This is a genomic window from Halobacillus sp. AWH4_228 (assembly GCF_056158365.1).
In genome coordinates this window covers 3,430,813-3,661,498 of the sequence record NZ_JBSWTE010000001.1, presented here as the reverse complement: position 1 = coordinate 3,661,498, position 230,686 = coordinate 3,430,813, and the positions used below count along the sequence as shown (strand labels likewise).

The following is a 230,686-nucleotide window of genomic DNA, read 5'->3' as shown; positions in this document are numbered from 1 at the left end:
ACCTTCAGAAAAGCTTCGGGAGATGTACAGAAGCCAGGTGAGCAAGGCTGAGAAGGATAGCGGACCTTTTGGTAAGGAAGAAAAGGCCAAAGAGGAATATTCTCCTCAAAATTTCAAAGACGCTTATAAAAAGGAGCTCATGAACTTTATTGAACCGACAGTCGGAAAAGAATTAGATAAAGAAGAAAACTCAGACCGACAAGAACGTTTGAATCAGATGCGTGCTTTTCAAGAGACTCACAGTAAAGAAGAGGTGTACCAAATTAAAAAGGAATCTCTTCAAGAATTAAAAGAACTACCTTTGACGGATCGTGGAGAGCAACGACTATCTCAAATCGAAAGTAAGCTAGACCGAGAGTTCTATGAAGAGAAAGAAAGCACCACTTCGGAAAAAAAGATTGGAAAGGGGAATAAGGAGGGTTTTCAGCAGAAGGAAAAGCAAAAAGAAAAAGTTGAGGTTGAACGATAGGCAGGGGGTTTTCCTCCCTGTCTTTTTTTATATCTAATCTTAGAGAGGAGGAAGTGCTGCATGGCCAAACATGTAAGCGCGGACCAAGTGGAGGTCGCTCGTAATGTGGATCTCATAGATTATCTTGAGCGTAAAGGAGAACCGTTGAAGAAAGAGGGGAGGTACTATCGACATCAAGTGCATGACAGCTTAGTAATCAAAGATCAAATGTACGCCTGGAATTCTAGAGACGAAAAGGGAGCTGGAGTCATTAACTTTGCCAAAATGTTTTATGGCATGAGCTTTCCGGAAGCTGTTCTGGATCTGAATGCGCAAGGTTATAAAGTGAAAGACAATGTCCAAGAGCAAAAGCCTAAGGAGCCTTATCAATATCCTTCTCATTATGAAGTGAACGATAGGACAAAGGCTAAAGATTATTTAACGAATGAACGGAAGATTCACCCTAAGATTGTGAATTGGCTAGATAATAAAGACTTAATTGCACAGGACAAGCTCGGAAATGTGGTGTTTAAGTGGAAGCAGCAGGGAGAGATCGTAGGGGCAGATCGACAAGGTACTTCTCCTATGAAAGATGGACGAATGTTTAAAGGGATTGATAGGAACAGCCATGGTTCGGCTGGATTTTCGGTTGATATTGGAAAGCCTAATTCCATATACCTTTTTGAAAGCCCAATTGATGCACTATCGTATTGGAGTATTAAGAAAGAGGAGCTTCAAGATACTCGCTTAGTCTCCATGTCTGGGCTTAAGCGACAGACTATGATTGATGAGATTAAACGAATGGGGAGGGAAGGGAACTCAGTTAAACGTATAACCTTCTGTACTGATAATGATAAATCCGGAAATGATTTCACTAATAAGTATACACCTTTACTAACAGAGAAATATTCTAGAATTGATTTACCTAAGTCTAAAGATTGGAATGAAGAGCTTAAAAATAGTTTGATACAACAGAAAGTACAGTTATATGATCAATACATTAATATTTCTCGATGAATACCAAAACTAAATTTTTATTAATTAATACAGAAAAGTGTTTATGGGGTGAAAATTTCCAATACAAGTTAGTTTGTGTGGTTATTTTACTAAAAGCCATTATCAAGGCATAATAAAAGTATATATATTAGATAGGAGATTTAGGATGGAAAAACACAAAGCAGAAGTAATTTCCTTGTTAAATAGCTTAAATGGGGATAAAGAAGGCAGAATAAAAAAGGTTAGTGAATTCTTAGAATTTAATTTAGTTAAGAACCCAGTTAATCCATCTAGCTCTTGGATGATGATGGAGCACCCAGATTTCGAGCAAACAGATCAAGCAATTGTTGCAGCAATCGGTGATGATGACCTAGATGACACTACATCTGTAAGGGAATTAAGGAGACGGTTTAAATTTGTACAGGAGTTGCAAAAAGAAATTAGTGCTTCTTACACCGTACCATTGGCATTGTTCGTGGGTAAAAATAGGATGGTCCTATTTAAAATGTTTTCAGATAACCGGGACGATCGTCTTGATCTTTCAATTGATTCTGTTCAAAGAGTAAGTATTTATGCTACTTATTTTATTGAGAAGCTATCAAGAAAATATATACAGCTAGAAGAAGATGTTTTAGGCCTTGGATATGAAGTTAAAGATATAGATTTGTTATTCGAACGGGAACTCTCAACTCGATTCAATTATGTGATTGAACTTTATAGAAAGAAAATTGCAGAAGCAATAGTATCACTACCGGATTTACGTAATTTATTGATAAATCTAGTTACTCCAGATGCTGGCGTCCTGATAACTGAAGATAGAGTTGAAGAAATGGTTGAACATGACTCTTTTAAAGCTGTAATAGGAAGTGTTGTCGACACAATCGTACTTCGTCAGATACTGCGTCGATTTCTTGAAGCCTATCATGGAGTTGAGCAATTTAACGAGTCTATAGATTTGCGGACTCTTGGCCTTGGAGTTGGGGAAGGTAGGATGGAGGATGTTTTAAATCATTTAGTGGAAGTTTATTTTAAAGATGTCACAGATGATGAATGGAAGAAGGCTGTAAATAAAGAATATCAACCTAAACAACTTGAATTTACTTTATTTTCTCCTGAGGAAGAAGCTATCACGTCTGAAGTTGATTTTAAAAGTACAGAGGATGAACTTGTGTCTTTTTATAAACGGATCCGCCAACAATTCGAATTGGCATATGGAGGAGACTTATTCGCTGGAAGTGTCTCAGAGGTTTCTAATAAGGTAGAGGACGAATTGAATGTAAAGTATCCTAAGTTAATACCAAAATTATGGGCAGATACATCAACAAAACATTATAACTTTCGTTACGAGGATTTATCCCCTAAATTCTTACAAGATCAATATGAACAATCTATGTCAAGGACCATTCAGATTAGATGGGGAGAAGATAAAAACCCAATAGTATTTTATGGAGAAGACACGCAACTCCAAAAGTCTAAAGGAGCTTACTATACGGACGATAGGCTTGTTCAATACATGGTAAAACAAGGTCTTGAACAAGTATTTAGTGAAAGGCTAAACAATTTAAACAGTGCAATTGAGAAAGAAGATCAATTTACATCTGTTGAAAACAAGCTGCAAGAAGTACTATTCTTGCGTGTTATAGATATTACTTGCGGTGGGGGTTCTTTCCTTCGAGGGGCTTTTCAGTACCTTTCAAAAAGTCATGAATCAATTGTTAGGACTACTAAGAAATCTAAGCATTACAAAACCTTATTAGACAAATTTTCAGTCTTAAAAGAGGACTACGAAGGCCAATGTGAATGGGAGAAGCATATTTTAACTAGAATGGTCTATGGCATTGATATTGATTACAAGGCATTAATTATCGCTTCACAAACTTTAACACTGTCAGCATTACGTAATTGGCGTCATGGTGAAAATTTCATGCAACTTATAGGATTGACACTTATTCATCAAAATGCACTTATAACTCCTATACCTTCTGATAAACGCGAGAAGTTTTTTCGCCCATACAAAAAGAAAATAGCTAAATTAGTTAAATTGAGAGAAAGTATTAGGAATGGGAGTAAAGAGGTTGCTTTTGAAGCTGAACAAGTACGTATAGCATTACAATCTGAGTTTAAAGAATCAGCTAGACAGATGCTAGGAGATTTTGCCGAAACCCTTCATGTCGAGGCTCTAGAATTAAATGTTCCTGAAGTCTTTTTTAGTGAAGATGGGGAATGGCTTGATAGTGGCTTTGATGTGACAATAGGAAATCCTCCTTGGGAATCATGGAAATTTAACCCTAATGAATTTTTCGAACAATATATACCTGGTTATAGTAAATTAAAGAAACAGGCAAAACTTCAAAAAGAAAAGCTTTTGTTTTCCCAGCATCCACATATTTCTCAAAAAGAAGAACAAGTAAGAGAAAGATATGCAACTGGAACAAATTATTTTCTTAGATGCGGACATTTTAATTATCAAAAATGGGTTATAAATGGTGAAACTACCCGAGGAGTAGCTAATTTATATAAAATATCTTTGGAAAGGGCTTATCAACTTACAAAAGAAAACGGTGTTGTGTGTTTAGTCCTTACAGCATCTTTAGGTGGTGATCAGGGTTCTACTGGTTTACGGCATCTTCTTTTAAATGAATGTAACTTGCAAGAATATCTTGGCTTTACCAATAAAGAAGGGACCTTTAAAGGGGTAGCTAAAGGGGAGAAATTTGTAGTAGTTTCTTTCTCGAAAGAATTACCGAATAAAAAGCCTTTTAAAGCTTTCTTTGAGAAAACAAGTATTAAAGATGCCTACGATGACTCTATAAAATTTGACTACCCAATTGATTTAGTTAAAAAAGTAGCTCCTGACACTCTTAGCTTAATTGAAGTGAGAAATGAAAGTGAATTTTCATTGGTTAAAAAGATACACCAGTTTGAACCCCTTATGGAAAAATCTCATCCGATTAGATTTAGGAGAGAGTTAAATACTGGTGATGATAGTCATCTCTTTACCCAGGAAGGTGAATATAGAATTGCAGAGGGTAAACATGTAGGAAATTTTATAACCAAAAAAGAGTTTAATTATAAAGTTACTAAGGACGATTACGATAACTTCTGGAGAGGCAAAGAGGAGAAACGTCTGTTAAAGGAATTAGCATTTGGGAAGAATATAACTGTAGCTGAATTAAAAGAAAAGTATAAAGATAAAATAAATCAGGAGCTTTTGAGGCTAGTTGCTCCAGCAGACGAATATCGAATAGGCTTCAGAGATGTATCATACGCTAGTAACTCCAGGACGTTGACTGCGTCTTTAATACCACCAGGAGTTGTAACAGTAGATAGTTTGTATGTGACAATTCCATATACCCTGATCGAAGAACATAGTTTAATTAAATTAAGAAATTTGATTACCCCTAGGGAAATTTTCTATTACACGGGGTTATTAAACTCGTACGTATTAGATTTTGTTATTAAGAAAAAGGTGAAAAGGCACGTTAGTATCTTTTTTATAAATCAGTTAACTATGCCACCTTATAATATATCAAATGATCAACATGAAAAAATCTCTATGTTAACAGCGCTACTATACAAAAATGATGAGAGATTTAATGGAATTACAAGAGCATTTGACTTTGATGCTCATTTATTATCTTTAGATAAAGAATTAGTAATGGCTCAAATCGATGCAATTGTAGCTCACATATATTCACTATCTAGAATTGAATTACTGAATTTATTTGAATCCTTTCCTGATAAAAAACAAGATGGATATAAACAAATGGTAGTAGAGGAATTCGATAAATTAACAAATGAATGAGGAGTGCAATCTAAATGCCCTTACCTCCTGATAAGTATGAAAAGTTACGAAGAGATCGTGTTATTGATAATAGAGAAATAAAACTTTCAAGTGTAATAAACGAACTTTTGCCCTCAACAGAGTACTTGGATATTGCGGTAGGTTATTTTTTCCTTTCTGGTCTAGATTTAATAAAAGAAAAACTTTACGAATTGATGAATGAGCCTACAGCTAGAATACGGATTTTGATTGGGAATAAGACGAATACCTCGACGCTTGCTTTATTAAAGGAAGGATTAACACCTATAAAAGCAACTATGGAAGATGCAAAATATGTGGCTAGCTCTTCTCCTGAGCATTTAATTAACATAGTAAAGTGGATGAATGAAAGAAGAATAGAAGTTAAAGTATATACTGGACCTGCTAATTACTTTCACGCAAAGAGTTATCTTTTTCATACCACTCTTCGTGCTGATCGCTCAGAAGGATATGCCATAGTAGGGTCATCTAACTTTTCAGGTTCAGGCCTAACAGGAAACACCGAATTAAATACAATTTCACAAGATAACTTCTATGCATTGAGTCATTGGTTTCAATCTATTTGGAGTAGTGATGAGGTAGAGGATTTCTCCCCAGAATTACTAAGAGTCGTAAATGAAGCTCTACCTGAAACTTCAAATAACCTAAAGTACTTTATGCCGTCTAGATTCACCTATTTAGAGCTTGCTAAACGTTATGGAAAGTACATTGAACCACCACCCAAAGGCGTTTATATGCAGAGTCTTTATCCACACCAAAAGGTGGGAGTGGCAGAAATCAAAAATAGACTTGATCGATATAATACAGCTATTCTTGCGGATAGTGTAGGTCTTGGAAAAACACGTACTGCTGCTGCTACTATTAAAGCGATGAACAATCCTAAAACTTTATTTATTGTTTCTAAAAAGTTACAAAAACAATGGCGGGAAGAATTAGCTATTGTAGAGAGCAACTTCGATAATATAGGATTTATTAGCAAAGAAGAGCTTTCTAGAAAACAAGCTAATGATTTAAAAGTACTGAGTGGTTACTATGAATTATTTTTAATAGATGAAGGCCATCAAGGCCTTAAAAATTCAAGTACCAAACTTTATAGGAATATTGAATATCTTATAGATTTATCTGAAGATAAAGGTAAGAGCATTAAAGGGCTAATTCTTACAGCAACTCCATGGAATAATAGTAGGAGTGACGTGTTTAACTTAGGAAGATTATTTTTGGATGCTAGGAAAGTATCTGGGGCGAGCGCTTACAATGAATATCTACACTATAGTGTAAAAAAAGCCGCTAAGGCATTTGAACATGATGACGAAGCATTTAAGGAATTTTGGACGGACCTTTTTTTACAAAGAACCAGAAAAACATATGGTGGTAAAGATGTCACTTTTGCAAAGAGAAAATTTCCAACAGTAGAAATAGTGTATGAAACAATAAAAGAAAGGGTTTTTGCTTCAAACTATGAGAGGATAAATGAGTTAGCTTTACCTCACATGAACCCCATCCGTTACATTGGGGAGGGGGATACATTTACTTCTGATAGGTTAAAGCTTTTATTTTTAAAGCGAGCAGATTCTTCATGGAAAGCTTTTGCAAGAACCATTGAGAAATTACAAGAAAAGTTAATTGACTTTCTTAAAGACATAGATTATATACAAAATGCAGCTGATTTTAATAAAGCCTTTAATTCACAGCTTTCAAAGTGGTATAAACTCGATGAACGTTTTGAAGAAGGTCTGTTTTCCTCCCATGATATTGAGGAAGATAGCGAGCTTACAAAATATGAGGTATCTTCAAAAACAAATCGTGCTAGATATGTTAGGAAAATGCTTGAAAAGATTGATTCAATAAAAAAACCCACAGCAAAAAAAATGCTAACTGCTATGAAAAAGGATGCTAATAAGGACATTGAAAAACTTAATGAAATTTATACTGATCTTGGCAGAGCATTTGAGCGTAAAGATGAAAAGTATGAAACAGTACGAGACACCTTATATAGTGAGGTCCACTCAGGAGAAAAAATTTTAATAATAACACAGTTTAGAGACACTGCTATTGATTATTTTACTCGTTTTATAAATGATGAAAAATTAAAAGGCCTACGTATAGGTTTAATAACCGGTAAGACTGAAGATATACGAATCGGGCAAGGTAGTACCATTTACTCGAAAGAGGAGCTCCTTAGACGATTTGCACCAAACTCAAAAAATGCCATTGAATACTTAGGCAGTGAAGAGGAGCTTGATGTAATAATTGGAACAGAAACCTTAAGTACGGGGCAAAATCTTCAAGATGCACGTGTTATTTTAAATTTGGATTTACCATATAACCCAATGGTTTTAGAGCAAAGAATAGGACGAATAGATCGCCCAAGGTCAGATGGTCAAGTAAAACAAATTAAAATATATACTTTTCCATCTATGCCTGTAATTGAATCTGAACTTAGGATGACAGAGCGGTTAAGAGTAAAAATGAGAGGTATATTTGAAGATACAGAATTTGATGATCTTGTATTACCTGAATATGAAGACTTCCTTAATTCTATTCTAAAAAAACGAAGGACTGAATCTGAAGATGTAGAAAAAATGCTAGATAAAACTGTTGATAAACAAGTTGTTAAGATTAACGCTGAATCTCATTCAACCAAACATATAGAGGCAACGAAACGTTTATGGAACTTTATGTTATCTGAGAACAGTATGGTTTTTACTGATAAGTTCATCGATAATAATACATCTTTTAAAATTGAAGGAAAAACTATATTTATTGCAAAAACTATTTTACGTGATGTAAATAATAAAAATATTACAGAGTTCGAGAAGAACTATTCTTTAGTTAACGGGAAATTTATTCCTACTGAATTAGTGGAAGTAGAAAAGGCATGGTATGAGGCATTAAAGGGATATGCTTATTCAAATTCAGAATTAGATGAGAAAAAAGCACAGAGATTAAAGGTAAAAGTAATAGATTCTTTACAAGAATTAACTGAGTATGAAGTAAATGAACATAACAGTAAGATAAGTAATAAGCGTGACCTTGATTCAAAATTAGGTGATAATAAAACTAGCGAAGTTGCCACAGCAATAAGAAAGATGGCTGTTGGGATTAATAAAGAATATATAGTCAAAAAAATGGAAGAAAGCGGTTATCCTAAATCATTGAAATTACTATTAGACTCCTTAAAATACGTTGAGAAAAATGATATGGAATATTCGTATGTGGAAGATTTATATGAAAACATAAACCGTTTATGGGATAATTACGCTATGTACTTTGAGAACTTAACAGATCGTTCTAGGAAAAATACTCCTATGGAAAAACCAATTAATAAAAGAGGCTACATTCAAGCATCTACAGAAAATTCAATTACGAAATGGGTGATCGGTCATATTGGTGTACGAGAAGTAGAAGAAAATTTATTGTAAAAAAATTCATATTGTACTTCTACGGAAAAATATATTTTATGACCTTAGCTAAATACCCCCGTTCTCTATATAGAGAACGGGGGTATTTAATATTAGGTGTGGATTCTTTGTGCTATTACTTCTTTAAGGTCTATTGTATTTGAGTAAACGTCATTGAAAGCCATATACTCAAAAGGTGTACCTTTTCTACTAACTGTCATGTAAGGTTTCCAAGCTCTATTTTTTATTGACCAATTAATATATTGTAGCTGTTCTACATCATCTTCCCAACTTTCTAGCCATTCAAGATCAGTCTTACAATTAGTTACGATAGCAGTATGAAGATAAAGGGCAATAGAATTTTGAATGGGCTCGTGGCCCAACACAGATTCTTTAACATTCCCAGGATTTGAGGGTAGCACTTCTCCCAATACGGTACATAGCTTATTTAAAAAACTAAATACCTTGTCGTAATTTTTTCTTACAAGTTGATCCTCTTTCTTGTTTAGAACGGGAGGACGTGCCCCTATACCACTTTCCCCGAATAAAAGTATTTTTATAAACTTTTTGAATCTAACACTTGTAGTGAAAGTGGTTTTATTAGGACGTACTATACGAGCTTTCTCAAATTCAATGGTTAAGTTTGTTTGTAGAGTGTTACTTGAATTATATAGCTCTCTAGTCAACACATTTAGTATATCTCTGTTATCAAACTTGGTGATTAAGGATCTTGATACTCTTTTAGCATTAGTGTTGATATCTGTAAAAAGCTTTCGCTCGTCCTCCATAGATAGTCCAAAATAGATTTGAGCAGTCAAATAACTGTTTAAAATTTTTTCTTTTCTGTCATTTGATGGCTTTGTTCCTTGCAAGTAACGTTCCAAACCTTTAATTCTATGTTGTCCATCGAGAACTATTAATTTTGAATTATGGGGTAAAGTTAATATGTTCTTTTCTCCATTCCAAAAAGGAGTAGGATTCTCACGAAACGAAAATACTAAAGATGGAAGAAAAATACCCGACTCAGAATCCATACTATCAAAATAACTTACCAGTTTAGGCATACGATGGTAGCCAAGGTCACGATTAACAGACTTATCAATTTCGGAGAATTCTAATATATCTTTTATTTTAATCTGTGTGGTCATAATAGCTTTTTTATTATCAGGGGTTGCTATACTACCTTGTATTTCTAAATTTCCCATTAAGATTCACCTCTTATATTTTTGAACTTATTCTGTAAAAAATCGGAAATTTCTTTAATAGTTTTCAAAGAAGAGTTAAAGTTATACTTTTTAGTCTTCTTGTTATAAATAGCGCTTTTTAGTTTCTCGAACTCGCTATTTTTATGGCTCCAATCTACATTAGTAATGACTTTTTGAAATAAATCTTCCATAGATGTATTTGGGTATTTAGATTGTGTATCATATATGAAATAGGAAATCCCCATGATAATGTTCGGTGTCATAATGATATATTTATTTCGATTTTCACCGTCAATAGGAGCATATTTTCTTAACAGTGTTATGAACTCTTCTGATTTGTTCTTACATAATGGATAATTATGTTCGTTTAAAGAGGTTTTTTGTCTAAGGTTTAATGCACCATGATTTAGAATACGAGCTGCCTTATAAAATGTTGAAACTGTCATAAGTTTGGTTAAGGTTGTCTTTGATCGTGTTTCGATAATGTCTTGTGGTAAATTTTCAATTATTTCACGAACTAATTGGGCGTATAAATCGTTTTTATTATACATAATCATCAAAGATGAATTAACTAATGAAGCTTTAGTATTTATATCGGTAAATAATTGTTTTTCTTGTGTTGTAGTTAAATCTAAAAAGATTTGAACTGTAATAGGAAAATTCATTACGTATTCATACTTATCATCTAGTTCTCCTATAGACTCCAAGCGATTTTTTATATATTCAAAAGCTTTAATCCTATGTTGGCCATCTAAAATGGCCATTGTCTCGTTCATGCTTAAATTAAATTCATTGTTATCTTCATTGAAGAAACCTCTTCCTCTTGCAGAAAAAATTAAAGGTGAAAAATAAATATCATTACCATCTAACCCATACTGTATGTACTGGCCAATACTGGCTACTTTTATTTCATCTAATTCGCGCTGCACTTCACGGTCAATTTCTAAAAATTTAATTACATCATTTACTTTACATTGAACTGTTACTACGTTGTGTCCAAATTGGTCCCCCTTAAATCCTTTTAATGAAATATAATTTGTATCATTTTTAGTAACTAGATTAGATAAATCCAATTCGTCGCCCTCCTATTTAATTCGCAAAAAAATTTTTACTAATCTTTTATCCTTTGTTATCTTTTCCCATTTCTATTTTACTATTATATCACATTAAATCCATTAATTTCATTTTGATTAGGTGGGAGGAACTAGCAGTCAAAATATAAACTTTTATCCAATCTCAGATAAATGTCTTCTTTATTTATGTATAGACTAATAAAGATAAATAGGGGATATGATACCCTATACAAAGGGGATTATTCAACTGTTAAGTGATAATGGCTGCTATAATGATCTTCCTTTGGGAAAGAAATATTTAATACCTTCTTTTGTAAGGAGGTACAGGAGTTATTACCTGAGTATTCTTCTAGACAAAAAACTAAAAGGGAGGAAATCTTATGAGAGGAAGACCATGGAGCGTTGAAGAGGAAGTAGAAACATTGTTTAGTGATTGTGGTACTCATAGATATTCACTTAAATGTACTTGGGATAGCAATAAACCTATGGTTACTTTTATTCTGCTAAATCCCAGTATTGCTTCCGATAATATTTGTGATCCTACTGTAGATAAGTGTATTCATTTTGCAAAAAGAGATGGGTACGGAAAAATTGCAATTGTTAACCTATTCTCTAGAATTTCCACCAATCCAAATGAACTCTTAGAGGCAGTTGATAGAACAAAAGATGAAAACGTAAAACATGTAAATAATTCTATTGAAATTGCTGAGAGGGTTGTGGCTGCATGGGGAGAAGAAGGTGCTTGGTTCCACATGAATCATAAAATTTTAACTCTACTTAAAGTTAAAGGGAAAAGCATCTACTGCTTAGGTGTAAATCGTTACGGATTTCCTAGACACCCTGGCCGAATTTCAAAGAAAACACAATTGCAGGAGTTAATAATTTAGCATATTCCTATACAAAATATCTGTATTATGAACACGCTTAATAGATGTGCATTTTATTAGAAATGATGAATTTGATATTTTCTTTGAAGTTTGAAAAAAAGAGCTTATTATGTATTGAAGGAGTTAGGGGAAAGATAGTTTTAGAAGTAGATACTGATTCTAAACCAACTAAGACCATGTGTGGCATTATCTACTTTGCCTCAAATCACATTACGATATTGTATTGATAAATTCGTAAGTCATTTTCTAAAATGAGGGACTAGCTGATGAAGAAGGTCATGTAGACTATTTGCTTTTACGTTTAAGCAAATTTCTAAAGTATATCTCTTCTTGTGAAAGGGATATTTTGGTATAGTATAAAATAATAACGTATGAAAATAATTGATTTAATAATAGATGAGGTAGGGGACAAAGTTGTTTTATAACACTCCATTTAATAGTATAAGAAATAAAACAGGTTTTCATTTGGTTAAAGATAACTGGAATGACTTTGGTTTTTACACTCTCTTTAACTTATTTTACTTAGACGAGAATTTGAAAGAAACACATATAGGACATGTGAAAATTGGTTACAAGAGCCAAGAAGAAGGACATACAACACTCCCACAGGCGTTTAATGAACTATCTGAAGAATATTTCTCTTTAGGTTTGAATGTGGATTACTATAGTAAACTTAGAAGATTAGGGGATGATGTTCGATTAGATTGCGTAATTGGCCTAAGAGACTTAGCATATTCTGAAGATATTCATAATGAATTGATTGAAACAGAAGAAGAAGTGTTTGAAACCTCATTGTTAAGACAGGTAAATAGAAACATAGTAAGAACTCAATTTAGAAGAGTTGCTCATGGAGGAGCTGATTTAACTGAATATGATTTTAGTTACCAATTCCCGGAAGGCGGCAAAGAAGCTACATTTAATTTCAGAGTATACCCTAAATCCTTACCCCCTACGAATATACATACAATTATTGGAACTAATGGTTCAGGAAAAACAACTACTCTCAGAGAATTGGTAGATGGATATTTAGAGGATACGTTAGGGGAGGAATTCTCAAACGCTATCTTTGTTTCATTTAGCATTTTTGATAAAAATGGTTTTTACGAATCAAACAACTCTGGCAATGAGTATTATTACGTTGGAGTAAAAAAACAGGATTCACAAACAAAGTCTCAGGAAGAACTTAAGACAGAATTTCATGATTCTATTAAGAGTATTCTTTCTAAAAAAAGATATTATTACTTACATACTATGCTTGAAATGTTAAATGCGGACTACAATCTAAGTTCAATAGGTCTATTACAGATACTGGATCAATTTTTAGAAACCTCCAGAAATAATGAGAATGTAACAAAATTTAGTAACAAACTTGCTGAGAGGTTCGATATACTCAGTTCTGGCCACCAAATTATCCTGTTATCAATTAGTAAGATAGTGGAACTGATAGTTGAGAAGACGTTGATTATTATTGATGAACCAGAGACGCATTTGCATCCACCTTTATTGTCCGCTTTTGTGCGTGCGCTTTCTAAAATTACTGTTGCTGAGAATGCAGTTGCTATATTAGCTACTCATTCACCAGTAATACTACAAGAAGTACCTAAATCTTGTGTATCTATAATACGAAAACATGGATCCCAGGTAAAAGTTATCCCACCGAGATTTGAGACCTTTGGAGAAAATATAGGTGTTTTGACAGAGGAAGTATTTGGTTTGGAGATACCTAAAACAGGGTTTCATAGCTTACTTAGGGAAATTGTTGAAGAAACTCCAGATTATGAAGAAGTACTTGAACGCTTCAATAACGAACTTAGTATTGAAGCAAAATCAGTTGTTAGAACCCACCTTAATGAAATTAAAGATAAATAAGTAAGAGGGATTAATATGTACTTGCTAGACTTTCCAGAATACGGAATTGAAAATTTTTTTGAACAAATGCTTGAAGGAAGACATAATAATGAGAAAAATGGTTTCTTGAAGACTAGGTTGCTTGCTATTCAACCATTACTTAAAGAGGCTCAAGAAGAATATGTATCATTAGGAAGAGATAAATTGTTGCATCATCATGAAGTGAAGAAAACTATTAATCTACCTTATGATAAATCAGGTGAGGAAATACCTGAAATTGTTGAATCTGCAGAGATGGAAAAAGTATATTCTAGTTATATGGTCGATAACCCTCATTCAGAAAAAATTGGAAGAAAGGTATATGATTCGATACTATCTAATACTTATTACAACCTCTGTCCTTATTGCTCTCAAAGAGAGGTTAAAACAGTCGATCACTACTTACCGAAGTCTGACTTTGCTATGTACGCTGTAACACCAATAAACTTGTTACCCTCTTGCTCTGATTGTAATAAGGATAAATTAGACGACTATAACCTTCAAGAGGATCAAATGTTAATTCATCCTTACTTTGATGATATTAGCTCTATCAATTGGTTAGAATGCGACGTAGTAAATGGTTCATGGCCGATTACTTTTTCATTTAAAGTATCGAATCACATTGAGAATCCAGTACTTAAATCTCGTATTTGTAATCAATTTTACTTGCTAAAATTAGGGCGATTGTATGCTGATAATTCGACGAGGGAATTTAATAAAAGAGTGAAATCAATGGTGAAAGAATATAATTCTGACCCAGAAAGTAAAGCACAGAACTTTATCGAAGAAAATATTGATACTTACAAACACGAGAATCCAAACTCTTGGCAAACAAAAATGTTTGAATCTCTAAAAAAATCTGAATGGTTTCTGGAAAAGGCACTTCCTAAGCTGGAAAGGTATTATCTGAATTCATAAACACATTACAGGGGGAGTGGGGATAGAGTGCCTGTGTCCCCTGTTTTGAAGATGTTTGGACAGTCATTTTATTGGATGGAGTAAATGAAATGAATTATATTACGAATTATCAGTTCAAAATTAAAGAAAGAAACAGAAAGATCTTAGTTCATTCATCATGAGAATCACTAATCCCTAGTGTTAAAAACAAACTTGTTGAGCAAGAAAAGTTCTTCCTTTGTCTATTTATTCATTTACACAAAATATTTCACACTCTCTAGTGAAAATCGAAATATTTAGCTATCTTGGATAATTATAAGGTTATTAAAATTAACTATCTTTATTTTAAAAAGAAAAATATTCACGGAATTGATCTCACAAGTTTGTGTTAAAAATGACTTATAGTTAGCTATTACTCGTTATTCAATTAAACTAGATTGAATGAATGGGTTTCACTCAATAATTTCTGAACCACGGGATTTAATTATAAACCAAATGAAATGACATACTTTTTGGCATACTATATCTCATTATCCAGGAAATGAATTTACAATACTAAAACCAGCCTTGACCTATTAACATTACTTTTCTCCCTTTATATAGGTGTTATATTGCATTATTTATGTTGGTGATACCATGGGCGGCATTATCTACATTGCCTTAAATCTATTACGAGATAGTTTCGCTAAATTCGTAACGTCCTTTTCCGAAACGAGGGCCTTGCTGAAAATATCAAGGCCTATTTTATATGCAGCGGTTGGTAAGTTAATGAGTTATATCTTTTTTCTCGAATAATTGCGCTTCCAATCTTTCAACCCTGCTTTGTAGAACACCCGCATAACCACACATATCTAAAAATACCTCCACTAACTCTTCATCCATGTTGCCTTGATGTCTTTGAATTATTTCAGCCCATTCTTCTAATTTTTTTATTACATCCTCCACATTCAACACTCCTTTTATTATCATTCATTTACTATACGACAAATAGTTCCAAAGTCCTTTGGTGTATTTGTTATTTTTAAAAGTAAGTGATAATATAAGAACAAATGTTCGAATATGGGTGGTGTTGAAAGTGGATTATACTGGTTATCCCCGAAATGATGTTTTATGTATTGACATGCGTAGTTTTTACGCCAGTGTAGAATGTATGAAAAGAGGACTTGATCCCAGAACTTCATTATTAGCAGTCGTTGGAGATACAAGCCGACAAGGGAGTATTGTTTTAGCTGCATCACCTACGTTAAAGGAAAAACATGGAGTAAGTAATGTTAGTCGTTACTTTGAACTTCCGGACGATCCTAATTTAGTTATTGCTCCAGCTCACATGGGAGATTATCTTAAAGTATCTGTAGAGATTACAAAAATGATTAAGAACTATGTACCTCAAGAAGCTATACACGTTTATTCGGTGGATGAACTATGGGTTACAGTTAATGGATTGAAAAAAATGCATGGTCCACCATATCAAATTGCTCACATGATTCAATCAGAAATTAGAGAACAATTTGGGATTGAATCAGTAGTAGGTATTGGAGACAACAAGTTTCTTGCGAAAGTTGTCATGGACATCCATTCTAAGAAAGTAGATGACGGAATTGCGGAATGTAGATATGAAGATGTAGCTGAAAAACTTTGGCCATGTGATATTCATGACATATGGGGGGTCGGATCTAGAATGACTCGCAACCTTAATCGAATGGGAATCCTTACACTAGGTCACTTAGCTAAGCACCCACTAAAATACTTAAAAAAGAACTTTGGAATAATGGGGGAGCAACTGTATTGGCATGCATGGGGCATTGATTTAAGTCCAGTCTTTGGGAACTTCGTGAAAACTGAACAGATGTCTTATGGTCATGGCATAACTTTACTAAGGGATTATAGTAAAGAGGAAATTTACGCATGTTTATTGGATTTATGTGAAGAAGCTTGTCGTCGAGCAAGAATGGACGATAAAGAGGGTAGGGCCATTCAACTTGGAATAGGGTATTCAAGAGAAGTGGGAGGAGGTTTTAGTAGGTCTATGTCTATTCAAAACCCTACAAATTTGACTATGGATATGTATGATGTTTGTTTAAAATTATTCCATCGATTTTATGATGGAGTAAGCAAAATTAGAAGGGCCTCTGTTGCTCTAACAAATTTGTGTGAGGAAAGTGACGTTCAACTAAGCTTATTTCATAATCAACCCAAGAAAAAGGATTTATCAGAAGTAATGGATTCAATTCGGGAGAAATATGGTTCCACGGCAGTTTTACGTGCAAGTAGTTATACCTCAGGCGGGATTACCATTGATCGGAGTAAGAAGATCGGTGGCCATTATGCCTAATTTATTCACAACCAGTACAATAATTAGAACAGGAGAATAAAATTTGTTCAAACCAAAAGAAATTTATCGAAGAAGAGATATTCATAATAAATTTGGTGGGCAGCAACAAGGCGGTATTAGTACCCCGAAAAACTCTCCGTTGGTTATGATTTTCACGAGTGATTCAGGAGGAGAATTTGGATATGATGATGGTTGGCAAAGTAATGGCGTGTTTTATTACACTGGTGAAGGCCAGGTAGGTGACATGCAGTTCATTAAAGGTAACAAAGCCATTCGGGATCATATTAATAATGGAAAAAGTACCATGTTATTTAAATATGTAAAACAAGGATACGTAGAGTTTGTATGTGAGTTGTTTTACATAGGACACCATTATAAACAAGTACGAGATCGTGAAGGCTATATGCGCCAATCTATAGTATTTGAGCTCATGCCATCAGAACTCTCACATAATACGGAAGAGTACTTAGAGGAACCTGAACCTAAGAAGTCTACTCTTGAGGATTTACGGAAAGAAGCATTATCATCATCAAACGAAGAAACTACTACCATCCAACGAGTAACCAAAGCTATAAAAAGAAGCAAAGCAATAAAGAAATATGCATTAAAACGGGCAAATGGAATATGTGAGGCTTGTAAGAAAAATGCTCCTTTTGTGCTGGGAAATGGAGATCCTTATTTAGAAGTACACCATCTAAAAAAATTATCTGATGGAGGCCCGGATCATCCAGAATGGGTAGCAGCAATTTGTGCTAATTGCCATAGGCGTTGTCACCATTCAAAGGATGCTGACTCTTATAACGATAAACTATTTGAAAAGATTAATGAAAAAGAGAAGCAACTATTCACAAACTAATTACATGTTTTTAGTAATAAACTCGACAGTAGGAATATCTGCGGGTGCCCACTTTAATGAAGTAAGTTCTCGTTTATGGATCCATTGGATCTTCTCATGTTCATAAGCAAAGGGGGTACCCGTTTTAATTTCTGAGAAAAATGTACTCAAGTTTATTGTTACATTATCATAATCTTCATTATTATCTAAAATTTTCCATTTTACTTCAATTGTACATCCTAACTCTTCATTAATTTCCCTTATAAGGGCCTCTTCCGGATATTCACTATCTTTGATTTTCCCACCAGGAAATTCCCAATGTAATGGAAGCGACATCGATGGACTTCTAAGTGCACATAAAATATAATTCTTTTGTTCAATGACAGCGCCGACCACATTAATAATTTTTTTCATGAATTCTTCTCCTTTTTCATGGATGAAATATTAGGTGTAAGTAATGAAGGGAAACAAAATAATGCCCTGTTTTATTCCCTTAGTTAATTATCGTCCCATAACAACTCCTTTTTATTAGTTTGGATCAGAAAGGGGACAGTCATTGCAATCATACTAGCCTTTGCAGGGATAGGTCTATATAAACTCAGCAAAGAGGAACGAAAGAAGCAATTATGAATAGTGACAGGCATAAGGCTATTAAGTTTAGGAAGGTAATGGGTTAAAATTGAAATTAGCAAATGAATGAATTTTAGTAATTATTTGTTTAATCAGAAAGCCTCTCATGAGTTCATTGAACTTGTGAGAGTTTTTTTAGCTTTTTAAGGAAAGGTAAATTTAATAAAATAGTCCCAACAATTAATCTTGATGTTTCAGATGAATTTACATTAGCATTCTATTTTTTAGATTTATATGAAATTTTTCCGATTCTCTTATGTAAACGGTTTCTTATCTATAGTTAAGTAAAATGTTCTAAAATATATTCAAGAGGTGATAGACAGTGTTGAATGAAAGACAACGTCATATCTTGCATTACCTAACAAGCGTAAACACTTATATCAAAACAAGTGAATTAGCTGAAGAATACCACATTAGCGAGCGAACGATCCGGAATGACTTGTATGAAATCGAGTCTTTTGTTTCTAAAGAAGGAGGTGGAATCAATAGAAGTAAAAGTGAAGGAATTTTATTAACGATTAACTTCAAAGATAAAGAAAATATATTAAAGCAAGTGAACGAAGTTACTAATTTCCAGAATCGTCTTTCACCTATAGAAAGAATGACAACGCTGTTAGGAATGCTAATACAAAAGAATGATGTTATTAGTTCAAAAGAGTTTTCCAAACTATTGAATGTTTCACGCCGTACTACACTCGTGGATTTGAAACATTTAAAAAAGTATCTTAAAAAATCAAATGTTGATTTACTCTACGTGAAAAACAAGGGTTTTTCTTTAAAAGGAAAAGAATATGACATACGCCGTTCTTATAAAAATATCTCAAATAAATTCGGAGATAGTATGGGGCTGGAGTGGTTATTGAATAACTCAGATATGGACGAAGGCACAATCGTCCAATTAAAAGAGAGGATTTCCACCATCTTATATAACTACTCTCTTCAACTGACTGATATTGCTTTAGAAGGGTTACTCGTTCATATTTCTATTGCAATTCAAAGATTAAAGCAAGGGAATACTATTCAAATCTCTGAAACTCAATGGGAGGAATTAAGAAAATATAAAGAATATCAAACAGCCAAAGAGGTCAGAAAAGCGATGGAAGTCGTATCTAAACAAGAAGTTCCTGAAGATGAAGCTGGATTTATCACTCTTCATTTATTGGGTGCCAAAACCTTTTATCAACAACCTGAGGAAATGGATCAAGATTTAAAAGAAGTCGCAAATAAATTCATCGCCAAAGTAAGTTTTCAGTGTGGAGTTGATTTTATGGATGATGAATTGCTAACACAAGGTTTATTGACGCATCTGAAACCTTCTATTTATCGGCTGAAATACCATTTAGACCTGGATAATCCTATGAAGTCTTACATTAAAAAAGAATATGGAAAGCTGGTAGGAGTGATTGTCCACAATATCCATGTACTGGAAGAGGAATTTTCAGTGAGGTTCAATGAAGATGAAATTTGTTATATTGCTCTTCATTTTAGAGCTGCCATTGAGCGAAAGGAAGTAAATGGTGAGAGAGTGAGAGCGTTACTCGTGTGCGGAAGTGGAGTAGGAACAGTTCAGCTACTGAAAAGCAGGTTGAACAGATTTTTCCCTAACATTATTGTGGTCGATTGCGTCCCCTACCATGAACTAGAAAAAGAAATCTCGAAATATGAGATCGATTATATTATATCCACCGTTCCTATTCCTGAAACCCATGTCCCTAGCATTTTAGTGAACCCTTTTATAGATAAGGAGGACAGAGACAAAATTTCCACCACATTAAACCATCAGCGAGAGAATCTTATAGAAGAAAGGAAGTCAGGCCCAGTGTTAGAAGAAGTTCTTAAACCGGAATTGATTGAGCTAAATGTCGAAGTGGAAACATGGCAATCCGCTGTCCGGAAAGGTGGACAATTGCTAGTTCGTGATGGAAAAGTGGAACCTCGTTATATTGAAGCAATGATTGAAATGGTTAAGGAGCATGGCCCTTATGTGGTTTTAGATAAAGGGGTCGCCATGCCACACGCAAGACCTAACCAGGGGGTGAACAGTCTATGCCTAAGTCTCCTTCGGTTGAAAAAACCTATCGAATTTGGGCACGAGACAAATGATCCAGTCCATTTAGTGATTTGTCTTGGAAGCATCGACTCTGAGACTCATCTTAATGCCCTAAGACAGCTGGTTATGCTATTGAACGATAAGACCACTAAAGAAATACTATTAGAAGGAGATAAACAAAGCATTATCGACATCATAAAGCAAGGAAGCATGAAATAAGGAGAGTTACCATGATAAAAAAAGTAGCTTGTATAACAAGTGGTGGAGATGCTTCTGGTATCAATGCAGCTCTATATAGCCTTGTGTTATCAGACCTTGAAGTGATTGGTTTTCAGGGAGGTTTTTCAGGAATCGTAAATGAACATCCTATCAAGCTCTCTAAGAAAGAACTCAAGAAATATAGAACCAAAGGAGAGCTCTTTCTAAAAAGTGGGAGAAGTGAGTTGCCGAAAACGATAGAAGGGATTCAACAAATTAAATTATCCTTGCTAAAAGAAAATGTTGATACTTTAGTCGTCTTTGGAGGTGATGGATCAGCCAAAGGTGTGAAAGCTCTCGTAGATTTAGGTGTGGACGCTATCCACATACCTATGACAATCGACAACGATATCTTTGGTACCGATTACACAATAGGGCATATGACGGCTGTAGAACAAATCCACAACCAGGTCGCAAACCTGCATCAAACGGGGGCAAACTTACCAAACCGAATATTCATTGTAGAAACCTTTGGTGCTTTATCAGGACAGTTAACGCTTTTAGCTGGAATTGTAGGAGGGGCTAACATTGTCCTTTTACCAGAATACGAATTTTCTATGAAGGAACTGATACAAAAAATTGAAGATATACAACATAACGAGGGGGGGTATTTAGTCATTCTGTGTACAGAATCTGCCTATCGTCCTTCAAGCTATTCTTCAGGGGATCAAGGTATGGTAGCGAAGATAAGTCAAGAAATTGAGGCTGAAACGGGAGAACGAGTTCGGCAGACGATTTTGGGTTACACACAACGGGCAGGTGACCCATGTACGACAGATATCCTTCAGGCAACAAGGATGGGAACCTATGCTGCAGAAAAAATATTGAAGGAAGAGTCTAACTTTATGGTTGGGATGCAAAATAATGAATTAGTCAAAGTCAATTTAGATGAGGTCACGACGCAGGCAAAAGAATTAGATGATACGTGGATCAAACTGGGAGAAGTACACAATCTTTTAATTGGAAAGGGAGAATAATAATGAAAAAAACGGAGATTTTAGTGGTCTGTGGTGCAGGGTTAGGGAGTAGTTTTGCTTGTGAAATGAGTGTGCAGGACGTTTTAAATGAAGAGAATATTGAATCGAGCCTTTCCCACTGTGATATATCGACAGCAAGTTCATCCTCGGCAGACATTATAATTACAGGGGCAAATTTTGCATCTCAATTCAAACAATATGACATCGCGGCTGAAATTATCTATTTGCAGCGGATGGTTGATAAGGAAGAAATTAGAGAAAAACTACTGCCAGTTTTAGAAAAAGTCACATAATCACTAAGGGGGGAGTAGCATGCCAATATTAAATTTCATTGTGAACGATGTCTTGGGACAAGCTTCGATTATCGTTTCACTTGTCGCCATGGTCGGTCTCATTGCTTTAAAAAAATCTGTGGGACAAATAATTTCAGGGACGATGAAAACACTGCTTGGTTTTTTAGTCCTTATTGCAGGAACAGAAATTCTTGTTGGAACTCTAGGATACTTAGGTACTGTTTTCCAAGAAGGATTTAATGTAGAAGGAACGGTGACAGATGTCAATGCCATTGCCGGCATAGCACAGAATTTGGTTGGAAGAGAAACAGCACTGATTATGGTGATCGCGTTTGCGATTAATATTCTCTTAGCCCGATTCACGAAATGGAAATATATCTTTCTAACTGGACAAGCCTCTTTATGGATGGCAACCGTATATTCTCTTGTAGGATACATGGCGGGATTAAGAGGTGCTTTGCTCATTATCAGTGGAGGTGTAGTCGCAGGCGTAATGGCTGTATTGATGCCAGCTCTTGCCCAACCTATTGTCAGGAAGATTACGGGAAATGATGATATCGCACTAGCTCACTACTGTACATTTGGCTACCTAGTCCAAGCTGGCGTCGCCAAAGTAGTAGGTAACAAAGACAATACCACTGAGGACTTCAAGTTGCCGAAAAGTTTCGAATTTATGCAAGATACCTATCTATCGATGATGGTAGTTATGATTCCAGTTTACTTAATTCCGACCTTATTTGCAGGACCTGAAGTTGTAGCTGAAATATCAGATGGATCAAATTACTTCGTCTACGCTTTTCTTCAATCAATTCAATTTGTAGCTGGCGTGTACGTAGTTCTTGCTGGAGTAAGGTTACTCTTAGCTGAAATCATTCCTGCCTTCCGAGGAATTGCGATCAAATTGGTACCTGATTCGAAACCAGCTCTTGATTGTCCAGTGCTTTTCCCGTATGCTCCGAACGCAGTCATTCTAGGATTCTTAGCGACAACTGTTGGAACGATTTTGGGCATGTTCTTATTCCCAGCTGTTGGACTAGCTTTGATTATACCTGGCATGATGACAAACTTTTTTGCAGGTGGTACAGCTGGCATTTTTGGTAATGCGATGGGTGGCGTGCGCGGTACCATCCTCGGCGGAGTAGTTCACGGTCTCTTCATTACCGTACTTCCAGCTCTGTTTGTCACACTGCTTGGTGCCTATGACATCAATAACGTAACATTTAGTGATTCGGACGTTATCACTGTAGGACTCTTACTAGGTTGGTTTCTGGAACTATTCAATTAATGGGGTGAAGACGAAATGTTCAATAAACTTTTTAAAAGGAAATCCCAGTCAATAGACAGCCAAGAGAGTGCAGATTCACAGCTTGACCCAACCAAACTTAAAGAAGATCTTGAGAGATATGAACACCAATTAGCATCAGAGGGCGATCGTGAGGAACAAATCGATCTGCAAAATAAAATCGGGGAGATCCATTATCAACTCAATGAGGTTGATGAAGCGATTGAATGTTGGAATAAAAGCGTCAATATGATGGATAAACCCGGATATGCTCATACGAAATTAATGCAAGCTTATAACTATTTACAAAAAGAGTCGTGGAAAAAAGGTGACATTAAAGCGGGAGAACACTACGCAGAGATGGTTGAAAAGTTGATGAAGCACAATAAAGATTCCATTCGATATGGAAAAAAATCTAATTTTTGAGGTGATCACATGTTAGTCACATTAAAAGAATTATTAGAGGATGCTCAAAAGGAAAAATACGCCATAGGGTCTTTCAATCTACACAATATGGAGATGCTTCCTTCATTCTTTGAAGCTGCAAAAGAAACAAAAACACCGATTAGCATCCAAATTTCTAACGGAACCGCTAAGTATATTGGTTTAGACCTGATTGTTTCGATGACTCGCACCTTAGCCGAAAGGGAAAATGTTAAAGTCGCCCTTCATTTAGATCATAATAGTGACCTGGATTTTATCAAAAAAGCTGTTGATGCCGGATTTACATCCGTCATGTTTGATGGAGCTCATTTACCTTTGGAAGAAAATATTCTTCTCACTAAAGACATCGTCCAATACGCTCATAAACAAGGGGTCTCTGTAGAAGCTGAAGTCGGGGCGATTGGAGGAACCGAAGACGGTGTTTCCGTCGAACACTCCAACCATACAGATCCAGAGGAGGCTGCCTATTTCTATAAAGAAACAAACGTCGATGCATTAGCGGTTTCTTTCGGATCTGCCCATGGACAGTACCGTTCTAAGGCAGCATTGGATTTCGATGTGTTACACAGGATTTATGAGGCTGTGGATGTACCGCTTGTATTACATGGTGGAACAGGTGTATCTTATGATGATATCGGTGTATTGATAGAAAACGGGATCTCCAAAATCAATATTGGTACAATACTGAATGTTACTTACATTGAAAAAGGGAAAGAAACGTTTAGTGAATCATCGTTGGATAATTCCCTTAGAAACCTACTTACTCCTTGTAATGACAAAGTAAAAGAAATCATTAAAGAGAAAATTTATCATTTCAATAATAATAGAGCGCTAGCAAACTAGTTAGATTAAAATCCAGGAAGACTACTGTTAAGTAGGACTTCCTGGTTCTTTTATTTATCTAAAATACAACCATTCATTGTGATAATAATGCTACTCCCTTAGAAAGAAAGCCATGTTAAAATTGTGCAGTATAATTGACTGGATTACGACTGGGTATTGTTTATAAATATTGATAACTTATTTATCCTGTATTTAAGATAGTCTGGTTATATTGCCTACTTTATAGGCTCTTTTCACACTCTTCATTAATTATTTATTCCATTCAGGGAATGGGCGGCATGATGTAATTTATCCCCTTAACCAAATAGAAAAGGCCTGAGCCATATAAGCTCAGGCTTTTTCTTATAATCTCCATTCATTCTTACTCCACAAATCAAAAAGGAGATTTTCGGATTCTCCTGTATTCCCATTAATAACAAAAGTTTTTGTAAGGTAAGGACTGTCCACTTCCACTTTCCATAAAGGCAGGTAGACGACTTCTATTTCTTTGATGTCATATCTGGGTTTCTTTAATACATAGTTTCTGTTGATTTGTTTTTCTTGAATATCCGTTACGTATTTATTGAGTACGTCCTGTTTAGTGATATCTGCGCTCCGCACTTTGGAATCCAACACTTCTTTTTGAGTGATAGGGGGGACATCAGGGAATAAACCGCGGTAACCGGATCGGCCATCAATGAAAGCCATGTTTGGTTTGACCTTAGGAGGAAAGGGCTTTCTGTCTGCGATGACGAGCATTTTCACGATCCACATAGGATGATACATTTTTTCTGATTTGGTAATCCCTTGTTCAATAGCTTCCTCATTCAAATTCCTGTTCCATTTCAACGAGGACTTCAAGCTTTTATACATATGACCGGGCAGGTCTTTTTCGACTACGCTTTCTTCTCCTAAAATACGAATTTTCATGATGACACCTACTTATGCATTAATATCCATATGGTAACGGTCGACTTTTAATTGCTTCTCCTCAGACGGCGGTGCTGTCAGTAAGCTGACAACGATCGTCAACAGGGCTGAGACAGGGGCGGAAACTAAGTGCTCGGATACTAAAGCGGAAGGAAGCAGGGCCATGATAATAAAAGTAACCGTTCCTCCAATCATCCCCGCCAGGGCTCCTGGTGTGTTGGCGCGTTTCCACCATAACCCAAGAACAAGCGGGAAACCGAATGCCGATAACATCGCTCCACTTACCCAGCCGACCATGACAGCAATCAATTGAGGGGGATCGATGGCAAAAATAATTCCCACAATACTGGCGAGGATCATAACGACGAGTCCCAGGCGTGTGACGGTCTTTTCTGATGCATTTTTATTGATGTGTTCTTTATAAATATCGTGGGCAATCCCTGCAGCGACTGCTAGAAGCATGGCATCAGCAGAAGACATAATCGCGGCCAGCAGTCCGGCTAACATGACGCCTGCTAAGAGGGCGGGCATGTAATGTTCAATAACGGAAATGAATATCATGTCCTGGTTTTCCAAGGTGTCAGCAATTCCGAGGCTGGCACCGGCAGAGGCGATCACAAACCCAAAGATAAAGACAGTTACATACAGAAAACATGCGCCTAATGCAGAACGACGGGCTGTTTTCGCATCGCGGGCCGCAAAGTTTCTCATGACCGCAGATGGCGAAACGACTCCGAACCACAAAAACGCAATAAACAATCCGAAATAAGACATCCACGGCTGCGTAATGGAACCGAATTCAGGGTCGACAGCCAAAGCATCTTGAATTAATGTGCCAACACCGCCGTGATCCATTAGAATGATGATCGCCAAAATGAACATCCCGATGACCATAACGGCTCCTTGAATCAAGTCTGTATATGTAATGGCCCACATGCCTCCGAGAGCGGCATATAAAGTAAACCCAAGTCCCAGAATGATGACCGCTGTTACATAGTCAATGCCGAGAACATAGGATCCGATAAGCCCCGAGGCAGTTAATTGAGGGATCATATAAAACGTCATACTAAGGACGACGAGGATGGCAGCTACAATCTGCACAGATTTACCGTACCTGCTTTTGAAAAACTCAGGCAGCGTCTTTACTCCCGTCCTTCTAATTTGCCCGGAGATTAAAAACATCGCAAAAGACGGGATGGCCACGGCTCCAAATCCATAAGCAAGTAAGAAGGGGACGCCGAGGGCAACTCCGGATCCGACGGCACCCATCAAAGAACTGGAGCTTGCCACGGCTGCAAAAAAAGCAAAGGAACCGACAAAACTATTGATTTTACCACCGGCTGTCCAGTAGTCTCCTTCTGATGAGTGAGCCCGTTTGGCAAACCAAATGCCAATGCCCGTCATAATCAGTAGATAGATTCCCAATATCGTTGTTTCCATGATCTGCATCGTTTCTCACTCCTTTATTTGATGGCTCTATTTTCTGATGACTGCGCAGATTCAGCTTCTCTTTTTTCCAGCTTTTCCATCCAGACCACGTAAGTGATGGTTAAACCCAACCATATGAAAAAACAGGCGAACATGGCCCATCCAGCAAGGGAAATACCAGCGGCATAGGTATCAGTCGGCCACCATATCCAGAACAATAAAGCAATGACCGATAATAGAATAACCATGACAATGCCCGGATCTTTCCATTTCTTCCGCGTCAATTTGCGCATCGTTTTCCTCCTTTCTTACTTATACAGCTTTTCATAAATCGATTGAACGACAACTAAATCAAAGATGGCAGCCCCTACAGATTTGTACACGATCGTCTTTTCGTCTAAATCCTGCGGCGGATCATTTTCGGTGATGATTTTTTCGAGGTCCCAGGAGTTCTCTAAGTCCGAACGTAAATGCCCCGCCTGGATCATATCCCCGGATTCATGCAGGGCGGATCTGGCATCTACAAATACTTCATCAGCGATTCTCAATACTTGATCAGAGATTTCCTGCATGGAAGGGCGGAAGGAGCCGACGCCTACAATGAGTTTGCCTTTCAAATCTGAATCGTGTAATTCAGGAAGCACAGGGGTGGTGGAAGTTGTAGTCGTTACGATGATGTCTGACTCTCTGGCTAATTCTTCGACAGAGGAAACGGTAAACGTGACTTGTGGGAAGTGGGCCTCTGCTTTCGCTTTAAAATGATGGGCTTTCTCTTCGGTGCGGTTATAAATATGTACATGCTTGATGTCTCTGGCAGCAAGGGCCGATTCCAAGTGACTCCATCCTTGTGTGCCGGTTCCGATAATGCCTAACGTTTCCGCGTCTGCTTTAGCCAGGTATTTGATTCCGAGTCCTCCCAGAGCACCTGTACGCAGGGCCGTAATAGCAATGGCATCACACAAGAAAAGGGGTTCCATCGTCTTGCGGTCATTCAGAACCATTAAGCCGTGGATCGTGTCTTTTCCAGCATTCCTGTTTTCAGGAGCAACGCCTACAAGTTTCGTGGAGTAATAGTTTCTATAAAAGGCCGGCATCAGCAAAGCGGTATTCTCTCCATCCTCTATGTGCATCCGGTCCGGTGATATGAATTCGCTTTCTTTTTTGGTGTAAAAAGATTCGATGCTGTCCATCGTTTCCTTCATAGAAAAATTCCTCGTAATCTCTTCTTTTGATATGACTTCCATGATTATCCCTCCTTTATGATGTACTACAGATACTATCAAACTTTTCTGAAAAAGTGAAAATGTGTTCGTTGCTCAGTCCTTAATTATTAACACATAAGGAAGACCAATTTTTTGTCAATCAATCGTAATGATTATCATTTACAAATAGTAATCATTACGATAGAATAATTGAGGTACATAAGGAGGAGGAGAAACAATGAAAAAAATGATTGGTGCAGTTAGCATGTTTGCATTCATTTTATTACTTACAGCATGTGGAGAAGAAGAATCAAGCAATAGTGAAGAAGGGGAACAATCCGATGGTTCAAGTGAAGCGTTGAGTATTTATACGACGGTTTACCCTCTTCAGTATTTTGCTGAGCAGATTACAGGGGAGCAGGCGGATGTGCAATCGATTCTGCCTCCCGGTTCAGACCCTCACACATATGAACCAACATCAAAAGAAATGATTGAAATGGCAGAAGCAGACGCATTTATTTACAACGGTGCCGGATTGGAACCCTATGCAGAAAAAATCTCAGATTCTATTAAATCTGAAGATGTGAAAATTCTGGAAGCATCCACGGGGATTGAATTAAAAGAGCATGCCCATAACCATGAGGAAGAAGAAGGAACTCACGAGGAGGAACATGCTCATGAAGAAGAAGAAGAAGATCATGAGGGCGAACATGCTCATGAGGAGAAAGAAGGAAGCAGCGAAGATGAACACGCTGGACATAACCACGGGGACCAGGACCCGCACGTCTGGCTTGATCCCATCCTTTCTATTCAGGTAGCTGAGAATATTAAAGATACACTGGTTGAACTGAATCCTGAGCAGGAAGATACCTATAATGAAAACTTCGAGGAGCTAAAAAGCAACCTTGAAGGGCTGGATCAGGAATTCCACGATCAATTGGAAGCAGCACCAAAGAATAAATTCATCGTGTCTCATGCCGCTTATGGATATTGGGAACAATCCTACGGTGTTGAGCAGGTTTCTGTTTCTGGTTTAAGTCCAACCAATGAACCTTCTCAAAAAGATTTGGAAGCCATAGTTGAAACGGCTGAACAGCATAACATCAATCATGTATTCTTTGAGCAGAATGTTACACCTAAAGTTGCGGATGTCGTTAGAAAAGAAATCGGGGCAGAATCTCTGCGTCTTCATAATTTGTCTGTGTTGACGGAAGAAGATATAGACAATGAAGAAGATTATTTCACCCTCATGAAGCAAAATTTAGAAGTATTAACTGAAGGTTTGGCCGGCGAGCCGTCTGATGCCGGGGACTCTTCTGAATCAGACGAGCACAGCGGCCACGCTCATAATCACAGCAATGCGGATGACGAAGAAGCCCAGCAGATTTATGATGGGTACTTTGAAGATGAGCAGGTGAAGGATCGTAAACTGACAGACTGGGAAGGGGACTGGCAGTCTGTATATCCATACCTTCAGGATGGAACACTTGATGAAGTGTTTGCTCATAAGGCTGAGAATGATGGAGATATGACAGCGGAAGAATATAAAGAGTACTATAAGATCGGTTACGAAACCGATGTGGAACGCATTATTTTTGATGGAAATGATGTAACGTTCTTCGAAGATGGAGAAAAGTCGTCGGGAACCTATACCTATGATGGCTATGAAATCCTTACCTATGATGCGGGTAATAGAGGGGTCCGTTATATTTATGAATTAACGGAAGAGGATGGTGATCTTCCTCAATACATCCAGTTCAGCGATCACAGTATTGCTCCGACTGATGCGGACCACTACCACCTCTACTGGGGAGATGACCGTGAAGCACTATTGGACGAAGTGACAAACTGGCCGACGTATTATCCATCAGACATGGATGGTCATGAGATCGCTCATGAAATGACGGCGCATTAATCATTAGTTTTACGGTAAGTCTTTGTACGAGGAAAAGCTGGAGGCCATAATAATGGTCTCCAGCTTTTTTGATTGGTGTTCCTCTTGAGTGTGGGGATATGATTCATGTACGAAAATATTGAATTAGACAAGAACGGCGTCTGTCCGTATAATCATGTTTTACGTATAAGATTGAAGCTGAAGTTAAAGCCTGAATCATAAAAGGATAAACGGAGGGAAAAACCATGGCTGACTTAACGAACCAAGTCATTATGATCACGGGAGCCAATCGCGGACAGGGAAAAGCGATGGCGGAGCACCTTGCCTCTCTTGGGGCAAAGGTGATGGTAGGCGCAAGGAAATGGGAAGATGCTCAAGCAACAGCGAACGAAATCGATGAGGCCTATCCCGTAAAACTGGACGTTACGAAAGATTCGGATTGGGACGGGGCTGTAGAAGAAATTGTAGAGAAGTTCGGAGCCATTGACGTTCTCATCAATAACGCAGGTGTCTTGATCCGCAAACCATTTGAAGAGATTACGATGGATGAATACCAGCAAATGATTGATGTGAATCAGCTCGGGGTCTTTCGAGGGATGAAGGCTGTTGCGCCTCAAATGGAAAAACAGAGAAAAGGATCCATCATCAACAATTTATCCATCTCCTCGTTTTCTCCGATTGCCAAGTCATCGGCGTATGCCGCGACGAAAGCATCGGTGGTCGCGATGTCCAAAGCGGCAGCGATTGAGCTCGGTAAGAAGGGAATCCGGGTGAATATGATTCATCCCGGCGGTATTGAGACGGAAATGGCTACCCAGGGGCAGGGAGTTCCCTCGTTTTATGATTCGGTCCCCCTTGGGCGTATCGGCCAGCCGGTTGAAATTGCCCGTGTGGCTGCTTTTCTAGCCTCAGATGAAAGTTCCTACTGTACCGGAACGGAAATTGTGGTGGATGGCGGTATGACGCTTGGAGTGAATGAAGAAGAGTAGGAATCCAAGGTATATAGTAAACGGTAATTCAAAAGTGATTTATTTGAACCAGTTTCCACATGATAGGGTTCTACCTCTTCCCACCTGAAGGAATTATGGTGTTGATCCTTCAAGTTTGAAGATGTAAGCCTCTTATGAGTCATAAACCTCATGGGAGGCTTGTTTGTCTTTTAGATTTTAATAGAAAAACCATTAGAATGTGGGTCATCTAAAATAAAATACCAGCGATGTTGTACACTGGGGTGCAGCTTGCCGGGATATAGAGTGGATACTTAAGATAATAATGTAAAGATTCAGAAAAATGTATTGCGTTCTTCAAAAAGAACGATTATGATGAAATACAAGAAAAAAGTGTTTACTAAAACTGAAAATACGTTCGTTTGGATAAAACACCTTTAAATATTATGTTAATTATTGTAAGTGAGTATTGTATTTTGTTGAAGAGGTGTTATACTATCTCAAAAGGTATTCTCTATTAAGCACAATTAGTTCTTTATAATGCAAAATAAAATTCACTTTAACTTGAAGGGAGACCATCGTGCTAGCACGTCACACCATCATGTACTTTTTGGCCAGGGGTATCCCGGGCTTAATTAATTTTTCCGCTCTATATATTTACACACGTTTGCTTCTTCCAGAAGAGTATGGAATCTATGCGTTAGTGCTTATCGTAGCGAAGATGGCTGGAATCATATCGTTCCAATGGCTGAGACTTGGTGCGTTTCGCTTCTATTCAAATTACATAGAAGAGCACATGGAGCAGTTCTTGAGCACTATTCTGGTTTCCTATGTCGTATTGATGTCATTTGTATCCCTTATATATGGGGTGGCCTTTATCGTAGGAAATCAGTTTATGGGGGCAGGCTTTATATGGATAATCGGACTTATGTTCATGTTTGTTACAAATTGGTTCGAAATGAATTTGTCCATTCTAAGAGCACAGCTTGCTCCTGTGACTTTCGGAATTCTTTCCATGGCCAGGGCTGTAATATCGTTGATTGTTGGTGTTGCCCTTGTACTCTATGGTTTTAGTGTATATGGCTTGTTGATTGGTCTTTTCGTTGGGAACGTCCTTCCTATTCTGTTCGTTCATAAGAAACAATGGGGGAGAGTTCGTCTCCGAAAAGTGAATGTGACGCTTGTGAAAGAATTGCTTCAGTATGGATTGCCTCTAACAGCTACGTTTGCAATGGCGATGGTCATTTATGGTATGGATCGTTTGATGCTAGGCTGGATGATAGGTGAAAAGGAAGTGGGGCTCTATGCCGTTCCGTACGATTTCATCCAACAGACATTGCTTGTCATCATCAGCGTCATTGTCTCCGCATCTTCTCCCATCATCATTCGCAAGTTTGAAGGAAGCTCTTTAGAAAGTACGTACGATCAAATGAAGAAGACGTTTGAATTGTTGTTGATCATCGCTGTTCCGTCTTCCCTTGGGATTGTTTTATTGGCACCAAATATCAGCAGTGTCTTCTTCGGGGAAGCATACCAAAACGCTGCCGCATTGTTGATGCCTTGGATTGTGCCAGCTGTACTGTTAAATGGTATGAAGGAATCTTATTTTGACCTTCCGTTTACTCTGAGTAAACGGACGCGTTTACAAGTATGGCCGGTGATACTAGGAGCTTTCCTGAATCTAATCTTGAATTATTTCTTTATTCCTGCCGCAGGTGCGAAAGGGGCTGCTATTGCCTCCCTTCTGTCCTACGGGTCAGCCATGACGGTAAGTGTATTTCTCGGAAGAACAGTGTTCCGGCTTCCAATACCATGGGCCCGTTCGGGTAGAGTGATGGCCGCATCTCTATTTATGGTTTTTTGTCTGCTTCCAGTATTGAAGCTTGAAGGAGTTCTGGGACTTGCTGCTCAAGTGATGGTGGGGGTCCTCGCTTTTGGATTTGCTGGATTGGTCTTGAATGTTGGCAGGGGGAGAACGAAGATGTCTCGTTTATTTAAGGCACGGGGTACCGATAAATCAACTCCAATAAATAAACGAGCATAGTAAAGGAGAGATCGTATTGTTTTATTGCATATATAGCGGTAGTCAAAAAGGCTTCTTGGAATGGAAAGAACATGTAGATGTTCATAGCTGCTGGCTTCAAAAAGATATTGAGTATTTATACTTCGATTGTAAACAGCATATTACAGCTCTTGCTATGATCGGAAACTCAAATAAGCGGATGCTTACTATGCAGGACTCCGAAAAGGAGATTCGTTTGACGTTAAGTAATTCATGGAATCCTGAATGGAAAGGGCAGAGGCCTAATGGAGTGGAAATCCGCTTATCTAAAAATGAAAGGTATGTGACTATTCAGGTTCCTTTTTCTACACCTGAGCAAGTCTATTATTACGAGACTAATCAGACGTTATATGCATCTAATGATCAAAGGTTGCTTGCAAGGTTTGCGAAAAGCAAGCTGAATGATGTTTCAATCTTTCACTATTTAGAAACTGGGTGCCTTCCTTCTGATTTATCTGTTTATGAAGAAGTGTACCGGATTCCTCCAATGCATAAATTGGTATATTCAGAAGTTGAGAAGTCAGTCCGTTATTGTGGGGAGAAGTGGGGAAGGGATGAACCTCACTATTTTTCAGCTTCAAAGCAAATCGACCAAAGACTTGAAGAAATATTGGGTACTATCCCTGGAGGGTCTAAAGTCTTTTTCAGTGGAGGAGTGGATTCTGCCTTAATCGCTGCTAAGCTGAAAGAGCATGGTCGGAGTGATGTGACACTAGAAAATTACTCTTTTGGAGATGATGATCAAGAAGCCAAGTTCGCAAAAAGAGTGGCGGATTATATCGGATTGCCTTTACATCAAATGATGTTTGACGAACGCAAACTTACCGATGTTCTTGAAAATATAGGTAAAGATTATGCTTTTCCTTATTCGGACCAAGGTACTCTCCAGTCTCGGCTGATGATTTCCCAAAGCCTTACAAGATCACCTTTTCCTGTAGCTATCGATGGAACAGGGGCTGACCAATTGTTCACAAAACACCAGGACGTGAAAAATTGGGAGAAGGTGTATCGATTACCACCTTCTATTCGGAAGTTTGCAAGTCCAGTATATGAGTGGACAAAGGTGTTTAAGAGTGATCCAAATATAGGCACCCCTTTAAGAGCATTTAAGAAAAGCACCGCTGCTCCCATGTATTATGCAATGATCATGATGAATAACTGCTTGGATGGCGTAGCTTTTCATATGAGTAATTCTGTCCGACATAAATTGCTTGATTCCTTTTATAATCGTTTAGTTCAGGAATTGGAAGGACTCTCGGAGAATGAGCAGATTGCAGCTTTAAGAGTCTCCCTTAGATCAGGTGCGTTATCGGGTGCAAAGATTCATGATCTGTTACACGTAAATGGAACCCAGACTCTATATCCATTCCTTGACACAGAAATGGTTAAAATCGGATCAAGGGTGCCGATAGAAGAGAAGTTTAAGGATGGAGAACAAAAATACGTTTTGAAAAAGATGCTCGCTCGTTATTTGCCTGAGTCATATATATACCGACCAAAGAATGTGTTCCTTCCGCCAATCAAAAAGGTGATGAGTAACCCGAATGTCGTGGAATGGATCGAAAGTGAAATCCTTCATAACAGAAATCCGATGTTGTCCTATGTAGATGTTTCTATGGTTACCTCCCTGTTTCAGAAAGCTAGGGTAGGTAAGGACTTATCCTTCGATATCTATAATTTTCTTTGGAGTTTTATGATGATCAGCAGATGGGTTGCGCAGGTCAATCAAGCAATAAGTATAAAGAGTAAATCCAATAAGACCATGAAAATACGAGGTGAGGAAAACCATGCAACAGCCGCTGCAAGTCGCTTATCTTGATCACGCAGAGGAAATGGGCGGCGCAGAGTTCAGTTTGTATTACTTAATCAAGGAAATTGATAAAAAGTCCATACATCCGCATCTAATCGTTCCGAATGAAAGCCCTCTGAGAGAAAAAGTTCACCATCATACATCTGTCACCATTGCTCCTCATTCGATGAGCAGTTTGAATATTGTGAAGCGTCCAATGAATGCTTTATCATTTTTTAAAGATTTATATCGGTTGACCTTCTATATAAAAAAACACATCGACGTTGTACATACCAATACATATAGAAGTGCAGTTTATGGTTTGATTGCAGGGAAGGTGGCTGGGAAAAAGACGGTCTGGCATGTCCGTGATCTCCATGACAGTCTCCTTTTCAAAAAGGTCATGCCTTACTTTGCTGATCATATTGTCGCTATTTCAAGAGCGGTTTCACATCAATTCTCTCAGGATGTATTCCGGAAGAAGGGGAGCATTGTTTATAACGGGGTCGACTTTTCGGAGTACCAATTAGAGCACATAAAAGGGAGTGTCAAAACGGAGTTAAACATACCGCAAGAGGCGGTTCTAATCGGCATGGTAGGGAGAATGACAGCATGGAAGGGGTACCATCACCTCATTGAAGCTCTTCCGAAGGTGATCCGTCAAGCCCCGGATGTAAGGGTGGTCATAGTCGGAGGAGCGCTGTTTGCAAGTGATGATTATATAAAACAATTGAAGCAGATGGTGAAGGAGAGAGAACTGCAGAACCATGTCTGTTTCCTCGGACACCGTGAAGATATTCCAAATATCATGAAATCTTTGGATATCTTCATCAGCTATTCAGAAGGAGAGCCGTTCGGCAGGGTGATTATTGAGGCTCTGGCCATGGAGACGCCGGTAATAGTGGCGGATTCAGGAGGAGCCCCTGAAATTATTGAAAACGGTAATTGCGGGGTTATCGCACCTTCAGGAAACCCTGAAGCACTGGCAACAGCAATTCTTTCTGTCCTCGATCAAGAAAATAGGCTGAGAGAGCTCGGCGCAAATGGCAGGCGCTGGGTGAAGGGAAAGTTCAATACTAAAAAGGTTGGAAATGAGATCTACCAAACGTATCAGACGTTGTCGGTTCCTGAGAAAGGTAAATTAGTGTGAAATTACGTTCGTTATAAAGAACTAGTTGAGGGGTGTGTTACATGGAGCAGCCACTGAAAGTAGGACTTATAAGCTCTACAGGGGGGCACTTTGCCGAGCTGATGCAGCTGGTGTCAGGCGTATCTGCCTATAATTGCTTTATCGTCACGGAACAAAACAAAATTTCAGATGCGATGGATTCGGAGATGCACGTCCATTTCCTAGAGCAGCAGGAGAGGCGGAAATGGTCGTTTTTCCTTACATCTATGGTGAACTTTTACCGGTCCTTTCAAATTTTTCGAATTGAAAAGCCGGATGTCATCATTTCGACCGGAGCTGGAGCGACGGTTCCGCTATGTATTCTTGCGAAACTGTTTGGAAGGAAAGTGATCTACATTGAAAGTTTCGCGAATATTACATCTCCTACGATTACCGGGAAAATCCTGTATCGTTTCTCAGACAAATTCTATATCCAATGGGAAGAATTACAGAAGTTTTATCCTAAAGCCGAGTATAGGGGGAAAATTTTTTGATTTTTGTAACCGTAGGTACGCAGAAATTTCCTTTTGATCGCTTGTTGATTGAACTGGACCGGCTCATCGAAAACGATTATATAACCGATGAAATCATTGCTCAGCGTGGATACAGCTCTTATATACCTAAGAATTATTCCTCATTTGATTTCTTACCATCTCATGAGATAAGGAGGTATTTTCGTAAGGCGAGTATCATCGTTACACATGCTGGAACGAGTTCTATTCTGGAAGGGATCGAAAATAAAAAGAAAGTCATTGTAGTCCCCCGTCAAAAGAGATATGGAGAACACGTGGATAACCATCAGCTTGATATTACGAACGTGTTCCTAAAACGCAATTTTGTTGCAGCTGTCCATGATATGAACCAGCTCGGAGTTACAATTCAGTCTATCGGAGAAAAGGTCTTCGACAGCTATCCATTTGGCTCCAAGATGCTGGTAGATTCTGTTACAGAATTCTTATCCGAACTAGCTGAGGAAAGGGGGCGGGCGCAATGAAGATAACCATAGTCGGGTCAGGGTATGTCGGTCTGGTGACGGGGGTATGTCTCGCTGAAATGGGCCACAAGGTTATCGGATTGGATATAGATGAAGAGAAAGTTCAGCAGATGCGCAACGGAATATCTCCCATTTTCGAACCAGGGATTGAGGAATGGATGGTAAGGAATGTGGAGGCCGGACGTCTGTTGTTCACAGCAGATAAAATGAAGGCCTATACCGAGTCGGATATTATCATGATTGCTGTAGGTACACCTCAAAGTCCGGATGGTTCGGCTGATTTGAGTTTTATTGAATCGGTAGTGATGGATCTTGCTTCCTATGTAGATCACGATATCATTGCTGTCATTAAGAGCACAGTTCCCGTCGGTACGAATGACTATATTAAGTCATTAATAGACAGACACCTCTACCATGATGTAACGGTCGAAATGGCTTCAAACCCCGAATTTTTGCGGGAAGGTACCGCGATTAAGGACTGCCTTGAGGGCGATCGGATCGTTATAGGAGCGGACAAGAAGAAAGTTCATGAAACCTTGAGAAACATGTACCATCCATTTGGAATTCCGATCTATGCGACAGATATTCGAAGTGCGGAATTGATCAAGTATGCTTCGAATGCTTTTCTGGCGACGAAGATAAGTTTTGTTAATGAGATTGCTGCCATCTGTGAGAAGGTGGATGCCAATGTGGAACACGTGGCAGAAGGAATGGGGAAAGACAAAAGAATTGGTGCGTCCTTTCTGAGGGCAGGCATCGGTTACGGGGGCTCGTGTTTTCCGAAGGATACAAATGCTTTAGTACAAATCGCTGGAGATCATGACCATCCGTTTCACTTGTTGGAATCGGTTATCCATGTGAACACGCAGCAGCAGAACCTCCTTGTTGAAAAGGCTCTTAAGTATATTGGTACCTTAGAGGGGCTGGAGGTAGCATTGTTGGGGCTCTCTTTTAAACCGAATACCGATGATATGCGGGAGGCTCCCTCTATAGTTATTGCTCATCAGCTTGTCCGGCATGGGGCGAAAATTCGTGCTTATGATCCGGTTGCTGTAGATAAGGCGAGAGATATTCTTCCGTCATCCGTCTCATATAAAGAAACGTGGGAATCCGCCGTTGAAGGAGCAGATCTAGTATTCATCCTTACCGAGTGGGATGAAATTAAACAGATTCCTTTACAGAAACTCCCCTCCCTGATGAATAGTCCAAATGTATTTGACGGTAGGAACTGTTTTCCCTTGGTCGAAGCGGAGAACGGGAAGGTGAACTATTATTCTATCGGGCGTCCCAACGTCTTATCAGGAGTGAAGGAGGTTGTGCTATGAAGCTTGTACTTTTATCCGGAGGTGCAGGGAAGAGGTTGTGGCCGTTGTCCAACGGTGCTAGGTCCAAGCAGTTCTTGAGAGTTTTGAAGGATGACAAAGGAAGTTTGGAGTCGATGGTGCAGCGTGTGTGGCGTCAAATCAAGGAGGTAAGCCTGGATGGAGATACCTTTATTGCGGCTGGCAGCCACCAAGTAGAAATTCTTGAGCATCAGCTGGGTCGCCAAGCTACATTGATTCACGAGCCTGAAAGAAGAGATACATTCGCCGCGATCGCACTATCTGCTTCCTATTTGTATTCTATCGAAGGGGAGAGTATGCAATCGATCATTGGTGTCCTGCCTGTCGATTCTTATGTGGAAGATCATTTCTTCACTAAAGTGTCGGAGCTGGAGCAAGCACTTGAGAAATCAGGCGCTGATATCGGATTAATCGGCGTCACGCCAACATACCCTTCGTCGAAGTATGGGTACATCCTTCCACAGTCTTCCAGTTCTTCAGATTTGATAAAGGTTGGACAATTCAAAGAGAAGCCAACCGAAGAGGCTGCTGAGATGCTTATTCATCGAGGAGGCTTATGGAACAGCGGTGTGTTCGCTTTCAAATTGGAGTACATCATCTCTTTACTAGTGGATATGGGGCTGCCTATCCATTATGAGGAGCTTGTCAAAAAATACTCCAAGATTCCAAAGAACAGCTTTGATTACGAAGTTGTAGAAAAGGCGGACCATGTCATCGCAATGGCTTATGAAGGATTTTGGAAAGATCTAGGGACGTGGAACACATTGACGGAAGAGATGGGAACGCTTGTCACGGGGAATGGACGATCATGCGACGAGTCGATCAACACGCATGTGATAAATGAATTGGATATCCCAATTAAGGTCATCGGTGTCAAGGATGCAGTTATCGCAGCAAGTCCTGATGGGATTCTCGTCGCAGATAAGCAAAAAAGTCCACGAATTAAGCATTTCCTAGGGGAAGAGGAAGAGAGGGTCCGATATGTGGAAGAGAGCTGGGGAACAGCTCGAACTCTTGAGACAATTCTGGATGGACTTTACGAATACATGACCACACGTATTAGTATTCGTAAAGGTCATACGTTCGCGTCCACTCTTGTTAAAGAAGAGAATGAAGTATGGACCGTCGTTAAAGGCGAAGGCATATCCATCAGTGAAATGGGAGAGAGTTTTATCCAGACCGGTGACGTCCTAAAATTCCCACAGGAGTCCGAACACGTCATGAAGGCGGAGGAGAATTTGGAGATCATCGTTGTAAGAAGCGTCCGATACCGCCGAAAAGGAGCACCATTGGAAGCAGTCTCAAAATAAAGGGGTGGTGCCCTCTTTGTTCCATATAGATGGTGGAAGACAGAATGATCCCAACAATAACAGGAGGTAGACATGGGAGAATCCATTGATTTCAAAGATGTATTTCGGTTAATCAAGCGAAGGGCTTTGATCATTTTACTTGTAGGTGTTTTAGGCGCTTTGACAAGCGGGGTGGTCACTTATTATGTTCTTCAACCCACATACGAATCATCGACACAGCTTCTAATTAACCGGACTCCGGCAGAAGAAGATTCGTCTGCCAATATTAGTCAACTGCAGGCCGACTTGACAATGATGAGGTCATATCAGGTGATGATCACAAGCCCCGTTATCCTCGACAAAGTTATTGCTGACCTGGGGGTGTCTGAGACTCCGGAGGAACTGGGCGAGAAAGTTACTGTCAGTAGTGAAGCCGAATCCCAAATTATCCAGATAACCGTGCAGGACGATAATGTGGAACAAAGCGTTCAACTGGCCAATACCATTGCGAGTACGTTTCAGAAAGAAGTCGTGGGCCTGATGAATGTTGATAATGTCAACGTTTTGACAGAAAGCACAGTAGGTGGGAGTGAGGAAATCGAAGTAGACGCAGTGACATCCATCATCATCGCTTTCATAGGCGGATTGGCAGGTGGGACTATTCTTGTGTTTATGATTGAATATTTTGATCGAACCTTGAAGAGTGAGAAAGAGGCGGAACAGCTGCTTGGTCTTCCAGTCCATGTGACAATCCACCCCATCGATAAAAAGAACCACATCTTCAGACAGCTTCAGAAGGAGGACCACTCGTTAATACCACACGCAAAAGGAAGGGGGGCGAATTCAGTTGAAACAAAAGAAAGAGCAAATTAAGAAACGTTCAAAAGGAATGGCGGCTTACGTGGACCCTCTATCGCAAAGTGCGGAACAGTTCCATCTATTATTGGAGGCTTTGGAATGGAAGAAGCAGCATTCTCTTTCAGTTTTAATGACTTCTCCCAATCAGGGAGAAGGAACATCAACGGCAGCTTCCAACCTGGCCATTGTTGCTGCCCAAACAGGGCTTTCTGTGCTCCTTGTGGATGCTAATTTCAGAAACCCGGCTCTTCATGAACTCTATGCGACGGAACAATCCCTTGGATTTATCGATGTACTGAAAGGGAAACAATCGCTGGCGAGCGCCATTCAGACGACTAGTGTGGAGAACCTGGACGTTCTTGCCAACGGTCACGACACAACAAAAAACCACCCTTCCAAGTGGGTTCATTCTTCACGTATGGGCGCTTTTATGAAGGAGGCCAAACAACAGTATAAACTGATCATCTTTGATACATCAGCTATGCTTCCTTTCTCAGAAGGACAAGTATTAGCGGAAAAGACAGATACTACATTGCTTATACTTAATCACAGAAGAACGTCTAAAAGTGATGCAGAGAAGCTTAAAGAGAGGCTGCACGCATCTAGCATCCATGTGTCTGGGATTGTGTATAACTATGGCATCACAAAAAAGAAGAAAAGGCTTTGAGGATATCGCTAACCATACGATCGGAGGAGTGTAAATGAGAGAGATTAAGAAGGCTATCATCCCGGCTGCTGGTTTAGGAACGAGGTTTCTCCCAGCTACAAAAGCATTACCGAAAGAAATGCTTCCTATAGTCGATAAGCCAACCATTCAATATATCGTAGAGGAGGCAGTCGCATCCGGAATCGAGGATATCCTTATTGTGACAGGGAAAGGAAAACGAGCCATAGAGGACCATTTCGACCATGCATTTGAATTAGAGGATAATCTTGTCCAGAAGGAGAAATTTGAACTGTTGCGGGCCGTAAGGGAGATATCGGACATGGTGGATATCCATTACATCCGCCAAAAAGAACCGAAGGGACTGGGTCACGCCGTCTTGTGTGCACGTAAGTTTATCGGCAGCGAACCTTTTGCTGTATTACTAGGGGATGACATCGTCGAAGGTGACGAGCCGTGTCTAGCCCAATTGATCAATCAATACAAGCAGACAGAATCAACTGTGATTGGTGTGAAATCGGTAAAGGAAGAAGAGACTTCCCGTTATGGGATTATAGATCCAATATCCGAAGCAGACCGTAGATATCAAGTAAGAAATCTGGTGGAAAAGCCACAAGACCTTCCACCCTCCAATTTAGCCATTATGGGAAGATACATCTTGACTCCTGAGATATTTGATTTTCTGTCAGAGGAAAAACTGGGTGCGGGTGGTGAGATTCAACTTACCGATGCCATCCAGGAGCTTGCAACCATTCAGGATGTGTATGCCTATTGCTTTGAGGGGGAACGGTTCGATGTAGGTGAAAAGCTCGGCTTCATATTGACCAACTTACACTTTGCATTAAAGAATGAGACGTTGAAAGATTCCGTTTTAGATGAAATGCAGATGCTTATGGAACGACATAGAATTCTGACGTAAGGAGCGGAGTGGTCATGAGTTTAACCAAGCCAAAGCAAAAGTCCATACCCTTTCCTGAAAAACTGGATGCCCCCTCTCCAGCTAAGACATACTTCTTTATGAAACGCATCTTGGATTTGCTTGCTGCCTTGATTGGTTTAGTCGTCCTCTCCCCTGTTTTCCTGATGGTTTCAATCTTGATTAAATTGGAGGATCCTAAGGGACCTGTGCTGTTTAAACAGCTGAGAGTAGGAGAGAGCGGGAGTACTTTCTATATGTATAAGTTCCGATCGATGGTCTATAACGCGGAAGAAATGCTGGATACCCTCATTGATCAGAACGAGGTGGAAGGGCCGATGTTTAAGATGAAGCGGGATCCAAGGATTACGAAGGTTGGTTATTGGATCAGGCGTACGAGCATCGATGAATTCCCGCAGCTTATCAATGTGCTGAAGGGAGAAATGAGCCTTGTTGGACCAAGACCTCCACTTCCGAGAGAAGTCATTATCTACTCGAACTATGATATGCAGCGGTTATTGATCCGGCCGGGGTGTACAGGCATTTGGCAGGTGAGCGGGAGAAGTAATGTAAGCTTTAAAGAAATGGTTCAACTAGATTTATACTACATTCAACATCAATCCTTGAAGCTGGATATGAAGCTGTTCTTTAAAACGTTTTATGTCGTTCTGAGTTCCAAGGATGGTTACTGAGTTTGATAGGGAGATGAGGGAATGGTAAGAGACTCTGTTCTGCTTTCCGCCCACAGGCTGTTACGATCCATATCAACATTGTTCCTTACGATGATCCTGGCAAGAACGCTTACGATGGAGGAAATGGGAATCTATCAATTGCTTCTGATTATCACGATTACGCTTGGAGCATTGGTCCCGTTCGAAATGTCCACGTCCTTCATGTATTTTCACAACAAGACAGATGATGCTGAGGAAAAGAATCGGATCATAAGCAATACGTTTGTTTCCTTATTCATTTTAGCTGTTCTGACATTCATGATTCTTTACCTTGGAAGTACATTCGGGTGGTTTTTAACAGGTGATGCGATGGCCTCTTTAGTGATTTGGGTGGGGATTTGGTGTTTTTCCATTATTGCTGGAAGCCATTTGGAAAATTTGTATGTGTCCACGGGTAAAGCCAAGCTATTCAGCATCTTCTCTCTTGTGTATTACCTTGCTTATGCAGCTACTGCATTCTTGATCATCCATAGAGATGGAGAACTTCTAAGCATCATCCAGTTTATTGCCATCTTTGAACTTGTGCGTATGATTATCCTGCAGGCTTTGTACATCATGAAACAGCCGTTCGCACTTAAGATGGACTGGCAGTTGTTGAAGCAGCAGGTGATATATACCGGTTCCGTTGGTGCAGTGACGGCGATTACGGTGGTGAACGGGTATGCGGATAAAATTCTTGTAAAGTTCTTTTCTACGCTGGAAGAGTTTGCGGTATTTGCCATCGTATCCAGAGAAATACCGTTTGTGCTTACAATAACGGCCTCTGTTGTCACTGTCATGCTCTCCAAATTAAGCCATTTATATAATGTAAAGAACGACGTGAAACAGACGCTTTCACTTTGGCAGAGCACCAGTAAAGTTCTTGCTGTCATCATCTTTCCGATGTTCTGGATACTACTATTTTATAAAGAGGAATATATTTCACTGATTTATTCCGATATGTATTTGTCAGGTATTCCGATCTTTTTGATTTATTTGATTAAGTTTCCACTAAGTTTTACCGTTTTCTATACTCTTCTGTTGATTTCTGGAAATCAGAAACTTGTTTTAATCAATACGGCCATTGTCGTAGGATCAAACCTGGTGTTGAGTTATATTGGAATTTTGTCGTTTGGACCCTATGGTGTAGCTGTGGCAACGGTTGGCACTGCTTTCCTAGGTGCTTATCTTCAACAGAGGGACGTGTGCAAGGTGTTCGGCATCCAACAGAGGGAACTGCTGCCTTACCTCATGATTGCAAGGACTTTTCTAATCTCGGGAGGTATCAGTTATGTCGTTTTTCATTTCACTCGTTTTCTGCCGTTGCACATATTTATTCAGTTTTTTATAGGCGGAGCACTCATTATGATTAGCACAATGGCTGTTTCTTATATTTTGAAAGACATTCCGTCCAGTCATTTGCCTGAAGCTTGGAGACGAAGGAAAATCGCATAAGTGATGCGGTTCATGAAGGAGGAGAAGACTATGAAAGGAGTCATTCTGGCTGGAGGAACAGGGTCAAGACTGTATCCCAAAACTCGGTATACAAATAAGCATCTACTTCCGGTAGGTGGTGTACCTATGATCCATCACGGCATAGGGAAGTTGAAGGAGGCTGGGATTGACGAAATTTTGATCGTCACAGGTAAAGCTCATATCGATCATATGATTGAGGAACTTGGATATGGAGATACATTAGGCGTACGCTTATCTTATGAAATTCAGGAAGAAGCTGGTGGGGTAGCGGAGGCACTGGGATTGGCGCGCGGATTCTGTGGAGGGGATCCTGTTGCTGTAATTCTCGGGGATAACATTTTTTCTGATTCGTTAGAACCCCATATTCGTCCTTTTCTTGAATCGGATGCTCAGGCTATGATTTTTCTGAAACGGGTGAAGGATCCAGAGCGATTCGGAATTGCTACATTTTCATCTGGAATTATCTGTGCTATCGAGGAGAAGCCACCAAAGCCGATGTCAGACTGTGCGGTAACTGGAATTTATCTTTACAAACCACAGGTATTCTCAATTATTAATAGTTTGAGACCTTCAGAAAGAAAAGAACTGGAAATTACGGATGTGAATAGAGCCTTCCTAAACACAGGTATGCTTGACTACCGGATTCTTACAGGCCATTGGATAGACGCGGGAACCCATGCATCATTAACGGAAGCAGATCGATTATTTACACCGAGTGTGGGTGCCAAGGTGCGTCATAGTTGAATGAAACAGGGGGGTAATGATGTGAAAGTAATCAAAACGAATCTGCCAGGCGTCAAGCTGATTGAACCGAAAGTATTTGGAGATCAAAGAGGTTTTTTTATGGAGAACTATAATAGATCTGTATTTAACGAACATGGGATTGAGGATTCTTTTATTCAGGACAACCATTCGTTGTCTAAAGAGGCAGGTGTCTTGCGTGGGCTGCATTATCAGTTGAATCCTAAAGCCCAGTCGAAGCTGGTCCGTGTAATTACAGGTGTGGTATATGATGTAGTGGTCGATATCAGAGAGGGATCGCCGACCTATAAGCAATGGCAGAGTTTCATTCTTTCAGAACACAACCAAAGAATGCTTTACGTCCCAGAAGGATTCGCTCACGGATTTTGTACACTGACAGAGAACACCAATGTCTGTTATAAAGTGAACGCTTATTATTCACCGGAGAATGATCGAGGGATAAGTTGGGATGATTCCGAATTAGCAATCGATTGGCCGGTGAGTCATCCGATTCTTTCAGAGAAAGATGAACAACAGCCCCTTTTTCGTGAGGCAGAGAATGATTTTCAATATAAGGTAGAAGGTAGTGTGATTCGATGAAGCATATTTTAGTGACAGGCGCTGGTGGATATGTTGGATGTGTGTTGGTTCCGAAACTCTTAAACAAGGGGTACAGCGTTACAGCCGTCGACCGCTTCTTCTTTGGGAAAGAGAAACTGGACGATCATGAGAATCTAAAGATCGTACTGGAAGATACACGTCGATTATCACCTGAGCATCTTGAGGGTATCGATGCAGTCATTGATCTTGTAGCTATCTCTAATGATCCAAGTGGAGAGTTGTTCCAAGACATTACGTATGATATTAATCACTACTCAAGGGTAAGAACGGCTCTTTTGGCGAAGGAAAGAGGAGTGAAGCGCTACATACTACCTTCTTCCTGCAGTATTTATGGTTTTCAGGGGAGTACGAAAAGGGTGACCGAAGAGGATAGCACCAATCCACTGACGACTTATGCTAAGGCGAACGAGAGAGCAGAACAGGATATCCTTCCGTTAGCAGATGAAGCGTTCACTGCTGTCGTCGTTCGACAAGCGACGCTGTACGGAAAATCGAAGCGTATGCGATTTGATCTTGCTGTAAATGGCATGGTTTACGGAGCCTGGAAGAACAAAAAGATACCTTTGATGAGAGATGGTAGTCAGTGGAGGCCTATGCTTCACGTGCAGGATACGGTAGACCTGATGTGTCTGCTGCTTGAAGAAGATAGTCATAAAATTAACGGAGAGATTTTCAATGCCGGATCAGAATCTGGAAACTATCAACTTGAGACACTTGCTTCTGAAATCGCCGGCACACTCCCGGAGGATATTGCTATTGAATGGTATGGTCACCCGGATCACCGCTCCTATCGTGTGAGCTTTGAAAAAGTAAAAACAATACTTGGCTGGGAAAGTAAGTGGACCGCTGCGGATGGTGCATTGGAAATTTATCAAGCCCTTCAGGCGAATGAGCTGAGGAAGGGATTGGATACAATTACTCTTGATTGGTACAAGGAATTGATGAAGTGGCATGACATATTGAGAGAAATGGATTGGGGCGGCAAGTTGTTTGAAATTGAGAAGGAAGAAGAAGCCCCTTTAAAAATATAGAGGGTGGAGGGAAAGCAATGAAAGTCCTGCACATAGTCAGACAATACAGTCCTGCTATAGGAGGGTTGGAGAATTTCGTCAGTGAACTGGCAACACATCTGAATGGCAACGGTGTAGAAGCGGAGGTGTTGACCCTGGATCGCAACTTCTCTGATGGTACCCCTTTACCTGACCAATCTCTTGAAAACGGAGTTAAGGTGAGGAGGATACCATATTTTGGTTCAAAGCGTTATCCAATTGCTCTCTCTACTGTGCGTTATGTATCACAATTTGATTTGATCCACGTTCATGCGGTTGATTCCTTCATTGATTTGATGACAATGCTGAAGCCTTTTCACCGGAAGCCGATTATTCTATCCACACATGGTGGCTTTTTTCATACAAAGAATCAAGAAAGGCTGAAGTATTACTATTTTCATACGATTACTCGTATGGTGATGAGGAATGTAAACAAAGTCGTAGCTTGCAGCAATAATGATTATGATCTCTTCAGAAGAATCACATCAGACAATCTACAATTGATCGAGAACGGCATCAACGTAGAAAAGTATTCAGGAATTTCCAATCAGCGTGGAACTAAGAATCACATGATTACTGTGGGACGCTTCTCATCCAATAAACGGGTAGACCTGCTCCTCAAACTAGTCAGTCAACTGAAGAAGGAGTTCGAGGATGTAAAGCTCTCCATCGTAGGAAAAGATTTCGATCGATTGAGGGCCACATATGAAGAAATGATTGAACGTTACGGTATAACTGATCATGTGGAAATTATAGAGAATGCTACGGATGAGAGACTTTTGGAGGTAATGGCCGGTTCGGAATACTTTATCTCTGCGTCTGAATACGAAGGTTTTGGACTTTCGGCTCTCGAGGCGATGGCGGCTGGTCGTATTCCGCTATTGAATGACATTCCCTCGTTCAACAAAATGATCGATGATGAGAGAAATGGTTTTATTATCGACTTCAATCATATGGAAAAGGCAGTCGACAAAGTTTCCTCTATCTTACGGCGCGAAGATACAGAACATCTGATCCATTCATCGACATCCTATGCGAACGCCTATTCTTGGAGAGAAGTAGTGAAGGATTTCCAGGCTGTATATGAAGAAGTATGCTGTGTCTAAGAGTTCTCTATAACGAAAGAAGAACAGAAGAGGGGATTTGCTATGCTCGCTAAACACATATGGAACAAACAAACGGTTATTCTACTGGGGGCGTGTGTTGTTCTGGCGGCAGTCATTGGGACCGCATCCAGTCTAACTCCGGAAATGGTACCTGTAATCATCGGAGCTTTATTGTTCCCATTCCTTCTCCTACTACCTGTGGATCGGTTTCTTTTACTTATTGCTCTATGTATATTCATTGATCGCTCCTTCTTATCAGTAGGGGGTTCATATATCCGCATCTATCAGGTGCTCTTCCTGTTTATGACTTTGAAATTCGCATTGGAAATGGTAGCTCAGAAGCGTGATGTCTTTACCACTCCATTATTTCTGTTCATTAATTTATGGGTGGGGAGCTATTTCCTAAGTTATAATCACGTCCTGAATTACACAGATTTCTGGACCGTAGTCGTTGGGCAGTTGTTCCTGAATCTCTTCTTCTTCCTCTCCGTACAAGTGATCTATGACAAAGGAGAACCTTTTCTTCGGAAAATTGTCAAGTACAGCATTATATCAGGAGTGATCGTTGCAGTTGTAGGATTTGTACAATGGGCCGGCTTTTTCCTGGGAGTGGATATCGGAATCAGTCATTATGAGCATATCGGTATTCCGCGTCCGTCCTCCTTTGCTCATGAACCGGATTGGTATGGTTTGTTTTGTGGTTATTCAGCCGCTTGGCTTCTTGTTCTGTATATGTACAAGCATTCGACTCTCTTCTCTCATTCTTTCATCCAGGTCGCTTTGGTCATTACTTGTTTAGGGGTAATAATCAGCATGGCACGAGCGGCGATTCTGGCGTTGTTTGCAGCTGGACTGTTTTTATTCATATTAACGAAAGGAAGACGCTTAATACGGTTCGCACTTTTTACGGGAATAGGTGGGGCGATTCTCGCAGGTGGTTTGTTTGTCACCAATCCGGAAATTGGGACGAGCATTTATCAGCGTTTGAATCCACTGACCTCTTTGGAAACAGATAGTGGTGCGGCTGACAGTCGTGTTGCTTCTATTCAGATGATGATTGACCATATCAACATCCACCCTATTGTCGGAAATGGTAGTGGAGGAATGGCGGAGCTATCTCAAATGCAGGAGATGAGAGACAAGTATATTTATGGAGGGGAACTCAATGAGGGGAAAGGAAATGCGAATATATTCCTCACGGTTTTGTTCGATACGGGGATTATTGGGCTTGCAATCTTTCTTGTAATCATTGGTCGTCTCATCCAGATGATACACGAGATGTACTCTAAACAGGACTTCATTCCTTTAGGCTTTGCAGCATCCAGTGTCGTTATCCTGGTTGACTTTAATTTCAACAACGGTTTTCGAATGGGCTTTGTATGGTTTCACTTAGCTATGATTGCAGCTTACTACATGCTTTACAAGAAGAGAGAAGTTGACCGGTATGAAAAAGGTGGGGGGTTAAAATGATGAAAAAGAAAGCACCACCATCTGTTTGTGTAGTTATCGTAAACTTCAATGGAACCAAGGACACTTTGGATTGTTTGGATTCCTTGACTGATCAAACCTATCCAAATATCCAAGTAATCGTTGTTGATAATGCTTCTGATAATCAAGAAGAACTTGAAGCGGCCCTTCTTTCGTATTCCTGCCACATCGTGCAGTTGGAAGAGAATAGAGGATTTGCTGCTGGAAACAATGCAGGTGTGAAATATGCGATGGAACAACTCCACCCTGACTACATTTTAATGTTGAACAACGATACTGTGGTAAGCCCGGATTTCTTGTCCCCGCTCGTCTATGAGCTTCAAAAAGACACAGGGGTAGGAGCCTGTTGTTCTCATATCAATTATCATGATCCTTCGAAACAAACTTGGTATGGTGGGGGGTATATCAACTGGAAGACAGGGACCGCCGTCCATGCTCTTCAAGATTATCAATCATCTTCTTCTAGAGATGTCGAATTTTTGACAGGATGTTCGCTTCTGTTTCACACCCGGATGATTCAAGAAATCGGGTATTTAAATGAGGATTATTTCTTATTTTATGAAGATACAGAGTTTTGTGTTCGTATGAAAAAGGCTGGATACAGACTTAGATATGTCCCTGAATCATTGATCTATCACAAAGTCTCTGCTACAGCAGGATTTCGTTCCCCTCTTGCGAATTATTACGGTACGAGGAATAAAATGCATTTTATGTATCTTCATTCCAATCGATTGAATTATACGTTTTTTCTTTGTTATTTCAGCATGAAGACAATATTGAAATTGTTGGTGTATAGATGTAAAGGGAAAGGTTCCAAAGATTTGCGGGAGGCGGTTCGGAATGGCTACCGGGATTTCCTCCGTCATAAAACTGGGAAATGGCAGCGTCTTACATAAACGACAGGAGGGGTAACAGTGGGAATTGGGCGTTTTATACCTTTTGGATTAAAGAATGGAATCCGTCATTTACAGTTTAAACGGAAGTACCCATCTGTTTATCTGGGTCAGGGTGTTGAAGTGGATGTTTCAACGACTACCGTCGGCGAAAGATGCTCTATCAATGCTTATACAAGGATTTCCCATTCAGATGTTGGGAGATATACGTATACGGCTAGAAACTGCAATGTTATGAATGTGAAGCTGGGGTCGTTTTGTTCCATTGGTCCTGGGTGTCAAATCGGATTAGGAAACCATCCCAGCCATTTCATATCAACCTCTCCAATCTTCTATTCGACTGCAGGTCAGTTGAACGGAGAAACATGGGTGGATCAGGATTATTACGAAGAATTTTCTCCTGTCACCATCCATGACAATGTTTGGCTGGGGGCTCATGTTATTGTACTTGATAGGGTCACGATAGGAGAAGGGGCCATTGTTGCAGCCGGTGCGGTGGTTACCATGGATGTCCCACCTTATGCGATTGTGGCAGGTGTTCCCGCTAAAGTAATCCGTTATCGGTTCCGTGAAGAAACCATTAAAAAAATACTTGATATGCAGATTTTTTCCAGAAAAGATAAATGGTTGAAAGAGTGGCTGACTGGGGATGTCACTCCAGGTGATTTATTGTTGGATAGATCAATAGAACAAAGAAATGAGGCGAAGAAATGAAGAAGCGCGTAGGTGTAATTGGAACGGGATTGATAGGGACAGGTCTGGTAAAGCTTTTGAGCAGACAGGAGGATTTGTGTGTTTCCGGTATTTTAACAAGACGCAGCATTGCTGAAATGGGGGGGTACCCGAGAGAAGAGCTCTTGACAAATTCGCGAAAAGAATTGATTGACGGCGCCGACATCATCGTAGAATGCAGTGGAGATGTACTGTATGGAAGTGAAGTCATTGAACAGGCTATGAATGCCTCCCTGCCTGTAGTCACCATGAATGCAGAATTGCAGGTCACTACGGGGTCATATTTTGCGGCAAAAGGAGTTTTTACAGAAGCGGAAGGGGATCAGCCGGGCTGTCTTGCAAAGTTGGATGAGGATGTAAGACAGATGGGGTTCAAGCCCGTTGTCTACGGTAATATCAAAGGATTCCTTAATCAAAACCCTTCTGAGGAAGACATGCTTTACTGGTCTAAAAGAAATGGTACCAGTCTTGGGATGACCACATCTTTTACAGATGGAACGAAAGTCCATATTGAACAAGTGCTTGTCGGAAATGGACTCGGTGCAGATATATCCGCTAATGGGATTATTGGTTTGAAAGCGGATGACAGCCGAGGCGGGGGCCAGCATCTAGCTGAAACAGCAGATAGGGAAGGGCGTGTCCTTAGTGATTATATTCTTTCCGGATCCCTTCCTCCAGGTGTCTTCATTACTGCTCGTCATGAAGAGGAGCAACAAGACACTCTCCGGTATTACAAAATGGGAGATGGACCTTTCTATACGATGCAAACCAATTACCACCTGTGTCATTTGGAGGTTCTAAAAACAATCCGTCGTGTAATCAATGGCGGTGGTATTTTACTTAATAATAGTACGAATCCGCGCCTGAGTGTAGCTGCCATTGCGAAGAAGAATTTGTTAAATGGAACAAACATAGAGCATGGAATTGGAAGTTTTGAATTTCGGGGAGAGGCTGTACGAATCAACGATGAACCGGATCATGTCCCAATTGGACTTCTGAGAAATGGGGTTTTAAATCGCTCCATAGAAGAGGGAGAAATGATACGATTCTCTGATGTTGAAATCCCGGAATCTTTTGCCCTTCGAGTTTGGAAGAAAATCCTAAATGAACAAGTGACCTACGTAACGAAATGAAGGTCTTCAATCCTACCTTTATGAAGGGTGAGAGATGTTGAATGATAGGGCGGAATATTAAAAGAGTTAGGAAGCAGCAGGGGATCACACTCTCTGAATTAGCTAATCGATCTGGTATATCTAAGTCTTATTTAAGTAACCTGGAAAGAGACTTGAAACAAAACCCTTCCATACAAATTATGAAAAATATTGCTTGTGTTCTAAGAGTTGATATTGAAGAAATAATCGATCCAATTAAAGGCGAAGAAACAAAACGAATGAACGAGTGGGGAGATTTTGTTGCAGTGGCGTCTGAATACGGTTTAGAACAGGACATGCTTGATGAATATAAAGAAGTTATTGCATTTATTCATTGGAGGAGACAGCAGCAAAGATCAAAAAATAGATAAAAGAGAAATAGATAGGAGCGAAGAACCGTCGGACATTTGAAACGAACAATGTTGGTAGGGTCTTTTATATTGGTTATTGGTGCAGTCCTGGCATTGTTTATAGGTGGAAGAGAATCTTCTCCAACTTCCACAGCAGTGAACGATTGTATGGCTTCTAAGGAAGATATAGAAGAGCTGCAGAAGGAAATCAATACGGCAAGTAATACAGGTGGGGGAATTGTTTTATTAGAACCATGCCAATATGTTATTTCCGAGCCGATTCTGCTTAAATCTGATGTCCACTTGAAAGGTGCGGGAATCGATCAGACGATCATCGAGTTGAAGCCGTTGCTGGATAATGGAACTAAAAATGATCATAAGATTATTGAGACAGAGAGCGGTGCGAAGAATATTAAAATCAGCGAACTAACGGTGGACGGTAACAAGGAGGAGCGTAAATCCTTGATCAATGATCCGCATGCGCATAGCATCGATATTGTTCATGTGGACGGATTTTTAATTGATCAAGTGAAAATTATGCAATCTGCATCCGCTTCCATCATGTTGTATAACAGCCGGAACGGTAGTGTTCAAAATTCCCGGATAGAAGATAGTGGATCGAATGGAATCCTCGCTATGCAGGAAACAAAAAACGTTACGATTTCCAATAATATAATTAATCACACAGATCATCAGAATGGGATTTTCATTTCTTATCAACGGGGTCATTCCTCATCCGACATTGTCATAGATAACAATAAAGTTAACGATGCAGCGGATTTTGGAATTGAAGTCGGGCACATTGTTCCCGATGGACAAGAACAGCATAGGAACATTCAAGTTACGAATAATGAAATCATTCAGGCTACCAATTCTGGAATTGCTTTTCGTACTGTAAGTGACGGCATTATTAAAAATAATGTCATTCACGGATACGGAAAAAACGGTACCTATGGAGGGGATGGGATTTTTGTTGAGGGCGGTTTCAATACATCTGAGAATGTGGAAGTAGTGGACAACGAAGTCATACAAAATTTCCAAAGCGGAGATGCCAATGCTATCTATGTTACGGGGATGGACGGGACTCTTATTGAAGGAAATACGGTGGAAGACAGCAGGGGTAATGGTATTTTCGTACAGGCATCCATACTTCCGGATCAGATGAAAACCACGGACTTCGCAGAAGGTAAGAGAGCCTTTCATCGGATTGAAGTAAAGAATAACAGCTTCAAAAATAATTTGAAAAATGGCGTTCATTTTCAAGGAGACGGTTCAGACGGAAATATAATTGAACAGAACACCATCACTGGTAATGGGGAGCACGGCATTCAAATAGCAAATTTGAATGTTGGGAATGGATTTAAAATAGAGGGGAATTCGATCTCTGATAATAACCAAACCGGCATCAGTGTGTATAAACAAGAGGATTTTCAAATAGTAGAGAACACATTCCATAAAGAAGATAAACAGGAATATCAAATCTCGATTGTGGAGGTTTCCGATTCCCTGATTGAAAGTAATACATTTCTTCAAGAGCAGGATATTTATCTGGAAAATACGCAACTCGTAATGATTAATCAGGAATAGTAACAATAAAAAGCGAGAAGGGTGTGAACTTCTCGCTTTTACCTATTCATTTGTTCATTCCAGAAGATTGATGATTTGTATGAGGATGTTTGATACTTCCACAGCTTTTTCCTCGTCACTTGAAGCTAGCTGCTGTAATTGTTCAATAGCGGCAGAAACTTCTGCAGGAAGCTCCGGTGGTTCTTCGTCCTCATTAGTACGCTTGAGATATATACCCTCGATTTGAATATCTTGAGAAATATCCTTATCCCAGAAGAGTAGTTCATCTTGGTCTTCAGAGCTAAAGGAGAAGGAATAATCTTTCCAATCAGAGGTAAGTTCTATATTTTCATTCAACTTCCTACGGTCTTGAACATAAAGATTCAATGTAGCCAAAGAAGCAGACTTAGCACTGAATGAAATTTCGTACATTCCTTCGTCAAAAATCTGTCGGTTGGTCTGAGGGAAATACTTTGGCAGAGGGTTGAAGGAGGTCGGTTCCGTCCAAAGATTATCACTAGGATTGGAATCTTCATCGGTAACAATATTGTCGGAGACAGTCACGCGTTGTGGGTCTCCCTCCACTCGCACAGCTTCCACTCCGCTGCGCAAAATGGTGTTATAGCTGACTATATTGCCACTGGATGGGTAGCTGTCGAAATGAACGCCAATCTCTTCACTGTTCAAAACCGTATTACTTGTAATACGGATATCCTTGTAAAGTCTTCTTCCATCAGGGAAATCCGGTGTTTCACCTTGAAAGTAAGAAGCCAGGATGTAAATAGAATCATTCCAGCTGTCTTCAATGGTGTTACCAGTAATATCCATGTTACTCATCCCTGTAATATAAATCGCCTGTTGATAGGGGAAGAGCTGCCCTTGAACTTTTGGATATTCTTGAAGGATCCTATTATTTTTAACATCCACGTCCGAGTTTAAAGATACTCTTCCTTCCACAAATATCGCATTGCATCCATATTCATTATGTTCCGCATAGTTGGTAATTATGTTTCCTTCAATCAAACCCTCGGAGACTGTCCTGAAACCGATCCCCGTACAATAAGCATTCTCAATCACATTATTCTTCACCGTAATATTCCGATGTGGCTCATCATCCGGTTTATGGGTCGTGTGTCCGACTTCGATGGCATAATCAGCTACATCCCTTACCGTATTCCCTTCAATAAGGATATTGTAGGTACTGTCACCTTGGTACATGAAGAAAATACCATTCTGATTGTCTGTATGATCAATGATGTTGTTCCGGACTTTGATATCGTGTGTTTCCTGCATGCCGAGTATTCCGTTGCTGCCACTGTCTTTGATGACGTTGTTTTCAATCATTCCATTAGAGGAGTACCATAGTGCAATGCTGGCATCCACGGAATTAATAATTTCAATATCGTGGATATGCAGCTCATTGACGTAAGCAAAAGACATAGTGTGAGAGAAACCACTGTTGATGAGTTCTTCTCTAAGCTCCTTAGCACCATCGAAGGTGATGTGTGATACTTCCACATTTGAAATCTTATCAGCTAACAAAATTTTATTTGGATTCAAACTTCCATCAGATTGAACGGGTTCCATGGTCAGAATGGTCTTTCCGACTCCTTGTCCGGTTAAGTGAACATTATTTTTGAGACGGAGGGGTTCTGATAAAACGATTCTTTCAGCAGGCAGGGTTACTACTCCTCCTCCTTGTTGACTGACCTGATCAATTTCATCCTGAATTTCTTTTAACGTGTCCAAAGGTTCATCAGCATGAACAATAACAATAGACGTCAGGCATAAGGATATCGTTAATATTATCCACGCGAATAGATGTTTCATAAGTTTTCTTATCTCCTCTATATCAGATTTGTCCTATATATAGAGGTGGAAAGCGACTCTACATGAAGACTAGTTCATCTTATTATCATTTTTGTATTAACGTGACATTATGCTTAGGAAATGGGCATTGAAACACAGCGACCTTTAAGTGAACAAATAAACGAATTAAAATCAACAAAGATCCCATTCGGAATAACTGTTTTAGGAATGATGTGAAATTTTAAAAATAAACTCATAAACGAAAGGGTTTGGGGGGGAGGATTGCAGAATTACGCTGTAAACATGCCTATGAATGGACTGGAATTTTCACATTGGAATGATTTAATGTAAAGACTTGTGGGACGAGTCAAATCATACCTCTCAACCATTAAAGGGTATGGCGAATGGAGATAGGATATGGCGGATACATAACCGATTGCGATTTTTATGCCGGGAACGATGTAGAAAAGTGAAATCCAATTTGATTAACTGCCAGGTGAGAGACTTTTTTGATAAATCCCCATTTCTATGTATACCAGCACTCTGTCAGATTAGGTCAAGATGTTTTTAAATCTTGAATAGTTTTGAAACCTGCCCCATTTAGGGAAGGTTGCTTATATTTCCTGGGAAATCGTCATGAATGGACAAAGCAGTCTAAAGAACAACTTCATCATTCCTCCTATTTAAAGGTCCTACTAATTGTTCACAAACTAGAAACAATTCCGACACAGAGCAGACAAAAACAACTGTCCCATTCGTTTCAAAAAAGGAATACAGTAGAAGTAGAATTATCATGTGAATTATTGAACAAATGAAAGTTTAGGAGGGAAGAAATATGACAGAATTGATGTTGGCAAGGATGCAGATTGGAGCAACAACCAATTCTCACTTTCTGTTCGTGCCACTGTTGATTGGATGGGTATTTAAGTGAGGTTGATGGAAAGGAGGTATTCCGTTAAAGGTTACCACTCCCTCTGTCGGTTCCAATCCACCTTGAATCAATCTCATTTTCTCTCTATTTGGCGTTTGTTTAAAAGACAGACCGCGTGCTGTTACTTAAAAAAGGGCAGCTGTTTTAGAAGGGGTCTATGAAAAACTACTTTATCAAAGTGAAAGCTATGATCAACTTTATGAGCTGGATCATCCATTTGAACGAACATCCAAGCAGGCAATTCATTAGGAGGAAAGCAGAATGAAATCAATAATAGTGTATACATCCAAACATGGAACCACCGAAAAATCCGTCCAGTTGCTGGCGGATCGATTACATGGGGAAGTCGCAGCCGTTAAAGTAGAAAAAGCGTGGGGAATCAATCTTCATCCCTATGACAGGGTTATCCTCGGCGGCCCCATTTATAACGGACAGGTGTCCATGGAGCTCAGTTCCTATGCGGTTTGTCATCTACATACATTGATGGAGAAACAAATCGGATTGTTCATTCTGGCTGCAGCTGAAGACATTTTCACCCTGCAGCGGGAACTTGAAGAGGCGTTTCCTGAGCAGCTTTATGCCTATGCTTCTGCGAAAGAAGCTTTCGGTTATGAATTGCATTTAGATCAATTAAGTTCTTTAGAAAAAGTGATTCTCGAAGCTAACGGTATTTCTTGTAATGCCTCCAAATTGTCTGTGTCAAGAATTGAACATTTTGTAGAAAAGTTAAATGAAAAAATGAAAATCTGTCGGTGAGGATAAGGGGGCGGCAGTCTGGGTTAAATGATTGTTGAAAGCAGAAGAATAACGTACCTATTTCATGTTTATAAAATAAGTGGCTGATCTCCAACAAATCGTTTGTATCCTATATTCGGTATTATAAGGTCGTCCTAAGCCTGCCGATCAAATCAGAGGTGTTGGTACTGATTTTTGCATTGCATCGAACATTTTGCAGAGAGAGCGGTTTATAGTATATGAAGAAGCATAGAAGTCGAAAGAGAAGGCATAACCAAAGGTTATGTCTCTTTTCGGGCTGTGTAAATAATTATTTCCTACCTATAGAGGAAAAAGCATGCGTGTAAATGAAAGCGCTTTTAAAATACAATGGAATTAAGGTAAAACAAACGAATCAAGGGGGACGCACAAATGAAGAACATTTTATTAGCCTGCTCATCAGGCATGTCTACAAGCTTATTGGTTTCAAAAATGGAGAAGGTCGCTGAAGAAAAAGGATTGGACGTGAACATATGGGCGGTCGGTCAGGATAAGGCTTTAACAGAAATGGAGCAGGCCGATATCCTGCTTATCGGTCCGCAGATGCGCTTCATGAAAAAGAAATTTTCCAAAGCTGCTGAAGCAGTGGGCATCCCTGTTGAGGTGATCGATCCAGTCGCCTACGGAAGAGTCGATGGTAAAGCTGTTTTAGAAAACGCGCTTGGTACGATCGAGAACCATTAATATCCATTCAGGGGGCATCCAGCATGAATAAATTTATGGAGTTTTTAGAGGGGTTTTTGCTGCCGATCGCAGATAAGCTGAATAACAACCGCTATTTAGCTGCGTTAAGAGACGGCTTCATGGTAGCTCTGCCTTTAATCATTTTCGGTTCGATCTTTGTAGTTATAGCTAACTTTCCATTCCTTGACAAAATGATCAGTGAAGAGGCGTTTGGAGCGTATCAAAATGCACTGGGACCTGCTTCGGCCTCCACCCTGAGTATCATGGGGATGTTCGTCATTGTCGGAATCGGTTATAAATTGACCGAGCATTATGAGTTGGAGTCCATTTATGGGGGCGTCGTAGCATTGGCCTCCTTTCTCATTTTGACCCCCCAGATTCTGGAGGGCGTCACCGGCGTTATTCCGACCTCCAGTCTAGGTGCAGAAGGAATGTTCCTGGGAATATTCACTGCCTTTATCTCCGCAGAGCTTTACCGCTTCTTCGTTCAGAAGAATTGGATGATTAAGATGCCTTCGGGTGTTCCTGGTGCGGTTTCCAAGTCCTTCAGCGCACTGATTCCAATAACGTTGACATTGTCCGTGTTTTTGCTCGTACGTATTTTATTCAGCTTCACACCATTCGATACGGTTCAGAACTTTATCTATACGTTGATCCAGGAACCATTGACAGCGTTGGGAAGCGGACTGCCGGCTACAATCGTAGCGGTTATTATGATTCAGGTCTTCTGGTTCTTCGGGCTGCATGGTCAGATTATCGTCAACTCTGTATTCGACCCGATCTGGTATGCCTTGAATGAACAGAACCTTGATGCCTTCCAGGCTGGAAATGAACTTCCGAACGTTGTTACAAAGCAATTCATCGATACATTTCTTGTCGGTATGGGTGGAACGGGGATGACGCTTGCCGTTATTATTTTAATCTTTGTTATAGGTAAAAGCCGACAGTTGAAAGAACTGGGTAAATTAGGGGCACCAGCGGGATTGTTTAATGTGAACGAACCGATTATTTTCGGTTTACCAATTGTCATGAATCCATTGATCCTTATCCCATGGTTAGTAGCTCCTGTTGTTATAACACTGATTACATTTTTTGCAATGTCGACAGGACTGGTGCCAAAACCTGCAGGAATCATTGTGCCATGGACGACACCGCCGCTTCTCAGTGGTTTTCTGGCAACAGGGAATGCGTGGCAGGGCGCAGCGCTTCAAGCATTCAATCTGTTTATCGTCTTCATCATCTGGTGGCCGTTTCTGAAAATATTAGATAAAAAATACTATGAAGATGAAGGTAAGGGAGACATGGTTGAATAAAGGATCAGGGGTAACTTCAGAATGATATAAGGTGGATTGATGAGAAATGAATGAAGAAATGAATCCGGCAACAGAAACAGCCTTCCAGATCATCCTGCACGCAGGGAACGGAAAATCCAGTGCGATGGAAGCGATCCAAGCCGCTAAGGAAGGAAAGTTCGATGAATCCGACCGGCTGATCGAGGAAGCCAATGATGAACTGGCAAAGGCTCACGGCTTTCAGACAAAGCTGCTTCAAGAAGAAGCGGGCGGAGGGGAAACAAAAATCAATGTGTTTTTAATCCATGGGCAGGATCACTTAATGACTTCCATGACGGTTAGAGATCTTGCTGTGGAAATTATTGAAATTTACCGTTTGAAATAAAGGAGGAGATCATGATGAGTGTAGAGTATTCATTTCCAGAAGGGTTTTGGTGGGGGAGTGCCACCTCTGCCACACAAATCGAAGGTGCAGCAAAGGAAGGCGGGAAAGGAGAAAATATATGGGATCATTGGTATAAAACTGAGCTCCATCGTTTTTTTCAGGATGTAGGACCGCAGACAACTTCAGATTTTTATCACCGCTACAAAGAAGATATCGGGTTAATGAAAGAAATCGGCCATAATACGTTCCGGCTGTCGATTTCCTGGTCACGACTGATTCCTGAAGGGCGCGGGTCGGTCAATGAGGAAGCAGCTGCTTTTTATAATGATGTCATTGATGAATTGATCGAAAACGATATCGAACCTTTCGTGAACTTATTCCACTTTGATATGCCGATGAAACTGCAGGAGGAAGGGGGCTGGGAGAGTCGTCAGGTTGTCGAAGCATTCAGGGCATATGCAGAAGAAGCCTTTCGTTTGTTCGGAGACCGGGTTTCCAAGTGGTTTACGTTCAATGAGCCGATTGTACCTGTAGAAGGTGGATACTTGTATGACTTCCATTATCCAAACGTCGTGGACGCGAAGCGGGCAGCCCAGGTCGCCTACCACACAGCTTTGGCCAGTGCAAAAGCTGTAGAAGCTTTTAAAAGGAATGAGCACCAGGGGGAAATCGGGATCATCCTGAACCTCACTCCTTCTTATCCGCGTAGCGGAAACCCTGCTGACCTGCGTGCTTCCAGGATCGCTGACTTATTCTTTAACCGCAGTTTTCTGGATCCCGCTGTCCTTGGTGAATACCCTCAGGAATTGATCGAACTTTTATCCGAGCATGGCTGTCTCCCAGATTCGCAGCCGGAAGATCAAGCCCTGTTGAAAGCCAATACGGTCGATATTTTAGGAGTGAACTATTATCAGCCTCGTCGTGTGAAAGCTAAGGAAAATCTACCAAACCCTTATGCTCCTTTTCTTCCGGAATGGTATTTCGACCATTACGAGATGCCGGGCAGAAGGATGAACATCTATCGCGGGTGGGAGATTTATGAAAAAGGAATCTATGATATTATGATGAATTTGAAGGATCACTATGGAAACATCCCGTCATTTATTTCGGAGAATGGCATGGGGGTACAAAACGAAGAGAGATTCCTGCAAGGCGGGGAAATCCAGGATGATTACCGTATTGAATTTGTATCGGAGCATTTGAAGTGGCTCCATAAAGCTGTTCAGGAAGGGTGCAATGCCAAAGGGTATCATATGTGGACGACGATGGATAACTGGTCCTGGTCCAATGCCTATAAAAACCGTTATGGATTTATTTCCATCGATGTGGAAACGAAGGAACGAAGCTTGAAAAAGAGTGCGCACTGGTTTAAAAATGTGGCGGCTAATAATGGGTTTTAACTCTTCTGCGCGGTGAAGCGTAGTTCAATCGGTTACCACAGTATGGATCAGTAAGGAGAAGCGATATGCTGAACTCTCGATTGGAAAATATATTGCGTAAATTAATGGCGGTGGATTATCCGCTTTCCAGTTCTTACTTAGCCAGTGTTAATCACGTAACTCCACGTACCACAAGGGAGGATATTAAAGCTCTGAATGGGTGGTTACAAGAGAACGGGGCGGAGATTCATACCATTATGGGAAAGGGATATCAGTTGGAGATCCATGATGTTCCCCTTTTCCATGAGTTTTTAAAGAGGACGGATGATCCTGGTGAAACGGCTGGGAATCGACTGCCGGAATCTCCGGAAGACCGGGCCGCTTATCTTTTGAAAGAGCTGTTATTAAGTGAAGGGTACGTCAAATTGGATGATCTTGCCGAGGAAATGTTCATCAGCAAGTCTACGATTCAAAATGATTTGAAGGAAGTCAAAAAGCAGTTATTTAATTATGATCTTTCATTAGAATCCCGCCCGAATTATGGGCTGAAAATCAAGGGGGAAGAAATGAAGGTCCGATTCTGCCTGAGTGAATATTTATTTAACCAGCAGAATACAGGTATTCCGGACAAGCTGGATTCTTTTTCTAAAGAAGGTAAAGAGAAGGTATTTGCTATTCTCATCCGAAAAATCAATGAGCATGACATGACGCTATCCGACATCGCGGTGAACAATCTGCTGATTCATATCCTGATCGCTTACAAACGTGTCCAAAGTGGCAACTACGTAGAGATGTATCAGGATGACCTGATGGAAATAGAAGAACAGGAACAGTATCAGGTAGCCGCAGAAATTTTAAAAGAGGTGGAGGATGCCCTTCATGTCGAGTTTCCGAATATAGAGATCGCTTATATAGGGCTGCACCTTCTTGGAACGAAATTATTGACCACATCCAGTGAGGTTGTAGAACAGGTTATGGATCAGCAGGTCATCGATCTGGTTAAAGCTATTTTGGAAAAGATCGATGGGGAATTCAATTTAGGAATCCGAGGAGATCAGGAATTAATCGTGGCTCTCCGCCTCCATTTGAAACCGGCCATCAACCGCTTCAAGTATGAAATGAACATCCGCAACCCGATGCTGGAGGATATCAAAAAAAATTATCCGTTAGCCTTTGAGACGGGAGTGACAGCCGGCGTGGTCATTGAAGAGCATACAGGGGTCAGTATTGATGAAAACGAAGTAGGCTACCTGGCCCTCCATTTCGGGGCAGCTATAGAAAGAAGGAAGTTGGAAACAGGACCAAAGAAATGTCTGATCGTCTGTGCTTCTGGAATGGGGACAGCGAAACTGATTTATTATAAATTGAAATCACATTTCGGCAGTCATCTGGATATTACCGGAACGACGGAATACTATAAACTGGACGAATATAACTTAGCAGACATTGATTTTGTGGTGAGTTCCATTCCGATTCAAAGGTTGGAGATTCCTGTGATCGAGGTGAATACGATTGTAAGTGAATCCGACCTGCTCAGGATTGAAGAAACCGTGGTGGGAGGAAAAAAGGCATTCGTCGATTATATACGTGAAGATCTCGTCTACTTACAGAAAGAATGTCAGTCAAAACAGGAAGTCCTTGAATTTATGAGCGGCGAACTATTGAATAAGGGTTTGGTAGACGATACTTTCCTCAAGGCCGTTCTTGAAAGAGAAGCAGTCGCACCGACCTCTTTTGGAAACTTAACCGCGATTCCTCATCCTATTACCCCTCAATCATCGGAAACGTTCTTAAGTTTCTGTACGCTGAAGAATCCTGTTTTATGGGAGGGAAAGCCTGTCCAATTGATCTGTTTTCTCTGTGTGAAAAAGGACAGCCAGGAAGATCTGCAGGTATTATATGAAAAACTCGGGCAGATGATTGATCGTCCATCCACTGTACAACCATTTATTAAAGCCGGGACGATGGCGGAGTTTTTCCATGCCTTTAAAACGATGTAGACAGGAATATGGAAACCCCGGGAGCCTCCTCTGCGTCAAGGAGGCTTCCGGGGTTTTCTATATTCCTTTATAATAATCGACCGTCTTCTCCAGCCCCTCATTCAAATCATGCGCTGGAGTCCATGTGAGTTCGCTCCGTGCCTTTGCATTGGAAAGCCGGCTGTGCCGGATGTCACCTTCCCGTTTTTCATAATGAACAGGCTCCGTTGATATCCCACACTTCTCGGAAAGCCGGGAGTATAGATCCTTGATCGACGTTTGTGTATCGCTGCCGATGTTAAGGGTTTGGTTATCTGCCTTCGTCATGGCAAGCAGGTTGGCCCGCGCGACATCATCGACGTAGACAAAGTCGCGGGTCTGGCTGCCATCCCCGAAAATGACCGGGGGTTGGTTCTTTAACAGCTGCTCAACAAAAATGCTGATTACACCACCTTCCCCGTCGGAGCGCTGCCCGGGACCATAGACATTCGCATAGCGGAAGATGGTGTAGGGAAGGCCGTGAAGTGTTTGGAACAATCGGATATACGTTTCGGCTGCTGATTTTGAGGCCCCATAAAAGGACAGGGGGCTGGTTGGGTTTTCCTCGTGGAGGGTGTCACAGCTCTCCCCATAAACGGCGCTGGTGGAGGAGAAGATGAATTTTTTCACGCCATAACGGCTGCTGTATTCCAACAGTTTTACGGTGCCTGAAATGTTAACGGCAGCGTCTTCCGCTGGTTTTTTAAGGGATTCCGTCACATTCACTTGAGCAGCGAGGTGCATCACGATATCGGGCCTCTCCCTTTCGAATATATCCTTCACTTTTTTTGATGAAAGGTGTCTTTTGAAAACCTTCACTCCACATGGAAGGTTTTCTTTCCGTCCGTTGGAGAAATCGTCTAAAACAATGGGAATGTGACCTTCTGACAATAGCAGGTGGACAATTCGGGAGCCAATGAATCCGGCTCCGCCGGTCACTAATACTTTCACTGAAAACCCTCCTTTCTATATAAATGATTCTGGTAAACGGCTTCGATTTTTTTAGTCATGATATCGCTGGTAAGGTGCCTGCGTGCGTAAGACTCGGCGGCCGCGGCAAACCGCCTGCGCTCTTCTTTGCTGGTTATAAAACGCCTGAGCGCCCGGACCAGTTCTTCTACATTCCCCGGTTCGCAGAGAATGCCGGTTTTTTCAGGATGGACCATTTCCGGTATGCCCCCACATGTAGTGGAGATGACCGCCTGCTTCGAATGCATAGCTTCGATGATGGATAAAGGGAAGTTGTCATTGATCGTAGGCAGAACATAGATGTCTGACTGCGAGAGGATGGACGGGATATCGTCTCGTCTGCCCCAGAAGGTGACGTTATCCAGCTCCCGTTCTTCCGCTTGTTTCATCAGGATTTCTTTCATGACACCATCTCCGACAATCCATACGTCCATATGATTCCTATACTCCCGCAGACGTGCCAGCGCTTCTAAAAGGTAACCATGACCTTTCCGTGGGGACAGTCGGGAAACGCAGGTTATGGTGAGTTTTTCGCGGGGGCGGTTCGGGAGTGGTTGAAAATCGATGCCGGTATGAACGGTCACCAGCTTTTCTTCCTCTGCTCCAAAATTCATCAGGTTGGGGCGGAAGGAATCAGCGATCATGATAATTTTCGTACTTGCTGCTATCCCGCTTTTTTCAATACAGGTAAAATAGGCTTCTTCAAGGGACCCTTTATGGATTTTGTTGAATGTCAGGCGGCTTTTCGTAAAAAAACCGTGCGGGGTGAAAAATAGTGGTTTTTGGTACGTTTGATTCAGATCGCCAAGAAGGAAAAGGGCAAACAGGTCCTGGGCGTGGATAACGTCATACTTCTCAAGGTTCTGGGTTTTGAGAAACGCTGAAAACACATGAAGAAAGCTGAGGTTCTTTATGATTTTTTCGTTTGTTGATCCGTAACGGTCCATCATGAACGCCCGGGCGGCGGCTGCGGCTTCCGGAATCCACTCCTCCAGCTGCACGGAAGACATGTGCCCGGGGGCCAGTACATCAACGTGATGACCTGCAGCCTCCATGCCGTTTTTCAAGGAGGTGATGTAATGGGACAGCCCGCCGGTATTGGGATATCGAAAAAACGTTACATATAAGATGGTCAAAGACTTCGGCGGCCGGTATTCCATTGGCTGCTGGTGGAAGGAATGGGGGGAGTTGGGAGCGGCGTCTTTCTTCTTTAAAAAATACTGATCCATCACAGCAGTAAGAGCGGGATGAATGCGGAAGGATGGCATTTCACTCACGTTTCCTCGTCCTTTCTTATCTATTTGTAAATTCCCAGCTCTTTCCCCCATGCAGCTATTTTCTCCAGATGGTAGGGCAGGAGTTCCCCTCCACGGTTTTCAAGGATGCGCCTCAGCTGGGTGTGCAGTCCTTTTTCAAGGGTCCGCTGCAGATAGGCCATTTTATAAAGCTTCATGGGCGGTGTTTGGAACTCAATGCCATGCTTTTTCATTTCCTTTGTATAAACATCCACGACTCGAGTGCGGATGTTGTCAGCGTCGTTCTGCCAGTCTTTGCGGAAGGCGATCAAAATCTCGACCATGACAATCATATCGAACCAGGACGGGGCGAATTTCGCTGATTCCCAGTCAATGAATTGAATGGGCCAGGCGGTAGGTTTCTGGACATCCTTTGAACAGATATTCTGCATGTGAAGGTCACCGTGGGTGATGGAGAACCCGCTTTCCAGAAGTTCAGGGAAAAAATCAGGGCCCTGCTTATACATGTTTTTCAATGATTTGTAATGAGGCTTGATGACGTCCTTCCACTGCTTTTCCTTTTTGGCCTTCGTCAGCATAGTTAGTGTATTGGACATGAATTTTTCCCGGTCTTTTTTCATTTCGGGAGAGTCGTACATGGGAAACCAAGGTTGCAGAGCCGGGGACTCCCTTCTGAACTTTTCCTCGTACGTGTGGGCGTGCAGCTTGGCAAGGGCAGGGATGATGAGATCGAAATGGTCGGGGGTGAACGTCAATTGTCCGCGGATCTGCCGGACAAACTCCATAAACACCCACGTATCGGGCCCGTGTCTCTCGACCAGATAGATGTTGGGGAGGAAATCTTTCAGGAAAGGATAGGCCCTGCTGTAGATATTAATCTCAATTTCATTTTTATATTTAGTCGAGTGATAGATTTTGAAAATGATCGGAAAGGTTTGGTTGTGTGTTTGAAGGTCGAGCTGATAAATGCTGCTTCGCGTCGTGGACTTCAGGTTTTGTACCGAATTCTCTATGAGCGACACTTTTTTTCCAAGAGAGGCAGTGAGCTTCTCTTCAATACGGGTTTTATGAAACATCGACGTCAGTTCGGCGCCGGAATACATGGTTACTCACTCCTTCGGTTCTTCTTCCAGGCATTCTTCAAATGGGACAAGGTGCTGCGTATAAAAGGCATCGGGTCATCGAGGGCAAGGAGAGCAAAAACCTTCTTCCCCCTGAACCCCTCTAGGAAATCTATAACATTCATTTCGCCGTGCTTTCTTTTTTCAAGGAAAGTCAGGAAATAGCGGACAAGATAGATCCACTGAACGCCGTCTGTCTGCTGTAAGGATGGTGCGAGGTGATGCCCTGTCAGGTGCAGGTAGTAAAAATAGGCAAAATCAACGCCCGAAGCGCCGGTTAAGCTGTGGGTGAGCCAAAAACGAGGGTTAATTTCAATGAGCTTGTATCGGCCGTCGCGTGGGTCTTTTTTGTATTCGATCATCCCGATCCCTTTAAGGTTCAACGCTTCCAACAGCGGCAGACCTTCCTCCACGAGTTCGGGAATTCTCCTGCTCACAATATGGGCGCCTGTTCCAAACTGGGCGGGGAACTGGTGATTTTTCTGCAGGGTGAAAAGGGCGAGTAACCGCATGTTCTCATCAAAAAAGGTGGCGATTTTATAGAAGGATTGGTTATCGCCGGGGATGATTTCCTGTATGATCAGCTCTCCGAAGGCCCGGTATGCCGGGTAGACCTCCTTCAGCATGTCAGCATCCTCTATGTGAATCGCCTTTTTGTTGACGTGTTTCCGGAATTCATGACCGAATACGGGCTTTAAAATACACGGGAACTCCAACTGTGCAATGGCTTCATCCAGCTGCTGTTCATCTTCTATAAAAAAAGTTTTCGCTGTCGGCACGTGATGCTGGACGGCCAATTCATAGGTTCTCTTTTTATCGAGCAGATCCATGATGGTTGAATGATCGGGATATAAGAACAGATAGTAGGAGGACAGTTCACGGCGGTACTTGGAAATGAACACCACATAATCATCCGACCCGGCATAGAGAACGGGTTTATGATCGAGAGAATCGGAGGTTTGGATTAAAAAAGAAAGCAGTTCTTCCTCCTGGGTCAAGGGACTTGGGCAGACAGCGCAGTGGGCGAGCCGTGATTTTCCTTTGGCATAGGGCCCTTCTGTATCGAAGGCGTACACATCAATTCCTTTTCGGGCAAGAGTGTGGATGATTCCGACGCCGTTAGCACTTAAATCAAGCACGACAGCTGGGTGTGGGAACATCATTCTCCCTCCGAATCGAGAAGGTTATAGTAGAGTTGTTCTACGCGGCCGACCATTGCTTCCCGTGTCAGGTGCTTCTTGGCATAGTCATACGCCTCGCCGCTAAGCTTTCTTCGTAAGGCTTCGTCTCCAAGCAGTCGTTGGAGCTCGGTGGTTAACTGGCCGACATGTCCCGGTTCCACCACGAGACCGGTTTGATTGTGGTGGACAATTTCCGTGATGCCGCCACAGTCGGTAGTCAAGACAGCTGCCCCGCTGTGCATCGCTTCTATAATGGAAATCGGAAGGTTGTCGTTGACGGTGGGAAGGACGAAAATATCGGTTTTACTCAAAATGGCAGGAATGTCCCCGCGCTTACCTAGAAACTTCACGTTGGAGAGCTTCAACGATTGGACCTCCGCTTCAAGCGTTTCCCGCATTTCCCCGTCCCCGACAATCCACACCTCTGCCTGCTGGCCGATCCGCTTGATCATCGACAGTGCCTTGAAAAGGTGCGTATGTCCTTTGCGGGGTCCCAGCCTTGCGATACAGGCGATGACAACTTTCTCATTCCTGTCCCTCCGCTTCAAGTCTTTGAATTCAATGCCGGTATGAATCGTAGTCAGTTTGTTCGGTTTGGCTCCGAGAGCACTCAACGGTTCACGGAAGGAATCACTCAAAATAACCATGTGGGTGGCGTAGTCGATGGCTTTTTCCTCGATTTTTTTGTAATACACTTCTTCGACGGATCCTGCCTCAATGCGGTTGAATTTGACCCTGCTGAAGGTGAACATGCCGTGGGGCGTAAAAAGAAGCGGCTTTCCTATGCCTTCATTCAATCTTCCCAGGATGTTGGCTGTAAATAAATCCTGGGCGTGAAGGATATCGTATTTCTCCACTTTGACGGATGATATCATCTGTTCATAGATATAAAGGAGACGTGAGTTTTGGATGATTTTACTTGTACTGCTGCCATAACGCCGTTCAAAGAAAGTCTTTAATTCAGGGACGATCGCTTCCCGGAGCTTTTGTACCTTTTTAGGTGAAAATTGGCTGGGTGAGATAACATCGACTTTATGTCCCATAGATTCGAGGCCTTCTTTTAATGTGGTGATGTAGTTGGAAAGTCCGCCGGTATGTGGATAATCCCAAAAGGTCGTCAGAAGTATGGATAATTTTTTCTGTCCGGGTTTGTGTTTTGTTTTCTTCTTCCGCCGTGGTTTTTTACTTTTTCCTTCGAGGAAAGCGTGGAGCGGCTTCGATTTGATTCCATAATAATCATCGAGAGCGGCGATCAGGTGGGGGTATGGAAAATAGGATTCCTTCATATCCATATCCTCCTGATTACTTCAAAGGCTTCCGCGTATGGAACACCGATAGTCATCCCGCGGACACTCGCCAGATGTTTGACTCCTTCATAGGAACGCGGATGGGGAAAGGCGCGCATTTCAACTTCGTAATGTTTCAAGGAAGCGATTTTTTCTTCAATCTTTGTAGATATATTCACATAATAGTTGGGCTTGAACTGCTTATCACTGCCCGGGGCATTCCACTCGCTTGAAGATACGGTTTCGAAGGTGATCAGCTCGATCGGCTGTTTACCAGGAAGGGGACGGACGGCTGTGAGTACAGCCTGGAACGTAATCTGATGATCGATATTCACATCCCCGTAGTGGTGGGTGAATACGATCGATGGCTGGTAAATCTCAATCAGTCTTTCAATTTCCTTTGTTAATAGATGGAGAGGCATCATTTCTAATTCCAAGTTCGGGTGTTCTAAAAATACCATTTCCTGAATTCCGATCTCTTGGTTTGCCTTGCGGGCAAGATATTGAATGTGATGAGCCTCTTCTTTTCTTCCGTTTGCTGTAATGATCGATACGACTCTACTTCCCTGGTCCACGAATCTTTTCAGCGTTCCTGCTGTGCCAAGGAGTTCATCGTCCGGATGGGCAGCGATGACCAATACAGTATCTTTCATTTTCATCACCTCATTCTAATCTCTATTACGTTACTATATGTCTTCCGAATGATAGTCGAAACAGACACGAGCACAGGGCGCCTGACTGTTTGTTCCCCTATTGGAATGCAGCCTCAGAATAAAAAAATAGAGAGAGGAGCCGGGGGCTGCCCTGAAAATAGGCTCTACAACCTTTTTCCGGCATCATATATTGATTAAGAACGAAAGCTCTAATGTAAAGAAGGTGAGCCGATGAGAAAAAATCACAGTCCATCGAACGCTGGGAAGGTCCCTGTAGATAAGGGGCGGGAAGATCATGCTCCCAGAAAGCCGCACAACAATGTCCCAGCCATGGATGATGTTTTAACGTCCATGTTTAAACTGGGGGACGATCTAGAAGTCTTCTTCCGGGATCAAGTGCTCGGAGAGGGAGGTACCTATATAACAGCGTTCCACAATGTTCTCGTCTGGGTGGATCGTAAGGGACATATCAATGTAACCAATGTAAGCGGTCCGGTCAGTGTAAGAAAAATCAAAAGGGACAGAAAAAAACGGGAGAAATCCAAAAAGCAGGCTGATCCATGTTCCATGCGGAAGGACAGGGGAAACCACTCCTGTGATAAAAAGGAGACCGAACACGCCGGGAGGAAGAGGCACGACACTTCTTCGGTGGATAAAGAGCTTCTGAACTTCGTCAAAATCGAGCAGAGTCAATCAGAAGGCGGCCTATCCTCTGATACGTACGAGAACGAATACACGTAAACGTGGTCATCTATCTATCAACGTATATCCTGTCCGGCAGCCGAAACGGAAAATCTATCAAGGGCTAATAGGAAAACATTCTCAAATTGAGCGATATGCCTGTACGCATTCCTTGACTCAGCATAGAAATAGAGTAAACAGTGAAAAGGAGGGAAATGATATGTATAAAGATAAAGAAAAAGATAAAGGCCAAAGCATGGCTGGGTTCTTGAACAAGATTTTGTCCATGGGTGATAAAATTGAAGTTCTATCCGGCGATGAAGAGCTGGATGAAGGTTCCTACGTATATGCGGACGATCACTTCTTAGTATGGGCTGATGATAACGGCCACATCAACACAACGAACCTTGATAATGTTACGGTTCGTAAAATCTAATTGAACGGAAAAAAAGACTGGGATAAATCCAGTCTTTTTTTATGGGGAATCTAGTAGAAAGCACTCGATGCTATAAAAAGATCTCGAGTGCTTTCTTACTTATTTGGCTTTCTTCCAGGCTTGATAGACATCCGGACTCAGCGTTTTTACATGTTTCATGAATTCTCCGGAGAGACCAAACTTCTTCATACCCTTCATCAGCTTCGTTGGATAAGGGGCGTTCGATGTAAAGGCACGTTTGTGGTCGATCACTTTAAAATCGCCGGAGCCATCCATCAGCATGTGGCGGACTTCTGTATCCCAGCGGGTAAACCCCAACCGCTTGAACTCTGCCAAAACGAACAGGATTTTTTCCGTCATTTCATCATCGATGTATCCATGACGTTTCATATGCCGGGCAAGAGAGATGCCCTGAACGAACTCCATGACAATATAATGCTCTCCATATTCATAAAGGCGGGGCATAATGGTCGAGGTCTGTCCGATTTTCATCGCTTCCAGTTCCCGCTGCCACGTTTCCTCTTTAAAGAAGTATTTGACGACTTTGTCGTCGGCGACCTTGTAAATCTCCCCATCTTTTCCATCACCGATCATCTCATAGGGGGCCAGGTCCTTTTTAGTGATTTTCCCATTAAATAGATTCTCCATAGGATCATTCCTTATTATTATAGACTTTGATGCTTCTATTAGTTTATGGAGGTTGTTTTCGTCTCGTAACCGGACCAAGTGCTGAAATTTGGGATGATATAGAAGAGAACTGGCGGGGGGTTCATGACATTTGCCAAATGGCTGATCTTATGATTTAATAGGATTACACAATTTAAAACGTAATCGTTACGTTTTGGTTTTGGGCATCCTTTTTAAAGGAGAGATTTCCAAAAAAATTTACTTTAAATTAAATAGTAATGATTACACTTTTGGAAAGGCGAGCATTTCTATAAAAGATTGGAGATATAAACTATGGCGAAAGCATCAAAGATAGCAAAAGAGAAAAAGAGACAGGCGATGGTAGCGAAATACGCAGACTTGCGGAAAGAGTTGAAAGAGAAGGGCGATTATGAAGCCCTTCGAAAACTGCCGCGTGATTCTTCCCCGACACGTTTGAAAGGCCGCTGCGAAATAACCGGCCGGCCCCGGGGGTATATGAGAAAGTTCCATATGTCCCGTATTGCTTTCAGAGACTACGCCCACAAAGGCCAGATCCCTGGTGTGAAAAAAGCCAGCTGGTAATGGAAGATGCATGGTTTTCTCCCGTTTTATTGAAGCGGAAGAAACCATGCGTTTTTTTATGTCCGAATAAAGTATGGACGCATCATTTCGTAGTCCTCATGCTCTAAAATATGGCAGTGCCACACAAACAAACCAGGGTAGGGGCCAAAGCGCATGATCATCCTTGTTACTTCTCCGGGACGGGAACGAACGGTATCCTTCCAGCCTCTTTCATTCAAATCCGGAGCGACACGCGGTCCTGTAAGGATGACCTTTCCTTCCTGTTTAAAAACATCCACATCGAAAGGCTGGCGGTCAAGGATTTGGAAACGGACCAAGTGAAGGTGGATCGGGTGGATCGCTTCTGTTTCATTGACGATGCTCCACACTTCCGTCTGTCCGAGCTTTGGAACTTCAGTAACGGGATCTGACCATAAGTGGTCATCCAACAAGTGAATATTACGTCCGTAGGAATCTTTCCGCATGTTCAGTTTCAGTGTCCGGGTTCTGTCCACATATGTATATCTTGGAACAGGAGCGAGCCACGCAGGAATAGAGCTGTGATCGATGTAGGAAAGACGCTGATTGACTCGGAACTGCATGATCGTTCCTGTCGTTTCTGGATCCGCTTTTTCACCCTTGGTTTCGAAATCATTCTCCAAGATAATGGTTTTTCCATAACAAGTGGAGAAATCAATGATCACATCCGCTCTTTCGGCAGGTGCTAATACGAGAGCAGGTACGCGGACTGGGGTCTCAAGTAGTCCCTGATCGGTGCCGATTTGGATGAAAGGAGCTCCGTTGGAAAGGGATAAGCGGTAGATCCGGGCATTGGATCCGTTCAGAATCCGGAATCTGTATCTTCTAGGTTCGACATTTAAATGGGGCCAGACTTTCCCATTCACTAAAATGGTGTCTCCGTAAAAATCAGGGATGACCGAAGGAGTGGGTGCCGTTTGAGGCTGGGCTGGCCTCGATGGATAGAAAAGGCTGCCATCCTCCCGGAACGAACGGTCCTGGATGATCAATGGGAGATCGAAGGGACCGCAGGGAAGGTTCAATCGGGCTTCATTTTCATCATGGACGATGTACATGCCTGAAAGACCAGCGTAAATGTTGAGACGGGTAATCCCCATGGCATGGTCATGGTACCAAAGGCTGGCAGCGTCTTGATGATTGGGGTAAGTGTACATTCGATGAGAAAAGTAAGGGCCCACTTTGTTAAAGTGACGGGTGAACCATGCTTCTGGGTAGCCATCACTGGTATCCGGCGTCACTCCTCCATGCAGGTGTACGACCGTCCGTACTTCCGGCTGGCTTTTTTCTGCTCCATGAACCGTCGTATCAATGGGGAGAAAATGACGCTCAGGAAGTTCATTTTTCCATAAGACGTGGATCGGCTGATGCTTCCAAACGTGGAATGTAGGTCCGGGATACTGCCCGTTATAGCCCCACACTTTTGTAGGTGGGAGGTCTCGGTGCAGCCTCTGGAATGTTTCCTTCATTGTGACTTCAAAATAGGGGTCACCGTGGAGACAGCCTGCCGGACGCATGGTTTTCATGATGGGAAGGGGATCGACGAACTTTTTTAACATACGAATCGCTCCTAAACGTTGCTTGGTTATTCTAGTTTATTGAACGGGGAAGAGAATTACGCCTCTTGTTCAGACAGCGCCTTTCCATTCATCCCTGTATCCCAAATTGATAAAATGTATGACTACTGATAACATTATGGGAAAATGAACAAAAATGAGGGGACGTATATGCCAAGAGTATCAAAACGGCAGAAACTGCTGGAAGCAGCGGCATTGATTGTGAAGGAGCAGGGAAGCGATGCATTGACATTGGATGCCGTTGCAAAAAAAGCAGGAGTCAGCAAGGGCGGGCTGTTGTATCACTTTTCAACAAAGGAAGCTCTAGTGAAAGCGCTTGTCCAGCACATGAATGACATCTACAAAGAGAACGTGGAAAGCTTTGTGGACGAAGAAGAGGATGAAGTCGGAAAGTGGGCACGGGCATTTATTAAAGTGCTCCACGATAAAAGTATAGAAAACCAGACGATCAGTGGGGGAATGCTGGCCGCTCAAGGCATCAACCCTCAACTCATGAAGCCTTTACAGGAGACCTATGCTGACTGGCAGTATCATATGGAACATGATGGACTCGATCCTGTCGATGCCACCATTCTGCGTCTTGCTGTAGACGGATTATGGCTGTCTGAAATTTTCGGCCTCGGCGTTCTGCCTCAGACGCTTCGAGAGCAGGTGCTGGAGCGGTTGGAAGAACAAAGCCGGCCTAAATAAAAATCACCAGATCCCAACAAGGGACTGGTGATTTTTTTATGCGTGCGTTTTTTGTTTGTTTTTGCGTTCCTTGAACACCTGTTGAGCCTGCGTCAGCGCATTGATTACAGAGGGGAATCCGACATAAGGAATCAACTGCATCATCGCTTCTACGATTTCTTTTTCAGACAGCCCCGCATTGAGAGCCGTATTGATATGAAGTTCGAGCTGGGGGAGGCTGCCGCTGCCCTGAGTGACAAGACTGGATAAGACTGTAAGTGCACGCCCTTTCTTATCCAGGTGATCCCGGTTGTAAATATCCCCGTAAGCAAACTCAATGATATATTTCCCGAGATCAGGGGAAATATCTTCCAATGCTTTCATCAGTTCAAAGTGATTGGTTCCTTTTTCTTCGTCTGTATATCCTCTTAAAATCTCTAATCCTTGTTCATAACGTGATTTCATCGTATTCCTCCGTTAAGATGCCTTCTTGTTTTCTTTTTCTTCCGCTGCCTGGTCTTCATTAACCATTTTGATAAAGGACCATCCAAGAATCGGCAGGATGACAAGCAGTGGGAAGCCTCCGACAATGCTGATGGTCTGTAGTGTCGTCAATCCACCCATATTCATGAAGATCATTGGAAGGATGGACAATGCCAGAGCCCAGAACAGGCGGTTCCATTTAAGTGGTTCTCCTTCGACCCGTTTTTGGACCACGGAAGCAATGACATACGAACCGGAATCATAGGTTGTCGATAAAAAGATCGTCGCGAGTAAAATAAACACAACGATTGCAAATGTGGCTAATGGCAGCTCGGTTAATGTGCCGATGATGGCTGCAGGTGCCCCTTCATTATTTAACGTTTCAATAACAGGGTACTGCCCGCTCAGCTCCAGGTACATCGAGTAGTTTCCTAGAATCCCGAAAAAGAGAATCGTTCCAAGGCTTCCGAATAAGACCGTTCCAAAAGCGACCTGACGGATGGTCCGTCCTTTGGAAATCCGGGCGATGAATAAGCCGACGAATGGGGCATAAACGATCCACCAGGCCCAATAGAATACGGTCCAGCCTTCCGGGAAACCGGTCCGTGTAAAGGAGCCAAGGTCATTAAAGGGTTCCGACCACATGCTCATGAGGAAGAAGTTATCCATCATGCGGCCGAGGGCGGTGCCGGTCGTTTCTGTGATGAAGGTGGTCGGTCCAACGATGAAAATGAATAGAAGAAGTAGAAAGGCCAGCCATAAGTTGATGTCACTTAATACCCGGATTCCTTTCTGCAGTCCGGAATAGGCGCTGAGTCCGAAGATCAGTGTACAAATCACCAGCACAACGGATTTCGTCATCATCGTATCCGGCAGGCCGACAAGATGGTTGAGTCCGGATGAAATGATTGGAGCAGACAGAGCGAGACCGGTTCCCCCTCCGCCAAGCAGTCCGAACATGAAGAGAATATCCACGAGTCGGCCGACCCATGTGTCTGTATACTTACCTAAAACGGGACGGCAAGCTTCACTGATTTTGAATACATCGGTTTTTTTGACATAAAACATGTAGCCGATAGGAAGGGCGGGTATGGCAAACATTGCCCATGCGATCGGTCCCCAGTGGAAAAAACCATAGGTCGATGCCCACTGGATCGCTTCGCTGGATCCCGCTTCAATTCCGAATGGGGGTCCCTGATAGTAGTAGGCCCACTCAATGACACCCCAGTAGAGAATCCCTGTTCCAATCCCACTCGTGAACAGCATCGCTGCCCAGGAGCCGGTTTTGAATTCTGTTTTGGTATCCGCATCTCCCAGCTTGATATCTCCATAGCGGCTCACCCCTATAAATAAGAGGAAAAGCAGCATGACTAAGCCTACGGATAAGAATAGGAAACCGAGCCGCTGGGTAACAATTTCGTTGGCAGCCAGGACGATTTCCTTTCCTTGTTCCGGAAAGATCAGAAGAGGCAGTGAAACGAACAACAGGAGTGCCAGGGCCCCTCCGAATGTTTTCCAATCCATGATTTGTTTTTTCATATAGAAATCCCCCTTAAGAAAAAGTCCGTTATGAATTTGATAATCCGATGTAAACTTTACAATCCAGACGGTTTTGTTTCAATGGATGGATAGGGCCGTATAAAGGAGAATGTCCGTACATATTCAAGGAATGACGATCTGGGTCCGTTTATTTGATGTTTTTTATTTAGCATATGCTTTGATAATAGTTTTAAAAGTTTATAAAGAAATTTTTGTACGATTGAATCATTGATGCTGAAGGGATGGAAGGGGATTTTTGATTCCTGATGGATAAGGGAATTCTTGAAAGGGATTTGAAACTAAACAGTCCAGATGGTATAGTTTCAACTGGATGATCAAACAAACCAATTCAAAGGAGGACCTTTGGAATGAAAAATAAAGTATTGTTAACCTCTGCGGTCACAGGGGCGGGAGATACGATGAAGAAAAACCCCCACGTCCCTGTGACACCGAAGGAAATTGCAGCATCTGCGATTGAATCAGCTAAAGCGGGAGCTACGGTTGCCCACGTGCATGCACGGGATCCGCAGACGGGAGGCATCAGTCATGATGTGGACCACTATCGTGAAATCGTCGACCGGATTCGTGAATCGGAAACGGATGTCATCATTAATATTACGTCCGGTGGAGGCGGGGATTTCATCCCGAGCTTGAGCACACCTGCCGCGGGCGGAGCCGGTACAGATATCCAGACGCCGACCGAGCGTCATGCGCCTGTCGGTGAACTGCTTCCTGAAATGTGTACGCTCGACTGCGGCAGCACGAATTTCGGAGACATGATCTATATGAGTCCGACAGATTGGCTTCGAGATCAGGCCGAAATGATCCAGAAGAGTGGTGTGAAGCCGGAACTGGAATGTTTTGATACCGGTCATATTCGTTTTGCCAATCAATTGGTGCAAGAAGGGTTGATCGACGGCGATCCGATGTACCAATTCTGTCTTGGAATTCCGTGGGGAGCGGCGGCTGATGCAGAAACGATGATGTATATGAAGAACCGTATTCCGGAGAATGGGCACTGGTCAGCGTTTGGAATCGGGCGCATGCAGATGCCGATGGCTTCTCAATCAGCGATGCTCGGTGGAAACGTCCGTGTCGGCCTGGAAGATAACATTTATCTTTCCAAAGGTGTTCCTGCAACGAATGAACAGCTGGTCGACAAGGCTGTAGGTATGCTCCGCGGCCTGGATCTTGAACCGATGAGCCCGCAGGAAGCGCGTGAATATCTCAATCTAAGAAACCCACATGGAGGGAAATAATGTTGTCTATTAAACAAGCGGCCATTGTCGGAACAGGAGTTATCGGAAACGGCTGGATCGTTCGTATGCTTGCTCAAGGATATGATGTGATCGCAGCAGATCCAGCAGAAGGAGCAGAAGAACGGATGCGCTGGGCTGTTGAGCAGTCCTGGCCTTATGTGGAAGCGCTCGGCCTTGCTGAGGGGGCTTCCAAAGATCGTTTAACATTCGTAAAAGATACAGAGGATGCGGTGAAAAACGCAGACTTCATTCAAGAAAATGTGCCTGAAGTGGAGGAATTGAAGCAGTCTGTGCTGCAGACGATTGACAAACACGCCAAACCGGAGGCGATTATTGGTTCAAGTACGTCGGGCATTATGCCTTCTGAACTTCAAGAGAATCTACAGCATCCGGAACGATTTGTCGTGGCACACCCGTTCCATCCTGTGTATATCCTGCCTCTTGTAGAAGTCGTAGCAGGAAAACAGACAACAGACGAGAATGTAGATAAAGCGAAAGCTTTTTATGAAAGCTTGAATATGAGTGTCCTGCTCGTCCGCCATGAAATTGAAGGTCATATTGCAGACCGCCTGATTGAAGCGATTTGGAGAGAGTCTCTTCATATCGTTAATGAAGGGATTGCGACAACGGAAGAAGTAGACAAAGCCTTCACCCACGGTGCGGGCATGCGCTATGCCCAGTACGGTCCATTCCTGACGTTCCACCTGGCGGGAGGCGAAGGTGGTATGCGTCACATGCTGAAGCAGTTCGGCCCGGCCTTGAAAAAGCCGTGGACGAAGCTTGAGGCACCGGAACTTACGGACGAATTGTATGACAAAGTCGTATCCGGGTGTGAGCATCAGTCCAATGGCATGTCGATGGCTGAACTCGATCAGAACCGCAACGAATTTTTAGTGAAGCTGTATGATCTTGTACAGGAATACTGGCCGGAAGAACAGACCGCTGTCAAACGGTAAAGGAGGGGGATTCATGGAACAATCCTTTCATTATAAAGACCGCGTGCTGCCGGAGTGGGTGGACTATAACGGGCATATGAACGATGCTGAATACAACCGCGCCTTCAGCTTAGCGACAGATGCGTTTATCGATTATATCGGACTGGACGAAACAGCGAGAGGCCACTACGCGTATACGATCTTCACATTGGAAACGCACATCTGCTATCTGAAGGAAATGCATGAGGACGAGCCATTTGAAATCACCGCCCGCGTTCTGGATTATGATGCCAAACGTATTCATTTGTTTCTAACGATGAAGAATCAACATGGTGAAATAACTGCCACGCTTGAAGAAATGCTGATGGGTATGGATCAAAATACAGGCCGCCCATCTGTTTTTCCTGATGAAGTGGAGCAGAGGATTCGTTCCGTGTATCAGATGCATGCGGATCAGGAGCATCCGAAGCAGGCCGGTCGTACGATCGGTATTCGGAGGAAATGAATAAAGACCTGGTTATTTTTATAACCGGGTCTTTTTGTATGGACTGATTACGAGTAGGGAGCCCCCAACCTGCATTTTCTTCTTGCCAACGTTTTGAACCTGTGATTTAATATCAGTACGCCATTAAATAGTAACCGTTACTATTTAATCAGTGGACGGTTTAAGCATAAATGCGAATCAAAGAGTGGCTCAAAAAAATTCACTCTTCAATAAATAGTAATCATTACGTTTTGTTCGTGATGCTATTTATATATAGAGGAAAGTTTTAATTTTGGCAAATTAAAGTCAGAAGATGGACGGCTGTTGTTATTCAACATCAACATCAGCCGTCCATGGGGATGAAAAAATCCAGCTGGTAAGCTAAAGGAGATTGAAGGTTATGTACAAATGGATCATTATTGGTGGTGGTGTTCAGGGCTGCTGTGTGGCCCGGCGGCTTCTTGAAGAAAAAGCAGGGAATGAGGAATTGTTAATGATTGATCCATTTCCCGGGCCTATGCACGTGTGGCAGACGTTATCGAAAAAGATTGGGATGTCTCATTTAAGATCCCCTTCTGTCCACCACCTGGACACAGATCCATATAGTCTGAGCAAATACTCCAAAGGCCATGACTTTGCCCAGCCTTTCAGAGGGAGGTATGCGCGACCTCAATTGGACCTGTTTAATCAGCACAGCATGGATGTATTTGATGATGTACGCCTTAAAGAATGCTGGAAGCAGGGGATGGTCAATGGTATTTCCAAAGAACATCAACATTGGAATGTGTCTCTGGAAGATGGTTCTCTCGTCCAAGGGGAGAAGGTGGTACTGGCTGTGGGCGTCAATCACTCCCCGCATTATCCTGAATGGGCTCATGAAGACGGGATTTCTGTCAGTCATGTGTTTGATATGCACACCCCTGTGCCTCACGAAGGCCGCGTTGTCGTTGTTGGAGGAGGGATGACGGCGGCTCACCTGGCTAATGCATTGTCGAACAAAACCTCGATAGCATCTGTTTCTCTAGTGAAGCGTCACCCCTTCCGGGTAGAGGACTTTGACAGCGACCCTGGGTGGCTTGGTCCGAAGTTTTTAAACGACTATGAGAAACTGACCTGCTATGACCAACGCCGGAGGTTCATTCAACAGGCAAGACATAAAGGTTCTATTACAAGAGATCTCCATGTTCAGTTGAAACGGCAGGGGAGTGCCTCCAGATTAAAGATATATACCGGGGAAGTAGAAAAAGCTGTGAAAGGGGAGCATGGTTTCAATCTTCAATTGACAGGTGGGCAGCTTGTGTCAGGTGACTCTATCATTCTGGCTACAGGAGCGGAAGCATGTCTCCCTGGGAAGGAATGGCTGGAGCCTCTCATTGAACAGTGCGGTCTGCCGTGCGCGCCCTGCGGATTCCCTATAGTGTCGACGTCATTGGAATGGAAGGAAGGGTTATATGTTGCAGGGGCTCTTGCGGAACTGGAAATCGGACCGGCCGCGAGGAATATAGCTGGTGCGAGAAAGTCAGCGGAGCGGATTGTAACGTCTGCCTGATATAAAAAGTCACAGCCGTCAGGGGCTGTGACTTTTTGTTATCCGCCAAATTCTAAGTCTTCATAGACGTACGGTTCCGGAGGTGTCTCGATCGGTTTGATCGCTTCCGGTTGAATGAGAGGAAGCTCCCATCCGTTCATCTGTACTTTTTCAAGTGTTCCTGTCACTTCCACCCATGTATCATTTTTGTACTGACCAAGGTTCTCCCCTTGAACAAGAATGCCGTAAATCCCTGCATCAGCTACACAGCAGCTGATTCCGAACCGCCCTACGACGATCTGATCATCCGGAAAGTTGTCATCCCGGAATACGAATCCATGGGTCGTCAGTTTTTTTCCCGCGTAAGGGTCCATATCGTCTTCCATTAATGTAATTGAACCAATGTAGTTGTCGGCAGTCATCTGGAGATGTTCTGTCTCCTGCAGCTCTTTAAATAACTCGGGATATCTTTTCTCAGGCGTCAGAACGGCCGTGTTTTCAGCCTCTCCGCCCGCATCTTCCTGGTTTAAACCCTCTCCTTCGCCAGTATCATTCATAGAAGAAGGATCATTCAGATTGGACTGATCAGAGGCTGCACGCATTTCATATTTGAATCCTTTATTGGAAGCTGCTGAACTTCCGATCACATGGTCGGAAAACATCATTCCTGTCATCACAGGGATGATGAATAATAAGTAAATAACTGTGGAGCGGAGTCTGGATTTGGAGTAATCATGGTCGTGCCCGCATCCGCAGTCATGATTCTGCTCTTCAAACCCACTTTTAAAGAATTGAATACTCCCAAGAACTCCCAGCACAATTAAGGTGAAATACATGTAAGGCATCATACGGGGCGCAATAAACTTTTGGATATCTCCGGAAATCATAAGCTTCACAAGAAATAATACAAATCCGAATAAAATAATGCTTCTCAGAAATTGATGGGAAGGTCGGTTCATGATCCTCCTCCTTTATATAAAGAATGCGTCATACCACAGGCTCACGGCGTATACGACAACCGTTACGATCACTAAAAAGGCAAGGACAAACCTTTTCTTGAAATAAGCCATCATTAAAATGGTGTTTTTCAAGTCCGTCATTGGTCCATAAACGAGAAAAGCAAGAATAGAGGTCGAAGAAAAGAGTCCTTTAAAAGAAGAAGCCACAAAAGCATCAGCTTCTGAACACAAGGATAGAATGTAGGCCAGTCCCATCATCACCGCTGGTCCGGCCAGTGCTCCATTCCCAATATCCATCAATGTTTCCCGTGCAACATAAGTTTGAACGATCCCGGCGAATAAGGCTCCAATAATGAGGAATTTCCCCATATCGAAAAATTCATCACTGGCATGCTGGAATGTTTCGGCAATTTTACCTGACCGATCGTTGTCATGGGTATGCTGGTGCTTCGCAGCTTCTGTTGTTTTTTTATTCAGCTGCCAGCGATTGCCGAAAAATTGATAAATGACAGCTCCCACAAGCAAGGAAACGATGAAGGCCAGTCCCATTCTTGCCCAGGCAATACTAAGGTCCGTCTGAAAGGCATAAAACGTCGACAAAAAGACGATGGGATTAAGGACAGGGGCGGAGACAAGGATGACAATCCCTACATGAAGCGGCATCCCTTTTTGAATCAGTCTTCGTACAATCGGAACAATCGCGCATTCACATACCGGAAAGACAGCGCCAATGGCAACGGCAGGGAACAGAGCCAGATAAGGGTTGGCGGGTATGAATTTTTTAAGCGTTTCTTCTTTTAAAAATGTTTGGATTACTGCAGATATAAATACACCAAGAAGTACGAAGGGGATGGCTTCCAACACAATGCTGATGAACATCGTATTTAAATCTAATAAAGAGGCCGGGATGGAAAACATGTTTTCAAAAGGGATGGTATCCCCAAATAAAAAAAGAGCGAAAAAAATCACTAATAAAAAATAAATCATACTGGATGGTGGAGAATGATCCTGATACAAATAAAGTCCTCCTTTACACTCCGCAAATAAATCGTAATGGTTTCGATTATATACCTATATTATTAACCGGAATTTCATAGACTTTGTCAATACTAGATACAAGAAATGTATATGATAGAAACGTGAGGTTCATTCGTATTGATTACAATTTAAGAGGGTGAATGAAGTGTGAAACAAGAAGATTAAGAAGGGGAAACTTTGTTTAGAGCCGTGAAAAGAAACGTCTGCCTGACATCAATATCAATCATAGAATGGAAAACAACTAATTACAGGGGTTGCTGAGCATGATGGAGAGCTTTGGTTACTGTCCTCATAAGTTATTGAGCTGATTTACTTCACTATTGTAAATTAGAAAATCTTAAGAACCACTCAAGAAACCTGAAGAGTACTTGAACACTTCAGGTACCTTATATTGATCTCCAAAAAAGCTGAAGAGAGAGAAGAATGACAATTACCCAGCACAGGGAAGCAGGGAGGCCAGCTTTAAGCAGATCCCGATCGGTGAAGTATCCATAGGAGTAGCTGATCAAATGGACGGGGGATTGAGTGATTAAGAAAAAACCAGGAATCCCTGTTAAGAATGCGGTCATACCTACAGCTAAAGGAGAAAATCCCTCTAAGTTGTAACCAATTTGAACGGCTAGTGGAATGATAATGGTTAAGAATCCCAGAACATTAACAAAAACGATCCGGATGAGCAGGGTGCCTGCCATCAACAGGAAGATAACAGAAAGTCCTGATTGAGAAGACAGGGAGCTGACAATGAAGGAGGCTGTCCATTTCACAGTCCCTGTTTGAATAAGCATTCCTGAGACCATCAGTGTGCTTGCGAAAAAGAGCATCATTTCCCAGTTGATTGATTTCTTTGCCTGGTCCCATTCCCACACACCTATATAAGGGAGGAGGGTGAGAACAGCACCTAAAAGGCCGACGAGTGGAATGGAGAAGCTGTGGTAGCTTGATGATGCCCATAAGACAAGAGTGAGGCTCATGATAAGAATGACCTTTTTCTCGGACATCTTTACCGGTCCCAATTCTGCTAATCTTTCCTCTATCAACTGTCTTAAATGATGTCTCTGTATATTTTCGGGTGGAAACATACAGATCATGATTCCCCATAAGGTCAGCAGAAACAAAAGAATGGGGAAAGAGAAGTAGACGACCCAGGACATATAGTTGATAGAACTCGAAATATCAGTGAACAAACCAAACGTGTAAAGGGTTGAACTGGCACCTGTAGCGACCATGGCACCAGCAATAGCCGTCAAATAGCTGACGCCTATGAATAGTGATTTTCCGAGGTTCTCTATATTATTGATGCCCTTAATGCTCTTTAATAATCGATCAAGCACGGAAGTGATGAGATTTGCTTTTCCTATATTGGAAGGGATGAGAATGGATAGAACCAGCATGAGCCCATAACAAATAAGAATAAGTCCTCTCCCGGATCCTCTGGAAGCAGACATCAGCTTGAGAGAAAGCCGGCTGGCAAGGCCGGTTTCAATAAAGGCATGGGAAATAATAAACGTAGCAAAAAGGAGCCATACAATTTCAGAACTGATATAGGACAGCGTTTCTTCAAAGCTGAAGAAGTGAAAGGATAGGAGCAGGATAAAGAGGAGAGAACTGAATGCTAAAGGGAAGACCCGGCCAATCCACAGCATCTGGATAATGACCAGGGCAGCAACGGCTTGAACTTTTACATCCCAGTCTATGAAAGGCTGGAAAAAAAGAAGGTATATAATGAATGTGGATAGCAGGATGCCTGTTTGTTTTTTCATACCGATACTCCTTACATAGACTGAAAAAGCCACCGTTGGAATAGGTGGCTTTTTCATGAATAGATCCGAAAAATTCAAGAAGATTTATAGACGTTTTCAGGTTCTTCGTTCTGCTTTTCGCTTCTCTTCTTAATCAGCTTCATAATCAAAGGGTAGAAAAGGGACAATATAGTCAGGATGACGAGTGCAACACTTACCCCTGAGGAGAAGAATATACCCAGGCTTCCGTTCGAGGAAAGAACAGCCATACGGAAATTCTGTTCCATATCGGTTCCAACGATGAGGGCAAGAACTAATGGTGCAATGGGAATGTCCATAATTTTCATCATCAGACCGAGCAGTCCGAAAATAAGCAGCAGGAAGAAATCCATGGTTGAGTAACTTAACGTATACGTTCCGATAAACGCCAGCAGGACAATTATGGGGTAAAGGACTTTCGCCGGTGTGTCCAACACTTTGACTAACAATCCTACTAATAAAATGTTAATGACAACCAGGGCGATGTTTCCAAGAAACATGCTGTTGATCAAGGCCCACGCCGTTTCAGGCTGCTGTTCGAATAACAGTGGTCCGGGGCGTAATCCGAGCATGATTAAGGCACCAAGCATGACAGCGGTTGTTCCTGATCCTGGGATTCCCATTGTAAGTAAAGGAATCATCGCGCCGACAGAAGCGGCGTTGTTGGAAGATTCGGGTGCAGCCAATCCCTCGGGAGCTCCCTCGCCGAATTCTTCAGACCACTTGGAAATCTGTTTTTCTGTTGTATAACTGATCATGGAAGCAATTGAACCTCCAGCACCGGGAAGAACACCAATTAGGAATCCGAGCGGTCCGCTTCGTAAAATCGGCCATTTGGATCGTTTCCACTGGTCTTTGGTGAACCAGACTTTCCCGACTTTTTTCTTATCTTTCTTTTGTTTATCGATATTCAAAAAGTTGTAGAGCACTTCTCCAATGGCATACACTCCGATGATTACAATGAGGAAATCGATGCCTTCACTGAGGTGTGGAACCCCCATAGTAAAGCGATAGACACCTGTCTGAGTATCGATTCCGAAAGTACTGAGACTGAGGCCGATCATCATAGCAAGAAAACCTTTGACCATTTTTCCAATAGATAAAGCTACAATCGCAGATAACGCGAGCAGCATTAATAAGAAGTATTCGGCCGGGCCGAATTCCAAGGCGAAATTCGCTAAAGGCTCTGCAAGGAAAATGAATCCCACTACGGCAATCAGCCCGCCAATGAACGAGGCTACAGCAGATATGGCGAGGGCTTCTCCGGCCTGTCCTTTCTTCGCCATCGGATACCCGTCGAAGGTGGCGGCAATCGCTGATCCATCCCCCGGGGTATTCAGCAGGATCGAACTTCTGGAGCCTCCGTACATGGCTCCGTAATAAATGGAAGCCATTAAAATAATGGCGCTTACCGGGTTCATTCCGAATGTAATAGGGATCAATACGGCTACTGCTGTCGCTGGACCTAAGCCTGGCAGCATACCAACTATAGTCCCTAGTAAACCGCCAATAAGGATCCATAAAAGGTTGGCGGGCTCTACAGCAATAGACAATCCATCTAGAAAACTTCCAACATCCATAGGTACACCTCCTAAGGTAGACTGACTCCGAGTAATTCACTGAATGCATACCAGCTTATAAAAGAAAAGCTTACGGCGACAATTGAGTTCACGAGCCACTTTCTCCAGCCATTGATAAAGAACAGCAGGGCACCTAAAAAGAGGATCGTGGAAGGTAGAAAGCCAAGGGGTATAAACAGCAGGGAGTAGATGATTCCGAGTCCAATCGTTATGCCGATGAGTTTTGGCGTTCTTCCTGACAGCATTTGTATAAGATCGGGATTTTCCTTATGGATATTTTTAAGTTCCTGTATGAGATAAATGATGCTGAAAATGAACATGAGTATACTTATCCCTGCTGGGAAATAGATGGGTCCGTATGGGTTACCCAGGGTGGCTTTCTCTAAGTTGAAGGATGAAATTAATAAAACTATACTAAAAATGGTTGTGAGAATAGGAAGACTGAGTTTCATGATTTTCATTGATGATTCACCTCGCATTAGGGAATACCTGCTGCCAGGATAGGCAGCAGGAAAGGTTTTATTTCATCATGCCGGATTCGTTGACAAGTTCCTGATAAAGTTCATTCTGTTCTTCCATGAAGACTTTTGATTCTTCACTATTCTTATAAAAATCTTCCCAGTCATTGTTCTCGAGGATCTTTTTCCATTGATCGGTTTCGACCATTTCACTTATTTTTTCGTCCCAATAAGCAATTTCTTCTTCTGTCATATCCGGTGGTCCCATAATTCCTCTCCAGTGAGGAAATACCATGTCCACGCCTTCATCCTGCCATGTTGGTACATCTTCAATTCCTTCGACCGGCTTGTCGGAGGATACAGCGAGAATCTTCAATTTACCAGCGATGTGCTGATCTTTCACATCGGACAAGGATGTAGTTACAGCATCTACATGACCGCCAAGCAGGGCGGTTACAATATCACCGCCGCCCTCATAAACAAGGAAATTCAACTCTGAAGGATTGATGCCGTATTCACCTGCCGCCTGTACTAAAGATAAGTGGTCATCGTTCCCTAGTCCCGGACCAACACCGATTTTCACTGAGGTAGAATCTTTTTTCACAGCTTCCAATAATTCTGTAGCTGTTTCATACTTTGAATCCGCTGGAACAGCGAGTACCTGCCACTCGGTGGCAAGGGTAGCAATCGGTGTAAAATCTTTGTAGGACTGTTCACTTTGTCCAAGAAGATTGTTTGTTAAGACAAGGCTGGAGTTTACCGATAACGTATGAGCATCTTTTGACTGTAAATACTTCCAGCCTACTTCACCACCACCCCCGGGCTTGTTGACGACTGTAATATTCTGTTCTACGAGACTTTCATCACTAAGGACTTTTTCAATCGAACGCGCAGTCATATCCCATCCGCCCCCTGGAGAGGCAGGGGCTACAATCTCCATATTCTTGCTGGGAAAACCACCGTTTCCTGAAGCATTACTGGAGCATGCGGCCAGAAGCACTGTAAGGATGAGAATCGAAATTAATCCGAGTTTTCGCATGAAACATACACTCCTTTTGATTTGGGTTATTCACTGAGTTCAACTAAGTGTTATTTAACAGCCTACTCGTGGAGGTGCATTTTTGTAAACGTTTACAAAATATTGTGTTTTTAATACTTAAAAAACATTTTGTTCATTAAATTCACGAAGAAGTTTTAGAATAATATCTACGTTCCGGGCGTCCTACAATTCCATAAACCTGCTCCACCGCCGCTTCTTCCGTTCCTACAAGATATTCCAGGTACCTTCGGGCTGTTGTCCTGGAGGCGCCGATTCTATCACCGGCCTTCTCAGATGTGATTCCAGCCTGTTCCTCTTCTAAAATCGCTTTAATTTTACTTAATGTTCTTCCATCAATACCTGTGGGGAGGGAAGTGGTTTCGGATTTTTTATGTTCTGTTCGAAAGACTTGATGAAGAAGGTTTTCATCCACTTCGTCTATTTCCTTCAACATCTGTTTTTTCTTTTGATATCTGTTCATGGATGTTGTGAATTGCTCAAGCGTGACCGGTTTAATTAGGTAGTCCTGAACCCCATAGTGAATAGCTCTTTCTAGAAAACTTTTCTGCGTAGCAGCTGTAATCATGATGATATCGACAGAAGGCTGGATTTCACGAATCTTATGTAAGAGATCTGTGCCTAGTACATCCGGCATATATACGTCTAATAGAATGAGGTCGACATGGGTTTGATTCAGCAGGGTCAGTGTCTCTTCAGCATTTAAAGCCTTTCCGATCAAAGACATTTCCTCTATTTTATCTATGAAATTCTCGTGGATCTGGGCTACTCGAAAGTCATCTTCAGCAATTAGTACATGTATCATGTGGATGCTCCTTTCATGGTTTTAGGTAAAATGATCGAGATAACGGTCCCTTTATAAGGTTCACTGGTGAGCTCAATAGATCCGCGGAGTTTTTCAAGTTCTTCTTTAACGCTGGCTAAGCCAAGGCCTCGATTCCCCCCTTTAGAGGAGTAGCCTTTTTCAAAGATATGCTCTACTTTTTCTTCAGGTATCCCGCTTCCAGTGTCCTCGATTTCAAAAACAATATCCTTCCCCAAATCTGTAACAAAAAAAGTGACCTGCTTTTCAGGCTCATTGGCTACAGCTTCAAATGCATTGTTTATGATGTTCCCAAGAATCGTAATCATTGGGGACAAAGGGATGTGGGGAGGGAGTACATCCAGGGAGCTTCCTTCTTCAATTTGGAAGTTTATTTTTTTCTCTGATGCCTTCGCAAATTTCCCAAGAAGGATAGCCTGTATCTTTTCGTCTAGAATGTCTTTAAAAAATACGTCGGAGACTTGTTTTTGATCATTAGCTTCTTCTTTAATGAGCTTGATCGCATCTTCGTATTTTTCAAGCTGGATCAGACCCATAATAACGTACAGTCTGCTCGTATATTCATGAGCCTGTGCTCTCAAATCTTCTGAGTATTGACGTACATCAGAGAGGGCATCAACCATTTCCTTAATTTCTGTTTTATCTCTTAAGCTCACCACCGTACCAGTCCGGCGTCCCTCTTCAATGATTGGACTGCTGTTAACGATGACTGTTTTGTTTTTATATTCCAATTCCTCATTGATGAGTCCCTTCTCAGAGCTCAACAGGCGAAGGAGTTCCGGAGACTGAATCATATGCTTGATTGATCGTCCTTTCATTTCCCCCTGTACATTCAGTAAGTTTTTAGCAGATACATTGATCAACGTAATTTTTCCTGCATGGTCAAAGGCAATCAATCCTTCCTTCACCGACTGCACAATTGCATTGCGTTCCCTGAATAACGCAGATATTTCGAACGGTTCGAGGCCGAGAGTGTCTTTACGGATACTTCTGGCCAGTAAAAAACTACCTGCGATTCCTAGTAAAAATACAGAGGCAGAAAGGGATACCATGTTCTTCATATCTGTCTTGATCTCGTTGTAGATGGAATTCATTTGGAACTCTACAGCAACAGCGCCTTCTACTTTTTTGTAGTCCTCATAATCCACCACAATAGGTGCGAAGGCTTTTAGTGTCTGAGTGTCGCCTTGACTAGTAGTTAATAAGTAGCGGCTGCCAAACACGACAGTCTTATAATAGTCTTCCTGTACCACTGTCCTCGTTTCCGTGTTCCCGGCATAGCTGTAAAGACGGCCGTCTCGATCCACGAGTTTAACCGCATCTGCACCTATCTCGTCTTTCATTTGTTCGACTATGTTATTGAGGTTTTCTGACGTTCGATTACGCTTAAATGCTTCTTGAACGACAGGGATAAGAGAAAGCGTCCTGGCTGACTGAAGAGCAAGATCTTCTGCATTCTCCACATCCTCCCGGGATTCCATCGATGTGAATAGGAAAGTGGTTAAACTTAATACCAGGAGAATGAGAACGATAACCAAGCCGAGAATTTTCACTTGCAGGGAAACTCGAAAAAGCTTTTTCATATGTAATCCTCCATATAAAGGGAATATAAGGTCTATTGTAGCAACAATTCAGTGTATTTTAACGAAAGTTTTGAAAATTAAACGGCAACAGTTTTTGTCCATGAAAAAGAATTTTGTGGTAATATCTTACTGTATTAGGAAATGAGGTGTAGCTTTGACCAAACAAAAATGGGGAATCCTATTTGTCGTGGCAAGTGCAGCCACAATGGTAATCAACTTGATCTACTTCAGGTCAGGGAACTATTATGACGTTATCCGTATCCTTTCCTATGCGGTGTTCATCACAGGGACCCTTATGATTCCTACTTATTCGAGAGCTGAAAAAAAGACGGATTCCTAAACAAAAGGGATTCGTTTTTTTGTTATATGTAAACGATCACAACCGTGCGTTCTCCGTAAAGAACTAAACTTTTTATAAATGTTATAAATTTATTATAAATTCTAAAATAGCAACCAATAGTAAATTTTTTCTAAGTATTATATATCCCAGGCGTGCGGGCACATCCAGCGTATAAAAGATTCAATTGTAAACCCTTTCATTTTGCGGGGGATGTTTTAAAAGTTGTGATTCAGAGAAATGTACAGCTAAGAATTCACATTTACCTAATTATAGAAGTTATCAGACTGAAGGAGGGAATAGGAGTATTCGATAGATAATCCATATGGAATGGATTTCATTTTATTCAGGTTCAGACTGTTAGATTAATCGAAATTTTAAGAGAGGATGTTCCAAGCAGATGAAACGAAGTCGGACGTACATTATATTCTTATCTGTGATTGCAGCGTTGGGAGGGCTGCTGTTCGGCTATGATACAGCTGTTATCTCTGGTGCAGAACAGTCTCTGGAAGTCTACTTCATAGATAGTTTAGGATTGAGTAAATTATTTCAAGGGTTGACGGTTTCCAGTGCTTTGATTGGTTGTATTGCTGGTGGATTGATGAGCGGGATGATTTCCGATCGGATTGGACGGAGGAATTCACTGATCGTTGCGGCTGTCCTGTTTTTCTTTTCCGCACTCCTTTCCAGTTCACCGGAGTTTTTATTCTTTACTAAAGGTGAACCGACCATGGGTCTTTTCATTATGTTCAATATTTATAGAATCATTGGTGGTATCGGCGTAGGGCTTGCATCCGGACTGGGGCCGTTGTATATCAGTGAAACGGCACCGGCGAAAATCCGAGGGAAGCTGGTCACTCTGTATAACCTCGCGATTATTTTCGGGATGCTGGTTGTATACATTATTAACTGGAGAATCGTTGCAGGACAAAGTATGAGCTGGATCAATGATATTGGCTGGAGGTATATGTTTGCTTCAGAAGCTATACCGGCTCTGTTGTTCTTCGGATTATTGTTCCTCGTACCGGAGACGCCGCGTTATCTGGTTATGAAAAATAAGGATAAAAAAGCGATGAATATTCTTAAGAAAGTGAACGGCTCTGAAGAAGCGGCTCGGGAGATTTATAAAAATATCAGACAGGCCGTTGACAAGCTTGATAAGACGAAAACGAGCATCTTCTCTTATGGTAAATTGGTCGTCTCTGTAGGACTGCTGCTGGCAATCGCTCAACAATTCGTCGGAATCAACGTTATCCTTTATTACGCGCCGCGTATTTTCGCCAACATGGGTGCATCTTCAGACAGCTCCATGCTGCAGACGATCATGATTGGTGTTGTAAACTTCATCTTCGTCCTGATTGCTCTTATGTTCGTTGAAAAAGTTGGTCGTAAGCGACTGCTTCTTATCGGTTCTGTCGGAATGGCAGTGGGGATGTTCGGCATTGCTGCCCTGTCATTCGCCGGATCGATGGGCATTGGCGCACTGATTTCCATCCTGGTGTTTGTGGCATTTTACAACTTATCTTTCGGTCCGTTGACATGGGTGCTCGCATCAGAACTATTCCCGAACAAAATCCGTGGGCAGGTCATGGCTTTGACCGTTGCGGTGAACTGGGGAAGTAACCTGCTCGTGTCAACGACGTTCCCGACTCTTCTTGAATTGGGTGCAGGCTTCACGTATGGTCTCTACGGCCTGATGTGTGTTCTATCCTTTGCTTTCGTCTGGAAGCTCGTTCCGGAAACGAAAGGGAAGACACTCGAAGAAATCGAGCAGTACTGGCTCAGTAAACAGCAGAAGAAAAAGCAAACCAAAGAAATCGGTGTGAAGAAGCTGAGCGGGAAAAAGGTATCCTGGTAATTTCATAGAAAAAGGACGCTGAACAAACACCTCGGAGGGGCGGTTCAGCGTCCTTTCTTTTGTGGAAAATATCTTGATTCTTCTATTATTGATATTGCGGAACGTGGAGTGAATGACGAACGGATGCCTGAGCTGCTGCCAGCCGGGCGGAAGGGACCCGGAAAGGGGAGCAGCTGACATAATCCATCCCAAGGTTAAAGCAGAACTGGATGGATGTCTTTTCGCCACCGTGTTCTCCGCAGATGCCGGTTTTTAAAGATGGCTTCGTCTGACGGCCCAGCTTCACGCCGCTTTCTACCAATTTTCCGACGCCATCCTGATCCAGTGATACGAACGGATTTTGCGGAAGGACATCGTTTTCGACGTAATGGTGGAGGAATTTCCCTTCTGCGTCATCCCGGCTGAACCCGAATGTGGTCTGGGTCAAGTCGTTCGTTCCAAAGGAGAAAAAGTCGGCTTCCTGTGCGACCTGGTCGGCCGTTAACGCGGCTCTCGGCGTTTCAATCATCGTTCCGATCGAGTATTGAAACGCCTCTCCTTCCTGCTCTTCCACCTGACGGCTGATGTTCAGGACGAGTCGGCGCATGTCTTTCAGTTCGTTGACATGGGTTACTAAAGGGATCATGATTTCGGGGATGACCGTGATTCCTTTTTTCATAACATTGGCCGCGGCTTGGAAGACGGCTCTGACCTGCATTTCATAGATTTCAGGATGGATCATACCGAGACGACAGCCGCGGTGGCCGAGCATCGGATTGGATTCTTCCAGAAGCCGCACTTTACGCAGCATGTCTTTCTTCGTCTGCAGTTCCTGCGAGTCAGGATCCGTGTAGGAAAGTCTTGTTACGTCGACGAGCAGTTCTTCCTTATCAGGGAGGAATTCGTGGAGTGGTGGATCCAACAAGCGGATCGTAATCGGATGTCCCTGCATGACTTCAAAGATTTTCTCGTAATCCTCCTGCTGCATCGGCAGCAGCTTATCCAACGCTTCTTTCCGTTCGATGGTCGTTTCTGACAAAATCATACTCTGTACCGTCGGCAGCCGGGAAGCGTCCATGAACATGTGCTCGGTCCGGCAGAGCCCGATGCCGTCTGCACCGAATTCCAGAGCTTTGGCAGCATCAACGGGGTTGTCGGCGTTGGCCCGCACACCCATCTGAGCTTCCTCATCCGCCCATTGGAGGAGAAGCTGGAATTCATCGGATAGTTCCGGCTCAATCATTGGGATATTTCCTGAGAAAATCTCACCAGTGGCTCCGTCGATGGTCATCAGGTCGCCATAATGGATTGTGACAGATCCTGCTGTAAATTGTCCGGCTTCCAGGTCAATTTTGATGGAGTCGCACCCACAGATACAGGCTTTTCCCATCCCTCTGGCGACAACGGCCGCATGACTTGTCATACCGCCGCGGCTCGTTACGACGGCCTGGGCTGCTACGATGCCGTGAATATCATCCGGTGTCGTGTCCGGGCGGACGAGGATAACCTTCTTTCCGTTTCCGGCCAGTTCTTCGGCTTCATCGGCATCAAAAACGACCTGTCCGGAGGCAGCGCCCGGGGAAGCCGGCAGTCCTTTGGCGATCTGTGTCTTCCCATGCCCCGGGTCAATCCGGTGGTGGAGAAGCTGGTGGAGCTGATCGGGGTCGACACGTAACAGCGCCTCACGCTTATTCATAATCTTTTCCTCTACCATTTCAACAGCCATTCTAATGGCCGCCTGAGCCGTCCGCTTACCTGTCCGGGTCTGAAGGATGAACAGGTTTCCGCGTTCCACCGTGAATTCGATATCCTGCATATCTTTATAATGATTTTCTAACAGATTACACGTGTCCACCAGCTGTTGATAGACTTCCGGCATGTCGTAGTGCAGACTTGCGATGGGCTGAGGGGTGCGGATGCCGGCGACCACATCCTCGCCCTGAGCGTTGATCAAGTATTCTCCATACAACTCAGATTCTCCGGTGGACGGATTGCGGGTGAACGCTACACCTGTACCGGAATCTTCGCCCGTGTTTCCGAACACCATACTCTGCACATTCACGGCTGTGCCCAGGTGACCTGGAATCTGATGGAGGCGGCGGTATAAAATGGCGCGTTGATTGTTCCAGGAGTCGAAGACAGCACGGATGGTGAGAAACAACTGTTCCTTCGGGTCCTCCGGAAAGATCCGGTCCGATTGCGTGCATACGATGGCTTTGAATTCTTCGATCACTCCTTTCCAATCTTCAGCGGTGATTTGTGTATCGGATGTGTATCCTTTTGAAGAACGAACGTTTTCAAGACGCTGCTCAAAATGATAGTGGTCCACTTTTAACACAACATTACTGAACATTTGAATGAAGCGGCGGTAGGAGTCATAGGCGAAACGAGGGTTGCCGGTCAGTTCGGCCATGCCTTTGACCGTGTCATCATTCATTCCCAGGTTCAAAACAGTGTCCATCATCCCGGGCATTGAATGAACTGCGCCTGAACGGACAGAGACGAGGAGGGGATTCGATGGACTGCCCAACTCCTTACCCGTGGTCTCCTCCAGTTTTTTCAGTGCATCCAAGACCTGATCCTCAACTTCTTCTGGAAGCTGCTGTCCGGAGTCGTAGTAGGAGCGGCACGTATCCGTCGTGATTGTAAACCCGTAGGGAACCGGCAGACCGATCTTCGTCATTTCAGCCAGATTGGCTCCTTTTCCACCCAATAATTCTTTCCCTGCATGTTTAAGCTCATCGAACATGAAAACAAACGTCTTATCCATCACGCAAAACTCCCCCTCTTGTTATAGAGATCTAAAATAATATCAGCGGTTTCTTCGATGGCTTTGTTGGACACATCGATAATGGGACAGCCGATACGTTTCATAATATTTTGAGCGTATTCCAGTTCAGTCAGGATCCGGTTCAGAGACGCATAATTAGCAGGACCGGTAAGGCCGAGGTTTTTCAAGCGTTCTTTACGGATGTCGTTCAACTTCTCAGGAGTAATGATCAGGCCGATGCATTTGATTCCCGGAATTGAAAAAAGTTCCGGTGGTGGCGGAATCTCCGGAATCAGCGGGACATTGGCCGTTTTAATTTTCTTATTGGCTAAATACATCGATAGAGGAGTCTTGGATGTCCGGGAAACACCGACGAGAACAAGGTCTGCCTGGTTCAGGCCTCTGGCTTCCTGCCCGTCATCGTATTTCACAGCGAATTCAATCGCTTCGATTCTTTTGAAATAGTCTTCGTCCAGTTTTCTGATCTGTCCAGGTTCACAAGTGGGTTCCATTTGAAACTTTTGAGAAAAAACATCCATGAGCGGATTCATCAAATCGACAACTGTAAGGCCTTCTTCTTTCCCTCGTTGATCCAAGTACTGCTTGAGAGCAGGGGTCACGATCGTGTAGGCGATGATGGAAGGGTTGTATTTGGCTAATGTGATGACATTATTCATTTCCTGATGATCCTGTACATAGGAAAAATGCTTGATGATGATGTCTTGTCCGGTGAATTGGCTCATAATTGTCTTGATCATAAGATCAGCGGATTCACCTGCGGAGTCCGATACGATGTACACAGTCATTTGTTTAGTCACAAGACCTCTCCCTGTTTGTTTTTGTGATGGCCGCAAAACCCGGGGGTGTACGAGTGATTTCGCCGTTCTTTTCGAGAATGCGACTTATTATGACACACTAATTAAGTGTTTAGCGTTAATGTGACATACTATTTATGACTAGTATACTATCACCATTCCTACGGAGTTACAATAGGAAGATTCATAAAACGGAAAGACTCCAATAGGATTGAAAGTCATGACAGATGTGTTTTAGTTAGTCTTATTTGACTATGTGACTCCAGTCAGGCCTCCGTTTTGATAAAAGGATTTCATTCTAAGCCAACCCCTTCGCCACATAATGAATGCCGAAGGGGTTTTTCTATGGAAGTTCCTTCTTAACTCAATATTTACTTTCTATATATGTTGAGTTAACATATTTTCATTAACTTATAAGTATATACTTATATAACTATTTTAAGGAGGCTGTATATGGTAACTCAAAAACCTTGTGAGGGTTATGGGGTGGAATTGCAGCAGAGAAGAAAAGGAATGGGCATGAGTGTAGAAGAGTTGGCCTGGGTTCTTGGTACAGATGCTGCTTCTGTTGAACGCCTCGAAAAAGAGGTGCTTTATCCATCATCATCCTTTATCCGGAGAATCGCTGATGGATTGAACATGGATGTCACTGAAGTTGAAGAGCGTATGTGGTGCGATCATCCCGGACAGTGCGGGATGGAAAGATCATGACGATTCCTGTTTATTCCCTCCTGTTTTTATGGTCTGTTCTGATAGGCAGCTATTTGCTGCTGCGCTTTGCCGGTGGGCCCGTCCGGTCGAAATATATGGAGGACATGTGGCACCCATGGAAGCATAATGAAAAGGAGAGGGGTTAATTTTATGTTGCAAATATAAGCATATACTTATACACTGATGGTTGAGGTGATGGTATGGAGAAAACCATAATGACGTTGGAAGAAGCTGCAAAAACGCTGAAGCTTCTTGGAGATAAAACCCGTCTGACAATTGTTGGGCTGCTGAAAGATGGAGAGTGTTGTGTCTGCGAATTTGTAGATGTCCTGGAGATGAGTCAGCCTTCGGTCAGCCAGCATCTACGAAAGCTGCGGGATGCCGGCTTAGTCAAGGAGAAGCGCAAAGGGCAGTGGATCTTTTACTCTTTGAACACCAGTCATGAGACCTACCCGATTATTGAGGAAGTTTTGAATCAAATACCTGATCAAAAAGAAAAGTTAATCGCATTGGAGAAAGCGGGCAGACGCATCCAGTGTGACTAGTAGGAGGATTGTTCGGATTTGGCATGGATAGCAACGATTATATTTATACTTACCCTGATCTTTGTCATCTGGCAGCCTAAAAATCTGGGGATTGGATGGTCCGCCTGTGCGGGTGCCATACTTGCTCTGATTTTTGGTGTCGTTGATTTTCAGGATGTTCTCGCTGTGACGGATATCGTCTGGAACGCCACCCTTGCGTTCGTGGCGATTATCATCATTTCGCTGATTTTGGATGAAATCGGCTTTTTCGAATGGGCGGCGCTCCATATGGCGCGTGCTGCTAAAGGAAATGGCCGGCGCATGTTTATTTATGTCACCCTGCTTGGTGCAGTTGTGGCTGCTTTGTTTGCCAACGACGGGGCGGCGTTGATTTTGACGCCGATTGTCCTGGCGATGGTACGAAATTTGAACTTCAAGGAAGCTATCGTTCTTCCGTTTATTATGGCAAGTGGATTTATTGCAGATACGACTTCACTGCCGCTGATTGTCAGTAACCTCGTCAACATTGTTTCTGCGGACTTTTTCGACATTGGTTTTATTGAATACGCCTCCCGTATGGTTGTACCGAACTTGTTTTCCTTAGCGGCCAGTATCCTCGTTTTATTCTTGTTTTTCCGTAAGAGTATTCCGGGGCAGTATGATCTGGCTCAGCTGAAGAAGCCTGTGGATGCAATCCAGGATCATAAAATGTTCCGCTTATCGTGGGCCGTCCTGGTGATTCTGTTAGTTGGATACTTCGCGAGTGAGCCGCTCGGTATTCCAGTATCGATTATTGCCGGCATTGTGGCCATTTTCTTCTTGTTAATGGCGCGCAGAAGTGCCGCTGTAAAAACAGGAGAAGTCATCAAAGGAGCCCCGTGGGCCATCGTTTTCTTCTCGGTTGGGATGTATGTCGTTGTCTACGGCCTGCGTAACGCCGGCTTGACGGACGTCCTGGCTGATGTGATTCAGGCCACAGCGGACCAAGGCTTGTTTGTCGGTACTGTATCAATGGGATTCATTGCGGCAATCCTGTCATCCATTATGAATAACATGCCGACAGTGATGATTGATGCCCTGGCGATTGCTGAGACGAATACAACGGGAACAATGAGGGAAGCTTTGATTTACGCCAACGTCATCGGTTCCGACCTTGGGCCGAAGATTACGCCGATCGGCTCCCTGGCCACCTTATTATGGCTTCACGTCCTTTCGACAAAAGGTGTGAAAATTTCCTGGGGCTATTACTTTAAGATCGGAATCATCCTTACCGTTCCCACTTTATTCATTACATTAGCCGGTCTCTATGTATGGCTGCTCATCTTATAACGACCATTTAAAAAGGAGAAATGCTTTATGTCTGACAAACCAGTCATTTACTTTCTATGCACAGGAAATTCCTGCCGCAGTCAAATGGCGGAAGGATTCGGAAAAGAATACCTGGGAGAGGAATTTGATGTCCGCTCAGCGGGTATCGAAGCTCATGGCTTGAACCCGAATGCTGTGAAAGCGATGAATGAAGTGGATATTGATATCAGTGGCCAAGAGTCTGAAATCATTGATAACGATGTCCTTACTAACGCAGCTTATGCAATCACCCTCTGTGGTGATGCCAATGATAAATGTCCGATGACACCTCCTCACGTCACACGTTTCCACTGGGGCTTTGATGACCCGGCGAAAGCGGAAGGGACAGAGGAAGAAAAATGGGCGGTATTCCAGCGTGTCCGTAATGAGATTGCTGACCGCATCAAGACATTTGCCGAAGAGAAAAAATAAGAACGAGAAAAGCCGGGACTTCTTTTAAGTCCCGGCTTTTTTATATCCTTTGTTCCAGGTATCGATCGATTACGGCGAGAGCTTCCTGCGGGCCGCCGCAGTGATCAAAACTTTCCTTAATCTTCCGGATGCCTTCCAGGTAGGTTCCATCATTCACGACTTGATCCACTCCTTGGTGCAGGGTTTCTTCCGATACGTCTCCAGGGAAAATCGGATAACCGGCATGCAGCTCCGCAAGCCTCGCTGCCACCATGGGCTGATCTTTATCACGAGGAAGAACAACCATCGGAACTTCCTTATCAATGGCTTCATTCACGCTGTTCATCCCACCATGGGTTAAAAAGACATCCGTGTGTTCCAGCACGTCAAGCTGAGGAACGTAGGACCGGATGATAAAGTTTTCCGGAGCCGCATTGATTTTATTAAAATCTGCAAAAGATCCGGCCGCAATGACTACTTTTCCATCAAAGTCGGCAAAAGCGTCGATGCATTGGTTGAAAAACTCTTCCACTTGATCGAGAACGGTCCCCATCGAGATGTACAGCACTTTTTCATTTTTTAAATCTTGTAGAGGGAAGTCATGGGTGCCCTTCCGTTCAGGAAAACTTGGCCCGATAAAGTGGTTTTCCTTACCAAATTCGTCTAATTGAGGCTGAAAGTAAGCACTGGTGTAGACCATCGTCCGCTCTCCTTGATTATGCATGAATTGAAGCATGGACGATGGCGCTACTCCGAATTCCTGTTTCATTGTTTCCATCAGCTGCCTGTTTTTATCGCTGTACTCCATTGTACCGGTGTTCTCCGGATGAAGAGGAAGACGTTTGCGGTAATCTTCAGGAATCAGGAATGAGGCGGATGATGAGAAGCCTGGAATGTGCAGGTAGTCTCTGACGAGTTCTCCCGCTCCGAAAGAATCATAGTAAACAAAATCGAAGGAGATCTCTTCCGCAAGCTGCTTCGTTATCGATAAGATATCGGTGGAGGTCTGCAGCATGATGTTCATGAAAAATTGGATCCCTTCTTCTGAAGTAGGATCAACACCGCCGATGAGCAGGTGGTCCTCATGTAGATAGACGTTAGCCCCTACACCTTCAAGCCGGGATTTATATTTTTCAGTAGTTATGTAGTGGACGTTGTCCCCACGGTCGGCAAAGGCCTTCGCAACACCGAGGCTCGGGTTTACGTGCCCCTCTGCGGGAACGTTGATCATCAGGATATCAGCCATTTTTCGTCACCTCTTTATGAATTGTGAGTCAACACTCACGTTTCATGATAAAGGGATGTGAAGCTTCGGGGAACCATCTTGTTTATAAATGGGAGGAAAGTGGGAGAGGGATCCGTGGAGTGAAAATGATTCTTTTTATCAGTAGGGTGGAAAAAAAGAGCAGCCGTGAAGGCCACTGGGAATGGAGAGACCATCAAGCTTCTTTTGCTTCAAATGTCCGGCAGTCGGTTTCTTCCTGAGAGGAAGCGGTACGTCCGGATTCGCTGACGATGGAGATGGCAGGAGCTCCGCACTTTTCCCCACCTTCATTATGGATGCAGTTGTTCACTTCACATAGGACTTCCAAAGCCATTCGTTTTCACCTCCCTGTAAGTTATAAATCTATACCCTCATTTCTTATCGAGTACACAACATCTTGTCCATAATAGATTTATATGATAGAAAACGACCTCTATGACACAGGAGGCCGCTTTAGATAAACCATAAAGGTTTTTTTGTCAGGTTTGTTTGTGGAGGAAGGCTTCCAGGAGCGTATTGAACCTTCCCGAGTGTTCCCAGAACATCAGGTGACCTCCGAGTACATCAATCCCTGCTTCCGGAGCCAGCTTGTTTAAGTAAGGGCGGGCCGTGGCGCTCCAGTGTTCAGCAATGACATACAAGGTCGGAATCTGTTGACTTCCTGAAGCAGCTTCCTCCCGATAGTCTGAAAACAGGCCGGATGAAAACAGGTTGGCTGCGATGTAATAGGGGGTGGTGAGGGACTGCTCCACCAGCCACGACAGCTCCTCCTCTGTTAAATCTCTCTGGACCATCACCCCGTTCGCATAGGCGGAAATGAAATCTCGCTGTCCCTTAGGGTTATGGAGATAGTTGGTATAGGCAGCCGCCATATCATCAAGTTTTCCTTCCACCCAGTCCTGATTTTCATGGAGAGATAAGGATTTTGGCGGCATATCAATAAAAACCTGCCCTTTTATTCCTTCTGCGCCGAACTGGCGGATGTATTCCCATACGGTGAGACATCCGAACGACCAGCCGATCAGCGTGGGGTTCTCGATTTTTAACGCTTGTAAGACTTTCTTCAGGTCGGTTCCATGCGTGACGTAGTCGTTGCCATGAACCGTCATTGTCGAGCGCCCATGACTTCTCGGATCGATGACAATCGTCCGGTGCGTTTTTGAAAAGTGATCCACCTGCCTGGAGAAAACCTCTGTCGTAAAAGTAAATCCCGGTATAAAAACGAGGACGTCTCCTGCTCCGTGATCTTCAACATACAACTCGACACCCGGCTCCACTTCAATATACGTTTTCATGCTCCACCTCCGAAGGTTGTTAACTTATTCTATTCATATCAACCGATTCCCATTTCTTTGAACCGTCCTACTAAAAAAAGACAGGCTGAACGCCTGTCGTCGGATTTTAGAGTAAAAGTGTTTCTCATCTAATGGAGCTGCGATGGTCACGTTTCGCTAATCGGTGAATGCTTGCCGCGGGCACGGCCGCAGCTCCTGAAGGCACTGGGAAAACACCGGGTTTCCCTGCCGCATGAGAACCAGTGGAAGGGCTTATTATAAGAAGAAGAAAACAACAAGCTGTAGATACAGCTGAACCATTAAATAAAAGACGATGGCGTATTTGTAGTTGAACATCAGTCCGTTTTTGACAATGCTTAATTTATTTACAGAGCTTAAGATAATCGACGGGAGGATCAGCGGTGACACCATGATGGAAATCACGCTTCCTGAGGTGATGCCGAGCACGACGATTTCCGGTGGATATGGAAGTTCCACTCCTTGAAGAATCCCGGATACAAGAACAATCACGGTCAGTGGTCCCAAACCGATGAATCCGAGGATGATGACGACGAACGGCAGCACCCATAGGAAATTCAGGAACGGTACAGCGTCTGTAATATAAAACAGTCCATCGATAATGTATTCTCCATATCCTGACTGGTTGACCGCATTGATTAAAAAGCCGGCCGCCAATAGAATGGAAAACTGCTGGGCTTTATTGGGAATGCTTTCCTTCAGATAAACTTTTCCGTTCTCTACAATTGCCCCTGTTCGACCGCGGACGATGAAGTACAGGATGACCCAGGCGGTAATGACGATCGGAATAATCAACAGCAGGTCGACAGGCCATACAGCGTTCAGGATGAAAATCGATCCAAACAACGTCACAAATAATACAGCAAACTCGACAGCATCTTTATTGCCGCGGGTGTCCTGTTTTTTCTGCTCGGCAATTTCAGCAAGCTGCTCCTGAATGCCTGCGGTTAAATCCACTCCGTAGTGCCGCTCCTGATATTTGGAAAAGAGAACAGACAGAAGGATGCCGGCAAAGGATATAAAAAATCCCTGCAGAATTGATAGACCGAGTGATGCTCCTAGCGCATCGACGGCGAAAATGAAACTTGGAATGCTGACGACCCACATCGTCGTTAAACTGAAAGCACGAAGGAGGGCGGTCCCTTTATAGTTTTCCCATGCTTCGCCTTTCTGTTTGTTGAGAAAATCGTTGATCATCCCGTATACCATCGGAATCGATCCGAACAACAGGAAATAGGAGATGATCTGGGTGATGACCATCATTCCGAAATAAAATTTCCGGCTCGTATTCAAAAGCCTCTGTGCAAAGTTAATGACCGATTCGATGTACGGTTTTTCCTCAAGCACCCAGCTGATCGCAGGGACGATCAGCAGGAGCGCAATCAAACCACTCATTACGGTGAAGCCCTCCACCACGCCCTGAGTGAGGGATGTGCCCGCAATGAGGTGGACAAAGAGGGCAATGATTAACAGGAGTAATGATATCCATGCCTGTTTTACCGGAAGCAGAACATATCCGATGATGAAGGCGGCCAGACCAAACAACGACATAGCGGTGGACAAGGTCTCTCCTCCTGCAAAGGAAACGATAAAATAAATAAGGACATAAAGGCTGATCAATAAAGTGTAGCCCCGTTTAGCCATTGCTTTCATGTTGAATGCTCCAATCTCTTGCTTTGTATTGACTCACATATCGTATCATAAGGCGCCTCAATTATCTTAGGATGTGCACAGAAGCATAGGTTCTACCATTTTTTTTAGTATGATAATGAAGAAGGAATACTTATACATAAAGGGGGAACGTAAGATGAGACGCGTCATTATCGATACAGATACAGCCGGTGACGATACAATCGCCCTGTTAACGACGCTTCATCATTTCAAGGTGGAGGGGGTTACCATTACCGGGGGAAATGTGGCTTTCGATCAGGAAGTTGAAAACGCGCTTTATACGATTCAGGTCGCAGCCCCGGAGGAGAAAGTGCCGGTATACAAAGGGGTGGAGCGTCCGTTGAATGCAGTGGGGATGACGGCTCACCGTACCGTTGAAGACGTTCATGGAAAGGATGGCATGGGCGGTGCCTTTTTTGATCCAGCCACCCAGCGTCCGGAAACAACACATGCGGTAGACTTTATGATTGACACGATCAGGAATAATCCTGGGGAAATTGAACTGCTGGCTATCGCTCCGCTGACCAACATTGCGATGGCTTTTCAAAAAGACCCGGGTATTATTCCGCTGATTCCGCATGTGTATGTCATGGGAGGAACGAATAACTCGCTTGGCAATATTACAGCCGCGGCTGAGTACAATTTCTGGGTCGATCCGGAGGCTGCCAATATCGTCCTCCAGTCAGGCGTTCCTGTCACAATGGTCGGATGGGAGATGTGCGTCGCTTATTCGGTGATGGATGAGGAGGACCACCGGGAAATCGAAGGCCTGAATACCACCGGCTCCCGATTTTTCACAGCGGTCAACAAGGTGGTAAGGCAGTTCAATAAAGAAGTACACCGTCTGCCCGGAACCACCCATCCGGACACACTGCTTGCTGCGATAGCCGCGGATGCATCGATCATGACTGCATCTCATTCCTATTACGTCGAAGTCGAGACCCAGGGGAGACTGACCCGCGGGTACAGTATGGTGGACATCAATAACCGGAGTGGGTGTAAAGCCAATGTCCGCGTCTGTGAAGCGGTGGACCGTGAAAAATTCAAGCAGACGCTCATCCGTGTTTTATCTTCTATTGATTAGGTGGATGCTAATTTTCATGAAAAAGACGAGTAAGAACAATCCTTCATAGTAATGGAACATAGAGAAGGAACTTATAGGTCCGGTTTCATTTGGTAGGTCTTCATTCTGCATGTATAGTAGATGTATAAAGAAGAATCGTAAAGGAGTGATGGATATGAAAACCATCGGCATTGATCTGGGCGGCACCAACCTGCGCGCAGGTGTCGTAGATGAAAAGGGAAGCATTCTTGTTGAGAAAAGCATCCGCACCGAAACGGATAAAGAGCCGGCTTATGTGATTCAGCAGATGAACGACATGATCAAGGAATTGATGGACAGCCACGACATTGCATCCATCGGAATTGGATCTCCAGGTCCTCTCAATCCTCACCAAGGAAGAATTCTCAGCCCTCCAAATTTACCGGGGTGGGATGACATTCCGCTTGTTGATGAGGTGCAGGCAGCCGTCGATATTCCGGTGTACCTCGACAACGACGCTAACGCAGCTGCACTCGCTGAAGCGAAATTCGGCGCAGGGCGTGGTCATAGCTCCAGTTACTACATAACGATCAGCACCGGAATCGGCGGTGGTTACGTCCTTGACGGAAAAATCGTTCAAGGGGCCCAGGGGTATGCCGGGGAAATCGGCAATATGATTTTAAAGCCGGACGGCCCAAGCTGGTCCAATCTGAATGCTGGTTCCTTCGAATCCCTGGCTTCTGGTACGTCTATCGGGAGAGAAGGAAAAGCGCGCCTTGGTGTAGACGGCGGTGCGGAAGAGGTTTTCCGGAAGGTGAAGGAAGGGCACGAAGCAGCAGCCCTCATCATTGATGATACGATTACCTATTTAGCCATGGGCATTGCCAACCTCACTCACATTGTAAATCCGTCTGTGTTTGTGCTTGGAGGAGGAGTGATGCAGTCGGAGGATCTACTGCTTGTCCCTCTGCGGGAACGGTTGAATGATTATTTGTATCCGCAATTGAGGAATCAGGTGAAACTTGAGCCGGCGGAGCTGGGCACGAAAGCAGGATTGATTGGTGCAGCACTGCTTGGTCGGACAGAAGCGCTTTAAGGTTCCGGTTCATAACGTGTATCGAGATGGGCATGAATTTGGTGTATACATTGAATAGTTTGATCTGAAAAAGTAAATAAAACAGGCATCTGATTAATTTCAGATGCCTGTTTTTTATAGATCTCCGGTTAAGAACTGAGCTTTGCCGCCGCCGAAGCTCCAATCTTCGTCTCCGTTTACAGAGATGGAGATCATTAAGTCCTCAGGTGTAATGCCGAACTGTTCTTCAAGAGCATGAGCCAGGTTTTCATAAAAAGAGGTCACCTGTTCCTCTGTCCGCTTTCTTGAAATCATATGGATCAGCAGAAATTTTTCGGATCGTGTAAAACCGAGACCTGTATCCTCCATAATCATCTGGTAAGGTTTATGTTCGTGCACCACTTGATAGCGGTCTCTTTCTGGTACTTCAAAAGCATTGACCATCACTTCATGGGTAACATCCAACAGTTTCTTCACTTCCTGTTCTGTTCTTCCTTCATACATATGAAATTTCAATAATGGCACAACGACCCTCTCCTTTATACGGTAATCAGCGCTTTATTCGCTTTTTGAATCTCTTCGGCATAGGACGTCTCCACGCTGCTGTCGGTAACGATGGTGTTCACACCCTGCAGGTTGCAGTAGGTGAACAAGGAGCTTTTTCCGAATTTCGTAGAATCAATCAGCAGGTATACTTCATTGGCTCGGTCACAGACCTCTTTTTTAATGCGGTTTTCCAGAAGGTCTGAGTTGGAGGCTCCGTTATTGATGGAAAATGCTGTTGCAGACATGAAAGCCTTATTGATGTTGAATTTGGTAATTGTCTGTTCATCAGTAATTCCCGTGAAGGATTTGGTTGAGCGTTTGTACGTTTCCCCGATGATCATAACGTTCACATTAGGGAAAATGACCGCTTTATTGATGACTTCCAGGCTGTTCGTGATCAGAGTGAACTCAATGTCTGATGGCAGTTCATCTAATATGAAGTGGGTGGTCGTCCCGGAATCGATGTAGACGATGTCGTGCTGCTCGATATACTGGGAGCAGTAACGGCCGATCCTTTTCTTCTCGGCAAGCCGGTTGATATTCCTTACTTCATACGTGGTCGTTGTCGAAGTGTTTTTGTTGTAAACGACACCGCCGTAAACTTTTTTGATCTTTCCGGCCTTGGTCAGTTCATTGATATCCCGGCGGATCGTATTGAGGGAAACATCAAAGTAGTCTTTTAATTCCTCTAAAGAGGCTTCTTGTTTCTGCTCTAAATATTCTTCAATCTGGTTGATTCTTTTTACCTTCATCCAATCACCTCCTCGTTTTTGTATGGTCTGATAGGTATGATTCCACAACTAGTGTATCATGTTTTGTTTTACTTATACATATATTTTGGTTAAGTTACTCAAAAAGTATCCAAAATATAATTAAGACTTGACTAATTTTGCGAATATTTATAGAATTGAACCAGAAGTTATCCAAAGTGTTTGAGAGCGATTACTAAGGAGGAGAGAAAATGGCAGAAGTAACGACAGTAAAAACTTTGAAGAACTACATTAACGGTGAATGGGTGGAAAGTGAGAGTACGAAAACCCTTGATGTTTATAACCCGGCAACAAAAGAAGTGATGGCAAAAGCACCACTTTCCACACGCAGCGAACTGGATGAAGCGGCAAGAGTGGCTCAGGAAGCTTTGGAGGACTGGAAGGAGACGGCCGTACCGAAACGCGCCCGGATCTTATTTAAGTTTCAGCAGCTGCTGATCGATAACAAACAGGAACTGGCCGAAATCATTACAAAGGAAAACGGCAAAAGCTTGAAGGAGTCCCTTGGTGAAGTTCAGCGCGGTATTGAAAATGTTGAATTTGCTGCAGGAGCTCCGACATTAATGATGGGCGATTCCCTTCCTTCCATTGCGACGGATATTGAAGGAACGAACTACCGATATCCGGTCGGTGTTGTCGGAGGCATTACACCGTTCAACTTCCCGATGATGGTTCCTTGCTGGATGTTCCCGATGGCCATCGCAACAGGAAATACCTTCGTCTTGAAGCCATCAGAAAAAACACCGCTGCTGATTGAGAAGATTGTAACTCTGCTTGAAGAAGCCGGACTTCCAAAAGGCGTATTCAATGTTGTCAACGGCGCCCACAATGTCGTGAACGGCATTTTAGAAAACGAACATATTAAAGCGATTTCATTTGTTGGATCCAAACCTGTAGGTGAATACGTCTACAAAAAAGGAACCGATAACCTGAAACGGGTGCAGGCGCTGACTGGTGCGAAGAACCATACCATCGTACTGAACGATGCCAACGTTGATCAGGCGGTTAAGGAAGTCATCGGAGCCGCTTTCGGTTCTGCCGGCGAGCGCTGCATGGCAGCTGCTGTCATTACAGTCGAAGAAGGCATTTACGATACATTTATCCAAAAATTAAAAACAGAAGCTGAAAATATTCAAATGGGGAACGGCCTTGATGATGGTGTCTTCCTGGGACCTGTCATCCGCGAGGAAAACAAGGAACGTACGCTTGAGTATATCAATCAGGGAGAAGAAGAAGGAGCAAAGCTTGCTCTGGATGGTCGTGACCGCTGCTCGGATGATGGCTACTTCGTCGGTCCGACGATCTTCGAAGATGTCACCACAGATATGAAGATTTGGAAGGATGAAATCTTCGCTCCTGTGCTTTCTGTCATGAAAGTGAAGAACTTGAAAGACGGCATCCGCACAGCCAACCAATCGGAATTTGCAAACGGTGCCTGCCTGTTCAGTGACAGTGCTTCAAGCATCCGCTACTTCCGTGAAAATATTGATGCGGGAATGCTTGGAATCAACCTTGGTGTACCGGCTCCAATGGCTATCTTCCCATTCTCCGGCTGGAAGTCTTCTTTCTTCGGATCTCTGCACGCCAACGGGAAAGACGGCGTCGAGTTCTATACGCGTAAGAAAGTCGTTACCGCGCGTCACCTGAAACCTCAGTTCGAAGGGGAGGAGTAAGCGATGGCGGACCTGTTGTATAAACGAAGAGAATTGAAGTTATCTGAAGGCGTTACGTTAATTCAAGACTTGAACAAGGAAGCGACAGGTCTTGAGTACGTGCAGTTTAAGGTCATTGAAATGGAGGAGGGCGCCCGCTATGCGGAAACGCTGGAAAGCACCGAGTTATGCGCCGTCGTCCTGACGGGGGATGTCGATGTAACCGTTGAGGAAGAAGTATACAGCAGCCTGGGCACGCGCGAAACGGTTTTTGAGAAGAAGCCGACGGACAGCATTTATATCCCGTCTTCTAAAAGCTTCCATGTTGAGGCTAATCAGCCGGCAAAGCTTGCGTTATGTTATTCCAACTCCACGAAAATGAAGGACACGAAGGTGATTCGGGCAGCCGATAATGATATTGAACACCGAGGCCAGTATTCCAATAAGCGTCTGGTTCATAACATTCTGCCGGACTACGCCGATATCCCGGAGAACCTGCTCGTCGTTGAAGTCTATACGGACAGTGGAAACTTTTCCAGCTATCCTCCACACAAACACGATCAGGACAATCTTCCCGAAGAGTCTTTCTTAGAGGAAACCTACTACCATGAAATCGATCCTGAGCAGGGGTTTGTCTTCCAACGGGTCTATACCGATGACCGCAGCCTGGATGAAACGATGGCTGTTGAACACCAGGACTGCGTGTCCGTTCCGAAAGGGTACCACCCTGTAGGTGTTCCTGATGGTTATGACTTATATTATTTGAACGTTATGGCTGGACCGAAACGGAAATGGAAGTTTCATAATGATAAAGACCACGAATGGATATTGGAGAGGGATTGATTATGAAAAAACTAGATATTGTCACGTTCGGAAGAGCAGCCGTTGATTTGAATGCCGTTGAGTATAATATGCCGATGGAAGAAACAATGACCTTTAAGAAGTATGTCGGAGGATCACCGGCGAACATTGCGATTGGTACATCGAAGCTCGGTTTAAAGTCCGGCATGATTGCTAAAGTTTCAGATGATCAGCACGGAAATTTTGTTATTGATTATATGAACAAAGTCGGCGTAGAAACGTCTTCGATAAAAAAAGATACCGAAGGCCGTAAAATCGGTCTTACGTTTACAGAAATCAAGAGTCCTGAAGAGTGCAGCATCCTTATGTACCGTGATCAGGTAGCTGATCTGTACTTGAGTGCTGATGATTTTGATGAGGATTACATCAAAAGGGCGGAAACCCTGCTTATCTCGGGAACGGCACTAAGTCAGTCTCCGTCCAGGGAAGCGGCTCTTCATGCCATGGATATCGCGAAAAAGAACGGGGTGGAAGTAATCTTTGAATTGGATTACCGCCCTTATACGTGGAAAAGTGAGGCGGAAACATCCGTCTATATGACTCTTGCTGCCCGCTCCGCAGATATCGTTATTGGAACGCGTGACGAATTCAACGTTCTGGAGAATTCCGAGGGAAACTCTGACAAAGAATCTGTGCAGCAGTTGTTCAACTATTCTCCTCATCTCGTCGTCGTCAAGCACGGAGTCAAGGGTTCCAAGGCCTTTACGAGAAATGGGGAAGTCATTGAAGGAGATATTTATAAGACACAGGTATTGAAGACCTTCGGCGCCGGGGATTCCTTCGCTTCCGGTTTCATTTATGCTCTGAAAAAGGAGAAAGGCATACAGGAAGCGCTGAAATACGGAAGCGCTGCGGCATCCATCGTTGTTTCCAAACACAGCTCCTCTGATGCTATGCCGACAGTTGAAGAGATCGAACAGTTGATTCATAGTCAGGAAGGGTGAAACGAGCATGACAGAGAAAGTGAAACTTACAACCTCACAGGCACTCGTGAAATTCTTAAATAACCAATACATCCACTTCGACGGTGAAGAAACACCTTTCGTCGAAGGGGTGTTCAATATATTTGGTCACGGAAATGTTTTGGGCATCGGCCAGGCCCTGCAGGAGGATCCGGGACATTTGAATGTGATCCAGGGAAAAAATGAGCAGGGTATGGCGCATGCGGCCGCTGCTTTTTCCAAGGAGCATTTCAGAAGAAAGATTTATGCAGTGACATCATCCGTAGGTCCTGGTTCCGCCAACTTAGTGACAGCCAGTGCGACCGCCCTTGCGAATAACCTTCCTGTTTTATTCCTTCCGGGCGATACGTTCGCAAGCCGTCAGCCTGATCCCGTGCTGCAGCAGATTGAGCAGCTGCACAGTCACAGCATCACGACCAACGATGCTCTGAAGCCTGTATCCCGCTACTGGGATAGAATTGAGCGTCCGGAACAGCTGATGTCTGCGTTACTCCGAGCGTTTGAAGTTCTGACAAATCCGGAAACCGCGGGACCTGTCACATTGTCGATCGCCCAGGATGTTGAAGGGGAGACGTTTGAATACGAAAAAGCCTTCTTTAAAAAGCGGGTCCATTACGTCGATCGTATCCTTCCATCCGAAGCGGCACTCCAGCGTGCGGTGGACGAAATTCAGAAAGCTGAAAAGCCCCTGATCGTCGTAGGTGGAGGTGCGAAATACTCCCTTGCAGGTAAAGCGATTGCTGCTTTCTCAGAAAAGTATGGCATAGCGCTTGCAGAAACACAGGCAGGAAAATCAACCGTTTCCTCGGATCATCCCTTCAATATGGGAGGACTTGGCGTAACCGGGACGCTGGCAGCCAACAAAGCGGCTAAAGAATCTGATTTGATTATCGGGATCGGAACGCGCTACACCGACTTTACATCTTCTTCAAAAACCGCGTTTAATTTTGACGAATCTACGTTCATTAATATTAACGTCAGTCGGATGCAGACCTATAAAATGGATGCCCACCAGCTTGTCGGCGATGCAAAAGCGACTGTAGAAAAGCTCGACAGCATGCTCGAGGGTTATGAGAGCGGTTTTTCCGGATTACTCGAGCAGTATAAAAAGGAATGGAAAGAGGAACGTCAACGTCTGGCAGATATTCAAGTGAAGCTGGATGATGACAGCTATCAGCCTGAAATCCAGGACGAATTCGGCCGTGAAAAATTGAAATCGTATGCAGAAGCTCTGGATACGACGTATGCGCAGACATCTGCCTTGATTAAAGTCAATGAACTGGTGGATCCGTCCAGTTATGTTGTTACTTCCGCAGGTTCCCTGCCTGGAGATATGCACCGGTTGTGGAATCCATCTGTAGCGAATACGTATCACGTAGAGTACGGGTATTCAGCCATGGGATATGAGATTGCCGGCAGCCTCGGTGTGAAATTAGCGCACCCAGATAAGGAAGTTTACAGCTTTGTGGGAGATGGCAGCTTTCTAATGCTGCACACGGAAATGGTAACAGCCCTTCAATACGGACAGAAGTTGAACATCGTGCTGTTTGATAATTCCGGTTACGGCTGTATTAACAATCTGCAGATGGGGCACGGAAGTGACAGTTACTGCACGGAATTCACAAAGTCTGACGGCACCGTGCTTGCGGTTGATTATGCGAAAGTAGCTGAAGGATATGGCTTTGATACATTTACAGCTTCCAATGAGGCAGAGCTTGAAGAAGCCGTGAGAAAATCTAAGGAAACGGACAACTCTACGCTTATTCATATCCGGGTACTTCCTAAAACAATGACGGATGGATATGAGAGCTTTTGGAACGTCGGTATTTCTGAGCATTCCTCAAATGAGCGGGTAAACGAAAAAGCCGAGGAAGTGATCGGTATTCGAACGACCGCAAGGCAGTATTAGAAGACGAGGGCTTTGTGCATCAATCTTATGCATATGAGTGTCGCTGGATTAAGCCGTCAAGGCTTGATCCCAGACGACAACATATAACTTATGGGGATATGAATGGCTCTCTTTTAACTTAGAGGCTACATAGATGAAAGACGGCTTTCGACTGAGGTTCCAGCCATATGATGAGGCAGGGGAGGACCAGCGTTTTTCGAAGAGAGTGTGAACTTTAAACTTTTATATTAAGGAGATCGGAAAATGGGAAACCAAATCAAACTGGGGTGTGCACCAATTGCCTGGACGAATGATGACATGCCTGAGCTTGGGAGAAACAATTCCTTTGAGCAGTGTATCAGCGAAATGGCACTTGCCGGATATACAGGTACAGAAATTGGCAACAAATATCCCCGTGACCCTGAAGTGTTGAAGCATTATTTGGATATCCGAGGCCTTGAGGTAGCCAGTGCCTGGTTCAGTGCTTTTTTAACGACGCAGTCGTTGGAAGAAGTGAAGGCTGATTTCATTGACCACCGGGATTTTCTCTATGCCATGGGGGCTGAAGTTATCGTCGTGTCTGAGCAGGGAAACAGTATTCAAGGTCAGATGGATACGCCGCTTTTTGCAGAAAAGCCTGTTTTTAATGAAGAAGAATGGAAGCGTTTTATTGATGGTTTGGAAGTCCTGGGCGAACTGGCAGCAGAGAAGGGAATGTCAATCGTTTACCATCACCACATGGGGACCGGGGTGCAGACGAAAGAGGAAATTGACCAGCTGATGTCCTCTACGGATCCGGACAAGGTCAGCCTTTTGTTTGATACCGGCCATCTCGTTTTTTCAGGCGAGGATCCTCTTGAAATTCTTGAGAAGTATTTTGACCGCATTAAACACGTCCACTTCAAAGATATACGGAGAGATATCGCTGCAGAAGTACAAAGGGAACGGGACAGCTTTCTGACAGGAGTGAAAAAGGGGGCCTTCACGGTACCAGGAGATGGGATGATCGATTTCGCACCCATCATGAATTACCTGACCCGTCACGAGTACAATGGCTGGGTTGTTGTGGAAGCGGAACAGGACCCGGATGTATGCAATGCTTTTGAATATGCTTTAAAAGCGAAGCGGTACATTGACGAATTACTTCAAAAGGATAAGGTTCGTTGACTGGTATGTCTTTTTTATAAGCCGGCAGTCTTAGCATCTTCAATTGAAGGGGAGTACACGATGAAAAAAATAACAGTTGGTGTCATCGGTGCAGGTCGTATTGGTAAGCTGCACATTGATAACCTGAACAGGAATCCAAATGTCCGTTTAAAAAAAGTTTCGGACCTTTTTGCGGAACAGCTGATGGAATGGTTTGAAACAAGCGGGGTGGAAGAAATCACAACGGATTACCATGATATTTTTCAAGATCAGGAGATTGACGCGGTCTTTATCTGTTCTCCAACAAGTACACATGCGGACCTGATTAAACTGGCTGCTCAGCATAACAAACATATTTTCTGTGAAAAGCCTGTGAGTTTCAGTGACCAGGAAACGTTGGAAGCGTATGATCAAGTCCGAAAGGCGGGCGTTCAATTTCAAGTCGGATTCAACCGACGCTTTGACAGCAACTTCGCTGAGATGAAGGATCGTATCAAGCGCAGCGATATTGGTGATGTCCATGTTCTTAAAATCACGTCCAGGGACCCTAACCCTCCGCACCTTGATTATATTACATCTTCCGGAGGTTTGTTTATGGATATGACGATTCACGATTTTGATATGGCCAGACATCTGGTTGGGGATGAAGTGGTGGAGGTTTACGCTAAAGGCGGAAACCTTGTTGATCAGGCTATCGGTGAAAAAGGGGATATCGACACGGCCATTGTTACTTTGACCTTTGCAAACGGCGCTTTAGGTGTCATTGATAACAGCAGGGAAGCGGTATACGGCTATGATCAGCGGATTGAAATCTTCGGGAACGGCGGCGCTCTAGTTGCGGACAACCAGACATCGACGAATTTAAAATATTACAACGCTGGTACAGTAGAGTCTGATAAGCCGCTGCCGTTCTTTTTGGAAAGGTATAATGATTCGTTCATCCATGAAACGGAACAATTTATAGAAAGTATTCTTCAGGACCGTCCGACAGGCGTTCAATTCGAGGACGGCATTATGGCGCAGCGCATCGCGCGGGCAGCGCAGGAATCCTATGAGACGGGAAAACCGGTTCAAGTCAATTATGAGATTGGGCGATCCTATGTATAACATTTTAGATGATGCTTTAGAAAATAAGTACGCCGTTCCCCAGTTCAACATGAATGGCTGGATCTGGCTTGAGGCCATTTTAAAAACTGCAGAAGCCTGCCGCGCTCCGGTTATTGTAGGGACGACAGATAAAATCGTCGATCAAATAGGAGGATTCCGTCTGTTGTCTGAATCCTTTTCGATTATGAAAGAAGAAATCGGCCTGACGGTTCCGGCTGTTCTTCATCTCGATCACGGGCAGACCATTGAGCGCTGCATGGAAGCTGTAGATGCCGGGTATGATTCTGTCATGTATGACGGTTCCAAACTTTCCATTGAGGAAAACGTGAAGAATACGAAAAAGGTCGTCGCCTACGCCCATAAGCATGGAGTGACGGTTGAAGCGGAAGTCGGAAGCGTCGGAGGTACAGAAGATGGCATTTACAGCGATCTACTGTACGCCGATTTGAATGAATGCCGTACATTAATAGAAGAAACGGGTGTCGACAGCCTCGCTCCGGCTCTCGGTTCTGTGCACGGAAAGTACAAAGGTGAACCAAATCTTGGATTCAAGGAAATGGCCGCTCTTCGTGAATCGACCCCTGTGCCTTTCGTCCTTCACGGAGCCTCGGGTATCAATAATGAAGATCTGGGCAGGGCCATCAGCTACGGCCATGCGAAAATCAACTATAACACAGAGCTGAACATTGCCTGGTCGCAGGCGACGAGGCAGGTGCTGGAAGAGAACGAAGATCTTTATGCACCGATGGAAGTTTTGAAACCTGGAAAAGAAGCGTTGAAGAAAGCTGTGGAAACTGTCATCAAGCGGACAGGTGCATACCAGCAGATGAAATAACATAGAGTGGATGCTGTAAGGCTGTCGGAAAATTTTTCGACAGCCTGTTTTTTACTGGCAGATTTTACTGACAAATGATTTGTACAGGGTACTGTACCGGACGAGGGGCGTGTGGGAAAGTCCCGTTTATGGCAGGCATCCACCACCAAGCGGCCTTTGACCATCATCAGGCCATCGCCTATAGATATAATGTCTTTTTATATTTTCCATGATCCATATATCTTCCCTTGCTTTCCGGTCTGTCTCATAGTACTCTTGTGGTCTATTGAAGGGAGTGGAAGACCATGGAAAAGGTGGTCATCTTAGCCGAAAAACCCTCGCAGGCAAAAGCCTATGCCGAGGCCTTTACCGTTCAAAATAAAACGAAAACCTATATACAATTGAAACCTGACCATACGTTCCCGGACGGAGCAGTCATTACGTGGGGTGTCGGCCATTTAGTGGAGCTGAAGGAACCACACGATTATAAACCCGAATGGAAAAAGTGGAAGCTGGATCAGCTGCCGATCGTTCCGGAACGGTACCTTGAAAAAGTGTCCAAAGGCAAGTGGGATCAGTTTCAAGCTGTTAAAAAACTGTTCCAAAGTGCTGATGTCATCATCAATGCTGCGGACGTCGACCGCGAAGGCTCCAACATTTTCTACAGCATCCTCCGCCTGACCGGTGTAAAAAACAAGCCTGTCAAAAGGCTTTGGATCAACTCCCTCGAGCGGGATGAAGTGCGCAAAGGATTTCAGAACCTGCAGGCCAATGATAAAGACTTGCGTATGTTCGAGGAAGCCAAAGCCCGCCAGATCAGTGACTGGCTTGTCGGTATCAACGCCAGTCGTCTGTTTACTCTGCTGCTGCAGAAAAAAGGGTTCGGCAGCTACTTATCGATTGGACGCGTCCAGTCGCCCACGGTGTATTTAATTTATCAGCGTCATAAAGAAATCGAAACCTTCGTCTCTGAACCTTTTTATCAGATCGAAGGACAGTTCCAAGCAGAGAAAGGGTCTTACAAAGGCCTGGCCAAAATCAAGGAAAAGGATAAGGCAAAAGTACAAGCCTTGATGGATGAATACGGTTTAAAAGAAAATGAACCGCTGGCCGGTATTGTGGGGAACGTCGATAAGAAGACAAAGTACATCAAATCACCGAAGCTTCATTCGCTTTCCACACTTCAGAGTGTCGCAAACAGGCGTTGGAAGTACACGCCGTCCCAAGTGTTGAAAACGATGCAGAAGCTGTATGAGAAAAAACTCGTCACCTATCCACGGACGGACTGTAACTTTATAACGGAAAGTGAATTTTCCTACCTGGTGAAAAATCTGGATGGGTACCAGAAAACGCTGAACGTGTCGTTTACACCGGTGTCCACGAAGCCGAAGAAGCGCTACGTGGACAGCAGCAAAGTGCAGGAGCACTATGCCATCATACCGACAAAATCCGTACCTACAGAGAAAAAGCTGAGCGGGCTGAGCCGTGATGAGCAGAACATTTATAATGAAGTACTCGCTACGACGCTTGCGATGTTCCATACCGACTACATTTATGAAGAAACGACCCTGCACACCCATGTCAAGGAGCTGCCGTTTAAGACAACCGGTAAGCGCGACGTCAGTCAAGGGTGGAAGGAGCTGTTTCCGAAGCCCGCTAAAGCGAAGGAAAAGGAACCTCTGCTTCCTGAAGTCCATCAGGGAGAGGAAGTGGGCGCGAAGCTTCATATTAAAGAAAGCATGACGCAGCCTCCGAAGCCGTACACCGAAGGCCAGCTGATCAACATGATGAAGACGTGCGGGAAATGGATGGATGATGAAGAAGACGTTGAGATTCTGAAAGAAGTTGAAGGTCTTGGTACGGAAGCGACGCGTTCAAGCATCATCGAAACCATCAAAGCACAGAATTATATTGAAGTGAAGAAGAATAACGTCTATGTGACGGAAAAAGGGATGATGCTCTGCGAAGCCATCGAAGGCACGCTGCTGTCGAGTCCATCCCTCACGGCTAAGTGGGAGACGTATTTGAAGAAGATCGGCAGCGGAGAAGGATCCCGTCAGGTGTTTCTGAAGCAGACCGGGCAGTTTATCGAAAAGCTCATTCAGGAAACGCCGGGCGCTCTGCAGCAGGTGGAAGTGCGGAGCACCGGAGAAAAGCCATCATGGGGAAGCAGCAAAGAACCGATTGCCAAATGTCCCTCCTGCCAGACTGGGGAGATCATGGATCGTTATAAGTTTTACGGCTGCTCCAATTATAAGGAAGGCTGTAAGGTGACTTTTCCGAAGAAGCTTGCCGGCAAGACTCTGACAAGAAATATGATCAAGACGCTTTGTGAGAAAAAGAAAACGAGAGTCCTCAAAGGCTTTAAGGGCAAGAAGCCGTTCAGCACTGCCTTGAAGCTGGATGAGAACTACAGCATCAAGTTTGATTTTGAAAGTAGAAATAAGCAGACCACATAAAAAAGAGTCCTGCCCCAGGACTCTTTTTTTATGGTATTGTGGAAACTCAACCTTCATTTGTCCCTCCTGCATAGGTTTTTGTTTCAATGGTTGTGGTCATGATTTGCGTATACCTTTGAGCTGGAGTATATTTGTTGAACTTTTGTAAAATAAACAGGAGAATGATGAGTAGGGATTTCTCGATGTAGTGATGGGGAAGAAGGAGAATCGGGAAGCTTAAGGACGAAACAGCGAAGCATCACACCGGCATTTCCAAGTGCCGGGGACGGATTCCTAGTGGAAAGTGAGTGGTCATGATGAAAAGATTCGGTGTATTGACAAGTGGAGCAGATGCTCCGGGAATGAATGCAGCCATCCGGGCTGTTGTCCGTTCCGGTATTTACTACGATGTGGAAATGATAGGAATACAATATGGTTTCCAGGGCCTTATAGATGGAAAAATGGATCAGATGGATGCTGCATCTGTCGGATCAATCATGCAGCGGGGCGGAACGATTTTACAGTCCTCCCCTTCCGATGTAGTTCTTACTGAAGAAGGTAAAGGAAAGGCTCTTCAAAGGATCAAGGAGCATGGAATCGATTCCCTTATCATCATCGGCGGTAAAGAATCGCTGCAGGCAGCGGCTGTCCTGGAAGAAGCGGGCGTACCCACTGCTGCGATTCCAGCGACGATTGATTCTGATATCCCTGGTGTTTCTGAAGTCATTGGTTTTGATACGGCTCTGAATACGGTAATGGACTACATTGACCGGATCCGGGATACGGCTTCCTCCCATGAAAAGTCTTCCATTATTGAAGTGATGGGCCGGGACACCGGTAATCTTGCTCTTTGGTCAGGACTCGCCGGCGGGGCGGAAAACATTTTGATTCCTGAGAAAAAAGAGGACCTGGACTCCATTGTTGAGCAGATCAAGCAGGGGCCGTCGCGCAGCAAACGCTACAGTATCGTTGTTGTTGCAGAGGGAACCGTGAGTGGGATCGATCTCAACGAACGACTGAAGCAGGAGGCAGGCATCGAGTCACGTGTGACGGTTCTCGGCCATACCCAGCGCGGAGGTGCCCCGACAGCGGCAGACCGGATTCTCGCCAGCCGCCTTGGCGCCTATGCGGTCGATCTGTTGATCAAGGATCAATCAGGTGTGATCGTCACGATAAAGGATCATCAGCCTGAAGCCCTTACCTATGGATTTGTCCATACGAAAACAGTACAAGTGGACGAAGACGTGTACAACCTATCCTCTCGTTTATCCATATAAAAAACTTCCCATCTTCAGGGTGGGAAGTTTCAGCTTGTAGAGAAACCTCTGTTTCTTTACAAGCTTTTTTCTTTCTTACCGCCAGGAGCGAAAGGGGCACCGCTCCTTGGGAGTTTTTTAACATCGACAATGACTCTCCTTCACCCCGCTCACCCTTGCTGGATGACAATCTTTTTCATATTCCGGCAGGCAGCGGTCATCAGCGCCAGTTCTTTCCCTATTTTTCCACGCAAACGGCAATAACGCAGCCCATGCCGTTCTTTTGAATCTGCGAACCTGCTTCGTACACATTCTCTCTCCTCTATATTCTAACGTCGGAATGAGGAGCGTTCGGTGGTGATGCCCGCGGATTCCATCCACCGATAAGAGGAATGTGACCCTTCCCACGACAAATGGACAACTCTACCTGGTTATCACAGGCTTTTCGTAGATGGAGAAGTCCTCGGTTTCCATATGAAATAATGGAAACGGGAGGGGCGGAAGGGATACAATAGGAATAACCGGACTTCTATACAGGTATGATAATCGGTTCAATTTACTTTTTAAGGAGTTAATGATGAAACAAGTTGTGAAGATTCTGCTGATCATTGTCGGAAGCGTTTCGCTTGGTCTGGGTATTCTGGGCATCATCCTGCCGTTGATTCCGACGACTCCGTTTCTACTATTAACAGCCGCTTGCTACGTACGGAGTTCTGATCGTCTGTACAACTGGCTGATGACGAATAAATGGTTTGGCAGTTATATACAAAATTATAAATCAGGCCGGGGGCTCCCCCTGAAAGCGAAAATATCGATCCTTGTAATGATTTGGTCTTCATTTTTATTCTCGGCTTTTTATATTGCACCAAATCTTCTTATGAAAGCCGGATTCATCTTCGGCGGGTGCTTTTTCACAGTGGTCATCTATCTGACGAAAACGTACAGGCCGGAAGAAGATCATTCCTGATTTTTTCTATTCAGCCTTATAGAATACGGAGAAACGTGGTAGGATGAGGACTGGTGTGAAAAAGCGGGAAAAGAACGTACAACAGGAGGTTGTGTAATGGATAATAACGATATATTGATTCGTCTGCGTTATGCTCTTGATTTGAGGGACAGCGAAATGAAGGAAATCTTTGAGCTCGGCGGCGAGGATCTGGCTGTGGAAGAGGTCAAGCTGGTGCTGACGAAAATAGAGGAAGACGATGAGGAAGCCGTGGACGGCATGGATTATATCAAGTGTACGAACAGTATGCTGGAATCTTTCCTGAATGGATTCATCATTTATAAGCGCGGTCCTCAGAAAACGAAGGACGGCGAGCCCGTCAAGCCTGACCGCTCCATCAAAAACCGTTCCAGTGTGAACAATGTCATGATGAAGAAGGTGAAAATCGCCCTGCAGCTGAAAAATGAGGATGTGATTGATATCCTTGATGAAGCGGGCGTAGCTATCAGCAAAGGCGAACTTAGTGCGATCCTAAGAAAAGAAGGGCATAAAAACTATAAGCCCTGCCTGGATAAGTTTGCCCGGAACTTCCTGAAAGGTCTGGCCATTAAGTATCGTACTTGAATGGAAAAAAAAGCGTCCGGATCAAACGAGGCCACTGAAAACCTCCTTCCTATCAAGAGAAGGGGGTAAAGGTGGTTGTTGCTTTTCACGAATCGCTTGTCGATGGATGCTTGCTGCGGGCACGGCCTCAGCTGACTTGGTCAAGAAAATCATTGGACCAAGTCGATCTTCGGCTCGCGCTGTTCCCGCAGGCGTCACCATCGAACGCTCATCGTGGAATCAACGGTAAGAACATCGCTCTTTTTTTGTACAATGAAAAGAATACATAAAGACACGGATATGCGGCTGCCTCATCTTCGGTCTCGAAGGCATGCGCCATCAAGGTGCCGTCGCGCTCTTTACAGCGAATGTGAAAAGAATCGTGACATGAATGAAGAAATAGAAAGGATAAGCCCCCCTGAAAATAGAAAAAAGCGGATGGCATGAAATATTTCATGCCATCCGCCTTTTTTAACTTGATCCTTCATTCAGTGGCCTCGATCAAACCGGATGCTTTTTTTATATGGAAGACACGTGGACGGGATCAATAGTGCTTGTGAGCGGATATTTCACCCGGAATTTACGATTGACAGCATGGATCAGCGCTTGTTTAGCTTCCTCAGATTTTATGGCACCTTCCTCAATATCCTCATGTTCCATCCTCACCTCAAAATCAATTTGATGATGTTTGTATTGGATTTTCCCTGAAACGACCATAGGAAAGAACCCCTCCTTATGCAGATCTTTTTAAGGAGAAGTTCCCTCTATGCCTATTGGTAAAACTTTCTTATTAAAAGCCTAAAAATCGTTTAAGGGGAATCTGGCTCAACAGGTTGACGTTCGCCTCTTTGCTTTCTGTTTTCACTTTTTTCACGAACGATTTCATGAATTCTTCCCAGATATCTAAATACATCTGCTTATCCTGCTCATTTTCTTTTACGCCTTCAACAGATAAGGAAAGGGCGGTGTTTAAGTGCTGCATGGACTGCTTCAATTCCTGGACGACTTCCTTCTGTTTATCTGAAATATCAAGGTTGGAGGCTTTCGATTCTTCAGTCAATCTTCATACACCTCGCATTCAATTGTGTCCATGTTGTCCATCGCTCGTTTCATCCGCTCAAATTTTACATCATCGACCATGTCCTGGATACGCTCACCTGAACTGACGAGCAGAAACTTCATTTCATGCGATACTTCCCTCATGATCGGTCTGATGGTTCGTTTGATCACTGGAAAGACAGCGGATCCCGCAATGAGAACGACAGATCCTACTGCTGCTGTCTGGATTAATCGTAAGAACATCGGTTGCACCTCCGTAATGATCGGTCTTGTCTTAAGGTTTGCCCCTGGGTGTCAGCTTTATACAGGGGATTATCCGGCAAAGGCCTGTACTACGGCTTTTCGTGCTGGGCTGGAGCCGGGGGCACGATGGAATAAGGCATACACAGGTCCCGCAGCTAGCGCGGACCCGCAGGCCGCTGCAAGGACGAGCGCCCAGCTGCTGAAGGATAAGGGGGCTGTATGGAACATCCCGGCAAGCGGTGGAACATAAATAGCTGCCAGAAGGGCCAGTGTGGACCCTCCGATAGCTCCGAGCAGGAACTTATCCTGTTTCCAGTTGATGGATCGTTCTTTTGCGTGCTGTTTACTCCAAGTGAACGTCTGGATGAGCTGTCCGGCTACAAGCGTAGCAAAAGCGGTCGTCTGTGCCTGCACGAGAGAAGCTCCAGCTCCCAGGCTTATTCCAAACAGGGCAAGGGTTCCGGCTCCAAGGAGGATGCCGCGGGTGATCACCTGGGTGTATAACGGCTTATCGGCAATCCGCTCCCGGTAAGGCTCCTCTTTCTGCTCTCCTGGATTAATGGCGAATACCATAGCCGGAAGCGCATCGGTTAATAAATTCATCAATAGGATTTGAATCGGTACAATCGGAAGCGGCATACCCGCCAGAACAGCAGTGGATGTGACTAAGATTTCTGCAATGTTCCCGGATAATAAACAACCGAGGGCCCTGCGGATGTTGCCGATGATGGAACGGCCTTCTTTCACGGCATCAAGAATCGTCTGGAAACCATCTTCTGTGAGGACGATATCGGCCGATTCTTTCGTGACAGCCGTGCCTGTCTGTCCCATGGCAATGCCGACGTCTGCCTTCTTAATGGCAGGAGAGTCATTGACGCCGTCACCGGACATGGCAACGACGTGACCCAGTCGTTGATAAGCTGCGACAATGCGAAGCTTATGATCAGGGGTGACGCGTGCATAAATGTGGACATCCCGTACTTTTTCTTCGAGTTCTTCCTCTGTCATCTGATCGATGTCTGTACCCGTTAAGACCTGTTCCGGTCCGCTGTTCAGACCGATCTGTCCTCCGATAGCTGCGGCGGTTTTTGGATGGTCTCCTGTAATCATGACCGTTTGTATACCCAGCCGTCTGCTTTCTTGGATGCTTTGCTGGATTTCCGGTTTCGGCGGATCCATCATGCCGACGATGCCGACAAAAATCAAATGGTTTTCCACTTCTTCTACCGTGTCGGATTCCGGTTCATCGGTAATGGGAGCATAAGCAAAGGCCAGGACACGCAGGGCTTGGTCGGCGAATCTGGTGTTCTTCTCCAGCCACTTCTTCTTGAAAGACGCCGTTATTTTTTTCTTTGTGCCATTCATTTGGTAATGCGTACAGCGGTCGAGAACTTTTTCCAGCGATCCTTTCGTCATCACATAGCATTGCTTGTCCTGAACAGATTCGCGGCAGACGACAGACATCATCCCTCTATGGGAATCGAACGGAATTTCATGGGTGCGGTGCCAGTGGGCAAAGCTGCCTTCCGTCAATCCGTACTTTCTTCCGAGCGTCAAAATGGCCGCTTCGGTCGGGTCGCCTTTGACTTTCCATTCTTCTTCATGCTGGTGAAGCTCTGTATTATGACAAAGCCAACCGATGCGGAGCAGGTCTTGGAAGTCCTGATTGTTTTCTGGACCGTGGATCGCTCCTGACGGATGATAGCCGGTGCCTTCAACTTTAAAGGAGGCAGAAGGTGTGGCGGCATTCGTCACAGTCATTTCGTTCTTCGTCAGCGTACCGGTTTTATCCGTGCAGATCACAGTAACGCGCCCCATCGCTTCGAGAGCACTCAGTTTACGTGTGACGGTTTTTTTCTTGGACAAGCGAAGGACGCCGGCACTTAAGGCTATCGTAATGGTAACAGGCAGTCCTTCCGGGATGGCTGAAGCAGCAAGGGCGACAGATGTAGTAAGCATCTGGCTGATGGTGCTCCCGCGTAGAAGGCCCGTAATAAATACGAGTGATCCAGTAACGAGAGCGACTTTTAAAAACATGCGGCTCACTTTGTCCACTTGCTGCTGGAGCATCGTTTTTTCATTCGGTTCCTCTGTCAATAATGTGACGAGGTGTCCCATTTCTGTGTGAAGGCCGGTATCAACGACAACGGCTTTCGCCCGGCCGCGGGTGACATCGGTTCCCATGAACAGCATATTGCTGCGATCGTTGATGGACGTCTGCGCCTGAATCGTAAGGGTTGATTTGGCGACAGGGAGAGATTCTCCTGTGAGCGTCGATTCGTTCACCTCCAGGTTGTTGGCCTGCAGCAGCTTCAAATCAGCCGGCACTCGTTCGCCTGCATCGATTTCTACAATATCGCCCGGGACGAGAAGATCGGCCTCCAACTCTGTTCGGCGGCCGTTCCGTATAACTGTACAGGCCGGCGCCTGAAACTCACTCACACTATTGAGAAGGTTGGCTGCTTTCTGCTCCTGATAGGCGCCGACCCCTGCATTGGCCAGCAGAATGGCCCCCATGACGATGCCTTCAAACAGGGCCCCTTGGAAGGCGCTGATGACAGCTGTTCCTGCCAGAATCAGCGTGGTGAATTCCTTCAACTGATTGAAGTAGACCGTAATCCAATGTGGACGGGCCTTTACCTGCCACTCATTCTTCCCATACTGCAGCCGCTTCTTTTTGACTTGAAGGGAGGAAAGCCCTTCGGCAGGATGGGTCTTCAATTGCTCGACAATGTCCTCATTGGCAAGAGAATGCCAGTTGGAAAAGGACTGCTGTTGTTCAAGCGCAGCCGCCAGCTCCAGCTTCCGCTTCTGTTTTTCTGCAGGCTTTTGAACTGCCTTTGTGTTGTATTTCTGCTTTTCAATGGAGGATAGAAAAAGCAGAAGCAGGGTATCGGCCATCAAATTAATGACAGGCGGGCTGTATCGTCCCATAAAGGCAAGGGCGGTTCCGGCAGCATTCCACGTACCGGAAATGCCGAGCTGCCATCGATTTTTCCTGCGAAGTTTCAGAGCCGTTTGTAATGTTTCGGTTATCCCTGATAATTCACTGGAAGAGATAGAAGGATAGTGGCTGAAACTCGAAGGAGCACCAGCTTCCTCAACGACTAGAACGTTTCTGGAATCAGCCGGCCACTCGCTCGTACCCTGAATGATCATCAAATGAGGGAACTGGTGGTGAATCAGTTCAGCAGTCTCCCCGAATCCTTCCACATGAATGTTGGTCTGTTCCGGCAGGGCAGCTAAAAAGGCCATCGCATCTTCTGTCAGCGACTGGTCATTTTCCATCAAGCGGTCAGGGTGGTTCAAGATAACGGTATCCAGTGCGGCGAGTTGGAACAACGAACCTTTATCGGGGAGCACGGCTCCGCTTTCCTTCAAATCAAATTCGGCTTTTTTCCATGTGATTTCAGCAGCGACACGTGCCGGCCGCGGGTTGGCAGCGAGCAGAATACCGATCGTAGAAACCACATTTCTGGTCAGCAGGAGGTTGGCACCTGCAGCAAGGAATCCGAGGCGTCCTGTCTGTTTTGCATACGACTCTACTTCAGGCAGAACATAGGACCCTTCCAGATAACTGTCTGTATCAAAGGCTTTCTGGCGCTGCCAGTTTAAAGCTGTGAGAATCGTTAGTCCGGCGAGAACGACGACATTTTCCCGGATGAGGGCAAGAGCCAGGGAGGCGGTCCCCAGCAGCCAGTCGATCTTCCATTCCGGAAAACGCTTGTTCACCTGCTGAATCCCCCGTTTGAAGTAAGGGTAGCCGGTCATGATGGCCATGCCCGCCCCCATATAAAAAGGAAGAGGATGGGACGCCAGAGCGGATGGACCCCGGATCCAGCGTTTCAGGCTGAGCACGAGCAGACCTCCTGCGCTCACCAGCCAGGCGAAGGGCAGAGAGCGGAGGTGTTTTTTCATTTTCGGGATGAGAGAAAGGTCTGGAGATCCTGGACAGGACACGGCTGCGGCCGCCTCCTGAACCATTTCAGGGCTTTCACAGCATCTGTGCTTCTGCTTATAATACGCTTGCTCAAACTCGGCGATCAGCTTAGTCAACTGCTTCAACTGAATGCGCGTTTCTTCAAATAAAAGAAGGACGTTTCCTGTCGTCGTGCTGGCTTTTACTTTAGTGACGCCTGGGATCGACTGGAAAATCCGTTCGAATTTCTGCTGAATCTCTGGATTTCTTTCAAGGTCATACAATTCAAAGCGAAGCTTTCCGGAGGATGCGTGAAACGCTCGCGTCCGTAGCTCTAAACTTTCATACATGCCCATCTTCCTTTACTGCCGATTTGTAAAATTCCTGTTAAATAACATAGTCGTTATTGTAAACTTCACAGCGTTATTTATTCATGAACAGAAGGATCTTTGATGAATGAAAGCGGGCGGGGCTGGAAACAATGAAAAGATAGAAGGAGGGTATTGCCATGTGGAAAAAAGTATTGGGCTTGAATAATCCCCTCGGCTGGGTCGTAGCAGGGGCAACCGTGCTCGTTTTTTCGGAGGACGCAAGAAAAGGTACACGTAAGGCCGTCGTTAAAAGCGTTGGTGCCGCCATGTATTTGGGAGATCGGGTAAAAGGTTTTGCTGTCGGTAACGGATTCGGCATCCAGCACCTCCTTGAGGATGCCCGCAAGGAGAAACAGCAGATGCGTTTGTCGGACGGAGGACTGACCCATTCCGTCAAAGAAGGGGTAAGCCAGGCAGCGGATGCGACGATGGATACGTACTCCAAAACGAAAGAGAAAATTGGACAGCTTTTTGATCAGCCGCACGAGCAGACACAGCCGGCTTTCGCAGCGAATGTCATGAATGATGAAGCCATGCAGGCAAAGCTCAGTGAAATAGCTGAGGAATTCCATATGAAACCGCCGAATGATCAATAAAGGCGTGAAAAGCCGGCAGGGAACCCGGCTTTTTTTATGGGCTGGAGGGTTCCTAGGTTTCTTTTTCTTGAAAAAGGGATACATATAAGGGAGATACTTATCGATGAAAGGATGGATTTTTCCATGAAGGTACTTGTCGTAGGAGCCAATGGTCAGGTAGGAAAACACCTTGTACAAAACATACAAAACCATGATGATATAGAAGCCGTAGCTATGATCCGTAAAGAGGAGCAGGCCTCCTATTTCAAAGATCTTGGCGCAGAAACCGTCATTGTTGATCTTGAGGATGAGACCGAAAAAATGGCGGAAGCCTTTGAAGGCGTGGATGCTGTCGTGTTTACGGCGGGGTCAGGTCCGAACACAGGACCGGATAAAACGGTAATGATCGACCTTGATGGAGCTGTGAAAACGATGGAGGCCGCCAAACAAAAAGGGGTCAGCCGCTATGTGATGGTCAGTTCCTTTGATACGACACGTGAGGCGATTCAGGGAGCCCCGGCGTCTTTCGCTCCGTATGTCATTGCGAAGCATTATGCCGATGACTGGCTCCGTCGTACGAACTTGAATTATACGATCGTCCATCCAGGTATTCTGACAAATGAAAATGGGACCGGTCAGGTAGAGGCAGCGGAGACCGTTGAACGGGGAGAGATTTCCCGGGAAGATGTTGCAGGTGTTCTGCTTTCGGTGCTTGAAAACGAATCAACGATTGGAAAAGAGTTTCAAGTCGTTGGTGGATCCACCTCCATCAAAGATGCTGTGAACAAACTCTAAGCTTTCGAACAGGGACAGCCTGCTGATTCAGCAGGTTGTTTTTTTATGTTTTCAGGTGCTGCTTCTTCTTTGATTACGTGGGTGTTACAGAATTAAAAGAACATAACAGATTATTTAAAACAAGGGGTTTTTCTTTAAAATATGTTATGATCAGTTTTGTCGTAGAAAAAAACGGCACCCATGATGCAGCGAATGTGCTGTCGGTATTTCAATTGATTTAGGTTTAATAAAACGGAGGTTATTTCATGATTTCTAAATGGAAAGCTAAATTGGAAGACCCCGCCAATAAGAAGAAAGTAATGATTTATGGAGCGGTGATGGCTGTCTTCTGGCTGAAGATGTATATCATCCAGAGCGGCATTTTCAACCTTGACGTTGAAAACTTCAATGAAGCCTTAATTCTGGCCTTCAACCCACTCAGCAGTATTTTTCTTCTATTTGGTGTAGGGATTCTGCTTGCCGGCCGTAAAGGTATGCTGGCCATGTATATTGTCGGATCGCTTTTATTATATTTTAACGTCTTATTTTACAGAGAATACTCTGATTTCTTGACCATTCCTATGCTTGGGCAGGCCGCAAACCTTGCCGGGCTCGGAGGGAGTATTACAGATATCCTTTCTTGGACAGACATTTTCTTGTTTGTCGATATTTTTGCAGCGGCCTTTCTTTTGTTCTATTTGAACGGGAAGCGCCTGACGTCTTTCCAGCCGAAGCGTAAAGAAGGTTTCATCCTTGCGGCGCTGGCCATCCCCTTGTTCATCGTGAATATCGGATGGGCGCAGACGGAACGTACTGAACTATTGCAGCGGGCCTTTGACCGCAATATGCTGGTGAAATATATCGGCGTTCTGAACTTCCACGCTTATGACGTCGTGCTTCAAGGACAGACCGAAGCGAAGAAAACGTTCGCAGACAGCAACGAACTCGTTCCGGTTCTCAATTATTTGAACGAAACGAAGTCCGGTGCAGGTGAAGAAATGGAAGGGGCAGCGGAAGGAAAGAACGTCATCCTACTTTCGCTTGAGAGTACGCAGACGTTTGTTGTGGATAACACATTGAACGGGGAAGAACTGACTCCTTATTTCAATGACTTGAAAGAAGAGGGAGCTTATTTCAGTAACTTCTACCATCAAGTGAAACAGGGACGTACGTCCGATTCTGAGTTTCTGCTCGATAACTCTCTCTATGGACTGAACCGTGGAGCAGCTTTCTTTACCCATTCAGGTAATGAGTATGAGGCCACTCCGGAAGTTCTTGATCAGGAAGGCTATACGTCATCAGTCATGCACGCTAATGATGCGACTTTCTGGAACCGGAACGTCATGTACGATTCTCTCGGGTATGATCGTTTCTATTCGAAGAAAGACTATGATGTAACGGAAGAGAAGTCCCACAGCTGGGGTTACTTGGATGAATATTTCTTTGAAGATTCCTTAGCGAAAATGGAAGAGATGGAAGAGCCGTTCTACAACAAGATGATCACGCTCACCAACCACCATCCCTTTACTCTTCCAGAAGATAAACAGCTGATTGAAAAAGGAGAAACATCCAGTCAGACGCTGAACAACTACTTCCAGACGATCCGATACCAGGATGAGGCATTGAAGCAGTTTGTGGAGGAATTCAAGCAGTCAGACCTCTATGACGACACGGTACTCGTCATATACGGGGACCACTTCGGGATTTCTGAAAACCACCAGCAGGCGATGGGGGAATATCTCGATAAAGATATTAACGATTACGAGCAGTTCCAACTTCAGCGAGTGCCGCTTCTAATGATTGGAGAAGGCATTGAAGGTAAGGAATATGACACCGTAGGCGGACAGATTGACCTGCGTCCGACCTTGATGAATATGCTCGGTGTAGAAGATGACAACCCGATCCAGTTCGGTCAGGACCTGTTCAACGAGGACCGTCAGGAGCTGATGGTCACACGTGACGGAAACTTCGCCAACGAAGAATATGTCGGCGTCAACGGCACCTGCTATGACCGGGAAACGGGTGAAGAGGTCGAAGACGCGGCCTGCGGAGAAGGCTTTGAACAGGCAGAAGAAGAACTGGCCTTGTCTGATTCCGTTGTATACGGAGACCTGCTTCGTTATCTGGATGAAACAGAGATGATTGAAGAAGAAGAGACGACTGATCAATAAAAATAGAGAAAAAAGAGTCTGCATATAGGTGCGGGCTCTTTTTTTTAGTGCTGTGTTTTTCTTGATGGTCCCTTTACGAATATGCCTCAATACGCTTGAAGCTCTGCCAGAAGGGTATCGTACAATAGGTTGCGTTATACAAAAGTACGTAAAAGGAAGGGGCACAGAATCATGTCTTCCGTTATTGAAACAGAAGTGATCGTCATCGGTGCGGGTCCTACCGGTTTGATGGCGGCCAATGAACTGAAAAAACAGGGCATCGACTTCATCTGTCTGGAGAAACGCGAGGCACCATCCGATCTCTCCAAGGCACTCGGCATTCAAGCGCGGACGATGGAAATGTTCGAGCTTCTTGGTGTGCACAAGGAATTTCTCGAAAAAGGTTATCCAGGCCCCGGGGCTAAGCTTCATCTTGGTGGAGAGAATGCCTCCGTTGTGGAACTGTACCATATTGAAAGCCGTTATCCTTACCTCTTAATCCTCCCTCAGAGTGAAACAGAAAAAATCCTGGAAAACCATCTCGACTCGCTCGGTGGTACAGTCGAACGGGAGCACGAGGTGATGGATGTTCATCAGGATGAAACAGGCGTATACGTCAAGGCTTCCTGTAACGGGAAAGTGAAGGAATATAAAGCGGACTATTTAATTGCAGCAGATGGCGCACACAGTAAAGTCCGTGAGGCGCTGCACGTCGATTTTGAAGGCGAAGATGAAGGGTACACCTTTTTCCTTGGTGATGTCGATGTTCCCGGTCTTGAAGAAATTTTTATTCATATGCACTTGAATGACCGCGGGGCAGTCGCCTTCTTTCCATACAAAGACGGCAGTTACCGGGTGGTCGGTTTTGACCGCGCCAGGCAGGGGCTTCCTCACAAAGATGAGTTGACGATGGAAGAACTGCAGGATAGCGTCAATACGGTTCTGAAATATTCCTACCGCCTTGAAAATCCGACATGGCTTTCCTATTTTGGTACTGCTCACCGTCAGGTCCCCGATTATCGGAAGAACCGGGTGTTTTTTGTTGGAGATGCGGCTCATATCCACAACCCTTTCGGAGGCCAGGGAATGAATCTCGGCCTGCAGGACGCTTCCAATCTGGGTTGGAAGCTGGCTTCAGTATTGAAAGGCTATGCTGCAGATTCGTTCCTGGATAGTTATCAGGATGAACGCTTTCCTATTGGGAAGGATGTTTTGAAAGAAACGTCCCGGATGTTGAAAGTCGTAAATCTGGAGGGAACCCAGGGAAAAGTCCGCAACTGGGCTGGAAAAGCAGCGCTGACTCAGGACTGGGTGCAGCAGAAAATCGCCAATCATCTATCCAATATCCATAACGAATATGAAAAGGTGAAACGGAATAAAGAGCTGAAGGATTCCACCCTGCCGCGTAAAGCGATCCAAGCCGGCCATCGTGTACCTGATCATCTTTTGTTTTTCGATGGGGCGAAGGATGAGAGGCTGTATCCGTTCATCTGCGAATATGGATTTGTCTGTCTGATCTATATTGATGCCCAGCATCAGGATGTCATAGATTATGCCTACACATTTGCGCAAAAAGTGAATGACCAGTTCCAAGGGCTGATGAAGATATTCCTTGTGGCTAAAGGTGGGACTGTCCATACGGATGGTGATGATTTACCGATCATTTATGATGTCCACCGGCACATGGAACGGAAGCTCGGCATGGAAAAAGGAAGTGCGCTTTTGATCCGGCCCGATGGCCATGTCGCCTTTCATGACACATCGATGGATGAAGAGAGGACGCTTGAGAAACTGCACCAGCTTTTTCAATAAACGAGAGAGGAAACCCGCTTCTATTAGAAGCGGGTTTCCTCTCGTGGAATCACCTTTTTATAATGAACGAAAATTCATTTTTGTCCTCTGCTGTGTGGATTGGTGAGGCTTACATGGAGCTGCCACCCTTTTCACTTTTGAAACATTCCTATATAATTTCTTCTCGTAGATAAAACTAACGTAAACTCATGTACTCCCATTCAAAACCATGACGAACGTATAGGAGCATCTGAAATGAAGAACATATGGAAAATATTCAGCAGAGACTGGAAAAACACGGCAACGAACTGGGTAGCGTTAATCCTGATTCTTGGACTCGCTGTCCTCCCTTCCCTGTATGCCTGGTTCAATATTAAAGCATCGTGGGACCCTTACAGTCAGACGGACCAGCTGCCTGTGGCCGTAGTCAATGAAGACCAAGGGGCTGTTGTCCGGGATAAGGATATCGATGTCGGTCAGGAATTGGTGGATAACTTAAAGGATGAAGACAGTTTCGACTGGCAGTTTACCGATCGCGGTGAGGCGATGGATAAACTGGAGTACGGAGACTACTATGCCGTCATTGTCATTCCAGAGACTTTCTCTGAACACTTAGGAACGGTCGTAGAAGGCAATCCGGAAAAGTCGGAAGTGCAGTACTATGTCAACGAAAAGATTAATGCCATTGCCCCTAAAATTACTGAAAAAGGAGCCACGGTGCTGGTCGATCAAATTACCAGTCAGTTCATCTCGGAAGTGAACGGTACCGTTGCCGATCTGTTCAACGATCTCGGACTTGAACTGGAAAACGATCTGCCGGATATCAAGCGCTTTGAAGAATATATTTTCAAGCTGGAAGAGAATCTGCCAGAAATTTATCAATTGATTTCCGATGCGTATGATGATTCCCAGAATGCTTCCTCCATCATCAACGATGTGCAGGGGTTAATTCCGCAGGCTGAGCAGGCGGCAGGGGATGGATTAAACACAATTGATGAAACGACGGCGTTTATTGATGATGCGGAGCAGCGGTTGAACGAACTCTCTCCGCAGGTAAAGGAAGATTTGAACGCAGCCCAACAGACGGCTGAGGACGTGAACGCCTTCTTGAAGGATGTCCAGTCGGTCGATGTCAATGTGGATTCGATTGGTGAAATCCGTAGTCAAATCAATGATCAGACAAGTCAGTCCTTGGAAGAAATCGCGGCGGTCGAGCAGCTTCTCCAACAAGTGAAGGAACAGCAGCAGGCCAATCAAGGGAATGAAGAAAATCAGGAAGACAATGGGGAAGAGAGCAGTGAAGAAAATAGTGAAGAAAACACGCCGCAGCCATCCCCACAGATTCCTGAGGAAACCATTGATCAGGCGATTGCTGATGTCCAGGCAATAGAAGAAGCGCTCACGTCCATCCAGGAGGACAGCAGTCAGATTGGTGATCGATTGTCAGAAGCCCAGCAGAACATCGATCAAACCCTTGCCTCCCTTGAAGAAAAGTCAGGGGAAACGGCGGATCAGATTGATGCGTTCCTGCAAGAATACAACGAAAACATTGAGCCGCAGGTCCTGTCCGAAATCGACAAAGCTCAAAGCACGCTGGCGGACGCCCGATCCATTTTGGTGGATGTCCAATCGACCGTTCCTGAAGTCGAGCGGATTTTGAACAGTACGGAAGGCAATATTGCAGAAGGTCAGGATATCCTGGAATATATGATGAACGAATATCCGTACGTCAATCAAAAAGTGAATGAAATGGCGGAACGGATACGTGAGATCCAGGAAGAAACAGATATCAATGAAATCATTGATCTTCTGAAAAATGACCCGGCAGCTGAGGAAAACTTTTTTGAAGAACCGGTCACCTTAAGTAAGAACGCCCTGTTCCCGATTGAAAACTATGGAACAGGTATGACGCCTTTTTATACGGTCCTGTCCCTGTGGGTCGGTGCACTGCTTCTGGTGTCGTTACTGTCTACGGACCCGGTCAACCTCCAGGAATACCGGAGCTATGAGCAGTACTTCGGAAAACTTGCGACGTTTGTAAGTATCGGCTTCCTGCAGACACTTGTCGTCACGCTCGGAAACGTATTCCTTCTTGATATCGGTGTGGCTGAAGTTGTTCCATTTGTCTTGTTCGGTCTGCTGATCAGCTTTGTCTTTATGACGGTTGTCTTTACTCTTGTATCTGTTCTGGGGGACGTCGGAAAAGCCGGAGCGATTGTCATGCTCGTCCTGCAGATTGCCGGGTCGGGAGGAACGTATCCTGTTGCGCTTCTTCCGGAGTTTTTCCAGACGATTCATCCATTCCTTCCGTTTTCCTACGCCATCGATCTGATGCGGGAAGCCGTCGGAGGTATTGTGCCGGAACGAGTGGAAACAGACTTGGTGTTTCTCAGTTTATTCGGCGGGGTATTTCTGTTAATCGGCGTCTTCCTGAAAGGACCGCTGCATAAGCGGACAAGACAGGTGAAGGCTAAATCCAGGGAATCCGGACTGTTCCATTAACACAAAAGGAGAGATTGTATGAAACTTGTAGATATCTACCGAGTGAAAACATATGTGATTCCTGAGTATGTCGATAGTGTCATTCAAAGTGTGTTGAATGTGGATGATCTGCAGGTCGGTCAGTATAAGAATGTGATGTGGCAGACGAAAGATGGGATGGAGCAGTTTGTTCCCTCCGGCACAGCAGTCCCTGCAGAAGGGAAAAAAGGAGAAAAAGAACGGGTGACCTCGTTTCGAATTGAATTTTCCATACCGAGAGATGAAGATCTGCTCACCAAAGTGATTGAGCAGGGCATTTACGCCGCTCACCCATGGGATGAGCCGGTCGTGCAGGTAACGGAAGAACGAGAAGCCAGAAAACACGAATCATGATTGAAAAAGCCGCTTACGTCATCAGACGTAAGCGGCTTTCCGTTTGTAAACAAGTCCAGTGTTTTTCTAGTACCTGCACCGTTGCTGGGTAGAGGGTAATCTTTTTTATCTTCTTATAATCAGCTGTCATCAGCGTTTGTTTCGGACCATTGTCATTTCCACGCGAACGACAATTACGCCGTAAGTGCAGCTCTTTTGAATCTGCGAAGCTAAGCTCAAATTGTCCTTCTCTCATAAGATACCCATTTTCCTTCGTATGTGCTGTACTTTTGGCGCGAGGAGCGTGCGGTGGTGACGCCTGCGGGAAAAGCGCGAGCCGAAGATCCACTTGGGCAGGTGGTTTTCCTGCCCAAGTTAGCTGAGGCCGTGCCCGCGGCAAGCATCCACCGATAAGCGGAACGTGACCACTACCCGGACATACAGACAACTCTACTGGATGACATGTATGATTTCTACAGCGTGAAAGCCGCTCACGTTATGGAACGTAAGCGGCTTTTTTAATCGAAATGGGAAAGGCCATGGAGGATGAAATGATTGACCATAACCGCCATTTCCTCGGGCGGCTGGTCCATGTCGTTCTGGATCCAGTCTTTAATCACGTGGATGACGCCGCTGATGACAAACGTACTGACGTACTCGGATTCCTGTTTGGAAATGACTTTATCAGACGTTAAGTTATCCAGCATGAACCCTCTGGTCAGGTTCATCATCCGTTTTTCAAAGGATGGCGCCGCTTCCCCCTTCAGCAGAGTCTGAAAGATCAGCTTATTTTCAAGCACGTACGAGAGAATCTTCTCCGTCATCTGAATCGATTCTTCTTCAAGCTCATGATCATATTGACTGAGATAGGTGTTCATATCCGCTGTAATTTCCTCTTCAATCCGCCCGAGCAGGTCATACTGATCGGAATAGTGGGTGTAGAACGTGGAACGATTGATGTCTGCCCGCACACAGATCTCTTTTACGGTAATGTCAGCGATGGGCTTCTCATTCAGCAGGTGGATCAGACTTTCCTTCAGTACATGGCGGGTATACTTTTTGCGACGGTCCATTTTTTCACTCATAGCGGGGCTCCTTTTTTTACATTTTTATGACAATCCAACATTTGCGTACCGGTATGTTGGATAAATGACGAAAATTACAAAACTGTTTGTTGAATATCCAACACGGTGTCAATAAAATAGTATAGTGTACGAATGGGAGATGCAAGAGAGGGTGACGTTTTATCGGATGGACAGCACGAATCATAAAGCATAAAAAGAGTATTGTTCTTATCTTTGTCATACTTACGCTGTTAAGTGCGGCGGCTCAGTTCGCCGTGTCCGTCAACTACAATATGATTGACTACCTGCCGGAGGACGCCCCTTCGATTGAAGCGGTGGACATCATGGAGCAGGAATTCGATGAGCCGGTGGAAAACGCCCGGGTCATGATTGAAGGTGTTTCGATCACTGAAGCACTCAGCTATAAACAGCAGCTGGAGGACGTGGATGGAGTCGGAAGTGTCACATGGCTCGATGATATCATCGATGTGAAAGTACCGTTGGAGATGGCTTCTGCGGATACAGTTGAATCCTATTACCAGGATGAAAAAGCGCTCTATTCCCTTCACATTGAAGAAGGGGAAGAAGTCGCAGCCACAGATTCAATTTATGAATTGATTGGAGAAGAAAACGCGGTGGCTGGTGAAGCCGTCAACACAGCTGTGTCTCAGAAAATGACAGGCAGCGAGTCGATGTATGCAGCCGCACTGCTCGTTCCGATCATCATTTTGATTTTAATTTTATCAACGACATCATGGATGGAACCGGTCTTCTTCTTGGTGGCCATAGGTGTATCTGTCCTGATTAATTTAGGCACGAACATTTTCATTGGAGAAATATCCTTTGTCACGCAGTCGGTCGCTCCGATTTTACAGCTGGCCGTTTCGCTCGACTATGCGATATTCCTTCTCCACAGCTTTTCGGATTACCGCAGGGAAGTCGAAGATCCGAAGGAAGCGATGCAGCTGGCGATGAAGCGTTCTTTTCCGGCGATTGTCGCAAGTGCTTCCACAACTTTCTTTGGGTTTACCGCTTTAACCTTTATGGACTTTGGTATCGGGGCCGATCTCGGATTGAACCTGCTGAAAGGGATTCTTCTCAGCTTTATCAGTGTCATGGTCTTCCTGCCGGCGCTGACGATGATGTTTTATCACTGGATTGATAAAACCAAGCACCGTCCGTTTGTTCCTGATTTCAAAGGGATCGGCCGTCACGTCATGAAGCTGCGGCTGCCGAGCTTTATCCTGTTGTTAATCATCATTGTGCCTGCTTTTCTGGCTCAAAATGAAACGAGCTTTATTTACGGAACAGGAGAGCAGCCGGAAAACACAAGGGCCGGCCAGGATGTAGCCGCCATCCAGGATTCTTTTGGCAAAAACATCCCGATGGTTCTCCTCGTACCTGAAGGAGACCGGGCGAAAGAGGAAGAATTGGTGCAGGATCTGGAGCAGCTTACAGATGTCTCCAGCGTTGTTTCCTATGTCAACATCGTCAGTCCCGCGATTCCGCCTGAATACTTGGAAAAATCGGTGACCGAGACGTTTTATTCAGAACACTACGCTAGAATTACGCTGTATACGGAGACCGATGCGGAGGGGGAAAGAGCCTTTTCCCTTATTGAAGAAGTGAGGGAAACTGCAGATGGGTACTATGATGAGACACACCTGCTGGGGGAAAGCGTCACGTTGTATGATATGAAAAATATTGTGCAGAAGGATAATACCCTTGTGAACTGGCTGACAATCGCTGCGGTTGCGGCGGTATTGATTCTGACGTTCCGGTCGGTTTCCATCCCGGTGGTCCTGCTCATTACGATTCAGGCCTCGGTATGGGTGAACCTCGCTTTTCCATATTTCATGGATACGCCGCTCGTCTACGTGGGGTATCTATTGATCAGCACGATTCAATTGGCAGCAACCGTCGACTATGCCATTTTATTTACGGAGAATTACAATCATCTCCGTAAAGATATGTCAGCTCTTGAGGCGATTAAGAAAACGATTGATGATAAGGTCTTCGCTATTTTTGTATCGGCTTCGATTTTGTCCAGTGTCGGCTTTATTTTATGGATGACCTCCACGAACCCCATTGTTTCGTCGATTGGTCTGCTGCTGGGGAGAGGAGCGCTGCTTGCGTTTCTGATGGTCGTCCTCGTCCTGCCTGCACTGCTTGTGATTTTGGACCGTGTGATTGAAAAAACGACATGGAAAGCAAACTTTTATAAGGGGAAATGATAATGATAGGGAAACGTTCATCTCTGCTGATCATGGCTTTTCTTCTTGCCGTGCCAGCCGCTCCTGCTTCTGCTGAAGAAGATGGAAAAGCGGAGGAAGGCCGTTACTCTGAAAAGCGTGAAGTCGTCTATGCCACCTTGAATGCAGACGGCAGCCAGAAGGACATGTATGTGGTCAATAACTTTGATATCGAAGAGCCGGGAACGATTGTTGATTTCGGCCCCTACTCAAGCGTAGAAAACTTAACGAATACGAATGAAGTCACACAGAGAAATTCGCGGATTGAAGTGAAAGCCGGAGAAGAGGAGTTTTATTACCAGGGAAATCTTGAAGATCAAAATCTTCCTTGGAATATCAACTTCTCCTATAAGCTGGACGGAGAAGAAATCAATCCGGAGGAACTCCTTGGAAAAGATGGACAACTGGAAATCGGTATCGAGACGTCAGAAAAGGAAGGGGCCGATCCTGTCTTTTTCAACAACTATACCCTGCAGATTACGGTTCCTCTAGATGCAGAAATCTTCGAGAATATTGAGGCACCTGAGGGGACGGTTGCCAGTTCCGGGAAAGACAGACAGGTCACGTTCACAGTTCTTCCTGAGAAAGAAGAAAGCTACAAGGTGACAGCTGATGCAGAGAATATTGAAATGGACAGCATTGAAATTGCTGCGGTTCCTGCCTCCATATCTATGGAAGAGCCTGATATTGATGGCGTCAAGAATGATATGAGTTCACTCGCGGATGCGACAGCCGCCATCCATGATGGAGCTTCCGGACTAGCCGACGGGATCGCTGAACTGAATAACGGAACAGCTCAGGTTTATAGTGGTTCAGAACAGTATCTGAACGGCATCCAGGAGTTGCACAGTGGTTCGGGTTCTCTGGTCGAAGGATCCGCATCGATCAAAAGTGCGCTTGCGGAAATGAGCCGTCTGGCTTCACAGGGACCTGGAGAATTGAACCTTGGGGACCTGTCGCAGATGCAGACGAACTTGAGAGAGCTCTCTTCCGGTCTTCAGAAAGCGGAAGACGGCCTTGAGGATTTGAGAAGCCAATATACCAATGCCCACGATCAACTGGATGAGGCGATGGCTTCCATTCCCGGGTATGAAGTGACCGAGGAGGATATCCAGGCGCTTCGTGAGTCAGGAGTCGATCAGGAAGTGGTCGATCATCTGATTGAAACGTATCACGCAGCCCAGGAGGCTAAGGTGGTTTACGGAGATGCAGAAGGCGCATTTGATGCAGCCGGGCCTGCCCTTGATCAGGCAGTGGCTTCATTGAGTGAGATCAACGGCCAGCTCGCAGCGGCGGCTGATACAATTGAAACAAATCTCGGCAGTGTGAATGTGGATGAATCCATCAAGGAGCTGCAGCAGGGGATTCAGAATTTCTCCTCGCAGTATAATGACTTTCATGCCGGACTTGTCGAGTATACGGACGGCGTGGGACAGCTGGCCGGTTCGTACGAGGAAGTGCATTCCGGGATCGGCGGGCTGACAAGCGGGACAGCCGGCTTGGAATCCGGTGCTTCTGATCTTCAGAACGGAACGGCAGAACTCGCTGCCTCTACCAGCGATCTGCCGGACGAAATGCAGTCGGAAATCGATCAATTGATGAGTGAGTATGACTATTCCGATTTCGAACCGGTGTCCTTTGTTTCCGAAGAAAATGAGAACGTTGAATCGGTTCAGTTCGTTATAAAAACAGAAAGTATCAAAAAAGCAGAACAGGAAGAAGAGCAGAAGGAGCAGGACGAGAAAAGTCTCTGGGACCGCTTTTTGGATTTGTTCCGCTAGATGAAAAAGCCTTCTCCCTTTCATGCGGGAGAAGGCTTTTTTTGTATGAAGTTAATTAGTTTCGAAACTCGAAATGGTATAGTATACTCTTTATTGGAATAACACAGTGATGTAAACTCAAAATAAAAATGGTGTAAATGTTTATCAAGATGAAAAGTAAAACATAGGCTCCATTTGAATTCTTACGTACGGGAGAGATCAAGATGAGCATGAAGCTGTTTACGCTTAACTCCAACGAACCGTTGGCAGAGGAAATCTCAGAGATATTGGATGTTCCTTTAGGAGAGAGTTCTGTAGTGAGGTTCAGTGACGGTGAAATTCAAATTACGATCGAAGAAAGTGTCCGTGGAGACGACATTTACTTGATTCAATCGACGGCTCAGCCGGTCAATGAACATTTAATGGAGCTTTTGATTATGGTGGATGCTTTGAAGAGAGCTTCCGCCAAGACCATTAACGTGGTCATTCCTTATTATGGGTATGCCCGTCAGGATCGGAAAGCACGTCCGCGTGAACCGATCACGGCTAAATTGATTGCCAACCTGTTGGAAAAAGCAGGCGTATCAAGAGTCGTCGCTCTTGATCTGCATGCGCCGCAGATTCAGGGATTCTTCAATATCCCGGTCGATCAGCTGCTCGGCATTCCGATTATTGCTCAGTATTACAAGGAGAAAAACATCGAGGATGTTGTCGTGGTAGCTCCTGATACAAGCGGTCTGCGCCGGGCGCGCCGCATGGCAGATATTCTGGATGCGCCTATAGCATTTGTGGATAGACGCCGCCCCGAACCGCACATGGAGGAAGATTTGAATGTGGTCGGTAATATTGAAGGAAAGAACGTCATTATCGTGGATGATATGATTGATACTGCCGGAACGATCGATCAAGCAGCTGCTGCACTCCTCGAGAATGGAGCCAATGAAATTTATGCGTGCGGCACCCATGCCGTGTTGTCCGATCCTTCCGTGAAGATCATCGAGGATTCACCGGTCAAGGAATTGGTCGTGACGAATTCTGTTTATCTTCCTGAGGAAAAGCGGATTGATAAGATCGTATCGCTATCTGTTGCCCCGTTGTTTGCAGATGCGTTGACACGTGTACAGAAAGAGCAGTCCGTCAGTGTCCTGTTCGATTAATAAGGAAAACCCCCGCTTTTCAAAAGCGGGGGTTTTCTACTTACAGAGCACGTGTTCTTTTACCTCTTCGCCTGAATCGTGTGGGGGCCACGGTCCGCTTATCGGTGGGTGCTTGCCGCGGGCACGGCCTCAGCTAACTTGGTCAACAAAACCACTTGACCAAGTGGACCTTCGGCTCGTGCTGTTCCTACAGGCGTCACCACCGAACGCTTCCCGTGTCCACACCCTGTCATGGTTGAAAAGGTGGCTGGTTTGCTAAAGAGAGCATCATTTTTTGACACTTCACTTATAGGATCGTCTGGATGAATGAGAGTCTTTTCCGGCACCGGAGGGAGCACAAACCATTTCACTCCTGCGGAAAAACGGGCGGTCAAGACCCCAGAGGGCGGTTTTCCCGAGGAGGCTTGGACGTTCGTCCCCGGAAAGGGAATGGTTTGTGCTCCTGAAGGCTGGTGAATAAATGGTTTCTCTACACAAAGAAAACCTCCGCTTGAATCAGCGGAGGTTTTTGTCTGTTTATTTATTTACGGAAGCGTCATAAATGGAGCTTACGGAATGATTCAGGGACTGGTCGAATTCTTCCTGCGACTGGTCGACATGAAGATCGCCGACAAGGGCTCTGGAGAAGCTTGCGATCAGACCTTCATTATCCTTCAGTTTTTCGTTGGCTTCTTCACGGGAGTATCCACCGGAAAGAGCGACAACGCGGACGACACGTGGATGGTTGATGATTTCCTGATAAGCATTCGGCTTCGTAGGAATCGTCAGTTTCAGCATCACGTTTTGATCTTCATGCAGCTGATTGAGCTGATTGAGGATCTCACCGCGCAGGATATCCTCACATTTCTCTTTTTCCTCACTGTTGATGTCGACTTCCGGCTCTATGATTGGGACGAGACCGGCTGCAAGGATTTCTTTAGCGACTTCAAACTGTTGGTCTACAACAGCTTTGATGCCATCGTAATTCGCTTCATGAATGACAGAACGCATTTTCGTACCAAAGATGTTTCGTTCGTTGGCACGGCGCAGCATATCATCCAGATCAGGGATCGGCTTCATCATCTGTACGCCGTTTTCCTGTTCGGCAAGTCCCTTGTCAACTTTAAGAAAAGGGACGATACCTTTGGAAGAAAGGTAGTCTGCTGTAAATTTCCCTTCCACTTCGCGGTCCATCGTCTGTTCAAACAAGATGGCGCCAAGGATTTGCTCAGCATTGAAGGAAGGGGAGGTGAGAATTCTCGTTCTCATCTCATGGACCTGGTTGAACATTTCCTCCTCATTGGCATAAGCGTCTTCGTGTACGCCGTATGCGGCAAGTGCCTTAGGTGTGCTGCCTCCGCTCTGGTCGAGTGCAGCAATAAAACCTTCTTCGTTTTTCATTCGTTCAAAATGACGGGTGTTCATGATATCCGCTCCTTTTACGAAATTTAAAAACTCCATGGATCCTTTTCCCTCTCTCACCTATTCTTTAACATCCAACAAACTCCTTCTATAATTTTTAGTTTTCCCCATTTTTCAACAGGGGGAGGAAGATACTCTTCCATATCGGTTCAAATATGAGGAACGAGGAGAAGCGTCCATACTCCGCTTTAGAGCGCAGTTTTTGTTGACCCTCCAGTTACTGGAGGGTTTAGCATGGAAAGAAGAATGAGAGGACCCGTGTAGAAATTGATCGAAAATTATGTTGATAATGATAATCGTTATCATTATAATGGGGTGTATAAGGAAGGAAAGAAAGAGGGGAGGTCCAGCCTTTTTAATTGAGAATGATTATCTTTGTCGTGTTGGAGATTGAAGCATTCCATTAAGAAGTACGTGTATGAGAGTTTTATACTTAGCCATAACTTTAATCGTTTTATCCATAGCATCTATTTTCATCGGCGTATCGGAGCTCTCTGTGATGGATATTGGCGGGTTGACCTCCCAGCAGCAGGAAATTCTGCTTGTCAGCCGGATCCCGAGACTGCTTAGTATTCTGATCGCCGGGATGAGCATGAGTGTCATCGGCTTTATTATGCAGCAGCTGAGCCGGAATAAATTCGTATCGCCGACAACGGCCGGGACGATGGACTCTGCAAGACTCGGCATTCTTGCGGCACTCATTCTTTTCCCGACAGCTAGTATGCTGATGAAGGTTTCCATCGCTTTTGTGTTTGCTCTGGCCGGGACGTTTCTATTCATGAAGATTCTCGACCGGATCAAATTCAAAGATACGATTTTCATCCCGCTTGTTGGTCTGATGTTCGGGAATATCGTTGGATCTCTGACGACGTTCATCGCCTACCGTTTTGATATGATCCAGAGCATCGGCTCCTGGTTCCAGGGAGATTTCTCGATGATATTAAAAGGAAGGTACGAGCTGTTGTATTTGAGTATTCCGGCTTTGATTCTGGCTTACTTCTATGCCAACCGTTTTACCATCGCCGGGATGGGAAAGGATTTTGCGAGCAACCTGGGCCTTCAGTACAAACAAATTGTAAACATCGGTCTTGTCATTGTCGCGTTCGTTTCGTCCATTGTACTGTTGACGGTCGGTTCTCTGCCGTTCCTCGGCTTGATCATTCCGAACATCGTATCGATTTACCAAGGGGACCATCTGCAGAAGAACCTGCTCCATACAGCTCTTCTGGGCGCCCTGTTTGTGCTCGTATGTGACATGCTCGGCCGGGTGTTGATCTTCCCTTATGAAATATCCATTGGTTTGACGGTCGGCGTTCTTGGAAGCGGCATCTTCCTGTTTCTGCTGTTAAGGAGGAATGCTTATGCTTCTTAAAAGAAAAATGCTCCTGCTCGGTCTGCTGGCCACCGCGTTTTCGGTTCTCTTTTTGTTCTGGGATATCGGAACAGCTTTTGGTTATGTGTTTCCGCGCAGGCTGATGAAAGTCGCCGCTATTGTTTTGACAGGAAGCTGTATCGCTTTCTCTACGGTCATTTTTCAAACGATCACGAACAACCGGATTTTGACGCCGAGCTTAATCGGACTCGATTCTCTGTACATGCTGATCCAGACGGCCATCGTATTTGTTTTCGGAGGTCAGCAGCTGGCGATGATGGAGAATCGCTTCCACTTTGTATTGTCTGTAGGTTTAATGGTGCTGTTCGCTCTGCTTCTGTTCAGGCTTGTATTCAGAATGGAGCAGCGCAATATTTATTTCCTTCTGTTGATTGGAATTATATGCGGGACCTTTTTCAGCAGCATCTCTTCCTTCATGCAGATGCTGATTGACCCGAATGAATTTTCGATTGTTCAGGATTCCATGTTTGCCAGTTTTAACAATGTCAATGATGACCTGCTTGGTATTTCCGTCATCATTATAATCCTGGCCGGGGTTTATGCGTTTCCGATGTTGAAATATTTGAATGTCATGGCCCTCGGACAGGATCAGGCCGTGAACCTCGGGATTCCTTATAACAAAATTGTCCGGCGCTGGCTGATCATTATTGCTGTCCTTGTTTCTGTATCGACAGCATTGGTGGGTCCGATTACATTCCTCGGACTGCTCGTCGCCAACGTCGCTCATCAGTTGTTTCAAACCTACCGCCACAGCTATTTGATTATTGGAGCCGTTTTGATCAGCATCATCACACTTGCAGGTGGACAGTTTATCGTCGAGCATCTGTTCACATTCTCAATTCCAATCAGTGTCATCGTAAACTTTGTCGGCGGTGTTTACTTTCTTTACTTATTGTTGAAGGAGAATCGTTCATGGTAGAAGTGAAACACGTATCAAAAACGTATGGTTCGAAAAAAGTCATAGAAAATTTGTCCGTGGACATTCAGCCCGGAAAGATCACATCATTCATAGGATCGAATGGGGCGGGGAAAAGCACCCTGCTTTCCATGCTCAGCCGGCTGATTTCCAAGGATGAGGGCCAGGTGCTTCTGCACGGCCGGGACATTCATTCAATTAAACCGAACGATCTGGCTAAAGAGCTTTCCATCCTGAAACAGTCCAATCATATAGATCTGAGAATCCAGGTCCGTGATTTGATCAGTTTTGGACGCTTCCCTTACTCACAGGGGCGTTTAACAAAAGAGGACTGGGAGGAAATCAACAAAGCCATTCATTACATGGAGCTTGAGGAGATCCAGGAGCGTTATATCGATGAATTGAGTGGTGGTCAGCTCCAGCGTGCTTACATTGCCATGATTATTGCGCAGGATACGGACTACGTCATGCTCGATGAGCCTTTGAACAACCTGGATATGAAGCATTCCGTACAAATTATGAAATCGTTGAGGAAAATGGTTGAGGAAATGGGGAAAACGGTGGTCATCGTGATTCACGACATCAACTTTGCCTCGTGCTATTCCGACCGGATTGTTGCCTTGAAGGATGGGGAGATTGCCCGGGAAGGCCCGACGGAGGAAATGATCAACAGTGAGATGCTGAAGGAAGTCTACGACATGGATATTCCTGTGCAGCTCATTAACGGTGAACGAATTTGTCTACATTTTAAATAAAAGAAAAAAGGATGAGTCGATGATGAAAAAAGTATGGTTGTTTGGTTTGTTTATTGCTGCTGTTATGTTTTTGGCGGCCTGTTCTTCTCAAGGAGAAGGGAACAGTGCGGAAGCTGAGACAAATAATGAATCTGAAGAAACGAAAGAGACTTTTACTATTGAACATGAACTAGGTACAACAGAAGTGCCGGAAAATCCTGAGAAAGTAGCTGTTTTCAACTATGGTACACTATCTGCGCTGGATCAGCTTGGAGTTGAAGCGTCAGGTGTGGCAAAATCAAGTAACATCCCTTCGTACCTTTCCAAGTATGAAGGAGAAGACTATACGAATCTCGGGAGTTTGAAAGAGCCGGATTTTGAAACGATTTATGAAATGCAGCCGGATCTGATCATTATTGCCGGACGTCAGGGTGAAGCTTACGAGGAACTGAAGGACATTGCTCCAACGTTGTATTTATCGGCTGATCCTGCTGATTTTATGGCATCCTATAAAGAAGGTATGGAAACACTGGGGCAGATTTTCGATAAAGAAGATGAAGTGCAGACCAAGCTTGATGAACTAGATGAAACGGTCGCTGCTATGAAAGAAACAGCAGAAAGCAATGGACAGGATGGTCTTGTTGTTCTGTCCAACGGTGGGAAAGTGAGTGCTTATGGACCGGGATCACGCTTCGGCATGCTTCATGATGTGTTTGGTGTACAGCCAACGGCCGATGATATCGAATCTTCAACGCACGGCATGGATATTTCTTTTGAGTATATTGCTGAAAAAGATCCCTCCTACCTGTTCGTTGTCGACCGCGACCAAGTGGTAAATGGAGAGTCCGCCGCTGCTGAAACGTTGAACAACGATTTGGTAAACGGTACGACGGCAGCTCAAAATGACCAGATTGTTTACCTGGATCCTGAACTGTGGTATCTATCCAGTGGACTTCCTCCGATCGACCTTATGGCTGATGAAGTGAAACGTGCTCTGGAGGAATAAACAACAGGTAGAAGCGAGGGGGAAAGATGAAGAGAACGTTTACGATCGGCCAAATGGCCAAACTGAATAACATTCCGGTCAAAACCCTTCGTTATTATGATGATATCGGCTTGTTCGTCCCCTATGAAGTGGATCCGCAGACAGGGTACCGGTATTATGCGATCGAACAGTTCAAGAAGTTGGACATGATCACTTTTTTGAAAAATATGGGTGTGCCGCTCCGGGAAATCAAAAGAAAAGTCGAGCACAGTACAGTCGATGAATTCATGGAAGTGCTGGCGGAGTACAAACAGAAAAACGAAGATCTCATTGAAGATCTGACCCGTTTGAACCGCCTGCTGCATCAAAAAATATCGGAACTCGAATCCTCCAAGGATCATCGGATCAGAAATCAGACGAATATAGACTTCTTTCCGGAACGTTCGATCATTGAAGTGCGGGGACACTTTGGCAAGCTGGATGATGTGGAAGAAGTTCTCCGTGCGTTGAAAAAACAGGTGAGTGCCAAATCCCCGATCATGGTCGGGACGGTCGGGATGGTTGTCGAACAGGCGGAGGTTTTCAAAACGGAGGCCGTTGATTACAGGGCTGTTTTCATCACCGTGGACGAAAAACAGGAAGAATCGCATGATAAGCGGAAGATTCTCGAAGAGGGCTTCTATGCGACAACTTATGTGAAAGCGCAGGAAAGCCGCAGCCCTGCCGTTTACCAGAACATTCTGGAGAACATAACGAACGCGGGTTGGCAGACCGATGGTCCGTTTTTCGTCCGTACCATCGTAGAATCGTTCATTTCCCATAAAGAAGAAGAGCATACGCGGGAAATTCAAATCAAAGTGAAACAGTAAAAGACTGTCAGGGGATTCCCGGCAGTCTTTTTTTGTGTTTGACCCTCCAGTGGGTGGACCCCGTACAATAGCCGGGTATGCATAAAGGAGGAACGAATGGATGAATCACACAGAAGTTTATCAGGAAAGGGCGGGTAGACGAAGTCCCGTTGCTGTATTTATATTTATTTTAGGATCATTAAGTGCTTTCGGTCCATTGACCATAGATATGTATCTTCCAGCGCTCCCCACAATTGCGGATGAGCTTGGAACAACTACATCGATGACCCAGCTCAGTTTGACGGCCTGCTTGATCGGTCTTGCTGTCGGTCAGCTGGTTATGGGACCGTTGAGTGATGTCAGAGGCCGTAAAAAGCCGTTGATCATTGCGCTCGGAGTTTATATGCTGGCATCATTTTTGTGTTTGTTTACAGGTTCCATCTGGAGCTTTGTGGCATTGCGGCTCCTGCAGGGATTGTCCGGTGCGGCCGGGCTGGTCATTTCAAGGGCAACTGCCAGAGATTTGTTTTCAGGAGCTGAGCTCACAAAGTTTTTTGCACTGCTCATGCTTGTGAACGGACTTGCGCCGATTCTTGCTCCAGTAGCGGGAGGGCAGCTGCTGCAGGTGATGCCGTGGCGTGGTATTTTTGGAGTGCTTACGGGTCTCGGCCTTCTCATGCTTCTTGCATCAGCCATGTTTTTAGAAGAAACACTTCCGGAGAAGAATCGTAAAACAGGCGGGCTGAAGGAGACCATTGAGACGTTTGGTTCATTAGTCAAAGACCGGACCTTTATGGGCTATGTATTAAGTAAAGGATTCATTATGAGTGGGATGTTCGCTTATATTTCCGGTTCGACCTTTGTCCTTCAGGAAGTCTATGCCTTATCCGCCCAGCAGTTCAGTCTGGTATTTGCGGTGAATGGTCTCGGACTTGTGGCAGCCACCCAGGTGACCGGCTTGCTCAGCCGGAAGATCAGCGGGACCGCTTTGTTCCGTTATGGATTGATTCAGGCGTTTACCGGGGGGGTGCTGCTCGTTGGTGCGGCTCTGGCAGAAGCCCATGTGGTGCTGTTATGTTTCACGCTCTTCCTTGCTGTTACGAGTGTAGGAATCGTCAATACGACCGTTTTCTCTCTGGCTATGGAAGATCAGGCCGAGCAGGCAGGGAGCGCCTCAGCGCTGCTTGGTCTGCTGCCTTTCCTGCTCGGTGCCATCGTTTCACCGCTTGTCGGTCTTGGCGGTGGTGCCCTTCCGATGGCACTCGTAATGGCTGTGTGTTCCACGTCGGCAGTGGTCTTTTACATCCTCTTGAACCGTCCGGGGAGCACATGATTCATGCTGGGAATCCCGGACAGGCATGGGGGTGTCTGCATAGAATGATAGAAGGCATAAGTGCCGGATATCAGCGGTTCTATTCGTTCAGATAAACCGCGTGGAGGTAGAGAAGAGTTGAATCAAGATCATGCTGTAATTGTTACGGATTTCACCGGCAGCGACTCACAGAAAGTGCAGCAGGCGATTGATCATGCGGCAATCAATGGAAATCCAAGTGTTGTGTATGTCCCGGATGGAGATTATGTGATCAATGAGACGCTGGTACTTCGTGAAGGAGTGAACCTTGTTTTTGCTTATGACGCCCGCTTTGTTGTATATGGCAATCAGGATGTGCTGCATATTGAGAAGGACGCGGGAATAACAGGCGCCTATATAGCGATAGACGACAGCCGTTTTAGTCGTAGAATTCTTGTTTTTGATGGGAAGTACAAGTATTACAACTCCTGGAACCGCTCCAGGTTTCAACAGATTAACATGGTGAACTGGTCGGGATCTCATAAGGGCACAGGAATCCACCTGTCTTCCAGTCAGCCTTCAGATGAGATATCCTTTTTGCAGTTTGATGATATTAAAGCGGTGGGACTTCATACAGCTTTAGAAGTAAGGGTAACGAAACCTTCCTCCGGTTACAGCTGGGTGAATGCCAATAATTTCATGAACGTGACGATCGATGACTGTGTCAGGGGGATATGGATGAATTCTTCCAAGACTATCCCTAACGAAGCAAGCGGCAATAACTTTACGAATCTGCAGATCCAGCTCTCCAGTATAAGCAGGAGTGCTGTCCGTGTAACAGGGGATTATAATTACCTGCGGGGAATGATCTGGGATGCTGATCTCGCTTCCCAGATGGGATCTCTTGTGCATCTGACCTCCAACAGCAGTCATACGGAGTGCAGACTCCGTGGAAATCACAGCGTCCTTGACCAAGGAACCGATAATACCTACTAAGGTCGCACCTAATGAAGAAAGACCATCCTGCACTCAGGATGGTCTTTGGCTGTAGAAAAAGCCTGTGTTAGCCAGTTAGAGTTGTCCGCATCTCGTGTTGAGAGGGCACGTTCCGCTTATCGGCGGATGCTTGCCGCGGGCACGGCCTCAGCTTACTTGGTCAAGAAACCATTTGACCAAGTAAGCTGAGGCTCGCGCTGTTCCCGCAGGCGTCACCACCGAACGCTCTTCGTGCCGGTGCCTGTGTAAAACTACGCTGCGATAAAATGAAAGAACGTGGATATACCGTATGAGAAAAGAGAAAGTCGAGCGTAGCTTCGCAGATTCAAAAGAACGTCATAGGCTGCGCGATTGAAGATTGCGTGTAAAAGAAAAAGGGAAAGAACTGGCGCTGATGACGGCTGCCTGCCGGAATATGACAAAGACTCTCCTCCATCCAGCAAAGGTGAGCTGGGTGAAGGAGAGTCTTTGTCGATGTTAAAGAATCCCCAAGGAGCGGTGCCCCTTCCACTCCTGCGGAAGAACGAGTGGGCCGAGATCGCCGAGCGTGGGTGTTGCGAGGAAGCTCGGGCGCTCGTCCGCGGAAAGGGAAGGGGCTTTTGCTCCTGGTGGTAAGAAAAAAAAGCTTGTAAAGAAACAGGGGTTTCTCTACAAGCTGAGACCATCCTTAGTGCAGGATCGTCTTTTCCTTATTTTCCGAGAAGGCTGGAAGTAACCATGGCGGTCTGCTTCAAACCGGTTGGATCGGCAGAGGTTTTCAACTTCGTGAATTCCTCAGACCATTCCGAAGTTCTCATGCGGAGAGGAAGGGTGTCTTTCTCTAATTCCACCATCATGCGCTCTGCAATTTCTTCAGGCGTCTGGAACACTCCTGAATCATGATTTCCCCGCTGTCCCATAAAGTCATTGAGGACCTGTTCATACTCGTCCTTTGGAAATCCACCTGTCTTTTCAATGTCTGCAAGAACGGAATTGGCAAATTCGGATTCAATACCACCGGGTTCGACAATCATAAATTCAACGCCGAAATAAGGGGTTACATAGGTGGCAAGACTTTCATAATACCCCTCCAGTGCAAATTTAGACGCACAATAGATTTCATGCATGGGTTGTCCGACGAGCCCGCCGACCGAAGAGATGGATACGATACGCCCTGTTTTCTGTGCTCTCATGTGAGGGAGTATGGCTTTTGTGCAGCGGATGGGTCCATATGTGTTGATATCAAAGATCCGTGTGTAATCCTCTTCTGAGGATTGTTCGGTGCTTCGGATGTAGCCTATGCCTGCATTGTTAATCAATAAGTCAATGCGGCCTTCTTCGTCAATGACGGTTTGGACAGCCTGATCGACAGACACTTGTGACTGTACGTCCAGCTGGAGAAGTTCGATATCCAGTCCGTTCTGCTGCAGTTCCTTCACCGGTGCTCCTTTATCGAGGTTCCGCATCGTTGCATAAACCTTCCAACCTGCTTCTGCTAAGACTTTACTAATCCCAAGGCCAAGACCTGAGGAAGTTCCCGTAACAACGGCAATACTTTTGTTCATTGTCATCCCATCCTATAATGTTTTGATTTTCTCTATCCATGTGGCATCGTTTTATCATCATCAATCCGGATTGTTCAACGTAACTATAATGGTTGGAGTGCACTCTAATGCAAGAGGGAAATATAAAATCGTTTGGGTTTAATTTTCTGGTTGGTATGGAAATGTTTTATTCCGGGGTCAAAAGGAATAATAATGAAACATGAATGTTTTATAAAAGGGGTGTTTATTATGGGGAAATTCCTGATGAATCTGGCTGCGTTCCTTCTCGTCGTAGTAGTGAACGGGCTGGCGAATGCCTTGCCGTTGAATGGTCAGACAACAGGGGAAATATCGAACAGGCTGGATGTGCTGTTCACGCCAGCCGGCTATGTGTTCAGCATTTGGGGACTTATCTATTTATTACTCGGCATCTGGGTGCTCAGCATGTTCCCGGAAAGTCGCAGAAATCTTCCTGTTTACCAGAATACGAGCGGCCTATTTGTATTGAGCTCGCTGTTGAATAGTTTATGGATTTTTATGTGGCATTACGAGTTCTTCGGGCTGTCCGTCCTTGTTATGCTTTCGCTTCTGCTCACGCTCATCCGCCTTTATCTTAAGCTTCAGGAAGCAGGAGCTTCGTTTTGGGAACGGCTTCCTTTTTCCGTTTACTTAGGCTGGATCAGTGTCGCGACGATTGCCAATATCAGTTATTTCTTGACCTATATCGGATGGGACGGCTTTGGGATTTCTGCCTCTGCCTGGACGATCCTTCTCCTGATCGTCGGCTTTCTGCTTGCTTTAGTCTTTATGACCAGCCAGAACGACTGGATTTATCCACTTGTTTTTGTCTGGGCGTTTATTGGAATCGCTGTAAAAAATGAAGATGCAGGAGTTCCGGGCGTAGTGTATACAGCCTATATCCTTGCCGGTTTATTATTGGTTCTTACCGTTTTTTATGCCCTGCGTCAGCGAAAGACATAAATGGCTGATGGAAAGACGTCTCCTTGAGGCGTCTTTTTGTATGGTCACTTTTTTGATCCGGGGCTCTTTCAAGTAGAGCAGAGATAAAACCAGGCCCGCTGAAATGATGCGGACCTGGTTTTATTCTTTTCTTCAGGAAAGCTGGACAGGGAGAGACTGAAGGCCCCTGAGCAGGAAGACGGGACGCCATTCCGGACGCTCACGTTCGGGGGCCAGGTGGATATCTGGAAAGGTATGCAGCAGTTTTTCGACAGCGGCTTTTCCTTCCATGCGGGCAAGTGGAGCACCAAGACAGAAGTGAATGCCGAAACCAAAAGCCACGTGGGCATTTTTCTGCCGGGTGATATCAAAACAATCGGCGTTGGTGAATTTCTCTTCATCCCGGTTCGCTGAGCTGATCGAGGCCATGATGAAGTCCCCTTTTCTAATCGTTTCTCCGTGAAAATCCATATCCTCCGCGGCCCAGCGTGCTGTGGAGAAATCGACGGGACTATAGAAACGCAGGCCTTCCTCCAAGGTTTGGGGCACGAGCGATAGGTTCTTTTTTACCTGCTCGAGTTGATCGGGATGTTCAAAGAGCGCATACATCGTATTGCCGATCAAATTGACGGTGGTTTCATGCCCGGCAATGATGAGCAGGACGACCATGGAATACAACTCATTCTTACTCAGCTGATCGCCTTCATCCTCCGTTTGAAGCAGATAGGAAATCAAGTCTTCCCTGGGATGAGCCCGGCGTTTCTCAAAAAGATCGGTTAAGTAAAGAGTGAATGCTTCGACATCCTCTACGAAATCACCAGCCATGTTATCAGAGGCGGCCACGATGGTGTTGGACCATTTGCGGAACTTCTCACGATCTTCGACAGGCACACCAAGCATTTCACTGATCACAATAATCGGAAGCGGAAAAGCGAAATCATCAATCAAATCGACCGGCGCTGTCTTACTTTCCATTTCAGCGAGCAGTTCATCCGTAATCTCATGAATACGTGGTTCTAAAAGTTTGATTGTCTTTGGATTGAAATAAGGCTGGACGAGCTTTCGCAGCCTTGTATGATCAGGAGGGTCAGCATCAAGCATCATATTTTCGAAAATATTCAACCCTTCCTCCGGGGAGGGTTTGTCTCTGGTGGCGTATAGGCGGCTTTGATCTTTAATGAAGCTCGATGATTTCAAGAGTTCTTTGACATCATCGTATTTCGTCACAAGCCAGGAAGTATACCCGTTGTCTTCTGACATCGGGAAGACGGGCTTTGATGTTCGTTTATCCTCATAAAACGGATAAGCCCCTGTTTTAAACTGTGAGGAATACAATGTTTCCATTTCTCCCATTTCCAAATTCCTCCTTCTCATCCTTATATATGAAGTATAAAGGATGAGAAGACGCCTCACAAACGAACCGTTTTACGCATATCAGGAAATCAGCGGCGTACATTGTAATCAAACGATGTGAGAAGAGGAGTGGGGGCACTGAAGACAGCTGTTCCGGTAAAAGATCTCATTTGTTTGGTTGAAAAACAGCTGGACCATTTGTTCTTATACCATGTCAAAAGGGAAAGAAACATCCTGGCATCTGCTGTAGGGAAAGCGATTGGAAAAACGGCCGTGAACTTTTCCCGCAGCCGGAACAAGTACTATAGAAAAGATGGCGAGGTATACTTCAACCCTTTTCATTCAGGACAGTATACGGTCTTTCTTTATTATTTATCAAGAGTCCTACGTGAATATGAGGCGTTTTCACTGGCGGAACGCATCTATTATTTGAATAAGGTTTTGAATGCCGTCGATCTTTATTATGAGGTGGAGCTGCCGGACTACTTTTTCCTTGATCATCCAGTAGGCACTGTTCTTGGAAAGGCGGTGTATGCCGACGATTTCGTGTTTTCCCAGCACATTACGGTTGGAAATAACCATAATATTTTCCCGGTGTTCGAGGAAAGGGTGTCTCTGCTCGCGGGAGCGGTCGTCATTGGAAACTGCCGGATCGGAAGGAACACGATCGTTAGTGCCGGCTCCTATATTAAGGATGAAGATGTTCCGGCCAATAGTCTTGTGTTCGGGAGGTCTCCGCATCTCGTTATTAAAACAAAGCCCAGCAGTTATTTCGATGATTACTTCCATGCGAAATTTTATTAAGGTTTTTACGTAGGGGACAAGTATAAAAATGGCGGTCATCGACGACAATGATGGTAATTGACTCATTGGAGTGGATAAACGATGTACTTACTGCTTGTCATTATCGTCTGGGTTTTGTTTGCGTGGAGGTTCATTGACTGGACCCAGTGGCGGCGGCAGTACCCGACGGTGTTATTCTTTATGCTTTCTAACTTTCTCTATAACTATTTTTACTACAATCATACGCTGTGGGCTTTCCGGGGGATTACACTGGAGTGGCTGAACCATTCGATCATCAACGCTGCATTCACGTTCATCATCTGCCCGGCTGGTCTTGTCATTTTTCTGCAGCGGATGCCGGGTTCGAAGACCGCCCGCGTCTATTACTTTGCCGTCTGGATTGGTTTCTACACGGCGCTGGAGTGGCTGTTTTCCATGAAAGGGATGTTTGTTTATGATCATGGGTGGAACAACTGGCTTAATATCCCGCTGAATACTCTATTATTCCTCATCCTTGCGGTTCATTACAAACGCTCGTCTCTCGCTTTGATTCTGACTGTTCCGATTGCTGTGTTGTTTTACGTATGCTTCCCGTTTCCTCTGGACAGTTTAAAATAAAAAGGGGATGGAATCTATGGTCATCCGGGATCTTTTGTCCGTGCCGCTGTTTCTGATTCTTCTTTTCCTTACCTATGGATCGATGTGGATGTACATCGGCAGACATACCATCAACAAAAGGAAATAGATGTAGGAAGGCTGTTGAGTTCATTCTCAGCAGCCTTTTTTATGTGCATCCACGCACGTGACACCACGGCGGAATATAGTAGGAAAAAAGGCAGAGGAGTTTCACGTGTTGGACATGGAGATGAAGGAAATCAGTTTCAGAGATGTTCTGCCCTTGAAAGAAGCATTTGAAAAGGAGTCTTTGAAATTAAGGAAGACAAGAGCGACGACCTGGCTCGGAGCCTACTGTGAAGGAAAACTCGCCGGCGTATGTGCTTTCCGTCGGACTAAATACGGGATCAAATGTAAAAGCGATCTCGTTCTGGAAGAGTTCCGCGGGCGTGGCGTGTACCGCCGTCTTTTTGAAGAGCGGCTGAAGCGTGTCCGCTCCTTGCAAGCGGAAAAACTGTATGCATACTGCAATACAAACAGCCGGCCCATGTATGAAACGTATGGATTCAAGCGGAAAGGAAGGCTGAAAAGGTACACCTATATGGAAATGAAACACCCCTGATCAAATCAGGGGTGTTTCATTTGATCGTATAAAAATCGAGCGTATCCGATGGGATTGGTATGTTTGGCCTTCCATTCCTCCAGGCGTTTTCCTTTATAGCGGACATTTCCGTAACGACCGCGGAAGTTGCATTCGATGAAATACACCCGCCCGGAAGTATCCAGAGCCAGATCGAAAGCGATATCTGCAATGTGCTTGGCATACCTGTCGATGTGGCGGGCCAGCTGGACAGCCCTTTGTTCAATACCATCTCTTGTTGGAATCAGTGGGAAGTCAGGATGGTGGGTGAAAACTTCTTCAAAGCTGAGCGACTGCCCTCCTTGACTAAGATTCGTGATGAATTGATCCTTACTCGGTGACACCTTGCATAAAATACCGGCGACCACCCAGTTTCCGGTGTGATTGCGCTGGACAACGACGCGCAGGTCGAAGGGCCTTCCTTCACAGGCAGCAAGCTGAATCTTTTCCTGAATGAGATAAGGCCTGGCATCGAAGGCTTTCAAGATCACTTCAGGCATTTCCTCCTGGAACGTTTCAAGTTTCCACTGCTTTCGTTTCACCTGGTATTCCAACCGCCAGCTGTTCTTTGAGATCTTCTCTATATGCATAATTCCAGCACCCAGGCTGCCGTTGACAGGCTTCAAGAGGACAGAATCATAAGAGGCCATCATGGTTTTTAAAACGGCTGGGTCTGCTTTTGCTGTCCGCGGCAGACAGTGGCGAAGCTCAGGGTCTTTTTTGATCATCGTATGCATCCGGTATTTATCGTGTTTAAAGCCTTTGTGATTGTAGAAGATGATGCCTGATTCAGTTAGGAACCTCTGCTGCTTCCTGGACAAAAAGCCACGGGAATACAAGATCTGTGGAAGAGGAATCGTCCGCTGTTCATATCGATGTTCACTGCTGATCCATGCTTTTACTGTCGACCTGCCGGGTTGGACATCTTTCACCTTGAAAAAGGCGGCCGTCAACTTGAACTGGTCCGCCGCCTCCTGATATGCACGGACATTGATTTGACTTCCCTCCTCTGCCAGCCGGTCGCAGGTGCTGTCAGGCAGGATGATGCCGATGGTCTCTTTTTTTACGATATGTCTCACCTCCCGGGTTTCCATTTATCCTATGTATACAGAAGGAAGAAAAGATATGTTCTTTCCTGTTGTTCATACATATAAAAGAAGACGGAAAATGAACAGGGGGGACACGTATGTATCACGTGAATAAAGGAGAGGGGATGGGAACAGCCATCACGCTTCACCCATCATCCGCCTTGAAAGAGGGGCTGGAGGACGGCCGGGTATACACCTGGGAGTTCGGACTGCAGTCCTGTCAGGGGGTGCTGCAGACATCCGAACGGATAGACCCAGGTCAGATGGTTTTGTCAGAGGATGCGCTCGGTATCCTGATGATTCCCACGCAGCCCCATTATGAAGTGAAATGTGAGGGAAACACCATTCATATTGGACCTATTATAGGAATCGTTGCCTCCAGCCGCCTGGAAGGTTTGCAGGATATGCTGCACAAGCTGCGTCGTTATGTGAAGAACTACGAATCCTTTGGTGGAGCTGTCATTGCTTTTTCCAATGAAGCGGTGGACGTGGATAAACGGCTGGTGGCTGGGTATCTTTTTGATCCTGTGAAAAGGGAGTGGACGGCAGGAATCTATCCGTTTCCACAGGTCATTTTCAAGCGTGTTCCACTAAAGAAGAAATGGCAGAAGCAATTTCACCAATTCATCGGAGACCGTATTTTTCACTCCGGAACGTTTACCAAGTGGGAAATGTATACGTGGTTTCAGTCCTCCTCGTTTTTGAAGCCGTACCTTCCCGAAACGAAGATTTTCCAGCATTCAGTAGATTTTCTTGAGATGCTGGAGGCTCATTCTTGTGTTTATATAAAGCCCGTAAAAGGGATGCAGGGAAAACGTGTGGCGAAGGTGCTGCGTACAGAGAAAGGGATAAAGGTGATCTATATTCATTCCGAAGATAAAAAAGAGTTTTTATTCCCTCGATCTGAAGACGGGCTGACTTTCTTAAAGGACGTCTTTGCGGGCAGTGAGGTGATCGTTCAGCAGGGCCTCGACCTTCAATATGAGGGGAGGGTCAATGATTTCCGGGCGGTTATGGTGAAAAACGGGGAAGGAAGCTGGGAGAACTTTGCTCTGATGGGAAGGATCAGCCAGGAAGGTCAGATTGTCAGTAACCGTCATCAAGGGGGGAAGATTGAACCTGCGGTCGTCCTGCTGGAGCGGATGTTTAAGGATAAGGAAAAAGTGTCTTCTCTAATCCGTGAGATCGAGGAGCTGGCTCTAAGAGCGTCGGAGGTCATCGAGAACTGCGGTTTCCACTATTGTAAATTGGGCATCGATATCGGTGTGGATCGACACGGGCGTGTGTGGTTGATCGAAATCAATCATCGGAATCCGAATGATTTTGTCGCTTCTTTTACGGGAGACAAAGAACTTGCCAACCGTATTCGTACAGCCAATATGCTGTATGCGAAACGAGTGGCGGGCTTTCAATAAGAGCAGCAAAGGAAGAAGGGGCCCTTCCATGAATGGAAGGGCTGATCAGCTTGTAGAGAGACCCCTGTTTCTTTACGAGATTTTTTCTTTCTTGCCGCCAGGAGCGAAGGCCCCTTCCCTTTCCGCGGACGAGCGCCCGAGCTTCCTCGCAAAAACCACGCTCGGTGATCTCGGACCACTCGTTCTTCCGCAGGAGTGGAAGGGGCACCGCTCCTTGGGAGTTCTTTAACATTGAAAAAGACTCTCCTTCACCCAACTCACCTTGGCTGGATGGAGGACAATCTTTTTCATATTCAGGCAGGCAGCCTTCATCAGCGCCTGTTCCTCCCCTTTTTCTTTTCCACGCAAGCAGCAATAGCGCAGCCCATGCCGTTCTTTTGAATCTGCGAACCTGCTTAGGGCAACATCTCTCTCTCCTCTATATTCTAATGTCGGCACGAGGAGCGTTCGGTGGTGATGCCTGCGGGAACAGCACAGGCCGAAGATCCACTTGGGCAGGCGACCTTCCTGACCAAGTTAGCTGAGGGCGTGCCCGCGGCATTCATCCACCGATAAGCGGAAAGTGACCTTTCACACGACAAATGGGCAACTCTAACTGGTTAACACAGGCTTTTTCTACAGCCAAAGCAGCCCTTCCATAAAGGGAAGGGCTGCTTTTTTAGGTTTCGTCTTTGAGGACGCGGATGAAATGACTATAGGAGTCCCGCATTGATGTTTTAATTAAACACACGGTCTGGTCATCTGCAAATTTTTGAATCAGCTCAAGCGCTCGTTCTGGTGTGCCGCACATATATACGTGACGCGCTCTCATCCCGCATTTCACAGCTTCTCTGGCCATGACGGCCGCTCGTTCTCCGATAGTAATGAGCCGTCCGGGCTGGTTGTTGTAAATGAGGCGTCCGATTTTCTTATGCTCTTGAATTTCTTCAGGGCCCAGCTCATTGATCTGTCCGAGCACAGCTACACTGTTTTTCCCGCGTGCTTTTTCCTGTAATACGGCAAGGGCAGCTTCGATGGAACCGGAGTTGGAGTTCCAGGAGTCATCAATTAATATGGATCCGTTCAGGCCGTTGGTGATTTCTAAATGGCGTTTCAAAGGTGGAAAGGTTCGGAGTCGCTGCAGCAGGGTTTCGATATCCACCCCGAAGGTATGGGCGGCAGCTATGGCGCCGAGGGCATTGCGGACCATATGAAGTCCAAAAGCAGGCACGAAGGCTTCATAGTTTTCTTCAGCATGGGTGAGGGTGAACGTCATTCCTTCCTCCGAATATCTGATGTGGGATCCTCTGAAATCCGCCTGTTCACCGGTCCCGAACCAGATGATCTGCCCGGGAGGAAGGGATCGAGCGAAGCGCTTGGAATGGTCACATTCTGAATTCAGGAAAATAGGTTGATCCACTCCCGCACCTTTGAGTAGTTCAGCTTTTTCCTCAGCATACAAGTGCTGTGATCCATAGCGTTCAATATGATCCGTTCCGATCCCGGTTATCAACACGGAAAAGGGGCTGAAACAGCGGACACATTTCTCCAGATGCCCTTTCTTTCCAACGCCGAATTCGAAGATGCCGAAATCGGTATGCTCGTTCATCCTTGTGAAAACCCCGGCGTTCGAACGGAAGAGATTGTAGTTTCCTTTCGTTGCTTTTACGTGGTGATGCTCTGATAACAGATACTTGACCATCTCTTTCGTCGTCGTTTTTCCATAACTGCCGGTGATGGCAAGGAGAGGAATGGAAAGGAGGCGGCGGTACCAGGCGAGGAAGTGATGGTAGGCTTCCCTTGTTTTTTTCACTTGAATAACCGTAATATTCCCGCGGAGGGATGGAAGTCTTTTCGGGCGGCTTGTGATTATCACACACGATGGCAGCTGCTCTGTCTCCTGGGCCGCCGGTGCTTTTGCATCCAGGCAGAAGTATAGGCAGCCTGGCTTTACTTTCTTCACACGGGTGACGACACTTTTCACAACGGACAGGGAGCCCTCACGTACAACCACACCATCCAATTCTTTCACAAGGTCACGTACTGATAGTTTTCTCACAGGATTCTCCTTTGCACAGGAGCCGGAATTCTACCATTTCGGCTCCACGATAATGTCCCGTTTCAGTAAATCGATATTCAAACAGGAGAGGGAGGAAATAGAATGAACAGGCCGGGTTATCAGACACTCCGTCCTCTTTAAGGCATAGATTTCTTCCATCCATCCTGCAGGTTCCCCGTAAATCGTAAAAGGCTGAAGAAGGGATAGAAGGACGTTTTTTTCTTGTTTATCAATGGCTTCAATGCGGAAACACCACGTTTGAAACGTTTCTCCACGCGTGGTTCCCTCTGCGGAGAACGGGATGGAGGAGTGCTGTCCATAGAAGCAGAAGGGGATGGTGTCGATACGCATGAGTTTAGCCAGGAGTGGGCTGCATGGATCTGAGGGATCTCCCTGAAGTTCCCGCTGCTGTTGATAAAGTATTTCAAAGCTTTTCAATAGACTCGTATGATCCTTCAACCTTTCCATCCCCTTTCGATCAGCTTTCAGCTCTTATACTGCTGAGCCATGTAACAAGCATAAGGAATCATATGCCGGGCAATGGAAAACTCCCTGTGACGGCTTCCAGGGCGCCAGTTCACTTCATAAATCCACAGCTTATGATGGCGGTCAACGGCTGCATCAATCCCGAGTTCATCAAAAGAACGTCCGGGGTATAATGTTTCGAAATGCGTGGCGAACTGCACGGCAAAGTACTCAAGGAGCTGTTTGATATTGTAATATTCACGGCCGAATTCTTCCTTTAGGAAGGGCACAAGCTCTCCACGGTAGCCGCCACGGCTGACATTGCTTGTTAATCGCTTGGTTCCACTGATTCGTGGATAGATCAAGGCCGTCTGCCACCGGCCTTCTTTATTTTTATGGACATGCAGGCGGAAGTCATAGCTGAATCCCGCATTCGTCCGACTGTCGATATACGGCTGAATCAAATATTTTTTGTTTTGAAGAAGGTCGGTGACTTTCTTTTCCCAAACCTCCCGCGGACAGGTCTGCTTCTCTAATCCGGTCTGCCAGGTCACCGATCCATCCTCAAGCTTTGTAATGAAGTGGATGGATTCTCCTTTCCGGCCTGAGTGAGGCTTGATGACGGCCTCCGGATGAGCTTGAAGAAACAAATGGACATCTTCCGTTGATTGAAGCGGGTGGCTGGGAACCAGGTGGCCCGCAAACGTCTTTCCTCGTTTGATTTTGTTATAGACAGTCAGCTTGCTGCCAATCGATCGGCTGATAAACGGGATCTGTCTGCGGAGAGCACGGCTGACGGCCTTGTGCTTTGAGGATCTGGGCGCACTGATATTGATGATGACTTCAGGGAAGGGGAGATCCTTTTCGTGCCAGGATCCTTCCTGGTAAATCCACCCTTTGATGCGTCTGTGGTCAAAATCAATCCCTGAATAAGAGAAGTAGAAAAAATCTGATCCATACATTTTTGCGGCAGCTGCATAAGCAAAAGCTTTCGTGACGTGATGCGGTTTTTGGCGGTAATGAAGCATTCCGATCCGTGTCATATTCCACACCCTATATCGGTTCTAAATGAAATTTGATTTTCTCCGCTGCTGATTTTGCTGCGCTGACAGCTTCGTCCTGGTCCGGTGAAGCAGCGATGACATACGCATAACGGTGTCCCATGGATACGGGAGCGGACAAAATCGATCCTCTGCGCGGCTTTACGTAGACTTTTTTTATAGACTCCATCGTTTTGGCTTTCTGTTTTCCCGTTACTTTCATCAACTTTCCCCTGCCTTGGATGGTGATGAAGTGAGCATAGGCGGAGAGCTGTTTCTTCGGGGTGCAGTCAATCCTGTCTCCCAGGTTCAACTTCAACGTTTCCTTTACTAAAGAAATGCCGGTGGATTCATAAATGAGCTGGTTGACAGCACTCCCGGATATCCGGGGGTTGATTTCAATCAGTTTCCACCCGGAGGGCGTCTTCCTCATTTCCGCGTGGCATGTGCCATGCGTGAGCCCCAGATGGTGAACGATACTTTCGATGGTCGTCTGCAGTTCTTCGGTACATGAATCAGAGAGCGGCGCCGGCATAAGATAGCCGGTGATGATGAAGCGGGCTTCTTTTGAGATGATCTGTTCAATGACAGCGGCCAGCTGAACCGTTCCATGGTCGACAATGATCTCGATCAGATACTGGGGACCTTCCACATATTCTTCTAGAAGGAGGGAGGACAGACCGGACTGCCTTTTGAAATAGGTGCAGGCATCCAGAAAAGCCTCCTTGTCTTTGATTAAGAGAACGTCTTTGGAGCCATTGGAAACCGGGGACTTCAAAATAAAGGGCAGTTGATCGGCGTAAGTATGAAACAATGGATCAGCATCTTTCTCCAAAGGTAGAACCGCATGCTTCGGAGCCGCGGGGTGTCCGTTTAAAATTTCCCTGAACCTTGTTTTATCTTCCATATGATACAACGCGGAAACAGACAGGGAAGTTAAACCAAGTTCAGCTGCCATTTCTGCAGCCAGACGAACAAAAGGGTCGACGAAACTAACGAAGGCTTTGATATGTTTTTCTTGTTTATTTATAATCGCCAGCTGCTCGTAAATGACGTTTTTATCCTGTAAATCTTTGACGAAAATCATTTGATGCACATCGGGATACTCTTCGCGCTGGTACATCTTCTTCAGCTGCTGAGTGAGGAGGATGGTGAAATACCCCATCTGCACGGCTGCCTCGATGGCATCTCTGCTGGATCCGGATTTGTGTGTTTCTAAAAAGACGATGCAGTCCATAACCTTCCATGTCCCTTTCTTTACCGGGGGCCCGGGAGATGTTCCTGTGGAAAACCACACATACCTTTCAATGCATCTACGTAGGATTTTTGTATGTGCCAATACAACGCATGATCTCCTGCATAAAGGGGGAGCCGGTCATCCACATACCGGTGATTCATTTCAATCAGCCAGATCTTTCTTTTTTGATCCAAAGCAATATCCACACCAAAATAGCCAAAAACGGTGCCGGACTCCTCCTCTAAGCGTTCAGCTGCCCGGCAGCACACGGAAAAGATCTCTTCACGGAGATGGTCGATCTCTTCTTTGGAAAGGGAAAAGCAAGACCTCACCACATCCTCTGCGGAAGAGACCTGACCACCGCCGGCGTGATTGCTGATGATGCTTTGTGGAGCACCTGTTTTAGCGACCCATCCAGCAGCTTTCCACTGAGCCTGCCTATCCTTATGCAGGTAGACCCGGTAATCGATCACTTGGTGATTGAACGCTATGTCCAGACATTTCTGTGCAAGGTAGGGTTTTCGACCGATGATTTTATCCAGATGGTTGGCTGCTTCTTCCGGAGGCAGGCATTTCTCCAAGTTCATTCCATTTTCCCTCGTCCGTACATGCCATGTCCGGCTCCCGGCAGAAGGGGAAATGTGAATGGTTTTACGGCCGAATGACCCTTTGACAGGTTTTAAAAATAAGGATCCCCACTGATTCATCCAATCGACGGCCTCGGGACCTCCTGTATAAAGAGCGGTAGGAGGCAGGTGCGAAAGGAGGATTGGATCTTTCTTTAAGTACTGATAGACCTGCCATTTCGAATAAACCGCTTGATTGAAGACGGCACCGCTTACGTGACGTTCGAAGCTCAACTTCAGCTCTTTCTTCAACGACATGCGCTTATACACAACATCGGGGTAGGGGAGAAGTCTTTTCTCCCAGCTTTCATCAAGGGGGTTATACATGTATCCGCTCAACTGCGTGTGCCTGGATTGAATACTGTCCATAGAAAAAATGGTGAGGATGCCGTTTTGGAGCGGATCATTCTGCAGCACATGGTTGAACCGTTTTCTTTTACCGGGCAGGTATTTTTCCCTGCCTGCCGCTAATATTCCTAAATGAGGACCGATCCTGAGATGACCCTCATCATGACGCAGTTGAAAACGTCCCTGGTCAGGGAAAAGCAGTTCATCCGCAATCCGTGAGAAAAGGCGTGCGTGTCGTTCCTTCGTTCCTTTTATCGTGACAGCCGCAGCTTTTGAACCGAACTCGACGATCATCGGAGTTTCCTCCTGAATAGACAGCTGTTGAAGGATGGGGTGTGGGAGGTGGAACTCCCGCCCTTCCCCATGTTCTTTTTGAATGTGAATGGCGCCGTGCATCCTGTATCCCCTCTCATTGGATTGAGGTACAGCATATGGTATTCGTGGACAATAGAAGCGTGTGACTAACTTTTACTACGATGGTTTTTACAAGTTGGAGGGAGCCCTTTGTTTATAAAAAAGAATGCAGAGCTGAGCCGGGCGTCCGTTGCTTTCCATCCTTCTATGAAAGAAGTGCTGGGCCGGGAGGGGGGGACTTCTTTGGATGTTCACCTTGGTCTTTGGAAGCGGAGCACCTCTGTCTTTTACCACAACCATGTGAACGAAGATGTGGTGGAGTTTTCCCATGACCTGCTTCATGGTCTGACCATTCCTGAGGATATTGACTTTGAATGGATGTCTGAAAAAGATGGCTTTCATCTTGGTCCGGTCCTTGGGATTTTAAGAGGGGCTTCTCTGGAAAACATCCGTCCGAGTGTCTTAAGGATTATGCGCCGCTGGGTGGTGGATTACAAAAACTTAAAAGGCCTTGTCATTGTTTTTCCGAGGAATGGAGTTCGATCGAAGGGGGAGTCGGTGACCGGATATGGCTTTGCCGGTGTGGAAAACGGCTTCTGTATGGGGACTTTTCCTTTTCCAAGTGCTGTGTTCAGCCGTCCGAGTGCCGGTGGAGAGCGGACCTATCGATTGCTGGATGATTTGACCTCCGGACGTTTTTTTAATCGAAGAGGTGCCGGAAAGTGGGGGTTTTACTGTGCGCTCAGACAGGACCCGGCGACAGAAAAGCTTGTACCCCATACAGAAAAATATTCCACAGACGAACGGCTGATGATGTTGATGGATCAATATTCCATCGTTTATTGGAAACGGAAGTTCGGTGCCAAAGGGTATGGCATGATTCAAATGAAAAAGAAAGACAACCGCTATATCGTCACAAGGGTTCTGAAAGGAGAGCAGAAGCAGGAGGTATTTTCCAGCGGGGATCAGTTGAAAGCGTATCTCTCGGATATTCCCGACAGGAAAAGAGGACTGATTCAACAAGGAGTTCCTTATGCAATGGATGGAAAACAAGTGGACTTCAGAGCCTATGTTCAAAAAGATCCTGATTCTTCGTGGAAGATGCGCGGATTTGTGGGACGAATCGCCCGGACGGGAAGTGTCATCACCAATTTGAGGTATACCGAAAAAGTGATGAAAGGGCCGGACGCTCTCCAACAGTTTTACGGAATTGGAAAAAAAGAACGCGCACGACTGGAGAAAAAAGTGGAAGCCGCCTGTCTGCTGGCTGCCGCCCGTCTGGATGAGTCCGTCGGTCACTTTGGGGATATCGCCCTCGATTTCATCATTAGTGACAAGGGAGATCTTTATTTTCTCGAAGTGAATGCCAACTATGGCCACGCCAGCCTTGTGAGGATCGGGGATGAATCTTTGAAGCACAGCATCTACCGTTCCCCGCTCGCCTACGCCAAATCGTTGACCGGATTTTCGGGTAAAGCTTAACCCTTTTTGTAGGAACGGATCGTCTTATAGGCAGTAAGGTCCGGTAAATTTCTGAACATCCCAATATCCGGTTTCGTATTGGCTTCAATGATCCATAAATGACCGTCCTTATCTATGGCTATATCGAGACCGAAAAGCCGGTGCTCCACATAATAAGGAGCGATGTGGTGGGCAGCATGTAAACCGAGCTGATCCATCCGCTTCATAAGGTCCACGGCCGCTGCTTTTCCAATGACCGCAGATGCGGCTTGTTCCGCAGGCAGCATTTGTTTTGTATAGTTGGTGGCGATAAAAGGGGCGGCTGCGACCCTGGCGAGCTTTCCTGTTACATGCCAGTCGGTCTGCGCTGATTTCCTCTGGACCATAACCCGGAAATCGAACGGACATCCGTCGATTTCAGCGAGGGAGATTTTCTGCTGGATCAAGTAACGTCCGGTGCTGTACGTGTTGGTAAAATGCTCATAAAGTCCGGATAAACGGGAGGACCGGATTTTTTTATGATTCACGTGCCATTCAAAGGAATCGTTCCCTAAATCGGACAGCTGGATGACCCCCCGGCCTTTATATCCGCGCGCAGGCTTTAAAATGACCTGTTTATGTCTCTTCACCATATCCACCATTGTATCGGGGGTGAGTCGTTTCGTTTCCGGCAGAAAAGGGCGGAGGTCATCGGACTGCTTCATCCATTGATATTTTCTCCACTTGCTCGTCTTCATGTGATACGTTCCTTTCCCGGACCCGCATGATAAAAAAACCCCTGAAACTCAGGGGATGGGTCCAAACTGTTGGTTTATGACAGTGGACAGTAGAGGTTGTTGTAGGCAGCGAACAGGCTGATGGCTTCTTCATAGCTTTCTGTTTCAACAGCTTCCTGGAAAATCGCAATGACTTCATCTTCGGTAAGTGGATAGTTCACGAGTGGATGTGCGGCATTGAGAAGAGCGGCTGTTCCTTCCAGAGCCAGTTCCTGTGTCGGGGTGGAAGGGATGGGAAGATTGAGAGCGAATAAAAGGTTGAGGTTATCTTTGTAAATGCAGACATCGAAAACGGTATTCACACGGTCGCATATGGAATAAGCTTCCGGCCATTGAGGGATATTTTGAAGTGCCCCCCAGAATTCTGCGCTGCATCCTGTATTGACCCCCATGATCAACACCTCCTTATTTTTCTACTATATGTGAAGGAAAGGGAAGTGTCTGTGTGGGGGGAGAATTCATGAAGAAAGCCTGAAGGGGATACCTTCAGGCTTTCTTTGTTTTAAAATCGCTGATAGCTTTTTTCCTGATCGTTGTATTCAGGTAAAGGCTCACGGAATGCGGCGGCATCCTCAGGGCGTGCGAATTCTGAAGGGGCTTTAGGAGCGGATGATTTATACCGGATATGAAACTCCTCTTCATACTCTGCAGCGGATATTCCTGCTTTCGGCTGCCTCATTCCGATGATCCACGTTTCGAAATTGTACATGCCGCGGTCGATGATGACACCGAGATCTTCCAGAGACTGGGTCAATTCATTCAGACAGTCCAGACCATTTCTTAAGATAATCCCGCGTTCCTTAGCTTTGTCCACCGAATGTTCCAGTCTGTACACTTCTCCTTGGTAGGAAAACTCAATAAAACAGCTGTTCCGATCCCAGTTGAAATGAAAATCTTCAATTTTCAAGCGCTTGATCGCCTTGACGAGTTTACGCTCGCAAACACTCTGTTCCTTATGCGGCATCCATTGGAATAGAATATTCTTGAATATACGATTCTTGAACAAACCATCCACCATCCTTTTTATAAGCCTAATCAATGAGAGCAGTGACAGTCAAAGTATTATAGTTTACTATTTCTCCAAAAAAAGTAAAAATCCTCTAAAAAGATGAGAAAAATAGGAAAAGAACTTTATTCCGACACGATGATTTTATTATAATCCTTAAAAACGGCTGAAAGAATAGTTCCAATGGACGGATTCAATCAAAGTCCCCGCAGGAGCTGTTCGTTCTGCCGGCGGAGCTGATCGTACGCCTCCTTCAATGACTCAGGCACGAGCGTCCTTCCGTAATCCCAGGCGTTCGTTTCAATCGTCGCTTTCAATGCGGCAATTTCTTCGTCTTCCCCGTACATGAGTGTGCGGAGGTCGTGCTTATGCTTTTTGAACGTAAGGTAATACCCCAGTTCATGACAAACCATCAGCTGTACATAAGATTCTTTTGCGATGCCCAGATGGGCTTTGCTCATGAAGCCGTTTACCTCAAGGTAATTAAAGGTCAGTGTATTGTTGGAGACGTTAAAGCTCATCGGAGCCTTCAATTGATTGTCAGCGGCCCAGTTGATATCGAGCTGATGGTCGCTGATCGTCTGCTGGATGATTTCTTCGATTTTCCATATGTATAACATCAATAGCTTCCTATCCTTTCTTTCTGTACTTCCTCTAAGTATAAAAGAAAAGATCAGGAGGTTTGAAGCTAAAACTACATTCTTCTCCTTAAAAAGAGGCAAAGTCCGCCGGAAGACGGACTTTTTGACTAAAGTGGCCGGTCGTCAAATTCATAATGGACCGGTCCGGGAGGAAACCCCCGTTTCTTTTTTAAAAGCTTTGTTATTGCTCGGTGTTGTTATTTAACATGTGAGCTCCTATCACCCCTTTCTCTCATGGGGTTTGTATGAGGCGGCCTTGGGAATGACTCCCTTTCCGTGGGGTACCGTGAGCCTCCTCAGGCTGCGCCTTCCGGGGTCTCACGATGTACCTTCATTCCACAGGAGTCTCGCCATTCCCAAGGCCGCCTCTTCAAAGAAGGGTAGTTAGAAAGGATATAACCGAAGTCCGTTACACCACTACGAAAGGGATGGCAGGGAAAACAGGTAGACTCCTGCGGGAAAAAGGAACAAGGTGAGACCCCGGAGAACGAAGTTCGAGGAGGCTCATCGTTCCCCGCGGAAAGCGGACGGTTTTCCCTGCCATCCCATTCTCTGAGTAAACAACGGACCGGACCCTAATTCCAGACGGAGACGATTTAGTAATCATTTAAATTAACAACAACAGACTTTAACAGAGCTTTTTTAAAAGGAAATGTTCATGATAACCAGCTTAAAGTGGTGGATGCGGTTAAGCGGTGAATGTAAAACCTGTCCCCGGGTCAAATGTTCAACACCGGACAGGTTTTACATGATGATATGGAACACTTGTTTAGATCCATGGATGAGTTATTTGTTTCTGCTGTCGATTTCCGGGAGGATGGTTTTCGCTACTTTTTCATCTAAGGCTTCGTAGTCATAATAATCAATGGTTTCATAGAGTTCCTGTCTCGTCTGCATATCCTGAAGCTTTTCCTCCTGCGTACCTTTTTCCATAATTTCAGAGAAGACCCGTTCATAGGCTTTCGCTGCCGCGCGCAGGGAAGTAACTGGATAAATGACCATGTCCGCACCGAAGGAGGCAAACTGCTCATCTGTGTAGTAGGGGGTCCGTCCGAACTCCGTCATATTGGCGAGAATCGGAGCATTCAGATTAGAAGAGGCCCGTTTGAAATCCTCTTCGCTTATGAAAGCTTCCGGGAAGATGGCGTCGGCTCCGGCTTCTATATAAGACTGGGCCCGGTTGATTGCTTGATCGATTCCTTCGACCGCTTTGGCATCCGTCCTGGCCACAACAATTAAATCAGGAGCGGCTTCTTTGATGGCCTGGATTTTCTGCATCATTTCTTCCTGGGGGATCAATTGCTTTCCGTTTAGGTGGCCGCACTTTTTAGGCATGAGCTGATCTTCAATCTGGACAGCGGCGGCTCCAGATTCCACCATCTCCTTCGCTGCTCTTGCCGCGTTCAGCACGCCTCCATACCCCGTATCGATATCAACAAGAAGTGGAAGGTCGGAAGCCCGGACGATTTCCCGGGCTTTCCCAGCCATTTCATTGGAATATATAAGACCGAGATCCGGAAGCGCCTGACTGGCTGTATAAGCGGCTCCGGATAAGTAAAGGGCCTGGAAACCAAGGTCCTTCGCGATTTTGGCACTCATTCCATCATGGGCGCCGGGGATTTTCAACAGGTTCCCGCTTTTCATTAAATGTTTAAATACTTGAGCACGTTCTTTCTGTGTTGAGGCGGTCTGTACGAGCCATGTCATCGGTCATTCCTCCTTCATCACAATTGGAATTCGTCCATAAACTGCGGGACCGTCGTCCTGGTCAGAGCTTCGTAATCTTCGCACAGGTTCAATATTTTATTCGTCTGTTTGAATGAAAAACGGGTTTTTACATTGTTTTGAAACTTGTTCAATAATAATGGAAGGCCTTCGTCCCGGCGTCTGCGGTGACCTATCGGGTATTCCACAGCAACCGGGTCTGTGGAAGTCCCATCTGAGAAAAATACTTGGACGGCATTGGCGATGGAACGTTTGTCAGGATCAAGGTAGTCCCGGGTATAGGCCTCCTCCTCGATGGTTTCCATCAAATCTCTCAGTTTATCGATCGCCGGGTTCCGGGCGGTCTCATCTTCGTAATGATCGGCGTTCAATTCGCCGTACAGGAGGCCGATGGCGGTAATGTACTGGAGGCAGTGATCCCGGTCCGCCGGATTGTGGAGCGGCCCCTTTTTATCAATGATCCGGATGGCTGACTCATGGGTGGTAATTGTAATTTTTTCTATTTCGTCCAGTTTATCCTTTACCTGACTGTGCAGATGGATCGCGGCTTCCGCTGCCGTCTGAGCGTGAAATTCAGCAGGGAAGGAGATTTTAAATAGGATATTCTCCATAACGTAAGAACCGAAGGAACGTGAAAGAGTCAATTCTTTTCCGCTGAACAGAACGTCTTGAAATCCCCATCCGTCAGCAGAAAGGGCGGTAGGATAACCCATTTCACCTTTCATCGTCATCAATGCCAGGCGCACACCGCGGCTTGTGGCGTCTCCGGCGGCCCATGATTTTCTTGACCCGGTGTTCGGGGCATGCCGGTAAGTACGTAAACTGGAGTTATCAATCCACGCCTGGGATACAGCGTTTGTAACGTCTTCCTTTTTTCCGCCGAGCATAGCGGTCACGACAGCTGTTGTCGCTACTTTTACGAAGAGCACATGGTCAAGTCCCTCCCGGTTCAGGCTGTTATCGAGGGCAAGAATTCCCTGAATTTCATGCGCCTTCACGATGTATTCGAGGACTTCATGCATCGTCATCGGTTCCTGTCCCGAACGGAGGCGTGTCCGGCTGATATAATCGGCCGCAGCAAGGATGCCTCCGATGTTATCGGAAGGGTGTCCCCATTCTGCTGCAAGCCATGTGTCGTTGTAGTCGAGCCACCGGATCATGCAGCCGATGTTAAACGCGGCATGGACAGGGTCGAGGACATAGGATGTCCCCGGAACCCGTGCCCCGTCAGGCACAATCGTTCCAGGAACGATCGGTCCCAGATGTTTCGTGCATTCCGGATAACGGAGCGCTAAAAATCCGCACCCGAGCGTATCCATTAAAACGTATTGAGCCGTTTCCATCGCCTCTTCACTTGTAATTTCCCCGTGCACCGCATAGGAAGCAATTTCTCTTAGCACTGGATCGGCCCCAGTCTGCTGCACTTGCGTTTCATTCATCTTCCATCTCCACCTTTGCTTGAAATATTTGATGAGGGAGGGGGCTGCTCTTTAAGGGTGCAGTCCCCGTGGTCCTGTGTAATGAACCCGTGGGCGGAACAATTTGTTATCCGTATATTGTTCGGCCACGTGAGCACAAATGCCGAGCGTGCGTGCGGAAAAGAAAATCGGTGTATACAAATCAATCGGGATGCCGAGCAGATAATAGACAGGAGCGGCATAATAATCCAGGTTCGGATACAATCCTTTTTCTTCCTTCATTAACTCTTCTCCTGCTTCACAGCACTCAAGCAGGTCTTCTCTGTTTTTTACAGCTGCCAGCTTTCGCAGAGCTTCTTTCATTAAGGAGGCGCGGGGATCCATTTTCTTCATATACACCCGGTGGCCGAAGCCCATCACTTTCTCCTTGCGGGCGAGCTTTTCCAACAGCAGCCGCCGAAAACCTTCGACAGATCCACCTTCAAGCAGCATGTGCATGACGGCTTCATTGGCTCCGCCGTGAAGGTTCCCCTTAAGAGAAGCGACAGCTCCTGTGAGGGCTCCATATACATCCGAATTGGTGGAAGCAATGACACGGGCGGTGAACGTGGAATTCGGCATTTCATGTTCGCTGTACACCATTAAGGATTGGTCGAAAATCGACGCTTCCTGCTCATCCGGAACCCGGCCAGTCAGCATATACAAAAAGTTCGCACTGTAGGAAAGGTCCGGGTCAGGTTCCAGGATGCTTTTCTCCTGTAGGAGGCGGTAGCTGCCGGCTGTCATCACTGGAATTTTCGCCAGCAGACGCAGGATCGTCTGTTCCAGGTTTTTTCGCTCACCGAGGTTTTTATCGTACCCGGCCAGAGCTGAGATTCCGGTCCGTAAGGCGTCCATAGGATGAGTGTCTTTAGGGAGCTTAGCTAATAGTTGAACCAAACTGCCGGAAAGAGGGGCTTCTAATTTTAAGGTTTCCTCAAGTTCCTGCTGTTCCGGTCGGGCAGGGAGACGGCCTTTCAGAAGAAGTTGAATCAAGTCGATGTACTGCTGTTTTTCAGCCAGCTCAATCAGATCATAGCCGCGGATGACGATTTCCTCCGCTTCTACATCCAGGTAGGAAAGTTTCGTTTCCGCAGCAATCACCCCGTTCAATCCGGGTTGAAACGTCGTCGTTTTATCCATGTGGTTCCTCCTTTAATTGAGTAAACGCTTACAAAAAACGTGAGATCAGCCGGTCATTTCCTGAAGTACCTGTTGGTAAGCTTCCTCCAAATGCACAAGATCGTTGTCCTTATCCGTCAGTCCATCCTGAAGAGCTTCATACATATCCTCCAGTGTGTGTGGCGTGCCACTACAAACATAAAGCATGATACCGGATCTCAAGTGGTTCAAAAATTCTTCTTTTAGCGACGCCAACAGGCATGCACCTCATCCCTTACAAAATATTGACCATAAAAAAACAACTTCCTTTTAGAAGTTGTTAAGTATACGTATTGAAAAGTAAACAAACAGGCAGAAAACTGCCCATATGGAAACCATCTGACCGCACTTAACACCTCCTATCCTCGTAGGTTTTGATGTCTGCTGATACAGGCAGGTCTCCTGGCTCATGGTCATCGCAGTCCGAAACCTTCCCATCTTCGTTTGTGAAGACAGTGGTATGTACGGAACACTCCCATTTACAGTTGCGGGACAGCACCGGATTTTCACCGGTTTCCCTATTAATCCTCTTCTGTGAAAGAAAAGGAACCTGTATCTACAACGCTATTCAATTTTCTCTTTCAATATAGCAAACATTTGGAAAATAAACAATTTTATTTAAAATTCCGGAGAAAGTTATTCAGGACAGCATGGGCGCACATATCAAACAGAATGGGATGTGCGGCGTATACTATCAGGACTGAATGAATAAGGAGTGAAAACGATGAGTTATGATTATGAAAGCTCAAGTTACAGTTATGACCATAAACATAAGGACCCCTGTGGAAAATCCAAAAAAATAAAGCATTACAAAAACTGTGTGGAAGATGTACTGGAGGCGATTGTTTATGCTCAGGACAGAGTGGAAGAAGACAGCTGCCACACGTCATGCCAGCAGTCCATTGATTCTCTGCTCGGGGATCATAAAGTAAAGAAAAAGAATACCGTGCCGGTCATTCTTTACTGCGGCTGTGATCCCTTCAAGGGAACAGGCGTGGCAACGTATTCGTGTCATGCAAAAAAAGAAACCTTCAAGTGTATCCATACGTACCTCTTCAAAGTGAAAGATGTCCATGATGGGTGTGCGGTCCTGGAACTGCTTGTATTTAAGTCGGATTGGAAGAATGATTCAAAACAGAAACACTCGGCATGCAGCCAGATTGATGGAAAAGAAGTTCGTGATCTGGCAGGTACGGGCATCTGCATCACTGTGGATTTATCCTGCTTTTGTGCGGTGACCTGTCTCCCGGCTGTCCGCCTTCATTAAGCTGAAAAAAAGATTCCTACAGAGTGTCGCTTTGAATCGACTCCATCAAAAAAGCCGGCCGCAGCCGGCTTTTCTGATTCAGCCTCCGAAAGCTTCCAACATGTCTTCGATTTCTTTTTGATCGATGAAAGCAGAACCAGCAAGGGGCGGGACGCTTGTTATGCTTGATGCGCTTGATGGGAAGGCGCCTTTGGTGAGCATTTCTTTGATGGTGCGGAGCTCTTCGAGTACAGGGTCTCCTCCAGAGGTGCGTCCTGCTGCCGGTGCGGATAAGTACTGGTGCAGGGCAGAAAGAAGGAAGTGCTGGAGCGTATTGTTTTCCGCGTGGTAGGCCAGTTCTTTCATCACATCCGCGTCGACAGCCTGCGCGTGTCCGGTCCTGACGTCTATATATTTCTCAGGTATGGTGACAACGGTTTCGTTGAAGTAATCACGGTAGGTGTGTGGCATCGTTTCACCTTCTCGCCCTTATGACCTGTCAGCGGTCTGTTTTTTACTGAAGAGCTGCATTTTAGCAAGAATCATCAGCCCCCGTACGTTCAATTTGGCCATTTCCTCCGGGAATGTCAATTCGATCGGGCGTCCTTTTTCACTCCAGGACACAGCAGCTTCACGAATCTGACGCTCGGCAATCTGCGCTGCGCCTCCGACGGCGATGTAGCGGGCCGCTCCCTTGATTTCGTGTGAACTTGAACGGACGCGGTCGAAATGCTCCAAGTATTTTCCAGCCATCAATCGCAGCTGCGGGAGAATGTAGCGGCTGATATCCTTTTTCACGCCTGCAAAAGGTTCTACATACCATTCCGACTGGCCGCGTGCCAGTTTTTCTTCCAGTTCCGATCTGGAGTTGAAGCTGTACAGCTCATTCTGGCTTACTTTTTGTATGATGGTATCGAGAAAAGGGTTGATGCCGAACGGCTCCCCCTCCACAGAAGCTACCGGTTTATTATGTTTGATACCGACAAAGTCGACGGAATCTCCTCCGAGGTCTCCAATGATGACGCCCCGCTCCGATTCTTTCACGAGTGATTCATCGGAGACGGCGAGCGTTTCGGGATCGCGGGTAAGAGCCAGATAGGCGAGGGCGCCTTCCGCGCCGACGATGACATCCTCAATATGAAGGGTTACCACGGCTTCTTTCGGTTCGCGGATCCCGGGCACTTTATGGAAAATGATTGTATGCGTACCGGTGAGGCGGTTTTTCAACGTATCTTTCCGCCGCTTGTACTGGGTGGTCGGCAGGGAAACCGCCAGTTGATCGATCGTGTACTCGACATCCTTTTCTGAACCACTGCCGAGCAGGGCGTGGTAAGCAGCAGCAGCAAAAAGAAGAATGTACGTCCGTTCTTCATCAACCTTTTGATTGTTAAAAGAAGTCAGGCTGACATTTCTCTGTTTCACTGCTGACTTGCCGATGTAGTAAATGTTCCGTCGGTCCTGGATAGCTGGGCTCTTGATTTCCACAATCATGTTTTCTTCATAATCCACATCTTCCTCGTCATACGGCATTTCATAAAACTCTTCATCAAACAAAGCGACGGCGTTCGGGATTTGATAATCCATGAAACCACCGTCATCTGATGCGAGAATCTTATACCAGCTGTTCCCGATATCTACAGAGAAAATATGCTCGTTTTTCATTTTCTACCTCCTGACGTTAAAGCATATGCGCAGCTTTCCAGGCTGTGCCAGTACTCCCCCAGGTGCCTCTGGTAGATTTGGGCGGACCGTTTCTATAAATCTTTTACAGGAACTTGTCTTAAAAGTTCCACGTTTATACTAATGCAAGTGACCATGCCTTCGAAATCATAGAGCATAGACTACAGTGAGGTTACTATAAAGGAGGAAAACATCATGAGAAAAAATGACCGTCACTGTGTCAACCTGAATGAATCAGCTTCTATTGAACAGTGTACAAATTCAAGTGCGGATACTGCGATCACTCCAAGCGGAGAGCGTATCGTCCGAATTCCGGTTGAACTGGGAGCCTACAATGTTACGACTAACCTCGTCGCTAACATTTCCTTCCCACACCCGGTACTTGAAATCAAAGATATTAAAAAGCGTGTCATCATTACCCAGTGCCGTCTGCTTACGCGTACGTCCGCAGGAGATGATGATCAGTTTTCAGCAGGCCCGTTCCCATTGTTCCTGAAAGGGTATGTCCGTAAAAACATTCAATACGCGACACCTTGTCATGATACAGAGGGTGAATGTGTATCATCTGAAATCAAGTCCCTTACTGTGAAAGTGCCGTTTGAGTGCATGACTACCATCGAATTGGATTCACCAGCTCAACTGCCTGTTCGCAACCGTAGAGACGAATATGACTTCTTCAGAGCGCAGGACCTTGGTAAGGGATATCCGGAAAAAGACCAGTATCTGTCCAGTGACCTTTCCCAGTTCCATCAGGAAAGTTTCCAAGGTTACAACCAGCTGCCATTCTGTGAGCTTGTTTCCAGTCAGATTCTTGAGTGGGACGAAGCAACAGATCGTGGATCGTTTGGCGACAGCCCGGTTGATGAAGCGTACTTCCGCCATATTGTAGAAAAAATGCAGGTGCGATTCACCATTAAAGTGCTTCAAAACCAACAGGTGCGCGTAGACGCTCTATAATTGAAAAAGATGACAGTCCATCAGGGCTGTCATCTTTTTTTGCTGTGCCGCCAATGTCTTGAAACCATGATAAGAGCCCAGACACAGGAAGGGCAGCTACATACGATGTGGGTATATTTTGATTAGGGGGCAGACAAATGACAGGTGTGTTTAACGAAGAGGACGGATTGGAGCTTCACTGTGAAAGGAAACCGCATGTAAGTATCGGCAAGATTGTGACGAAGGTTCCTGTCGTACTCGCAGAACTGAAGCTTCAGATTCATGTCAGTGAAACCATCACTTTTCCAGAGCCGGTGCTTGAGATCAAAGATATTAAGAAGCGCGTGCACTTAACCCAATGCCGCCTGCTGCTTCCATCTAAAAAACTGTTTATTAAAGGATTCGTACGAAAAAATATCCAATATGCCAGCCCGTGCAGTGAAATTGAAATGCCGACGGATAAGAGTGTTGCTTCCGACCTTCATTCTTTTACAGTGGATGTTCCGTTCGAACAGGTGACGGAAATTCACGAATTTCTTTCCATGCCGGTGATGCCGAAGAACAATACACGGGAGGAATTTGATTTTGTCCGCTCAAAGTCTTTACCGGAGGGATTTCCGGAAAAAGACCAGCATATCAGCAGTGATATCTCCCAGTATCATCAGGAAAGCAGTCAATTTTATAATGAACTGCCTTACTGTGAACTGTTGTCGAGCCGGATTGTGGAGTGGGATGAAGCAGTGGACCGCATGCCTCTTCCAGGGAAAGCCCCTTTTCATGAAGGATATTTCACAAAGATAGAGGAGAAGATGGTGCTGGATATCTGCGTGAACGTCCTGCAGAAACAGCAGATTCGTGTCGCATCGACAAGCAACGATGATTGATTCATAGGAACAGAGGGAGGAAGGGAGGCGTCCATTCATATCTATGAAACGTGATGTCATTACTTTTCAACAGACACACTGGGTCAATCCTAAGGATCGTGGAAGTTTCCTGGGCGGTCATCTGTCGGAGTGGGAAGAGGAAACGAGGGACGGCGGCCCGTTGTTTATGCCTTCCTCTGCCATTGAAGAGGAGGAAATGGCCTTGTTTAAACCGGAGGAAGAGGAGAAGGCTGTGGAAAACAATACCCGCACACCGATGAATGAAGGTGAAATAAGAAAACGAAAGTCGTCCCTTGCCGCTGAAATTTCTTCGATGCTTGATGAATCCAGCGGAGGGTTCTTTGATGATAGGCCAGAGCCGGTAGAGGAGGAAGGTGTGCTTTCTGAAATAGCTGCGCTTCTGGAAGAGTCGGAGGATTCTGCAGAAGCGTCCTTCGTTTCTAAAGCTGAAGATGACTACCCCATTCTCGGAGATATTGCCTCTGCCATGGCTGAATCCTCCAATGAGTTCAAGAGTCATTACTTTTCTCAAAAAGCCATGTCGCAGCTCACAGAATCTTCTGATGCCGATGAAAGGGAGAAGGCTGTAGAACGGCGTTCTGCGGAAGACCACCGTTCTGGTTCCTCTGTTATAGAGGACGAAAGCTGCGAAGATCCCTTTTCAGGCAGTGGGATCGATGATTTATTTGCCTGTGAATCCTCTTCCAGTTCTTCTTCATCCTCTTCTTCAAGCTGTCCAGTCTGTCATGATGGTTCGTCGGATTCATGGAAAGACCAGAGCATAGAAAAAACGGTGAAAATGCCTGTTCTTCTGGCTCATGTCCCATTGGAATGGGAAATCCGGGAAAGTGTTCCTGTTCCTTGCCATCCCGGGGACATTATAAAGACGGAATGGTCCGTCCATGATATGCGCATCTCAGTTCCTATGTACCCGTTTCTCTTTTTGCGCGGGTGTTTTACTGTATCCGTGGATTATCAGGAACAGGGGGATTTGAAGCGGATCTGTAAGCGGATTCCCTTTGAGGAAACGGTGGAAGTGGGGGGGATGATCACTCCTGAACTCCCTTCCCATTCGGAAAAGGAATACACAGCGAAAAGCGCGGAAATGCATAAGGAAATCTATCAAACGTATCCATCTCCGGTGGAAAAGGAGCTGGAGAACGTATCCTTCCTGGTTCACCAGGAAGATTCAGGAAAAGGTGACCTTCACGTGCAGGGGGTTTTTCATGGGGGGCTGTTTCTTTACCAGCAGCAGTTCAAACGTCTGGATGTCTGGGAATATTGACTGGATAAACAAAAAGAAAGAGGGTTCCGCAGGAAGGAACCCTCTTTTCAATGGTCACGTTCAAGGTGTTCTCTACAATGATGGAAGGTGGAGGAATGACGCCTGTTCGTATCGAACGGTGGTGGGGAAATGTCCGGGATTCAGGCCGCCGCCCTGGAGGAAATTTCTCTCTGATACCAAGGCATATGTCATCTTTGAGAGTCCGAGTCAAAAGGGGTGTCTATGAGACAGGTTCTTCTGACTCCCTACTACTATATGTCCTCCAGGGATGGTTCGCATGGACAGATGCCGGCAGACTAAAAAAATAGGTTAGCAGCGGTCAGGGAAAAGTAGATTGCTATACTGATATAGAACGTTCTTTTCCAACGGCCTGTACATATACTAGAGAACAATGGATGGAAGGGGGCGGAGCTGTTGGAGGGGACGCTGATGATTATGATCCTGTCAGCTATGGCTACGGGAGCGGGAGCCCTCCCGGTCCTGCTGATCCGCCGGGTATCCCATCGGAAAATGGACAGCATTCTCGCCTATACCGCTGGTGTGATGATGGCAGCATCCACCTATGGCCTTATTCCGGCCTCTTTGAAGCTGACCAATGTAACGGTGCTTTGTATTGGTGTACTCGGAGGCGCGCTCATATTGAACCTGCTTGAGTATCTACTTCCACATGTAGATATGGATCATACGAGAAAATCTCCCGGGCTGCCGCACCAGTCACTGATGCTTGTCGCGGCGATGACTCTCCATAACATTCCGGAAGGCTTGTCGGTCGGTGCCAGCCTGGCCAGTCAAGTCGAGCATCTCGGAATGGTCGTCGCTTTTTCCATGGGCCTGCAGAACGCACCGGAGGGTTTCCTTGTGGCTTTGTTTCTGCTTCATCAACACGTTCCCAAAAGAACAGCCATCTTCATGGCGCTCCTTACTGGTGGGATCGAATGCATCTCCAGTTTTATCGGGTTTTACGTGGTTCATATCTCTTTGTTCCTCGTTCCTTACGGGCTCGCCTTTGCTGCTGGTGCGATGTTGTTCATCGTTTATAAGGAGTTGATTCCGGAAACCCACGGTCATGGTTATGAGCGTCTGGCTACATTCTCATTTCTCCTTGGACTGCTCAGCATGATCGGAATTGTGGAATGGTTCCGCTGAAGCCTGCCGGATGATCCGGCGGGTTTTTTTGTTCTTCCATACCTATCCTGTAAACGGAACAGCGAAGAAAGAAAAGGGGGAATGATTCGTTGGAAATATTTTATTAGAAAAATATCGTTATAATTCGTTTTTCAGCGGGTATGCAGAAATTGGGAGGAGATAGCATGAATAAAAACATGATTGATTACAAAATATTCATTCCATCACTTTTGCTGATGGCCGCCATCAGTATCCCTTTCGCTCTGTATGAATCACAGTCGTTGGAACTTATGAATACGGTCTTTGATTCGATTGTGGCATCATTCAGCTGGGGATACTTATGGTATGGCATTTTACTGGTCGCCGCAGGTCTTTACCTGGCATTTTCCAAATACGGAAAAGTGGTTCTTGGGAATCCGGAGGAGAAGCCGAGGTTCACCCTTTTTGAGTACGCGTCCATTCTGGTCGCGATGGGTGTCGGATCGACGATCATGCGGACGGGGATGCTCCAGTGGACGTCTGTCGCCAACGACCCGCCGGCCGGAGTAGAGGCTGGTTCTGCGGAAGCCCTGCTGTGGGGGAACGCCTACAGTATGTTTTTATGGGGGTTTCAAGTGTTCGCTATTTTTGTCATGATAGCACCAGCCATGGGATACATACTGCACGTAAAAAAACGTCCGCTGATGAGAATTTCAGAGGCCTGCCGGATTTTGTTCGGAGATAAGTTCACAGACGGTATCGGAGGCCGGCTGCTGGATGTGTTGTTTTTAATCAGTATTCTTTCCGGAGCAGCTGTCACGCTTGGACTGGGGGCGCCGATCATTACGCAGAACCTTTCTCATCTGCTCGGCATCCAGGTGAATTTCACGCTGACGATCATCGTTACCATCGTCTGGGTCTTTTTATTTTCCCTCAGTGCGTATCTCGGCATCGAAAAAGGGATCAAACGGTTAAGTACATGGAACATGTATATTGCCGGGTTCTTAGCGCTGTTTATTCTCGTCGGGGGCCCCGGTGTTTTCATCCTGAACTACTTCACAGATAGTGTATCAGTGCTCTTGAGCAACTACCTGGACTTTTCCTTGAACACAGAATCGGTCTATCAGGGGGAAACCTCGCATATTCAAAGCAACACGATTTTCTGGTTCGCCTACAGTGCGACCTGGGCCATGCTGCACAGTGTGTTTGCAGCAAAAATTTCACAGGGTCGGACGATCAAGGAGATGATTCTCACGTACCTGCTCGCTCCAACGCTGCTTTCCTGGCTGGCGACAGGGGTGCTTGGCGGTCTTGGTGTCCACCGCTACCTGACTGGAAATCTTGATATTTTGAACTTCGTGGAAGAAGAAGCACGTATGGCAGCGATACCGGAGATTTTAAATACGCTTCCTTTCGGGGAAATCGCCATTGTCATCTTTATGATTGTCGCCCTGATTTTCTTGACGACGACCCTCGATTCCACGACTTATACAATTGCCGCCTATACAAGTACGCGGGATATGAGCCGTTTTGAGCCGCCGAAGATGCTTCGTATTATCATTGCGGCTGTGATTACTGCTTTTGCCCTGATTCTAATGAGGATCGGCGGTCTGGCCCCATTGAATGTCGTATCAGGTCTTATGGGTCTGCCGATTATCGTCATCCAGTTCATTCTGATTTACGCAGCGAAGAAAATGATCGACGCCGATCAAGCCTGGCTGACCAACGTCCGTCAGAAAGATAAGCCTATAGAAGCTTATGAAGCGAAGCGTAAAGTGGAATAGTCTGGTCGATTGGATTACACTGATATCAGAGTAACTTTTGAAAGGGGACCTGTACATGTATGAATCACTGCACCACGTATCTGTCATTGTGTCGGATATAGAACAAGCCAAACATTTTTATGGCGGAGTGCTCGGATTTGAAGAAAGCCCCGACCGTCCCGATTTCGATTTTCCAGGCGCGTGGTATCAGGTAGGAGCGACACAGATTCACTTGATTGCTTATGAAGAAGGGAAAACGCTCCGTGGTACAACAGAGATTGATTCCAGAGACGGACATTTTGCGGTCAGAGTCCGTGATGTTGAGGCGTTTATCGAAAGAATGGAAAAGCACGGAGTGGAGATGCTGAACAAGCCGGTCAATAAAACGGAATGGCATCAAGTGTACATCACGGATCCCGATGGAAACATCATTGAATTTAATAGGTGAAGCTGGAGACGATCGATTCAATCGGTCGTCTTTTTTTGTTTTTTAATGGTGGAGCTGCTTCGTCGTTCTGGTAATCACGTTCCGCTTGTCGGTGGGTGCTGTTCCCACAGCCCTCACCACCGAACGCTCCTTTACTGGTGAACTGAACACCGGGCGTTTTTCTTTTTCCAAGGCTTGTCTCTGGTATAATGGAAAATAGAAAAATTTGTCTGATTACAGAAAAATAAGGGGAGATTTGATGAAGAAATGGATGATCCTGTTCGTCCTCCTGATCACGGCCGCGCTTTCTGCCTGCAGCAGTCAGCCGGAGCCGCAGGATACGTTTTCCGCGTACATGGACGCATGGGAAAAGAAAGAGTATGAAACGATGTACAGCTATTTAAGTGAATCTTCGAAAGAATCCATCACGAAAGAGGATTTTGTCAGCCGGTATGAAGATATTTATGAAGGGATCGGCGCGGAGGAGATATCGATTACATACGATCTTCCCGAAGAGGAAGAAAGCTATGATCAAGAGGATCCACCTGCCTATGAATATACGGCTTCGGTAGATTCAAGAGCCGGTGCGATTGAATTCAGCCATCAGGCGGGACTTGTCTATGAGGAAAACGACGAGGAAGATCGCTGGGCGGTGGAATGGCACCCGGACCTTATTTTCCCTCAGATGGTGGAAGGCGATACAGTGAGGATCACCCGGCTGGATTCTGAACGCGGAGAGATTTTCGACCGCGACGGTCAGGGTCTGGCTGTCAAAGGTCCGGTGAAGGAAGTTGGTATCGTACCAGGGAAGATGGAAGAGGAAGAAGAGTTGAAGGAAGGGCTTGCGGACATTCTCAAACTCTCCGTTGAACAAATCGATCAGAAACTGGAGCAGTCCTGGGTGAAGGACGATGTATTCGTGCCGCTTGCGATGATTCCGGAAGATGATGAGGAGAGGCTGACAGCATTTGAAGATCTGCCAGCTGGCTACATGATCAATGATGGAAAAGAAGCACGTGTTTATCCTTTAGGGGAAGCGGCCGCGCATTTGACCGGCTATATGGGTAGTATCACGGCTGAAGAGCTTGAAGAGCGCGAAGGAAAAGGCTACAGTACGAGCGATAACATCGGGAAATCCGGTTTAGAGCTTGTCATGGAGGAGCAGCTTCGGGGCGAACCGGGCTGGCGTGTGTATATTGCCGATGAGGAAAATGAAACAAAAGAAGTGCTCGCAGAACAGAAAGCGAAGGACGGGGAAGACGTCACGCTGACCATTTCATCGGATGTCCAGACGGAAGTATATGAACAATTGAAAGACGAATCCGGAACAGCGGCCGCGATTCATCCTGAGACCGGAAGTGTGGAGGCCCTTGTCAGTACGCCTTCCTACACCCCGACAGCTCTTTCTTTAGGGCTTGGAGGGGAAGAAGTGACCTTGAACAAGTTTTCGAGAACGTATTCTCCGGGATCCACGTTTAAGCCGATCACCGCAGCGGTTGGATTGGAAACAGGAACGATTAATCCGGAAGAGGAGCTGTCGATATCCGGAGAAACGTATGAGGCGGATGCCGGCTATTCCGTTACCCGTGTACCCGGGGCAGCAGCAGACAGTCAGGTGAATCTCCGCGATGCACTGATGCGGTCGGATAACATTTATTTCGCCCGTCAGATCGTGGATATCGGCGGAGATTCTTTCCTGGAGGAAGCAGCAGGATTTGGTTTTGGTGAGGATCTGCCGTTTGCGTATCCGATAGAAGCTTCCCAGTTGATGAACGAAGATACATTTGAAAGTGAATCGCTGCTTGCGGCGACCGCCTATGGGCAGGGGCAGGTGCAGATGAGCGCTGTCCATCTGGCTGCTGCCTACACGCCGTTCATTACCGATGGGACACTGATCAAACCGCAGCTTCTGGTGAATGAGGAAGAATCTGAGGTCTGGAAAGAAGAGGTCATCAGCGGAGAAACAGCGGCTTTGATCCGTGATGATTTGACAGCGGTCGTACAGAACAAAAACGGAACAGCCTACGAGCCGGTTGTGGAAGGAATCTCCCTCGCAGGGAAAACAGGATCAGCGGAATTAAAGAAATCCCAGGATGAAGAGGGACCTGTGAATGGATGGTTCGTCGCCTGGGATACCCAGGATCAGGATTTGCTTGTGGCGATGATGATGGAAGATACAGAAGAAGGCAGTCACGATGTGGTGCCTAAAGTGAAAAATGTCTTCGGAAATTTGAAATAGAACATGCACTTCCAGCAGACATGGTGTGTAGAATCACGTTCCGTTTATCGGTGGCTGCGGGAGGCGTCGCCACCGAATACTTTACGCGCCCTAACACAGCGATGAGTTGAAAAAAGGTCGATCTTCTGCTTAACAGAAGATCGACCTTTTTATACGACAAGCTGAAAACCACGTCTGTCCGGCAGACGTGGTTTATTGTGTTCCTGTTGTATTGGAAGGCATAGATTCTGTACCTTCTTCATTGACTGTTGTTACGTAATAAGAGTAATCGGAAGCTTCGGAATCCGTATAGGATTTCCGTTCATGCTTGGAGATACTGGCTACCTTTTCAAATGTTTCTCCGTCCTTGCTGCGGTAAACACGGTACCCTGCCACATAATCTTCGCGTACCGCATGCCAGGTAACCATCGTACCCTGGATCTGCACGTTGGAAGGGGGCTGGATATCCTCCTGATTCTGTGTTGGTTCCTTCAGTTTTGAATACACAACGAGACGATCAGCGTGACCGCCGATACTGCTGAGAAATTCACCTGTACATGTGATAAGGTTGAGACGCTTTTCATCAGAAGATCCGAAAATCGTTTCAATGGGGGAATCATCCATCGGATAACTTTCAAGCTTTTCGACTACATAGGTCTTTTCTTCCCCGTTTTCATCAGAGACGGTAATTTCGTCTCCTTTTTCCAGTTGATCCAAATCATAAAAAACAGCAGGTCCTGTCCGGCTGTCCACGTGTCCGGCGATGACAGAATTTCCTGTGCTGCCGGGCTCTGTACCTGGTTCAAACCAACCGGCTTTCTGCGGATCCTCCGGTACACCCATCTGTCCATTATCCAGAATGCCGACTGATTCTACAGGGGCTTCTACGTCAATGGCAGGGATGGAAATGGTGGCAGGAGTGATCCCTGTTTCTTCCTGCTTTTGGTTTTTCACAACGTCAGCGGACCTCATATTTCCGTTTTTATTAATCACTGTAAATTCGCCGTCCAAAATCTCTTCTTTTTGCTCCTCCGGTACATCCGCCTCTTGGTAGGACGCCTGTGTAGCATTTTCAATCCGGACAACATCCGAATCGTCCTTCCAAAAAGTGAACGCATTGAATTCATAGGCGACCATAACGAGCGCGGTCAGGCCAAGTATTGTGAAATACATTTTCCAATCGAGCTTCATGGACTGTCACCTCTCTATCATAAGGAAAGAAGAAGAGCAGAAGCTCTTCTTCCATGTTAAGCATTACTGCTTGGCTTTGCGGATGGAGATGAAGCCGGCAGAAGCTGCGGCGATGACTCCGAAGGCGACCCACATCCATGTGTTGATCCCTTGATCACTTGTTCCACCAAAGCCTGTTTTAGGCATTTCTTCCGGCATAACTTCTCCGCCGAATTGATCCGGCATCTGTGTCACAACAGCGCTGCTTAGTGTTTCGCCAATTCCGAACATGAAGGCATATCCTTCACGGAAAGAGTCATAAGTGGCTGCATAATCTTCATTCACGTAATGATCGAAGGTCTGAAGGATATCTTCCTCGTGAGTCCAGACCGCTTCAACTGCATCCTCCTGTGGAAGGTTTCCTTCAGTTGCTGTACCAAGGAAGGCACCGAAGTCCTCAGAGAAGGCCATCAGGCTTTGTTCAGCCATTTTTCTTGCTTCTTCATCTTCTTCAAGAGCTGCTGTAATCACATCAGACTGCGCGTTGATATGATCCTGCTGCCATACCTTTTCAAACTGGGCTGCACCTTCTTCACCATAAATAGAACCGATAGCAACTTTGAAATCAGCGGTGTGCTGGTTCTCAGCCCAAGTTACGAAATCGTAGTCTTCCGCCTGGTCATAGCCTTTCTGCATTTCAAGAACGGCTAAAGCGAAGTGTTCAGAAGCAAGAGCATTCATGTTGGAACGCAGATCTGCTGCTGGTGTATCTGCTTTGGTGCCATTAAAGGAATCCGGCATCTGCGTTACAATGGCAGAAGAAAGGGCCTTACTGATGTCGAACATACGGTTGAAGCCCTCGCGGAAAGCCGTATAGGATTTCTGATACTCTTCGTTTACATAGTGGTCAAAAACATTCAAAACATCTTGTTCGTGCGCTTTCAGGACTTCTTTGGCTGTTTCTTTGGAAAGGTTTCCTTCAGTTGCAGATGCAAGGAACGTACTGAATTCTTCCGTGAATTCTTCAACTTCCTCTTCGGCCATCTTACGGGCTTCTGGATCATCGTTTTTCGCAGCTTTTACAAAACCATCGGAATAATCGTTATGTCCGCGGAAGATTTCTTCAAACTGTGCAGCTGCTTCATCTCCATAAATGGATGCGATCGCTGGTGTCATATCCTGTGCGTTTTGATCAAGCTTGTTCCATACTTCATCAGCGTCCGGTGCGTCTTCATACGATTTCATCATAAATGTTGTAGCAAGCACAAAGTGCTCGGACAATAATTGATCAAGCGTCGATCTTAGATCGGCCGCCTCCGTCTGTGCTGATTTGTGGTGATCGGCCATGGCGACGGAAGGGACAAGCAGCATCAGCGCCATCAATGTGACCAGAATTCTTTTCATTTGTTTCATGTGTACACTCTCCTTTAATTGATTTCTTACACAGCTAACGAAGGAGGGTGGACATTGGATCACTATTTCCCGGAAAAAATATAGAAATTAGTGAAAGGAGTCTGTAAAGAATCAGCTGAGTTGTCATTTTTTTTGCCCTGACGCTGGGGCGGAACTTCGTATTTTCTTCCGTACATGAGGGGATGAGGCGTGTTCGAAAAAGGAAGAAAAGATGAAAATTGTGTTGACGTAAGCGCTTTCTGAGTATATAGTCTAGTTAAGGTAAACGATTACGTAAACGATTACTTGCCCGCGGGGAGAAGGAGTCAGCCATGGTTTCGATTAAAGATGTAGCCAGTAAAGCAAAGGTTTCTACAGCGACTGTATCCCATGTGATCAATGAGACACGGTATGTCGCAGAAGCAACAAAGCAGAAAGTATATGCAGCTATGAAGGATTTAAACTATCAGCCAAACCGGATTGCGCGCAGCTTAAGAAGTCAAAAGTCCAGTACGATCGGACTTCTTGTTCCTCTGGTGGCAGAGGATACGTCAAACTTTTTCTTCATGTCTGTAGCCAATGGTATTGAGCAGGTTTTAAAGGAAAACGGCTATAATCTTATTCTTAGTAATTCTAATGAACAGGCGGAAACGGAAAGAGATCAGATTCGGGTTTTCAATACCCAGTTGATTGATGGGCTTGTCATTGCCCCGGTCAACGGCAGGGAGTATGACTACAAGGAGGAATTCTCTGGTAACTATCCTGTCGTTTTTATTGATCGTCATCCAAGTACAGGTGAAGGAGACAGGGTTCTCGTAAACAACCGCCGTGGAGCGTATGAAGCCGTAACGGCTTTAATTGAAAAAGGTCACGAAAGAATTGGATTTGTGACAGGAAGTCTTGGTATTACGACGAGTGATGAGCGTCTGGAAGGATATAAAGAGGCACTGCGGGAGCGGGGGCTGACCATTGAAGAAGGGTATATGCAGGAAGGTCCTGCTACATTCAAGGAAGGGTATTCGCTGGCCGGGAAGCTTCACCGCGCTGGTGTAACGGCTTTGTTTATCGCCAACAACGTGATGACGATGGGGGCGGTCTCTTACCTTCAGGAGCAGAACATAGCTATTCCTGATGACATGGCGGTCATTGGCTATGATGACTACGATTGGATGAAAGTGACTTCTCCACCACTGTCCGTGGTCAGACAGCCGGCTTTTGAATTAGGGAAGACTGCCGTAGAGCAGTTGTTAAAAAGAATTGATGGATATAAAGGAGAGCACCAGGAAATCATCTTGGACTCAGAGTTGGTACAGAGAGGTTCTTATTAAGAGCCTTCTCTTTTTCACCATAAAGTAAACGATTACGTAAACGTTTACGAAGGCATTTAATCTTTTAGGGAGGAATGTTGGGATGAAAAGGTTCGGATACGTAGTTTTTGGGCTGATCCTGTTGTTTATGGCCGCATGTTCAAGTGACAGCACAGCGAATAGTGAGGGGGACGGCGGAGCAGGTTCTGGTGAAAATGCATCCAGTGATACAGTCGAAACCGGTTCTGTTGAAACGACTGTCGAAGCGTCGGGTGACGAAGATGTCGTGATGGACTTCTGGATTCACCAGACCGGGGAGGAAGAAACGAAAGCATATATCGATTTGATTGATGGCTTTAATGAGGCACACGAAGATATTCACGTAAACGCAGAGGTGATCATTGATGATGGAGCCAGTGCGTACAGCGACAGTATAAACGCAGCCCTCGTAGCCGGAAATCTTCCGGATGTGATGGCTGTGGACGGTCCATATGTCGCAAGTTTTGCGGATGCGGGCGTTATTCAGCCGATTGATGATTACATCGATGAGGAAACGAAGAACCAATATGTAGATTCAATCATCCAGCAGGGGACGTACGATGACCAGCTATATTCTCTTGGAGCCATGGAAGCGTCCGTTATGCTCTACTACAACAAAGACCTTTTAGAGGAAGCCGGGATTGAGCCGGCGGAATCGCTTGAAGAAGCATGGACGTGGGATGAATTGATGGATCATGCGAAGACGTTGACGAACGATGATCAATACGGGTTGAATCTGTTCATGAATTATGGAGTCGGGGAGTGGCTGACATTTATGGGGGCTCCTTTAGCCTGGTCCAACGGAGGTGCCTTGATTTCTGAAGATGGCACAGAAGTGGATGGTTACTTGAATAGTCCCGAAACCCTTGAATCGCTTCAATACGTGAAGTCGTTGTTTGAAGAAGGCGTTGTGACGGAAAGTCCTGGTGAAATGCAGTTTGAAGAAGGGAAGGCTGCCCTTGCTCTCGGTGGTCCGTGGATTGCTGTATCTGCAGAGGACGCCGGCTTGAACTGGGGAATGATGCCTTATCCGTATAAAGATGAAAGGGTTTCCCCATCGGGAAGTATGGCTTACGCGGTTACGAACAATACAGAACATCCTGAGCAGGCGGCTGAACTTATGAAGTGGATGACTAATGAAGAAGCGGCGATCAAGATTTCCGAAGCAACCGGTATGCCTCCTGCGCAAAAATCCGCTTTCGAAAGTATGGATAAATTTAATGAGAGGCCATGGAGTGTGATGAAAGAGCAGGTCATTGAAACCGCTCATGCCCGACCATCGACACCGGCGTATCCGGTTCTTACCGATGCTTTTGCCCAGTCTTTCCATGCCGCTGCCCTCGGTGAGGACGTAGAAAGCGTTGTGGAACAGCAGGTCCAGCGTGTGGAGCGGGAATTGAACCGTTTTGAAGAATAATCCTCATATTCAGAGCCTGATCAGGCTCTGAATCCTTTTTAATCGAGTTTCAGCTTTTATTAAGAAAGGAGAACCATCCATGAGTGGGAACAGTTCCTCAGCGAAATCCCTGACCAGTGATCGTACGCCGTCTCACACCCGCAGGCCATTGCAGAAAGTACCATCCCCGAAGAAACAGAAACGAAGGAAGTCTCAAGCTTTTCAGGAAGCCGTTACAGGATATTTCTTTCTTGCTCCGGCTTTGATCCTTCTGGGCGTCTTTCTCCTGTACCCGATGGGGGCAGCCTTTTATTACAGCTTCACAGACTTTTATATTTTAAAGCCGGACGATATCTCGTGGATTGGCCTGGAAAATTTCACATACATTCTGCAGGATGCAGAGTTCAGGCAGGCCTTTTGGAATACAGTCTATTTTTCGGTGATTGTTGTACCGGTTCAACTGGCCGTAGCGCTGGGCCTTGCGCTGCTGATTAACAAAAAAATCCGTTTCCGGGTATTTTTTCGAACCGCTTTTTTCTCACCAGTCGTCATGTCTTTAGTTGTTGTATCGATTTTGTGGACCTTTATGTACAACCCGAATGAAGGGCTGATCAACCAGCTCCTTGGTTTAGTCGGAATTCAGCCGCAGCCATTCCTGACCAGTCCGGATCAAGCGATGAATTCGATTATTGTCATGTCTGTGTGGCAGGGCGCTGGTTTTCAAATGATGATTTTTCTGGCCGGCCTTCAAAATATCCCCAATCATTTGTATGAAGCGGCTGATATTGACGGAGCAAGCAGCTGGCAGAAGTTTCTGCATGTGACCCTGCCCGGTCTGAAAAACATTGCCTTATTCATTTTCATAACCATCAGTATTGCTGCTTTTAAGCTCCTTGTCCAGCCGATGATCATGACACAGGGAGGACCGCTCGGCTCTACGAAGTCTCTCGTCTACCATATCTATGAAACTGGCTTTAACTATCGTGATGTCGGTTATGCTTCGGCGATGGCTGTCGTCTTTACCGTTATTGTCCTTGTGATCACCATTGTTCAGCGGATCCTTGTCCGTGAAGAGAGGGGGTAGGGAAATGAAAAGGAAAAAACAGATGCAGACCGTAGTTTTGTATACGTCTTTAATTCTACTGACCTTTATCTTCTTATTTCCGCTTATTTGGATGCTGGTTTCATCTTTGAAAAACGAGTTTCAGATTTTCAAGGATATGAAGTCTCTGCAGGCTTTTCTGCCTCCAGCACCAGGTGAAGTGGAAGGCGGCTATTTTCAAAACTATATCGCAGCTTTCCAACGTGTGGATCTGCTTCGGTATATCATCAATAGTCTAATTTATACGACAGGCATTATCGTGTTCGGACTGGTCGTAAATTCGATGGCAGGGTACGCTCTTGCAAGGTTCCGGTTTCCTCTGGCTGGTTTTTGGCTGGGGGTGATCATCGCTACTTTAATCATCCCGCCGGAGAGCATTTTCCTTCCATTGTATGTTCTTGTGTATGATCTTGGATGGGTGAATACCTACACAGGATTAATCGTGCCGTTTATCGCGAACGCCTTTGCCATTTTTCTCTTCCGACAGTTCTTTCTTGATTTCCCTAAAGAACTGGAAGAGGCAGCTAAAATTGATGGATGCTCACAGATCGGCATTTTCTTCCGGATTATCGTTCCGCTGTCGAAGCCGGTTTTTGCAACCGTAGCGATTGTACTGTTCATCAATCATTGGAACGACTTCCTGTGGCCGCTTGTTGTAGCATCGGATGAAAGCATACGGACCATTCAGATCGGTCTTCAGTACTTCATGAACGAACCGCCGATTAAATGGGGGCAGGTCATGGCGGCTCTTACGATTGCAACGGTTCCTATGCTTTTAATTTTCACGTTTTTACAGCGTTACTATGTTCAGGGCCTGACTCATACAGGTTCGAAGAATTAACAGGAAGGAGTGTGCAGCCGTTATGACACATTATGAAACGATGCCTGCCCATGGCTATTATAAAGAAAAGTACCGCCCTCACCTCCATTTTACACCCGAGCAGATGTGGATGAATGACCCGAACGGACTCGTCTACTTTGAGGGTGAGTACCATTTGTTTTATCAATACCATCCGTACAGTACACAGTGGGGGCCGATGCACTGGGGACATGCGGTAAGCCGGGACCTGGTGACTTGGGAGCACCTGCCTGTCGCTCTGCATCCGGATGAGCAGGGGATGATTTTTTCAGGGAGTGCAGTGGTTGATCATGAGGATACCACCGGTTTTTTTGACGGAGGTAAAGGACTGGTCGCTGTTTATACAAGTGCTGATGGTGACCTTCAGCGGCAGAGTATTGCCTACAGTAAAGACCGTGGACGGACGTGGGTGAAATATGACGGAAATCCTGTACTGGAGAATCCCGGCATTGCAGACTTTCGTGATCCGAAAGTGTTCTGGCATTCGTCCTCTTCCCGCTGGGTGATGGTATTAGCTGCTGGAAAACAGGTGCAGCTGTTTACATCGGAAAATCTAAAGCAGTGGACCTTTGCCAGTTCTTTTGGGGAAGGGTGGGGAGAACAGAAAGGGACATGGGAGTGCCCTGATTTGTTTCCTATGGTCAATGAAAAGACTGGAGTTGAAGAATGGGTCCTGATGATCGGCATTGATGCCGGAGGACCATACGGAGGTTCAGGGACACAGTATTTTACGGGAGTTTTTGACGGGTCTGCCTTTTTCCCTGACCAGCAGCAGGATGAAGTCAAATGGCTTGATTTCGGGAAAGACTTTTATGCTGCCCAGTCTTTTTCAGACCTTCGTGACCGGCGTGTGATTATCGCTTGGATGAGTAACTGGCAGTATGCCAACGACGTACCGACAGATCCTTGGAGAAGTGCGATGACCCTCCCGAGAGAACTGATACTTACAAAGGTTTCCGGGGAAAGTGTGCTGAAGCAGATGCCGGTGGCTGATTGGATTCATTCTGTGGCCAACAGCGCTCCAGGCAGCGGGGTTCAACTGCTTCCTGGATCCCCGCACATTCAATCACAGCCTGATGCCCCCTTTGTATGGAAAATCACCTTGGAGCTCCAGGCAGATTCCCATGTGGAAGGTACGGTTTTTCATACGGGTGAAGGCGGATATCGCTTTGGTGTCGAAAATGGGAGGGCGTATGTGGTCCGGGATGAATGTGTGCCTGCTTTTTCCGACCATTACGCTGCCGTATGTACAGCTGACATAGCTGGCAGTTTCGATGAGGTTACCTTGACGGTCGTTTGTGATTTTTCTTCGGTGGAGATGTTTGTAAATACTGGAGAGATCGGTATGACAAATCTGTACTTTCCTCAAACCGGCCTGTCCCAACTCATGAAGCTGGAAAGTATAAAAGGGTATGCGGCCGTGAAGGACATGGTCATTGATCAACGGCCCTCCATCTGGGCAGAAAACCATTCCTGAAAGGAGAGAATATTCATGAAAGGAACCGGCTCTGTTATTTATCAATGCTGTGACTGGCTGATGCGGCTGGCTGTTCTCAATATATTATGGCTGACATTCAGCATGGCAGGGCTGCTCGTTTTCGGGGTGTTTCCAGCTTCAGCTGCTGCTTCAGCTTTATTGAAGGAGTGGGTGGCAGGGGAGCGGCCGGCGTCGTTTTCCTATTTCCGGCGTATCTATCGGCAGTCTTTCTTTTCTTCCAATACGGTTTTTACAGGAGGATCCGTCGTTTTTATTCTCCTTGGTCTGAACTTATATACAAGTCTGCAGTTTCAGGGAATTCTATTTTACCTGTTTGTCAGCGGCACCATTTTTCTTATGTCCGGCCTTTTTCTTCTGCTTATGCTGACGCTTCTCCCGCTGGGCAGCGGTGAAAAGACAATACCTTCGCTTCGACGCGCCTTTCATCTGCTCATGTGCTATCCGGGCCGGCTTGTTTCATTGTCCGCCGGGATCGTGCTGCTGTTGGTGTGCATCCGGTATGTCCCAGGGATTTTACCTCTCTATTCTGTGAACCTTATTCTCTTCTTGGTAGTGGCTTTGTTTACGAATCAACTCCGTTTGGATGCTGTTTCATAATCAGAAAGAGGCGGTGGTGAGCCGTCTCCTTTTGTATATGTGTAATGTGATGATAAATGAAAAAAATTTATAACAAAATGATAGCGCTTACAATGTAAAGGAGGAATTCGATTGACTTGGAGGTTCCCGAAGACTGTATTTGTCTTGTTCTTTTTTTTCGTAATGGCTGTGCTGTTGCCGGCGGTGGTGACAGCGGAAACGTCTGCCTACCGCTCTGCTTTTCATTATTCCCCGGATGAGAACTGGATGAACGATCCCAATGGCCTCGTCTATTACGATGGGGAATACCATTTGTTTTATCAGCACAACCCTGCTGGTAATGTGTGGGGGCCTATGTATTGGGGGCATGCCGTCAGTGAAGACCTCATCAACTGGAAGGAGCTTTCTCCAGCTCTTTTTCCAGATGAGAAAGGATTCATCTGGTCGGGGAGTGTTGTTGTAGATGAACAAAATACCTCGGGCTTTAAGAACGGGTCAACGGCACCGATGGTCGCTCTTTTTACGCAGGAGAAAAAGGGCGGTCAGATCCAGAGTCTTGCCTACAGTCATGACAAAGGAATGTCATGGACCATGTATGAGGGCAATCCTGTGATTGACAGGCCTGAGGGGAAGGATGTGTACCGGGATCCAAAAGTATTCTGGCATGAAGCAACTGAACAATGGGTGATGCTTCTTTCCGGAGGGCAGTCCATTGAATTCTATCAGTCGAAAGATTTAAAGACGTGGGATCATGTCGATACGTTCGAGCGCCCAAGCGGTGGAGAAGGGGTCTGGGAGTGCCCGGACCTTGTCCGGCTCCCAGTGGAAGGAAAGGAAAATGAGTATAAATGGGCTTTGATCGTCAGCATCAGTGAAGGTGCCGAAGCAGGCGGCTCAGGGATGGAATATTATATCGGTGAATTCAACGGTTCACAGTTTCAGGCCGAACAAGGACCTGTTCCTTTCGATTATGGGGGAGATATGTATGCCGGGGTCACATGGAACAATCTACCTGAAGAACAGGACAGAACCGTGCTGATCGGATGGATGAACAATTGGCAGTATGGACAGGAAATTCCCTCCGACGGTTCCAGGGGTACTATGTCCCTTCCACGTGAGTTGACTCTCCTGGACGAGGGAGGAGGAAAGTACAGCATCCAGCAGCAGCCGGCAGAGGAGTTTGGTCAGTTGAAGGAGGAAGGAAAGGAGTGGGAACAACAAACGTTGAGCGGGGAGAAATCGTTTGGTGAAGTGGAGGATCTCATCCAAATTGAAGCATCCTTTGATATGGAAAAGACAACAGCTTCAGAACTTGGACTGAAGCTTACGAATGAAAGTGGAGAGGAAACGGTGATCTCCATATTTCCAGAAGAGGAAAAAGTGGCTCTTGACCGAACAGCTTCAGGGGAAAGTGATTTTTCTGGGCATTTCGCAGCTGTTCATAACGGATCGATAAAAAGCGGGGATGGAACGGTGGATCTGTCTATCATCGTTGACCGGAATTCGATTGAAATGTTCGCAGATAACGGAAGGTCGGTATGGACCGATCAGATTTTCAGAGATACATCCCAGTCAGAACTCCATGCTTACAGCCGGGACGGAGAAGCAGCGGTGACCATGCTGCGTGTAACTCCTCTGAAATCAGCTCCTCCCGAAAAAGCTTTGGACGAAGTGCCGGCCTCTTCTCCGGAAACTTTGGAAAACGGGGGGTTTGAAACAGGGGATCTGACCGGGTGGACAGCGGCCGGAAGCGCGTTTTCCTCAGGTGTATCCGAAGTAGAGACGTATTGGGAGGGAAACTCCTTCGATCATGAAGGGGACTACCATTTGTGGGGATTTTCGGAGGATGTTCCGGATTCCGACTTTCGTACAGGTACGCTTCAGTCCGCTCCCTTTACGCTGTCCGGACAGGGGAAAGTGGACTTCTTAGTCGGCGGTGGTGAGGATCTTGACCGGCTGTATGTCTCCCTTGTCCGTGCTGAAGATGGGAAGGAATTGTTTAAAGCTACAGGAGCAGATGATGAAAAGTATCGGCGTGTTTCCTGGGATGCTGCCGATTATATAGGGGAAACCCTTTATATTAAAGTGGTGGATTTTCATACAGAAGGGTTCGGTCATCTGAATGTGGATGACTTCCAGGTTTACCATGAAGGAAGTCCGGAAACCAACACGCTGATTAATGGAGACTTTGAAACTGGTGATCTTACGGGTTGGACTGCAGTGGAAGGAGAGGCCTTTACTGATCAAAGTATCACCGACCATACGGATTGGGGTTGGGGAGGCCCTTTTAATCATAACGGGGATTACCATCTGTGGGGGGCTTTGGGAAATGGGGACGACCAGACAGGTGTGCTGCATTCCAATGTCTTCACTTTGTCAGGCACAGGAGAAATCTCCTTTTTAATCGGTGGTGGAAACAATCCTGATGAACTGTATGTGGCCTTAGTGAGAGCTTCGGATGATAAGGAATTGATTAAAGCTTCCAATGAAAAATGGGAAGACAGCGAGGCCTATCACGAAGTTATGTGGGATGCTTCCGATTATAGAGGAGAAGAAGTATACCTGAAAATTGTGGACCGCGCCACCGGCGGGTGGGGACATATTAATGTCGATCATTTCCAGGTCAACCAGACCGGCACACTCGTCCACTATCCGTTTGATGAGGAGCAGGGGGCTGTCACTAAAGAAGCTGTCAGCAGCGAAGTAGATCCCGTCCATTATGTATTTAATGAGGCTGAATATAAAGCAGATTCCGACCCATTGTGGCGGAAAGGGTTAAAGGACAATGCGCTGTTGTTTGATGGGTACTCCACATGGGTGACGCAGAAGGCAGAGGATGTAATTCAGCCCGAAGATGCTTTAACGGTTGAGGGCTGGGTGGCCCCGAGATCCTATGAATGGGGGGACCTGAATCAGGTGTCGGCCATCGTCAATCAGCACGATCCAGGGAAAAAGGAAGGATATGTGCTCGGGATGGGTCGTCACGGAGTTCTGGCTTTCAAGGCAGGCATTGGAGGCGAATGGGTGGAAGTGGATTCCGGTGACCATATGATTGAAAAAGATCAATGGTCTCATGTCGCTGGTGTATTTGACCGTCGTGAGCAGAAGCTGCGCGTCTATATCAATGGTGAACTTGTCGGAGAATCATCGACGCCATCCGGTTCTCTTGCCTCATCAGAAGAAGATTTACTCATAGGAAAGCATAACAAGGCCGCTCTCTTAAACGGGGTTTTTGAAGCCAACATGTTTCACGGATTGATGGATGACGTGAAGATTTCCAATGGAGCTAAAACGACCGAACAACTGAAAAAATCTTTTGATGATACGATCAGCGGTATGGAGGGAGGGGAACTTCCTAAACCAGAGCTGTACTGGGATCGTACCCGTTATGCCGGAGATCAGCATCGTCCGCAGTATCATTTCATGCCGCCTGAGCATTGGATGAATGAACCGCATGCCCCGCTCTATTTTGGTGGAAAATACCACATCTTTTATCAGAAGAACCCTCAAGGACCGTATTGGCATCAGATTCACTGGGGGCACGCGGTGAGTGAGGATCTCGTCCATTGGGAAGAAATGCCGGAGGCTCTGGCACCGGAGAAAGGATCGGTGGCCCCGGACGGGGTTTGGTCCGGAAGTGCTGTCGTGGATAACGGTGAACCTTACTTATTCTTCACGGCCGGTGATGACAGCAGATTCCCGAACCAGATGACTGGTCTTGCCTTCAGTGAGAATCCAGAGGATCCCTTATTGAAAGACTGGCGGATGCTGGATGAGCCTGTCACTGTACAGGAGGAAAACCTGCCCGCAGAAGACGGGGAGGTCATGTATGGGCAGTTCCGCGATCCGTTCGTCTTCAAAGACGGCGATACATGGTATCAATTAATGGGATCCGGAATTGATCAAGTCGGGGGGACGGCTTTGTTGTATTCGTCCAAGGATTTAAAGAATTGGACGTATGAAAAACCGTTTTTCACAGGAGACTCGGAGACGTATCCGAAAACCGGGGATGTGTGGGAACTTCCGGTCTTCCTTCCGATCGGTAAAGATGACACAGGAAAAGAAAAGTATGCTTTCTTTATCAATCCATGGTTTGACGGCTACAGCCCTCACAATGTGAAATATACATTCTACTGGGTGGGGACATGGGATGCGGCCAAACTGGAATTTGTACCGGATCATGAAGAACCGAGGCAGTTTGATTATGGAGAGCACTTCACAGGTCCAAGCGGCATGATTGATGAGGATGGCACACCGCTTTTATTCAGCATCGCCCAGGATAAGCGAAGCGAGCAGGAACATTATGATGCTGGATGGGCTCATAATGCCGGCCTTCCCGTTGAACTTTCTCTAAGTCGTGGGGGGGATCTTGGATTGAAACCGATCGAAGAGCTGGAAACGCTGCGTGGCAGCCAGCTTGTCTCCATGAAGAATCAGTCGATGGAGCAGGCAAATGAACAGATAGAGGATGTAGAAGGAGATTTGTTGGAGGTTGTTCTCGAGATCGATATGAAAGAGGCGGATAAAGCAGGACTGAAGGTTCGGCAGAGTAAGGAAAGCGGGGAAGAAACCCTGCTGTTCTATGATCAATCAGAAGAGCACTTTGCGATTGACCGGAACGACTCCAGTTTGAATCCTGATGTCAGCAAGGGAATCCAAGGTGGAGAGCTATTGTTGGAGGACGGGAACTGGAATCTCCACGTTTATCTGGATCGTTCCATGGTTGAAGCCTATGCCAATGAGCAGAAGAGTATAACGTCCCGTGTTTATCCAACGAGTTATGACGCCCTCGGCATTGAACTTTGGAGTGAAGGGGGAGAAGTGGAAGTTGTATCTATGGACGTATGGGAATTGAACGGAGCATTTGGTGAAGTCGAACCGGTGTATGAGAAGGAGCAGCCGACGGTACCTCCTCATGGGGAACTGCCGAACCATGACTTTCAAAATGGTGATTTATCGGGATGGAATGTTGTGGAGGGGGACGCTTTCTTGGATGCCCATATTACAGCAAAACAGGACTGGGGATGGGGCGGTCCGTTTGATCAGGCGGAGGATTCCACAGATCTCGAACGCTTCCACTTGTGGGGATTCCTGGATGCTGCCGGCGGAGATGCAGCTACTGGTGTGATGGAGTCCGAAGTATTTGAACTCTCCGGGAGCGGACAAATTGATTTTCTAATCGGTGGAGGAAAAAATGTCGAAGAACTGTCCGTCGCACTCGTCAGGGCTTCCGACGATCAAGTGCTGAAAGAGGCCACTGGAAGAAATGCAGAAACCTACCGCCGTGTCGAATGGGATGCCTCCGAGTTTATCGGAGAGCAGCTGTTGATCCGCGTAACTGACCGGGCCACAGGTGGATGGGGACATATCAACGTGGATGATGTGAATGTGCCCACAGCCTTAAGTGAGGAGGCTCAACTTTTTCAACAGTTGAAAGATATGCCGTTAACCACCAGTAAAGATTTAGATAAGAAAATCGATCTTTATGAAAAAGTAAAGAAACGACAGGCAGCCGGCAAAGGAGATCTGGACTTGATCAGGGCGGACATGCTGGGTTTCCTTCTGGATCAACTTCGTTTGAAAAAGAAAGACTATACCTTGACTGATCAACAGCTTCCGTTCCTTGTTCAGTATGCGATTGAAGAAACCGGAGCGGAAGATGAGTCTGACTATGGGGAAGTCCAGGGGTTTGTCATGAAGAGGGTAAATAAACATGCGACTGGAAAACAGGTGCGGGATGTGATTGAACACCATTTGTCCTAGATCCTGAAACCGTTGGTTGATAAGAAAAAGGTTCTGCTCCCTTGGGAGCAGAACCTTTTTTGGTTTAAACAGCAATATCTTTTTCAACGGCTTCCTTATCGTTGAAGCGTTTGACGTTCAACTTTTTCAAGACACGTGAAGTCAATGTCCCTGATGTCATAGCGCCGTTGACATTGAGTGCTGTCCGGCCCATGTCGATCAGCGGCTCTACAGAAATGAGCAGTCCCGCAAGTGCGACAGGCAGGTTCATGGAAGAAAGAACAATCAAAGCAGCAAAGGTCGCTCCGCCTCCGACACCTGCAACACCAAAGGAGCTGATGGCGACAATCAGCACAAGCTGCACGAGGAATCCAGGACTGAGCGGATCAATTCCGACAGAAGGAGCAATCATAACAGCAAGCATCGCAGGATAGATGCCGGCACAGCCGTTCTGCCCGATCGTCGCTCCAAAGGATGCCGACATGTTGGCGACTCCTTCATCAACACCAAGACTGTTTTTCTGGGCTGATATATTTAATGGAATCGTTCCGGCACTGGATCTGGACGTGAAAGCAAAGGTGAGGACCGGCAGCACTTTTTTCAAGTACGTGAACGGGTTCAATCCAAACGCTCCAATCAGAACAAGATGAATGATAAACATGACAGCAAGGGCGGCATAGGAGGCAAGGACGAATTTACCAAGCTCTAAAATACCGGCGATATTGGTCTGGGCGACCGTTGTCGCCATTAAACCAAGAATACCAATGGGTGTCAGGCGTAGAACGAGGGTAACAATCCGCATGACGACCGCATAAAAAGCGTTGATGATGTTAATGAATGTTTTGGCATGTTCGGGCTGCTTGCGGCGTACGCCGAGAACAGCGATACCAACAATCGCAGAGAAAATGACGACGGCGATGGTGGACGTGGCACGGTCACCGGTCATATCAAGGAAAGGGTTGGCCGGGATGAATTCGAGAATTTTTTCCGGTGTGGACAAGTCCTGGACCTCTGTGAGCGTTTCTTCCAAGTATATTCCCCGGTCGGACTCGGCCTGGCCGGCCTCAATTTCACTGGCGTTCAAATCGAAGACAAAGGAGCTGCCGATCCCGACAAGTGCGGCGATGGCTGTTGTTCCGACTAATATTCCGATAATCCAGAGAGAAATGCGTCCGAGCTCCGATGTTTTCTCCAAATTGATAATGGACTGGATGATCGAAACCATAATCAATGGGATGACTATCATCATCAGGAGACGCACATAGCCGCGTCCGGCGATGTTATACCAGTCTGTCGTCTGGGCGGTTATGGCAGAGTCTGCGCCGAATACGGTCTGCAGATAAACCCCAAGCAGCACGCCGAGACCAAGACCGGTGAACACACGCTTACTGAAAGAGACGTGTTTCTGCTGCATGCGGATCAATACGAATATAAGAGCTGAAATAAGTACAATGTTCAAAAGAACAAGAAATGTTTCCATAAAAAAAGACCTCCTTTAATTGTTTATCCTATAAAACTGATAAAATTACTAAGGTTTATAAAATATCCAATTTTTCACTAAAAGTCAATGCTTTTTCCGTAACTTTCTACATCTAACTTATGAGAGGTTGAGATTGGTTGAGAACAGTGGATTTGACATTTGTTCATCTGCAAGGTATATTTATCTTGAAACTGAGATAATATCAAAAGGATGAACAAATAAATGGAGGAATGGACATGAACGAACTGAAAGGGATTCACCATGTCACCGCGATTACGAGCAGTGCGGAAAAAAACTACGAATTCTTCACTTATGTACTTGGGATGCGCCTCGTGAAAAAGACCGTCAACCAGGATGATATTGAAACGTACCACTTGTTCTTTGCAGACGATCGGGGGAATCCCGGTACGGATATGACGTTTTTCGATTTCCCAGGCATTCCGAAAGGGTCCCACGGGACGAATGAAATTTCCACAACGTCGTTCCGGGTACCGAATGATGAGGCTCTGGACTACTGGGTTAAACGCTTTGACCGGCTGGATGTGAAGCACAAGGGCATTAAGGAACGTTTTGGGAACAAGGTTCTTCCGTTTGTCGACTTTGACGACCAGTCGTATGAATTGATTTCTGATGAAAAAGACAATGGTGTGTCTGCCGGAATTCCTTGGCAGGCCGGGCCTGTACCGAACGAATATGCCATCACTGGATTAGGGCCGTTGTATGTCCGCGTAGATAAGGCGGATTACTTCAAGGACATGCTGCAGAAAGTGATGAATTTCCGTCAAACCGCTGAAGAAGGAGCCTTTACGAGGTTCGAAGTCGGAGAAGGTGGAAACGGAGCTGCGGTCATTGTTGAATACAACGCTGTCCTTCCAGATGCGCGTCAGGGGTATGGTACGGTACACCACGCTGCTTTCCGCGTCCATGACCGTGGGGCCCTCCAGGAATGGATTGATCACCTTCCGAAATTCGGTTTCCGCACGTCCGGTTTTGTCGACCGCCATTATTTCGGTTCTCTCTATGCGAAAGTAGCGCCTCAGATTTTGTTTGAGTTTGCGACCGACGGACCTGGATTTATGGGGGATGAGCCGTATGAAACCCTCGGTGAAATGCTCTCCCTCCCGCCGAAGCTGGTGCCGAAGCGTGAGGAGATCGAAAATTACGTGCGCCCGATTGATACCGTCAGAAGTACGAAAACGATTGAAAAAGAATATGAATAAATCACGGACCCTGGAGAGACGCTTTCCGGGGTCTTTTTTTTCAGCATAGGAATCGAACGGGTCACATACGTATGTTTTATTCGCAGGTCTTGCAGGAGGTCAACGAAATGAAAAGCGGAAGTCGTAAGTGGCTGTATCTTCCGATTGAAACGAAAGTGAGAGAGCTGGATGCGAAGTTACTGCTTGCGTTTCATGCCATAAGTCAGGGGTATCATGTCGTGATTGGAGAGCATCGGATGGTGGAACAGGCAGCAGAGAAGCTGCCGCTTGGTATTTTCCTGGCCAAGGGTTATTCGAAAGGGTACGGCAGAAGAGTAGTGGAAAACATAGGGAGATGTCATCATAAGATTGTAGAACTGGATGAAGAGGGTTTTTTCATTCCCGACGCTCCGAAATACATCAGCCGGCGGATGAGGAAGGAGCATATTCGCGGACTCTCCCACGTGTGCTGCTGGGGGGAGCATCAAAAAAACATCCTGACAAAAGCTTATCCTCATATGGAAAAGAACTGTACCATTACCGGAAATCCCAGATTCGACCTGCTGGATGACATCTATAAAGAGCTGTACGCCTCGGATGTAGAAGTCATACAGGCAGATTTCGGCTCTTATATCCTCATGAATACCCGGTTTACGTTTTATAATCCGATCGGCGGGGTGAGAGATAACGTCCATCTGCCGGAAATGGAGAAAATAAAAAGGCTCTGCCATGCTTTTATCCAGCTCGCTCAGACGCTGAGCCGGGTCTATCCGGGAAAAAACATCATATTCCGTCCGCATCCCGGGGAAAGCCTCGACGTTTATAAGGAGGCGTTTAAAGGGTTCCGTAACATCCACATCCATAGGGAGCGTAGTGTGATTCATTGGATTCTCGGGGCGGATGCTGTCATTCATAACGGCTGTACAACCGGAATTGAAGGGGTTGTGCTGAGAAAACCGGTCATCGCCTACCAGCCTGTGATTCACTCCTCCGGCATGATGGACTTTCCCGACAGGCTGAGTATCCAAGCGTTCACCGAGAACGAAGTCGTTCAAATCCTGCAGCATGCTGAAAAGCCTGAACTTCCTGATCAGTTCTTTCATTATTACAGTCATCCGGCCATCCCGTCCGCCTGCACGGCCATTCTGAACGTGTTGAACAACCAACAGGTCCCCCATGCCCCTGTCCCCTCTTTAAAAAGGCTGCGTTTCGTAAAAGACCGGCGGGAAAAAATGAAACGGTTCTTTCCATCTTTATCGACAGAAGAAATCGTACACTTTTATTCCCTTCTGAATAAGATTTCCAATAAAAACCTTCCTTATCGTATCCACCCTTTATCGGATCGGTTATATCTGCTTGAAAGCCTGTAACCAGGGACCGGAGCCGGCTCCTGGCTGGGTTTCTATCTATTATTTTCACCTTTCTATAAAAATAGCATATACATAAGCATGATCAGGTAGAAAGATATGAGGGAAGGAGAAAGAGAGTGTTTTATAAAAATAAGGGCATTCTGGTAATTGGTGGGACGGGCACAATTGGAAAGCGGATTGTGGCTGCCCTTTTGAATGAATCCCCCAAGTATATCAAGGTGTTGAGCCGTGATGAATATAAGCAGTATCAATTGGAAAAAGAACTGAAGTCCGATCCGCGGGTGCATTTTATTCTAGGAGACATCCGTCATTACGAAACAGTCTATGATGCAATGGAAAACGTAGATTACGTGTTTCACCTGGCCGCTATGAAGCATGTTCCTTTTTGTGAAAACAACCCGTATGAAGCGGTGCTTACCAACATAGCAGGAACACGGCACGTGGTGCGGGCAGCAAAGGCCCGCGGTGTCAAAAAGGTTGTGTTCACGAGTACAGATAAAGCGATTTCTCCGACGAATACGTATGGAGCCTCCAAGCTGATTGCTGAACGACTTCTTTTATCCTCCGAACAGCACAAATCAGAAGAAGGTACAATTTTTGCCAGTGTGCGTTTCGGAAATGTCATGGGGTCCAGAGGGTCTGTCATTCCTCTGTTTGTTAAGCAGATGGTAGAGAAGAAGCGGATTACCGTGACGGATGATCGGATGTCGCGGTTCATGATGACGATTGACGAAGCCGCTTCCTTAACGATCCGCTCACTGACGAGAGCACAGGGGGGAGAAATTTTCGTCTTGAAAATGCCGGTCATTTCCCTGCAGGACCTCATTGAAGTGGTCCGGGAGGAAGTATGTCTTGCCTATGGCTTGGACACACATGAAATCACAGTTCAGGAGATAGGGTTAAGAGTGGGAGAAAAAATGTACGAAGAACTGATGACCTTTGAAGAATCGACGACAGCCTGGGAATTTGAAGATATGTACGTCATCCCGGGGGATAAACGGACCTCCTATCCGGATGCTGTCAGAACTCAAGTGGGAACGTACAGCTCAAGCGATCAGAAACCGGTCTCCAAAGAAGAGCTGCGCCGGATTGTGCAGAAGCAGAATTTAATTTAGGAAGGAAAGCGGCCATGGATATCATTGAACAAAAATACTGGTCCGTGTACCTGGACTTTCTGGATGATTTTCAATCCCTCCATTATAAAGGGCACAGCATCTCCTACCTTTGTTACTACAGAGGGCTGATCCAGAGCAATAAAGGACTGATGGAAATCTACCAGCAGAAGGGGTGGGTTTCTTTTGTTCGTAACCATGTCACGGATGTACGAGTCGTTCAGCGGCGTTTTGACGGGTACAAATCGAGGTTTCAAAAGAAAAGGAATCAGGCAGTGAAAAAGAAGCTCGTGTTGTATGACGGGTATGGGCTTCTCAGGCTTCCAACTGCCACTTTATTGAGACTGAACCGGACCTTTGAAACGCTGTACATCGTCGATCGGGAAAACGGCCGGAAGAAAGGGGAGAAAAAGCCGAAGGTTAGGTCGCTGGGTGAAACAGTGTTAGTGAAGAGGCCGTCCGGTATGAAAAAAAGAGCAGCGAGCGTCCTTCCTCCTCGTTACTTTGACGAATATAAGGTGAATGTCCATAAAGAAGTGCTGCGTCTTCAAAAAGAAGCGAAAGTGATCCTTGCCCGTAAGAAAGCGGCCGGCCACCCGGTGTATGCCGTTCCTTACTTTGAAAAAGCATTGATGAATCAGATTGACCAGGTCGTTCATCGAGTGGAACAGATCGGGGCATTACTGCAGCGGGAAGGGGTAGGGTGTGTCATCGTCCCGTATTCGCAATATATGGAGTCGCGGATCTTTTCCATTTTAGGAGCTGTTTATCAGATACCTGTAGCCGCCCTGCAGCACGGCATCATTTCCGATGCATTCGGCTATCTTCCGTGCGTCACTGATTATAAGCTTGTCTTTGGACATTATGAGAAGCAATGGTTCCTATCCCGGGGGGTTCCGGAGAAGAAGATCGTTGTGATGGGACACCCGCGTTTTGATGAAGTGTACAAGGCGGCTCAGATCGACAAAGCAGGAATCAAACAGAATATAGGGCTTCCCATTCATAAGAAAAACCTTCTCATTGTTGTACGGAGCAACTATCAAATGAAAAAATGGGAGTCATTTTTGAAATCCCTCCCCCTTTCAAATCCGGTGAATCTCATCATCAAAGATTTCCCTGACCACACGCCCCATTACTTAACAAAAAAATTCCCGTCCACCTTCCATTCCAGGAACCAGCCGTTAAGTGACTTGATCCAGCTGTCTGATGCGGTGGTCAGTTACCATTCAACCGCCGGGATTGAAGGCTTGATGGCCGGTAAGCCTGTATTTATCCTGAATAATAATTTTTATGGATACAGCGGATATTTTGATTCATTGGGACGTTTGAAACAGGATGACCCTGTCCGGCTTGCGGGCTTGGTCAATACTTTCCTTAAAGATGGCAGGGTATCTGCACACGATCAGTCCTTGATGCAGTCATTCACACAACGTACTTATCCGCTTGGGAACGGGGCAGAGGGGCGGCTTTCATCCTTTATCACAGGGCTTCTGAAGAAGTGATGCCCTGTGATTTTTTTACATACATAACGGCACCTAGCAATATATGTATATAGGAATGCCGTTTTTAAAAGAGGAGGGAGCTTTCTGAACGTACTTGTTACAGGTGGAGCAGGGTTTATCGGTCGATGGGTCGTGAAGAAATTACTGGAAAACCAGCATAACGTCTGCGTCGTTGATAATTTGTCGAATGGGGACGTCGGAAACATCGAGGAGTTTCTTTCGCATAAACGTTTTAAAGCTTTTTATCATGATGATATACGCAAAGAAGATGTCATCGAACAGGTCGTCAACGATTCTGTGGATATCTGCTACCATCTAGCGGCAAGTATCAATGTCCAGGACAGCATTGATGATCCGCAGACCACATTCTATAACGATACGGTTGCGGCCTTTCATTTGCTGGAAAGCTGCAGAAAGAACAAGGTAAGACTTGTGTTCATGAGCACGTGTATGGTTTATGATCAAGCATCCAATCCCCAGGGGATTACCGAAAAGGACCCTGTCAAACCAGCTTCTCCCTATGCCGGTTCAAAAATTGCAGCAGAAAATATGGTGCTGTCCTACTTTCATGCCTATCAGATGCCTGTCACGATCGTACGCCCTTTCAACACGTATGGTCCTTTTCAAAAGACAGGAGGAGAGGGTGGTGTGGTTCCTATTTTCATAAAGAAAAAGCTGAATAAAGATCCGATCCAGATTTATGGAAACGGGGAGCAGACCCGTGATCTTTTATATGCAGAGGACTGTGCGCGGTTCGTTGTGGAGGCGGGTCTCCATGAAGAGGCGTTTGGGGAAATTTTGAATGCGGGTCTGGGCCGCGATGTGTCGATCAATCAGCTGGCTGAGCTGATTGCGGACGGCCGGACGTCCATTACTCATATCGAGCACATTCACCCGCAAAGTGAGATTTCCAAACTGTTGTGCGATTATTCCAAAGCCAAAAAGATCCTCGGCTGGGAACCTGAAGTAGATTTAGAGGAAGGGATCCGGCGGACAGAGGAATGGATCAAATCCAACCGTATGTAAAGGAGCTGGGCAGGTGGGAGGCAAGCTTGCTGTATTTGGAGGAAAGCCTGTACGTGATTCGTTTCTCCCTTATGGAAGACAGTGGATTTCCAAGGAAGATAAAGCAGCCGTTGAACGGGTTTTGAACAGTCCCTATTTAACGACAGGACCTGCCGTAGCCAGTTTTGAGAGAAAAACAGCTGCTTATACAGGGGCGGCGTATGCTGTTTCCTTTTCAAGTGGAACGGCAGCGCTGCATGCCGCCTGTTTTACTGCCGGCATCGGGAAGGGGGACGAAGTCATCACCTCCCCTCTCACCTTTGCCGCCAGTGCCAACTGTGTCTTGTACTGCGGAGGCACGCCGGTTTTTGCAGATGTAGACCCCCGCACGTATTTGATTACACCGGAAAGTATCGAAGCCGCTGTTACCGAGCGGACGAAAGCGGTCATTCCTGTAGATTTCACCGGACAGCCGGCTGATTATGAGGCTATCAGAAAAGTGGCGGACAAATACAATCTGCTCATCATCGAAGACGCCGCTCATGCTCTCGGGGCTTCCTATCACACACAGAAAGTCGGTGCTCTCAGTGATATGACGATGTTCAGCTTTCATCCCGTGAAACCAGTGACCACCGGAGAAGGCGGCATCATTACGACGAATGAGGAAAGCTGGTACAAAACGCTTCTTCAATTCCGTACCCATGGCATTACGAAGCATGCACCTGATTTTATACAAACACGCGATCCGTGGGAATATGAGATGCAGTTTCTCGGATTCAACTATCGGATGACCGATCTGCAGGCCGCTCTTGGGGAAAGCCAGCTGGACCGGCTGGATACGTTCACATCCATGAGGGAAGCTTATGCGGATTATTACAACAACGCCTTCAGGACCGTGAAGGGTGTAACGATCCCTTACCAGGAACAGGACCGGCGTTCGAGCTGGCATTTGTATATTCTTAAGCTTGATGAGGAGATGATCGGCATTCGGAAAGAGATTTTTGAGGCATTGACAGCGGAGAACATCGGGGTGAACGTCCATTACATGCCTGTATATGAACAGCCGTACTATCAGGAAAACGGCTTTGATCAGGTCAGCTGCCCAACCGCAGAAAAGCTGTATCAGCAATTCCTCACCCTCCCGCTTTTTCCTGCCATGGACCAACAGGACCTGGATGATGTGATCGAAGCAGTCCGGAAGGTTTTGAATTATTACCGGGATGGGGCCGGCTCATGAGAGCAGCCATCCGTGTCGACGCATCGGTCCAGTGGGGGACCGGGCATATGATGCGCTGTCTGACTTTGGCCCAAGATCTTCGTGACCTTGGAGCCCATGTATTTTTTATATGCCGAAGCTGTCCGGAAAGTCTTGTGCAGGTGGCTGTGAACCAGTCTTTTTCTGTGTATAGGCTTGAGGACAGCGGGGAATTTTCTTATAAAAAGGATGCGGACCAGACGAAAGAGCTGCTTCAATCATGGGGACCCATCGACTGGCTGATTGTGGACCATTATCAATTGGACGCCGGATGGGAGGAAGAGGTGCGGCCGTTGGTGAAAGGACTGATGGTCATTGATGATCTGGCTGACCGGCGGCATGCCTGTGATGTGCTGCTGGACCAAAATATCTGCAGCAATCTTCATGAACGGTATACCCATTTGATCCCTTCGTCAGCTGTCCGTCTTCTCGGACCGGACTATCTTCTTTTAAGAAAGGAATTTCTCCAGGCAGGTAAGGAGCAGAGTGGAAACATCCATCATCTTCTAATCAGCTTCGGAGGCAGCGATCCTTCCGGTCAGACGTTGAAAGCGATTGAAGCTGTCCATCATATGACAGATCTGACTGTGACTATCGTTGTCGGTGGAGCGAACGAGAAGGTGGAGGTCATTCGGAGGTACGTGTCCCGGTTTCCACACATGACCCTGCACGTACAGACCAGTCAAATGGCACGGCTGATGGAAGAGGCTGACCTCGTCATAGGAGCTGGCGGCTCATCCATCTGGGAGTGCTGCTATATGAATCTTCCAGTGATTGTCATTCAAACAGCTGCCAATCAGGCCGCCACCATCGCTGCTCTGAAAGAGAGAAAAGCCGTTTTCTATGTGGGAAAGGCTGTGGATGTGCCGGTGGACCGGTTGAAAAGGGCTGTTGAAAAGCTTGTCTGCAACCCAGCCGCCGCCCGGGAAATGGCCGGTCGATTTTCTCAAATCATGGATGGGTACCGCCCAGGACGTGTGGCGGCTTGTTTAATGAACTGGAATAACTCTCCTGACATACCGGGGAGGAAGAAGGGATAAGGTTCCCCCATGGAATTCAGCATTCAAGGCCGTCGCATCGGGAGCGGCCATCCACCGTTCATCATTGCGGAGATGTCAGGCAATCATAATCAATCGCTGGCAAAAGCCCTTACCATGGTCGACCATGCCGCCGCATGCGGGGTGGATGCTTTGAAAATACAAACGTATAAACCGGAGACGATGACGCTCTCCAGCAGCCGGCCGGATTTTACGATTAAGGACAAACAAAGCCAATGGGATGGAAAAAAGCTTTATGACTTGTATGAGGAAGCGAAAACCCCGTGGGAATGGCATGAGAAGGTGTTCAGCAGATGCCGGAAAGCGGGGATTATTGGTTTCAGCACTCCTTTTGATGAATCGGCAGTCGATTTCCTGGAAGCGTGTCACGTTCCGTTATATAAGATATCCTCCTTTGAAAATACAGATCTCTCTTTAATTGAAAAAGTCGTGAAAACAGGGAAACCGGTCATCATCTCGACCGGAATGGCGTCCTTAAGTGAGGTGGAGGATATAGTGAAAACGGTGAGGGGCAGTGGAGGCAGCCAGTTTGTCCTGCTGAAGTGCACAAGTACTTATCCGGCACCTCCCGGTCACTCGAACATCAGCACGATTCCGCATATGGCGCAGACATTTTCCTGCCCTGTCGGCCTCTCCGACCACACGCTCGGCATCGGTGCGGCCGTTGGAAGTGTGGCCCTGGGGGCGGCCGTCATTGAAAAGCATTTCGTGCTGAATCGGTCTGAAGGAGGCGTGGATGCTTCTTTTTCTCTGGAGCCCTCAGAAATGAAACAGCTGGTACTAGAATCGAAAAACGTGTGGCGGGCGATGGGGAGGATTTCGTACGGGGATACGCTGGAAGACGAAAGAGCGAGAAATTACCGGAGGTCTCTTTACATTTCGAAGGATGTAAAGGAAGGGGAGACTTTTACAGACGAGAATATTCGAGCGGTCCGTCCGGGCTACGGCCTGCTCCCGAAGTACAAAAGCGTCTTCCTTGGGAAGCGGGCGCCGTTTGCCATCTCCAAAGGCACTCCGTTGAGCTGGGATATGCTTACGGGAAGGCGGAATGATGTATGAACGTTGTAGCGGTCATCCAAGCGAGAATGGGCTCCACACGACTGCCTGGGAAAGTGCTGAAAATGGCAGCAGGAAAACCTCTCCTGCAGTTCCAGATTGAACGTGTCCAACGGGCATCCTCTATCGATCAGCTCGTCGTGAGTACGACGGTTCAACCTGGTGATGACCCGATTGAACACTTGTGCAGCCAGCTTGGAACGGCCTGTTTCAGAGGATCGGAAAAGGATGTATTGGAACGCTTTTATTTGACGGCCTCCCACTATCAGGCAGACGTCGTGATCCGGCTTACCGGGGACTGTCCGCTGATGGACCCTGCCGTTGTTGATGAGGTTACCGCTCTCTTCCTCCATCACTATCCGAAGTATCCGTATGTATCCAATACAAAATTCCGGACGTATCCAAGAGGGATGGATATCGAAGTATTTACATTCGAAGCTCTCTATCATTCTCACTTGATCGCAGATGACAGCTGCACACGCGAGCATGTGACAACAAAAATGATCCGCGATACCCGCCCGTTCAAACACAATCACCTCTTGTATAAGAGAGATGAAAGCAGACACCGATGGACGGTGGACACCATAGAAGATTTTCAGCTGGTTGCAAAGATCCTTGAACATCTCTACCCAAAGAATCCCCGTTTTACTTTGGAGGATGCGCTCGCCTTGTTGGACGCCCACCCCGAATGGGCGGAAATCAACCATCATATCCAGCAGAAAAAGGAGGAGACGGATGATTGAATTCGAGAGATTGAAAGAATCCCATCTCGATCTGGTGTTACAGTGGAGAACCTCCTCCTTCGTCACACGGTACATGTATACAGATATAGAGGCGGACCGAAGCAGACATCAGGCCTGGTTCGAATCGGTCTCCCAATCCGACACGGACCTCTACTGGGTGGCTGTGATCGATGCGGTGCCTGTCGGTGTGCTTTCTCTAAGTGACATCCACCCTGTCCATAAACGGGCCGTTTTCGGTTATTACATAGGTGAGGAAAAATACCGGATTTATGGTGGAATCCTTCCTCTCTATCTATATAACCACGTTTTCAGCAATCTTTCTTTGAATAAGCTGACAGCAGAGGTGATGGAGGGGAACGACAAGGTGGTGAAGCTCAATACCTTCCATGGATTTCGTATGGTCGGCACTCGTAAAAATCACGTGATCAAGCATGGGAAAAGCCATGACGTCCACCTGATGGAGCTTCATAAATCCGACTGGGAGAAGAAGAGCCGTCTATTTAAGAAATATACCGCACCCTTTTGACAAGGAGGAGGAAACGTGGAGGATCAATTGATTGTGATTGTTAATGACATGCGTAAAGATAATGGCCTGCCACCGTTGAAACGACTGGATGCCGGTCAGCATCTCAGGGATGATTTGAACATGGACTCCTTGATGCTCGCTGAATTGACAGTCCGTGTGGAGAGTGAATTCGACGTAGATATCTTTGAGGATGGCCTTGTTGAAACGGTTGGAGACGTCATCAGGAAAATCGAAGGGCACCAGCGTCCATGAAGCATCTTTTTCTCGCTTCCAAAGGACATCAGTATACGTACGAGGAGCTCCTTAAGGATGTGGGCAGCAGGAAAATGGCGTGTTCCAGAATTTTTGTGAAAGGGAACGAACCGTATCAGATTTTCGCAGCGATTGTCCATAGTCTGTGGCTCGATTATCCGGTAGAGCTGTTGGACGGAGATTTTTCTGATGAAGAATTGAAAAAAATGGGGATCCAAACCTCTGACCTCCAGCCTGCTTTGTTGGAAAGTCTTCCTGAGCATCCTCCGTCTCATGAGGACGTAACGACCCGTCTTCACCCAAAAAACTGGACCTTGTCCTTGTATACATCAGGAACAACCGGCCGGCCGAAAAAAGTCACTCATCGGTATGAGTCGTTAACACGGCAGGTGAAAACCGGCAGTCACTGGGAGGACCATGTGTGGGGGTTTGCCTATAACCCTACACACATGGCCGGTCTGCAGGTCTTTTTTCAAGCCTTCTGCAATAAAAATCCGATGATCTATGTGTTCAATGAAGAGCAGAAACGGCTGCCTGATTTGATTGAGCCATATCAAATGACGCATCTGTCCGCCACAGCTACCTACTATCGCAATATATTCCCCAGGCTTCAGTCGAAGACCTATCCGTCCGTCAGGCGGATCACATTTGGCGGCGAAGGGTTTGATGAACGATTGTCGGAGAGGATGAAGCAGGTTTTCCCGCATGCCCGGATCAGGAATGTGTATGCCTCGACAGAAGCAGGAAGTGTATTTGCTGGAAACGGCCGCACCTTTACTATATCCTCCTCCATAAAAGACTTAGTGAAAATCAATGAAAACCAGGAACTGCTCATCCATCAGTCGCTGGTCGGTACATTGGAAAACGCAGAAGTCGGCGGCGAATGGCTGAATACCGGAGATGTTGTACAGGAGGTCGGGGCAGATCAATTTGTTTTTGTATCCAGGAATTCTGATTTTATTAATGTCGGGGGGTACAGGGTGAATCCGTTGGAAGTCGAAGCTGTGCTGACAGCGGTCCCGGGAGTAGAGGATGCATTGGTGAAAGGGAAGAAAAATAGTGTAACAGGAAACCTGCTTACCGCTGATATCGTAAAAGCGGCAGACGCCGAAGAGGATCAAGTGAAGAAAGCGGTCCGGGAGCACGCCTCACGCATCCTGCAGCCGTGGAAAGTACCGAGGATTCTTGCGTTTGTCGAAGCCATTCCGAAAACGCGCACAGGAAAGAAGGTCAGAGAATGAAGTGGGTCATTGTCACCGGTGAATCCAGAGGCGTGGGAAAGGCTGTTGCCAGAGAAATTTTAATGGAAGGAACGTATGGGGTCATCGGCATCAGCCGGTCGAAAGGGGCCGAAGTCGAAGATCTGAAACAGCTGGGAGGGGAGCGTTTTGTCCACCTTACCTACGATTTAGAAAACGTGGAAGGGATCAAATTGTTATACCTGCAGCAGCTGAAACCGCTCGGGGTCATTCATGGGTTTGTGAACAATTCCGCCACTGCCTATGATGACATTATTTCCAATCTCCGTGTCGATCCGCTTGAGAAGATGTTCCGAATCAACGTACTGAGTCCCATGCACCTGACTAAATATGTGATCCGGGATATGCTGTTGAACAAAACGGAAGGATCGATCGTTCACATTTCCTCCATCAGTGCCCACACCGGATACAAAGGATTAAGCATGTACGCATCTACAAAAGGGGCCATCGAAGCGTTCTCGAAAAATACGGCGCGGGAATGGGGGGCACGGGGCATCCGTTCCAACTGTGTGATCCCTGGATTTATGGATACGGCCATGAGTGCGACTTTAACGGAGGAACAGAAGGAGAGAATTTACAAACGAAATGCGATGAAGAAGGAAACCGGGATTGCCAGTGTCGTACGCACCGTTCTTTTTCTTTTATCCGACCAGTCCTCTTCGATCACGGGAACAGGTATACATGTAGATAATGGAACGATATAAAAAACCGCAGATCCAGGGGATCTGCGGTTTTTTGGCTGGGGCTGCTAAACCCATAAGTAAGCCCCAGCTGAATGCTGGAGCCTCCGCCACCTATACCTATACAAACGTTCGTCTCTTATGTTCTTTTATATCTCTACTTCAGATGGCTCAAACTAAAGATACCATATTAAGGATGATAAGTTAACTAAATTGTCGGAAAAAATCATAGGTCTTTAGATTCATTTTATTACTTATATAACTTTTTTTAACTTTTGTTAAAAAGGGTGAAGAACCCTTTAATGCCTGATATACCCATCAGCTTCTTTCCTTTGTTCCATAGATAGGGATATAGTATAGTGGAAATGAGCGTGATAATTCTGAAAAATAGTGCGTCAGGGAGGAAGGGGTCCATCAAATGTCTCAACAAACGTTTCTCTATCAGCCGAAAGTAACCGAGGTACTTAACAATATTAGAAAAGTGATGATTGGAAAGGAAGAAGCAGCGCTTTTAAGCGTTGTGGCCCTGCTGGCAAAGGGACATGTTCTGCTTGAGGATGTTCCTGGAGTAGGGAAGACGATGCTTGTCAAAACGCTTGCGAAATCCTTGGATTGTGATTTTAAGAGAATTCAATTCACACCGGATCTGCTGCCGTCAGATGTGACCGGTGTTTCCATTTATAACCCGAAGACATTGGAGTTCGAGTTCCGTCCAGGCCCTATTCTCGGAAACATCGTCCTGGCCGATGAAATCAACCGGACGTCTCCGAAGACGCAGTCCGCGCTGTTGGAAGGGATGGAGGAGACGAGCATTACCGTGGATGGGAGTACCGTCCAGCTTGGGGAGCCCTTCTTTGTCATGGCAACCCAGAATCCTATCGAGTATGAAGGAACCTATCCGCTGCCGGAAGCGCAGCTGGACCGTTTTCTTTTGAAAATGGAGATGGGCTACCCTACAGCGAAGCAGGAAATGGAAATGCTTGCCCGTACGTCGAACAGTCATCCGATCGAAGAAATCTCGGCTGTAATAACAAGGGAAGAACTGGTGGAGCTTCAAAAGGAAACCGCCCAGGTCTATGTGGACCGTTCTGTTCACCGTTATATCGTAGAACTTGTCACAGGCACACGTGACCATGAAGGAGTCTACTTAGGCGTGAGTCCGAGGGGATCAATTTCTTTGATGAAAGCGGCCAAAGCCTATGCGTTCGTCCATGATCGCGATTATGTGCTCCCGGACGATGTGCAGTTCATGGCTCCGTATGTGCTCGGCCACCGGATGATTTTAACGTCTGAAGCGAGGTTTGAAGGGAAGACGTCCGCCTCTATCATTGAGGAGCTCCTCACGGCTACTTCCATCCCGGTGAAAAGGACGACCGGGGAATGAAGCAGACGTTCAGCCTTGCCGGCAAAGGGGCTGTCGTCGTTCTGTTGTTTGCGGCCCTGTTCTCGTATGCGATGTTTCAAGGCGGATTTGTCAGCTGGTTTCTTTTTTATGCGTTTCTCCCGTTCCTTCTTTATATGATCGGTGTGCTCGTGTATCCGATCCGTAAGTGGGAGGTTGAGCACCAGTTGTCCAGGCGTTATGCCCTTGGCGGGGAAACCGTGGAAGTGGAGGTGACGCTGAAGCGGCGGTTCCCATTCCCTGTTTATTACTGTGTCATTGAAGAATATCTTCCGGCATCCTTGAAAAAGGTGGATGAACACTTGGAGAAATACAAGGATATGACGCAAACAGAAACGTATCATGAACAGCGGAATATCAAGAAAGTCGTCTTTCCGTGGTTCAGCCGGAGGATTTCGTACCGCTACGAACTTCAAAAAGTCCCGCGCGGTGCCCATGCCTTCAAGGCGATCCGTGTGAAAACGGGCGACTTCTTCGGATTTGTAAAAAAAGAACAGGTGTACAAGCATACGAATGAACTTCTCGTGTTTCCATACGTCCGTCCGGTAAAAATGAAGGACCGGGTCTACAGCTTTGAGCAGGGGACAAGTCCTTCCTTTAAACTCAATGAGAAAAATACCAATATCGTCACGGGTGTCCGGGAATACATGCCGGGTGACCGCTTTGCCTGGGTGGATTGGAAAACGACGGCGAAGAAAAACGAAATGATGACAAAAGAATTCGAACAGGAAAAAAGCGTGGAAATGCTGATGATCTTAAATACAGGCGCCCATTCGGATATGGACATTTTGAGCTTTGAAGGAGCGGTCGAATTTTCAGCGTCGCTTGTGAAGGAGTTTCACCAGCAGTCTTCCCCGCTGTCATTCATGACGCTTGGGGAAGACCGCCGGTATTTCCCCTATCACCAGGACCCGGCCCGCCAGCAGCAGATCCAGGGGCATCTGGCCCGGGTAAGGCCGGTGGGGCGGCAGCCGTTTGCCAGTCAGCTTGAGCGCGAACGCCCGTCTGTGCCGAGCGGTGTTCTCTTGATGGTGGTCAGCCATCAGCTGGACCAGGATGTTCAGGCGGCGCTTTCGAAATTGGCGAAGAAAAGCAAGCGGCTCGTCTTTTTTTATGTCCGCCCGCATGAACGGCTGACCTTTCAGGACCACCAGCTGATCAAGCAGCTGAAAAGCCGTGGTGTGGTGGTCAATCTCTTATCCGAAGAGCAGATGACACAAAAGGAATTCGAGGTGAACACGTAATGCAGGACCGTCATTCAACCATTTACCGGATGATCCTCTACGGCATCGGTTTTCTTTTGTTCTGTGAATGGCTCCGGCCGCTTGAAATGATTTCCCAGACGGATGACGTCCGGATTTTCTTTATTTTTGCGGCGTTTTGTTTTTTTGTTTCCTTTTTACAAGTCCCCTGGTATCTATCCATGCCGTTAAAAGGACTGGGTGTGGCCTTTATTCTGGACGGACTGTACATCGGGGAACTGATTTTTTCCCCGGGGTGGTTCGCCGTTCTTATCGAGCAGGTCACCTTCAATATTCAGATGATCAGTAGTCAGGAATGGTGGCAGATGACGCCGCTTTTCCGCAGCCTGCTGTTCCTGATTTTACTGTGGCTTATGAGTTACCTTCTTTACTACTGGTTCGTAGTTGCGCGCCGCATGTTCTTTTTCGTGCTTTTGACGATTCTTTTCGTTGCCATTGTTGATACATTCACGGTTTATGATGGCAGCTGGGCGATTATCCGGACCTTTATGATCGGGATGGCAGCGCTCGGACTGTCGAGTTTTGCGAAAGAAATGGATAAGGAATCCATTGTATTCAAAGGGCTTCATAAAGCCAATGTCTGGCTGTTTCCATTGATTGGAGTCATTTTGTTTTCTTCCGCAGCCGCTTATGCGTCTCCCAAGTTTGCTCCACAGTGGCCGGATCCGGTTCCATACTTGGAAAGTGCCGCAGGAGGGACAGGGGCCGGAGGAGGACGGACAATCCAGAAGGTCGGGTATGGCGAGGATGACAGCCAGCTTGGCGGATCGTTTGTGCAGGATGATACGCCGATCTTCACAGCGACCGTGGATGGGGACCGCTACTGGCGGATTGAATCGAAGGATACGTATACAGGAAAAGGCTGGACAGATACGCTGGAGCAGCCGGTCATGACGACGGACCCTTATGATATTCCATTCTCCACGTTCACTGAAGAAGTGGAAACGGAAACGCAGACCGCGCAGATTGAAATGACGAGGTTCGCTTCGTTTAGAAAACTGGTTTATCCCTACGGTCTTACATCCGTCGGGAATTTAGATGGGGAGTACAACCTCCGCGTTCACAATAACACGGGGGAGATGGATACGTACCAGGGGGATGCTCCTGCGAAAATCAGTACAGCTGAATTGACGTATGAGTTTCCTTCTTTTGAATACAGCCAGCTTCGTGAATCCGGGAATAATGATCCAGAGGAAATCAGGGATCAATACCTGCAGCTCCCGGAGAATCTGCCGGAGCGCGTCCGCAATCTGGCTTCCCAGATTGTCGAGGGAGAGGACAACCGGTATGATCAGGCAAAGGCCGTGGAGCGTTACTTTTCAGCCAACGGCTTTGAATATTCAACGACGGATGTTCCGGTTCCGGGCGATGACGAAGACTATGTCGATCAATTTTTGTTTGAATCCCAGATTGGATACTGTGACAACTACTCGACATCCATGGTTGTCCTTCTCCGCTCAGAAGGGATCCCGGCGCGCTGGGTCAAAGGCTTTACAGGCGGTGAGCGGATCGATTCTGTGGAAAATGAAGAAGGAGACGGCGTCCAGAACGTGTACGAAGTCACGAGTGGAAATGCGCACTCCTGGGTGGAAGTGTATTTTCCTGACGTTGGCTGGGTTCCTTTTGAACCGACACAGGGCTTCAGTAACAATGCTGATTTTTACACCGATGTCGATGTGGAAGAGACCGAAGAAGATCCGGCAGCAGGTGCTGAAGACGATACGCAGGATGAAACGATGGGGAATCCTCAGCAGGTGGAGGAGGAAGATGAAGCCTCCGGAAATGCGGATGCAGCCTCTTCTTCTGGATCGACGACCTTTACGGCAGTCCTTACAGGTACCGTCCTTTTGGCGGTTGGTATTCTGCTTTATGTCACCCGCTACCGCTGGATGGCCGCGCTTCTGATCCGCCGCTACCTCCGTAGTGAAGACGAAGAGACGTATGAGAAGGCTTACCACTTCCTTTTGAAAGTGCTGAATCATAAAGGGTTGAAACGGAAGCCTGATCAAACACTCCGTGATTACGCCTTGAAAGTGGACCAGCATTTTCAATCCAATGAAATGCAGCGGTTGACGAATAATTATGAGCGTGTGATCTATGGAAATGAATCCGAGAAGGACCAGTGGCAGAAAGTAACGGAATTATGGGAAAATTTAATTAAAAAGACATTGTCTTGATTCCTTGGAAGACGGTTGATAGAATAAGTGAAAATTATCAGATAGAATTCTTCCTTCGTATATCCTCGGGAATAAGGCCCGAAAGTCTCTACCGGGGCACCGTAAATGCCCTGACTATGAAGGTGGGAGTCACAGACGTGTCTTGACATGGATGGATTTCTGCCTTCGTTGTATGCAGCATACAAGAGGCAGGAGTCCATTTTTTTATGGCACGGGAAGTGAAAGAAACAGGCAGGACCAATTTTGGTACAGGGAGTGGAACGTATATGGAAAACGTACAAGGAATGATTCTCGTACTCGACTTTGGAAGTCAGTACAACCAGTTGATCACACGAAGAATCCGCGAATTCGGCGTGTACAGTGAGCTGCATTCACACAAGATGAGCATAGAGAAAATCAAGGAGCTGAATCCGAGCGGCATTATCCTTTCCGGTGGGCCGAACAGCGTATATGGAGAAAACAGCTTCCGTTGTGATGAGCAGATTTTTGAACTGGGTATTCCGGTGCTCGGCATCTGTTACGGCATGCAGTTGATGACCCACCATTTTAATGGAAAAGTAGAACGGGCCAAGGAACGCGAATACGGCAAAGCCGACATTCACATTACAGAAGACCCGGTCCTGTTCCGCAAGACACCAAAAGAACAGGCCGTATGGATGAGTCACAGTGACAAAGTAATCGAAGCTCCTGAAGGTTTCCGTGTGGATGCGACGAGCCATTCCTGTCCTGTAGCTGCCATCAGCCACGAGGATGCAAAGATGTACGGCGTCCAGTTCCACCCGGAGGTCCGCCATTCAGAATATGGGAATGATCTTCTTCGCAGCTTCGTTTTCGATGTCTGTGAAGCGAAGGACGACTGGACGATGGAACACGTGGTAGAAATGGAAGTGGAAAAAATCCGTGAGCAGGTGGGCGGTCGTAAAGTGCTGTGTGCGTTGAGCGGCGGTGTGGATTCCTCTGTTGTAGCAGCATTGATTCATAAGGCGATCGGAGATCAGTTGACGTGTATTTTCGTCGACCACGGGCTGCTGCGTAAGAACGAAGCCGATGACGTCATGCGTACGCTGGGTGACGGCTTCAATATGAACATTATTAAAATAGATGCCAAGGAGCGGTTCATGAGCAAACTTGACGGTGTATCCGATCCGGAAAGAAAGCGGAAGATCATCGGCAATGAGTTCATTTATGTGTTTGATGATGAAGCAGAAAAGCTGAAGGACATTGACTTCCTTGCCCAGGGTACACTGTATACCGACATTATCGAAAGTGGAACAGAAACCGCTCAGACGATCAAATCCCACCATAATGTCGGCGGTCTTCCGGAGGATATGGAATTCCAATTGATCGAACCTTTGAATACGCTGTTCAAGGATGAAGTACGTGCGCTGGGTACGGAGCTTGGTGTACCAGAACACATCGTCTGGCGTCAGCCGTTCCCCGGTCCAGGTCTTGCCATCCGTGTTCTAGGAGAAGTGACAGAGGAGAAACTGGAAATCGTTCGTGAATCTGACTTCGTCCTTCGCGATGAAATTAAAAAGGCCGGGCTGGATCGTGACATCTGGCAGTATTTCACTGTGCTTCCTGATATCCGATCGGTCGGAGTCATGGGAGATGAGCGTACCTACGACTATACGATCGGGATCCGTGCGGTTACGTCCATTGATGGTATGACTTCAGACTGGGCCCGCATTCCATGGGACGTGCTGGAGAAAATATCGACGCGTATCGTGAATGAGGTCGATCACATCAACCGCGTCGTGTATGACGTGACGAGTAAGCCGCCTGCAACGATTGAATGGGAATAATCGAACATTAAAGGGTTTTTATTTAATAATGTTCGGAAATAGTGTTGACAGTTCTTGTCGAACGATGTAAGCTGAAGACAATTCAATAACGCATCACCTTCGTATAATTTTGGGGATAAGGCCCATGAGTTTCTACCAGACCGCCGTAAATTGGTCTGACTACGCTGGTGAATGGACGACTGCCTGTACGCATGTGCAGACGTCCGTTTATCCTCGTATCTACAGACACTCCTGGATTTTATCCAGGGGTGTCTTTTTTTTGTGGGAGATGGGTCAACATAAAAATAAAGAGACCCGATAAGAAAGGCGACGGAAAACAAAAAGGGGAGGATTTACAAATGAGTAAGTTTTTTAAGTTTAAGGAAATGGGAACGAGCTATCGGATTGAATTCATGGCGGGGCTCACAACGTTTCTCGCGATGGCCTACATTTTGTTTGTCAACCCGTCCACGCTCGCACTGGACGGCATTGAGGCTCTGCCTGAAGGGGTCACTCGTATTGATAAGGGAGCCGTATTCACCGCTACAGCCGTAGCAGCCGCGGTGGGTACATTGATTATGGGATTGTTTGCGAAGTATCCGATCGCTCTTGCTCCCGGTATGGGACTGAACGCATTCTTTGCGTATACGGTTGTGCTCGGGTTTGGTATTCCGTGGGAAACAGCGCTTGCCGGCGTACTTGCTTCTGGACTTATTTTTATTGTGTTAACGGTAACCGGCCTGCGGACGATGATCATTGATGCTATCCCTGGAAACCTTAAGCTGGCTGTCGGAGCGGGGATCGGGCTGTTCATCGCGTTTATCGGCTTTCAAAACGCCGGGATCGTACAGAACAGTGACGCGACACTGGTGCAGCTTGGTGATTTGACCGCCGGACCGACGCTTCTCGCTGTTTTCGGGATCATTGTCAGTGTCATTCTGCTTGCTGTCGGATTGAAGGGCGGCATTTTCTACGGGATGGTGCTGACGTCATTGATGGGGATTCTCACGGGCTTGATTGATCCACCATCTGGCCTTGGCGGCATTGTCAGTCCGGCGCCGAGTGTGGCACCGACGTTCGGTGCAGCGTTGACACACTTTGGGGATATTTTCACGATCCAGATGCTCGTAGTCATCCTGACGTTCCTTTTCGTCGATTTCTTTGATACGGCCGGTACACTTGTGGCTGTAGCCACCCAGGCCGGGTTTATGAAGGATAACAAACTGCCGCGGGCCAACCGTGCGCTGTTCTCCGATTCCGCTGCTACGGTCGTCGGGGCCGTCGTAGGGACTTCTACGACGACGTCCTACATTGAATCCACCGCAGGTGTCGGTGCAGGTGGACGGACAGGCTTTGCTTCTGTCGTGACGGCAGGATTTTTCCTGCTTGCCCTGTTCTTCTCTCCGCTTCTCGCTGTTGTAACTGCTGAAGTTACCGCACCTGCATTGATCATTGTCGGAGTGCTGATGGCGTCCACCTTGAAGAGCATTGACTGGGATGAGTTTGAAATTGCCGTCCCTGCTTTCTTTACGATTGCTGCGATGCCACTGACGTACAGCATTGCCACCGGGATTGCCATCGGCTTTATCTTCTATCCGATTACAATGTTCTTGAAAGGACGATCCAAAGAAATTCATCCGATCATGTATTTCCTTTTTGTCATTTTCGTCTTATATTTCATTTTCCTTGCATAAGGATGTCTATGAAAAGAGTGGTGCACTCTTGGATGACTTCCCCGTCAAGGTATAAAAAAACCGGCGGCCTTCTGTCAGGCGCCGGTTTTATTCATCCTCCAGGTGGCGGATGGTGATCGGTTTCTGTCTTGATGAATCAGGGATGTAGCGGTGAAGCTGGACGACCAGCAGTCCGTGCCTGTAGGTGGCTTCTATTTTGTCATGCCGGACAGGGTAGGGGAGGTCGATGGAACGTTCAAATGTACCGTCGGCAATTTCTGCTTTGATCTGATGACCACCGCGGTTGTTGATTTCGATTTTCCCTTTCAATGTTAACGTAGCGTGGTCGACGAGAACATCGACATTTTTCGGGTGGTCCATGCCGGGAATGTTGACGAAACAGAGCAGCTCATTATCGTATTGATAGATGTTGACAGCCGGTATGGCGGGCTTCAACATCCCTTCAAAGCCGCCCCAGAATTCCTGGCCGAAGAAACGGTCGAAGTTTCCTTTCCAATCCTTGAACTGGTCCATCAGCCTGCACCTCCAAGATTTGTCTGTAATTGCGGTGAAAAGCGGTTGTGCCCCTTTATTCTCATGGTTTATAGTGTATGCAAGAGAAGCGGTCCGGGTGATAGATTTTCACTTTATCCCGGGCAAAGGAGGCTGTCTGTATTGTTTGAAAACCCACTTGTACTCATCGCCATCATATTAGCGGTGAACATCGTTTATGTATCCTTTTTTACCCTTCGTATGATTTTCACATTAAAAGGACAGCGGTATTTCGCAGCGTTTATCGGAATGTTTGAAATCGTCACGTACATTTACGGACTAGGCATCGTTCTTGACCGTCTGGACCAGATTGAAAACGTTATTGCCTATGCTGTCGGTTACGGTACAGGGGTGATTGTCGGTATGAAGATTGAAGAGAAGCTCGCCCTCGGGTATATTACAGTTAACGTCATCTCCTCGAACCCGGATATCGAATTCACCCGTCAGCTCCGGGATAAAGGGTACGGGGTGACGAGCTGGTACGCGTACGGCATGGAGGGAGACCGGCTGGCGATGCAGATCCTGACTCCTCGAAAGTATGAACTCAGTTTATATGAAACCATCCGTACGATTGACCCAAAAGCCTTTATCGTTGCGTATGAACCAAAGCAGATCCATGGAGGCTTCTGGGTGAAGTCTGTAAAGAGAGGAAAAATCCGCGATGCCCAAAAAGAACAGCAGGAACAGCAGAATGCGTTTTGAAGTGCAGGAAAATGAAACGATCGATGATTGTCTCGACCGCATGAAGAGTCAAGGCTACATGCCCGTCCGCCGCATGGAAGAGCCGGTCTTCCGTGAAGAAATCCGAAACGGGGAAAAAGTCATGGAGCCTGTAGGAAAAACGATCGTATTTCAAGCCGTTAAACAGTAAAACCGAACAATTTGTCAATTATAAAATGTCATTGTTCGACAATGGCGTTGACAGCCAAAAGAGATTCTTGATATGATAAAGACAGAATTGCATAGACGACCTCATATAAGGCGGGGATATGGCCCGCACGTCTCTACCTGGGAACCGTAAAGTCCCGGACTATGAGGGGAGTTATGTCAGCGGCGCCCGGCCGGCCTTGGCCGACGTATGCCTGTTCGACTCCTCTCATTGATTGAGCGGTCGGGCAGGCTTTTTTTATGTTACTTCACAAAGAAACGAGGGAGAGCGCATGGCTGAAGTTGGGATCATTATGGGAAGTATTTCGGACTGGGATACGATGCAGGAAGCCTGCATCGTCCTGGATGAACTGGCCGTCGATTACGAAAAAGAAATCATATCTGCCCACCGGACACCGGAAGATATGTTTGAATACAGTGAAACCGCCCGCCAGAAAGGGCTGAAGGTCATCATTGCCGGCGCAGGGGGAGCTGCCCACCTGCCTGGAATGGTCGCTTCTAAGACGACACTCCCCGTCATCGGGGTACCGGTTGAATCAAAATCGCTTCAAGGCATGGATTCCCTTCTTTCCATTGTCCAGATGCCCGGCGGCGTTCCTGTAGCCACCGTATCGATTGGAAAAGCCGGGGCTAAGAACGCCGGGCTTCTCGCAGCAGAAATGCTGGGGGCTTTTGATAAAGAAACAGCTGGACGGCTGGAGGAGTACCGCAGCCGGATGAAAGAGAAAGTCGGAAATATGAGGAGGGAGCTCGATGAATATTAATGTCATCCGTCCAGGCCAGACCATCGGCATCCTCGGCGGCGGCCAGCTTGGAAAAATGATGGCGCTCGCTGCCAGGCATATGGGGTACCGGATTGCTGTGCTGGATCCATCCGAAGACTGCCCCTGTGCACCGGTGGCCGACCATCATATTGTAGCTGCCTATGATGACTTTGAAGCTGCAGAGCGGTTGAATACAATCAGCCAGGTGGTCACCTACGAATTTGAAAATGTGGACGCCGGTGTTTCCCGTTTTTTTGCTGAAGCAGACAAGCTTCCCCAGGGCACGCTTGCCCTCGAGGTGACACAGAATCGTGAGAAAGAGAAGGCCTTTGCTGTAGACGCCGGCCTTGCTGTACCGGATTACCGTATCGTCCATACGTCGGAAGAAGCCGGTCAGGCCGTCAAAGAGATTGGATATCCGGCAGTTATGAAAACGATCAGCGGCGGCTATGACGGCAGAGGTCAGCTGAAACTCGAACAGGAGTCAGATCTTGAGAATCTCCCTTCTTTTCTGAAAGAAGGCGGCACGTATATCGTGGAACAGTGGATTCCTTTCGATCTTGAAATCTCCCAGGTTTTCACCCGTGGACAGGATGGAAGTATCGTTTATTTCCCTCTTGCGGAAAATATCCATAGACAGCAGATTCTTCATGAAACCCGGGTTCCGGCCCAGGTGTCGGACGTTGTCCTTGATAAGGCGAAAGCCGCCGTTGAGGCCCTGGCCGAACGTATCGGCGTTGTCGGGACGTTTGCTGTGGAAATGTTCGTCAGCGGCGATGATATCTACATTAACGAAATGGCGCCGCGTCCGCATAACTCCGGACACTACACGATTGAAGCGTGCAGTGTCTCGCAATTCGAACAGCATATCCGTGCCATCTGTGGACTGCCGCTGCTGCCGGTACATACCTTCGGCGCAGCCGTGATGATCAATGTCCTCGGAAAACACCGCGGCATTCTCAATGACCGGATTGAATACTATACAGGCGGCCACCTTCATGACTACGGGAAAAAAGAAGCCCGGACCACACGCAAGATGGGGCACCTGACCTTCATCGGTGACACACTCGAAGAGATCGATGAACGCATCGAACAAAATCAGATCCATTATTGGTAGGAGGAAGACTATGATTGAACGTTATACACGCCCGGAAATGGGAGCCATCTGGACGGAAGAAAATCGTTATCAGGCCTGGCTTGAAGTTGAACTGCTGGCTTGTGAAGCATGGAGTGAGCTTGGCATCATTCCCAAGGGAGATGTCGAAAAGCTGCGCGAAAAAGCATCCTTCTCCATCGACCGCATACATGAAATCGAACAGGAAACGCGGCATGATGTTGTAGCCTTTACGCGTGCCGTTTCCGAAACGGTCGGAGAAGAACGTAAATGGGTCCATTACGGACTGACCTCTACGGACGTTGTCGACACCGCCTTGTCCTATCAACTGAAGCAGGCGAACGAAATCATCCGCCGCGACTTGGTCAACTTCATTGATATTCTTGGTGAAAAAGCACAGGAACATAAACACACCGTCATGATGGGCCGTACACACGGAGTCCATGCAGAGCCGACGACATTCGGCTTGAAGATGGCGCTTTATTATGAAGAAATGAAGCGTAACCTTGAGCGTCTCGACCTGGCAATCAAACAGATCGAAGTCGGAAAGCTCTCCGGTGCGGTCGGTACGTATGCCAACATCGATCCTTTTGTCGAAGCGTACGTCTGTGAGAAGCTTGGACTGGCTGCTGCTCCTGTCTCCACGCAGACACTGCAGCGGGACCGCCACGCCCATTACGTGTCCACCCTGGCTTTGATTGCGACATCCATGGAAAAAATCGCTGTAGAAATCCGCGGCCTTCAGAAGACGGAAACGCGTGAAGTGGAAGAGTATTTCGCGAAAGGACAGAAAGGTTCCTCTGCGATGCCCCACAAACGGAACCCGATCGGTTCGGAAAACATGACAGGGATGGCCCGCGTACTGCGTGGAGAAATGATGACCGCGTTTGAAAATGTGCCGCTCTGGCATGAACGGGATATCTCCCACTCTTCTGCCGAACGGATCATTCTTCCGGATGCGACCATTGCCCTGAATTATATGCTGAACCGTTTTGGCAGGCTCGTGAAAAACTTGACGGTCTTCCCAGAGCGTATGCAGGAGAATATGGAGAAAACCTACGGGTTGATTTTCTCCCAGCGTGTGCTGCTTACCCTTATTGACGAAGGCATGGTGCGTGAGGAGGCATACGATCTTGTGCAGCCGAAGGCGATGGAAGCCTGGGAAGAGGGCATTCCGTTCCGTGAGCTGATCGAAGCAGATGAGAAGATCACGTCGACGCTTTCCTCAGAGCAGCTGGATGCCTGCTTTGACTATAAGCACCACCTCAAACAGGTGGACCGTATTTTCGATCGTATTGGTTTGTAATCATCAAGGACCTGCGGATGCAGGTCCTTCCCTAACAAAACAAGTGAGGTGCTGCTTTTATGAAAGGTTCCCTTTTATATGAAGGAAAAGCGAAGCGTGTGTACCATACCGACGATCCTGAACAGTTGATTTTATCCTATAAAGATGACGCGACCGCCTTTAATGGAAAGAAAAAGGAGTCGTTCCCCGGCAAAGGCCGTCTGAACAACCTGATTACCTCAAAAGTCTTTCAATCCTTACATCAACAACACATCAAGACCCACTTCATTCAAGCTTTAAACGAAACCGAGCAGCTCGTCTACAAGACAGATATCGTTCCGCTCGAAGTCGTTGTCCGCAATAAAGCCGCAGGCAGCATCACCCGCCGCCTCGGTATCTCTGAACAGACACTCTTTCAACCACCCATTCTTGAACTCTTTTACAAAAATGATGAACTGGATGATCCGCTGATCAATGATGTCCACGCCTATCATTTGACGGGGATCCGTGAACAGGACCTCACCTTGATCAAGGAACAGGCGCTTCTCATCAATGAGCATCTGAGCAGCATTTTTCAGAAAGCCGGTCTTGAGCTGATCGATTTTAAACTGGAATTCGGTTTCCTCTCTGATGGCCGCCTCGTCCTCTCTGATGAAATATCCCCGGATACGTGCAGGCTCTGGGACTTGGAAACAGGCACAAAAATGGATAAAGACGTTTTTCGTGAAGGGATTGGCAGTTTGACAGATACGTATGAACGGATTTTACAACGACTGGAGGAGAGCGTATGCGCAAAGTAAAGATTCACATTACGTTGAAAGAAGGGGTCCTGGATCCGCAGGGCAAGGCCGTTCAGCATTCCTTGAAATCACTGGAATACAATAACGTTCACGACGTTCGTGTCGGGAAATACATGGAGGTTCTCGTTGATGACAAGGAAGATTTGGAAGCCGAAATCGACAAGATGTGTGATCAGCTTCTCGCCAATCCGGTCATTGAAAACTATACGTATACGATAGAGGAGGCTGGCTGACGTGAAATGTGCCGTCGTCGTCTTTCCAGGATCGAACTGTGACCGTGATATGTACCATGCCGTCAAAGATGAACTTGGTGCAGACGCAGATCTTGTCTGGTATCAGGAAGCGAATCTAGCAGACTATGATGCTGTGTTTCTGCCGGGTGGCTTTTCTTACGGAGATTACCTGCGTTCAGGAGCGATTGCAGCGACTTCTCCCATCGTTGAGCAGATCCGTGCTGCCGCAGAAGCCGGGAAACCGGTGCTTGGCGTATGCAACGGGTTTCAAATTTTATTGGAAACCGGCCTGCTGCCGGGGGCGATGCTGCCGAACGAAAATCTGAAGTTCATGTGTCATACCGAAACGCTGATCGTAGAGAATGCTGATACACCGTTTACGCAGTCGTATAAAGAGAAGGAAGAAATCCAGATTCCCATTGCCCATGGAGACGGCAATTACTTTTGTGACCAGTCAACGCTTGAGCGTCTTCGTAAGAACAAGCAGGTGGTTTTCACTTATCAGACGAACCCGAACGGATCAGCCGGTGATATTGCCGGTATCGTCAATGAGAGAGGCAATGTCCTCGGTATGATGCCGCACCCGGAGCGGGCGGTCGATGCCCTGCTCGGCACTGATGACGGCCTTCGGCTTTTTCAATCGATTTTGACCTATTGGAGGGAACATTATGCCATCAACGCTTGAGATCAGTCCGGAAATGATTGAACAGAACCGTTTATATGCAGACATGGGTCTGACGGATGACGAATACACCTCGGTGGTGAACATTCTCGGCCGCCGTCCGAACTATACAGAAATCGGCTTGTTTTCGGTCATGTGGTCGGAGCACTGCAGCTACAAAAACTCAAAGCCACTGCTGAAGAAGTTTCCGACAGAAGGTTCCCATGTCCTTCAAGGCCCTGGGGAAGGAGCCGGAATCATTGATATCGGAGATGACCAGGCGGTGGTATTCAAGATCGAAAGCCACAACCACCCGTCTGCTGTTGAACCGTATCAGGGGGCAGCGACAGGGGTCGGTGGTATTCTGCGTGATGTATTTTCCATGGGCGCCCGTCCTGTAGCGTTACTGAATTCTCTCCGGTTTGGATCGCTTGAGCGTCCACGGGTGAAATATTTGTTTGAAGAAGTCGTACGCGGCATCGCCGGCTACGGCAACTGTGTCGGTGTGCCGACAGTGGGCGGGGAAGTCCAGTTTGATGATGCCTACAACGGCAATCCGCTCGTCAATGCGATGTGTGTCGGGTTGATTGATCATAAGGATATCCAAAAAGGGATTGCAGCCGGTATCGGAAATACGGTCATGTATGTCGGGGCTAAAACCGGCCGGGACGGGATCCACGGAGCGACCTTCGCTTCTGAAGAATTATCGGAAGAGTCTGAAGAGAAGCGTCCATCGGTCCAGGTCGGCGATCCATTTATGGAAAAGCTGCTGATCGAAGCCTGTCTGGAGGTCATTCATCATGATGCCCTTGTCGGCATTCAGGATATGGGCGCCGCTGGTCTAACTTCCTCCGCCAGTGAGATGGCGAGTAAAGCGGGAACCGGCATGACGATGAATCTTGATCACATTCCCCAGCGTGAGGAGAACATGACGGCTTATGAGATGATGCTGTCGGAATCACAGGAGCGGATGCTTTTAGTGGTTGAGAAAGGCCGGGAAGAGGAAATTGCTGCTGTCTTCCGGAAGTATGATCTTGAAGCCGTTGCGGTCGGTGAAGTGACCGATACGAAGCGCTTCCGCCTTGAACATCACGGGGAAGTGGCTGCGGATGTTCCGGTGGATTCCCTTGCAGAGGATGCCCCGGTCTATCACCAGCCGTCCAAAGTACCGGAGTATTATGAAGAGTTTCAACGTATGGAAGATTACAAGCCGGCCGTGACGGAATATACGAAAACCCTGCTTGCCCTTCTGCAGCAGCCGACGATTGCAAGTAAAGAGTGGGTGTATGACCAGTACGACTACATGGTCCAGACGAACACAGTGGTCTCACCGGGTTCTGATGCCGCGGTACTTCGTGTGCGTGGAACGGACAAGGCGCTGGCCATGACCACGGATTGTAATTCCCGCTACATTTACCTCGACCCGGAAGTGGGCGGCCAGATTGCCGTGGCGGAAGCGGCACGTAATATTGTCTGCTCCGGCGGCCGTCCGCTTGGAATTACGGACGGTCTGAACTACGGATCTCCGGAAAACCCGGAAATTTTCTGGCAGATGGAAAAAAGCGTTGATGGAATGAGTGAAGCCTGCCGCACCCTCGGCACCCCGGTCATCAGCGGGAACGTCAGTCTTTACAACGAATCGTTCGGCGGACAGGCCATCTATCCGACGCCGATTGTCGGCATGGTCGGTTTAATTGAAGATGTCCGCCATATCACACGTTCCCACGCGAAAGCCGCCGGCGACCTCATTTATGTGATCGGGGAAACGAAACCGGAATTCGGAGGAAGCGAGCTGCAGGGGTTGTTGGAAGGCCGGCATTTCGGAAAAGCACCGGAATTGGATTTAGAAGTCGAAGCGCAGCGTCAGAACCAGCTGCTGACAGCGATCCGCTCTGGTCTTGTCGAATCTGCTCATGACCTGTCCGAAGGTGGTCTGGCTGTAGCTCTTGCGGAAACGTTATTCGATCAGGAGTTTGGCTGTGATGTCACGATCGAAGGGGATATCACGACAGCCCTTTTCTCAGAAACCCAGTCCCGTTTCCTTGTGACCATCCATCCGGAAAACAAAGACGCGTTTGAGAAGGCCGCACCTGGAGCGCAGCAGATTGGTACAGTGACGGATAATGGCATGTATACAGTGAAGCAGGAAGACGTTGTGATGGAGGAAAAGACATCTGTGCTGAAAACAGCTTGGAAAGGAGCTCTTTCATGCTTGGTGAAATCAAAGGCTTAAATGAAGAATGTGGGATTTTTGGTGTCTGGGGTCATCCGGATTCTGCCCAGCTGACGTACTATGGTCTCCACGCTCTGCAGCATCGCGGCCAGGAAGGCGCGGGCATTGTAACGACGGATGGCGGGCAGTTGAAGCTTGCCAAGGGACACGGGCTGATCAATGAAGTATTCTCTGAAAACCAGCTGGAAGATCTGCAGGGGCATGCGTCCATCGGTCACGTGCGTTATGCAACAGCGGGAGATGGGGGCTATGAAAATATTCAGCCGCTCCTGTTCCGTTCGCAGACCGGCGGACTTGCCCTTGCCCACAACGGCAACCTTGTGAATGCCCAGGCATTGAAAAACCAGCTGGAAGGACAGGGCAGCATCCTCCAGACGACGTCGGATACAGAAGTCGTCGCCCACCTGATCAAGCGGGCGCGTCATCTGCCGTTGGAGCAGGCCGTTACAGAAGCCCTTTCCATGATCAAGGGAGCGTATGCCTTTTTGTTAATGACCGAAGACCGGATGTTTGTCGCTAACGATCCACGCGGCCTCCGTCCCCTCAGTCTCGGCCATTTAGGGGGAAGCTGGGTGGTTTCTTCAGAAACGTGCGCTTTCGATATCGTCGGTGCGACGTATGAAAGGGAAATCGATCCTGGTGAAATGCTCGTCATTTCTGATGAGGGCATTGATTCCATTCGGTTTTCAGCACCGATCCAGCGGACGCTCTGCTCGATGGAATATGTGTATTTTTCCCGTCCTGACAGCAATGTGGATGGAAAGAATGTCCACGCCTCCCGTAAACGGATGGGCAAAACACTGGCTGAAGAAGCGCCTGTGGATGCGGATGTCGTAACAGGCGTACCGGATTCCAGTATTTCCGCCGCGATCGGATATGCCGAGGCTTCAGGAATTCCTTATGAGCTCGGGCTCATCAAAAACCGTTACGTCGGCCGGACATTTATCCAGCCGTCCCAGGAGCTGAGAGAGCAGGGTGTGAAGATGAAGCTTTCCGCTGTCCGGGGGATCGTTGAAGGGAAAAAGGTCGTCATGGTCGATGATTCCATTGTGCGTGGAACGACCAGCCGGCGGATTGTGAAGATGCTGAAAGAAGCAGGGGCCGCAGAAGTCCACGTCAGAATTGCCTCCCCTCCGATCAAGAATCCGTGCTATTACGGAATCGACACATCCAACAGCGGGGAACTGATCGCCGCGAATCATTCGCTTCAGGAGATGGAAGAACAGATCGGTGCGGACAGCCTCGCCTTTTTATCGACGGAAGGCTTGAATGAGAGCATCTACCAGGGAGAGGAATCCTTGAGGCACGGCGGCTGCATGGCCTGCTTTACCGGGAACTACCCGACCGAAATCTATCCGAACACGATGCATCCATATGAGAAAGCGTAGGGAGGTATACAGATGAGTCAATCCTATAAACAGGCCGGTGTCGATGTTGAAGCCGGTTATGAAGCGGTGGAGCGCATGAAAAAGCATGTCAGCCGGACGATGCGCAAGGAAGTCATCGGCGGACTCGGAGCCTTCGCCGGGTTATTTGATATCAGCGGGATGTCCTACAATCATCCGGTGCTTGTCACAGGAACGGATGGGGTGGGGACGAAGCTCAAACTCGCCTTCCAACTCGATCGTCA

The 230,686-nt window shown here is 45.7% G+C and carries 201 protein-coding genes, 1 pseudogene and 4 riboswitches (2 of these 206 running past the window's edge); of the genes and pseudogenes, 138 read left to right on the top strand and 64 right to left on the bottom strand.

Going from position 1 to position 230,686, the window contains the following annotated elements; all coding sequences use genetic code 11:
• From ACXADP_RS18790 to ACXADP_RS18775, 4 genes are all read left to right on the top strand, one after another.
• A protein-coding gene (locus ACXADP_RS18790) for an ImmA/IrrE family metallo-endopeptidase (protein WP_474972192.1) crosses the window boundary here: on the top strand, positions 1-469 show its final stretch. The gene continues 1,019 nt to the left of window position 1, outside the view; only the last 469 of its 1,488 coding nucleotides appear in the window; its start codon lies beyond the left edge, outside the window; it ends in the stop codon at positions 467-469.
• A 60-nt stretch (positions 470-529) separates the two neighbouring features.
• Positions 530-1,465, top strand: coding sequence for a toprim domain-containing protein (locus ACXADP_RS18785; RefSeq protein ID WP_474972191.1), 936 nt, complete (start codon positions 530-532; stop codon positions 1,463-1,465).
• Positions 1,466-1,610: 145 nt separating this feature from the next.
• On the top strand, positions 1,611-5,249 hold the full coding sequence (locus ACXADP_RS18780) for an Eco57I restriction-modification methylase domain-containing protein (protein ID WP_474972190.1): 3,639 nt from the start codon (positions 1,611-1,613) through the stop codon (positions 5,247-5,249).
• A 14-nt stretch (positions 5,250-5,263) separates the two neighbouring features.
• On the top strand, positions 5,264-8,689 hold the full coding sequence (locus ACXADP_RS18775) for a helicase-related protein (RefSeq protein WP_474972189.1): 3,426 nt from the start codon (positions 5,264-5,266) through the stop codon (positions 8,687-8,689).
• 92 nt (positions 8,690-8,781) lie between these two features.
• On the opposite strand, the gene ACXADP_RS18770 is transcribed toward ACXADP_RS18775, so the two are convergent.
• On the bottom strand, positions 8,782-9,873 hold the full coding sequence (locus ACXADP_RS18770; protein ID WP_474972188.1) for a DNA sulfur modification protein DndB: 1,092 nt from the start codon (positions 9,871-9,873) through the stop codon (positions 8,782-8,784).
• A complete protein-coding gene (locus ACXADP_RS18765) occupies positions 9,873-10,946 on the bottom strand; it encodes a DNA sulfur modification protein DndB (RefSeq protein WP_474972187.1) in 1,074 nt (357 codons plus the stop codon). The genes ACXADP_RS18770 and ACXADP_RS18765 overlap by 1 nt, the downstream gene beginning before the upstream one ends.
• Before the next feature lie 380 nt (positions 10,947-11,326).
• Here ACXADP_RS18765 and ACXADP_RS18760 point away from each other — a divergent pair, with 380 nt between their 5' ends.
• From ACXADP_RS18760 to ACXADP_RS18750, 3 genes are all read left to right on the top strand, one after another.
• On the top strand, positions 11,327-11,833 hold the full coding sequence (locus ACXADP_RS18760; RefSeq protein WP_474972186.1) for a DUF1643 domain-containing protein: 507 nt from the start codon (positions 11,327-11,329) through the stop codon (positions 11,831-11,833).
• Positions 11,834-12,247: 414 nt separating this feature from the next.
• The gene (locus ACXADP_RS18755; protein ID WP_474972185.1) at positions 12,248-13,702 is read left to right on the top strand and encodes an AAA family ATPase; all 1,455 of its coding nucleotides are present in this window, start codon (positions 12,248-12,250) and stop codon (positions 13,700-13,702) included.
• 15 nt (positions 13,703-13,717) lie between these two features.
• Positions 13,718-14,638: an HNH endonuclease gene (locus ACXADP_RS18750; protein WP_474972184.1), complete on the top strand. Its 921-nt coding sequence runs from the start codon at positions 13,718-13,720 to the stop codon at positions 14,636-14,638.
• Positions 14,639-15,382: 744 nt separating this feature from the next.
• Here ACXADP_RS18750 and ACXADP_RS18745 read toward each other — a convergent pair.
• The gene (locus tag ACXADP_RS18745; RefSeq protein ID WP_474972183.1) at positions 15,383-15,562 is read right to left on the bottom strand and encodes a hypothetical protein; all 180 of its coding nucleotides are present in this window, start codon (positions 15,560-15,562) and stop codon (positions 15,383-15,385) included.
• Between the two features lie 130 nt (positions 15,563-15,692).
• Here ACXADP_RS18745 and ACXADP_RS18740 point away from each other — a divergent pair, with 130 nt between their 5' ends.
• Both ACXADP_RS18740 and ACXADP_RS18735 read left to right on the top strand, forming a co-directional pair.
• Entirely contained in the window at positions 15,693-16,949 is a 1,257-nt protein-coding gene (locus ACXADP_RS18740; RefSeq protein WP_474972182.1) for a Y-family DNA polymerase, read from the top strand.
• A gap of 43 nt (positions 16,950-16,992) precedes the next feature.
• Positions 16,993-17,805, top strand: a complete 813-nt coding sequence (locus ACXADP_RS18735; protein ID WP_474972181.1) for an HNH endonuclease — start codon at positions 16,993-16,995, stop codon at positions 17,803-17,805.
• On the opposite strand, the gene ACXADP_RS18730 is transcribed toward ACXADP_RS18735, so the two are convergent.
• Positions 17,806-18,198 carry a (deoxy)nucleoside triphosphate pyrophosphohydrolase gene (locus tag ACXADP_RS18730; protein ID WP_474972180.1) on the bottom strand — a complete coding sequence of 131 codons (393 nt, stop codon included), beginning with the start codon at positions 18,196-18,198 and terminating at the stop codon, positions 17,806-17,808. It lies immediately after the preceding gene.
• A gap of 538 nt (positions 18,199-18,736) precedes the next feature.
• On the opposite strand from ACXADP_RS18730, the gene ACXADP_RS18725 reads away from it, so the two are divergent.
• Genes ACXADP_RS18725 through ACXADP_RS18700 form a run of 6 tightly spaced genes read left to right on the top strand, consistent with a single transcriptional unit; the run spans position 18,737 to position 24,561 of the window.
• Positions 18,737-20,683, top strand: coding sequence for a BglG family transcription antiterminator (locus tag ACXADP_RS18725; RefSeq protein WP_074736402.1), 1,947 nt, complete (start codon positions 18,737-18,739; stop codon positions 20,681-20,683).
• 11 nt (positions 20,684-20,694) lie between these two features.
• Entirely contained in the window at positions 20,695-21,699 is a 1,005-nt protein-coding gene (locus ACXADP_RS18720; protein ID WP_474972179.1) for a 6-phosphofructokinase, read from the top strand.
• A gap of 2 nt (positions 21,700-21,701) precedes the next feature.
• Entirely contained in the window at positions 21,702-21,992 is a 291-nt protein-coding gene (locus tag ACXADP_RS18715; protein WP_474972178.1) for a PTS sugar transporter subunit IIB, read from the top strand.
• Positions 21,993-22,011: 19 nt separating this feature from the next.
• Positions 22,012-23,277 carry a PTS sugar transporter subunit IIC gene (locus ACXADP_RS18710; RefSeq protein WP_474972177.1) on the top strand — a complete coding sequence of 422 codons (1,266 nt, stop codon included), beginning with the start codon at positions 22,012-22,014 and terminating at the stop codon, positions 23,275-23,277.
• A 15-nt stretch (positions 23,278-23,292) separates the two neighbouring features.
• Complete coding sequence (locus ACXADP_RS18705) at positions 23,293-23,700, top strand: hypothetical protein (RefSeq protein ID WP_474972176.1); 408 nt, start codon at positions 23,293-23,295, stop codon at positions 23,698-23,700.
• Between the two features lie 9 nt (positions 23,701-23,709).
• A complete protein-coding gene (locus tag ACXADP_RS18700; protein WP_474972175.1) occupies positions 23,710-24,561 on the top strand; it encodes a class II fructose-bisphosphate aldolase in 852 nt (283 codons plus the stop codon).
• A 342-nt stretch (positions 24,562-24,903) separates the two neighbouring features.
• Here ACXADP_RS18700 and ACXADP_RS18695 read toward each other — a convergent pair whose 3' ends face one another.
• From ACXADP_RS18695 to ACXADP_RS18680, 4 genes are read right to left on the bottom strand one after another with little or no spacing between them, the layout of a single operon-like run.
• Complete coding sequence (locus ACXADP_RS18695; RefSeq protein WP_474972174.1) at positions 24,904-25,470, bottom strand: hypothetical protein; 567 nt, start codon at positions 25,468-25,470, stop codon at positions 24,904-24,906.
• A 12-nt stretch (positions 25,471-25,482) separates the two neighbouring features.
• Positions 25,483-26,919: a sodium:solute symporter family protein gene (locus tag ACXADP_RS18690; protein WP_474972173.1), complete on the bottom strand. Its 1,437-nt coding sequence runs from the start codon at positions 26,917-26,919 to the stop codon at positions 25,483-25,485.
• A gap of 14 nt (positions 26,920-26,933) precedes the next feature.
• Positions 26,934-27,191 carry a hypothetical protein gene (locus ACXADP_RS18685; RefSeq protein ID WP_474972172.1) on the bottom strand — a complete coding sequence of 86 codons (258 nt, stop codon included), beginning with the start codon at positions 27,189-27,191 and terminating at the stop codon, positions 26,934-26,936.
• Between the two features lie 15 nt (positions 27,192-27,206).
• Positions 27,207-28,142: an ornithine cyclodeaminase family protein gene (locus ACXADP_RS18680; protein WP_474972171.1), complete on the bottom strand. Its 936-nt coding sequence runs from the start codon at positions 28,140-28,142 to the stop codon at positions 27,207-27,209.
• 196 nt (positions 28,143-28,338) lie between these two features.
• Between ACXADP_RS18680 and ACXADP_RS18675 the strand changes: the two genes are divergently transcribed.
• The 24 genes from ACXADP_RS18675 to ACXADP_RS18560 all read left to right on the top strand — a co-directional run bounded on the left by ACXADP_RS18675 (position 28,339) and on the right by ACXADP_RS18560 (position 53,928).
• A complete protein-coding gene (locus tag ACXADP_RS18675) occupies positions 28,339-30,015 on the top strand; it encodes a metal ABC transporter solute-binding protein, Zn/Mn family (RefSeq protein ID WP_474972170.1) in 1,677 nt (558 codons plus the stop codon).
• Between the two features lie 224 nt (positions 30,016-30,239).
• Positions 30,240-30,983 (top strand): SDR family NAD(P)-dependent oxidoreductase, encoded by a 744-nt coding sequence (locus ACXADP_RS18670; protein ID WP_474972169.1) that lies wholly within the window; start codon positions 30,240-30,242, stop codon positions 30,981-30,983.
• Between the two features lie 538 nt (positions 30,984-31,521).
• On the top strand, positions 31,522-32,985 hold the full coding sequence (locus ACXADP_RS18665) for an oligosaccharide flippase family protein (RefSeq protein WP_474972168.1): 1,464 nt from the start codon (positions 31,522-31,524) through the stop codon (positions 32,983-32,985).
• Positions 32,986-33,001: 16 nt separating this feature from the next.
• Positions 33,002-34,822 carry a DUF7411 family protein gene (locus ACXADP_RS18660; RefSeq protein WP_474972167.1) on the top strand — a complete coding sequence of 607 codons (1,821 nt, stop codon included), beginning with the start codon at positions 33,002-33,004 and terminating at the stop codon, positions 34,820-34,822.
• A complete protein-coding gene (locus ACXADP_RS18655; protein WP_474972166.1) occupies positions 34,791-35,942 on the top strand; it encodes a glycosyltransferase family 4 protein in 1,152 nt (383 codons plus the stop codon). Before ACXADP_RS18660 ends, ACXADP_RS18655 begins: the two co-directional genes overlap by 32 nt.
• 41 nt (positions 35,943-35,983) lie before the next feature.
• A complete protein-coding gene (gene pssD, locus ACXADP_RS18650; protein WP_474972165.1) occupies positions 35,984-36,454 on the top strand; it encodes a PssD/Cps14F family polysaccharide biosynthesis glycosyltransferase in 471 nt (156 codons plus the stop codon).
• Entirely contained in the window at positions 36,451-36,954 is a 504-nt protein-coding gene (gene pssE, locus ACXADP_RS18645) for a PssE/Cps14G family polysaccharide biosynthesis glycosyltransferase (RefSeq protein ID WP_474972164.1), read from the top strand. Before pssD ends, pssE begins: the two co-directional genes overlap by 4 nt.
• Positions 36,951-38,279: a UDP-glucose dehydrogenase family protein gene (locus ACXADP_RS18640; RefSeq protein WP_474972163.1), complete on the top strand. Its 1,329-nt coding sequence runs from the start codon at positions 36,951-36,953 to the stop codon at positions 38,277-38,279. The genes pssE and ACXADP_RS18640 overlap by 4 nt, the downstream gene beginning before the upstream one ends.
• Positions 38,276-39,607, top strand: a complete 1,332-nt coding sequence (locus ACXADP_RS18635) for a sugar phosphate nucleotidyltransferase (RefSeq protein ID WP_474972162.1) — start codon at positions 38,276-38,278, stop codon at positions 39,605-39,607. Before ACXADP_RS18640 ends, ACXADP_RS18635 begins: the two co-directional genes overlap by 4 nt.
• A 72-nt stretch (positions 39,608-39,679) precedes the next feature.
• Positions 39,680-40,459 (top strand): YveK family protein, encoded by a 780-nt coding sequence (locus ACXADP_RS18630; protein ID WP_474972161.1) that lies wholly within the window; start codon positions 39,680-39,682, stop codon positions 40,457-40,459.
• Entirely contained in the window at positions 40,434-41,111 is a 678-nt protein-coding gene (locus ACXADP_RS18625) for a CpsD/CapB family tyrosine-protein kinase (RefSeq protein ID WP_474972160.1), read from the top strand. Before ACXADP_RS18630 ends, ACXADP_RS18625 begins: the two co-directional genes overlap by 26 nt.
• Positions 41,112-41,145: 34 nt before the next feature.
• Positions 41,146-42,027, top strand: a complete 882-nt coding sequence (galU, locus tag ACXADP_RS18620; RefSeq protein WP_474972159.1) for a UTP--glucose-1-phosphate uridylyltransferase GalU — start codon at positions 41,146-41,148, stop codon at positions 42,025-42,027.
• Positions 42,028-42,041: 14 nt separating this feature from the next.
• Entirely contained in the window at positions 42,042-42,716 is a 675-nt protein-coding gene (locus ACXADP_RS18615; protein WP_474972158.1) for a sugar transferase, read from the top strand.
• Between the two features lie 21 nt (positions 42,717-42,737).
• Positions 42,738-44,189, top strand: a complete 1,452-nt coding sequence (locus ACXADP_RS18610) for an oligosaccharide flippase family protein (protein WP_474972157.1) — start codon at positions 42,738-42,740, stop codon at positions 44,187-44,189.
• A 30-nt stretch (positions 44,190-44,219) separates the two neighbouring features.
• Positions 44,220-44,954, top strand: coding sequence for a sugar phosphate nucleotidyltransferase (locus ACXADP_RS18605; protein WP_474972156.1), 735 nt, complete (start codon positions 44,220-44,222; stop codon positions 44,952-44,954).
• 21 nt (positions 44,955-44,975) lie between these two features.
• Complete coding sequence (gene rfbC / locus ACXADP_RS18600) at positions 44,976-45,551, top strand: dTDP-4-dehydrorhamnose 3,5-epimerase (RefSeq protein ID WP_474972155.1); 576 nt, start codon at positions 44,976-44,978, stop codon at positions 45,549-45,551.
• Positions 45,548-46,603: an NAD-dependent epimerase/dehydratase family protein gene (locus ACXADP_RS18595; protein ID WP_474972154.1), complete on the top strand. Its 1,056-nt coding sequence runs from the start codon at positions 45,548-45,550 to the stop codon at positions 46,601-46,603. The genes rfbC and ACXADP_RS18595 overlap by 4 nt, the downstream gene beginning before the upstream one ends.
• Positions 46,604-46,620: 17 nt before the next feature.
• Positions 46,621-47,727 (top strand): glycosyltransferase family 4 protein, encoded by a 1,107-nt coding sequence (locus ACXADP_RS18590; protein ID WP_474972153.1) that lies wholly within the window; start codon positions 46,621-46,623, stop codon positions 47,725-47,727.
• Between the two features lie 42 nt (positions 47,728-47,769).
• Entirely contained in the window at positions 47,770-49,197 is a 1,428-nt protein-coding gene (locus ACXADP_RS18585) for an O-antigen ligase family protein (protein ID WP_474972152.1), read from the top strand.
• Complete coding sequence (locus tag ACXADP_RS18580; protein WP_474972151.1) at positions 49,197-50,111, top strand: glycosyltransferase family 2 protein; 915 nt, start codon at positions 49,197-49,199, stop codon at positions 50,109-50,111. The genes ACXADP_RS18585 and ACXADP_RS18580 overlap by 1 nt, the downstream gene beginning before the upstream one ends.
• An 18-nt stretch (positions 50,112-50,129) precedes the next feature.
• Positions 50,130-50,822: a CatB-related O-acetyltransferase gene (locus tag ACXADP_RS18575; RefSeq protein ID WP_474972150.1), complete on the top strand. Its 693-nt coding sequence runs from the start codon at positions 50,130-50,132 to the stop codon at positions 50,820-50,822.
• Positions 50,819-51,973 carry an NAD(P)-dependent oxidoreductase gene (locus ACXADP_RS18570; protein WP_474972149.1) on the top strand — a complete coding sequence of 385 codons (1,155 nt, stop codon included), beginning with the start codon at positions 50,819-50,821 and terminating at the stop codon, positions 51,971-51,973. The genes ACXADP_RS18575 and ACXADP_RS18570 overlap by 4 nt, the downstream gene beginning before the upstream one ends.
• Positions 51,974-52,014: 41 nt before the next feature.
• Positions 52,015-52,362, top strand: coding sequence for a helix-turn-helix domain-containing protein (locus ACXADP_RS18565; protein WP_474972148.1), 348 nt, complete (start codon positions 52,015-52,017; stop codon positions 52,360-52,362).
• A gap of 69 nt (positions 52,363-52,431) precedes the next feature.
• Positions 52,432-53,928 (top strand): right-handed parallel beta-helix repeat-containing protein, encoded by a 1,497-nt coding sequence (locus ACXADP_RS18560; RefSeq protein ID WP_474972147.1) that lies wholly within the window; start codon positions 52,432-52,434, stop codon positions 53,926-53,928.
• A 54-nt stretch (positions 53,929-53,982) separates the two neighbouring features.
• Here the strand turns inward: ACXADP_RS18560 and ACXADP_RS18555 are convergent, their stop codons facing one another.
• Entirely contained in the window at positions 53,983-55,737 is a 1,755-nt protein-coding gene (locus tag ACXADP_RS18555) for a right-handed parallel beta-helix repeat-containing protein (RefSeq protein WP_474972146.1), read from the bottom strand.
• Positions 55,738-56,908: 1,171 nt separating this feature from the next.
• Between ACXADP_RS18555 and ACXADP_RS18550 the strand changes: the two genes are divergently transcribed.
• From ACXADP_RS18550 to ACXADP_RS18525, 6 genes are all read left to right on the top strand, one after another.
• The gene (locus ACXADP_RS18550) at positions 56,909-57,403 is read left to right on the top strand and encodes a flavodoxin domain-containing protein (RefSeq protein WP_474972145.1); all 495 of its coding nucleotides are present in this window, start codon (positions 56,909-56,911) and stop codon (positions 57,401-57,403) included.
• 390 nt (positions 57,404-57,793) lie between these two features.
• Positions 57,794-58,105 (top strand): lactose/cellobiose PTS transporter subunit IIB, encoded by a 312-nt coding sequence (locus tag ACXADP_RS18545; protein WP_474972144.1) that lies wholly within the window; start codon positions 57,794-57,796, stop codon positions 58,103-58,105.
• Between the two features lie 23 nt (positions 58,106-58,128).
• Positions 58,129-59,418 (top strand): PTS cellobiose transporter subunit IIC, encoded by a 1,290-nt coding sequence (celB, locus tag ACXADP_RS18540; protein ID WP_474972143.1) that lies wholly within the window; start codon positions 58,129-58,131, stop codon positions 59,416-59,418.
• Between the two features lie 46 nt (positions 59,419-59,464).
• On the top strand, positions 59,465-59,782 hold the full coding sequence (locus ACXADP_RS18535; RefSeq protein ID WP_474967267.1) for a PTS sugar transporter subunit IIA: 318 nt from the start codon (positions 59,465-59,467) through the stop codon (positions 59,780-59,782).
• A 14-nt stretch (positions 59,783-59,796) separates the two neighbouring features.
• Complete coding sequence (locus ACXADP_RS18530) at positions 59,797-61,182, top strand: glycoside hydrolase family 1 protein (protein ID WP_474972142.1); 1,386 nt, start codon at positions 59,797-59,799, stop codon at positions 61,180-61,182.
• A 65-nt stretch (positions 61,183-61,247) separates the two neighbouring features.
• A complete protein-coding gene (locus ACXADP_RS18525) occupies positions 61,248-63,161 on the top strand; it encodes a BglG family transcription antiterminator (RefSeq protein WP_474972141.1) in 1,914 nt (637 codons plus the stop codon).
• Positions 63,162-63,218: 57 nt separating this feature from the next.
• Here the strand turns inward: ACXADP_RS18525 and ACXADP_RS18520 are convergent, their stop codons facing one another.
• Genes ACXADP_RS18520 through ACXADP_RS18495 form a run of 6 tightly spaced genes read right to left on the bottom strand, consistent with a single transcriptional unit; the run spans position 63,219 to position 69,645 of the window.
• Positions 63,219-64,130: an NAD-dependent epimerase/dehydratase family protein gene (locus ACXADP_RS18520; protein WP_474972140.1), complete on the bottom strand. Its 912-nt coding sequence runs from the start codon at positions 64,128-64,130 to the stop codon at positions 63,219-63,221.
• Positions 64,127-65,416 (bottom strand): glycosyltransferase family 4 protein, encoded by a 1,290-nt coding sequence (locus ACXADP_RS18515; RefSeq protein ID WP_474972336.1) that lies wholly within the window; start codon positions 65,414-65,416, stop codon positions 64,127-64,129. Before ACXADP_RS18515 ends, ACXADP_RS18520 begins: the two co-directional genes overlap by 4 nt.
• A 29-nt stretch (positions 65,417-65,445) precedes the next feature.
• Positions 65,446-66,507, bottom strand: coding sequence for a protein kinase family protein (locus tag ACXADP_RS18510; protein WP_474972139.1), 1,062 nt, complete (start codon positions 66,505-66,507; stop codon positions 65,446-65,448).
• Positions 66,508-66,509: 2 nt separating this feature from the next.
• Complete coding sequence (locus ACXADP_RS18505) at positions 66,510-67,688, bottom strand: carboxylate--amine ligase (protein ID WP_474972138.1); 1,179 nt, start codon at positions 67,686-67,688, stop codon at positions 66,510-66,512.
• Positions 67,685-68,992, bottom strand: a complete 1,308-nt coding sequence (locus ACXADP_RS18500) for a glycosyltransferase family 4 protein (protein WP_474972137.1) — start codon at positions 68,990-68,992, stop codon at positions 67,685-67,687. Before ACXADP_RS18500 ends, ACXADP_RS18505 begins: the two co-directional genes overlap by 4 nt.
• Positions 68,989-69,645 carry a PIG-L deacetylase family protein gene (locus tag ACXADP_RS18495; protein ID WP_474967274.1) on the bottom strand — a complete coding sequence of 219 codons (657 nt, stop codon included), beginning with the start codon at positions 69,643-69,645 and terminating at the stop codon, positions 68,989-68,991. The genes ACXADP_RS18500 and ACXADP_RS18495 overlap by 4 nt, the downstream gene beginning before the upstream one ends.
• 231 nt (positions 69,646-69,876) lie before the next feature.
• On the opposite strand from ACXADP_RS18495, the gene ACXADP_RS18490 reads away from it, so the two are divergent.
• Positions 69,877-70,386, top strand: coding sequence for a hypothetical protein (locus ACXADP_RS18490; RefSeq protein WP_474967275.1), 510 nt, complete (start codon positions 69,877-69,879; stop codon positions 70,384-70,386).
• 160 nt (positions 70,387-70,546) lie between these two features.
• Entirely contained in the window at positions 70,547-70,762 is a 216-nt protein-coding gene (locus tag ACXADP_RS18485) for a hypothetical protein (RefSeq protein ID WP_035532206.1), read from the top strand.
• Positions 70,763-70,861: 99 nt separating this feature from the next.
• Here ACXADP_RS18485 and ACXADP_RS18480 read toward each other — a convergent pair whose 3' ends face one another.
• Entirely contained in the window at positions 70,862-71,410 is a 549-nt protein-coding gene (locus ACXADP_RS18480; RefSeq protein WP_474967276.1) for an RIO2 family protein, read from the bottom strand.
• Positions 71,411-71,722: 312 nt separating this feature from the next.
• Here ACXADP_RS18480 and rpsN point away from each other — a divergent pair, with 312 nt between their 5' ends.
• Positions 71,723-71,992 (top strand): 30S ribosomal protein S14, encoded by a 270-nt coding sequence (rpsN, locus tag ACXADP_RS18475; protein WP_474967277.1) that lies wholly within the window; start codon positions 71,723-71,725, stop codon positions 71,990-71,992.
• Positions 71,993-72,048: 56 nt separating this feature from the next.
• On the opposite strand, the gene ACXADP_RS18470 is transcribed toward rpsN, so the two are convergent.
• Positions 72,049-73,566, bottom strand: a complete 1,518-nt coding sequence (locus tag ACXADP_RS18470) for a multicopper oxidase family protein (protein WP_474972136.1) — start codon at positions 73,564-73,566, stop codon at positions 72,049-72,051.
• 168 nt (positions 73,567-73,734) lie between these two features.
• Between ACXADP_RS18470 and ACXADP_RS18465 the strand changes: the two genes are divergently transcribed.
• Complete coding sequence (locus ACXADP_RS18465) at positions 73,735-74,274, top strand: TetR/AcrR family transcriptional regulator (protein WP_474972135.1); 540 nt, start codon at positions 73,735-73,737, stop codon at positions 74,272-74,274.
• Positions 74,275-74,310: 36 nt separating this feature from the next.
• Here the strand turns inward: ACXADP_RS18465 and ACXADP_RS18460 are convergent, their stop codons facing one another.
• Both ACXADP_RS18460 and ACXADP_RS18455 read right to left on the bottom strand, forming a co-directional pair.
• Positions 74,311-74,718: a carboxymuconolactone decarboxylase family protein gene (locus ACXADP_RS18460; protein WP_474967280.1), complete on the bottom strand. Its 408-nt coding sequence runs from the start codon at positions 74,716-74,718 to the stop codon at positions 74,311-74,313.
• Positions 74,719-74,730: 12 nt separating this feature from the next.
• Positions 74,731-76,275, bottom strand: coding sequence for a BCCT family transporter (locus tag ACXADP_RS18455; RefSeq protein WP_474972134.1), 1,545 nt, complete (start codon positions 76,273-76,275; stop codon positions 74,731-74,733).
• Between the two features lie 368 nt (positions 76,276-76,643).
• On the opposite strand from ACXADP_RS18455, the gene ACXADP_RS18450 reads away from it, so the two are divergent.
• From ACXADP_RS18450 to ACXADP_RS18435, 4 genes are all read left to right on the top strand, one after another.
• On the top strand, positions 76,644-77,534 hold the full coding sequence (locus tag ACXADP_RS18450) for a beta-keto acid cleavage family enzyme (protein WP_474972133.1): 891 nt from the start codon (positions 76,644-76,646) through the stop codon (positions 77,532-77,534).
• Between the two features lie 8 nt (positions 77,535-77,542).
• Positions 77,543-78,490, top strand: a complete 948-nt coding sequence (locus ACXADP_RS18445) for a 3-hydroxyacyl-CoA dehydrogenase NAD-binding domain-containing protein (RefSeq protein WP_474972335.1) — start codon at positions 77,543-77,545, stop codon at positions 78,488-78,490.
• A 13-nt stretch (positions 78,491-78,503) separates the two neighbouring features.
• Positions 78,504-78,974 (top strand): thioesterase family protein, encoded by a 471-nt coding sequence (locus ACXADP_RS18440; RefSeq protein WP_474972132.1) that lies wholly within the window; start codon positions 78,504-78,506, stop codon positions 78,972-78,974.
• Positions 78,975-79,353: 379 nt separating this feature from the next.
• A complete protein-coding gene (locus ACXADP_RS18435) occupies positions 79,354-80,502 on the top strand; it encodes an FAD/NAD(P)-binding protein (RefSeq protein ID WP_474972131.1) in 1,149 nt (382 codons plus the stop codon).
• 38 nt (positions 80,503-80,540) lie between these two features.
• Here the strand turns inward: ACXADP_RS18435 and ACXADP_RS18430 are convergent, their stop codons facing one another.
• The 8 genes from ACXADP_RS18430 to ACXADP_RS18395 all read right to left on the bottom strand — a co-directional run bounded on the left by ACXADP_RS18430 (position 80,541) and on the right by ACXADP_RS18395 (position 89,757).
• Entirely contained in the window at positions 80,541-81,440 is a 900-nt protein-coding gene (locus ACXADP_RS18430) for a TIGR03943 family putative permease subunit (RefSeq protein WP_474972130.1), read from the bottom strand.
• A gap of 12 nt (positions 81,441-81,452) precedes the next feature.
• Positions 81,453-82,427: a permease gene (locus tag ACXADP_RS18425; RefSeq protein WP_474972334.1), complete on the bottom strand. Its 975-nt coding sequence runs from the start codon at positions 82,425-82,427 to the stop codon at positions 81,453-81,455.
• Positions 82,428-82,864: 437 nt separating this feature from the next.
• Positions 82,865-84,238: an SLC13 family permease gene (locus tag ACXADP_RS18420; protein WP_474967285.1), complete on the bottom strand. Its 1,374-nt coding sequence runs from the start codon at positions 84,236-84,238 to the stop codon at positions 82,865-82,867.
• 74 nt (positions 84,239-84,312) lie between these two features.
• Entirely contained in the window at positions 84,313-85,836 is a 1,524-nt protein-coding gene (locus ACXADP_RS18415) for a tripartite tricarboxylate transporter permease (protein WP_474972129.1), read from the bottom strand.
• An 11-nt stretch (positions 85,837-85,847) separates the two neighbouring features.
• Positions 85,848-86,297 (bottom strand): tripartite tricarboxylate transporter TctB family protein, encoded by a 450-nt coding sequence (locus tag ACXADP_RS18410; RefSeq protein ID WP_474967287.1) that lies wholly within the window; start codon positions 86,295-86,297, stop codon positions 85,848-85,850.
• A 58-nt stretch (positions 86,298-86,355) separates the two neighbouring features.
• A complete protein-coding gene (locus ACXADP_RS18405; RefSeq protein WP_474967288.1) occupies positions 86,356-87,333 on the bottom strand; it encodes a tripartite tricarboxylate transporter substrate binding protein in 978 nt (325 codons plus the stop codon).
• 142 nt (positions 87,334-87,475) lie between these two features.
• Positions 87,476-88,156, bottom strand: a complete 681-nt coding sequence (locus tag ACXADP_RS18400) for a response regulator (RefSeq protein WP_474967289.1) — start codon at positions 88,154-88,156, stop codon at positions 87,476-87,478.
• Positions 88,153-89,757, bottom strand: a complete 1,605-nt coding sequence (locus ACXADP_RS18395) for a sensor histidine kinase (RefSeq protein WP_474967290.1) — start codon at positions 89,755-89,757, stop codon at positions 88,153-88,155. The genes ACXADP_RS18400 and ACXADP_RS18395 overlap by 4 nt, the downstream gene beginning before the upstream one ends.
• Positions 89,758-89,911: 154 nt before the next feature.
• Between ACXADP_RS18395 and ACXADP_RS18390 the strand changes: the two genes are divergently transcribed.
• Positions 89,912-90,097, top strand: a complete 186-nt coding sequence (locus ACXADP_RS18390) for a hypothetical protein (protein ID WP_474967291.1) — start codon at positions 89,912-89,914, stop codon at positions 90,095-90,097.
• A gap of 397 nt (positions 90,098-90,494) precedes the next feature.
• On the top strand, positions 90,495-91,952 hold the full coding sequence (gene xylE / locus ACXADP_RS18385; RefSeq protein WP_160839473.1) for a D-xylose transporter XylE: 1,458 nt from the start codon (positions 90,495-90,497) through the stop codon (positions 91,950-91,952).
• Positions 91,953-92,037: 85 nt separating this feature from the next.
• On the opposite strand, the gene ppdK is transcribed toward xylE, so the two are convergent.
• Together ppdK and ACXADP_RS18375 are read right to left on the bottom strand one after the other, a co-directional pair.
• Positions 92,038-94,701: a pyruvate, phosphate dikinase gene (ppdK, locus tag ACXADP_RS18380; RefSeq protein ID WP_474972128.1), complete on the bottom strand. Its 2,664-nt coding sequence runs from the start codon at positions 94,699-94,701 to the stop codon at positions 92,038-92,040.
• A complete protein-coding gene (locus tag ACXADP_RS18375; protein ID WP_474972127.1) occupies positions 94,701-95,519 on the bottom strand; it encodes a pyruvate, water dikinase regulatory protein in 819 nt (272 codons plus the stop codon). The genes ppdK and ACXADP_RS18375 overlap by 1 nt, the downstream gene beginning before the upstream one ends.
• A gap of 450 nt (positions 95,520-95,969) precedes the next feature.
• Between ACXADP_RS18375 and ACXADP_RS18370 the strand changes: the two genes are divergently transcribed.
• From ACXADP_RS18370 to arsC, 4 genes are all read left to right on the top strand, one after another.
• Positions 95,970-96,227, top strand: a complete 258-nt coding sequence (locus ACXADP_RS18370) for a helix-turn-helix domain-containing protein (protein WP_474967294.1) — start codon at positions 95,970-95,972, stop codon at positions 96,225-96,227.
• A gap of 200 nt (positions 96,228-96,427) precedes the next feature.
• Positions 96,428-96,772 carry an ArsR/SmtB family transcription factor gene (locus ACXADP_RS18365; protein WP_474967295.1) on the top strand — a complete coding sequence of 115 codons (345 nt, stop codon included), beginning with the start codon at positions 96,428-96,430 and terminating at the stop codon, positions 96,770-96,772.
• Between the two features lie 18 nt (positions 96,773-96,790).
• Complete coding sequence (locus ACXADP_RS18360; RefSeq protein ID WP_474972126.1) at positions 96,791-98,080, top strand: arsenic transporter; 1,290 nt, start codon at positions 96,791-96,793, stop codon at positions 98,078-98,080.
• 27 nt (positions 98,081-98,107) lie between these two features.
• Complete coding sequence (arsC, locus tag ACXADP_RS18355; RefSeq protein WP_474972125.1) at positions 98,108-98,530, top strand: arsenate reductase (thioredoxin); 423 nt, start codon at positions 98,108-98,110, stop codon at positions 98,528-98,530.
• A 40-nt stretch (positions 98,531-98,570) separates the two neighbouring features.
• On the opposite strand, the gene ACXADP_RS18350 is transcribed toward arsC, so the two are convergent.
• From ACXADP_RS18350 to ACXADP_RS18335, 4 genes are all read right to left on the bottom strand, one after another.
• Positions 98,571-99,755: a macrolide family glycosyltransferase gene (locus ACXADP_RS18350; RefSeq protein ID WP_474972124.1), complete on the bottom strand. Its 1,185-nt coding sequence runs from the start codon at positions 99,753-99,755 to the stop codon at positions 98,571-98,573.
• Positions 99,756-99,948: 193 nt separating this feature from the next.
• Positions 99,949-100,107, bottom strand: a complete 159-nt coding sequence (locus ACXADP_RS18345; RefSeq protein ID WP_160839461.1) for a DUF1540 domain-containing protein — start codon at positions 100,105-100,107, stop codon at positions 99,949-99,951.
• 145 nt (positions 100,108-100,252) lie between these two features.
• Complete coding sequence (locus ACXADP_RS18340) at positions 100,253-101,068, bottom strand: alpha/beta fold hydrolase (protein WP_474972123.1); 816 nt, start codon at positions 101,066-101,068, stop codon at positions 100,253-100,255.
• 255 nt (positions 101,069-101,323) lie between these two features.
• Complete coding sequence (locus ACXADP_RS18335; protein WP_474967300.1) at positions 101,324-102,739, bottom strand: hypothetical protein; 1,416 nt, start codon at positions 102,737-102,739, stop codon at positions 101,324-101,326.
• Positions 102,740-102,893: 154 nt separating this feature from the next.
• Here ACXADP_RS18335 and ACXADP_RS18330 point away from each other — a divergent pair, with 154 nt between their 5' ends.
• Both ACXADP_RS18330 and ACXADP_RS18325 read left to right on the top strand, forming a co-directional pair.
• Positions 102,894-103,841, top strand: coding sequence for a nucleoside hydrolase (locus ACXADP_RS18330; RefSeq protein WP_474972122.1), 948 nt, complete (start codon positions 102,894-102,896; stop codon positions 103,839-103,841).
• 154 nt (positions 103,842-103,995) lie between these two features.
• A complete protein-coding gene (locus tag ACXADP_RS18325; RefSeq protein WP_474972121.1) occupies positions 103,996-104,895 on the top strand; it encodes an ROK family protein in 900 nt (299 codons plus the stop codon).
• A gap of 114 nt (positions 104,896-105,009) precedes the next feature.
• On the opposite strand, the gene ACXADP_RS18320 is transcribed toward ACXADP_RS18325, so the two are convergent.
• Positions 105,010-105,399, bottom strand: coding sequence for a tautomerase family protein (locus ACXADP_RS18320; RefSeq protein ID WP_474967303.1), 390 nt, complete (start codon positions 105,397-105,399; stop codon positions 105,010-105,012).
• 14 nt (positions 105,400-105,413) lie between these two features.
• Positions 105,414-106,172: a DeoR/GlpR family DNA-binding transcription regulator gene (locus ACXADP_RS18315; RefSeq protein ID WP_474967304.1), complete on the bottom strand. Its 759-nt coding sequence runs from the start codon at positions 106,170-106,172 to the stop codon at positions 105,414-105,416.
• 209 nt (positions 106,173-106,381) lie between these two features.
• On the opposite strand from ACXADP_RS18315, the gene ACXADP_RS18310 reads away from it, so the two are divergent.
• The 11 genes from ACXADP_RS18310 to ACXADP_RS18260 all read left to right on the top strand — a co-directional run bounded on the left by ACXADP_RS18310 (position 106,382) and on the right by ACXADP_RS18260 (position 119,884).
• The gene (locus ACXADP_RS18310) at positions 106,382-107,863 is read left to right on the top strand and encodes a CoA-acylating methylmalonate-semialdehyde dehydrogenase (RefSeq protein ID WP_474972120.1); all 1,482 of its coding nucleotides are present in this window, start codon (positions 106,382-106,384) and stop codon (positions 107,861-107,863) included.
• A 3-nt stretch (positions 107,864-107,866) separates the two neighbouring features.
• On the top strand, positions 107,867-108,685 hold the full coding sequence (gene iolB / locus ACXADP_RS18305) for a 5-deoxy-glucuronate isomerase (RefSeq protein ID WP_474972119.1): 819 nt from the start codon (positions 107,867-107,869) through the stop codon (positions 108,683-108,685).
• Between the two features lie 2 nt (positions 108,686-108,687).
• Positions 108,688-109,647 (top strand): 5-dehydro-2-deoxygluconokinase, encoded by a 960-nt coding sequence (iolC, locus tag ACXADP_RS18300; RefSeq protein ID WP_474972118.1) that lies wholly within the window; start codon positions 108,688-108,690, stop codon positions 109,645-109,647.
• Positions 109,648-109,654: 7 nt separating this feature from the next.
• Complete coding sequence (gene iolD / locus ACXADP_RS18295; RefSeq protein ID WP_474972117.1) at positions 109,655-111,574, top strand: 3D-(3,5/4)-trihydroxycyclohexane-1,2-dione acylhydrolase (decyclizing); 1,920 nt, start codon at positions 109,655-109,657, stop codon at positions 111,572-111,574.
• A gap of 243 nt (positions 111,575-111,817) precedes the next feature.
• The gene (iolE, locus tag ACXADP_RS18290) at positions 111,818-112,720 is read left to right on the top strand and encodes a myo-inosose-2 dehydratase (RefSeq protein ID WP_474972116.1); all 903 of its coding nucleotides are present in this window, start codon (positions 111,818-111,820) and stop codon (positions 112,718-112,720) included.
• A gap of 60 nt (positions 112,721-112,780) precedes the next feature.
• Positions 112,781-113,806: an inositol 2-dehydrogenase gene (iolG, locus tag ACXADP_RS18285; RefSeq protein WP_474967310.1), complete on the top strand. Its 1,026-nt coding sequence runs from the start codon at positions 112,781-112,783 to the stop codon at positions 113,804-113,806.
• The gene (locus tag ACXADP_RS18280; RefSeq protein ID WP_474972115.1) at positions 113,799-114,641 is read left to right on the top strand and encodes a class II fructose-bisphosphate aldolase; all 843 of its coding nucleotides are present in this window, start codon (positions 113,799-113,801) and stop codon (positions 114,639-114,641) included. The genes iolG and ACXADP_RS18280 overlap by 8 nt, the downstream gene beginning before the upstream one ends.
• Positions 114,642-114,925: 284 nt before the next feature.
• Complete coding sequence (locus ACXADP_RS18275) at positions 114,926-117,079, top strand: type IA DNA topoisomerase (RefSeq protein WP_474972114.1); 2,154 nt, start codon at positions 114,926-114,928, stop codon at positions 117,077-117,079.
• Between the two features lie 296 nt (positions 117,080-117,375).
• A complete protein-coding gene (locus ACXADP_RS18270; protein WP_474972333.1) occupies positions 117,376-118,335 on the top strand; it encodes an ATP-dependent 6-phosphofructokinase in 960 nt (319 codons plus the stop codon).
• Positions 118,336-118,891: 556 nt separating this feature from the next.
• Positions 118,892-119,281, top strand: a complete 390-nt coding sequence (locus tag ACXADP_RS18265; protein ID WP_474967313.1) for a YbaN family protein — start codon at positions 118,892-118,894, stop codon at positions 119,279-119,281.
• A gap of 96 nt (positions 119,282-119,377) precedes the next feature.
• Complete coding sequence (locus tag ACXADP_RS18260; protein ID WP_474972113.1) at positions 119,378-119,884, top strand: YehS family protein; 507 nt, start codon at positions 119,378-119,380, stop codon at positions 119,882-119,884.
• Positions 119,885-120,382: 498 nt separating this feature from the next.
• Here ACXADP_RS18260 and ACXADP_RS18255 read toward each other — a convergent pair whose 3' ends face one another.
• The 4 genes from ACXADP_RS18255 to ACXADP_RS18240 form a co-directional block, all read right to left on the bottom strand.
• Positions 120,383-120,580 (bottom strand): hypothetical protein, encoded by a 198-nt coding sequence (locus ACXADP_RS18255; protein ID WP_474972112.1) that lies wholly within the window; start codon positions 120,578-120,580, stop codon positions 120,383-120,385.
• Positions 120,581-120,653: 73 nt separating this feature from the next.
• The gene (locus ACXADP_RS18250) at positions 120,654-120,923 is read right to left on the bottom strand and encodes a hypothetical protein (RefSeq protein ID WP_474972111.1); all 270 of its coding nucleotides are present in this window, start codon (positions 120,921-120,923) and stop codon (positions 120,654-120,656) included.
• On the bottom strand, positions 120,920-121,165 hold the full coding sequence (locus ACXADP_RS18245) for a hypothetical protein (RefSeq protein ID WP_474972110.1): 246 nt from the start codon (positions 121,163-121,165) through the stop codon (positions 120,920-120,922). Before ACXADP_RS18245 ends, ACXADP_RS18250 begins: the two co-directional genes overlap by 4 nt.
• 69 nt (positions 121,166-121,234) lie before the next feature.
• Entirely contained in the window at positions 121,235-125,434 is a 4,200-nt protein-coding gene (locus ACXADP_RS18240) for a cation-translocating P-type ATPase (protein WP_474972109.1), read from the bottom strand.
• Positions 125,435-125,592: 158 nt separating this feature from the next.
• Between ACXADP_RS18240 and ACXADP_RS18235 the strand changes: the two genes are divergently transcribed.
• The 6 genes from ACXADP_RS18235 to ACXADP_RS18210 all read left to right on the top strand — a co-directional run bounded on the left by ACXADP_RS18235 (position 125,593) and on the right by ACXADP_RS18210 (position 133,619).
• Positions 125,593-126,051, top strand: coding sequence for a hypothetical protein (locus ACXADP_RS18235; RefSeq protein ID WP_474972108.1), 459 nt, complete (start codon positions 125,593-125,595; stop codon positions 126,049-126,051).
• A 123-nt stretch (positions 126,052-126,174) separates the two neighbouring features.
• A complete protein-coding gene (locus ACXADP_RS18230) occupies positions 126,175-126,825 on the top strand; it encodes an SDR family oxidoreductase (protein ID WP_474967320.1) in 651 nt (216 codons plus the stop codon).
• Positions 126,826-127,070: 245 nt separating this feature from the next.
• Entirely contained in the window at positions 127,071-128,975 is a 1,905-nt protein-coding gene (locus ACXADP_RS18225) for an LTA synthase family protein (RefSeq protein WP_474967321.1), read from the top strand.
• A 171-nt stretch (positions 128,976-129,146) separates the two neighbouring features.
• The gene (locus tag ACXADP_RS18220; protein ID WP_474972107.1) at positions 129,147-130,766 is read left to right on the top strand and encodes an FAD-dependent monooxygenase; all 1,620 of its coding nucleotides are present in this window, start codon (positions 129,147-129,149) and stop codon (positions 130,764-130,766) included.
• A gap of 234 nt (positions 130,767-131,000) precedes the next feature.
• The gene (locus tag ACXADP_RS18215) at positions 131,001-133,247 is read left to right on the top strand and encodes a YhgE/Pip domain-containing protein (protein ID WP_474972106.1); all 2,247 of its coding nucleotides are present in this window, start codon (positions 131,001-131,003) and stop codon (positions 133,245-133,247) included.
• 18 nt (positions 133,248-133,265) lie between these two features.
• Positions 133,266-133,619 carry a hypothetical protein gene (locus ACXADP_RS18210; protein WP_474967324.1) on the top strand — a complete coding sequence of 118 codons (354 nt, stop codon included), beginning with the start codon at positions 133,266-133,268 and terminating at the stop codon, positions 133,617-133,619.
• A 497-nt stretch (positions 133,620-134,116) separates the two neighbouring features.
• Here ACXADP_RS18210 and ACXADP_RS18205 read toward each other — a convergent pair whose 3' ends face one another.
• Positions 134,117-134,683 carry a TetR/AcrR family transcriptional regulator gene (locus tag ACXADP_RS18205; protein ID WP_474972105.1) on the bottom strand — a complete coding sequence of 189 codons (567 nt, stop codon included), beginning with the start codon at positions 134,681-134,683 and terminating at the stop codon, positions 134,117-134,119.
• Positions 134,684-134,955: 272 nt separating this feature from the next.
• On the opposite strand from ACXADP_RS18205, the gene ACXADP_RS18200 reads away from it, so the two are divergent.
• From ACXADP_RS18200 to ACXADP_RS18190, 3 genes are all read left to right on the top strand, one after another.
• Complete coding sequence (locus ACXADP_RS18200; protein WP_474970338.1) at positions 134,956-136,896, top strand: efflux RND transporter permease subunit; 1,941 nt, start codon at positions 134,956-134,958, stop codon at positions 136,894-136,896.
• 2 nt (positions 136,897-136,898) lie between these two features.
• Positions 136,899-138,695, top strand: a complete 1,797-nt coding sequence (locus ACXADP_RS18195; RefSeq protein WP_474972104.1) for an AAA family ATPase — start codon at positions 136,899-136,901, stop codon at positions 138,693-138,695.
• A gap of 203 nt (positions 138,696-138,898) precedes the next feature.
• The gene (locus tag ACXADP_RS18190; RefSeq protein WP_474967327.1) at positions 138,899-139,831 is read left to right on the top strand and encodes a ribose-phosphate diphosphokinase; all 933 of its coding nucleotides are present in this window, start codon (positions 138,899-138,901) and stop codon (positions 139,829-139,831) included.
• Positions 139,832-140,347: 516 nt separating this feature from the next.
• Here ACXADP_RS18190 and ACXADP_RS18185 read toward each other — a convergent pair.
• Positions 140,348-141,235 carry a fructose bisphosphate aldolase gene (locus ACXADP_RS18185; protein WP_474967328.1) on the bottom strand — a complete coding sequence of 296 codons (888 nt, stop codon included), beginning with the start codon at positions 141,233-141,235 and terminating at the stop codon, positions 140,348-140,350.
• Between the two features lie 415 nt (positions 141,236-141,650).
• Between ACXADP_RS18185 and ACXADP_RS18180 the strand changes: the two genes are divergently transcribed.
• From ACXADP_RS18180 to ACXADP_RS18150, 7 genes are all read left to right on the top strand, one after another.
• A complete protein-coding gene (locus tag ACXADP_RS18180) occupies positions 141,651-142,604 on the top strand; it encodes an ABC transporter permease (RefSeq protein ID WP_474972103.1) in 954 nt (317 codons plus the stop codon).
• The gene (locus ACXADP_RS18175; protein ID WP_474967330.1) at positions 142,594-143,544 is read left to right on the top strand and encodes an iron chelate uptake ABC transporter family permease subunit; all 951 of its coding nucleotides are present in this window, start codon (positions 142,594-142,596) and stop codon (positions 143,542-143,544) included. The genes ACXADP_RS18180 and ACXADP_RS18175 overlap by 11 nt, the downstream gene beginning before the upstream one ends.
• Positions 143,538-144,296 (top strand): iron ABC transporter ATP-binding protein, encoded by a 759-nt coding sequence (locus tag ACXADP_RS18170; protein ID WP_474967331.1) that lies wholly within the window; start codon positions 143,538-143,540, stop codon positions 144,294-144,296. Before ACXADP_RS18175 ends, ACXADP_RS18170 begins: the two co-directional genes overlap by 7 nt.
• Before the next feature lie 22 nt (positions 144,297-144,318).
• The gene (locus ACXADP_RS18165) at positions 144,319-145,281 is read left to right on the top strand and encodes a siderophore ABC transporter substrate-binding protein (protein ID WP_474972102.1); all 963 of its coding nucleotides are present in this window, start codon (positions 144,319-144,321) and stop codon (positions 145,279-145,281) included.
• Positions 145,282-145,307: 26 nt separating this feature from the next.
• Positions 145,308-146,129 (top strand): MerR family transcriptional regulator, encoded by an 822-nt coding sequence (locus tag ACXADP_RS18160; RefSeq protein WP_474972101.1) that lies wholly within the window; start codon positions 145,308-145,310, stop codon positions 146,127-146,129.
• Positions 146,130-146,229: 100 nt separating this feature from the next.
• Positions 146,230-147,441 (top strand): multidrug effflux MFS transporter, encoded by a 1,212-nt coding sequence (locus ACXADP_RS18155; RefSeq protein ID WP_474972100.1) that lies wholly within the window; start codon positions 146,230-146,232, stop codon positions 147,439-147,441.
• Positions 147,442-147,558: 117 nt separating this feature from the next.
• Positions 147,559-148,395, top strand: a complete 837-nt coding sequence (locus ACXADP_RS18150; protein ID WP_474972099.1) for a glycosyl hydrolase family 28-related protein — start codon at positions 147,559-147,561, stop codon at positions 148,393-148,395.
• Between the two features lie 689 nt (positions 148,396-149,084).
• Here ACXADP_RS18150 and ACXADP_RS18145 read toward each other — a convergent pair.
• On the bottom strand, positions 149,085-149,939 hold the full coding sequence (locus ACXADP_RS18145; RefSeq protein ID WP_474972098.1) for an SDR family oxidoreductase: 855 nt from the start codon (positions 149,937-149,939) through the stop codon (positions 149,085-149,087).
• 228 nt (positions 149,940-150,167) lie between these two features.
• On the opposite strand from ACXADP_RS18145, the gene ACXADP_RS18140 reads away from it, so the two are divergent.
• Positions 150,168-150,899, top strand: a complete 732-nt coding sequence (locus ACXADP_RS18140; RefSeq protein WP_474967337.1) for a tryptophan-rich sensory protein — start codon at positions 150,168-150,170, stop codon at positions 150,897-150,899.
• A gap of 132 nt (positions 150,900-151,031) precedes the next feature.
• Here the strand turns inward: ACXADP_RS18140 and ACXADP_RS18135 are convergent, their stop codons facing one another.
• Positions 151,032-152,231, bottom strand: a complete 1,200-nt coding sequence (locus tag ACXADP_RS18135; RefSeq protein ID WP_474972097.1) for a cytochrome P450 family protein — start codon at positions 152,229-152,231, stop codon at positions 151,032-151,034.
• Between the two features lie 129 nt (positions 152,232-152,360).
• On the opposite strand from ACXADP_RS18135, the gene ACXADP_RS18130 reads away from it, so the two are divergent.
• The 3 genes from ACXADP_RS18130 (at position 152,361) to ACXADP_RS18120 (ending at position 154,251) form a co-directional block, all read left to right on the top strand.
• Positions 152,361-153,035, top strand: coding sequence for an LbetaH domain-containing protein (locus ACXADP_RS18130; RefSeq protein WP_474972096.1), 675 nt, complete (start codon positions 152,361-152,363; stop codon positions 153,033-153,035).
• 81 nt (positions 153,036-153,116) lie between these two features.
• Entirely contained in the window at positions 153,117-153,632 is a 516-nt protein-coding gene (locus ACXADP_RS18125; RefSeq protein WP_474972095.1) for a CBO0543 family protein, read from the top strand.
• Positions 153,633-153,873: 241 nt separating this feature from the next.
• On the top strand, positions 153,874-154,251 hold the full coding sequence (locus ACXADP_RS18120) for a GNAT family N-acetyltransferase (protein WP_474972332.1): 378 nt from the start codon (positions 153,874-153,876) through the stop codon (positions 154,249-154,251).
• 5 nt (positions 154,252-154,256) lie between these two features.
• On the opposite strand, the gene ACXADP_RS18115 is transcribed toward ACXADP_RS18120, so the two are convergent.
• The gene (locus tag ACXADP_RS18115; RefSeq protein WP_474967341.1) at positions 154,257-155,348 is read right to left on the bottom strand and encodes a YheC/YheD family endospore coat-associated protein; all 1,092 of its coding nucleotides are present in this window, start codon (positions 155,346-155,348) and stop codon (positions 154,257-154,259) included.
• Between the two features lie 107 nt (positions 155,349-155,455).
• On the opposite strand from ACXADP_RS18115, the gene ACXADP_RS18110 reads away from it, so the two are divergent.
• Entirely contained in the window at positions 155,456-156,772 is a 1,317-nt protein-coding gene (locus tag ACXADP_RS18110; RefSeq protein ID WP_474972094.1) for a YheC/YheD family endospore coat-associated protein, read from the top strand.
• 225 nt (positions 156,773-156,997) lie between these two features.
• Here the strand turns inward: ACXADP_RS18110 and ACXADP_RS18105 are convergent.
• The 6 genes and pseudogenes from ACXADP_RS18105 to ACXADP_RS18080 all read right to left on the bottom strand — a co-directional run.
• Positions 156,998-157,165 (bottom strand): annotated as a pseudogene (locus ACXADP_RS18105) (transposase); the annotation flags it as partial.
• Between the two features lie 265 nt (positions 157,166-157,430).
• Positions 157,431-158,810, bottom strand: coding sequence for a UDP-N-acetylmuramoyl-tripeptide--D-alanyl-D-alanine ligase (locus tag ACXADP_RS18100; protein WP_474972093.1), 1,380 nt, complete (start codon positions 158,808-158,810; stop codon positions 157,431-157,433).
• A gap of 30 nt (positions 158,811-158,840) precedes the next feature.
• The gene (locus ACXADP_RS18095; RefSeq protein WP_474972092.1) at positions 158,841-159,269 is read right to left on the bottom strand and encodes a hypothetical protein; all 429 of its coding nucleotides are present in this window, start codon (positions 159,267-159,269) and stop codon (positions 158,841-158,843) included.
• Between the two features lie 26 nt (positions 159,270-159,295).
• The gene (locus tag ACXADP_RS18090) at positions 159,296-160,318 is read right to left on the bottom strand and encodes a YheC/YheD family protein (RefSeq protein ID WP_474967345.1); all 1,023 of its coding nucleotides are present in this window, start codon (positions 160,316-160,318) and stop codon (positions 159,296-159,298) included.
• A 10-nt stretch (positions 160,319-160,328) separates the two neighbouring features.
• A complete protein-coding gene (locus ACXADP_RS18085; RefSeq protein WP_474972091.1) occupies positions 160,329-161,552 on the bottom strand; it encodes an ATP-grasp domain-containing protein in 1,224 nt (407 codons plus the stop codon).
• A 20-nt stretch (positions 161,553-161,572) separates the two neighbouring features.
• The gene (locus ACXADP_RS18080; RefSeq protein WP_474972090.1) at positions 161,573-162,922 is read right to left on the bottom strand and encodes a YheC/YheD family endospore coat-associated protein; all 1,350 of its coding nucleotides are present in this window, start codon (positions 162,920-162,922) and stop codon (positions 161,573-161,575) included.
• A gap of 108 nt (positions 162,923-163,030) precedes the next feature.
• Here ACXADP_RS18080 and ACXADP_RS18075 point away from each other — a divergent pair, with 108 nt between their 5' ends.
• A complete protein-coding gene (locus ACXADP_RS18075; RefSeq protein WP_474972089.1) occupies positions 163,031-164,362 on the top strand; it encodes a YheC/YheD family protein in 1,332 nt (443 codons plus the stop codon).
• Here ACXADP_RS18075 and ACXADP_RS18070 read toward each other — a convergent pair.
• The 8 genes from ACXADP_RS18070 to ACXADP_RS18035 all read right to left on the bottom strand — a co-directional run bounded on the left by ACXADP_RS18070 (position 164,359) and on the right by ACXADP_RS18035 (position 171,323).
• Positions 164,359-165,078, bottom strand: a complete 720-nt coding sequence (locus ACXADP_RS18070) for a YheC/YheD family protein (RefSeq protein ID WP_474972088.1) — start codon at positions 165,076-165,078, stop codon at positions 164,359-164,361. The genes ACXADP_RS18075 and ACXADP_RS18070 overlap by 4 nt on opposite strands.
• A 74-nt stretch (positions 165,079-165,152) precedes the next feature.
• A complete protein-coding gene (locus ACXADP_RS18065) occupies positions 165,153-165,509 on the bottom strand; it encodes a hypothetical protein (RefSeq protein ID WP_474967350.1) in 357 nt (118 codons plus the stop codon).
• Positions 165,510-165,619: 110 nt separating this feature from the next.
• On the bottom strand, positions 165,620-166,123 hold the full coding sequence (locus tag ACXADP_RS18060; RefSeq protein ID WP_027955665.1) for a hypothetical protein: 504 nt from the start codon (positions 166,121-166,123) through the stop codon (positions 165,620-165,622).
• A gap of 197 nt (positions 166,124-166,320) precedes the next feature.
• Positions 166,321-166,743, bottom strand: coding sequence for a hypothetical protein (locus tag ACXADP_RS18055; protein WP_474967351.1), 423 nt, complete (start codon positions 166,741-166,743; stop codon positions 166,321-166,323).
• Between the two features lie 807 nt (positions 166,744-167,550).
• A complete protein-coding gene (gene prpB / locus ACXADP_RS18050; protein ID WP_474972087.1) occupies positions 167,551-168,471 on the bottom strand; it encodes a methylisocitrate lyase in 921 nt (306 codons plus the stop codon).
• 17 nt (positions 168,472-168,488) lie between these two features.
• A complete protein-coding gene (locus tag ACXADP_RS18045) occupies positions 168,489-169,928 on the bottom strand; it encodes a bifunctional 2-methylcitrate dehydratase/aconitate hydratase (protein ID WP_474967353.1) in 1,440 nt (479 codons plus the stop codon).
• A gap of 51 nt (positions 169,929-169,979) precedes the next feature.
• A complete protein-coding gene (gene mmgD / locus ACXADP_RS18040; protein ID WP_474972086.1) occupies positions 169,980-171,089 on the bottom strand; it encodes a citrate synthase in 1,110 nt (369 codons plus the stop codon).
• 45 nt (positions 171,090-171,134) lie between these two features.
• Entirely contained in the window at positions 171,135-171,323 is a 189-nt protein-coding gene (locus tag ACXADP_RS18035; protein ID WP_474972085.1) for a hypothetical protein, read from the bottom strand.
• A gap of 159 nt (positions 171,324-171,482) precedes the next feature.
• A riboswitch (cobalamin riboswitch) is annotated at positions 171,483-171,676 on the bottom strand.
• Between the two features lie 155 nt (positions 171,677-171,831).
• Between ACXADP_RS18035 and ACXADP_RS18030 the strand changes: the two genes are divergently transcribed.
• Positions 171,832-172,374 carry a CotY/CotZ family spore coat protein gene (locus ACXADP_RS18030; protein WP_474972084.1) on the top strand — a complete coding sequence of 181 codons (543 nt, stop codon included), beginning with the start codon at positions 171,832-171,834 and terminating at the stop codon, positions 172,372-172,374.
• A gap of 78 nt (positions 172,375-172,452) precedes the next feature.
• Here the strand turns inward: ACXADP_RS18030 and ACXADP_RS18025 are convergent, their stop codons facing one another.
• Together ACXADP_RS18025 and ACXADP_RS18020 are read right to left on the bottom strand one after the other, a co-directional pair.
• Positions 172,453-172,824, bottom strand: coding sequence for a hypothetical protein (locus ACXADP_RS18025; RefSeq protein WP_474972083.1), 372 nt, complete (start codon positions 172,822-172,824; stop codon positions 172,453-172,455).
• A gap of 18 nt (positions 172,825-172,842) precedes the next feature.
• Complete coding sequence (locus tag ACXADP_RS18020; protein WP_027955674.1) at positions 172,843-174,015, bottom strand: ParM/StbA family protein; 1,173 nt, start codon at positions 174,013-174,015, stop codon at positions 172,843-172,845.
• A gap of 213 nt (positions 174,016-174,228) precedes the next feature.
• Here ACXADP_RS18020 and ACXADP_RS18015 point away from each other — a divergent pair, with 213 nt between their 5' ends.
• The 7 genes from ACXADP_RS18015 (at position 174,229) to ACXADP_RS17985 (ending at position 182,671) form a co-directional block, all read left to right on the top strand.
• Positions 174,229-174,990, top strand: coding sequence for a CsxC family protein (locus tag ACXADP_RS18015; RefSeq protein ID WP_474967358.1), 762 nt, complete (start codon positions 174,229-174,231; stop codon positions 174,988-174,990).
• Positions 174,991-175,127: 137 nt separating this feature from the next.
• A complete protein-coding gene (locus ACXADP_RS18010) occupies positions 175,128-175,853 on the top strand; it encodes a CsxC family protein (protein WP_474967359.1) in 726 nt (241 codons plus the stop codon).
• Between the two features lie 43 nt (positions 175,854-175,896).
• A complete protein-coding gene (locus ACXADP_RS18005; RefSeq protein WP_474972082.1) occupies positions 175,897-177,138 on the top strand; it encodes a hypothetical protein in 1,242 nt (413 codons plus the stop codon).
• Positions 177,139-177,567: 429 nt separating this feature from the next.
• Positions 177,568-178,284 (top strand): ZIP family metal transporter, encoded by a 717-nt coding sequence (locus ACXADP_RS18000; RefSeq protein ID WP_474972081.1) that lies wholly within the window; start codon positions 177,568-177,570, stop codon positions 178,282-178,284.
• A gap of 164 nt (positions 178,285-178,448) precedes the next feature.
• Positions 178,449-180,026: a BCCT family transporter gene (locus ACXADP_RS17995; RefSeq protein ID WP_474972080.1), complete on the top strand. Its 1,578-nt coding sequence runs from the start codon at positions 178,449-178,451 to the stop codon at positions 180,024-180,026.
• Between the two features lie 55 nt (positions 180,027-180,081).
• Positions 180,082-180,453, top strand: a complete 372-nt coding sequence (locus tag ACXADP_RS17990; RefSeq protein ID WP_474967363.1) for a VOC family protein — start codon at positions 180,082-180,084, stop codon at positions 180,451-180,453.
• Between the two features lie 238 nt (positions 180,454-180,691).
• Positions 180,692-182,671, top strand: coding sequence for a penicillin-binding transpeptidase domain-containing protein (locus tag ACXADP_RS17985; RefSeq protein WP_474972079.1), 1,980 nt, complete (start codon positions 180,692-180,694; stop codon positions 182,669-182,671).
• Between the two features lie 192 nt (positions 182,672-182,863).
• Here the strand turns inward: ACXADP_RS17985 and ACXADP_RS17980 are convergent, their stop codons facing one another.
• Entirely contained in the window at positions 182,864-183,841 is a 978-nt protein-coding gene (locus ACXADP_RS17980) for a class F sortase (protein ID WP_474972078.1), read from the bottom strand.
• 63 nt (positions 183,842-183,904) lie between these two features.
• Positions 183,905-185,233 (bottom strand): copper amine oxidase, encoded by a 1,329-nt coding sequence (locus ACXADP_RS17975; RefSeq protein ID WP_474972077.1) that lies wholly within the window; start codon positions 185,231-185,233, stop codon positions 183,905-183,907.
• Positions 185,234-185,544: 311 nt separating this feature from the next.
• Between ACXADP_RS17975 and ACXADP_RS17970 the strand changes: the two genes are divergently transcribed.
• The 7 genes from ACXADP_RS17970 (at position 185,545) to ACXADP_RS17940 (ending at position 197,752) form a co-directional block, all read left to right on the top strand.
• Positions 185,545-186,540 carry a LacI family DNA-binding transcriptional regulator gene (locus ACXADP_RS17970; protein ID WP_474967367.1) on the top strand — a complete coding sequence of 332 codons (996 nt, stop codon included), beginning with the start codon at positions 185,545-185,547 and terminating at the stop codon, positions 186,538-186,540.
• Between the two features lie 82 nt (positions 186,541-186,622).
• Entirely contained in the window at positions 186,623-187,975 is a 1,353-nt protein-coding gene (locus tag ACXADP_RS17965) for an ABC transporter substrate-binding protein (protein ID WP_474972076.1), read from the top strand.
• Between the two features lie 79 nt (positions 187,976-188,054).
• Complete coding sequence (locus ACXADP_RS17960; protein WP_160841304.1) at positions 188,055-189,038, top strand: carbohydrate ABC transporter permease; 984 nt, start codon at positions 188,055-188,057, stop codon at positions 189,036-189,038.
• 4 nt (positions 189,039-189,042) lie between these two features.
• Complete coding sequence (locus ACXADP_RS17955) at positions 189,043-189,897, top strand: carbohydrate ABC transporter permease (protein ID WP_474972075.1); 855 nt, start codon at positions 189,043-189,045, stop codon at positions 189,895-189,897.
• Positions 189,898-189,919: 22 nt separating this feature from the next.
• Complete coding sequence (locus ACXADP_RS17950; RefSeq protein WP_474972074.1) at positions 189,920-191,392, top strand: glycoside hydrolase family 32 protein; 1,473 nt, start codon at positions 189,920-189,922, stop codon at positions 191,390-191,392.
• A gap of 15 nt (positions 191,393-191,407) precedes the next feature.
• Positions 191,408-192,010: a DUF624 domain-containing protein gene (locus ACXADP_RS17945; RefSeq protein ID WP_474967371.1), complete on the top strand. Its 603-nt coding sequence runs from the start codon at positions 191,408-191,410 to the stop codon at positions 192,008-192,010.
• Between the two features lie 111 nt (positions 192,011-192,121).
• Positions 192,122-197,752 carry a GH32 C-terminal domain-containing protein gene (locus ACXADP_RS17940; RefSeq protein WP_474972073.1) on the top strand — a complete coding sequence of 1,877 codons (5,631 nt, stop codon included), beginning with the start codon at positions 192,122-192,124 and terminating at the stop codon, positions 197,750-197,752.
• Positions 197,753-197,816: 64 nt separating this feature from the next.
• Here the strand turns inward: ACXADP_RS17940 and ACXADP_RS17935 are convergent, their stop codons facing one another.
• A complete protein-coding gene (locus tag ACXADP_RS17935; RefSeq protein WP_474972072.1) occupies positions 197,817-199,211 on the bottom strand; it encodes an L-cystine transporter in 1,395 nt (464 codons plus the stop codon).
• A 236-nt stretch (positions 199,212-199,447) separates the two neighbouring features.
• On the opposite strand from ACXADP_RS17935, the gene ACXADP_RS17930 reads away from it, so the two are divergent.
• The 18 genes from ACXADP_RS17930 (at position 199,448) to ACXADP_RS17845 (ending at position 220,547) form a co-directional block, all read left to right on the top strand.
• Positions 199,448-200,431, top strand: coding sequence for a ring-cleaving dioxygenase (locus ACXADP_RS17930; RefSeq protein ID WP_474967374.1), 984 nt, complete (start codon positions 199,448-199,450; stop codon positions 200,429-200,431).
• Between the two features lie 107 nt (positions 200,432-200,538).
• Positions 200,539-201,780, top strand: coding sequence for a surface carbohydrate biosynthesis protein (locus ACXADP_RS17925; RefSeq protein ID WP_474972071.1), 1,242 nt, complete (start codon positions 200,539-200,541; stop codon positions 201,778-201,780).
• 116 nt (positions 201,781-201,896) lie between these two features.
• Positions 201,897-202,895 (top strand): SDR family NAD(P)-dependent oxidoreductase, encoded by a 999-nt coding sequence (locus ACXADP_RS17920; RefSeq protein ID WP_474967376.1) that lies wholly within the window; start codon positions 201,897-201,899, stop codon positions 202,893-202,895.
• Positions 202,896-202,909: 14 nt separating this feature from the next.
• Complete coding sequence (locus ACXADP_RS17915; protein ID WP_474972070.1) at positions 202,910-204,394, top strand: capsular polysaccharide export protein, LipB/KpsS family; 1,485 nt, start codon at positions 202,910-202,912, stop codon at positions 204,392-204,394.
• A gap of 84 nt (positions 204,395-204,478) precedes the next feature.
• Positions 204,479-205,420: a dTDP-glucose 4,6-dehydratase gene (locus ACXADP_RS17910; protein ID WP_474972331.1), complete on the top strand. Its 942-nt coding sequence runs from the start codon at positions 204,479-204,481 to the stop codon at positions 205,418-205,420.
• Positions 205,421-205,433: 13 nt separating this feature from the next.
• Entirely contained in the window at positions 205,434-206,636 is a 1,203-nt protein-coding gene (pseC, locus tag ACXADP_RS17905) for a UDP-4-amino-4,6-dideoxy-N-acetyl-beta-L-altrosamine transaminase (RefSeq protein WP_474972069.1), read from the top strand.
• Positions 206,633-207,694 carry a UDP-2,4-diacetamido-2,4,6-trideoxy-beta-L-altropyranose hydrolase gene (gene pseG, locus ACXADP_RS17900; protein ID WP_474972068.1) on the top strand — a complete coding sequence of 354 codons (1,062 nt, stop codon included), beginning with the start codon at positions 206,633-206,635 and terminating at the stop codon, positions 207,692-207,694. Before pseC ends, pseG begins: the two co-directional genes overlap by 4 nt.
• 9 nt (positions 207,695-207,703) lie before the next feature.
• Positions 207,704-208,771, top strand: a complete 1,068-nt coding sequence (gene pseI, locus ACXADP_RS17895) for a pseudaminic acid synthase (RefSeq protein WP_474972067.1) — start codon at positions 207,704-207,706, stop codon at positions 208,769-208,771.
• The gene (locus tag ACXADP_RS17890; protein WP_474972066.1) at positions 208,768-209,511 is read left to right on the top strand and encodes a cytidylyltransferase domain-containing protein; all 744 of its coding nucleotides are present in this window, start codon (positions 208,768-208,770) and stop codon (positions 209,509-209,511) included. Before pseI ends, ACXADP_RS17890 begins: the two co-directional genes overlap by 4 nt.
• The gene (gene pseH, locus ACXADP_RS17885) at positions 209,504-210,037 is read left to right on the top strand and encodes a UDP-4-amino-4,6-dideoxy-N-acetyl-beta-L-altrosamine N-acetyltransferase (protein ID WP_474967382.1); all 534 of its coding nucleotides are present in this window, start codon (positions 209,504-209,506) and stop codon (positions 210,035-210,037) included. Before ACXADP_RS17890 ends, pseH begins: the two co-directional genes overlap by 8 nt.
• A 15-nt stretch (positions 210,038-210,052) precedes the next feature.
• A complete protein-coding gene (locus tag ACXADP_RS17880) occupies positions 210,053-210,289 on the top strand; it encodes an acyl carrier protein (protein WP_474967383.1) in 237 nt (78 codons plus the stop codon).
• Positions 210,286-211,530, top strand: coding sequence for an ANL family adenylate-forming protein (locus ACXADP_RS17875; protein WP_474972065.1), 1,245 nt, complete (start codon positions 210,286-210,288; stop codon positions 211,528-211,530). The genes ACXADP_RS17880 and ACXADP_RS17875 overlap by 4 nt, the downstream gene beginning before the upstream one ends.
• Positions 211,527-212,252: an SDR family NAD(P)-dependent oxidoreductase gene (locus ACXADP_RS17870; protein WP_474972064.1), complete on the top strand. Its 726-nt coding sequence runs from the start codon at positions 211,527-211,529 to the stop codon at positions 212,250-212,252. The genes ACXADP_RS17875 and ACXADP_RS17870 overlap by 4 nt, the downstream gene beginning before the upstream one ends.
• Positions 212,253-212,646: 394 nt before the next feature.
• On the top strand, positions 212,647-213,612 hold the full coding sequence (locus tag ACXADP_RS17865; RefSeq protein WP_474967386.1) for an AAA family ATPase: 966 nt from the start codon (positions 212,647-212,649) through the stop codon (positions 213,610-213,612).
• Positions 213,609-214,874: a DUF58 domain-containing protein gene (locus tag ACXADP_RS17860; protein WP_474972063.1), complete on the top strand. Its 1,266-nt coding sequence runs from the start codon at positions 213,609-213,611 to the stop codon at positions 214,872-214,874. The genes ACXADP_RS17865 and ACXADP_RS17860 overlap by 4 nt, the downstream gene beginning before the upstream one ends.
• Positions 214,874-217,069 (top strand): DUF4129 domain-containing transglutaminase family protein, encoded by a 2,196-nt coding sequence (locus ACXADP_RS17855; RefSeq protein WP_474972062.1) that lies wholly within the window; start codon positions 214,874-214,876, stop codon positions 217,067-217,069. Before ACXADP_RS17860 ends, ACXADP_RS17855 begins: the two co-directional genes overlap by 1 nt.
• Positions 217,070-217,104: 35 nt before the next feature.
• Positions 217,105-217,206: riboswitch (purine riboswitch) on the top strand.
• Between the two features lie 129 nt (positions 217,207-217,335).
• A complete protein-coding gene (guaA, locus tag ACXADP_RS17850; RefSeq protein ID WP_474970341.1) occupies positions 217,336-218,874 on the top strand; it encodes a glutamine-hydrolyzing GMP synthase in 1,539 nt (512 codons plus the stop codon).
• A 79-nt stretch (positions 218,875-218,953) separates the two neighbouring features.
• A riboswitch (purine riboswitch) is annotated at positions 218,954-219,056 on the top strand.
• 156 nt (positions 219,057-219,212) lie between these two features.
• Complete coding sequence (locus ACXADP_RS17845; protein WP_474972061.1) at positions 219,213-220,547, top strand: NCS2 family permease; 1,335 nt, start codon at positions 219,213-219,215, stop codon at positions 220,545-220,547.
• Positions 220,548-220,634: 87 nt separating this feature from the next.
• Here the strand turns inward: ACXADP_RS17845 and ACXADP_RS17840 are convergent, their stop codons facing one another.
• Positions 220,635-221,060: an Hsp20/alpha crystallin family protein gene (locus ACXADP_RS17840; RefSeq protein WP_474972060.1), complete on the bottom strand. Its 426-nt coding sequence runs from the start codon at positions 221,058-221,060 to the stop codon at positions 220,635-220,637.
• A gap of 141 nt (positions 221,061-221,201) precedes the next feature.
• On the opposite strand from ACXADP_RS17840, the gene ACXADP_RS17835 reads away from it, so the two are divergent.
• The 11 genes from ACXADP_RS17835 to purM form a co-directional block, all read left to right on the top strand.
• Positions 221,202-221,780 carry a DUF2179 domain-containing protein gene (locus ACXADP_RS17835; RefSeq protein WP_027955713.1) on the top strand — a complete coding sequence of 193 codons (579 nt, stop codon included), beginning with the start codon at positions 221,202-221,204 and terminating at the stop codon, positions 221,778-221,780.
• On the top strand, positions 221,740-221,949 hold the full coding sequence (locus tag ACXADP_RS17830; protein WP_474972059.1) for an NETI motif-containing protein: 210 nt from the start codon (positions 221,740-221,742) through the stop codon (positions 221,947-221,949). The genes ACXADP_RS17835 and ACXADP_RS17830 overlap by 41 nt, the downstream gene beginning before the upstream one ends.
• 81 nt (positions 221,950-222,030) lie before the next feature.
• Positions 222,031-222,131: riboswitch (purine riboswitch) on the top strand.
• A gap of 107 nt (positions 222,132-222,238) precedes the next feature.
• Positions 222,239-222,730, top strand: a complete 492-nt coding sequence (purE, locus tag ACXADP_RS17825) for a 5-(carboxyamino)imidazole ribonucleotide mutase (RefSeq protein WP_474967390.1) — start codon at positions 222,239-222,241, stop codon at positions 222,728-222,730.
• The gene (gene purK / locus ACXADP_RS17820) at positions 222,720-223,847 is read left to right on the top strand and encodes a 5-(carboxyamino)imidazole ribonucleotide synthase (protein ID WP_474967391.1); all 1,128 of its coding nucleotides are present in this window, start codon (positions 222,720-222,722) and stop codon (positions 223,845-223,847) included. The genes purE and purK overlap by 11 nt, the downstream gene beginning before the upstream one ends.
• 10 nt (positions 223,848-223,857) lie before the next feature.
• Positions 223,858-225,150, top strand: coding sequence for an adenylosuccinate lyase (purB, locus tag ACXADP_RS17815; RefSeq protein WP_474972058.1), 1,293 nt, complete (start codon positions 223,858-223,860; stop codon positions 225,148-225,150).
• 59 nt (positions 225,151-225,209) lie between these two features.
• Positions 225,210-225,929 (top strand): phosphoribosylaminoimidazolesuccinocarboxamide synthase, encoded by a 720-nt coding sequence (gene purC / locus ACXADP_RS17810; protein ID WP_474967393.1) that lies wholly within the window; start codon positions 225,210-225,212, stop codon positions 225,927-225,929.
• Complete coding sequence (purS, locus tag ACXADP_RS17805; RefSeq protein WP_027955719.1) at positions 225,917-226,162, top strand: phosphoribosylformylglycinamidine synthase subunit PurS; 246 nt, start codon at positions 225,917-225,919, stop codon at positions 226,160-226,162. The genes purC and purS overlap by 13 nt, the downstream gene beginning before the upstream one ends.
• A 1-nt stretch (position 226,163) precedes the next feature.
• On the top strand, positions 226,164-226,847 hold the full coding sequence (purQ, locus tag ACXADP_RS17800; RefSeq protein WP_474972057.1) for a phosphoribosylformylglycinamidine synthase subunit PurQ: 684 nt from the start codon (positions 226,164-226,166) through the stop codon (positions 226,845-226,847).
• Positions 226,831-229,056: a phosphoribosylformylglycinamidine synthase subunit PurL gene (purL, locus tag ACXADP_RS17795; RefSeq protein ID WP_474972056.1), complete on the top strand. Its 2,226-nt coding sequence runs from the start codon at positions 226,831-226,833 to the stop codon at positions 229,054-229,056. The genes purQ and purL overlap by 17 nt, the downstream gene beginning before the upstream one ends.
• Positions 229,032-230,444, top strand: a complete 1,413-nt coding sequence (gene purF / locus ACXADP_RS17790; RefSeq protein ID WP_474972055.1) for an amidophosphoribosyltransferase — start codon at positions 229,032-229,034, stop codon at positions 230,442-230,444. Before purL ends, purF begins: the two co-directional genes overlap by 25 nt.
• Before the next feature lie 12 nt (positions 230,445-230,456).
• On the top strand, positions 230,457-230,686 hold the 5' end (the start) of the coding sequence (gene purM / locus ACXADP_RS17785) for a phosphoribosylformylglycinamidine cyclo-ligase (protein WP_474972054.1). It continues 775 nt past the right edge of the window; the window shows 230 of its 1,005 coding nt (coding positions 1-230); its start codon is at positions 230,457-230,459; the stop codon falls past the right edge of the window.

What these genes read in the sequence shown, in the direction of transcription:
- ACXADP_RS18275 (WP_474972114.1), top strand. Translation starts at nt 114,926, where the DNA reads ATGGAAAAGGTGGTCATCTTAGCCGAAAAACCCTCGCAGGCAAAAGCC.
- ACXADP_RS18570 (WP_474972149.1), top strand. Translation starts at nt 50,819, where the DNA reads ATGAAGAAGCGCGTAGGTGTAATTGGAACGGGATTGATAGGGACAGGT.
- ACXADP_RS18110 (WP_474972094.1), top strand. Translation starts at nt 155,456, where the DNA reads ATGTATCACGTGAATAAAGGAGAGGGGATGGGAACAGCCATCACGCTT.
- ACXADP_RS18700 (WP_474972175.1), top strand. Translation starts at nt 23,710, where the DNA reads ATGTTAGTCACATTAAAAGAATTATTAGAGGATGCTCAAAAGGAAAAA.
- ACXADP_RS18695 (WP_474972174.1), bottom strand. Translation starts at nt 25,470, where the DNA reads ATGAAAATTCGTATTTTAGGAGAAGAAAGCGTAGTCGAAAAAGACCTG.
- ACXADP_RS18270 (WP_474972333.1), top strand. Translation starts at nt 117,376, where the DNA reads ATGAAAAGATTCGGTGTATTGACAAGTGGAGCAGATGCTCCGGGAATG.
- ACXADP_RS18430 (WP_474972130.1), bottom strand. Translation starts at nt 81,440, where the DNA reads ATGAACCGACCTTCCCATCAATTTCTGAGAAGCATTATTTTATTCGGA.
- ACXADP_RS18640 (WP_474972163.1), top strand. Translation starts at nt 36,951, where the DNA reads ATGAAGATAACCATAGTCGGGTCAGGGTATGTCGGTCTGGTGACGGGG.
- ACXADP_RS17845 (WP_474972061.1), top strand. Translation starts at nt 219,213, where the DNA reads ATGAGTAAGTTTTTTAAGTTTAAGGAAATGGGAACGAGCTATCGGATT.
- purF (WP_474972055.1), top strand. Translation starts at nt 229,032, where the DNA reads ATGCTTGGTGAAATCAAAGGCTTAAATGAAGAATGTGGGATTTTTGGT.
- ACXADP_RS18240 (WP_474972109.1), bottom strand. Translation starts at nt 125,434, where the DNA reads ATGTATGAAAGTTTAGAGCTACGGACGCGAGCGTTTCACGCATCCTCC.
- ACXADP_RS18135 (WP_474972097.1), bottom strand. Translation starts at nt 152,231, where the DNA reads ATGGGAGAAATGGAAACATTGTATTCCTCACAGTTTAAAACAGGGGCT.
- ACXADP_RS18045 (WP_474967353.1), bottom strand. Translation starts at nt 169,928, where the DNA reads ATGAATGAAACGCAAGTGCAGCAGACTGGGGCCGATCCAGTGCTAAGA.
- ACXADP_RS17955 (WP_474972075.1), top strand. Translation starts at nt 189,043, where the DNA reads ATGAAAAGGAAAAAACAGATGCAGACCGTAGTTTTGTATACGTCTTTA.
- ACXADP_RS18465 (WP_474972135.1), top strand. Translation starts at nt 73,735, where the DNA reads ATGCCAAGAGTATCAAAACGGCAGAAACTGCTGGAAGCAGCGGCATTG.
- ACXADP_RS17870 (WP_474972064.1), top strand. Translation starts at nt 211,527, where the DNA reads ATGAAGTGGGTCATTGTCACCGGTGAATCCAGAGGCGTGGGAAAGGCT.
- ACXADP_RS18140 (WP_474967337.1), top strand. Translation starts at nt 150,168, where the DNA reads ATGGGGAAATTCCTGATGAATCTGGCTGCGTTCCTTCTCGTCGTAGTA.
- ACXADP_RS17965 (WP_474972076.1), top strand. Translation starts at nt 186,623, where the DNA reads ATGAAAAGGTTCGGATACGTAGTTTTTGGGCTGATCCTGTTGTTTATG.
- ACXADP_RS18785 (WP_474972191.1), top strand. Translation starts at nt 530, where the DNA reads ATGGCCAAACATGTAAGCGCGGACCAAGTGGAGGTCGCTCGTAATGTG.
- ACXADP_RS18125 (WP_474972095.1), top strand. Translation starts at nt 153,117, where the DNA reads ATGTACTTACTGCTTGTCATTATCGTCTGGGTTTTGTTTGCGTGGAGG.
- ACXADP_RS18405 (WP_474967288.1), bottom strand. Translation starts at nt 87,333, where the DNA reads ATGCGAAAACTCGGATTAATTTCGATTCTCATCCTTACAGTGCTTCTG.
- ACXADP_RS18470 (WP_474972136.1), bottom strand. Translation starts at nt 73,566, where the DNA reads ATGTTAAAAAAGTTCGTCGATCCCCTTCCCATCATGAAAACCATGCGT.
- ACXADP_RS18690 (WP_474972173.1), bottom strand. Translation starts at nt 26,919, where the DNA reads ATGCAGATCATGGAAACAACGATATTGGGAATCTATCTACTGATTATG.
- ACXADP_RS18245 (WP_474972110.1), bottom strand. Translation starts at nt 121,165, where the DNA reads ATGTTCTTACGATTAATCCAGACAGCAGCAGTAGGATCTGTCGTTCTC.
- ACXADP_RS18780 (WP_474972190.1), top strand. Translation starts at nt 1,611, where the DNA reads ATGGAAAAACACAAAGCAGAAGTAATTTCCTTGTTAAATAGCTTAAAT.
- ACXADP_RS18615 (WP_474972158.1), top strand. Translation starts at nt 42,042, where the DNA reads ATGAGTTTAACCAAGCCAAAGCAAAAGTCCATACCCTTTCCTGAAAAA.
- ACXADP_RS18685 (WP_474972172.1), bottom strand. Translation starts at nt 27,191, where the DNA reads ATGCGCAAATTGACGCGGAAGAAATGGAAAGATCCGGGCATTGTCATG.
- ACXADP_RS17945 (WP_474967371.1), top strand. Translation starts at nt 191,408, where the DNA reads ATGAAAGGAACCGGCTCTGTTATTTATCAATGCTGTGACTGGCTGATG.
- ACXADP_RS18585 (WP_474972152.1), top strand. Translation starts at nt 47,770, where the DNA reads ATGCTCGCTAAACACATATGGAACAAACAAACGGTTATTCTACTGGGG.
- prpB (WP_474972087.1), bottom strand. Translation starts at nt 168,471, where the DNA reads ATGACATGGCTCGTACAGACCGCCTCAACACAGAAAGAACGTGCTCAA.
- ACXADP_RS18220 (WP_474972107.1), top strand. Translation starts at nt 129,147, where the DNA reads ATGTCTTCCGTTATTGAAACAGAAGTGATCGTCATCGGTGCGGGTCCT.
- ACXADP_RS18005 (WP_474972082.1), top strand. Translation starts at nt 175,897, where the DNA reads ATGAAACGTGATGTCATTACTTTTCAACAGACACACTGGGTCAATCCT.
- ACXADP_RS18460 (WP_474967280.1), bottom strand. Translation starts at nt 74,718, where the DNA reads ATGAAATCACGTTATGAACAAGGATTAGAGATTTTAAGAGGATATACA.
- ACXADP_RS18020 (WP_027955674.1), bottom strand. Translation starts at nt 174,015, where the DNA reads ATGAAAAACGAGCATATTTTCTCTGTAGATATCGGGAACAGCTGGTAT.
- ACXADP_RS18370 (WP_474967294.1), top strand. Translation starts at nt 95,970, where the DNA reads ATGGTAACTCAAAAACCTTGTGAGGGTTATGGGGTGGAATTGCAGCAG.
- ACXADP_RS18710 (WP_474972177.1), top strand. Translation starts at nt 22,012, where the DNA reads ATGCCAATATTAAATTTCATTGTGAACGATGTCTTGGGACAAGCTTCG.
- ACXADP_RS18190 (WP_474967327.1), top strand. Translation starts at nt 138,899, where the DNA reads ATGAGCATGAAGCTGTTTACGCTTAACTCCAACGAACCGTTGGCAGAG.
- ACXADP_RS18595 (WP_474972154.1), top strand. Translation starts at nt 45,548, where the DNA reads ATGAAGCATATTTTAGTGACAGGCGCTGGTGGATATGTTGGATGTGTG.
- ACXADP_RS18310 (WP_474972120.1), top strand. Translation starts at nt 106,382, where the DNA reads ATGGCAGAAGTAACGACAGTAAAAACTTTGAAGAACTACATTAACGGT.
- pseI (WP_474972067.1), top strand. Translation starts at nt 207,704, where the DNA reads ATGGAATTCAGCATTCAAGGCCGTCGCATCGGGAGCGGCCATCCACCG.
- purS (WP_027955719.1), top strand. Translation starts at nt 225,917, where the DNA reads ATGCGCAAAGTAAAGATTCACATTACGTTGAAAGAAGGGGTCCTGGAT.
- ACXADP_RS18335 (WP_474967300.1), bottom strand. Translation starts at nt 102,739, where the DNA reads ATGAAAGCAATGGCTAAACGGGGCTACACTTTATTGATCAGCCTTTAT.
- ACXADP_RS17915 (WP_474972070.1), top strand. Translation starts at nt 202,910, where the DNA reads ATGGATATCATTGAACAAAAATACTGGTCCGTGTACCTGGACTTTCTG.
- ACXADP_RS18330 (WP_474972122.1), top strand. Translation starts at nt 102,894, where the DNA reads ATGAGACGCGTCATTATCGATACAGATACAGCCGGTGACGATACAATC.
- ACXADP_RS18775 (WP_474972189.1), top strand. Translation starts at nt 5,264, where the DNA reads ATGCCCTTACCTCCTGATAAGTATGAAAAGTTACGAAGAGATCGTGTT.
- ACXADP_RS18210 (WP_474967324.1), top strand. Translation starts at nt 133,266, where the DNA reads ATGAAACTTGTAGATATCTACCGAGTGAAAACATATGTGATTCCTGAG.
- ppdK (WP_474972128.1), bottom strand. Translation starts at nt 94,701, where the DNA reads ATGGATAAGACGTTTGTTTTCATGTTCGATGAGCTTAAACATGCAGGG.
- ACXADP_RS18000 (WP_474972081.1), top strand. Translation starts at nt 177,568, where the DNA reads ATGATTATGATCCTGTCAGCTATGGCTACGGGAGCGGGAGCCCTCCCG.
- ACXADP_RS18090 (WP_474967345.1), bottom strand. Translation starts at nt 160,318, where the DNA reads ATGACACGGATCGGAATGCTTCATTACCGCCAAAAACCGCATCACGTC.
- purC (WP_474967393.1), top strand. Translation starts at nt 225,210, where the DNA reads ATGAAAGGTTCCCTTTTATATGAAGGAAAAGCGAAGCGTGTGTACCAT.
- ACXADP_RS18630 (WP_474972161.1), top strand. Translation starts at nt 39,680, where the DNA reads ATGGGAGAATCCATTGATTTCAAAGATGTATTTCGGTTAATCAAGCGA.
- ACXADP_RS18155 (WP_474972100.1), top strand. Translation starts at nt 146,230, where the DNA reads ATGAATCACACAGAAGTTTATCAGGAAAGGGCGGGTAGACGAAGTCCC.
- ACXADP_RS18495 (WP_474967274.1), bottom strand. Translation starts at nt 69,645, where the DNA reads ATGAAAGATACTGTATTGGTCATCGCTGCCCATCCGGACGATGAACTC.
- ACXADP_RS18530 (WP_474972142.1), top strand. Translation starts at nt 59,797, where the DNA reads ATGAGTGTAGAGTATTCATTTCCAGAAGGGTTTTGGTGGGGGAGTGCC.
- ACXADP_RS18145 (WP_474972098.1), bottom strand. Translation starts at nt 149,939, where the DNA reads ATGAACAAAAGTATTGCCGTTGTTACGGGAACTTCCTCAGGTCTTGGC.
- ACXADP_RS18485 (WP_035532206.1), top strand. Translation starts at nt 70,547, where the DNA reads ATGTATAAAGATAAAGAAAAAGATAAAGGCCAAAGCATGGCTGGGTTC.
- iolG (WP_474967310.1), top strand. Translation starts at nt 112,781, where the DNA reads ATGAAAAAAATAACAGTTGGTGTCATCGGTGCAGGTCGTATTGGTAAG.
- ACXADP_RS18340 (WP_474972123.1), bottom strand. Translation starts at nt 101,068, where the DNA reads ATGAAAACGTATATTGAAGTGGAGCCGGGTGTCGAGTTGTATGTTGAA.
- ACXADP_RS18315 (WP_474967304.1), bottom strand. Translation starts at nt 106,172, where the DNA reads ATGAAGGTAAAAAGAATCAACCAGATTGAAGAATATTTAGAGCAGAAA.
- ACXADP_RS17830 (WP_474972059.1), top strand. Translation starts at nt 221,740, where the DNA reads ATGCCCAAAAAGAACAGCAGGAACAGCAGAATGCGTTTTGAAGTGCAG.
- ACXADP_RS18605 (WP_474972156.1), top strand. Translation starts at nt 44,220, where the DNA reads ATGAAAGGAGTCATTCTGGCTGGAGGAACAGGGTCAAGACTGTATCCC.
- ACXADP_RS18230 (WP_474967320.1), top strand. Translation starts at nt 126,175, where the DNA reads ATGAAGGTACTTGTCGTAGGAGCCAATGGTCAGGTAGGAAAACACCTT.
- ACXADP_RS18080 (WP_474972090.1), bottom strand. Translation starts at nt 162,922, where the DNA reads ATGCACGGCGCCATTCACATTCAAAAAGAACATGGGGAAGGGCGGGAG.
- ACXADP_RS18350 (WP_474972124.1), bottom strand. Translation starts at nt 99,755, where the DNA reads ATGGCTGATATCCTGATGATCAACGTTCCCGCAGAGGGGCACGTAAAC.
- ACXADP_RS18655 (WP_474972166.1), top strand. Translation starts at nt 34,791, where the DNA reads ATGCAACAGCCGCTGCAAGTCGCTTATCTTGATCACGCAGAGGAAATG.
- ACXADP_RS18120 (WP_474972332.1), top strand. Translation starts at nt 153,874, where the DNA reads ATGGAGATGAAGGAAATCAGTTTCAGAGATGTTCTGCCCTTGAAAGAA.
- ACXADP_RS18410 (WP_474967287.1), bottom strand. Translation starts at nt 86,297, where the DNA reads ATGAAAATCATGAAACTCAGTCTTCCTATTCTCACAACCATTTTTAGT.
- ACXADP_RS18055 (WP_474967351.1), bottom strand. Translation starts at nt 166,743, where the DNA reads ATGTTATACATATGGAAAATCGAAGAAATCATCCAGCAGACGATCAGC.
- ACXADP_RS18235 (WP_474972108.1), top strand. Translation starts at nt 125,593, where the DNA reads ATGTGGAAAAAAGTATTGGGCTTGAATAATCCCCTCGGCTGGGTCGTA.
- ACXADP_RS18750 (WP_474972184.1), top strand. Translation starts at nt 13,718, where the DNA reads ATGTACTTGCTAGACTTTCCAGAATACGGAATTGAAAATTTTTTTGAA.
- ACXADP_RS18030 (WP_474972084.1), top strand. Translation starts at nt 171,832, where the DNA reads ATGAGTTATGATTATGAAAGCTCAAGTTACAGTTATGACCATAAACAT.
- ACXADP_RS18715 (WP_474972178.1), top strand. Translation starts at nt 21,702, where the DNA reads ATGAAAAAAACGGAGATTTTAGTGGTCTGTGGTGCAGGGTTAGGGAGT.
- ACXADP_RS18435 (WP_474972131.1), top strand. Translation starts at nt 79,354, where the DNA reads ATGTACAAATGGATCATTATTGGTGGTGGTGTTCAGGGCTGCTGTGTG.
- ACXADP_RS18670 (WP_474972169.1), top strand. Translation starts at nt 30,240, where the DNA reads ATGGCTGACTTAACGAACCAAGTCATTATGATCACGGGAGCCAATCGC.
- pseG (WP_474972068.1), top strand. Translation starts at nt 206,633, where the DNA reads ATGAGAGCAGCCATCCGTGTCGACGCATCGGTCCAGTGGGGGACCGGG.
- ACXADP_RS18720 (WP_474972179.1), top strand. Translation starts at nt 20,695, where the DNA reads ATGATAAAAAAAGTAGCTTGTATAACAAGTGGTGGAGATGCTTCTGGT.
- mmgD (WP_474972086.1), bottom strand. Translation starts at nt 171,089, where the DNA reads ATGGATAAAACGACGACGTTTCAACCCGGATTGAACGGGGTGATTGCT.
- ACXADP_RS18260 (WP_474972113.1), top strand. Translation starts at nt 119,378, where the DNA reads ATGGATAATAACGATATATTGATTCGTCTGCGTTATGCTCTTGATTTG.
- ACXADP_RS18705 (WP_474972176.1), top strand. Translation starts at nt 23,293, where the DNA reads ATGTTCAATAAACTTTTTAAAAGGAAATCCCAGTCAATAGACAGCCAA.
- ACXADP_RS18010 (WP_474967359.1), top strand. Translation starts at nt 175,128, where the DNA reads ATGACAGGTGTGTTTAACGAAGAGGACGGATTGGAGCTTCACTGTGAA.
- purL (WP_474972056.1), top strand. Translation starts at nt 226,831, where the DNA reads ATGCCATCAACGCTTGAGATCAGTCCGGAAATGATTGAACAGAACCGT.
- ACXADP_RS17985 (WP_474972079.1), top strand. Translation starts at nt 180,692, where the DNA reads ATGAAGAAATGGATGATCCTGTTCGTCCTCCTGATCACGGCCGCGCTT.
- pseH (WP_474967382.1), top strand. Translation starts at nt 209,504, where the DNA reads ATGATTGAATTCGAGAGATTGAAAGAATCCCATCTCGATCTGGTGTTA.
- pssD (WP_474972165.1), top strand. Translation starts at nt 35,984, where the DNA reads ATGGAGCAGCCACTGAAAGTAGGACTTATAAGCTCTACAGGGGGGCAC.
- ACXADP_RS18730 (WP_474972180.1), bottom strand. Translation starts at nt 18,198, where the DNA reads ATGAAAAAAATTATTAATGTGGTCGGCGCTGTCATTGAACAAAAGAAT.
- ACXADP_RS17935 (WP_474972072.1), bottom strand. Translation starts at nt 199,211, where the DNA reads ATGGAAACATTTCTTGTTCTTTTGAACATTGTACTTATTTCAGCTCTT.
- ACXADP_RS18025 (WP_474972083.1), bottom strand. Translation starts at nt 172,824, where the DNA reads ATGCCACACACCTACCGTGATTACTTCAACGAAACCGTTGTCACCATA.
- ACXADP_RS18635 (WP_474972162.1), top strand. Translation starts at nt 38,276, where the DNA reads ATGAAGCTTGTACTTTTATCCGGAGGTGCAGGGAAGAGGTTGTGGCCG.
- ACXADP_RS18175 (WP_474967330.1), top strand. Translation starts at nt 142,594, where the DNA reads ATGCTTCTTAAAAGAAAAATGCTCCTGCTCGGTCTGCTGGCCACCGCG.
- ACXADP_RS18510 (WP_474972139.1), bottom strand. Translation starts at nt 66,507, where the DNA reads ATGTATTCCGGCGCCGAACTGACGTCGATGTTTCATAAAACCCGTATT.
- ACXADP_RS18545 (WP_474972144.1), top strand. Translation starts at nt 57,794, where the DNA reads ATGAAGAACATTTTATTAGCCTGCTCATCAGGCATGTCTACAAGCTTA.
- ACXADP_RS17990 (WP_474967363.1), top strand. Translation starts at nt 180,082, where the DNA reads ATGTATGAATCACTGCACCACGTATCTGTCATTGTGTCGGATATAGAA.
- iolC (WP_474972118.1), top strand. Translation starts at nt 108,688, where the DNA reads ATGAAAAAACTAGATATTGTCACGTTCGGAAGAGCAGCCGTTGATTTG.
- ACXADP_RS17860 (WP_474972063.1), top strand. Translation starts at nt 213,609, where the DNA reads ATGAAGCAGACGTTCAGCCTTGCCGGCAAAGGGGCTGTCGTCGTTCTG.
- ACXADP_RS17970 (WP_474967367.1), top strand. Translation starts at nt 185,545, where the DNA reads ATGGTTTCGATTAAAGATGTAGCCAGTAAAGCAAAGGTTTCTACAGCG.
- ACXADP_RS18085 (WP_474972091.1), bottom strand. Translation starts at nt 161,552, where the DNA reads ATGGACTGCATCGTCTTTTTAGAAACACACAAATCCGGATCCAGCAGA.
- ACXADP_RS18565 (WP_474972148.1), top strand. Translation starts at nt 52,015, where the DNA reads ATGATAGGGCGGAATATTAAAAGAGTTAGGAAGCAGCAGGGGATCACA.
- ACXADP_RS17975 (WP_474972077.1), bottom strand. Translation starts at nt 185,233, where the DNA reads ATGAAACAAATGAAAAGAATTCTGGTCACATTGATGGCGCTGATGCTG.
- ACXADP_RS17930 (WP_474967374.1), top strand. Translation starts at nt 199,448, where the DNA reads ATGAACGAACTGAAAGGGATTCACCATGTCACCGCGATTACGAGCAGT.
- ACXADP_RS17960 (WP_160841304.1), top strand. Translation starts at nt 188,055, where the DNA reads ATGAGTGGGAACAGTTCCTCAGCGAAATCCCTGACCAGTGATCGTACG.
- ACXADP_RS18180 (WP_474972103.1), top strand. Translation starts at nt 141,651, where the DNA reads ATGAGAGTTTTATACTTAGCCATAACTTTAATCGTTTTATCCATAGCA.
- ACXADP_RS18325 (WP_474972121.1), top strand. Translation starts at nt 103,996, where the DNA reads ATGAAAACCATCGGCATTGATCTGGGCGGCACCAACCTGCGCGCAGGT.
- ACXADP_RS17840 (WP_474972060.1), bottom strand. Translation starts at nt 221,060, where the DNA reads ATGGACCAGTTCAAGGATTGGAAAGGAAACTTCGACCGTTTCTTCGGC.
- purK (WP_474967391.1), top strand. Translation starts at nt 222,720, where the DNA reads ATGAATATTAATGTCATCCGTCCAGGCCAGACCATCGGCATCCTCGGC.
- ACXADP_RS18065 (WP_474967350.1), bottom strand. Translation starts at nt 165,509, where the DNA reads ATGGGGGTCAATACAGGATGCAGCGCAGAATTCTGGGGGGCACTTCAA.
- ACXADP_RS18680 (WP_474972171.1), bottom strand. Translation starts at nt 28,142, where the DNA reads ATGGAAGTCATATCAAAAGAAGAGATTACGAGGAATTTTTCTATGAAG.
- ACXADP_RS18440 (WP_474972132.1), top strand. Translation starts at nt 78,504, where the DNA reads ATGGAACAATCCTTTCATTATAAAGACCGCGTGCTGCCGGAGTGGGTG.
- ACXADP_RS17995 (WP_474972080.1), top strand. Translation starts at nt 178,449, where the DNA reads ATGAATAAAAACATGATTGATTACAAAATATTCATTCCATCACTTTTG.
- ACXADP_RS18525 (WP_474972141.1), top strand. Translation starts at nt 61,248, where the DNA reads ATGCTGAACTCTCGATTGGAAAATATATTGCGTAAATTAATGGCGGTG.
- ACXADP_RS18590 (WP_474972153.1), top strand. Translation starts at nt 46,621, where the DNA reads ATGAAAGTCCTGCACATAGTCAGACAATACAGTCCTGCTATAGGAGGG.
- ACXADP_RS18200 (WP_474970338.1), top strand. Translation starts at nt 134,956, where the DNA reads ATGATTGACTACCTGCCGGAGGACGCCCCTTCGATTGAAGCGGTGGAC.
- iolE (WP_474972116.1), top strand. Translation starts at nt 111,818, where the DNA reads ATGGGAAACCAAATCAAACTGGGGTGTGCACCAATTGCCTGGACGAAT.
- ACXADP_RS18425 (WP_474972334.1), bottom strand. Translation starts at nt 82,427, where the DNA reads ATGATTTATTTTTTATTAGTGATTTTTTTCGCTCTTTTTTTATTTGGG.
- ACXADP_RS17855 (WP_474972062.1), top strand. Translation starts at nt 214,874, where the DNA reads ATGCAGGACCGTCATTCAACCATTTACCGGATGATCCTCTACGGCATC.
- ACXADP_RS18415 (WP_474972129.1), bottom strand. Translation starts at nt 85,836, where the DNA reads ATGGATGTTGGAAGTTTTCTAGATGGATTGTCTATTGCTGTAGAGCCC.
- ACXADP_RS18760 (WP_474972186.1), top strand. Translation starts at nt 11,327, where the DNA reads ATGAGAGGAAGACCATGGAGCGTTGAAGAGGAAGTAGAAACATTGTTT.
- ACXADP_RS17865 (WP_474967386.1), top strand. Translation starts at nt 212,647, where the DNA reads ATGTCTCAACAAACGTTTCTCTATCAGCCGAAAGTAACCGAGGTACTT.
- ACXADP_RS18160 (WP_474972101.1), top strand. Translation starts at nt 145,308, where the DNA reads ATGAAGAGAACGTTTACGATCGGCCAAATGGCCAAACTGAATAACATT.
- purB (WP_474972058.1), top strand. Translation starts at nt 223,858, where the DNA reads ATGATTGAACGTTATACACGCCCGGAAATGGGAGCCATCTGGACGGAA.
- ACXADP_RS18580 (WP_474972151.1), top strand. Translation starts at nt 49,197, where the DNA reads ATGAAAAAGAAAGCACCACCATCTGTTTGTGTAGTTATCGTAAACTTC.
- ACXADP_RS18515 (WP_474972336.1), bottom strand. Translation starts at nt 65,416, where the DNA reads ATGCCATCCTTCCGCATTCATCCCGCTCTTACTGCTGTGATGGATCAG.
- ACXADP_RS18265 (WP_474967313.1), top strand. Translation starts at nt 118,892, where the DNA reads ATGAAACAAGTTGTGAAGATTCTGCTGATCATTGTCGGAAGCGTTTCG.
- ACXADP_RS18395 (WP_474967290.1), bottom strand. Translation starts at nt 89,757, where the DNA reads ATGAAAAAGCTTTTTCGAGTTTCCCTGCAAGTGAAAATTCTCGGCTTG.
- iolD (WP_474972117.1), top strand. Translation starts at nt 109,655, where the DNA reads ATGACAGAGAAAGTGAAACTTACAACCTCACAGGCACTCGTGAAATTC.
- xylE (WP_160839473.1), top strand. Translation starts at nt 90,495, where the DNA reads ATGAAACGAAGTCGGACGTACATTATATTCTTATCTGTGATTGCAGCG.
- arsC (WP_474972125.1), top strand. Translation starts at nt 98,108, where the DNA reads ATGTCTGACAAACCAGTCATTTACTTTCTATGCACAGGAAATTCCTGC.
- celB (WP_474972143.1), top strand. Translation starts at nt 58,129, where the DNA reads ATGAATAAATTTATGGAGTTTTTAGAGGGGTTTTTGCTGCCGATCGCA.
- purE (WP_474967390.1), top strand. Translation starts at nt 222,239, where the DNA reads ATGGCTGAAGTTGGGATCATTATGGGAAGTATTTCGGACTGGGATACG.
- ACXADP_RS18280 (WP_474972115.1), top strand. Translation starts at nt 113,799, where the DNA reads ATGTATAACATTTTAGATGATGCTTTAGAAAATAAGTACGCCGTTCCC.
- ACXADP_RS18185 (WP_474967328.1), bottom strand. Translation starts at nt 141,235, where the DNA reads ATGAACACCCGTCATTTTGAACGAATGAAAAACGAAGAAGGTTTTATT.
- ACXADP_RS18675 (WP_474972170.1), top strand. Translation starts at nt 28,339, where the DNA reads ATGAAAAAAATGATTGGTGCAGTTAGCATGTTTGCATTCATTTTATTA.
- ACXADP_RS18500 (WP_474972137.1), bottom strand. Translation starts at nt 68,992, where the DNA reads ATGAAGGAATCCTATTTTCCATACCCCCACCTGATCGCCGCTCTCGAT.
- ACXADP_RS18345 (WP_160839461.1), bottom strand. Translation starts at nt 100,107, where the DNA reads ATGGCTTTGGAAGTCCTATGTGAAGTGAACAACTGCATCCATAATGAA.
- ACXADP_RS18550 (WP_474972145.1), top strand. Translation starts at nt 56,909, where the DNA reads ATGAAATCAATAATAGTGTATACATCCAAACATGGAACCACCGAAAAA.
- ACXADP_RS18170 (WP_474967331.1), top strand. Translation starts at nt 143,538, where the DNA reads ATGGTAGAAGTGAAACACGTATCAAAAACGTATGGTTCGAAAAAAGTC.
- ACXADP_RS18070 (WP_474972088.1), bottom strand. Translation starts at nt 165,078, where the DNA reads ATGAAGACGAGCAAGTGGAGAAAATATCAATGGATGAAGCAGTCCGAT.
- ACXADP_RS17925 (WP_474972071.1), top strand. Translation starts at nt 200,539, where the DNA reads ATGAAAAGCGGAAGTCGTAAGTGGCTGTATCTTCCGATTGAAACGAAA.
- ACXADP_RS18365 (WP_474967295.1), top strand. Translation starts at nt 96,428, where the DNA reads ATGGAGAAAACCATAATGACGTTGGAAGAAGCTGCAAAAACGCTGAAG.
- ACXADP_RS18165 (WP_474972102.1), top strand. Translation starts at nt 144,319, where the DNA reads ATGAAAAAAGTATGGTTGTTTGGTTTGTTTATTGCTGCTGTTATGTTT.
- ACXADP_RS18015 (WP_474967358.1), top strand. Translation starts at nt 174,229, where the DNA reads ATGAGAAAAAATGACCGTCACTGTGTCAACCTGAATGAATCAGCTTCT.
- ACXADP_RS18555 (WP_474972146.1), bottom strand. Translation starts at nt 55,737, where the DNA reads ATGAAACATCTATTCGCGTGGATAATATTAACGATATCCTTATGCCTG.
- ACXADP_RS17980 (WP_474972078.1), bottom strand. Translation starts at nt 183,841, where the DNA reads ATGAAGCTCGATTGGAAAATGTATTTCACAATACTTGGCCTGACCGCG.
- ACXADP_RS17875 (WP_474972065.1), top strand. Translation starts at nt 210,286, where the DNA reads ATGAAGCATCTTTTTCTCGCTTCCAAAGGACATCAGTATACGTACGAG.
- ACXADP_RS17950 (WP_474972074.1), top strand. Translation starts at nt 189,920, where the DNA reads ATGACACATTATGAAACGATGCCTGCCCATGGCTATTATAAAGAAAAG.
- rpsN (WP_474967277.1), top strand. Translation starts at nt 71,723, where the DNA reads ATGGCGAAAGCATCAAAGATAGCAAAAGAGAAAAAGAGACAGGCGATG.
- ACXADP_RS18195 (WP_474972104.1), top strand. Translation starts at nt 136,899, where the DNA reads ATGATAGGGAAACGTTCATCTCTGCTGATCATGGCTTTTCTTCTTGCC.
- ACXADP_RS18215 (WP_474972106.1), top strand. Translation starts at nt 131,001, where the DNA reads ATGAAGAACATATGGAAAATATTCAGCAGAGACTGGAAAAACACGGCA.
- guaA (WP_474970341.1), top strand. Translation starts at nt 217,336, where the DNA reads ATGGAAAACGTACAAGGAATGATTCTCGTACTCGACTTTGGAAGTCAG.
- iolB (WP_474972119.1), top strand. Translation starts at nt 107,867, where the DNA reads ATGGCGGACCTGTTGTATAAACGAAGAGAATTGAAGTTATCTGAAGGC.
- ACXADP_RS18480 (WP_474967276.1), bottom strand. Translation starts at nt 71,410, where the DNA reads ATGGAGAATCTATTTAATGGGAAAATCACTAAAAAGGACCTGGCCCCC.
- ACXADP_RS18610 (WP_474972157.1), top strand. Translation starts at nt 42,738, where the DNA reads ATGGTAAGAGACTCTGTTCTGCTTTCCGCCCACAGGCTGTTACGATCC.
- ACXADP_RS18450 (WP_474972133.1), top strand. Translation starts at nt 76,644, where the DNA reads ATGAAAAATAAAGTATTGTTAACCTCTGCGGTCACAGGGGCGGGAGAT.
- ACXADP_RS18535 (WP_474967267.1), top strand. Translation starts at nt 59,465, where the DNA reads ATGAATGAAGAAATGAATCCGGCAACAGAAACAGCCTTCCAGATCATC.
- ACXADP_RS18225 (WP_474967321.1), top strand. Translation starts at nt 127,071, where the DNA reads ATGATTTCTAAATGGAAAGCTAAATTGGAAGACCCCGCCAATAAGAAG.
- ACXADP_RS18255 (WP_474972112.1), bottom strand. Translation starts at nt 120,580, where the DNA reads ATGGTCGTTTCAGGGAAAATCCAATACAAACATCATCAAATTGATTTT.
- ACXADP_RS18505 (WP_474972138.1), bottom strand. Translation starts at nt 67,688, where the DNA reads ATGATGTTCCCACACCCAGCTGTCGTGCTTGATTTAAGTGCTAACGGC.
- ACXADP_RS18400 (WP_474967289.1), bottom strand. Translation starts at nt 88,156, where the DNA reads ATGATACATGTACTAATTGCTGAAGATGACTTTCGAGTAGCCCAGATC.
- ACXADP_RS17890 (WP_474972066.1), top strand. Translation starts at nt 208,768, where the DNA reads ATGAACGTTGTAGCGGTCATCCAAGCGAGAATGGGCTCCACACGACTG.
- ACXADP_RS18420 (WP_474967285.1), bottom strand. Translation starts at nt 84,238, where the DNA reads ATGAAAAAACAAACAGGCATCCTGCTATCCACATTCATTATATACCTT.
- ACXADP_RS18205 (WP_474972105.1), bottom strand. Translation starts at nt 134,683, where the DNA reads ATGAGTGAAAAAATGGACCGTCGCAAAAAGTATACCCGCCATGTACTG.
- ACXADP_RS18770 (WP_474972188.1), bottom strand. Translation starts at nt 9,873, where the DNA reads ATGGGAAATTTAGAAATACAAGGTAGTATAGCAACCCCTGATAATAAA.
- galU (WP_474972159.1), top strand. Translation starts at nt 41,146, where the DNA reads ATGAGAGAGATTAAGAAGGCTATCATCCCGGCTGCTGGTTTAGGAACG.
- ACXADP_RS18490 (WP_474967275.1), top strand. Translation starts at nt 69,877, where the DNA reads ATGAGAAAAAATCACAGTCCATCGAACGCTGGGAAGGTCCCTGTAGAT.
- ACXADP_RS18455 (WP_474972134.1), bottom strand. Translation starts at nt 76,275, where the DNA reads ATGAAAAAACAAATCATGGATTGGAAAACATTCGGAGGGGCCCTGGCA.